Below are 230,686 nucleotides of genomic sequence, written 5' to 3' on the forward strand. Positions count from 1 at the left end.
CTTCTTTCCCAGCTTCCAAATCTATTGTCACCACACTGTGGCCCGCTTCTTTAAATGCTTCCGCCGGGCTTGTATATTCAATATCCTCAAATTGATCTGTCATCAGAACTGCGATTTTTTTGCTCATACATCATGCCTCCTGTGAATTTGTATATGACAAGAATATCAGGCAGATTCCCGCCTCACAACGTATTTGCTTATGAAAAAAGACTCCTCTGAAAAAGAGGAGCCAAAAGGTACGGAGGTCTGCTTAAACTTACGTGTTTAACCTGAGATAAGGCAAGAAATCGAACCAATTACTTTTTGCGTCTTTTTTTCTGCTTTTTACACCCGCATTTCCCCGGATCGCCCGGATCAATGACTTCGTGAATTGTTTCTTCCTTATAAACGTGGCGGGGAACATAACGGATATGCTCTCTGTTAATGTGTTTGATGGGATGGACGTAAACCACTTCTTTGTCAGTATACTTGTCAGTCACAATATACTTAGGGTCACAGTAATACACTTTCGATTTTTTACCCATTCATCTCACCTCCCGTACTTTATTAAATGCTGACAAGGAGGATTTTGCATCGGACAAGTACACCATGGCAAGTCCACAATTTTTCAGCTGCAATTTCGTTTTTCTGATTTTTCCTGAATCCGCCTCAAATTGGAACGGCTAACCCTTTTTGAGCGGGGAAATCTATAAAAAAGAATTCAAAAACGATTCTTTTCTCAGGTCAATCGAGATGCATACATCTTTAGGGGGATTTCAGAATGCTCGATGAAAAAACGATTGAAATCATTAAAAGCACAGTGCCGGTCTTAGAAGAGCATGGTGAAGAAATCACAGGCCGATTTTATGACCTGCTGTTTCAGCATCACCCTGAGCTGCTGAATATCTTTAATCAGACGAATCAAAAGAAAAAAACACAGCGTACGGCCTTGTCGAATGCTGTGATTGCAGCCGCAGCCAATATTGACCGGCTGGAAAACATCGTTCCCGTCGTCAAACAAATCAGCCATAAACACCGGAGTATCGGTGTTAAACCCGAGCATTACCCAATCGTTGGAAAGTACTTGTTAATCGCGATAAAGGATGTGCTAAAAGACGGGGCTGCTCCTGAGGTCATTCAGGCATGGGAAAAAGCATACGGCGTCATTGCAGACGCTTTTATCGGAATTGAGAAGGACATGTATGAACAAGCGGAAACGCAAAAAGGCGGCTGGAAAGACTATAAGGCGTTTAAAATTGATAAAAAGGTAAAAGAAAGCAAGGAGATAACGTCGTTTTATTTAAAACCGGAAGACGGACAAGTTCTCCCCGAGTTCAAAGCGGGACAGTATATCAGTGTAAAAGTATACATTCCGGACACGGGTTATACGCATATCCGCCAGTACAGTTTGTCGGATGTATCCGGTAAGGATTATTACAGGATTTCCGTGAAAAAAGACGGAATTGTTTCTTCATATCTGCATGACCAATTACACGAAAAGGATTCAATTGAGATCAGCGCTCCGGCCGGCGATTTCGTATTAGACCCTGATTCCAAAAAGAATCTGGTTCTCATCAGTGCCGGTGTCGGAATTACCCCGATGATCAGCATGTTAAAGACGGTTGCCGAAACCCAGCCGCAGCGAAACGTTCTCTTTATCCATGCGGCAAGGAGCGGAGAGTATCATGCGTTGCGGCATGAAGCTGAAGAAGCCGCGGAACACTCATCCGTTGACACCCTCTTTATTTACAGTGAGCCGTCCGAACAAGACCGTTCAGAAAACATTCGTTTTCGGGAAGGCCGGATTGACAAACAGCTGTTAGAAGAAGTGATGACAGATAAAGATGCTGATTTTTACCTGTGCGGGTCACCGTCGTTCATTAAAGAAATGAAAAAGCTGATTTCTGAATTCAATACACCGCCGGAATCCATTCACTATGAATTATTTGAACCGCAGCTGAGTATGGTGTGATTGAAGAAGGAAGGACGATGATTTTAATGTATGAAGCACCCGGATTGGGTGCTTTTTTTATTCTCTTGCAAGGAAGGGTTGCTGAGGAATCACTCTGTAGAGGAAAACCACTTTTTGTCTCAACTCGCTTAATTATCGAATGAAATAAGTGCCGCATGTTAAAAACACATGGCCCGCGAGTTTATTGCTCACTTATCCTGCTGCTCGGATTTTTGGTGTGTGAGAAAAAAACGGTACGGCTGCATAATCCGGAAGAGACGCCGACCTTTTACTTGTAAAAGAAGTTTAAAGACAGGATGAACGCTTATTTGCTAGTTTACGAGCGGCAAAAGCAAAAAGAGGAATCGGTATTTTAAAATTAAAAATAAGAACTGATAGAAATGAAAGTTTCAGGATACAATGGGATTTTTATATTCGGGTTTTGTGATAGCAGTATAGGGAGGGGAATAATAGAGTGAGTAACTTTTTTGAGGAATCGGTACAGGGAGGGGTTGTATCTATGCTTACTGATATTAAACAAAAGGTTTGGGGATGCTCTTTTATCTGAGAATCGATTTGAGATGAAGCGGGGATGCCGAGGGGATCAGAGGGCGAACGTCAGGCAGAATTACGCCAAGTGGACCGCCGAGAAAAATGGCTCTGGAAATGTGAATCTATTGTTGATTTTCTTGATTGAGCTACTGAAGAAATAGTTGACGAGAAACACAGGACTGTCTTTGTAGTAGACGGGGTGAAATATCGTGAAATCGCTCTGCATTCTGGCGTTTCCCGCGAAACGGTCAGACGCATCAAAGAGAAGATCTTTTGCCAAATATGTAATTTTTATTGTTGAAACAGATAAAATCCGCAGTGTAGACTGGAAGGCAAAATATTTCTGCTTCCCCATTGATTTCAAATAGGGATTACAATAATGTGAAGAGTTATTTATAAACAGAAATTGATAAATAATATAAGATCAGCTGACAAACTTAATGAGGATCAAACTAGTGCTCACTTATTTATAAATTAAACATATTATAATGATATATTAATCATTAAGGGAGATGAGCAGCTGATGGGTTATGATCAGCATAGAAGATGCCCTAAATGTAAACAAAAACTACCGAAACCAAACTGCTGTAACTGCTGTCCCATCTGTTATACAAAAGTTATTGTAGGACAACGAGGATTACGAGGGTTGCGAGGGATTCCAGGGGTTACAGGACCAGCCGGACCAGCCGGACCAGCCGGACCAGCCGGACCAGCCGGAGCGACCGGGGCCACAGGAGCTATCGGTCCAGCTGGAGCCACAGGAGCGACCGGGGTAACTGGAGCGGCGGGAGCCACCGGAGCGACCGGGGTAACTGGAGCGGCGGGAGTCACTGGAGTGACCGGGGCCACAGGAGCTATCGGTCCAACCGGACCAGCCGGAGCCACAGGAGTGACCGGGGCCACAGGAGATATCGGTCCAACCGGAGTCACAGGAGCGACCGGAGCCACCGGAGCTATCGGTCCAACCGGAGTCACAGGAGCGACCGGAGCTATCGGTCCAACCGGACCAGCCGGAGCCACGGGAGCAGCCGGAGCCACGGGAGCGACCGGGGTAACTGGAGCGGCGGGAGCCACAGGACCAGCCGGAGCCACGGGAGCGACCGGGGTAACTGGAGCGGCGGGAGCCACAGGAGTGACCGGAGCCACAGGAGATATCGGTCCAACCGGACCAGCCGGAGCCACCGGAGCCACTGGAGCGACCGGGGTAACTGGAGCGGCGGGAGCCACAGGAGTGACCGGAGATATCGGTCCAACCGGAGCCACCGGAGCCACGGGAGCAGCCGGAGCCACCGGAGCCACGGGAGCAGCCGGAGCCACTGGAGCGACCGGGGTAACTGGAGCGGCGGGAGTCACTGGAGTGACCGGAGCCACAGGAGATATCGGTCCAACCGGAGCCACCGGAGCCACAGGATCTGGGCTATCAGAATATGCTTATGTGTACAATCTAAGTGCAGAAACGGTAGCTATAGAGGCTCCGGTAATTTTTGACTCAACTGGAATCACTACTGCTGGCATTACACATGCCCCTGGAACAGCTCAAATTATAGTAACCACTCCAGGAGATTACGAGGTCACTTTTTCAGTCTCGGGTGTAGAGCCTAACCAATTCACTTTATTTGTAAATGGAGGGCCGGTGACGAACACAGTTTACGGTTCAGGAGCTGGTACTCAACAGAACAATGGTCAGGCCATAATTACTCTAGCAGCAGGTGACATTCTTACTCTTGTAAATCATACTTCTGCAGCAGCAGTTACTCTTCAAACTTTAGCAGGGGGAACGCAAACAAACGTAAACGCTTCTATTGTTCTCAAAAAATTAAATTAGATAAGTGGTTTAAATCTCCATATTAAACAAGAAATGCGAATGACTTAAAAAAGCTTATAGAGCTTAATATACAGCTTTAGAAGGATGAAGAAATTTAAAATATAAGCAAACTCATCTAATTTTTTTATATAAGGTATTATGGTAATAGGTAATAAACAGGCAGGCGCTTTCCCGCAGGGGAGGGTGCTTTAAATTTAAGGACAAAAGCCTCCAACTGTTAAGCGAGTCAACACAGTAGGAGGCTTTTCTCTTATGGGTGGTACAGCAGCAGTATTCTCTTACAAATCAAATATTCCCAGAAAGTTATGGCAGTATTCGTCTCTCGAGTAATGAAAAAAGTTTTATGTTCTCTGTAAACTGCGTCCGGTAAATCTCGGGATAAACGATTGGCGGTTAACGACTGAGTACGGGGGCAGTTTAGAAAGAATATGATTGGAGGGATTACATAAAATAATTAGTCAAGCCTTAGAGGAATTAGGAAAGAATGGGAGGTGTGCGGCTGAAAGGGTGCCAAATCTCAACCCTGTTATTATCCATAAAAAAGACATGGCAGCGCAACTACAGGAATTCAGTTCGGATTTAGGCTTGTCAGCAGATCTCCATCATTGCCTAGATAAAAAGGTAAAGAACTTATTAACGGCGTATATGGCTCACAAACGGCATATGCAATCCATGACTCCTGACGGCATTTAGGGTTAAAACAAAAGCAAAGCGCGAATCTCTACTAAACAGTTACTTTAGGACTTCTCAAAAAGGAACTCCTATTAAAGGGAGCAGGGTTAATTTTCAAATTGTTTAAATAAAAGTAAAAATATAGCATGATAGACCAGAAAACAAATGAAGGAGGATTTGTATGAGGTTGTTAAAAAACTCAATCTGTTTACTTGTCGCAACTCTATTGATTGCTATTGGATTTTCGCCGCAAACGAAAGCAACACAAGAGGACTCGTTTGGATTAGCAAAACCAGTAACCTTTGAAGAAAAAGAAACTTTAACAGTAGATAAGAATGGAGTGGCTAAGAGCAATAATGATGGCCAGGCTTCCATCATTAAGGAGGCACGACAACTTGCCAAACAGGATAGCCACAATGAAATAACCTATAAGAACCCCTTAGCCAAAGAAGAAAACAACATTGTTAATGTGCCAGACGTTGAGAAAAAAGAAGAAAAGCGCACACTAAAGCAGCTAGCTTAGTTACGATGTCCTACACAACAATATATGACCCCAACAAAAAATCCACACAACCACAATTAAAATAGCAAGCATAGTTGGCGAAAAGCCGATAGTTATCGAAGCAAGAAACGATTTATATGAAAGTAACACTTATAGCGGAAAATACGGAAGGGTTTTTCTCCATAACAGAGAATTTTTAGGAAAAGACATTAAAGTAGGTAAATCATATTCAAAGTCGTATTATCCTAAAAAGACAAAGTTGATCCAAAGTGGAATTGGAGTTGATTCGATATTCACCATGTGCTTCCGCTAAAGTATGGGGGAAAAAATAACTTTAATAATTTGTATCCTCTCCCTCGTGATATGCACCAAAATCTATTAAATCCTTGGTGGGATAAATATTAATAAGTAAGAGGTGGCTCAATGGCAGTTTTTGTTGAAAAAACGCTCCAAGGTCTAAAAGAATTAATTGATGAAAAAGGCCGCTTAAAAATTTTAGGGAATGAAGGAACTCTTTTAGAGACAGAATGTACTTTCTCTAAAGGTGCAACAGATCTGGAGATTGAGAGTTTTGAGAAGAAAATAAAAGTCTCACTTCCTGAAGATTATAAAACCTTTTTAAAATTGCATAACGGAGCCAGAATATTTGATTTGTTGATTTACGGTGAGAATGTGGGTGGGGGTTTGCATATTCTTAATTTAGAAGAGATTGAAAAGTATATGCAAAATGGTTTTTTAGAGCCTCAGTTTATTCCTGTCGCTCATCTGTTAGACGGATGTTATTTGTTAATTCACAAAACCAAAATGCCACAGATCCAAACTATTTATGGTTCCGCGGATTTATTGAATATGAACCCATGAAACTTAATTTTGAGATATTTTTAGATAGGTATATCATGTCTCAAGGAGCAGATTTTTGGGAGTGGAATATCTATACTGCTGAAAATTATTATAGGACTCACCAGGGTGATGAGGATTAACCTTTCCTACAGTTGGGTTGGTTCATTTTTACTATTAGACTTCGATTTGAACTTTTAAAAATAGGTTTAATTTAGGAGACGAACCGATTAATTGGTGTATAGAGGATTTATAAAAAGCGCAGATACTCTGCGCTTTTTTATTTAAGTATTTTCCGAATCATTCGCAGCCCGTTTTTGGAAGAAGGATAACGGAAAGCGAAGTCGAAGCGGTTCGTTTGTTTGACGACGCTTTTTTTGTGCGTAAACGTGTTAAAGCTGTCAAATCCGTGATAGCTCCCAATGCCGCTTTCCCCGACGCCGCCGAATGGCAAATACGGCGTCGCAACATGCATTAACGTATCATTGATACAGCCCCCGCCAAACGACAGATTCTCTAAAACAGCGCGCTCAGTTTCTTTGTTTGTGGTGAAGAGATACAGGGCGAGCGGCTTTGGGCGCGATTGGACTTTCTCGATGACTTCATCGATATCGCCGTATGTAAACAGCGGAAGAATCGGCCCGAAAATCTCCTCCTGCATCACTGGAGAGTCATCCTTCACTTGATCTAGAATCGTCGGCGCTATTTTGTGGTGATCAGGATTAAATTGTCCGCCTGTAAGCGGGACGCCATCATTCAGAAAGCTGAGCAGCCGCTGATAGTGGCGTTCACTGACGATTTTGCCGTACTGCGGATTTTGTTCAGGCTGAGGACCGTAAAATTCGCTGATCGCACGCTTCATTTCTTCTGTGAGCTTCATTTTGATATCTTGGTGGACAAATAAATAATCCGGTGCGATGCAGGTTTGCCCTGCATTTGTAAATTTCCCGAAGATAATGCGTTTGGCGGCAAGCTGTATATCAGCATCCTTATGGACAATGCAGGGACTTTTGCCGCCGAGCTCCAAGGTAACGGGAATTAATTGTTTGGCGGCGGCCTCCATGACGATTTTTCCCACGGCAACGCTTCCAGTGAAGAAAATATAGTCAAAGGGCTGCTGTAATAACTCAGTGCTGACGTCGGGCCCGCCTTCTGCCATAGCGACATAGTCACTCGGAAAAACGCTGCTGATGAGTTTGGAAAGAACAGCGGAAACCGCCGGCGTATATTCTGACGGTTTGAGAACGACCGTGTTTCCCGCTGCAATGGCTCCAATCAACGGAGAAAGCGCCAGCTGCAAGGGATAGTTCCAAGGCGCAATCACCAAAACGGTTCCATATGGCTCAGGGATAATGATGCTTTTCGAGCCTAGGTGAGTCAGAGGCGTTTTGACTCGTTTCGGTTTGATCCATTTTCCCAGCCGCTTCATCACAAAACTGATTTCCTCCAGTACAATTCCGATTTCTGTCGTGTACGACTCCTGTTCGGATTTGTGGAGATCCTGATAGAGAGCGGCTGTTATATCGGCTTCTTGTGTTTTGATGGCTTGTTTCAGCTTTTGCAGCATGTTCAGTCTCGATTCTAGCTGTCTCGTATGCCCCGCCGCAAAATAGGCTTTGTGCTTGCTGACGATAGAGGGAATGCTGTTCATTCAGTCGCTCCTTTTTTGTAAGGTATGATGATTCATTATGTAAAAAATCGCTTCTGCTTGTCAAATGGGTTTTTCTAATGTACATGTAGCTGAAAAGCCAGTTGGCACATAAAAAAGCCCCTGTCCGGGGCTTTTTTTAATAAAGAGAGGGAGCATCTGTCCATTATTCTGACAGCCCAAAAGAAAAACCCCGGAAACATTGTCATCACAACATGTCCGGGGTTTAATCCAATGCTCTTTAAAGAGCGTTTTACTTAACGGGAGTAGAACTCAACGATAAGCGCTTCGTTAATTTCCGGAGCAAGCTCAGAGCGCTCTGGAAGACGAGTGAATGTACCTTCAAGCTTTTCAGCGTCGAAAGTAAGGTACTCAGGAACGAAGTTGTTTACTTCTACAGATTCTTTGATGATAGAAAGGTTTCTTGATTTTTCGCGAACACCGATTGTTTGACCAGGTTTTACTTGGTAAGACGGAATGTCAACGCGGCTTCCGTCAACAAGGATGTGACCGTGGTTAACTAATTGGCGAGCTTGACGGCGAGTGCGTGCAAGACCGAGCTTGTACACAACGTTATCAAGACGTGCATCTAAAAGAATCATGAAGTTTTCGCCGTGTTTACCAGTCATTTTTGCAGCTTTGTCAAACAATGTGCGGAATTGACGTTCGTTTACACCGTACATGTGACGAAGTTTTTGCTTTTCTTGCAATTGCAAACCGTATTCTGATAGTTTTTTACGCTGTCCCGGACCGTGGGGGCCTGGTGCGTAAGGGCGTTTTTCTAATTCTTTACCTGTACCGCTAAGAGAGATTCCTAAACGGCGAGACAGTTTCCAAGATGGACCTGTATAGCGAGCCATAATGTGACTCCTCCTTTGGTTTTATTTTGTGGAAAATAAAAACCGTCTGTTCGATCCGACCGTGCACATTTTGTTTTCATGTATCCTCGCTCCAGCAGCAGAGAGTTACACGATACACCTTACAGCTAAGGAACAAAATGCAAACACAGAAGCTGAACAAAAAGGCTGCAATATTTCACACAAAGAACATTATATGATTTTTCTCCGCCGCCGTCAACCATTTCTCCATGAAGAGTGCCGGTTTATGATATAATGTACAAAAATGAGTAGTACATGTTTAGGTGATAAAAATGAAAAAACAAACAATTGATGAAGTGACGGCCTTTCATCAGAAAATGCTTTCTTTTTTCTTAACGAAATCTGAATCCGTCTCATTATCCGACTCGCTGTTATGGCTGGCCTCAGCTCTAGAATCCTGCTTTACATCTCTTTCATTGACCCTTTCACCGGCAGAATCAACACGTTTCACCATAAAAACAGAAGATGAACCGCATTATGCTCCGCTGAAAGAGAGTGACGGCCGTTTTATGATCAGGAATCAGACGTCCGGCAGATCCTTTTATCTGTGCTCGGAAGGCGGGCTGCCGATCCCGGAATCATTGCCTGAGCTCGTTACTCAGTTTATTAATCAATCTGTGAGACAAAGCGGGCTGTTTGACAAAACGAAGCATCAGCGGAAAATTCACAGAATGACAGAAATGTTCCATTCGCTTTTGGACCAAAATGAGGTTTTGGAAAAACTGCAGGCAAGTTTGAGTACGGCTTTCCGGTCTTTCCGTTTTTCACTGTTTATCACGCAGGATCAGGATACGGACAGACAGCTTCCCGCAAAAGAATTACATATGGACGGAAAAGATGCCGATCCGTCTGCCCTGAAGGTTTATTTATCGGGGAGACTGCTCAGAAAAGGCAGGTCATCTGCTTATCTGCCGATCAAAGGCCAGCAGGGGACTTACGGGGTTCTGAAGACGGAGGGGCTGCAGGATGCCGTTCTTTCGTGCAGTACTCTCAGTGAAATGCTGCTGCTTGCGGGCGCAGCGGGAAAAGCATTTGAAAATGCGCAGCTCTATGAGCAATCGAAAAAAAGCATTGCGAATCTGGAGCTCATTAATGAAACATCGCGCCAGCTGAATCAGCGCCTCAGACTCACTGATACGATGCGGGAGCTCGCCGCCATTATGACCCAATCGTTTCATGCGGAAGAAGTGGCTTTTTTTCATATTGATCATTTTGAGACGCAAAATCTGCTTCCGGGACATACCGCTTTTTTTAAGACAGAACGTGCGAACCCCTATATCAGCATTGTGAAAGAAAAGCTGTTCGAGGGAGAAAAGGGCGTGTTTATCGGCAGCGGAAAGACTGTATTCGGCGAAAACGGTTTCGGCTCGCTGATGGCGGTGCCGATGATCGAAAATGACACCGTCTTCGGGTTCGCGATTTTATTGAAAAAGGATTTGTATGCTTTTACGTTTGAAATGTATAAGCTTTTTCAAGCGCTCATTCACCATGCGACATTGGCGGTCACGAACTCCATGCTGCGCGACAGGCTTGAGCATCTTGTTCAGACAGACCAGCTGACGGAGCTGTATTCAAGAACCTATCTGGATGAGAAAATTCAATACAGCATGAAAATTCATAAACGAGGTGTATTCATCCTCGTTGATATCGATAATTTCAAAAATATTAATGATACATACGGTCATCAAACGGGAGATTCGATCCTGATTCAGGTGGCCACCGTTATGAAGAACCATATTCGTGAGCATGATGTCGCTGCGAGGTGGGGGGGCGAGGAGCTGGCTGTCTATCTGCCGAATATCAACGTGTCATCCGGAGAACGCATCGCTAAAAGGCTGGTTCGCGCCATCCGGGAAAATACCGAGCCGCGCGTGACGATTTCCTGCGGCGTTTCCTGCTGGTCAAAGACCGGCCCGATGCCGTTGAAATTGCTCGTTCAGCAAGCGGATGAGGCGCTTTATATCGCCAAACGGAACGGCAAAAACCGGCTGATCATCCATCAAAACAGCACGACGACATAAAAAAGGAGCCGGCCTGCCGGCCGGGCTCCTTTTTTTATCCTAATCGTTTTTCAAGCGTTTCAACAAACTTTGCTAAATAGGTTTCGTCCGTTTCATCAAAACGGTTTTTCACAGGGCTGTCAATGTCCAGCACACCGATCACTTCACCGTTTACGCGGATCGGGAGGACGATTTCTGACTGGGAAGCCGCGTCACAGGCGATATGTCCCGGGAACGCATTCACATCGGCAATCCGCTGCACGTCGCCATTAGAGTAGGCAGTGCCGCATACGCCTCTGCCGAACGGAATGCGCACACAGGCAGGAAGTCCTTGAAACGGTCCGAGCACGAGCTCGCCCTCTTTAGCGAAGTAAAACCCCGCCCAGTTGACTTCATGTAATGAATGGTATAAAAGCGCTGACGCATTCGCGTAATTTGCGATCGCATCCGTTTCATCTTCTGTCATGGCTTCGAGCTGTTTAAGCAGAAGCTGATAACTTTTTTCTTTATCTCCGGATTGTTTTTCGACATGAAACATGGAAAACCCTCACTTTTTCTATAATATCAAACAAAGTTCCGGCCGTTCTGCCGGCATTTGTCGAGAAGTTCTTACAGGAACGGCGCCTTTCTGCTTGAATTGTTACACATAAAGGGGTGAGCCGTATGAAAGTAAGCACCAAAGACAAAATTATTAACGCCGCTGTCCAGCTGTTTAACCAAAAAGGTTATTCCGGCACGTCCGTCCGTGAAATCGCAAAGTCAGCTGATGTAAATGTTGCGCACATCTCCTACTATTTTAAAGGGAAAGGCGGATTAATGGAACATTTAGTTTCCGAGTTTTACGAAGGCTATACTGAAGCGCTGGAAAAAGCCGCCGTCAGTATGAACGGTGAAGACGCGCAGGAACGCATCCTGCGGGTGATTTTCGATATTTTATCCTATCAGCACGATAACCGTCAATTAACGCGGTTTGTATACCGGGAAGTGACGATTGATTCCGTGCTGATCAGGGAAATTATGTCTACTTACTTAATGAAAGAAAAATATATTTTCCAGCTGGTGATTGAAGAAGGGCAGTCACGTCACAGACGGCTGACACTGCCCGTCCCGCATTTTATTCTGCAATTGAAATCCCTCTTGATGATGCCGTATCTTCAGCCTCAATATATTACAGAGGTGCTCTATATGCAGCCTCATGAACCGTACTTTTATAAAAGGTATTTTGAAGAGGTGAAGATCTGGATCGAAAGCGTGTTCCGACGGCCTGATGCGGCGCTTATGAAGTAATGATGTTTTTGTACGTTTCGTAGGAACTGCCGACATCTTCCGCTTGATGGGCGTCCGACCCGAATATGAGCGGGATTTTTTTTTGCTTCGCCGTCTTAGCCATCCAATCCTCCATGTATACTTCCCCGGCAAACTTCTTTCTGAGCCCGGATGTATTCACATCCAGCTCCATTCCGTGTTCTTTCACGGCGTCAAGACAGCGGGCCGCAAGCTCTCTTATTTGAGGTGACATGCTGTAAGGGAAAAGGCGCGCGAATTTTTTGACGAGCGTGATATGGCCGACCCGTTTTGGCTTAAAGGGGCCGAGCGGTGTTACAATGGAAGAATACACGGTTTCATAGTATTGTTCATATACGGCTTCAACGCTTCCGAAGCGGTCGGCAAGCTGCTGAAAGGCGTGCTCGTCAAAATCGAGGCATATATAAGACGGACCGGTTTTCAAAAAATGAACGGATAAAATGCCGTCATCCAGTGAGGGGCCGTACGTGTTCAGAAACGCCGCGGTTTCCTCTTCATACCCTGTGATAAAATCGGTTTCTAGCCCAGTCAGAATGCTGATTTGTCCATCGTATTCCTTTTTCAGCTGTGACAGCCGCTCCAAATAAACCTCCATCTGTCTGAGATCCATCGCGCTGTCCTGAAGCGGTACGGGATCTTGAAATGACGGAGGAAGGGGGGCGTGCTCTGTAAATGTGATCGAGTCAAAGCCTCTTTCCAGGGCCTTTTCGACATATTGTTTCAGCGCATCCTTCGAGCCGTGAGGGCAAAAAGGGGTGTGGATATGAGCGTCTCGTTTTTCCATTTGTGTCACTCCATTAAAAAATTGCAGAATCCTGCCGAAATTATGCAAAAAGTTTTTGATTTCTGGTCAAAAAATGTTGGTTACATGGTATCATAATAACAATGAAAACGACAGATTTTCTCAATACATATATTGAAATCTTTCTGAATACATAAAACACCCTGACAGATTAAGAGAACAACAAGGGGGCTCATTATGGAGTTAGTCATCGGATTATTGGTTATACTGCTCGCGCTCTTTGCGGCGGGCTACTTTTTCAGGAAAAAAATTTATACGGAAATTGACCGGCTGGAGTCATGGAAGATTGAAATTTTAAACCGTTCGATAGTGGAAGAAATGTCCAAGATCAAACATCTGAAAATGACCGGAGAGACGGAAGAGTTCTTTGAAAGATGGCGCGAGGAGTGGGATGAAATTGTCACAGCCCATCTGCCGAAAGTAGAAGAGCTCCTTTATGATGCCGAAGAGAACGCCGACAAATACCGGTTTAAAAAAGCGAATCAGGTGCTTGTCCACATCGACGACCTCCTCACTGCAGCCGAATCAAATATAGAAGGCATACTGCGTGAGATCAGCGACCTTGTGACGAGCGAGGAAAAAAGCCGCGGAGAGATTGAACAGGTGCGTGAGCGGTATTCAAAAGCGCGGAAAAACCTTCTGGCGTACAGCCATCTCTACGGAGAGCTTTATAACAGCCTGGAGACGGATCTCGACGAAATCTGGAGCGGCATAAAAGAGTTCGAAGAAGAGACGGAAAGCGGCAATTACATCAAAGCGAGAAAAGTGCTGCTTGAACAGGACCGCAGACTGGATCAGCTTCAGACATACATAGATGACGTTCCGAAACTGCTTGCGGACTGTAAACAGACCGTGCCGAACCAAATTGCCAAGCTGAAAGACGGCTACCGGGAAATGACGGAAAAAGGCTACAAATTGGAGCATATTCAAATCGAAAAAGAGCTGGAGACCCTCACAAATCAATTGAAACGGGCCGAAAACGCGCTTTTAGAAGAATTGGATGTCGACGAAGCGTCCGCCATCCTTCAGCTGATTGATGAAACCATTCAATCGATGTATGAACAGCTGGAAGGCGAAGTGGAAGCAGGACAGTCCGTATTAAGCAAAATGCCTGAGCTGATCATCGCGTATGAGAAGCTTGAGGAAGAAAAAGACCGCACAAAAACCGAAACGGAGCTCGTCAAGGAAAGCTATCAGCTGACGGCGGGAGAAATCGGCAGACAGCATGCCTTCGAAAAACAGCTGGAAACGATCGGCCGGCTCCTTGAGCAGGCGAGAGAAAAGCTTGACGGCGAGCATGTCGCTTACTCGCTGCTGATTGAAGAAGTCGAGGCCATCGAAAAGCAGATGGAAGAGGCTCAGAAAGAACATGCCGAATACCGTGAAAATCTGCAGGCGCTCAGAAAAGAAGAACTGCAGGCGCGGGAAACGCTGATGCATCTTCGGAAAACCATTTCTGACACGGCCCGAATGCTGCAAAAAAGCAACGTGCCGGGAATTCCTGAACAAGTCAAGGACAAGCTCGAGACGGCAAATCATCATATAGAAGAAACCGTCAGCCAATTGGAAGAGCTGCCGCTGAACATGGAGGAAGCCGCCAAACATCTGGCTGAAGCCGAAAAGGTGGTTGAGGAAGTCAGTGAAGAGGCGGAAGATCTTGTGATTCAGGTGAAGCTGATTGAGCGGATCATCCAGTACGGCAACCGCTTCCGAAGCCAGAATCATATTTTATCCGAACAGCTGAAAGAAGCGGAACGGCTGTTTTATGCTTACCGCTATAATGAAGCTTATGAGATGGCGGCAGATGCTGTTGAAAAAGCAGCTCCCGGCGCCGTGAAAAAAATTAAAGCTGATCAATCTGCTTCATAGACGCATAAGCAAAAACTGCACCCTGATGGAAATCAGAGGTGCAGTTTTTTAGTTTCTCACGGAATATAAAAAGCGCCTGCGGCTGATATACATCAAACCGCAGGCGCTGAATGTTACGATTTTGCTTTATTTAATTCGATGGGCGGGCTGGTAAAAAACGTAATAATGCAGCCGATGATCGCTCCGGCAATGCCCGGAAGCACCCAGCCGATTCCCATGCTGTAAAGCGGAAGATTTGCGTTTAAGAATGAATCTAATGATCCGAGCGGAATGCCGGCTGCCTTCAAACCGTCCAGGATACTGAACAGCCCCGTTCCGATCAGGCAGGCGATATAGACTTCGCGTCTTTCCTTAAAGATTTTATCAATAAAGGAAAGGACGATAATGACAATCGCCAGCGGGTAAATGGCTGATAAAATAGGAACTGAAAATGCAATAATCTCAGCAAGTCCGAAATTTGAAATCGCCAGACTGAACAGCGTGACAATCGTAACCACCATTTTGTATGATAAAGCTGGAATCAATTTTGAAAAATATTCGCCGCAAGATGTGACAAGCCCGATGCTTGTCGTTAAACACGCAACGGTGATGGCGGCGCCGAGAACGATGTTTCCCAGTGAACCGAACAGGTAATCAGATGAAGCTGATAAAATCTTTGCGCCTTCGCCGAGCGGCCCCACAGCGTCCGTGCTTGTCGCTCCCAAATAGGCCAAAGATAAATAAATGAATGTCAAACCTGCCGCTGCAATCAGACCCGCTTTAATACAAGCGGCGGCGAGCGCTTTACGCTGGGTGACGCCCCTGCTTTTAACAGCGTTGACGACAACGACGCCGAAGACGATTGAGGCGAGCGCATCCATTGTTTTATAGCCTTCCAAAAATCCTTTGAACACCGGCGTTCCGGAATATGCCTGATGTACAGCGCCCAGCCCGCCCATCGGAGTGACAATGGCTTTTACGACGATGATTAAAATAATACCGAATTTAATAGGAGTCAAAATCTTTCCGACTCTGTCCACGATTTTGGACGGGTTAAGAGCTAAATAATACGTAATAGAAAAAAAGATCAACGTGAAAACAAATAAAGATAATCTTTCCGGAATGCCGCTTAAAAACGGAACTGCACCGATTTCATATGAAACGGTTCCGGTTCTCGGAATCGCGAAAAGCGGCCCGATTGATAAATAAAGCACAACGGTGAAAATAGTCCCGAATACCGGATGAGCTTTATCGGCAAGCCCTTTCGCGTCTTTGCCCGTTAATGCGATGGCGATAATACCCAAAAGCGGCAGACCAACGCCGGTCAGTAAGAAACCGCCCATCGCTTTCCAGACATTATGCCCCGCCGCTTGCCCGAGCTCCGGCGGATATATCATATTTCCTGCCCCGAAAAAAAGTGCGAAAAGCATGAAACCGATAATAACGGTATCTTTGACAGGTAGTGAGTGTTTCATAAAAATCCTCCTAAATACTATGTTGAAATATTCTGTCAATTAATTGTCAGATAATATAACAAAACGAACATTACTTATTATATGGCAATGTACAGAGAAGTCAATACTCGATTTATTGCGAATTTATATTTACTTTTGTTATGGTAGCATAAATATCATACGATGTACCGTTTTCATTAAAGGAGTAAAAAAAATGATATATTTAGACAACAGCTCAACGACCGAGCCGTATGAAGAGGTATTGGATGTGTACAAACAGACGAGCAGCCGTTATTTCGGCAATCCTTCGTCTCTGCACCGGTTAGGAACTGAGACGGAACAGCTCCTTGAAGCGGCCGCTCAGCAAATAAAAAAAACCTTGCGTTTAAAAAATTATGATATTGTATTTACATCGGGCGCGACTGAAGCGAATAACGCTGCGTTAAAGGGAGCAGCCTGGGCAAACATGAGTAAAGGAAGACATATCATTGCTTCGGCGATTGAGCATCCTTCTGTGACGGAGACGCTTGATCAGCTGACAGAGCTGTTCGGCTTTGAAGTCACATATCTTCCGGCCGATCAAAACGGCTTCGTTTCTTTGAAAGACGTCAAATCGGCTATCAGGCCGGATACGATAATCGTCAGCGTCATGCATGTCAATAACGAAGTCGGCTCCATTCAGCCCGTAAAGGAAATCGGCGGGTTTTTAAAGCAGCACCGGAATATTCTGTTTCATGTTGATCATGTGCAGGGCATTCATAAAGTTCCCCTGTCTATAGAAGAAGCGGACATTGACCTTTGCACCGTTTCAGGGCATAAGTTTCACGGCTTAAAAGGGACCGGAGCGCTTATCGTCAAAAAAGGAACGCGGCTCATTCCGCTTATAACAGGCGGCTCGCAGCAAAAAGGCGTCCGCGCCGGAACGGAACACACGGCAGGCGCCGTTTCCCTTGCGAAAGCGATCAATCTTTCCGCGCGTGACATGAACGAGCGGCTTTCTTCCGTGGAGGCTGCCAAGAATGCGCTCATGGAAAGGCTGAGCGGGACGGACGGGGTCGTCATCAACACCCCCGCTGAAAGCAGCGCGCCGCATATCATTAATTTTTCCGTTCCGGGCGTGAAGGCGGAAGTGCTGCTGCACATGCTTGAGGAAAAAGGAATATATGTCTCCACAACCGCGGCATGTTCGGCAAGAGAGCACAAACCGAGCCGTGTTCTTCTGCAAATGAATAAAGGCGAACAGATTGCATCAAGCAGCATAAGAGTCAGCCTGAACTTCAGCCATACGGCTGACATCACGGAGCCGTTTATGGCCGCGCTGGTGCCGGCTGTTCAAAAACTAAAAAAAATGATGAGGTAGCATATGAATTACGATCATATTTTAATCCGTTTTGGTGAAATATCCACAAAAGGAAAAAACAGACGCAGTTTTATTGAAAGATTAAAACAGAATATCCGCCTGGTATTAAAGGATTATAAAAAAGTAAAATACTTTTCAAACCGGGACCGGATGTCGATTACTCTTAATGGAGAAAACCCGGAGGAAATTTGTTCCTTATTAAAGAATATATTCGGCATTCAAAGCTTTAGTCTCGCAATTAAATGCGAAAGCAAGCTGGAAGACATTAAAAAAACGGCTTTAGCCGCGATAGAAGGCGAATATAAACCGGGGAATACGTTTAAGGTCGAGACCAAACGGGCTTACAAACAGTTTGAATTAGATACGAATGCGATGAACGCTGAAATCGGCGGCCATATTTTGAAAAACACGGATGGATTAACCGTCGATGTGAAACATCCCGATATTCCGCTTCGGATTGAAATCAGGGAGGAAGCGACATTCCTGACGATTCGCAACGAAAAAGGCGCCGGAGGCCTTCCTGTCGGTTCCGCGGGTAAAGCGATGCTGATGCTTTCCGGCGGTTTTGACAGTCCGGTCGCCGGTTTTTACGCGATGAAACGGGGATTATCAGTTGAAGCCGTACATTTCTTCAGTCCGCCGTATACGAGTGAACGGGCAAAGCAGAAAGTCATGGATCTCGCGGGATGCCTCGCGAAGTTCGGCGGCAGTATGACACTTCATATCGTGCCGTTTACAAAGACGCAGGAACTCATCCAAAAACAAATCCCGGAGAACTATACGATGACGGCGACGCGGCGTCTTATGCTGCAAATCGCGGACAGAATCAGAGAAGAACGGAAAGCGCTCGCGATCATTACGGGAGAAAGCCTCGGGCAGGTAGCGAGCCAGACGCTTGAAAGCATGTATGCGATCAATGCGGTGACGGCAACGCCGATTTTGCGCCCTTTAATCGGAATGGACAAAACAGAAATCATCGAGAAATCAAAAGAAATCGGCACTTATGAAACAAGCATTCAGCCGTTTGAGGACTGCTGCACCATCTTTACGCCGCCAAGTCCGAAAACACGCCCGAAAAAAGAAAAAATCGAGCACTTCGAAAGCTTCGTTGATTTTGAACCGCTGATTGCAGAGGCCGCTGCCGGCATCGAAACCATCACTGTTTACTCGGAGCAGGAAGCTCACGATAAGTTTGCCGGCCTGTTTTAAAACTGTATACAATTACCAAAGTTTTTTTGAATGAAGACATGTGTTTTATCACATTCTATACTCACAAGGAGGTGATACACATGTCACAACAATCAAACAGCGGAAACAGCAACCAGCTTTTAGTGCCAGGCGCTGCTCAAGCTATCGACCAAATGAAGTATGAAATCGCTTCTGAATTCGGTGTAAACCTTGGACCGGAAACAACTTCTCGCGCCAACGGTTCTGTCGGTGGAGAAATCACAAAACGTCTTGTCTCTTTTGCTCAGCAAAGCATGGGCGGAAGCAGCCAGCAGCAGTTTTAATCACAACTTCACATAATGGCTAAGAGAGCGGGGAATTCCCCGCTCTTTTTTCATGAGTATAGATAGAAGGCGGGAAGCAATTTATGCATATTTTTATTGTAATGGCCTATGTTTATGTATAATGGGGAAAGAAAGTGAGGAGTTGTTCGTGTTAAAACGAGAAGATTTAATCGCCCCAAAGAACTATAACCTTGTAAATGAAATCGAAAAGTTCAGCCGTTCCAAAGAGAAGAACGCGCTTATTTGGGAAGATCAAACAGGCGGCAAGAAAGTCTGGACGTATGAAAAATTGATGGAAGAAACGAATAAAATCGGAGCCCGCCTGAAAGGTCTCGGATTTGAAAAAGGCGATAAGCTGATTGTCATGGTTCCGAGAGTGCTTGAAGCGTATGCCGTTTATTTAGCGATCTTAAAAGCGGGGATGGTCGTCATTCCTTGCTCGGAAATGCTGCGCGCCAAAGACCTTGAATACCGGATCAAACACGCCGAAGTGAAAGGCGCTATCGTTTATCCTTCATTTATAAACGCGTTTGACGAGGTGAATACCGAACAGCTGGTGACATTGTCAATCGGTGAAAATGATGCCGGCTGGAAAAACCTCCTAACGATTGAAGCGGACGGAGACAGTTTTCAAACAGCTGATACAACAAGAGAAGACATGGCGTTTTTGTCCTATACTTCAGGCACGACCGGCCAGCCTAAAGGCGTTGTACATACACACGGCTGGGCCTTTGCCCATTTAAAAACATCAGCCGGTGCATGGCTGGATATTTCTGAAGACGATACAGTGTGGGCCACCGCGGCGCCCGGCTGGCAGAAATGGGTGTGGAGCCCGCTGCTCGCAATTCTGGGAAGCGGCGCGACAGGAGTCATTTATCACGGCAGATTCAACGCCAAGACGTATTTAGAGCTGCTGGAGCGCCATCAAGTAAATGTCTTCTGCTGTACCCCGACGGAATACCGCCTGATGGCAAAAGTGGAGGAGTTGGACAAATATGATCTTTCTGCCCTTCACAGCGCAGTTTCTGCGGGTGAGCCATTAAACCGGGAAGTCATTGACGTATTCCGGAAGCATTTCGGCATTAAAGTGAGAGACGGATACGGCCAAACGGAGAGCACCCTGTTAGTCGGCGTCCTGAAGGATATGGATATTAAGCCGGGAAGCATGGGCAAACCGACCCCTGGAAATCAAGTGGAGATTATAAACGATAAAGGCGAAATATGCGAAACAGGCGAAACGGGCGATATCGCCGTGCATTTGAGCACACCGGCCTTATTCAAGGAATATTATAAAGATCCCGAAAGAACGAAAAAGCAGATTCGCGGAGATTACTTTCTTACAGGAGACCGCGCGAAAAAAGACGAGGACGGCTACTTTTGGTTTGAGAGCCGCAATGATGACATCATCGTCAGCTCCGGATATACAATCGGGCCTTTTGAAGTAGAGGACGCGCTCGTGAAGCATCCGGAAGTGAAAGAATGTGCCGTCGTGGCGAGCCCGGATGAAATCAGAGGTTCAATCGTAAAAGCCTATGTCGTTTTACAAGACGATGAAAAGCGCAGTGATGAACTTGTCAAAGAACTGCAAAACCACGTAAAAACGATTACGGCGCCTTACAAATATCCGAGAGAAATTGAGTTTGTCGAAAGCCTGCCGAAAACGGCGTCCGCAAAAATCAGACGTGTGGAGCTGAGACAGCGTGAAGAACGGCTGAAGGCTGATAAAAAAGCATAATACAGGATAAAGGGTGAGCGGGGATGAAAGCGATTTGGCACGGCGGCACCATCTATACAATGCTGGACAAGAATCATGTCACTGAAGCCATTTATACCGAAGAAGGCGTCGTCAGGCAGACGGGCAGCTTCCGGGAGCTCCAAGGAACATACGGTTCGCCTGATACGGAGGAAATCGATTTACATGGGGCTGTCATGTTCCCGGGGTTTACGGACAGTCATATGCATTTAATCGGACACGGGGAAAAACAGCTTCGCCTCGATTTGTCGCAGCTGACGTCAAAAGAAGCGATACTGCGGGCCGCAAAAGAAGCAGAGCGTGAATTGGAAGATGGCGAATGGCTGATCGGCGAAGGCTGGGATGAAAATCTGTTTGAACAGCCGGATTACGTCACGAAGCATGACCTTGACCCGCTCTTTCCCGACCGCCCCGTCCTGCTGAAGCGGGTATGCCGGCACGCCGCGGCGGTTAATTCGGCCGCATTGCGCGCGGCGGGAATTACAAACGAAACACCTGATCCAAACGGCGGGATTATCGTCCGGGACGGCACCGGTCCGACAGGCCTCCTGCTGGATAAAGCCCAAGAGCTTGTGACACAGGCCCTGCCGCCCGTCTCACTTCACTATGTCAAACGCGCGCTTCAAACGGCGATTACGGACTGCTGGTCAAAAGGCCTGACCGGCGGGCATTCAGAAGATCTGGCATACTACGGAGACGCGTCCGTTCCCGTTGCCGCGTACGAGTCATTAACCGGCAGCGGCCTTTATCCTTTTCGCGCCCATCTGCTCGTACATCACGAAGCCGTCGACAGCTGGAGCGCTCTGGATAAATCGACCGGACCTTATTTGGAATACGGAGCGATGAAAATTTTTGCTGACGGTGCGCTCGGAGGCAGAACCGCTCTATTGAAAAAGCCTTACCATGATGATCCGTCTGTTTCCGGCGTTCAGGTGCATGATGACGAAACCCTTGCCGCTCTTGTTTATAAAGCGAGAGAGAAAGGGATGGAGATCGCCGTGCACGCGATTGGCGACCTTGCATTTGAAAAGGTGCTGGATGTTATCGAAAGATACCCGGCAAAGCCCGGACAGCTAGACAGGCTCATTCATGCGCAAGTATTAGATGACGGATTGATTGAAAGAGCCGCCCGGCTGCCGATCGGACTTGATCTTCAGCCGCATTTTGTGGCCAGTGATTTTCCGTGGGTGATTGACAGGCTCGGAGAAGAGCGGATGAAAACGGCTTTCGCCTGGAAAACACTGCTGTCAAAAGGGCTGCTGTGCGCCGGAGGTTCAGATGCCCCGATTGAGCCGGCCGATCCGCTTCTGGGCATTCAATCGGCTGTGCTCCGTACGAGCAAGCAGCACCCGGAAGGTCCGGCCTATTATGAAAAAGAGTGTCTGACCGTGTACGAAGCCATTCAGCTTTACACGGAGGGAAGCGCGGCCATCATCCATAAAGAACATAGCCGCGGACGGATCGCCCCCGGCTATGATGCCGACTTTACCGTACTCAGCGGTGATCCGTTCAGGACGGACCCGAAAAAGCTTCATGAATTGGAAGCTGTCAAAACCGTCGTCGGCGGCCGTATCGTATATGAAAAAGAGGACAGGCAGTGATGCCCGTCCTCTTTTTTTATGATAAAAATGATCGTTTTACTTTTTCCCAGAAAGAGTTGTCTTTCAGTTTCACCGTTTTTATTTTTTTATCGGATAGTCTAATCTCAACCTTTTTGACATTCCGCGTGCTGAGCGCTTCATTATCAAGCCCGATAATCGGATGCTCATTGCCGTCTTGCACCACCTGCAGTGTCAGCTTCCGGTCTGAGCTTAAAATAAACGGAGATCCGAGTGTACGGTATGTGTTGTTGTTCAACGACGCCAGTTCGGATACCTGCATGCAGGAAATCAAAGGATCAACAACGGCGCCTGAAACAGATTTATTGTAGGCAGTGCTGCCCGTCGGGGTGGAAATGATCATCCCGTCTCCTCTGAACGTCTCAAAATGAAGATCATCAATTAACACATCCATCACAAACGTTTTAATAATGCTGGAACGGATGGAAACCTCGTTTAAACAGTGAAAATGATTGCTGCCGTCCACCGTTACGTGAATGAGCGGGTATTTTCTGACCTCAAGCTGTTCCGCGGTCATGCTGGCCGCCATTTTTTCAGGTTCATCGCTGTGAAAATCACAGTACAAATGGGCTTTCCCTTTTTTAGCGATGCCGACATACAGGCAGTCATCACGGAATCCGGTTTTTCTGACGGCTTGCAGAAATGAGCCGTCGCTGCCGATGCTGGCGATAATTCCGGCATCCTCCGGTTGAGCCGCAACTGTAAAACCGTGCGATTCAGCAAGCTGCTTCAAAGAGCTGACTTGTTCTTTTGTTTCGTTGTTTTGTTTGTGAAAAAAATAAACATTGCGGCGAAGATCGGTCATATCCCCATTCCCCTTTGCTGTCATATTTACGTTTTTCTCCCAGCAGGTATTGTGTTAAAATACCTGTGGCAATAGTGTAACATGTTTCCTGTTTATCCGTTAAGGGAAAGCGCTTCATGAAAAAAATGAATCTTTTTTTACGGGGGAACGTACGAATATTGACAGAAAAGGAGGAGAACAAATGAATGCAAAAAGATGGATTGCGCTCGTCATCGCGCTCGGCATTTTCGGCGTATCAGTCATTGCAAGTGTGACCGTCGGGGTGCTGAAGAATATCGGAGATACAGGGTCTGACTTTGCATCACTGACAGATGACACAGAGGAAGTGACGCTGGATAAGGGCAGCCCCGGCAGTAAAATCGCCGTGCTTGAAGTGGACGGCACGATTGAGGATAACGGCGGGTCCGCTGGCCTGCTCAGCTCAGGCGGGTATGATCACAGATCATTTTTAAAACAGGTTGAGCGTGCGAAAGAAGACAAAAGCGTCAAAGGAATTGTGCTGAAAATCAATTCCCCTGGCGGAGGCGTGTACGAAAGCGCGGAAATACATAAAAAACTGGAAGAACTAAAGAAAGAAACCAAGAAACCGATTTATGTATCCATGGGCTCCATGGCGGCATCGGGAGGCTACTATATTTCAACGGCCGCCGATAAAATCTATGCTTCACCGGAAACGCTCACGGGTTCACTGGGCGTCATCATGGAAAGCGTCAATTATTCCAAGCTCGCCGATGAACTCGGCATCAAGTTTGAAACCATTAAAAGCGGCGCGCATAAAGACATCATGTCCCCGACCCGCGACATGACGAAGGAAGAAAGAAAGATCATGCAGACAATGGTCAACGATTCTTATGAAGGATTTGTCAATGTCATTTCAAAAGGCCGGCACATGTCAAAAGCGGATGTGAAAAAAATTGCCGACGGCCGTGTTTACGACGGCAGACAAGCGAAAAAAATCGGCCTCGTTGATGAGCTCGGTTTTTACGATGATACGATCAGCGCGATGAAAAAGGACCATAAAAATATGAAAAACGCTTCAGTCATCACATACGAGGAAGGATTCGGATTAGGCTCGCTCTTTTCCATGAGCGCAGCGAAAATGTTTAAAAGCGAAATTGATTTTCTGAATATGAAAGAACTCATTTCGCAATCCGGTTCGCCGCGGATGATGTATCTCTATGCAAAGTAGGGGGGAAGAAAGAATGGACGCGACTTACGAAGGCTTTCACGGCAAAGAAGAGGAAGCCGAACAACAGAGGGCGCCCGAGCAGGCATATGCGGGCTTTTGGATCAGGTTTTGGGCGTTTCTTCTTGATTGGCTGGTGGTCTGGGGACTTAACCATCTCATCGTTTCACCGATTTTCACGCTGATGAAGCTCCCGGCAACAAGCGGAATGTTTACAATCTCAGCTTATTCCGTCACAACCCTGATCGTCTACCTCGCCTATTTTGTGTTCATGACGAAATGGTTTCATCAGACACTCGGCAAGATGGTCTTCGGGTTAAAGGTCACTTCTTTGACGCCCGGAAAGCCGCTGACTTGGAGCACCGTCATTTTCAGAGAAGCGGTGGGGCGTTATATCGATAAAATCTGGATTCTCTATATCGTCATTGCGTTTACGCCCAAAAAGCAGGGCATTCATGATCTGATCGCCGACACAACGGTGATTCACGAAGCGCTGTACCGCAAATAAAAGCAGTAAACCCGGAATAAACGTCCGGGTTTATTTTTTTTGGTTTTGGCGATAATGCTGCTAAGGAAGTGAAGCTTATGGGATATGCCGCAGCAGCTGTTATTCTCATTCTCATTTTAGCCTGGCTGCTCATGAGGATGAAAATCCACCTGACTTTCGAATATCTTCACGATAAAGATAACGACAAACTGACGTTTAAAATCTCGGCCTTATACGGGCTGATCCGTATTAAAAAAACGCTGCCCGTCATTAAAGTAAACAGCGAAGACGCGTCAATTGATGTCAAACAGGACACAAAATCAGAAATGAAAGGTCAGAAAAAAGAGAAGAAAAAAATCACATATGAAGATGTCAAACAGAGCATTCACAGAATAGAAATGATTCTGCACCAAGTCTTTCAGATGCGCCAAATCGCCGCTTCATTTCTTGCGGGAGTCCGTGTTACGAAGTTCGAATGGGTGACGGTTATCGGAATAAAGGACGCCGCCGTTACGGGAATCGCCGCCGGCGGATTGTGGGCCGTAAAGGGAGGCCTGACGGCGATGCTGTATGATCATCTGCGTTTCATACATAAACCGGTGTGCGAAGTCATTCCGTCTTTTCAAGTGCCTGCATCCAAAACGCATTTGCAGTGTATATTCTTTTTTCGTTTTGGACATCTTATAGGTGCAGCTTTCAAATTGCTCAAATACGGGCGGAACGGACTTTCTATCATACGAAAGAAACAGCCGGTTCCGGTTGCTTCAAAGAATGATTCATCAGTTTAAGGAGGAGCGCATATGGCAGACCATCCCATTCAAGGTTTAATGAAAACCGCTATGGAAAATTTAAAAGAAATGATTGACGTGAATACAATCATCGGCGATCCTGTTGAAACGCCTGACGGCAGCGTAATCTTAACGGTTTCAAAGGTCGGATTCGGATTTGCAGCGGGCGGAAGCGAGTTTGGAGGAAAGCCGGCTGAAAAAAGAACCGAGGACGATGAAAGAAAAGAGCAGAAGCTCCCGTTCGGCGGCGGAAGCGGCGGCGGAGTATCCATTACGCCGATTGCGTTTCTGATTGTCGGAACAAACGGCGTTCGCATGCTTCATTTAGACGAAAACACCCATCTGATTGATAAACTGTTAGACTCCGCGCCTCAAACGATTGAACGCATCCAGCATATGTTTAAAAAGAATGAAAAAGGCCGGAACCAAAAAAGAACGGATATCGATTTATAACAGAAAAGTTAACTGCCGCCCGCAGTTAGCTTTTTTTACGATGCGGCATAACCTTTGCAGTTTGCATAAAACTCGACTATGATAGAGCTATACATAGATAAAGGGAGGAATCAGAATGGCTGAAATTACATTTAAAGGCGGAGCTGTGACGCTGATCGGACAAGAAGTGAAACCGGGGGACCCAGCTCCTGACTTCACGGTTCTGACAAACGGATTAGAAGAGAAGACATTAGCAGATATGAAAGGGAAAGTAACGATCATATCCGTTATTCCTTCCATTGACACAGGCGTATGTGACGCGCAGACACGCCGCTTCAACGAAGAAGCCGCAAAACTCGGTGATGTGAACGTTTATACAATCAGCGCCGACCTTCCGTTTGCACAAGCGCGCTGGTGCGGAGCGAACGGAATTGATAAAGTTGAAACATTATCGGATCATAAAGAGATGTCATTTGGTGAAGCATTCGGTGTTTATATCAAAGAACTTCGTCTTTTGGCACGTTCCGTATTCGTCCTTGATCAGGACGGAAAAGTCGTTTACGCGGAATACGTAAGTGAAGCGACAAACCACCCGAATTATGAAAAGCCTATCGAAGCTGCAAAAGCGTTAATCAAGTAAAGAGAGAAAAAGAGCTCCGGGTGCTGCCGCGGAGCTCTTTTCATGGCAAGGAGGAAACAGCATGCAACACGACCATGTCGGTCAGATTTATGAACTTTTAGATGAAGCCGCCCAAGTGATAGCAGAAGGCCTTCAGATTTCTTATATTGAGGGGCTTGCGGAAGCGGGAGAAATGTATTTTCTTGAAAAGGCCGACCAGCTTCCGCTTCAGGAAAAGCAAACCGGCGAGCTTAACAGCCTGCTTGCGAAAGCAGACTTCAGAAAATGGGAGCATGAATGGATCCGCAAGGCGTTCCAGCTCGCCATTTTAAAAGGGCTGAAAGATAAGTCCCATCCGAACAGACAGATGACGCCTGATACGATCGGCATTTTCATCAGTTACCTCGTGAATAAATTTACGGGCGGCCGAAAAGGCCTGACATTGCTGGACCCCGCCTGCGGCACCGGAAATCTTCTGCTGACCGCGGCAAACCAGCTTTCGGACAAAGCGGCAAAAAGCTTCGGCATTGAAATCGACGATGTCCTTCTGAAGATCGCTTATGCTCAGGCGAATCTGCAGGAAAAAGAAATGGAGCTGTTCTGCCAGGACAGTCTTCAGCCGTTATTTATCGAACCGGCCGATGCGGTCATCTGCGATTTGCCGGTCGGCTACTATCCGAATGACGAAGGCGCTGAAGCGTTTGAGCTGAAAGCGGATGAAGGCCACTCTTTTGCTCACCACTTATTTATTGAGCAGAGCGTCAAACATACAAAACCGGGCGGATACTTATTTTTTATGATTCCGAACCATCTGTTTGACAGCGCGCAAAGCGATAAACTGAAGCGGTTTTTTGCGGAAAAAGTGTATATCAACGCCCTTCTTCAGCTGCCGGCTACTATGTTTAAAGACGAAGCGCAGGCAAAGAGCATTTTAATCTTGCAGAAAAAAGGCGAAGACGCAAAGCCGCCGAAACAAGCGCTTTTGGCGAATCTTCCTTCTTTTGCGAACCAGCAGGCGATGCGGGAGATGATGGCAAAATTGGATCAATGGATTCAAAAAGAAAAATAATGGCGAAAAAGCAGTGTGAGATGCAAAATCCCGCGCTGCTTTTTGCTTTTTAAAATGAATGGAAATCAGGACGATAACACAAATTAAGGAAAGAAAATAACATTCCGTAAGACCGTGCCGTCCATTTGGCACAAATGAAATTTATCAGAAAATATCGACTTCATATTGTAAGCGGTACCAATGTGGATGTTGACTTGAAATGCTGAGTTGACAATGTTTAAATGGAAAAGTCAGATATTTTTTGGACTGCAATTATGGTCTGGGAAAAAAGAACGAACAAACGAAGAAGAATTTTGATAGGAGCGTCATTTATGTCTAAAATTATTGCAATTAACGCAGGAAGCTCATCTTTAAAATTTCAGTTATTCGAAATGCCTTCAGAAAAGGTGCTAACAAAAGGTTTAGTAGAACGGATCGGTATCGCCGACAGCGTTTTCACAATCTCTGTTAACGGCGAAAAAAATACAGAAGTGACAGATATTCCGGATCATGCGGTTGCGGTGAAGATGCTGCTTCACAAGCTGACTGAATTCGGTATTATAAAGGATTTAAATGAAATTGACGGAATCGGCCACCGTGTGGTTCACGGCGGAGAAAAATTCAGCGATTCTGTTTTGCTTACGGATGAAACAATCCGTGAGATTGAAGAGATTTCAGAACTAGCGCCGCTTCACAACCCGGCTAACATCGTCGGCATTAAAGCCTTTAAAGAAGTGCTTCCGAATGTGCCTGCGGTTGCAGTGTTTGATACGGCGTTCCACCAAACGATGCCTGAACAATCTTACCTGTACAGCCTACCGTACGAATACTACGAGAAATACGGCATTCGCAAATACGGTTTCCACGGCACATCTCATAAATACGTGACACAGCGCGCAGCTGAGCTTCTCGGCCGCCCGCTTGAAGATTTGCGTCTGATTTCCTGCCACCTCGGTAACGGCGCAAGTATCGCGGCGGTAGAAGGCGGAAAATCCATTGATACGTCAATGGGCTTCACACCGCTTGCGGGTGTTGCGATGGGAACACGTTCAGGAAACATCGACCCTGCATTGATTCCGTACATTATGGAAAAAACGGATCAGACGGCAGATGAAGTATTAAATACGTTAAATAAAAAGAGCGGACTGCTTGGCGTATCCGGTTTCTCCAGCGACCTTCGCGATATCGTGGAAGCTTCAAAAGAAGGAAACGAAAGAGCGGAAACGGCTCTTGAAGTGTTTGCAAGCAGAATCCATAAATACATCGGTTCTTACGCTGCGAGAATGAGCGGCGTTGACGCGATTATTTTCACTGCGGGTATCGGTGAAAACAGCGTTGAAGTCAGAGAACGCGTGCTTCGCGGCTTAGAATTCATGGGTGTATATTGGGATCCTGCGCTGAACAACGTGCGCGGCGAGGAAGCGTTTATCAGCTACCCTCACTCTCCTGTCAAAGTCATGATCATTCCGACTGACGAAGAGGTCATGATCGCACGCGACGTTGTCCGCCTTGCACAGTAATGATCAAAAAAAGCACATCCTTTTAGGGTGTGCTTTTTTATTGAATGCCCCAGGATCAAACGTTACGATATGTTTAATACATAAACGATGAGGTGAAGCAATGAGTGTGCATGAACATAAACAAGAAGCCCCGTCAGCCGTGCGCTGCAAGGTGATTACAGTCAGCGACACGAGAACGAAAGAAACCGACAAAAGCGGGCGCGTCATGATGGACTTCCTCAGGGAAGCGGGATTTGAAACGGTCGCTTATGACATTGTTAAAGATGAAAAAGATGAATTGCAGAAAGCCGTTTTATCCGGCTGTATGGATGAATATACAGATGCGGTGCTGTTAAACGGAGGGACGGGCATTGCCGAAAGGGATGTCACAATTGAAGCGGTCACGCCGCTGTTTTCAAAAGAACTCCCGGGATTCGGCGAGCTGTTCCGCATGCTGAGTTATACGGAGGACATCGGTTCCGCCGCCATTTTGTCCAGAGCGGCAGCGGGTGTGATCCAAAATACCGCAGTCTTCTGCACGCCCGGCTCCTCAGGCGCCGTAAAGCTTGCAATGAGTAAACTGATTATTCCTGAACTGCCCCATGTGCTCCGGGAAATCCGAAAAGATTTATAAATGTATAAAAAGGCTCTGCTCCGCTCAAAAAATTGGGTGGGGTTTTTTTTATAAAAGGCTTGAAAAAACAGAATTTACTTGTTACAGTGTATACATACAAAATGCATTTTTATTAATTAAAACTAATTTTTATACAAAAGGGAGCTTTTAACATGGCAGAACAAAAAAAGGTTGTATTGGCATACTCAGGAGGTCTTGATACTTCTGTAGCGATAAAATGGCTGCAAGAACAGGGATACGATGTTGTTGCCTGCTGCTTAGACGTAGGGGAAGGAAAGGATTTGGCATTCGTTCAGCAAAAAGCGCTGGAAGTAGGCGCCGTAAATTCCTATGTGATTGATGCGAAAGAAGAATTCGCCCGGGAGTACGCGCTCATTTCTATGCAGGCCCATACAATGTATGAAGGCAAGTATCCGCTCGTATCTGCACTATCCCGTCCGTTAATCGCGAAAAAACTCGTTGAAGTCGCGGAAAAGGAAAACGCGGTGGCCGTAGCGCACGGCTGCACGGGAAAAGGCAACGATCAGGTGCGTTTCGAAGTATCCATTAAATCATTAAATCCTGATCTGGAGGTCATTGCTCCGGTCCGTGAGTGGCAATGGTCGCGTGAAGAAGAAATTGAATATGCTGCAAGCCGCGGCATACCGATTCCGATCAATCTTGACAGCCCGTATTCCATCGACCAGAACCTATGGGGACGCGCCAATGAATGCGGTATATTAGAAGATCCGTGGGCGGCGCCGCCTGAAGGGGCATATGACCTGACAGCATCTCTTGAAAACACGCCGGACGTTCCGGAAATCATCGAAATCGCATTTGAAGCCGGTGTTCCGGTTTCAATCGACGGCGTAACCTATCCGCTCGCTGATTTAATTCTCAAGCTGAACGAGACTGCCGGAAAACACGGCATCGGCCGGATTGACCATGTGGAAAACCGCCTGGTCGGCATTAAGTCCCGTGAAGTTTATGAGTGCCCGGGCGCCATGACTTTGATTACGGCTCACAAAGAGCTTGAGGATCTGACTTTAGTGAAAGAAGTGGCCCATTTCAAACCGGCAATTGAACAAAAACTGTCTGAAATCATCTATAACGGTTTATGGTTCTCGCCGTTAAAAGACGCGCTGCTTGCATTCCTGAAAGAAACTCAAAAACACGTCACCGGCGTCGTACGCGTCAAGCTGTTTAAAGGCCATGCCATTGTAGAAGGACGTAAGTCGGAATATTCACTCTATGATGAAAAACTTGCGACATATACAAAAGACGATGCTTTTGACCATCACGCGGCAATCGGTTTCATTGAGCTTTGGGGGCTGCCGACAAAAGTAAACAGCATTGTGAAAAAGAAGGAGCAGATTGAAGCATGAAGAAGCTTTGGGGAGGCCGTTTTCAAAAAACACCGGAAAAGTGGGTCGATGAGTTCGGCGCATCCATCACGTTCGACCAAAACTTAGTCAAAGAGGATATTACAGGGTCTCTCGCTCATGCGGCAATGCTGAAAAAATGCGGCATTCTGACGGAAGAAGAAGAAGGCGCCATCCGACAGGGGCTGCAGACCCTCCTGCAAAAAGCAGAGGAAGGAACGCTTGAATTCTCTGTTGATTATGAAGATATCCATTTGAATATTGAAAAAATGCTGATCGAAGAAATCGGACCGCTAGGCGGCAAGCTCCATACCGGCAGAAGCCGGAATGACCAGGTGGCGACCGACATGCATTTGTATTTGAAAGATCATGTCTCACATATCATCGTGCTGATTGAACAGTTCCAAAAAGCGCTGATCGAAAAAGCGGAGGCCAATGTCGAGACCATTCTGCCGGGGTACACCCATTTGCAGCGGGCTCAGCCGATTTCTTTCGCCCACCATCTGCTTGCTTATTTTTGGATGCTTGAACGGGATAAAGAGCGTTTTCGGGATGCTATGAAGCGGATTAACATATCGCCGCTCGGATGCGGGGCGCTTGCCGGAACTACGTTTCCGATAGACCGTAACTATTCGGCGGAGCTGCTCGGTTTTGACTCCATTTATGAGAACAGTCTTGACGGAGTCAGTGACAGAGATTTTATTCTCGAGTTTTTAAGCGGCAGCAGCATGCTGATGATGCACCTTTCGCGTTTATCAGAAGAAATCATTCTATGGTGCTCGCAGGAATTCAGATTCATTGAACTGGATGATACGTACGCGACGGGAAGCAGCATGATGCCGCAGAAGAAAAACCCCGACATGGCGGAGCTGATCCGCGGTAAAACCGGACGCGTATACGGTGATATGATGGGGCTTTTCACGATTATGAAAGGGCTCCCGCTCGCTTACAACAAAGACCTGCAGGAAGATAAAGAAGGCATGTTTGACACGGTGAAAACCGTTGAAGGAAGCCTTCAGATTTTCACGGGCATGATTGAAACGATGAAAGTAAACAAAGACATCATGAAACAAGCGACAAAACAAGATTTTTCAAACGCGACGGAACTTGCCGATTATTTAGCTAAAAAAGGCATGCCGTTCAGAGAAGCGCATGAAGTGGTCGGCAAGCTTGTGTACAGCTGCATTGAAAAAGGAATCTATTTAAGTGATATGGCATTTGAAGAATTCCTTCAAGCCAGCAGTCTCTTTGAAGAAGATATCTATACCATGCTCGATCCGCATCATGCGGTTGAAAAAAGAATGAGCGCCGGCGGAACGGGTTTTCAGCAGGTAGAACAGGCGCTCGTAAAAGCAAAAGCCTGCGCCGGCATTTAATTTGCTGAAATTTCCTTCATATTTTCCCGTCATATCAGACACCCTACATCTATAAAGATGGGAGGTAGAAGGAATGCGCAAAGAACAAGACCGTTACATCTATGATGAAAAAGAAAGTGAAGAAACGGCCAGGCTCATCTCAGAGGCATACGAAAGCGGTTATGTCGGCATGGAGGAAGCCTCTGCTCCTTCAGAAAATTAAGCTGTCTGTAAAGACGGCTTTTTTTTCGTGCGGACGAAGTGCAAAAAAGTGATATTGCCGTTTGTTTATAGTAAAGTAGAGGGAGAAACGTCTTGATTTTATTGAAGCGGCAACGTTGCCTGGGGAGGGTATTCAATGTGCGACATGCTCTAATCACTGCCGGTACAAAGGGATTGGGCCGAAAAGTGACTGAAATGCTTCTGGAAAAAGGCTTTTCTGTCACAGTGAATTACAGACAAGACGAAGAAGCGGTCGCCTGTCTGAAGGCGGATTATCCCGGGTGCCATGACAGATTGCAATTCGTTAAGGGCGATGTAACCCGGAAAGAAGATCTCATGCGGATCGCCGATGCAGCCCTTCAGCGGTTTGGAAGGATTGACATACTGATTAACAATGCCGGGCCGTACATATTTGAGCGCAAAAAGCTTGCCGATTACTCCGATGACGAATGGTATGACATGCTTGAAGGGAATTTAAGCGCCGTTTTCCATCTGTTTAAAGCGGTTATCCCGGTCATGAGACAGCAGCGGTTCGGCCGGATTATTACATACGGTTTTCAAGGAGCGGACCATGCCCCCGGCTGGCTTCACCGTTCCGCTTTCGGAGCGGCTAAAGTCGGATTGGCTTCGTTAACGAAAACCATTGCGATTGAAGAAGCTGAATCAGGCATTACGGCCAATATGGTCTGCCCGGGTGATATTGTAGGAGATATGAAAGAAGCGTCTATAGAGGAAGCAAGACGGAAAATCGGCAAAGAAAAGACGCCGATCGGCAGGTCCGGAACCGGAGAGGACATTGCGAGAATCATCGCCTTTTTATGTGAAGATGATTCCGATCTTGTAACCGGAACGGTCATTGAAGCAACAGGCGGGCTGAATGTGATTAACAGGCATCAATCCCTGTAAGTTTTTTCGTTTGTCAAAAAGGGAACTTGATAAATATTAATTTTTTATGAGGTGAAAACGATGAAAGTGACTTATCACGGACATTCTGTCATTCAAGTGGAAACGAAAACCCATAACATTATTTTTGATCCGTTTCTGACCGGAAACAGTCTGACAAATTTGAAACCGGAAGAAGTGAAAGCGGATGTCATCCTGCTTACTCACGGACACAATGACCATGTCGGAGATACAGAGCAGATCGCTAAACAAAACGATGCGCTCGTTATTGCGCCGAATGAGCTGGCCGTTTATCTCGGCTTTAAAGGTTTAAAGGTCCACCCGATGCATATCGGAGGGGCGCGCCAATTTGATTTCGGTAAAGTGAAACTGACACAGGCATTCCACGGATCGGCGGTCACTGATGAAGAAAACAAAACCATTACGTACACGGGGATGCCGGCCGGGATTTTATTGACGATTGACGGCAAAACGATTTTCCACGCCGGGGACACGGCGCTGTTCTCTGATATGAAACTGATCGGGGAACTGAATCATATTGACCTGGCGTTTCTGCCGATCGGTGATAACTTCACCATGGGCCCTGAAGATGCGAAACTCGCGGCTGAATGGCTGAGAGCGAAACAGGTCGTTCCCGTTCATTACAATACATTTCCTGTCATTGAACAGGACCCTGACGCTTTCGCCGAAAGTCTGCCCGGAGGCGTCGGCAAAGTCATGGCGGCCGGCGAGACCATTGAGCTTGCCTGACATATGTGTCAAAGACCTTCTGAATCAAGCATTCAGAAGGTCTTTTTGTGATGCCGCCTTTTTTCGGGCGTCTCATTGCGAATGAATCCCCCGTACCCTTATAATAAAAGCAGAAGACTGTCCTTAGAGGTGAAACGCTTGGCAACAAAGCATGAACAAATCCTATCATACATAGATTCGCTTCCTGTCGGTGAAAAAATTTCGGTCAGAAGAATTGCGAAAGAAATGAAAGTCAGTGAAGGAACGGCTTACAGAGCCATTAAGGAAGCCGAGAACAAAGGATTCGTTTCCACTATTGAACGTGTGGGGACCATCCGGATTGAACAGAAGAAAAAAGAAAATATTGAAAAGCTGACATACGCCGAGGTCGTCAATGTGATAGACGGCCAGGTGCTCGGCGGAAAAGCCGGTCTGCATAAAACGTTGAATAAGTTTGTGATCGGCGCGATGGAGCTTGACGCGATGATGCGTTATACGGCGGCGGGGAACCTGTTAATCGTCGGGAACCGAATCAACGCCCACCGCCAGGCGCTTGAAGCGGGCGCGGCTGTTTTGGTAACGGGAGGGTTTAATACCGACGACAGCATTATCGAGCTGGCCGATATGCTTGAGCTTCCGATTCTCTCCACGAGTTACGATACCTTTACGGTAGCCGCGATGATCAACCGGGCGATCTATGATCAGCTCATAAAAAAAGAGATTGTGCTCGTGGAAGACATTTTGACGCCCGCAGATCGGACAGTGACGCTGTCCCCTAAGGATAAGCTGGAGAAATGGTACGAAAAAAACTATGAAACCGGACACGGCCGCTTCCCGGTGATCGATCAGCAGATGAAAATCCACGGAATCCTCACATCGAAAGATATCGCGGGGCATGACCGGTCAGTTCCGATTGAAAAAGTAATGACCAAAAACCCTGTCACGGTGATCGGGAAAACATCTGTCGCCTCAGCGGCTCAAATGATGGTTTGGGAAGGAATTGAAGTGCTTCCGGTGACAGACGGGCATCACAAACTGATCGGAATGATCAGCCGCCAGGATGTCTTAAAAGCGCTTCAAATGGTTCAAAAGCAGCCTCAGGTCGGGGAAAAGCTGGATGATATTGTTTCAAGGGGATTTAAAGAAGACGAAGATGACAAAACGCCGGCCGTTTATCAATATGAAGTCACGCCGCAAATGACCAATCAGCTCGGCACGATTTCTTACGGGGTGTTTACGACGATTTTAACCCAGGCCGCCAGCCGATTTTTACGCTCCCGCAAACGCGGCGAGCTGGTCATTGAAAGCATTACGATTTTCTTCCTGAAGCCCGTACAGATGGAGTCGGTCATTGAAGTGAAACCGCGCATTTTAGAGGCGGGCCGGAAATTCGGGAAAATGGAAGTGGAAGTGTCAAGCCAAAGCGGCATCGTTTCAAAAGCGATGCTCATGGTGCAGCTGATGGAGAGAAGTTAAGGGACGCACCCGGGTCCCTTGGCATTCATTATGCGTGGTCCCTCTCCGCTTCCTTTGCATGGATGGGCTCATAATGCTTATAGGCTTTATACCCGGCCCATGCGCTGCCTGCTCCGATTAAAATGAAGACGCCGCCGATGACCAGGGTCAGGACGGAGTGAAACAGAATCATTTGGTTTACTCCGTACAAAAGCACCAGCGCGCCTAATGCCATACTTGATTTAGCCGAAAAACATTCCTTCTCCAGCGCCCGTTTCGTCTGGATTCCTTTTACTTTGTAATACACGTAAAAGCAGGCAGAAAGCCCGATGAGAAAAACAAAAACCAGCATAAATGAAATCCTCCATTATATGAGTTTGCAAAACCGTTTATACCGTTGCTGAAAGATTTTCCTTTTCCATGGATAAAGAGTATGATTAAATGAATAAAAACGAAAAGGAGAAAGCGATGAAATCCGAACTGATCAGAACCATATCATTATATGACACCATTATCTTACATAGACATGTGAGGCCTGACCCGGACGCCTACGGTTCACAGTGCGGCCTTACGGAAATCCTGCGGGAAACGTATCCCGAAAAAAATATTTTTGCCGTCGGACAGCCTGAGCCGTCCTTGTCTTTTTTATATTCCCTCGATGAGGTGGATGACGAAACCTATAAAGATGCTCTTGTCATCGTGTGCGACACCGCAAACCAAGGCAGGGTCGACGATCAGCGCTACCATTCCGGCGCAAAGCTCATGAAAATAGACCACCATCCAAATGAAGATCCGTATGGCGATCTGTTATGGGTCGATACGAATGCAAGCTCCGTAAGCGAAATGATCTATGAGCTGTACCTGGAAGGAAAGCAGCACGGCTGGAAACTGAATACGAAAGCAGCTGAGCTGATCTACGCGGGTATCGTCGGTGATACGGGGCGCTTCTTATTCCCGAACACCACAAAAAAGACATTAAAATACGCGGGAGAGCTCATTGAGTTCCCATTTTCATCGTCAGAGCTGTTCAATCAATTGTATGAAACAAAATTAAATGTGGTGAAGCTTAACGGCTTTATTTATCAAAATGTGTCACTGTCTGAAAACGGCGTCGCTTCCGTGTTCATTAAAAAAGACATTTTGGAGACATATGGAACCACCGCTTCTGAAGCGTCGCAGCTTGTCGGAACACTCGGAAATATTTCGGGTATCCGCGCTTGGGTGTTTTTCGTAGAAGAAGACGATCAAATCAGAGTCCGGTTCCGTTCAAAAGGTCCGGTCATCAACGGAATTGCCCGGAAATACAATGGCGGCGGACATCCGCTTGCGGCCGGCGCATCCATCTTCAGCTGGGATGAAACCGATCAGATTCTTGCTGATCTGGAAGAGGTATGTAACGAACACAAGTAGAGGGGAGACCCTCTTTCTTAGTGTTCATCTGTCACGGGGATGAACCAGCAGCCGAAATCAGTCAGGTCTTCGTAGACGCGGAGATTACAGATTTGGAGTTCTTTTTTTATGAGGGAAGCGAGTGTGTCTGTTTCTGCATATGCGGAATAGCCTTGTCTGATTCGGGCTGCATGATCTTTTGCCAAGCGTCGTTCACTAAAAACCTCCATTTTCCCTTCCTCCCTTCAGAATCATTGAAAATGTCTCATTTACAGTTTATAAAAAAGCGGAGAAAAAAGCGACAGATCTATGGAAAATTTTTAAAAATGACATAATTACGTCGCAAAAGAAATATGAATTTCGACAGACAATCTCGTATAAATCGTCAGTTCCTTTACTTCAGCTTTAAATTCCTTCTCATTTATGGTGTATATTTTGTTTTCGATCGTCCGTTTTAAAAGCTCCTTTGTTTTATACACGCTTTCAATATCTTTTGTGATGACTTCAGAAATATTATCTTTCACTTGTTCCTCAAATTTCATCTTGTCAGGCTGGGCGATTCTGTATTTTCCCCCATTGATCAGCTTCACATCAACACTTTGGATGAGAAGTCTTTGCTTATTATCCTCATTTAATTTATGAAGATCCTTCTGATAGATGGAGATTTGGTTTTTTAAATCCCGCGCGTGCTCACGCTGCTTTTCAATTAACGTCACTTGTTCTTCCTGAAACGTTCCGTATGTAAACAGAAAGAACAGCCAGCTGACGATGGCTCCGCACATCATTCCCGCGAAAAAACGCTGCCATCCCGGTTTTTTATAATACTCGGGAATTCTCATGATGACATATTCTCCTGGGTCAGCCATGAAATAATCAGCCAGCCGGTCTGCGCGCCGCCCATTGCTGAAATAATTAAAAGAAGCTGTTTGAAAATGTCGCGCGTGTTGCCTTCAAACAGCCCCCGCTCGAAACTGTATACCGCGTCAAATGTTCCCCCGATCGCCGCGACAAGTGCCCAGATCTTCAGCCTGTTCGCCAATTTTGTGATCGCCGTCAGCGGAGGCTCGCCTGATAAATAAGCTCCGAGGCCGCCGATCAGCGCGCCGCCGAGCAACACACCGAGGGCGATAAAATAACTGCTGATGAAATTCGCCATAAATCCGGCTTCCTGATCCATATATACACCACCTCACTTTTCTATCATATTGAGCGAAACGGACAAGTATGATGATGAGTCAAAAAAGAACATTTGTTTCTTAAGAAAACCCGTCTTATAATGTAGAAAGGCAAAATGAACGTATGGGAAAGGAGTGGCGGCATTGTCTTTTGTTCACCTGCAAGTACATAGCGGCTACAGTCTGTTAAACAGCGCCGCTTCTGTAAAAGAGCTTGTTACACAAGCGAAGGAACTCGGATATTCATCATTGGCGCTGACGGACGAAAATGTGATGTACGGCGCCATTGAGTTTTATAAAGCATGCAAATCAAACGGAATGAAGCCGATTATCGGTCTGACGGCTTCTATATACACGGACGATACGGAGCTTGAAGCACACCCGCTCATTCTTTTAGCAGAGACAAACACCGGATATCAGAACCTGGTGAAAATCTCAAGTGCGCTGCAATCCATGGCAAAGGGCGGCATGAAGCGAAAATGGATGAAGAGCTATCATGAGGGGCTGATCGCCATTACGCCCGGTGAAAACGGCTACATTGAAAGCCTGCTTCAAGCCGGGAAGTTTGAAGAAGCGGTCCGGGCTGCCGAAGGATTCCGGGAGCTGTTCGGAGACGGCCGTTTTTATTTAGGGTACCAGCCGTTTAAAGGACGTGAGACGTTATCAGAAGAGATTCTCCGCCTGTCAGCCGAGACGGAAATTGCTGTCTGCGCTGCGGGGGATGTCCGTTATATCAAGAAAGAAGATCAAGATGCGTACCGCTGTCTGTGCGCTATTAAAGCCGGAGAGAAGTGGGAGGATCAGAGCGGGAATCTGCCGGACTTATACTTGAGGGCGCCTGAAGAAATGGCAGAGCTTTACACGCGGCATCCGGAAGCGATTGAAGCAGCCGCGCGTATCGCCCGGCAATGCCGGGTCGATGTCAGCCTCGGACAGACACAGCTTCCGTCTTTTCCGGCGCCGGACGGCAAATCAGCCGATGACTATTTGGCGGAGATCTGTCATGAGGGGCTGCGCCTCCGTTTCGGCACTCCTGATGAGCGCGCTGTCCGCCGGCTTGAATATGAGCTGGACGTCATCAGGCGCATGAAATTCAGTGATTATTTTCTCATCGTATGGGACTTTATGAAGTACGCGCATGAAAAGGGCATTGTGACAGGTCCGGGAAGAGGGTCCGCGGCAGGCTCGCTTGTCGCTTACTCCCTTTTCATTACCGACGTGGATCCGCTTAAACATTCTCTGCTGTTTGAGAGATTTCTTAATCCCGAGCGGATCAGCATGCCGGATATTGATATCGATTTCCCTGACACGAGAAGGGATGAGGTCATTCAGTATGTACAAAATAAGTACGGGGCCATGCACGTCGCCCAGATTATCACCTTCGGGACATTGGCCGCAAAGGCGGCGTTAAGGGATACCGGGAGAGTGTTCGGAATCAGCCCGAAAGAAGCCGACCAGCTTGCCCGCCTGATTCCGTCAAAACCGGGAATGACGCTTGAGGAAGCGAGGCGGCAGTCCGCTCAGCTGAACAGGCGGCTGTCCGAATCCGCCGTTCTTCATAAAGTGTTTCAGATTGCAAGGAAAATTGAAGGTCTTCCGCGGCACACGTCAACACACGCGGCGGGGGTCGTTCTCAGTAAAGAGCCGCTTTCTGAAGTTGTCCCTCTTCAAGAAGGGCATGACGGCGTGTATTTAACGCAGTATGCGATGGATCACTTGGAAGATCTCGGTCTTTTAAAAATGGACTTTTTAGGTTTGCGCAACCTTACGCTTATTGAATCCATTAAAACGATGATTGAAAAAGAGACGAATACGAAAATTGATTTTTCCGAGATTTCTTATCAGGATGAAAAAACGTTCTCGCTATTGTCAAACGGTGATACGACGGGTATTTTCCAGCTGGAATCATCAGGAATGAGAAACGTGCTGAAGCGCCTGAAGCCGTCAAGACTGGAAGACATTGTCGCGGTTAACGCGCTTTACAGGCCGGGACCGATGGAAAATATTCCGTTATTTATCGACCGGAAGCACGGGCGGGCGCGTGTGGAAGTGCCGCACGAGGACGTACGAAATATTCTCAGTGACACTTACGGCGTCATCGTCTATCAAGAGCAGATAATGATGATCGCCTCGCGCATGGCAGGGTTTTCATTAGGTGAAGCGGATCTGCTCAGACGGGCTGTCAGCAAAAAGCAAAAGGACATTCTGGACAGAGAGCGAAGCCATTTTGTTGAAGGGTGCTTAAAAAAGGAGTATTCTGTAGTCACTGCAAACGAGGTCTACGATCTGATTGTAAAATTCGCTAACTACGGATTCAACAGAAGCCATGCTGTCGCATACAGCATGATCGGCTATCAGCTCGCCTATTTAAAAGCGCATTATCCGTTATATTTTATGTGCGGGCTGTTGACGAGCGTCATCGGCAATGAGGACAAAATATCGCAATATCTGCATGAAGCGAAGGGGAGCGGGATTCAAGTCCTTCCGCCGTCAATAAACAAAAGCGGTTTTCCGTTTGCGCCGGAAAACGGAGCCGTCAGATACAGTTTGCGGGCCGTTAAAAACGTAGGCGTCTCGGCAGTGAAAGATATTTATAAAGCAAGAACACATAAACCGTTCGAGGATCTTTTCGATTTCTGCTTTCGCGTACCCGCAAAAAGCGTGAATCGGAAAACCATCGAAGCCCTTATATTTTCTGGCGCCATGGACGAATTCAATCAAAATCGCGCCGCCTTGCTGGCCTCCGTTGATGTGGCTTTAGAGCACGCTGAACTTTTTCGTGCAGACGATGACCAAATGGGATTGTTTTTGGAAGAATCGTTCTCCATTAAGCCAAAATATGTAGAGGCTGAGGAATTTCCGCTCGTGGACAAGCTTCGGTTCGAAAAAGAAGCTCTCGGTGTTTATTTCTCGAGCCATCCTTTATCTGCTTTCAGGGATCTCCTGAAAAAACGGGGGGCGCAAGCGATCACAGCAGCGCGGCAGATGCCGAAGGGGCAGCTGTCAATCGGCGCTTTGCTCGCGGGCATCAAAACGATTCGGACAAAGACAGGTCAGCATATGGCGTTTCTCACATTAAGCGATGAAACAGGAGAAATGGAAGCCGTCGTGTTTCCTGACCAATATAGAAGGCTGTCTCCGCTGTTAGAAGAAGGCGCGCTTTTATTCGCCGCCGGAAAAATGGAAGAGCGTCAGGAGAAGACACAATTCATCATGTCATCCGCCTCTCTTCTTGAGCAGACGGAGGCAGACAGAGCGCCGTCTGTTTACATCAAAATCGAAGGCAGCCGGCACAATCAGGAGTTTTTGGAAAAGATGAAGCGTATTTTACTGGAGCATAAAGGGGAAACCGGCGTTTATCTTTATTATGAAAAAGACAAGCAGACGATCAGGCTGCCGGATACTTTTCATATTCAGGCGGACCATCAGGCGTTATACCGTTTAAAAGAGCTGCTGGGCCGCGAAAACGTCGTGTTAAAATAGTGGTAACAATAATCGTTTTGTTATACAATTGAAACAATTGTGCTATCTTATTTAAAGATTCTGAAATTTTTCACCTCCAGCGATTGTACCAGTCTATGCGGCAGAATATGTAACAAAGTACTTAAAAGGAGTGTTTAGAATGTCATTAAGAGAAGAAGCGTTACATTTACACAAAGTAAATCAAGGAAAGCTGGAATCAAAAGCAAAGGTAGAAGTCAGAAACGCGGACGACTTAAGCCTTGCCTACTCTCCCGGAGTAGCTGAGCCTTGTAAAGAGATTTATGACGATAAAAACAAAGTATATGATTATACAATGAAGGGGAACATGGTAGCAGTCGTAACAGACGGATCAGCCGTTCTCGGTCTCGGTAATATCGGGCCTGAAGCTTCACTTCCGGTCATGGAAGGGAAAGCGGTGCTGTTCAAAAGTTTCGCGGGCGTGGATGCATTCCCGATCGCGCTTGACACAAACGATGTGGACAAAATCGTTGACACTGTAAAGCTGCTTGCACCGACATTCGGCGGTGTCAACCTTGAAGATATTGCGGCGCCGAACTGCTTCATTATCGAAGAGCGCCTGAAAAAAGAAACAAACATTCCGGTTTTCCACGATGATCAGCACGGCACTGCCATCGTAACCGTTGCCGGACTTGTAAACGCGCTGAAATTATCAGGAAAATCCATGTCATCCATTAAAGTTGTGGCAAACGGAGCGGGAGCGGCAGGCATCGCGATCATCAAGCTTCTTTACCATTTCGGCGTACGCAACATCGTAATGTGCGACTCTAAAGGGGCGATTTACGAAGGGCGTCCGGCCGGCATGAACGCAGTGAAAAACGAAGTGGCGAAGTTTACAAACCAAGACCGCAACGACGGTTCGCTGCAGGATGTCATTAAAGATGCAGACGTCTTTATCGGCGTATCAGTCGAAGGCGCGCTGACGAAAGAAATGGTGGAAAGCATGGCGAAAGATCCGATTATCTTCGCAATGGCCAACCCGAATCCGGAAATCATGCCTGAAGACGCGCGCGCAGCCGGCGCAAGCGTAATCGGAACAGGCCGTTCTGATTTCCCGAACCAGGTCAACAATGTTCTGGCATTCCCTGGAATTTTCCGCGGGGCGCTTGACGTTCGCGCGACTCACATCAACGAAGAAATGAAAATTGCTGCGGTTGAAGCGATTGCTTCCCTTGTTTCAGAGGAAGAATTAAGCGCTGATTATGTCATCCCGGCTCCATTTGACAAACGTGTGGCTCCTGCCGTTGCGAAAGCTGTTGCGAAAGCAGCGATGGAAACGGGCGTCGCCAGAATTACGGTCGATCCTGAGGAAGTGGCTGAAAAAACAAGACAGCTCACGGTTATCGGCGAATAATAACACAAAAATGAAATGGCAGCGCGTTGGAAAAAAACAACGCGCTGCTGTTCAATATACGGACTGCTGGCATTTTTTTAAGGGCAGGTCTTAAAAAAATTTCAGCAGAATCCTTATTTCTTTTGAAAACGCTGACAGATAAGGCTGAACAACGCTTTTTACGGTATGAAATCCGTCCGTTTCCGTCTGTTTTGCAGCAAAAAATGTCGAATGGAGGATGACACCGTTTGACAAAAAAAGTACAATAGTTTCGGTAAAGTTATTATTAAGTCTATCTAATCGGAAGACATGCAGTGAAGAGAACCCTTCACAAAAGGGAGGTAATCATTTGTTAAAGGATATATTCACAAAAAAGAAAAAATATGCTTCCGTGCCGTCTGAGCAGGCAAAACATGATGTTCCGGAAGGCATTATGACAAAGTGCTCCAAATGTAAAAAAATCATGCTCACAAAAGAGTTAGATAAAAACCTGCGCGTCTGCATGAACTGCGGGCACCATTTCCCGATGAATGCAAAGCAGCGCATTGAAAGCCTCCTGGATGAAGATTCATTCGAAGAATTCAACCAGGGAATGATATCTGAAAACCCGCTCGGTTTCCCGGAATACTTAGAAAAAATCGAAAAAGACCGTGAGAAAACATCGCTGAATGAAGCGGTGATTACCGGAAAAGGAACCATCAGCGGATTCCCGGCCGTGATCGCGATCATGGATTCAACATTCCGAATGGGCAGCATGGGTTCGGTTGTCGGCGAAAAAATCACGCTTGCAATTGAAAAAGCAAAAGAGGAAAAAGTCCCGTTTATCATCTTTACCGCTTCAGGCGGCGCACGTATGCAGGAGGGGGTCTTAAGCCTTATGCAAATGGCCAAGACAAGCTCTGCATTAAAACTGTTCAGTGAGGAGCAGGGACTGATTATTTCTGTCATGACCCATCCGACGACAGGCGGCGTATCGGCCAGTTTCGCGTCTCTCGGTGATTATAATTTCGCTGAACCGGGCGCCTTGATCGGATTTGCCGGAAGACGTATTATTGAACAGACGATCGGGGAAAAACTGCCGGAAGATTTCCAGACGGCGGAATTTTTATTAAAGCACGGCCAGCTTGATGCGGTGATTCACCGAAACGACATGAAAGACAAACTCGCATTTCTGCTGGACATGCACCAAACAGGAGGTGAGCATGAGTGGCTGCAAGATTAGAATTTGAAAAACCAGTGATTGAACTGCAGACGAAAATCGCCGAACTGAAAAAATTCACCCAAGATTCGGAGATGGATTTAAGCGCTGAAATCGCAAGGCTTGAAGACCGGCTCAGCAAGCTTCAGGATGAGATTTATAAAAACCTGAAGCCGTGGGACAGAGTGCAGATCGCACGCCTTCCCGACCGGCCGACGACGCTTGATTACATTCAATACCTGTTTACCGACTTTTTTGAGTGCCACGGAGACAGAACATACGGAGATGATGCGGCGATTGTCGGCGGAGTCGCCAAATATCACGGCATGCCGGTCACCGTTATCGGACATCAGCGCGGAAAAGACACGAAAGAAAACCTTGTCCGCAATTTCGGGATGCCTCACCCTGAGGGCTACCGCAAAGCGCTTCGTCTCATGAAGCAGGCGGATAAGTTCAACCGCCCGATTATCTGCTTCATCGACACGAAGGGAGCGTACCCGGGTAAAGCGGCGGAGGAACGGGGACAAAGTGAAGCCATCGCCAAGAACCTGTTCGAGATGGCCGGCCTGAAAGTGCCTGTCGTTTGTATCGTCATCGGGGAAGGCGGCAGCGGAGGCGCGCTTGCGTTAGGTGTGGGCAACCGCATGCTGATGCTTGAGAACTCGACGTATTCCGTTATTTCTCCTGAAGGAGCCGCATCCATTTTGTGGAAAGACTCCAGCCTTGCGAAAAAAGCGGCCGAAACCATGAAGATTACTGCGCCCGATTTATTAGAATTAGGAATTATTGATGATATGATTAAAGAAGTGAAGGGCGGAGCTCACCATGATATCAAGCAGCAGGCGGGCTACATTGACGGTATACTTAAAGAAACGTTAAAATCTCTTCTTCAATTGAACGCCGAAGAATTGATCTCACAGCGATATGAAAAATATAAAGCAATCGGGAAAGTTTCGGTTGAGGATCAATATATCGGGGTAAACTGAATAGACGTGAAGCCTATGGCTCACGTTTATTTTTTGTGATTTTTGTGATATTCCTTAAATTTTATTTAAAAACAATTTATTTAATTGTATAATAGGTAAGGTTTCATGGGAGCTCAGGCGTCCCTTTTCATTGTTTTAGGGCAATGATCATGATATGTTTAACATATATATGTTGCTGAGGTGAATAGGAAATGAAGCGTATAGGAGTTTTAACGAGCGGCGGGGATTCCCCGGGTATGAACGCTGCGGTGCGCGCGGTTGTGCGGAAAGCTATCTACCACGACGTCGAAGTGTACGGAATTTATAACGGTTATTCAGGATTAATCAGCGGAAAAATAGAGAAACTGGAGCTTGGTTCGGTCGGTGACATCATCCACCGCGGCGGAACAAAGCTGTATACGGCCAGATGTCCTGAATTCAAAACAGTTGAAGGCCGTGAAAAAGGAATCGAAAATTTAAAGAAACTCGGCATTGAAGGTCTTGTCGTCATCGGCGGAGACGGTTCATACATGGGTGCGAAAAAATTAACGGAACACGGGTTTCCGTGTGTAGGTGTACCGGGTACGATAGATAATGACATCCCGGGAACTGATTTTACGATCGGATTTGATACGGCGTTAAACACCGTAATTGATGCGATTGATAAAATCCGTGACACCGCTACGTCTCATGAGCGTACATACGTTATTGAAGTGATGGGGCGCCATGCGGGCGACATTGCTTTATGGGCAGGTCTTGCAGGCGGAGCGGAATCAATTTTAATTCCTGAAGCGGACTACGATATGCAGGAAATTATCGGCCGTTTGAAGAGAGGGCACGACCGCGGCAAAAAACACAGTATCATCATCGTTGCAGAAGGGGTAGGCAGCGGGGTTGAATTCGGAAAACGCATCGAAGAAGAAACGAACCTTGAAACACGGGTATCCGTTTTAGGGCACATCCAGCGCGGCGGATCTCCAAGCGCTTCTGACCGGGTTCTTGCAAGCCGCCTCGGCGCTTACGCGGTTGAGCTTCTGCTTAAAGGAAAAGGCGGACGCTGCGTAGGTATACAAAACAACAAGCTTGTAGACCATGATATTATAGAAATTTTAGAATCAAAACATACTGTTGAACCAAACATGTATCAGCTTTCAAAAGAACTGTCTATTTAAGGCGGAAGAAGCTGAAGATTTCAGAAGGAAGTGAACGAGTTGAAAAAAACAAAAATCGTTTGTACAATCGGTCCGGCCAGTGAAAGTGTAGAAATGCTGACAAAATTGATGGAAGCGGGTATGAACGTTGCTCGTCTGAATTTTTCACACGGTGATTTCGAAGAGCACGGCGCAAGAATCAAAAACATCAGAGAAGCAAGCAAAAAGCTCGGCAAAAACGTGGGGATTCTCCTCGATACGAAAGGTCCGGAAATCCGCACGCACGATATGGAAAACGGCGCGCTTGAGCTTCAGGCGGGAAATGAAATTATCGTTTCTACGAAACAGGTGCTGGGAACGCTTGAAAAATTCTCAGTTTCTTATGAAGGCCTGGCAGACGACGTGTCAGCAGGGTCTATCATCCTGTTGGATGACGGTTTAATCGGATTGGAAGTGCTAGAATCAAATCCGGAAAAACACGAAATCAAAACAAAAATCTTAAACAGCGGCACGCTGAAAAATAAAAAAGGCGTAAACGTTCCCGGCGTCAGCGTCAACCTTCCCGGAATTACTGAAAAAGACGCCAAAGACATCGTATTCGGTATCGAGCAAGGCGTTGATTTCATCGCTGCGTCATTTGTACGCCGTTCTACGGATGTCCTTGAAATCCGCGAACTGCTTGAAGAGCATAACGCGTCTGACATTCAAATCATTCCTAAGATCGAGAACCAGGAAGGCGTGGACAACCTGGACGCGATCCTGGAAGTATCTGACGGCTTAATGGTAGCGCGCGGAGACCTCGGCGTAGAGATTCCGGCCGAAGAAGTGCCGCTCGTGCAAAAAGAAATGATCAAAAAATGCAACGCGCTCGGCAAACCGGTTATTACTGCGACACAAATGCTTGACAGCATGCAGCGCAACCCTCGTCCGACACGCGCTGAAGCAAGTGACGTTGCCAACGCCATTTTCGACGGCACAGACGCTATCATGCTTTCCGGTGAGACGGCTGCGGGACAATATCCTGTCGAGGCGGTTCAAACAATGTTTAACATCGCCACACGCACGGAAGAATCTCTGAACTACAAAGAAATTCTGTCTAAACGCAGAGATCAGGTCGGCATGACGATTACCGATGCGATCGGCCAATCAGTTGCGCACACGGCGATCAATCTGAGTGCGGCAGCTATCGTTACCCCTACAGAAAGCGGCCATACGGCGCGTATGATCGCGAAATACCGTCCGCAGGCTCCGATTGTAGCCGTTACGGTTAATGAGTCTGTATCACGCAAACTCGGTCTTGTATTCGGTGTATTCCCGGCAAGCGGCCAAAACGCGAATTCAACCGATGAAATGCTTGAAGACGCGGTTCAAAAATCACTTGACAGCGGCATCGTGAAACGCGGTGATCTGATTGTCATTACAGCAGGTTCTGTCGGTGAATCAGGCACGACGAATCTGATGAAAGTCCACACTGTCGGCAGCGTTATCGCGAAAGGGCAAGGCATCGGACGCAAATCTGCATTCGGTCCGGTCGTTGTTGCAAAAAATGCGAAAGAAGCTGAACAAAAAATGACAGACGGCGCAGTATTGGTTGCTTCAAGCACTGACCGCGACATGATCGCTTCACTTGAAAAAGCATCAGCGCTCATCACTGAAGAAGGCGGTCTGACAAGCCATGCAGCCGTTGTCGGTTTAAGCTTGGGCATTCCGGTTATCGTCGGTCTGGAGAACGCAACTTCAGTTTTAACAGAAGGACAGGTTATCACAGTTGACGCTGCCCGCGGCGCTGTGTATGAAGGCCGCGCAAGCGTTCTTTAAACAGCTTTAAAAAAGAGAGGGGGGTTCTCCCTTCTCTTTTGTCTTTAGGTTGATTTTCCTATTCCCATGCGGGCGGTGACGCGCTTTTAGAAGGGCAGGAGGGCAGAAAAATGAGAGTGTTATTCTTACTGTTTATCGTGTGTCCGGCAATTGAAATCGGTTTGTTTCTGCTGGCGGGAAAATGGCTCGGTATTTTTCCGACCTTCCTTCTCATCATTTTGACAGGCGTGTTAGGCGCCTTGGTGGCAAAAAGACAGGGAACCGATGTGTATCATCGGGTGATGCGCGACCTGCAGCACGGCAAAATGCCGGGGGAAGCGCTTCTTGACGGAATATGCGTCTTTTTCGGAGGCCTGCTTTTGATGCTTCCGGGTTTTCTGTCCGATATTGCAGGGGCCTGTCTTCTGATTCCGTTCACTCGGAACCGCATGAAGCCGCTTTTGTTCAAATGGCTGAGAGGAATGTCAAAAAACAAGCGGATCATTATCAAATAAAAACGGCAGCCTTCTTACAGGGCTGCTGTTTTTATTTGGACTGAACAGTAATATAGGCCCATATTTCTTTTAAAGCGCCCGTTGTGATAAAGGCCTGAATGAAAACGAGCAGCGCGGGCCCCGCAGCCAGTCCTAAAATTCCGAACAATTTAAAGCCGGCAAACAGAGCGATTAAGGTCGCAAGCGGATCAAGTCCGATTGACTTGCTTAAAATTTTCGGCTCCGTCAGCTGGCGCTGGATAAGAACCACAATATATAAAACACCGAGACCGATCGCTTGAGGAAGCTGACCGGCAATGGCCAAATACATAATCCAGGGAACAAAGACCGACCCGGCGCCGAGATACGGGAGAAGGTCCACCAGGCCGATAAAAAAGGCGATGGTTGCCGCATGCTCAATCCCTAAAAGAAAAAGTCCGATAAAGACAATGATCATCGTGAAAAGTATGAGCACGGCCTGCGCCTTAATGAAACCTGCCATCGCTTTTTTCAGCTCTCCCGATACGGCCTTGGCGTTTGCTGAAACCCGTTCCGGAAGAATGGAATAAAGCAGCGCCTTCAGCTTATGCCAGTCCTTTGTCATAAAAAAAGTCGCCAGCATTGCGAAAATGAAGACGGCAGCTGTATTGGGAAGGAAGGCAATCCATTTCGGCACCAGCTCCAAAAGATGTGAAAGCATCAGCCCCGCATTTTTAGCGGCTGTATCACCGAGGGTCTGAATATGCGTCACGATGGATGCTTGCTGGTTGGTTTCCAGCCCGTTAAATAGGACGGTCAGCTCGTGGTACAATGGCTGAATGCGGGAAGTGAACAGCTCTTCACAATACGTCATAAAGGCGCTGATATGAGGAGGGAGCGTTTTGGCCAGATAGGCGGTTCCCGAAATGATTTCCGCAACGAGAAATGTCGCCGCGCCAAGAAGAATAAGCAAAAAGAAGACCAGGACAATGACTGTATTGACTGACCGGGGCATCCCCGTCAGTTTGTCCAGCCAGTCAACAACGGGAATGATCGCTGATGACAGAATAAGGGCGATCAGAAACGGATAAGTTAACGGAAATGAGGCGTAACCGGCCGCTAAAGCGCCGCCGGCCGCAGCGAGTACAAACAGCGCGCGGAAAAAAACAGTTGCATAGTGCGGATTCACATCGATCCTCCTCTCGGTCGGCACGTCCTATTACATTAGTTTATTCGTCAAAAAAAAGGATATGAATACAGATATGATGAAAGAGGGTGCTTTCAGGATGTTTACACAGGCGAATTTATTTTTACTATTATTGCTGGCCATCGCATTGGTAGCCAAAAATCAGTCATTGCTTTTTGCCGTCGGCTTTCTCATTGTGATAAAAGCTGTCGGTCTTGATCAGAAACTATTTCCGGTTATTCAGTCAAAAGGCATCAACTGGGGAGTCACCGTCATTACAATCGCCGTTTTAGTGCCGATTGCCACAGGTGATATCGGTTTTAAACAGCTCGGAGAAGCGATGAAATCATATTATGCGTGGATCGCTCTCGGTGCCGGGATCGCGGTTGCCTTAATCGCCAAAAACGGTCTCACCTTATTGGAAAACGACCCTCATATTACAACGGCGCTGGTCATCGGCACGATACTTGCCGTCGCGCTTTTCGGAGGCGTCGCCGTCGGCCCGTTAATCGGCGCCGGAATCGCCTACTTGGCCATGCAAATCGTTAAAATATTCACTTCGTAAAGTAAAAAAGCGGCGTAAAGCTGCTTTTTTTTGTGGAGAAAATTAGAGTTTGCACCTTCGCATTTTGTAGTTCAGACAAATGCCATTTGCATTATTCCGATGAATGAAGCGGCTTACCATGTAACAAAGAACTTCGGGATTGACGGCGCACATGGAGTGAAAACAGCGATTGCAGTAGATTAAAAGCTGATGGGATTTATGGGCCTGATACCAAAGCAAAACTTGAAGTGTTGTTAAAATAAGCGGAGACCCTTTCCTTCAATTTGAAAGTTTGTTACATTTATAATGAGAATGAAAAAACACAATTCGGTTGGTAGTCCGGATGCATGATTTAAAATGTCAGTAACCTTCCCCTCCTCGGGATGTCCATCATTCTTCAGTAAATTTAGGAGGAGGGAATCGTTATGAAATTAACGGTTTACTACGATGGTCAGTTTTGGGTAGGAGTCATTGAAGTTGTGAATGATGGGAAATTAAGAGCAATTCGTCATTTGTTTGGACAAGAGCCAAAGGATTCAGAAATAATGCATTTTGTTAATAATCAACTTTTACAGACTCTCTCCCACACTGAACAAGAAGGGGTTTGTGTTAAAGCAAAATCTAAGAAATTAAACCCAAAAAGATTGCAACGACAAGCTTCTAAAGAGATGAAAAATATCGGGATATCAACTAAGGCACAAAAAGCGATAAAACAGGAGCTTGAAGCAAGAAAGGAAAAGAAAAAACAACTGAATAGAAAACAAAGAGAAAAAATAAAGGAACAAAAATATTTAATCAGAAAACAAAAAGCAAAAGAAAAGCATAGGGGAAAATAGTTGGAGAGCCCGATGAAGCCCTTCGATTGAAAAGTTGAGCGGCATCAGTTAGTTTCTTCGGACTGATTTAGAGAAAAAAAGTATAAGTCAGAGCCCTTCTCGAGATGAGGAGGGTTTTTCTGCCATTTATTTAAAATCACTTACATCAGTAAATGAGTCAGTTTCAATTGATGAACGGTTTGATGAGGATATTTACAGCCCGAAAACAGCGCAAATGCAGTCAAACGATTCCAGTCCATGTGCGGCATGACTGCTGACGGCATTTATTGGCCAAAGACAAAGATGAAAATCAGCGTTAAAGAAACAGGAAAAATTAGATAAAGAACGAAAAAATTTCTAAATATAGTTGGATTGGTATATTATTGAACAGCTTTAAATAGGTGTAACAGTAGGTAAATTACTAAAGAATCTAAGGTTAGTATTTGGATTCTAATATTTGGGTAGGGGGAAATAATGCTATCACTTAATAGAGCTTTAAAATTACGTGATTTAGAAGTTTTTCGTGTGCTGAAAGATGGTAACATTTTATCTTACGTAATAATTGAAGATACTCGAAAGCCATTTACAGAAGAAGACAAAAAATTAGAACCACTGTGTTATATGGACGAAAAAGATATTAATGCGATTTTAAACGTTTTTAAGATTTCAATTGTTAATGATGAAAAATTAAATGAAGATAATTCAATTTTTATAAGATCTTACTTTTCTGAATTTGTTAATCATACAAATTTAACGAATTTTATTATTAAAGAATATGTTCAAAAGAATTTATATGATTACGATGATGAAGATGACATCATTTTTTTTAATAGAATTTTACGTAGTATAGGATCAGATTATGTTATCAAAGAATTTGACGATATAAATTGGATTTATTTATCTCAAGATTGATTTCTTATTTAGATTTTGAAGGAGTACAGAAGATAATTTCTGTACTCCTTTTTAAGGCGAAAAATAGACTTCTAGTTTCTCTTATAGCATAAATACACTTGACGAAAATCGTAAGTTCAGCACGCGCAAGGGGTGTATATAAGTGCTTTATTGTCATGGATGTTCTATTTCCAAAATCGCTATCAATTTTTTGTTATTTTCGGTTAATTAGGAAAATTGCGGTATTTTTTCGTTTACAGAAAATAAGAAATTAGTGGAAAATAAATCAAAAGAGGAGGAGGGGAATGAATGCATGGACCAAGTATTACCGTCTTCACATGTAGGCGTTAAAATTAACGAGTGGTACAAGATGATTCGTCAATTTAGTGTGCCAGACGCGGAAATTTTAAAAGCCGAAGTGGAACACGAAATAAAAGAAATGGAAGAAGACGAATATTTACTTATTTATTACTCTCTCATGACTTTTCGTCATCAACTTATGCTAGATTATTTAAACCCAGAAATAAAGTATAGGACTGATAGGCCAACCACCACAGAACTACTTGAGAAGATTGAGAAACCACAAAAAACACTTACCGGCCTCTTAAAATATTACTCACATTTTTTTCGCGGAATGTACGAATTTGATCAGAAGCAGTATGTAGAAGCAATTAATTTTTATCGTAAAGCAGAGATGGAAATTCATCATGTCTCTGATGAAATAGAACAAGCTGAGTTTCATTTTAAGTTGGCAGAGGCTTATTATAATATGAAACAAACGCACGTATCTATGCATCATATTCTAAAAGCGTTAGAAATTTATGATCGAAACCCGCTTTATACCGTCCGAAAAATTCAAAGTTTATTTGTAATTGTGGGTAATTATCTTGATTTTAAACATTACGAAAAAGGATTACAGCATCTTGAAGAAGCCTTGAAGCTTTCGCAAGAATTTGGTCATAAAAGGTTGATTTCCTCTGCTCTTTATAATTTGGGTGAAAGTTATCACTACATGGGACAAGAAGAAAAGGCCGAAGCGTATTTGAGACAAGCAATTGTGATTGGTGAAGAAATGAAATTGAGAACTCTGCCCCATTCATATTATTCACTTTCCATAGTATTATTTAAGCAAAAGAAAACAGCCGCGGCAGGCCAAGCTTTAAAAGAAGGTTTAAAAACAGCAGTAAAATATGACGACAATTTGTTTTGCTTATTAACAGAGTTTTTATATGTTTTATTTGCTGAACCGATTAACAAAGACAGCCTTGTAGAAATTTTAAGTAAGCTTGAAAATATTCATATGTATTCGTATGTCGAAGAGTTGACACTTTTAACAGCAAACTTTTTCAAAGGAATGAAGGACTTTGAAATGGCTACAATTTTTTATGATAAGATGGTGGAGTCTCAACTTCAAATACAGCGGGGGGATTGTTTGTATGAATATTAAAAAAGCAATTTGTTTCTCTGTCTCTGCTTTCGCTATTACGTTCGGTGTAATTGCTTTTGTGGGAAACACGACTCATCTTCATCATAATGCAGCCAAAACTGATAACGAGGTAATACAACTAGCTGCGCGACTGCAAACATGATTTCGAAACAAAAAAAGATGTGGCCTTTTTAGGGCTGCATCTTTTTTTATCATGTATTTTCGTTTTTTCTCTTTTTAGGCGGGGCTGCGGCTGCTGCATTTATAAGCATGGTAACAGGTTATGTTGCTTCAAAGGGTGATATTCGTTTGAAGTTCGCAGAAAAATACAAATGGAACGTTATATACACAAAAGCGAAATACGAAGTAACAACAAAGATATATATAAGAAAATTTGAGCCAACTAAAACCAAGACATGGATTTCTGAAGCTGATCCGAACATTGATTCAGTCGAGTAAAAAATTAACCCCCTTCTCCGGTAAAGAAGGGGGGTTAAATTTGCGGTGAAGTTGTCGCGCTTGTCCTTTTAAAGTCTCCTCCAAAACTCCCCCAAATGAAAACATGAGAATACATGGTTTTACAAAGCGCCTGAAAGCAAGCGATTAAATTTATCAACGTAAAACCTTGATATATAGGGCTTTTAAAACATTTTTAGTTAAAAGTCTACAAATTAATCAGATTATTGTTTATAATAAGAATAGGCTTAAACTTAAATAAGCTTATAAGAATTTGTTATGTTCCTCTATAAGCATATCGGTTATGTAACCGCAATCAGTGAAATGTAAGCATTTTCTTAAAGGGGAAAGGGATTGTTTGCATGACTCATTTTAAGTAAGCCGTATGTTTTATATACTCTTTAAAGGGGAATTTTGATTGAAAAGGAGAGGTTGAATATGACAGCAACACGCGGTCTTGAAGGGGTTGTAGCAACAACATCATCTGTAAGCTCTATTATCGACGATACCCTTACATATGTAGGGTACGATATTGACGACTTGACAGAGAATGCAAGTTTTGAAGAAATCATTTATTTGCTGTGGCATCTGCGCCTGCCGAATAAAACGGAACTTGCTGAACTGAAAAAACAGCTTGCGAAAGAAGCTGCCGTTCCACAAGAAATCATTGAGCACTTCAAATCATATCCCCTCAATAACGTACATCCAATGGCTGCGCTCCGGACGGCGATTTCATTACTCGGTCTGACTGACAGTGAAGCCGATGTTATGAATCCGGAAGCGAACTACAGAAAAGCCATCCGTCTGCAGGCGAAAGTGCCGGGCATTGTCGCCGCTTTCTCAAGAATCCGCAAAGGACTTGATCCTGTTGAACCGAAGGAAGAGTACGGAATCGCGGAGAACTTCCTTTACACCTTAAACGGTGAAGAGCCTTCTCCGATCGAAGTGGAAGCGTTTAACAAAGCGCTCATTCTTCATGCGGATCATGAGCTGAACGCATCAACGTTTACGGCGAGAGTATGTGTCGCCACCTTATCTGATATTTACTCAGGCATCACTGCCGCCATCGGCGCTTTAAAAGGGCCGCTTCACGGCGGAGCCAATGAAGCCGTCATGAAAATGCTGACAGAAATCGGCGAAGTGGAAAACGCCGAGCCTTATATCCGCAGCAAAATGGAGAAAAAGGAAAAAGTAATGGGCTTCGGACACCGTGTGTATAAGCATGGAGACCCGCGCGCCAAACACTTAAAAGAAATGAGCAAACGCCTGACGAATCTGACGGGTGAAAGCAAATGGTATGAGATGTCAATCCGTGTCGAAGAAATCGTGACGTCGGAGAAAAAACTTCCGCCTAACGTTGATTTCTATTCCGCATCTGTATACCACAGTCTCGGCATTGATCACGATCTGTTCACGCCGATCTTTGCGGTCAGCAGAATGTCAGGATGGATCGCCCATATTCTTGAACAGTACGATAACAACCGCCTCATCCGCCCGCGCGCTGATTACACGGGTCCGGATAAGCAGACTTTTGTTCCGATTGATGAAAGAGCCTGATCAAACGGGAGGCTGGTGATTTTCATGTCGTTAGCCTCTTGTTAATCAAGCCCGGATTGGTTTACAATTTTGATAGAATCTTGAGAAAAGTCATTTTATTTTCTATACAAGAAAAATAAAATGTTTTCTAAATATGAATTACATACTGGGAGGTAATATTGTGTCACAAGGTGAAAAAATTACAGTCTCTAATGGAGTATTAAACGTACCAAATAATCCGATTATCCCGTTTATTGAAGGCGACGGCACAGGCCCTGATATTTGGAACGCCGCTTCTAAAGTATTGGAAGCCGCTGTTGAAAAAGCATATAAAGGCGAGAAAAAAATCACGTGGAAAGAAGTTTATGCCGGTGAAAAGGCTTATAATAAAACAGGTGAGTGGCTTCCTGCCGAAACGCTGGAAGACATCAGAGAGTACTTCATCGCCATCAAAGGTCCTCTGACGACACCGGTCGGCGGCGGTATCCGTTCTCTGAACGTGGCGCTGAGACAGGAGCTTGATTTGTTTACGTGCCTGCGCCCTGTCAGATATTTCACGGGAGTGCCTTCTCCGGTCAAACGACCTGAAGATACGGATATGGTCATTTTCCGCGAGAATACGGAAGATATTTATGCCGGAATTGAGTATGCGAAAGGTTCTGAAGAGGTTGAAAAGCTGATCAGCTTCCTGCAAAATGAAATGGGTGTTAACAAAATCCGTTTCCCTGAAACGTCAGGAATCGGCATCAAACCTGTTTCTGAAGAAGGCACAAGCCGCTTAGTCAGAGCTGCCATTGAGTATGCGATCGAAAACGGCCGTAAGTCTGTCACGCTTGTCCACAAAGGAAACATCATGAAGTTCACTGAAGGGGCATTTAAAAACTGGGGCTACGAGCTTGCCGAAAGAGAATACGGAGATAAAGTATTCACTTGGGCTGAATATGACCGCATTGTCGAAAAAGACGGAAAAGAAGCGGCTGATAAAGCGCAGAGCGACGCGGAAGCGGCAGGGAAAATCATCGTCAAAGACAGCATCGCTGATATTTTCCTTCAGCAGATCTTAACCCGTCCGAGCGAATTCGACGTCGTGGCGACAATGAACTTAAACGGAGACTATATCTCTGATGCGCTTGCCGCTCAGGTAGGCGGAATCGGGATCGCGCCGGGAGCGAACATCAACTATGAAACAGGGCATGCGATTTTCGAAGCGACTCACGGAACGGCTCCTAAATATGCCGGCCTTGACAAAGTCAACCCGTCATCCGTCATCCTTTCAGGAGTGCTTCTTCTTGAACACCTGAACTGGAATGAGGCTGCTGACTTGATCATTAAATCTATGGAAAAAACGATTGCTTCAAAAGTAGTAACGTACGATTTTGCTAGATTAATGGACGGTGCAACTGAAGTGAAATGTTCAGAGTTTGGTGAAGAGCTAATTAAAAACATGGACTGAACCTAAAGCAGACTTCTAATGAAGCCAAAAAAGGAGAAGAGAATCATGGGAAAAACACGCAGTAAAGTTTCTGTTATCGGAGCAGGATTTACGGGAGCGACAACAGCCTTTCTGACAGCTCAAAAAGAGCTTGCGGACGTTGTGCTCGTTGATATTCCGCAATTAGAAAACCCGACAAAAGGAAAAGCGCTAGACATGCTCGAAGCAAGTCCGGTTCAAGGATTTGACGCGAAAATCACAGGCACGTCCAACTACGAGGACACAGCCGGTTCTGATATCGTCGTCATCACAGCCGGAATTGCGAGAAAACCGGGCATGAGCCGTGATGATCTCGTATCTACAAACGAAAAAATCATGAGAAGCGTCACACGTGAGATCGTGAAATATTCTCCTGACTGCATTATCGTTGTATTGACAAACCCTGTTGATGCGATGACATATGCGGTGTACAAAGAATCAGGCTTCCCGAAAGAACGCGTCATCGGACAATCCGGAGTGCTTGACACTGCACGATTCAGAACATTCGTCGCTGAAGAATTAAACCTGTCTGTAAAAGATGTGACCGGTTTTGTTCTTGGCGGACACGGTGACGACATGGTTCCTCTCGTCCGTTATTCCTATGCGGGCGGCATTCCGCTTGAAACGCTTATCCCGAAAGACCGTCTTGATGCGATTGTAGAACGCACAAGAAAAGGCGGCGGGGAAATCGTCAACCTTCTCGGAAACGGAAGCGCCTACTACGCGCCTGCTGCATCACTGACTGAAATGGTAGAAGCCATTTTGAAAGATCAGCGCCGCGTGCTTCCGACCATCGCTTACTTAGAAGGCGAATACGGTCATGAAGGCATTTACTTAGGCGTACCGACGATTATCGGAGGAAACGGCCTAGAGCAAATCATCGAGCTTGAACTGACAGACTATGAAAAAGCGCAGCTGAGTAAATCAGTTGAATCTGTCAAAAACGTGATGAAAGTATTGTCATAAGAAAAAAGGGAAGGCTTCCGAATCAGAAGCCTTCCTCTTTTTACAATTAATGAAAGCGTTTTCTTTTTCCCTGAGCGATCCTTTCTCTGAAAATGATCAAAAAGGCGAATTGTCTGAACGGGCAGTATTGGATAAAATGAAATCATAAAGTGATATGCAGCACATAAAATAGAGAAAATTGGATGTCGGGGAAAATAGACAGCGGAGGGCGCAGCATGAACAAAAAAATTTTAGTTGTAGATGATGAACAATCTATCGTTACTCTTTTACAGTATAATCTGGAACGGTCCGGCTATGATGTCATTACCGCATCAGACGGTGAAGAGGCTCTGGAGCTGGCAGAGAATGAAAATCCGGATTTAATCGTACTGGATGTCATGCTGCCGAAAGTGGACGGAATCGACGTCTGTAAGCAGCTCAGACAGCAGAAAATGATGGTCCCGATCTTGATGCTGACAGCAAAAGATGAGGAGTTTGATAAAGTGCTGGGACTGGAGCTCGGAGCGGATGATTACATGACAAAGCCGTTCAGTCCGCGGGAAGTCACTGCGCGGGTGAAAGCCATTTTAAGAAGGGCTGACATTTCTTCGCTGTCACAAGGCAGAGAAGAGGAAAAGGACGGGCAGATCCTCATCGGCGAGCTGAAAATTCTTCCGGAGCATTACGAAGCGTACTTCAAGTCAGAACAGCTGGAATTGACGCCTAAAGAATTTGAACTGCTTCTGTATTTGGGAAAACATAAGGGAAGAGTGCTGACGAGAGATCTTCTGCTGAGCGCGGTCTGGAACTATGATTTTGCCGGGGACACCCGGATTGTTGACGTTCATATCAGCCATCTGCGCGACAAAATCGAATCAAACACCAAAAAACCCATCTATATTAAAACAATCAGAGGTTTGGGGTATAAACTGGAGGAGCCAAAAATGAATGAATAAAGTCCGTGTGCGTCTGTTCGCTTTACTCGTTGTATGTATCATATTGGTTTTCAGTGTTCTCGGCCTTTTTTTACAGCAGCTTATTTCTTCATCCGCTGAAGAAAGAACGGTGGATCAGCTGAAAAAGGAATCGGTATACATAGCGGGCCTTCTTGACGCCGGCAGAATCGGCAATAAAAGCAATGAAACGGTAATCCGTGACGCCGGCCGCACCCTCGGTATAAACGTCGCCGTGCTCAACGAGAAGGGTGACGCCGTATACCATTCCGGCAGTCGTGCTGATGATTCAGCCGTAAAGGAGTTCATTTCTCACAATAAAAGTGAGGAAGCCGTACAGTCGAAAAGCAAAGTCATCCGCGGCACTGCCGTAAAAAATGACGCCGGGAAAATTGCGGGGTATGTACTCGTTTCCTCTGAGATCAACGGCGGTTCAAGCGTTACCGGAGAAATGTGGGGCATGCTGGCAGCAAGTCTTTGTACCGCTTTTATCATTATCGTTTTCTTTTATACAAACATGACGTCCCGTTACAAAAAATCAATCGACGCCGCGACAAAAGTGGCGACGGAGCTGTCCAAGGGGAATTATGACGCCCGCTCCTACAGCGGTTACGCAAGGCGGTCGGACCGTCTCGGGCGTGCGATGAACAGCCTGGCGGTCGATTTAATGGAAATGACGAGAACGCAGGATATGCAGCGCGATCGTCTGTTAACCGTCATTGAAAATATCGGATCCGGTTTGATTTTAATAGACGGGAGAGGTTTTATCAATCTCGTGAACCGGTCATACACGAAGCAGTTTCATACAAAGCCTGAACGTCTGCTTCGGCGCCTTTACCATGATGCGTTTGAACATGAGGAGATCATTCGGCTTGTCGAAGACATTTTTATGACGGAGACGAAAAAATGCCAGCTGCTCAGACTTCCCATCAACATTGAGCGGCGCTACTTTGAAGTTGACGGCGTTCCGATCATGGGCCCTGACGATGAATGGAAGGGCATCGTCCTCGTCTTTCACGATATGACGGAAATTAAAAAATTGGAGCAGATGAGAAAGGACTTCGTCGCCAATGTCTCCCATGAACTGAAAACACCGATCACCTCGATTAAAGGCTTTACGGAAACACTGTTAGACGGAGCGATGAAAGACGAAAAGGCGCTTTCAGACTTTCTGTCTATCATTCTGAAAGAAAGTGAGCGGCTCCAATCTCTCGTGCAGGATTTACTGGATTTATCCAAGATGGAGCAGCAAAACTTTACGATGCGCGTAGAGTCCTTTGACGCCGCAAAAATCCTCCATGAAATCGAAGCCCTTTTACAGCATAAGGCTGAGGAAAAAGGCATCAGTTTTCAGCTCGATCTTCCGGAGGAGCCGATTTTTGTGATGGGTGATGTGCACAGGCTGAAGCAGGTATTCCTGAATCTGGCGAACAACGCTTTAACCTACACGCCTGAAAAAGGGACGGTGGCGATTTCGGTAAATGTGAAAGAAACCGCTGTCGATATCAAAGTGTCCGATACGGGAATCGGCATTCAGAAGGAAGAGATTCCGCGGATATTTGAGAGATTCTACCGCGTGGATAAAGACAGAAGCCGCAACTCGGGAGGAACCGGGCTCGGTCTTGCCATCGTAAAGCACTTAATAGAAGCCCATGAAGGTAAAATCGAGGTCACAAGCGAGCCGGGACAGGGGACTGTATTTACCGTGACGCTGAAGCGGCAGCCGGAAGCGTGATCAGCTTTACAAAGGATTAACAATTTCTTCATGACCTGTTAAACCTATCTTGTTAGGATGTAACAGAACCCCTTCATCCAAGGAGCCAATTTTGACGGCGGGAACGTGTTTTCTTGTTCCCGTCCTTTTTTGCGTTTTCACGGGGTTCGCTCATTTTCCTTTCAAATTGAACTTTGTTAAAATAAGAGAAGCTGTGAGATTAAAAAATAGAGGAATGACGAGCTTTTGCTCTTAGGAGGATATTGAATGACGGAACGAAAAAAATTAGTGCTTGTCGACGGAAACAGTCTGGCGTACCGAGCGTTTTTTGCATTGCCGCTTTTAAGCAATGAAAAAGGCATCCATACAAATGCCGTATACGGGTTTGCGATGATTTTAATGAAAATGCTGGAAGATGAAAAGCCGACCCACATGCTGGTGGCTTTTGATGCGGGGAAAACCACTTTCCGCCACAGCACGTTTAAAGAATATAAAGGCGGAAGACAAAAAACGCCGCCGGAGCTTTCAGAACAGATGCCGTTCATCCGCGAGCTCCTTGATGCCTATAACATCAGCCGCTACGAGCTTCCTGAATATGAAGCGGACGATATTATCGGCACCCTTGCTGTATCTGCTGAAAAAGAAGGCTTCGAAGTAAAGGTAGTTTCGGGGGACAAGGACTTAACCCAGCTTGCAACCGGGAAAACGACCGTTGCCATTACGAGAAAAGGCATTACTGACGTGGAAGATTACACGCCGGAGCACGTGCAAGAAAAGTACGGTCTGACCCCTTTGCAAATCATTGATATGAAGGGATTAATGGGGGATTCATCCGATAACATACCGGGCGTCCCCGGCGTCGGAGAAAAAACCGCGATTAAGCTTTTAAAGCAGTTCCATTCGGTTGAGAAACTGCTTGATTCCATTGATGAAGTCAGCGGAAAAAAATTAAAAGAAAAGCTTGAAGAATATAAGGAACAAGCCCTGATGAGCAAAGAGCTGGCGACGATTATGACAAATGCGCCGATTGAAGTCAAGCCCGAAGATTTAGATTACCAAGGGTTTGACCGTGAACAAGTTGTTGCCATTTTTAAAGACCTGGGTTTTAATACGCTTCTTGAGCGGCTCAGTGAAGAAAGCGGGGAAACGGCGGAAGAAAATTTTGAAGACATCAATGTCGAAACGGCAGAAGAAATCACCGAAGATATGCTCGTTTCACCGTCCGCTTTGGTGGTCGAACAAATCGGTGATAACTATCACGAAGAACCGATCCTCGGCTTTTCCATCGTGAATGAAACAGGTCTTTATTATATTCCGAAAGAAATCGCCATTCAGTCTGAAGCTTTTAAATCTTGGGCTGAAGATGAATCGATGAAAAAATGGGTGTTCGACAGCAAACGTTCCGTCGTCGCTTTGCGCTGGCAGGGAATTGAGCTGAAGGGAACGGAATTTGACGCACTTCTTGCTGCCTACATTATAAACCCGGGCAATTCGTACGACGATGTCGCGAGCGTAGCGAAAGAATACGGGCTGAATATCGTTTCAAAAGATGAAGCGGTATACGGAAAAGGCGCAAAGCGCGCCGTTCCGGCTGAAAAAGAGCTTGCCGATCATCTCGCGCGGAAAGCGTCTGCTGTTAACAGCCTCCGTGACAAACTGCTCGACGCTTTGGAAGAAAATAATCAGCTTGAATTATATGAAGATCTCGAACTCCCGCTTGCGCTTATTCTCGGAGAAATGGAATCAATGGGCGTCAAAGTGGATGTTGAAAGACTGAAGCGAATGGGCGAAGAGCTTAAGGCGAAGCTGAAAGAATATGAAGAAAAAATCCATGACATCGCCGGTGAGCCGTTTAACATCAATTCACCAAAACAGCTCGGCGTCATTCTGTTTGAAAAGCTCGGCCTGCCGCCAGTAAAGAAAACAAAAACAGGCTATTCCACTTCAGCTGATGTGCTTGAGAAGCTCGCAGACAAACATGATATCGTCGCGCACATTCTGCAATACAGACAAATCGGCAAGCTTCAATCGACTTATATAGAAGGGCTGCTGAAGGTCACGCGCAAGGATTCTCATAAGGTGCATACACGATTCAATCAGGCGTTGACTCAAACCGGACGCCTCAGCTCAACGGATCCGAACCTGCAAAATATTCCGATCCGGCTGGAGGAAGGGCGGAAAATCCGTCAGGCTTTCGTACCGTCCGAACCGGACTGGCTTATTTTCGCCGCCGATTATTCACAAATTGAATTAAGGGTGCTTGCGCATATTTCAAAAGATGAAAATCTGATCGAAGCGTTTACGAATGACATGGACATTCACACAAAAACCGCCATGGACGTATTTCATGTCAGTGAAGGTGAAGTGACACAAGCGATGCGCCGCCAGGCAAAGGCCGTCAATTTCGGCATTGTTTACGGCATCAGTGATTACGGGCTGTCACAAAACCTCGGCATCACCCGGAAAGAAGCGGGCGCTTTTATAGACCGCTATTTGGAGAGCTTCCCGGGCGTCAAGGCGTATATGGAAGAGTCGGTGCAGGAAGCGAAGCAAAAAGGATATGTTACGACACTTATGCAGCGCCGCCGCTACATTCCTGAGCTGACCAGCCGCAACTTCAACCTGCGGAGCTTTGCGGAACGGACGGCCATGAATACGCCGATTCAGGGAAGCGCCGCCGATATTATTAAAAAAGCCATGATTGACATGGCAGCTGAGCTGAAAGAAAAAAACCTGAAGGCGCGACTGCTGCTTCAGGTGCACGATGAATTGATTTTTGAAGCGCCTAAGGAAGAAATTGAAATATTAGAGAAGCTGGTTCCTGAAGTGATGGAGCATGCTTTGGCATTAGACGTGCCGCTGAAGGCGGATTATGCTTCAGGGCCGTCTTGGTACGATGCAAAATAAACAGAGAAAAAGGAAGTGATGATTGTGCCGGAATTACCAGAAGTTGAAACGGTCCGGCGCACTCTGACCGGTCTTGTGAAGGGGAAAACGATTGAATCGGCGGATATCAGATGGCCGAATATCATCAAAAAACCCGCCGAGCCGGAGGAATTCGCGCGGCAGATTGCAGGAGAAACGATCCGATCCATCGGAAGAAGGGGAAAGTTTTTGCTTTTCCATCTGGATCATTATGTCATGGTGTCCCACCTGCGGATGGAGGGGAAATACGGTCTTCATCAGGCCGATGAGCCTGACGATAAACATGTGCACGTCGTGTTTCACATGACGGACGGAACACAGCTCCGCTACCGGGATGTCCGGAAATTCGGCACGATGCATTTGTTTGCGCCGGGAGAGGAATTGAATGCATTACCGCTTTCACAGCTCGGGCCCGAACCCGATGATGAAGCATTTACCGCTGCTTATTTAAAAGAGCGGCTTGTAAAAACGAACCGCGCGGTGAAAACAGCCCTGCTCGACCAAAAAGCGGTCGTCGGCCTCGGCAATATTTATGTCGATGAAGCTTTATTCCGGGCGCGTATTCATCCTGAGACAAAAGCGAACAGTCTGTCAGACGGGCAGATAAAAACGCTTCATACAGAAATTAAAGACACCCTTCAGGAAGCGATTGACGCGGGCGGGAGCACCGTCCGGTCTTATATCAATTCTCAAGGGGAGATCGGAATGTTTCAGCTCAAACATTACGTATACGGCAAAAAGGATGAACCGTGCAAAACGTGCGGCACGATGATTTCTAAAATCGTGGTCGGCGGAAGGGGTACGCATTTTTGCGCCCGCTGCCAAAAAAAATCATAAACTGAAGCGGTTCAAGCAGGCGGCAGCAGAATGACTTTTTTCTAACACAGTTGATGACCTTTCTCCATATATATATTGTGATTCACCCAATAGGCATATGTCACAATTGCCGATCAAGAGAAAGGGAGAAACGGATATGGAGATTGTTTCTTTGCTGCTTTTGGCTTTTGCTGTCAGCTTGGACAGTTTTTCAGTCGGGTTTACGTATGGTTTGAGAAAAATGAAAATCCCGTTCAAAGCGATTGCCGTGATCGCTTGCTGTTCAGCCTCTGTGATGTTTATATCCATGCTGATCGGCCATTTTCTGACAAAGATTTTTCCCGTATCCGTCACGGAAAAACTGGGCGGACTGATCTTAATCGGAATCGGGGCATGGGTCGTCTGGCAATTTTTCAAACCGGCTAAAGAGCCGGATTACTTATTGCATGAAAAAACGTTACTTAATCTTGAAGTGAAATCGCTCGGCATCGTCATTCATATTTTGAAAAAACCGACCAGCGCCGATATTGATCAATCCGGAACCATTAACGGAGTCGAGGCGCTTCTGCTCGGTATCGCCTTATCCATTGACGCGTTTGGCGCCGGGCTGGGAGCGGCCATTCTCGGCTTTTCTCCGGTTATGATGAGCGTGACTGTCGGGCTGATGAGCTCGCTGTTTGTTTCACTCGGCATAAACTCGGGGCATTTGCTTTCAAGATGGAATTGGATAGATAAAATGACATTTTTGCCGGGAGTCCTGCTGATTATCATCGGGATTTGGAAAATGTAAGAAGGAGTGGGCTTTTTGAGCTTGGTCATCGGTTTAACGGGAGGCATCGCAAGCGGCAAAAGCACGGTAGCGCGTATGCTGATCGACAAAAAAATAACAGTCATTGATGCGGATGTCATCGCAAAACAGGCGGTGGAAAAAGGAATGCCGGCTTACGGACAAATTGTGGAAGCATTCGGAAAAGACATCCTGCTGGAAAATGGCGATATTGACAGAAAAAAACTCGGTTCTATCGTTTTCACTGACGAACAAAAACGTCTGAAGCTGAATCAGATCGTTCATCCGGCGGTGCGTGCGGAAATGCTGAAACAGCGGGATGAAGCCGTTGCGCGAAAAGAGCAGTTCGTCGTTTTGGATATACCGCTTTTGTATGAAAGCGGGCTTGATTATCTTGTCGGCAAGGTGCTCGTCGTCACCGTACCGGCAGACATTCAGCTTAAACGGCTGATAGAGCGGAATTCCCTTACAGAAGAAGAAGCGATGAGCCGGATAACGTCGCAAATGCCTTTAGCGGATAAAACAAAAAAAGCTGACGCCGTCATTGATAACAGCGGCAGTCTTGAATATACAAAGCACCAGCTTGAGGAAGTATTGAGCGGCTGGGCATAAACAAACACCGTTCGGAAAGCCGAACGGTGTTTGTCTGGTTAAAAATCAAAATTGTCAGGGTCCGGACCGACACGGAGGTTTTCGTTCAGATCATCAATCCGCTTCATATCGTCAGCTGACAGTTCGAAATCAAAGACATTTGCATTTTCTTCAATACGGTGTTTTTTCGTTGATTTCGGAATGGTGATGACACCGTTTTGCAAATCCCAGCGCAAAATCACTTGAGCGGCTGATTTGCCGTACTTCTCAGCGATTTCCTGTAAGACGGTGTGATCAAGCAGCTGACCTTGCATCAATGGCGACCACGCTTCAAGCTGAATGCCTTGTTCAGTGCAGAAAGCAAGCAGTTCTTTCTGTGTCAGATGAGGATGGTACTCCACCTGGTTGATCATCGGCTTGATTTCCGTCTCTTTCATGAGATGTTTCAGATGGTGAATTTGGAAATTGCTGACCCCGATCGCCTTAATGCGTCCATCCCGGTAGAGGGTTTCGAGCGCCCGCCACGCATCGATGTACTTTCCTTCGACAGGCCAATGGATCAAATATAAATCCAAATAATCTAAACCGAGTTTTTCTAAGCTTGTGTCAAACGCTTTTAACGTTTCTTCATATCCTAAATCGGCATTCCATACTTTTGACGTGACAAAAATGTCTTCACGTTTTAATCCCGCTTCTTGCAGCCCTTGGCGGATGCCTTCGCCGACACCTTCTTCATTTCCGTAAATCGCGGCGGTATCAACGCTGCGATAGCCGTGCACCAATGCCGTTTTTACCGCATTGACGAGTTCCGCGCCTTCCTCTACTTTGAAAACTCCAATGCCGAACCAAGGCATCTCTACTCCGTTATGCAATGTTGCTTTTGCTTGTAAATGTGTTGTCATGTATATATTCCTCCTATTAGTTGTCTGTTGAAACAATCAAAATGCGCTGAAGAAAAACTCACCTCCTTTCAAGGGCAGTGCGATCCCGCTTTTCAAGCTTCCTGCTCCATCCGGTTAATACGACCGCGCTGAGCACCATCAGCGCCCCGATCCAAGCGGTATGAATGATTCCGATTGAGTCTGTAATGATTCCGCCGGCAAACGAGCCGATCGCGATCCCGGCATTAAATGCCGCGATATTTAAGGCTGATGCTGTATCAACGGCGCTTGGCGCAAAACGTTCACTCAGCATCACGACATATACCTGAAGCCCCGGCACATTCATAAACGCCAACAGCCCCATGAAAATAATGGTGATCAGCCCGGCTGTTTTAAACGGCGCGGTAAAAGTCAGAACAAACAGCACAGCCGCCTGGACAATGAACATATAAAACAAGGCTTTCAGCGGATTTCGGTTTGATAAACGGCCGCCAATCATGTTTCCGATGGCAATCGCAATTCCGTAAACGAGCAGGATGGCCGCGACGGTTTCTTTCTGAAAACCGGTTACCTCCTGAAGAAGCGGGGATAAATACGTAAACACGACAAACGTTCCGCCGTAGCCTAACGCCGTAATCATAAATAAAAGCAATAACCGGCCGTTTGTGACGAGTTTGACCTGCTCGGCAAATGCGGTTTTCGTCCCTTTGCGCAAATGTGACGGAACGAGAAGCGCGTTTGTGAGGAATGCGATGATTCCTACCGCCACAATCACGGCAAATGCAATCCTCCATCCGAATTGCTGGCCGAGATAGGTGCCGAACGGAACGCCGGTCACCGTAGCCACCGTCAGCCCCGTAAACATAATGGAAATCGCGCTTGCTCTTTTATGCTCCGGCACGATATTGGCGGCGATTGTTGCCCCGATTGACATGAAAATGCCGTGGGAAAAAGCCGAAATAACCCGTGCCGCCAGTAAGACGCCGATTGAGGGCGCGCTCGCTGCGAGTGTATTTCCGGCGATAAAAATTAACATCACCCAGAGCAGCAGCGTTTTCCGCGACATGCCGGATGTGAGAGATGTTAAAACCGGCGCGCCGAATGTCACGCCCAGAGCATACATGGAAACGGTAAGTCCCGCCGTTGTCACAGGTATATGCAGATCTTGAGATATAAGCGGCAGCAGCCCGACGCTGATAAATTCGGTTGTGCCGATCGCAAAAGCGCTGACGGCTAATGCCAGCAGCGCTGGTAAATAGCTTTGGCGATGTGAAGACATCTGTTTTCCTCCTTGAACGATAATGTATGGTTGAAATGATGCCGGGTAAACGATATAAGTATAAGAGTACATTCCTTTTCAGCCGGCAAATGTCATTATGATCGATAGAAGTGTCATTGAAAAGAACGTACTTTTAAGTGCCATAGGCACTTTTTAGTTCCTATAGATGAGGAGGAATTACCGTTGCTGAAGAAAAAATACAATATATCCGTAGAAGCGGCGCTTGAAGTGATCGGCGGAAAATGGAAGTGTGTGATCCTCTGCCACCTCATGCGCGGGAAAAAACGGACAAGCGAATTGAAGCGGCTTATGCCGGACATCACCCAGAAGATGCTGACACAGCAATTGCGGGAGCTGGAAGCTGACGGCGTCATCAACCGGATCGTGTACAATCAGGTGCCGCCGAAAGTGGAATACGAGCTGAGTGAATACGGGCACAGTCTGGAAAGAATTTTAAACGCGCTGTGCGACTGGGGCGCGATGCATATTGCTAAACGGTACGGCGAGGTGTCTTCCGTTTTAGAGGACAGCATTTTAAATGACAAATTTAAAGAACCGGGACAAATATAAGAAAAAAGCAGGCAGCCTGAGACGCTGATCCTGCTTTTTTTATGGAAGAAAGATCATTTTATATGCAAAAAAACCGATTGAACAACATATTGATCGGTATAAGGGTGGATTTTTATCAAGTTGTACTGGCGGATTTCTTTTAATGTGTTATACTATATATAAATAAAGGTAAATTAGAGTGGCATATTAAAAAGGGGTGACCTGAGCATGAAGGTAAAAGTAGCAATCAACGGGTTTGGAAGAATCGGAAGAATGGTGTTCAGAAAAGCAATGGAAGATGATCAAATTCAAATAACAGCCATTAATGCAAGCTATCCCCCGGAAACGCTTGCTCATTTGATAAAGTATGACACAATTCACGGCAAATACGATCAAGAAGTTGAGACCTCCGACGACAGCCTGATCGTCAACGGAAAACATATTATGCTGTTCAATCGCCGGGACCCGAGAGAGCTTCCGTGGAAAGAATGCGGAATAGACATCGTCGTAGAGGCAACGGGGAAATTTAACTCAAAAGAAAAAGCGATGAGCCATATTGAAGCAGGGGCGAAAAAAGTCATTTTAACGGCTCCGGGCAAAAATGAAGACGTTACCATTGTCATGGGAGTAAATGAAGAGCAGTTCAATCCCGATGAACATGTCATTATTTCAAATGCATCCTGCACGACAAACTGTCTTGCGCCGGTCGTCAAAGTGCTTGATCAGGAATTCGGGATTGAAAGCGGCCTGATGACGACTGTTCACGCTTACACGAATGATCAAAAAAATATCGACAATCCGCATAAAGATCTGCGGAGGGCGAGAGCGTGCGGAGAATCCATCATTCCGACTTCTACTGGCGCCGCCAAAGCGCTGTCGCTCGTGCTGCCTCATTTGAAAGGAAAACTTCACGGTCTCGCTTTGCGTGTTCCCGTTCCGAATGTGTCATTAGTGGACCTTGTCTGCGATCTGAAAACAGATGTGTCGGCCGAGCAAGTGAACGCCGCTTTCCAAAGAGCCGCAAAAACGTCGATGTACGGAATTCTTGATTATTCGGATGAGCCGCTCGTTTCTTCGGATTATAATACGAATTCACACTCTGCGATCATCGACGGTCTGACAACGATGGTGATGGAAGACCGAAAAGTAAAGGTGCTCGCCTGGTATGACAATGAATGGGGATATTCCTGCCGGGTCGTTGATCTTATCCGTCACGTCGCCGCGCGAATGAAACACCCGTCAGCTGTGTAGACTAAAGATCATGGACATTTGTTAGAAAAAAACCCTTAACGGCATATTCGCAAAAAACACACCTTGCAAAATAAACTTAAACACAGTATACTATCTTTCGTGAACTTCTTGCTCGTGACTGCTTCGGAATTACTTAAAGGGTTAGGACCTCTCCGGACTAACTTTCCCCCGTGGTAAATGGCCGGGTCAGTTCTCGGAAATTCACTTTTTTAATTCTTGTTAAGGGGGGTCCATGATTATGGAAACAATGGGGCGTCACGTCATCTCCGAGCTGTGGGGATGCGATTTTGATAAGCTCAATGACATGGATTTTATTGAAAAAACGTTTGTAAATGCTGCTTTGAAATCAGGAGCTGAAGTGCGCGAGGTCGCATTTCACAAATTTGCACCGCAAGGCGTAAGCGGAGTCGTTATTATCTCTGAGTCACATTTAACGATTCACAGTTTTCCTGAACACGGATATGCAAGCATTGATGTTTATACTTGTGGAGACCTGGATCCTAATGTGGCTGCGGATTACATTGCGGACGCATTACATGCAGATACAAGAGAAAACATTGAAATACCGCGAGGAATGGGGCCTGTACAGATTAAACAGGCACAAGCGAAAGTACTGTAATTTTCAAAACGCAAACACAAGGGAGCTAAGCTGAAAAAGCCATTACGCGCTTTGAAGCTGATGCTCCTTTTCTAATGTAAAAAAACAGCATTGCTTTTTCTTTAAGCATTTTTTTTGTAAAATAGAAAAGATAAGGCCGGTCTATCGGCTCTCCCAACAAATAGGCTCATCCTAGAAACGTTGGCGGGCATTTACCGGAAGCTTGCGAACCGCATTACAGCAACGAAACAGATGGGAGCTGATCCAATTTGAAATGTCCTTCATGCCAGCACAACGGTTCCCGCGTACTTGATTCACGGCCTGCGGACGAAGGGAAATCAATCCGCAGAAGGCGGGAATGCGAAGCCTGCCATTACCGCTTCACTACATTTGAGAAGTTTGAAGAGATGCCTCTGATCGTCGTGAAAAAAGAAGGCGTCCGGGAAGAATTCAGCCGTGAAAAAATGCTGCGCGGGTTAATTAAAGCTTGTGAAAAAAGGCCCGTTCCTTTAAAAACATTGGAAGACATGTGCTTTGACATTGAAAAAGAGCTGAGAAACCAAGGTGTATCTGAAGTCAAAAGCGAACTTGTCGGAGAAATGGTAATGGACCGTCTGGCGAAAATCGATGAGGTGTCTTATGTCCGCTTTGCCTCCGTCTACCGGCAGTTTAAGGATATAAACGTGTTTATCGATGAATTGAAAGATTTAATAAAGAAAGAACGCTGAGAGAGCTAAGAGATTGTGTCTGGCTCTTTTCTCATGAGCAAAATTGGCATTTGATAGATCGCAGAAACGGTGTAAAATGAGAGTAGAAACATATCGGAAGGTTTGAGAATCATGGCTGACTATTGGAATGACGTATTGCCTGTAGATCCTTATACGGTCAAAAGCCGTTCGCTTCTTCAGGATGTCGACAGACAGGTTTTGACACATCTGTACCAGCCGCTGATCGGTTCTTTTGCATTCTCCCTTTATATGACCTTATGGGGGGAGCTTGAGCAGAACCGCTTGTGGGGAGCGGAATCCACGCACAGGCAGCTGATGGGCATGATGCAGTCAAATTTAAAAAAGATTCATCATGAACAGGGAAAGCTTGAAGGAATCGGGCTGCTGAAAGTGTATATCCGGGAGTCCGAGCAGAAAGAGCGGATGTTTATTTATGAGCTGCTGCCCCCGCTCAGACCGAATGATTTTTTTGAAGACGGCATGCTGAATGTCTTTCTTTATAACAGAGTCGGTAAAACGAAATACCAGCAGCTGAGACAATTTTACACGCACCCTTCCGTCGGCGCGGGCGCAAGGGAAATTACCCGTCCGTTTAATCACGCTTTTGCCTCTTTTCAGCCGAGTGAATGGAAAATGACGCCTGATATGGAAGAGGCGATGAAGCTCCCCGAGGACTATGAGACGGCGTCTGTCGGACAAGCGCCTTCCTATACGGTGACGGAGGAAGTATTTGATTTTGAGCTTTTCATGGCGGGACTGTCAGAAACGATGATACCGCGTAAATCAATCACGCAGGACGTGCGGGAGAGCATTAAAAAGCTTTCATATTTATACGGAATAGATCCTATCTCCATGCAGCACGTCGTCATGACCGCAATTAATGAACAGGATACGATAACGGCCGAAGCGCTGAGGAAAGCGGCCAGCGACTGGTACCAAATTGAAAGAAGCGGTAAGCTTCCGGAACTGATTGATAAAACACAGCCTGTCACCTTGAGAGAAAACCGGACGGAAAAGGACGATTCATTGAACGGCGAACTCATCGCACAGCTTGAGACCATATCACCGAGAAAGCTTCTTCAGGACATTGCGGACGGGACCGAGCCGTCAAAAGCCGACTTGCAGATTATCGCCGATATTATGTTCGAACAAAAGCTTGAGCCCGGCGTCACCAATGTGCTGATTTATTATGTCATGCTGAAAACAGATATGAAGCTGTCCAAAAACTATATCCAAAAAATCGCCGCCCACTGGGCCAGAAAGAAAGTCAAAACGGTACGGGAAGCAATGAAGCTCGCAATAGAAGAGCACAGGCAATATCTTGATTGGGCGGACGGCAAAACAAACGGCGCGGCGCGCGGCAAAAAAACCGTCCGGGAAGAAAAGCGCCCTGATTGGATGAAAGAAGAAGAAACCGGGAAGAAACAAGAACAGCCGGCTCTTTCCGCGCAGGATCTTGAAGAACAGAAGAAAAAAATGATGGAAGAAATGAAAAAACTGAAAAAATACTCTGCCTATTGAGACAGAGAAGCGGGGTGATATTGAATGGAACCGATCAGCCGATCCTTAGAAGGCGTGACGAAAAGACCTGACTTTCAAAAACGCCTGGAACGAATGCAGGAGCAAGTCATGGCCGACGAAGACGTCCAGGCTTTTTTGAAGGAACAGAAAGATGTAATCAATCAAAGCATGATTGACAGAGGGTTAAATAAACTGTACGAATTCGTTCAGCAAAGCAAACAGTGCGCCTTCTGCTCGAAAGACAGCCGGACGAACAGCCTGCTTGAAGGCTATCATCCGAAGCTTGTGATCAACGGGCGTTCCATCGATATTGAATATTACGAATGTCCGGAAAAGAGAAAGCTCGACCGCCAGAAAAGGCAAAAGTCCCTGATGAAGAGCATGTATATCCAGCAGGATCTTCTCGGCGCGACGTTTCAGCAGATCGACATTACCGATCCGAGCAGAGTCGGCATTTTCCAGCATGTGACGGATTTTCTGAAGAGCTATAATGAAACGGGAAAAGGCAAAGGGCTGTATCTGTACGGAAAATTCGGAATCGGAAAGACATTTATTTTAGCCGCCATTGCTAACGAACTGGCGGAAAAAGAGTATTCATCAATGATCGTATATGTTCCCGAATTTGTCAGAGAGCTGAAAAACTCGCTCCAGGATCAGTCGTTGGAGGCGAAACTGAATATGGTGAAAACGACGCCCGTACTGATGCTTGATGACATCGGAGCGGAGTCAATGACAAGCTGGGTCAGAGATGAGGTCATCGGCACCGTGCTTCAGCACAGAATGAGCCAGCAGCTTCCCACTTTCTTCTCGTCTAATTTCTCACCTGACGAGCTGAAGCATCATTTTACGTATTCACAGCGGGGAGAAAAGGAAGAAGTAAAAGCGGCAAGACTGATGGAGCGGATTTTATATTTGGCTTCGCCCGTCCGTCTTGACGGGGAAAACCGCCGCCGTTCATGATGCCGGCGTCCAATGGGAAGGATTTGAGGGAATGAGGAATAAGAAGGCTGTCACTTGGGCTGCGGCTGCGGCGGGAGCGGGCCTTTTGCTGTGGGCAAACCGCAAATATCTGAATCTGTCGCCTAAGGAGATACGGCTGTGGGTGTTATCGTTCGGTGTTTTTGCGCCGCTTGTGTTTATCGGAATTTCCATCGTCAGGCCTTTTGTGCTGTTTCCCGTATCAATCGTTTCCGTCGCCGGAGGATTGGCGTTCGGCCCGTTTTTCGGCACCGTGTATACGCTGGCGGGCTCAATGGGCGCTGCCGCCGCGTCTTTTTTTGCGGCGGGGCTGTTTGCCTTTAATGAGAAAAGCCGTCATGGAAAAATGGAAGCCATTCAAAAGCAGATGAAAACCAATGGCTTCTTTTATATTTTTATCCTGCGTATTCTGCCTGTTAACTTTGATGTGATCAGCTATGCCGCGGGCCTATCGAAAGTCAGGCCGATGACGTATTTTTTGGCGACCGCAGCGGGCATCATTCCGGGGACGATCGTCCTGAATGTGCTCGGCGCGAGCTTTATGTCCGGCAATGTGCTGACCGTACTCGGCGTGATCTGTCTTTACATCGTATTTTTATCGCTTCCCGTTATATTTAAAAAGAAGGTGCGTCATTTGTTCGGCGGTGAAAGCTAACCTTTACGTCTATTTTAAAAACATCCCCCATATACTTGTAACAGATGCCGTAAGGGGGGACAAATATGCTTGAAGTGATCTTTGAAGATGACCACGATACCGCCGCTTTTTTACATCTCATTCAGCAATCGGACGACCGGAGACATTTTATTGTCCGTGAAGGCATAAAAAAAGTCGGAATCGCAAGGTCTGAAACGGCTTTTTGCGTTCAGCGCTTTATTGAGCCGATACTTGTCAGGTTTTTTTTGGAATGCAAAGAAGACGAGCATATGCTTTCGCTTATTGAGGACGCATACTGCTTCACCGATCAGGATGAACAGCAGCAAATCCTTCAGCTTGCACACAGCATTATGGAAGGAGAGCTTGATGATCATCCGTTCGAGCCGAAGAAAGAGCCGCGCACACAGTTTATTTCAGATGCGCTCCGGACGATTTCACTTGATGCGGGTGTTTTTTCCGTGCGTTCGTTTCAGACGTTCCGGCTCGGCAGGTATTATGAGCGGCTCAGAGAATACGCGGAGGCTGCGATAGATGAATATCGGATGGAACAGGAATATCAAAACTTTATCCAGTCTCTGAGAGATTATGTGACATCCAATCCGCCGCGGATGAAGAAAGTCCGCATCGTACATGACCGGGCTTTTACGCTGTGGGAGCTGCGCTATTTGTCAGAACGGGAACAGAAAAAATACATAGACAGACGGTTTGTGCGGGAGCACCCGATGTATATAGATTCCCATCTCCTTGCGCCGCTGATCTCCATTGCGCCTGAGACGGTAGAACTGTATACGGACAAACCGGAGCATATGATGTCCAGAACGATTCAAAACGTGTTTCAGGAGAGGGTGCGCCTTTTTCCGCTGGGCGCGTTTGCAGCCGAGAAGACGGAAGGATAGCCGTACGGACGGCCTTGCGTAAGCGGCAGGGCTGTCTGTGCGAAATCAGACGGAAAACCGAGTTGCATTTTTCTCGCAGACATTTTATAATACATAAAAGATTAATGATTGCTACACGTATTGATAAGGACATGAAGCATTGATACCGGCTTTATAAGAGAGGAGAGCCCAGGCTGAAAGCTTTCCAGCTATGGATCATTGTCTTTACCGCCTTTGAACTTCAGCTGTGAACGCCGGAAGAAGCGCCAGTAATAGCTGACGGGAACTCCCGTTACAGAGTTTAGAGCCGCAGGTGCCGAAACAATCGGCCGCGCGGAAAAAAGGGTGGAACCACGATTCCGTTTATTTAACCTCGTCCCTTTCATAGGGGGCGGGGTTTTTGATTTGCATAAAAAAAGGAGTGACGAAGATGTCAGATATGATCAACATCACATTTCCGGACGGAGCGGTAAAGGAATTTCCGAAAGGAACAACAACAGAAGATATCGCGGCATCCATCAGTCCGGGATTAAAGAAAAAGTCTTTAGCCGGAAAACTGAACGGACAGGAAATTGATTTAAGAACGCCGATTCAAGAGGATGGTGCCGTAGAAATCATAACAGAAGGCACAGAAGAAGGTTTGAACATCATGCGGCACAGCACGGCGCATTTATTGGCCCAGGCGATTAAACGCATTTATAAAGATGTGAAATTCGGAGTCGGCCCCGTCATTGAAAACGGGTTCTATTATGACATTGAAATGGAGCAGGCGCTGACGCCGGATGACCTTCCGAAGATTGAAAAAGAAATGAAACGCATCGTCGGTGAAAATCTGCCGATTATCCGAAAAGAAGTGAGCCGTGATGAAGCAAAAGCCATGTTTGCGGAAATCGGCGATAATCTGAAGCTTGAACTGCTGGATGCCATCCCTGAAGACGAAACGGTCTCCATTTATGAGCAGGGCGAATTTTTTGACCTGTGCCGCGGCGTGCACGTGCCGTCTACAGGCAAAATTAAAGAATTTAAGCTGCTGAGCCTTGCGGGCGCATACTGGCGCGGCGACAGCAAAAACCAAATGCTTCAGCGCATTTACGGCACGGCCTTCTTTAAAAAGGATGACTTGAAAGAGCATTTGCGGATGCTTGAAGAAGCGAAAGAGCGTGACCACCGAAAACTGGGCAAAGAATTAAAATTGTTCGCCAACTCTCAAAAAGTCGGACAAGGCCTGCCGCTCTGGCTGCCGAAAGGCGCAACCATCCGCCGCGTGATCGAGCGCTACATTGTGGATAAAGAGCTGAGCCTCGGTTATGAGCACGTCTATACGCCTGTTCTCGGAAGCAAAGACCTGTACGAAACATCGGGCCACTGGGAACATTATCAGGAAGGCATGTTCCCGCCGATGGAAATGGACAATGAAACACTCGTGCTCCGTCCGATGAACTGTCCTCACCATATGATGATTTACAAACAGGACATTCACAGCTACCGAGAGCTTCCGATCCGCATCGCAGAGCTGGGAACGATGCATCGTTATGAAATGTCCGGGGCGCTTTCAGGTCTTCAGCGCGTACGCGGCATGACGTTAAATGACGCGCACATTTTCGTCCGCCCTGACCAGATTAAAGAAGAATTCATCCGCACGGTCCGTTTGATTCAAGACGTATACGAAGACTTCGGCCTGAGTGATTACACATTCCGCCTGTCTTACCGCGATCCTGAAGACACGGAAAAATATTTTGATGATGATGAGATGTGGAACAAAGCGCAATCCATGCTGAAGGCGGCAATGGACGAAATCGGCCATGACTACTATGAAGCGGAAGGCGAAGCGGCGTTTTACGGCCCTAAGCTTGACGTGCAGGTGAAAACGGCGATCGGCAAAGAAGAGACATTGTCAACTGTACAGCTTGACTTCCTTCTTCCGGAACGCTTTGATCTCACTTACGTCGGAGAAGACGGCAAACAGCACCGTCCTGTCGTTATTCACCGCGGCGTCGTGTCAACGATGGAGCGTTTCGTTGCTTTCTTAATCGAAGAGCACAAAGGCGCCCTTCCGACATGGCTTGCGCCGGTGCAATTCCAAGTCATTCCTGTATCACCGTCCGTGCATCTTGATTATGCGAAAAAAGTGCAGGAGCGCCTGCAGCGTGAAGGCCTGCGTGTCGAGCTTGACAGCCGGGATGAGAAAATCGGCTATAAAATCCGTGAAGCGCAAATGCAAAAAATCCCGTACATGCTTGTGGTCGGTGACCAAGAAGCGGAAAACGGCGCGGTAAACGTCCGGAAATACGGCGAGCAGAAATCAGAAACCGTCTCATTGGACGATTTTGTGAAAAAGGCTGTAGCCGAAGCGAAAAAATAACCGGAAATACAAAAACCCCGTTCATTCAGAATGGGGTTTTTTTGCGTATAAAATTATCTTTCTTTTTGTTTCTCTATAATCGCAAACAGCTCGTGAAGATCGCTGATCACGTAATCAGGCGCAATGTCCGTATCATTTTTCTTTTGCGTCCGGTTTACCCAGACTGTCGTAATGCCTGCCCGTTTCGCTCCCAATATATCAGTATTGAGGTTATCTCCGACCATAATGGCGTCTTCTTTTTTCAGGTTCAGGAGGCCGAGGCAATGTTCGAATATGGAGGCGTCGGGTTTCCCTTTTCCGAAAGCGCCTGAGATGACGATTTCATTAAAATAAGGCGCGAGCTCAGGAACGCCGGCGAGTTTTTCTTTCTGCAGGCTGGGATCGCCGTTTGTCAGCAGAAGCAATTCATAAACACCTTTCAGCTTATCAAGCACCGCAAACGTTTCATCATACACGTACGGACGCTGTCTGCGTTCCGCCGCGAAAAACTCCGCCAAATATTCGCCGTAAGCCGCATCTTCTATACCGACGCTTTTTAAGCCGTTCGTCCAGGCGTTTCGTCTGTATTCCGGCGCTATCCGATTCAGCTGTTTAAATCCTTCGCTGACCGGCTCGGAAAAATTCGCCCATAATCCTTCAAACGGATTAATGCCGATCATGACCGTATAAGGATAGGTTTCGTATGACATATACAATTCCCGTGCCGCTTTCCGAACCGCATCTTCAAATGTATGCGGGTCAAGGCCATATTTTTTTTCCGCTTGTAAACATGTTTCCCTGAATGTTGTTCTGACGCTTTTTTCATCCCATAACAGTGTATCGTCCAAATCAAAAAATACGGCTTTCATGATCTTCTCCTCTTTGTTATATTCTGAAACTCTCTGCCGCAAGGCTCCCGTTTATTCTACAATAGATATATAGACTGTGAAAGATTTGTTTTCAGATGATTTGAAAAAAACAGGCAGGTTTGTGTCAGATTCTGTCTCAGGCTCTAAAACGTGATAAAATAAAATTTGAAAGAACAGGTGAAAAGTATGCTGCATTTGATCATCATGATGCTGGAAAGAGTCGGAATTATCGTCATATTGGGATTTGTTCTGGCTCATACCAGATTGTTCAGACAGGCGCTCCAGCAGCCTGAGAGCTATAAAGGCAAAGCGGTGCTGATTTCAATTTTCTCGCTGTTCAGTATCATCAGCAACTATACGGGAATAGAAATTCAGCGGAATACAATCATGAATAATGACTGGGTGTTTCAAATTAATCCGTCCGGTTCAATTGCCAATACAAGAATTATGGGCGTTGAAATCGGCGGACTCTTAGGCGGCCCGTATGTGGGGATCGGCGTCGGCATACTGGCCGGCCTGCATCGTTTATCACTCGGCGGCGCGACCGCAGTCAGCTGTGCCGTCTCATCCGTTTTAGCGGGCATTTTGTCCGGCTGGATCGGACGGTATTTCAGAAAACGCTATGCGATGCCGACACCGCGGGTGGCCGCGCTTGTCGGACTCGGGATGGAATCGCTGCAAATGCTGCTCATCCTCTTGATGGCCAAGCCGTTTTCTGATGCTTGGACGCTTGTGAGCATCATCGGCATCCCGATGATATTGGTAAACGGGTCAGGGACTTTTATTTTTCTTTCGATCATTCAGTCGATTATCCGGAAGGAAGAACGGGCGAGAGCCCTTGAAACCCACAGGGTGCTGATGATTGCAGACCAGACGCTTCCGTTTTTCCGCCAGGGGCTGAATGAAAGCTCATGCAAAAGCGTCGCCGCCATCATTCACAGGCAAACAGGAACGGACGCGGTATCGCTTACGGATAACGAAAAGATTTTGGCGCACGTCGGCGCGGGTGCCGACCATCATATTCCGTCTGAAAGCCTGATCACCGGATTGTCAAAACGTGTCATTAAAACGGGTCATATTATGAAAGCGACATCGAAGGAAGAAATTGAATGCACGCACGATCCCTGTCCGCTGCATGCGGCGATCGTATTGCCGCTGACGTCAAACGGCAAAACGATCGGGACGTTGAAAATGTACTTTAAAAGCCCGTCAGGTTTAAGCCGGGTTGAAGAAGAGCTTGCAGAAGGACTCGCCATGCTGTTTTCCACCCAGCTTGAACTCGGCGAGGCGGAACTGCAGAGCAAATTGCTGAAAGACGCAGAAATAAAGGCGCTTCAGGCACAGGTCAATCCGCATTTTCTGTTTAATGCGATCAATACGATTTCTGCTCTTTGCCGTACGGATGTGGAAAAAACCCGAAAGCTTCTGCTGCAGCTGAGCGTCTATTTCCGTTCCAATCTGCAGGGGGCAAGGCAGCTGCTCATCCCGCTTTCTAAAGAACTGAACCATCTGCAGGCGTATTTATCATTGGAGCAGGCCCGTTTTCCCGGGAAATATAAAATCAGTCTTGAAATCGAACGCGGTTTGGAGGACATCGAAATTCCTCCTTTTGTGCTGCAGATTCTCGTCGAAAATGCGCTCCGCCATGCATTTTCAAGAAAGCAGGACAGCTGTGCCGTCAATGTCAGCGTGGTATCCGCCGGTCAGTCGGTTTTAATGCGGGTTGGAGATAACGGGCGGGGAATTGATCCGGAATTGCTGTCCGTGCTCGGAAACCGTCCGCTGCCGTCTAAAGAAGGGACGGGAACCGCGCTTTACAATTTAAATCAACGGCTGATCGGGCTGTTCGGCCCCAAAGCAGCCCTGCGATTGGAAAGTGAGGCCGGCAAAGGTACGGACGTATCATTTGAGCTGCCTTTGAAACTGATGACTAAAGGAGAAGAACATGCTGAAGGTGTTAATCGTTGATGATGAAATGCTGGCAAGAGATGAATTAGCTTATTTGCTGAAACGGACGAATGAAGTAAGTGACATAAACGAAGCTGAAAATATTGAATCCGCTTTTGACAGTATGATGGATCAAAAACCGGATCTGCTGTTTTTGGACGTTGATTTGTCAGGAGAAAACGGATTTGACATTGCCAAACGGCTGAAAAACATGAAAAATCCGCCGGCCGTCGTTTTTGCGACGGCGTATGACCAATTTGCTTTAAAAGCCTTTGAAGTCGACGCGCTCGATTATTTAACGAAGCCTTTTGATGAAGAAAGAGTGCGCCAGACGATCAGAAAGTTTAAAAGAGTGAAGCGGGACAGGGCAGGAGCCGTCTCAGAGCAGCCGTCCGCAGCCGGAGCGCATAAACTGGCTGTATCAGCCGGTGAATCTATTGTCATTTTAGATACGAAGGACATTATTTTCGCCGGCATGGAGGACGGACACGTTTCCGTTAAAACGTTTGCCGCGTCTTATTCCGTTCATGAAACTTTGGCGGTCATTGAGAAAAAACTGCCTGATACGGGTTTCTTGAGAGTGCACCGCGCGTTCATCGTGAATACGGAGCATATTACGGAAATTCATCCGTGGTTTAATTCGACGTACAATCTTATCTTAAAAGACGGCTCTAAAATTCCCGTCAGCCGTACATACGCCAAGGACTTAAAAAAGCTGCTTCATATTATATGAGGCGGCTTTTGCATTTCAGCAGCCGTTTTTTGCATTTCAGAATGAATATTCAGCCGTTTGTTATGAAAGCGCTTTAAAAGTCGATTTCTTTTTTATAATGGACCTAACAAAGAGAAAGAGGTGAAGAAAATGAGTGCGAAAAAAGTGTACGGATTTCTGACACAAGCATTTATTTTTGCCGTGATTATGCTCATATCTAATGGGATTGCAGCGATTGTCCCCATTCCTATACCCGCTTCCGTAGTAGGTTTGGTGTTATTATTTGTCCTCTTATGCCTGAAAGTGATTAAGCTTGAACAAGTAGAAACGCTGGGAACATCATTAACGTCACTGATCGGATTTTTATTTGTCCCGTCGGGCATCTCCGTGATGAATTCACTTGGCGTCATGCAGCAGTACGGCGTGCAGATCGCACTCGTCATCTTACTCGCTACCATCATTCTGTTAGGGGCGACGGGCCTTTTTTCTCAGCTGATCTTGTCTGTCAGCCAAAAACGTCAGAAGGCAGCTCCTGAAAAACAAACGGTGCGCCGTTCCAATCAGGAAAAAGAACTTGTGCAGCATTAGGAGGGAAATCGGATGAGTCCATATTTCGGTATTGTCGTTTCACTTGCGGCCTTTGGCATCGGCACGTATTTATTTAAAAAAACGAGAGGCTTTTTCCTCTTCACCCCGCTGTTTGTCGCGATGGTGCTTGGAATCCTTTTTCTGAAGCTCGGCGGTTTTTCATATGAAGATTATAAAAGCGGGGGAGACATTATTAAATTCTTCCTGGAGCCCGCGACGATCGCTTTTGCGATCCCTTTATACAAACAGCGTGACAAACTGAAAAAATACTGGTGGCAGATCATGTCTTCTATCATTGTCGGCTCTATCTGCTCAGTCACGATTGTCTATTTGATCGCAAAAGGCATTCATCTTGACGCGGCCGTTATGAAAAGCATGCTTCCGCAGGCGGCGACAACGGCAATTGCCCTTCCGCTGTCAAAAGGAATCGGAGGCATCACCGACATCACCGCTTTCGCCGTTATTTTCAACGCCGTTATCGTCTATGCTCTGGGCGCTCTATTCTTAAAATTGTTTAAAGTGAAACACCCAATCTCTAAGGGACTGGCTCTCGGCACATCCGGACACGCACTCGGTGTTGCGGTCGGTATTGAGATGGGGGAAGTAGAAGCGGCAATGGCAAGTATCGCGGTTGTCGTCGTAGGAGTGGTGACGGTGCTGGTCATTCCGGTATTCGTTCAGCTCATCGGAGGATAAACCCGGGTCATAGACCCGGGTCTTTTTATTGTGTTGGCACGTCCGCGGGCGGCAAAGAACGAAATTTCACATTTTTCCTTGCGCTCGCCCCGGCATCGTGTTAAAATGAAAAAGTTGATCCGGAGAAGTCATTCTTGACTAATGATCCGGTATTGTGTAGAATAGTTATTGAATTGAATATAAATCACAAGCAGAGGCACCCGCTTCTCACCTGATTGACACATTCATGTAGTTGGCAGGTTGACCGTACATTTTTATTTATGCAGATGTTCGTAGTGTGGGTGTGTTGTCATGCCCGCACTTTTTGTTTGCCTGCAGAATGCAGTCAACAAGCGTTGTGAATCAATTCGAAGAAACTATGGAGGTGGCTCATTATTAGCAAAGATCAATTGGTTAATGAGGGTATCCGTGCACGTGAAGTTCGTCTGATCGGACAAAATGGCGATCAGCTCGGCATCAAGTCCCGTCAGGAAGCACTTGAAATCGCCGGCCGCGCAAATCTTGACCTTGTGTTAGTTGCAGCAAATGCAAAACCGCCTGTCTGCCGCATCATGGACTACGGTAAGTTCAGATTCGAGCAGCAGAAAAAGGACAAAGAAGCACGCAAAAATCAAAAAATCATTAACTTAAAAGAAGTTAGATTAAGTCCGACGATCGATGAGCATGACTTTAACACGAAATTGCGCAATGCGATTAAATTCCTTGAAAAAGGCGATAAAGTGAAAGCTTCTATCCGCTTTAAAGGGCGCGCAATCACTCATAAAGAAATCGGCCAGCGCGTATTGGACCGTTTCTCTGAAGCATGTGCGGAAGTTGCGACAGTCGAAACAAAACCAAAAATGGACGGCCGCAGCATGTTCTTAATGCTCGCGCCGAAAAACGAAAAGCAATAAGGAGGAAATCCCATGCCAAAAATGAAAACTCACCGCGGATCTGCTAAACGTTTTAAAAAGACAGGTTCTGGGAAGTTAAAACGTTCTCATGCATACACAAGTCACTTATTCGCCAACAAATCCCAAAAGCAAAAGCGTAAGCTTCGCAAGGGTGCTATTGTGAGCGCAGGAGACTTCAAACGCATTAAACAACAGCTTGCCAACATCAAGTAATCGGACAAGGAACAATTAGGAGGGAAATCTAATGCCAAGAGTAAAAGGCGGAACTGTTACACGTAAGCGTCGTAAAAAGGTTCTTAAATTAGCAAAAGGTTATTTCGGTTCAAAACATACATTATACAAAGTAGCAAACCAGCAGGTCATGAAATCAGGAAACTATGCATTCCGTGACCGCCGTCAGAAAAAACGTGATTTCCGTAAGCTTTGGATCACTCGTATCAACGCTGCTGCACGTATGAACGGTCTTTCTTACAGCCGTTTAATGCACGGTCTTAAGCTTTCAGGCATCGAAGTAAACCGCAAAATGCTTGCTGATCTTGCTGTAAACGATCTTACTGCTTTCAATCAGCTTGCTGATGCTGCTAAAGCTCAGTTAGACAAGTAAGTTGAAAAAGCCGCTCTCTTTCCGGGAGCGGTTTTTTTACGTAAAGGGTGACAATCATGGCTCTCCTCATTTACGCCGTGTTGATAAACGGATACGGCTTTTGGATCATGGGCGCTGATAAAAGAAGAGCAAAGGCGCACAGGTGGAGAATATCAGAGAAACGAATATGGCTCACAGCCGCCATGTTCGGCTCACTCGGCGTATGGATCGGCATGCGCACCTTCAGGCATAAAACGAAACACAAATCCTTTTTATACGGGGTGCCGCTGCTTTTTCTCACTGAAGCCGCCCTTGTGCTGATGTATTTGGTGTATAAAGAATAAAAAGCAGGAGAGCTTATCGCTCGCCTGCTTTTTTCGCTTTTTTGATGGGCTGGTCCCAATCAATCTTGCAATTCGGGTACCGCTCCAATACCTTTTTTTCGACTTCTTCAAAATCACCTGCAGAAAAGCGGTTCAGCTTTTCCGGATTTTCGGTCCATACAAATATCGTATGAATAAACAGCGGATGATCTTTGGAAGGGATATGCTTTTCTCCTTCAAAGAGCACTCCTTTATAAGTAAGCTGGAGATTTTTTCGCGTGTTTTTCTGTTCGTCAATAAAATAAAAATTCTCTTTTGATTGCGCCAGTCTGAGCCTTCTTTTCGGGTTTGCGTAGAATTTGACGCCCATGTAAATAAAATAAATAAGAAGTGCAAGCAAGACAATCCTCAATACTGTAATGGCCATATGTGTGAAGGCACCTCCTCACCTTTGTCATGATCTGATGTAATACGAAAAACAAAACAAAAGGTTTCATTTTTTTAAAAGAAATAGATAAAAACATTTACCCGTTTTTCAGGCGAATTAATCGTATGCTTCAGCATTGGTTTTGTATAATAAGAAGGGTAGTGAAAAAAAGGAGGTTTATTGATGACAAAATTAGATGAAACGCTCACCATGCTGAAAGCGTTAACGGATGCAAAAGGGATACCGGGAAATGAGAGAGAAGTAAGACAAGTGATGAAATCATACATAGAACCATTTGCCGATGATGTCACAACAGACCGGCTGGGAAGCTTAATCGCCAAAAAAACCGGCAAAGAAAACGGTCCGAAAATCATGATCTCAGGGCATTTAGACGAAGTCGGTTTTATGGTGACGCAAATCACTGATAAAGGCTTTCTCCGCTTTCAAACCGTCGGCGGCTGGTGGTCTCAGGTCATGCTGGCCCAGCGCGTCACCGTCGTGACAAAAAAAGGGGACATCACGGGGATCATCGGTTCGAAACCGCCTCACATTCTGCCTCCTGACGCCAGAAAAAAAGCCGCCGATATTAAAGAGATGTTCATCGATATCGGGGCGTCCAGCCGTGAAGAAGCAATGGAATGGGGCGTTCTTCCGGGTGACCAGATTGTGCCGTATTTTGAATTTACAGTGATGAACAATGAAAAACATTTATTGGCGAAAGCATGGGACAACCGTATCGGCTGCGCCATTGCCATCGATGTATTAAAAAATCTGAAAAACAGTGATCACCCGAATGAAGTATACGGGGTCGGAACGGTTCAGGAAGAAGTCGGGCTTCGCGGGGCGAAAACAGCGGCACATACGATTCAGCCTGATATCGCGTTCGGTGTGGATGTCGGAATTGCCGGAGATACACCGGGAATTTCTGAAAAAGAGGCGCAAAGCAAAATCGGCGAAGGGCCGCAAATTATTCTGTATGACGCGTCAATGGTATCTCACAAAGGGCTGCGCGACCTTGTCGTGAACACGGCGGAAGAAGCGGGAATTCCGTATCAATTCGATTCCATTGCCGGAGGGGGCACGGATTCAGGTTCCATTCATTTAACCGCAAACGGAGTGCCGGCGCTGTCCATTACGATCGCGACGCGCTACATTCACACTCATGCCGCTATTTTGCATCGGGATGATTATGAGAATACGGTAAAATTGATCACAGAAGTGATTAAAAAATTAGACCGGGAAACGGTTGACCGTATTACTTATCAATAAAGATACGGAAGAATCTGCTTTTTTAAGCAGATTCTTTTTTTTGTCTGTACAAATATAAGCCATGCGTCTACAATAAGAGAAGACATAGAAAAATCTGACAACATGTTTTTGAAAGCGCTTTAAAAAAAGGGGGAGGGTTTACAAATGAAAAACAGATTCAGACGCATGATCCGCTTTTCATGCGCAGCCGTTACAGCCGGTCTGCTGCTGATGTCTTCATCTCCGGCATCTGCCGCGTTTTGGGGGGCATCAAATGAATTGCTGCACGATCCGACAATGGCGAAGGAAGGAAACACGTGGTACGCTTTCGGAACCGGTTTGGAAGGGGAGAGGGGGCTTCGCGTCTTAAAGGCGGGCAGCGGCGGCGTATGGACCGTTCAGAAATCAATCTTTACTTCCCCGCTGTCATGGTGGGGCAATTATGTGCCGAATTACGGGCTGAATCAATGGGCCCCCGATGTTCAATATTTTAACGGAAAGTATTGGCTGTATTATGCCGTTTCTTCATTCGGCAAAAATACCTCCGCGATCGGTCTTGCATCATCTGCAAGCCTCAGTTCGGGAAACTGGAAGGACGAAGGGCTCGTCATCCGTTCAACAAGCGCCGATAACTACAATGCAATTGATCCGGAGCTGACAATTGATAAAGACGGAAACCCTTGGCTTGCCTTCGGTTCTTTTTGGAGCGGCATTAAGCTGACAAAGCTTGATAAAAATACAATGAAACCGACGGGATCACTTTATTCCATCGCTGCCAGACCGAATAACGGCGGAGCTTTGGAAGCGCCGGCCATCACCTACCAGAACGGCTACTATTACTTAATGGTGTCGTTTGATAAATGCTGTTCAGGCGTGAATAGTACGTACAAAATCGCTTATGGAAGATCCAAAAGCATCACCGGCCCATATCTCGATAAAAGCGGGAAAAGCATGTCAGAAGGCGGAGGGACGATTCTTGACTCCGGCAATGACCGCTGGAAAGGCCCGGGCGGTCAAGACATTGTGAACGGGAATATTTTAGTGCGTCATGCGTATGATGCCGAAAACAGCGGAATTCCGAAGATGCTCATCAATGATATCGATTGGAGTTCAGGCTGGCCTTCCTATTAATTGATCAGCCGGGCATGTGTGTCCGGCTTTTTTACTTGCAATAAAAGATTGACAGTTTGATTCCTCCTTAACTATAATAAAATTGTTCGTACAAATAAAAGGATAGAAGTTTTGTTATTTATATTCGTACGTATATTTTTAAGAATGCAAGCGCTTTATTTTGATAGGAAGGGGAAATGAATGTGCTTCAGAACAAAGAATATGAATTTTGGTTTGTAACGGGAAGCCAGCACTTATACGGAGAGGAAACGCTGCAGCTTGTCGATAAACACGCAAAGGGAATATGTGACGGCCTCAGCGGGGTGTCATCAAGATACAAGATCAGGCATAAACCGGTTGTCACGTCATCTGAAACGATCAGAGAGGTTTTGCGGGAAGCGCAGTATCAAGAAAACTGTGCCGGGGTCGTGACATGGATGCATACATTTTCCCCTGCGAAAATGTGGATTGAAGGTCTTTCCGCTTTTCAAAAGCCGATGCTTCATCTGCATACCCAATATCACCGCGACATCCCGTGGGAAACGATTGATATGGACTTTATGAACAGCAACCAATCCGCTCACGGAGACCGGGAATACGGGTATATCCAGTCAAGAATGGGGCAGACGAGAAAAGTCATCGCAGGCTATTGGGATGATGAGGAAGTCAAACATGACATTTCGCAATGGATGAACACTGCTGCCGCCTGGAATGAAAGCAGGAATATTAAAGTAGCCCGGTTTGGCGACAATATGCGGAATGTGGCGGTTACTGACGGAGACAAAGTCGGCGCCCACATCCAATTCGGCTGGCAGGTTGACGGGTACGGAATCGGCGATCTTACCGAGGTGATGAACAACGTCACCGACGGAGAAATTGAGGCGCTTTATGAGGAATACGACAAATTGTATGTCATCAGCGACGAAACAAAACGGGATGAAGCAAAAGTTGCTTCCATTAAAGAACAGGCGAAAATTGAACTCGGATTAACGGCCTTTCTCGAACGGGGCGGATATACAGCGTTTTCGACCTCGTTTGAAGTTTTGCACGGAATGAAGCAGCTTCCGGGTCTTGCCGTTCAGCGTCTCATGGAAAAAGGGTACGGATTTGCCGGCGAAGGCGATTGGAAAACGGCTGCCCTTGTGCGAATGATGAAAATAATGGCGGACGGAGAACAAACCTCCTTCATGGAAGATTATACGTACCATTTTGAACCGGGGCGTGCGATGATTCTCGGATCACATATGCTTGAAGTATGTCCGACGATCGCCCTTGATCAGCCGAAAATCGAAGTCCATCCTCTCTCAATCGGAGGGAAGGAAGATCCGGCCCGGTTGGTCTTTAACGGAATCGGCGGTTCAGCCATCATCGCCAGCATCATTGATATCGGTGGGCGATTCCGTCTCATTCTGAATGAAGCGGAAGGCAGGGAAATTGATCATGATATGCCGAATCTCCCTGTGGCGCGGGTGCTGTGGAAGCCGGAGCCATCACTGAAAACAGCTGCGGAAGCATGGATTTTGGCGGGAGGCGCCCATCATACCTGTATGTCCTTCCGGCTTACGGCTGAACAGATGCTTGACTGGGCTGAGATGGCAGGCATTGAAAGCATCTTTATTTCCCGCAATACCGAAATTCATGAGCTGAAAAAAGAGCTGAAATGGAATGACGTATTATACCGGTTGGGAGGGAATTGATATGGCGTATACGATTGGTGTTGATTTCGGCACATTGTCCGGCCGGGCGGTGCTTGTCAATGTCCGCACGGGCGAAGAAATCGCGTCTGCGGTAAAAGAATATACTCATGCTGTCATTGACCGCACGCTGCCGAAGACGGGTGAAAAACTCCCTCGGGACTGGGCGCTTCAGCATCCTGCCGATTATATCGAAGTTCTGGAAACGGCGATTCCGAACCTGCTTCAAGAGGCGGGCGCTGATCCAAAAGACGTGATCGGCATAGGAATTGATTTTACCGCCTGCACGATTTTGCCGATAGACGGTGCGGGGCAGCCGCTTTGTATGCTGCCGGAATTTGAACGGGAGCCCCACAGTTATGTGAAGCTGTGGAAGCATCATGCGGCTCAAAAACATGCAGACCGTTTGAACACGATTGCCGAAGACACAAAAGAAACATTCCTTAAAAGATACGGCGGTAAAATTTCTTCTGAATGGATGATCCCGAAAATCATGCAAATCGCGGAAGAAGCGCCGCATATATACAAGGCGGCAGATCGGATTGTGGAAGCGGCAGACTGGATCGTCTATCAATTGTGCGGTTCATTGAAGCGAAGCAACTGCACGGCCGGCTACAAAGCAATCTGGAATGAGGAGACGGGGTATCCGCCGGATCATTTTTTTGAAAAGCTCAACCCGTTAATGAAAACGATTACAAAAGATAAATTAAGCGGAACCATTTATTCAGTCGGGGAAAAGGCAGGAGGTTTGACCGAAAAAATGGCGGAGCTGACCGGGCTTCTGCCGGGGACGGCCGTTGCCGTCGCCAATGTCGACGCTCACGTGTCAGTGCCCGCGGTCGGTATTACAGAGCCGGGGAAAATGCTGATGATCATGGGAACGTCCACCTGCCATGTACTGCTCGGCGAGGAAGAACATATCGTTCCCGGTATGTGCGGAGTCGTCAATAACGGCATCTTGCCCGGATATGCGGGATATGAAGCGGGACAGTCCTGTGTCGGCGACCACTTTGAATGGTTCGTCAAAACGTGTGTTCCGAGAGACTATGAGAAGGAAGCTGAGGATAAACAGATAGACATTCACGAGCTGCTCAGCAAAAAAGCAGCTGAACTTGTTCCGGGGGAAAGCGGCCTTCTCGCGCTTGACTGGTGGAACGGAAACCGGTCAACCTTGGTGGACGCCGATTTGACGGGCATGATGCTCGGCATGACGCTGCACACGAAGCCGGAAGAAATCTACAGGGCATTGATTGAAGCGACGGCGTTCGGAACGAGGATGATTATCGAAACGTTTCGGGAAAACGGCGTTCCGGTCGAGGAGCTTTACGCAGCCGGAGGAATCGCCGAAAAAAATCCGTTTGTCATGCAGATTTATGCAGACGTCACAAATATGGACATTCAATTATCCGGGTCTCCGCAGGCGCCGGCACTGGGCTCCGCGATTTTCGGAGCGCTCGCCGCGGGACGGGAAAACGGGGGATACTCCAATATTGCTGAAGCATGTGCGCATATGGGGAAATTAAAAGACGGCTCTTATGTCCCGGATCGAAAAAGAGCTGAGATTTATGACAGCTTATATGCGGAATATAAAGAGCTCGTTCACTACTTCGGCAAAGAAAACAATGTCATGAAACGCCTGAAAGCCATTAAAAACCGTGATTTTGCGAAAGGGGGGAGCCGCCATGCTTGAAGCGTTAAAAGAAGAAGTGCTCGCTGCCAATCTGAAGCTTGAGGAACATAACCTTGTCACGTTTACATGGGGGAATGTCAGCGGCATTGACAGAGAGAGCGGGAGAATCGTCATTAAACCGAGCGGTGTCGATTACAGTGAGCTGACCGCTGACAAACTGGTCGTCCTGAATGAGGACGGAGACATTCTCGAAGGCTCGCTGAAACCGTCTTCTGACACGCCGACCCATCTTTATCTGTATAAAGCGTTTCCGTCTATCGGCGGAATCGTTCATACGCACTCCCGCTGGGCGACGAGCTGGGCACAGTCCGGAAGAGACATACCCGCTCTCGGAACGACTCACGCGGATTACTTTGAAAGCGCTATACCCTGCACGAGGGAAATGTATGAAGAAGAAATTGTGAAAGATTACGAATATCATACAGGCAAAGTCATAGCCGAAACCTTTCAAAACGAACCGTATGAACAAAATCCGGGTGTCCTCGTCCACAGCCACGGCCCGTTCTGCTGGGGAACGGATGCGCTGAATGCCCTGCATAACGCCGTTGTGCTCGAAACGGTAGCGGAAATGGCCTACCATTCGCTTATGCTGAACAAACAGCTCAGTCCGATCGACAGAGTGCTGCATGATAAGCATTTTTACAGAAAACACGGGGCGAATGCTTATTATGGCCAAACTTGACGCAGCCGGGTTTCTGATTGATTTAGACGGAACCGTATTCAGGGGGCGGGAGCTGATTGACGGCGCAAAAGAAGCCGTTCATACCCTTCAGTCACTGGGCAAAGCCGTTGTCTTTTTAAGCAACCGCGGCAATCTATCAAGAGCAATGTGCCGAAAGAAACTGCTGGGTGCCGGTATCCGCACGGATGAACGGAGCATCGTGCTGTCCTCCAGTGTGACGGCATCATTTTTAAAGAAGCATTATCCTTTGTCAAAGGCGTGGGTGTTAGGAGAAAAAGGGCTGACTGATGAACTCGCTTTAGCGGGTGTCGCCCTGGCGCAAAACCCGCAGGCGGCAGACTGGCTTGTCATCTCCCTGCATGAAACCGTCACCTATGAGGATCTGAATCTCGCTTTTAAGGCGGCTTCCTCCGGCGCGCGCATCATCGCCACGAACCGGGACCGCTCCTTTCCGAATGAAGGCGGCCATGCCATGGATGTCGCGGGAATGATCGGGGCCATTGAAGCATCCGCCGGAGCAAAAACGGAGCTTGTCATCGGCAAACCGTCTTGGCTGATGGCTGAGGCGGCATGTGAAGCGCTCGGACTTCCCCCTGAGGAATGCGCCATTATCGGAGACAGCCTCGAATCAGATATCGCAATGGGCAGCCTGTACGGGATGAAAAGCGTATTGGTTCTGACGGGGTCGGCCAAACTTGGGGAGCCCCGTCTATATGAACCTGACATCGTCCTTGATTCTATTAAAGACCTGACAGAATTAGCGAAGGAGGGAATCCTTTCATGAAACGTTCTCCTGAGGACATTCAATCCGAGTTTGACAAGGAAGGGGCCAGCCGCTCACCGATTCAAATAGAAGATATCGTGATCGGGGCGAATGCAAAAGAAGAGCTTCTCAGATTTCTGCAAAAAAAATGCTGGAATCATCCGGTCATCGTCTGTGACCGGAACACGTACGAGGCGGCGGGGCGTCTGCTTGCGGACGAATTGAGAGCAGGCGGGATCAAAGCGTCAAAAGTCATCATTCCGGAGCATGAAGCCGGGGCCGCCGCGGCTGATGAGAGGACATTGGTCTATACGCTGATCAATCTCGCGGAAGAGACGGATGTCATCATTGCGGCCGGTTCAGGAACGATTCACGACATTACGCGGTTTGCCGCCTACCAGCGCGGATTGCCGTTTATCTCATTCCCCACCGCTCCGTCAGTCGACGGTTTTACGTCGGCGGGAGCGCCGCTCATATTAAACGGTATCAAAACGACGATTCAAACGAAAGCGCCGATCGCCTTATTTGCGGATACGAATGTATTAAAAGAAGCGCCCCGTTCAATGACAGCCGCGGGCTTCGGAGACATGCTCGGAAAAATAACATCGCTGGCAGATTGGGAGATTTCCCGCAGGCTTGCGGGTGAGCCGTACTCAGAAGCCGGGGCGAAGCTTGTGAAAGACGCGCTTTGGCAGTGCATTGATCACCGCGCTGCCATTGCCATGGGAACGGAGGCCGGCATTCAGATGCTGATGGAAGCGCTGATCGTTTCGGGTCTTGTCATGCTTGCGCTTGACCACTCCCGCCCCGCCTCAGGAGGAGAACATCACATCTCGCATTGGATTGAGATGGAAATGCTGAAGGCAAAACAGCCTCCGATTCTCCATGGTGCGAAGGTCGGCTGTGCGTGCGCGGTGCTGAGTGATATTTACAAAGAACTGGCTTGTCACGAAAAGCTTGCTGAACTGCCGCCGCACTTTCGCGAGGCGATTCAATCTGCATATGAAGGGCTTCCCGACGGCAAGACAATTGCCGGGTGGCTCGCATCTGCGGGAGGTCCCGCCTGTTTCGATGAGATCGGTGTAAAACAGGACCTTGTCAGCGATGCGCTTAAGCATGCGCACACACTGAGAGACCGTTATACCGGTTTAACCATCATAAATGAAAATGCAGCGCTCTTTGCACATCATTTGCATCAATAGCCGCACGGCCTAAAGTGGAAGGGGTAATGACATGAAAAAAACGACCGCTGTATGTTTGGTGCTGATGATGCTCTTCTTGTTTACCGCCGGCTGTTCACAAGAACGGACTGCCGGCCGGCCGGGAGAAACGGAGCTGACGTTTTGGACGTTTAACGGTCTGCACGAACAGTTTTATCAGGAGATGGTCAAAGAATGGAATCAGAAATATCCGGATCGCAAAATCAAGCTGAATACCGTTGTTTATCCTTATGGACAAATGCATGATAATTTATCGGTTTCACTGATCGCGGGTGAGGGGCTTCCCGATATAGCAGACGTGGAATTAAGCCGGTTCTCGAACTTTCTGAAGGGTAAGGATATCCCGCTTGCCGATCTGACGCCGCTGATTGAAAAAGACCGCGATAAGTTTGTGGAAGCGCGTCTGGCATTGTACAGCAAAAACGGAAAATTGTACGGCCTTGATACACATGTGGGGACGACCGTCATGTTTTACAACATGGATATCATGAAAAAAGCGGGCGTTGATCCCGCCTCCATTAAGACATGGGAAGATTACCGGCGGGCAGGGAAAAAAGTGCGTGAAGCCGCTGGAAAACCGATGGGAACGGTTGAAACAAACGACTCCGCCACATTCCTATCCATGATTTCGCAGCAAGGGTCAGGCTACTACAGCAAAAACAGAAAATTGATTCTGAACAGCAAGACGAATACAGACACACTGAATTATGTAAAGGACATGGTAAATGATAAAACCCTTCTGCCGGCTCCCGGCGGCGGCCATCACAGCGAAGAATACTACGGTTTTATGAATCAGGGCGGGGCAGCCTCAGTGCTGATGCCTATTTGGTACATGGGACGGTTTATCGATTATATGCCTGATTTAAAAGGAAAAATGGCGATTTACCCTATGCCGGCCTGGAAAGAAGGCGGTGACAGATCAGCGGGTTTAGGCGGAACAGCCACCGTCGTGCCGAAGCAGGCTGAACATCTGAAGCTCGCGAAAGAATTTCTCGGTTTTGCGAAAGGTTCGAAGGAAGGGAATATAAAGCTTTGGACGGTGCTCGGCTTTGACCCGCTCCGCTGGGACGTGTGGGATTCAAAAGAATTGAAGGAGAAAAACAAGTACACGGATTTCTTCCGGAACGGTACGTCAATTTTTTCCTCGCTCCTTGAAATAAAAGATGAGATCAATCCGATTTATCTGCATGAAGACTTCTCTAAAGCGGCTGATCTCGTTGTCAGACAAGTGCTGTTCGATGCGCTGAAGACGCAGGAAAAAACACCTAAGGAAGCCTTGGACGAGGCGGCAGAGCAATTAGAGAAATAGGAGAAGCCGCCCTATTTAACAGTGAAAGCGGGGGAGCTTTTATGAGACCTGTAAAGACAGAGACAGCGCAAACCGTTTCTGCAGTCCGGAAGAAGCCGCGCCGGCGCAATGTGCTGTATTCAAAAAAAGCGGCGCCTTATCTTTTTACGGCGCCATTTATCATTTCGTTTCTCGTTTTCTTTTTGTATCCGATTATCAGCGTGTTTATCATGAGCTTTCAGCGGATACTGCCGGGAGAAATTACATTTGTCGGGTTTTCCAATTATACCGCTCTTCTTAATCCAACCTTTTATACGGCATTATTTAACACATTGGAATATACCTTCTGGACGCTGATCGTGCTGATTCCGGTGCCGCTTCTTTTGGCGGTGATTCTGAATTCGAAGCTCGTCAGGTTCAGAAATGTGTTTAAATCGGCTCTGTTTGTACCGGCTTTAACATCGACGATCGTAGCGGGGATTATTTTCCGTCTGATGTTCGGAGAAATGAATACGTCGCTTGCAAACGAGCTGATGATGAAGCTTGGCGCATCACCCCAAAACTGGCTCAACAACAAAGGTACCGGCATGTTTTTAATGGTGCTGCTTGCGTCATGGAGGTGGATGGGGATTAACATTCTTTACTTTCTGGCGGGATTGCAAAACGTGCCGAAAGAATTGTATGAAGCGGCTGAAATTGACGGGGCGAGCACGTGGAAAAAGTTCCGGCATATTACCCTTCCATTTTTAAAGCCGGTGTCCGTTTATGTGTTAACGATCAGTATTATCGGCGGTTTCAGAATGTTTGAGGAAAGCTATGTGCTTTGGCAGAATAATTCCCCGGGCAATATCGGCCTCACGCTTGTCGGTTATTTATATCAGCAGGGGCTTGCATACAACGAAATGGGGTACGGGGCCGCAATCGGAATTGTCCTTTTGCTTGTCATCTTACTAGTCAGTCTTGTTTCACTGAAACTGTCCGGTTCGTTTAAAGGGGAGGGATAAGCGGTGCGTAACAATCACATGTTTTCCGTGTACAGAGTCGCGTTTACCTTGTTTTTTATCATGCTGAGCCTGTTGTATATCTTTCCGATGATCTGTCTATTGCTCGGTTCTTTAAAGCCGTCATCTGAGCTGATGCGTATCGGGCTGAATCTGCGCCTTGATCCGGATGTGATGAGCCTTGATAACTACACCTATTTGTTCAACGGGGGGAGCATTTATTTCAAATGGTTTTTTAACAGCCTGCTGCTCGGCGTTCTCACCACGGTTCTCACGCTGTTTTTTTCCTCTTTGATCGGCTACGGACTCGGTGTCTACGAATTTAAAGGCAGAAATATTATTTTCGTTCTTGTGCTGATCATTATGATGGTGCCTCTTGAAGTGATGATGCTCCCGTTGTTCAAATTGACGGTGGGTCTTCATTTGATCGATTCTTATACGGGAGTGATTCTGCCGTTTATTGTGTCACCTGTCGCCGTGTTCTTTTTCCGGCAATATGCGCTCGGACTTCCGAAGGATCTGCTTGATTCAGCGAGAATGGACGGCTGCACCGAATTCGGCATTTTTTTCAGAATTATGGCGCCGCTCATGAAACCGGCATTCGGGGCAATGATCATTCTTCAATCTTTAAACAGCTGGAATAACTTTTTATGGCCGCTGATCGTGCTTCGGTCGAAAGAAATGTTTACGCTTCCAATCGGACTTTCAGGGCTGCTGAGTCCGTACGGCAACAACTATGACATGCTGATTTCCGGGTCCGTTTTTGCGATACTGCCGGTGATCATCATATTCTTGTTTTTCCAAAAATACTTCATTTCCGGCCTCACAGTAGGCGGAGTGAAGGGATAGAGAGAGGGAGGAAATATAATGAAAAAAGCGGGGATTACAGCAGATAAAGAATATATCATCGGTGAAGTGGACAAACGGATGTACGGATCATTTATAGAACATATGGGCCGGGCGGTGTATGAAGGCATTTATGAGCCCGGACACCCGAAAGCCGACAAGGACGGCTTCAGAACAGACGTGCAGGAGTTAATCAAGGAATTGCAAGTGCCGTTCATCCGCTATCCGGGAGGGAATTTTCTCTCGGGCTACAATTGGGAAGACGGCGTCGGGCCGGTGAAGGACCGCCCGCGGAGGCTAGATTTGGCATGGCAGACGACAGAAACGAACGAAGTAGGGACGAATGAATTTTTAACGTGGGCGAAAAAAGTGAACGCCGAAGTGAATATGGCGGTCAATCTCGGGACGAGAGGGATCGATGCCGCCCGGAACCTCGTCGAATACTGCAACCATCCTGAAGGGTCATACTGGAGCGACTTACGAAAATCGCACGGATATGAAAAACCTTACAGCATCAAAACATGGTGCTTAGGAAATGAGATGGACGGTCCTTGGCAGATCGGTCATAAAACGGCGCATGAATACGGACGGCTCGCCGCTGAAACGGCAAAGGTGATGAAATGGACGGACCCGACGATCGAATTGGTGGCTTGCGGAAGCTCAAACAGCGGCATGCCGTCCTTCATTGAGTGGGAGGCCGAGGTGCTTGAGCATACGTACGAGCATGTGGATTACATCTCACTGCATACGTATTACGGCAACCATGAAAATGATCTTGAGAACTATTTGGCGAAGTCGATGGATTTAGACCATTTTATTAAATCCGTCACAGCCGTATGTGATTATATGAAAGCGAAAAAACGCAGCAAAAAAACGATTCACCTTTCTTTAGATGAATGGAATGTGTGGTATCACTCAAATGAAGCGGATAAAAAAGTGGAGCCATGGATTACGGCCCGGCCGATTCTCGAAGACATCTACAATTTTGAAGATGCGCTGTTGATCGGTTCACTGCTGATTACGATGCTGCAGCATGCGGACAGACTAAAGATCGCCTGTCTCGCCCAGCTTGTCAACGTAATTGCGCCTATTATGACTGAAAAGGGCGGAGAAGCATGGAGACAGCCGATCTTTTACCCTTACATGCACGCCTCTGTCTACGGGAGAGGGACTTCGATGAAGCTGCTGATTACCTCCCCGAAATACGACTCGGCGGACTTTACGGATGTGCCGTATGTTGATGCCGCGGCCGTTTACCGCGAAGAGGATGAAGCCCTGACCATTTTTGCCGTCAACAAAAGCAAGGAACTGATGGAAACGGAGATCAAGCTGAGAGGGTTTGAAGATTACCGCATCATTGAGCATATCGTGCTGGAGCATCAGGATATGAAAGCGACCAATCAAAAAAACAGAAAAGAAGTCACGCCTCACTCAAACGGAACGTCTTCGGCAAATGCTGAAGGGATAACGGCTCATTTTACTCCGCTGTCCTGGAATGTCATCCGTTTATCAGGCAAATAATGTTCCGAAAAGCCGGGCTGCGCCGCCGGCTTTTTTTTACGCAAAAATCATCTCCCGTTATCTGATAATTGTGATAATATTTAGAAAAAGAGAAAAGGGGCTGGGATTAAATGAATGCGATTACAATCGTCATAGCGTCTATATGTATTTTGGCGATCGCCTATCGGCTTTACGGTACCTTTATGATGGTCAAAGTATTAAAAATCAATGATCAGACACCGACTCCGGCCCATGTGCTTGAGGATGGGAAAGATTATGTGCCGACGAATAAGTGGGTGTCATTCGGCCACCACTTCGCGGCAATCGCCGCTGCCGGCCCGCTTGTCGGACCAATTCTGGCAGCTCAGTTCGGCTATCTGCCCGGGCTTTTATGGCTGTTAATCGGGGCGGTGATCGGAGGAGCCGTGCACGATATTGTCGTATTGTTTGCATCAATGCGGAAAAACGGGAAAACGCTTTCTGAAGTCGCCAAAGAAGAGCTTGGCCCGGTGGCGGGCTTTTGCACGGGTCTTTCCATGCTGTTTATCATTACGATCACGATGGCGGGGCTGTCCATGGTTGTGCTGCACGCGCTTGAGAAAAACCCGTGGGGAACGTTTGCGGTGGGGATTACGATTCCGATCGCGATGGGGGTCGGCGTCTACTATAAAAAAACGGGCAATCTCAAACTCGCATCAACTGTCGGGTTTCTTTTGTTAATGGCCGGTGTTGTCATCGGGCCGCGGCTGCAGACAACGGCTCTCGGGGACATGCTGACACTGGATGCGAAAACGCTTGCAGTGGCGCTTCCTGTTTATGCGTTTTTCGCCGCGGCGCTTCCGGTTTGGCTTTTGCTGGCTCCGCGTGACTATTTAAGCAGTTTTATGAAAATCGGGGTTTTTGCCGCTTTGATCGCAGGCGTCTTTTTCGTCAATCCCGCCATTAAATTTCCGGCCGTAACGGAGTTTATTCACGGCGGAGGGCCGGTGATCGCGGGTCCTGTCTGGCCGTTTATTTCAATAACGATTGCCTGCGGCGCCATTTCGGGCTTTCATGCATTTGTCGGTTCCGGCACAACGCCGAAAATGCTGGATAAATGGAGTGATATAAAGCCGGTTGCTTTCGGAGCAATGCTTGTGGAATGTCTCGTTGGAATTATGGCGCTCATTGCAGCTGCCGCTCTTGAGCCCGCCGACTATTTTGCTATAAACAGCACGCCTGAAATATTCCGCACCCTCGGGATGAATGTCGTCCATCTGCCTGAATTGAGTAAAGAAATCGGGCTCAGTCTGGAAGGAAGAACGGGCGGCGCTGTTACGCTTGCCGTCGGAATGACGTATATCTTTACGGAGATTCCGTTTTTCAGTCATTTGGCTTCATACTTTTTTCAATTCGTCATTATGTTTGAAGCGGTGTTTATTTTAACGGCGATTGATGCGGGAACCCGTGTCGCCCGGTACTTGATTCAAGAGTTTTTCGGAGAGGTCTATAAGCCGCTGAAAAAAACAGACTGGCTGCCGGGCTCGATTTTCTCAAGCGCGCTCGCCTGCCTGCTGTGGGGCTATCTTCTGTATTCGGGCGACATCAGCTCCATTTGGGCGCTGTTCGGCGTATCCAATCAGCTTATGGCGTCTGTCGGCTTAATTATCGGTGCGACCGTCGTATTAAAAATAGCGGATAAGCGGCGCTATATGCTGACATGCCTGATTCCTCTCGCTTATTTGTACGTGACCGTCAACTATGCGGGTTATTGGATAGTGCGGTATGTGTATTTGAACCCCGAAGCGGCGGGATACAACGTGCTGAATGGCGTTTTATCCATTATCATGCTCATTCTCGGGCTTGTGATTATCATTGCGGCTGTGAAAAAATGGGCGAATGTATGGCGTGATCCGAGTGCCAGACTGGAAGCTTCAATACCCGGATAAATCCGCGGCCGTCCGAATATTGCAGCATCATAAAAAAAGCAGAGAGCCGATCGGTCTCTCTGCTTTCATCTTATGACAAATCCGCCGCTTCCAAAAGGTAATCCGCCAAATGAACCGCGCGGACACGGCCTGTTAATCCTTCGCGTAAAATGCCGAGCTGCATTTGCAGAAGGCATCCGGGATTGGCTGTCACGATGACGGCCGCCTCCGTTTTTCCGGCGGCTTTCATCTTACTGTCTAATATTTTCATAGACATCTCCGACTCTGTTATATTATAAATTCCCGCCGACCCGCAGCAGCTGTCGGCCTTTTCCATTTCTCTGTACTCAGCCCCTTTAATGCTTTTCAAAAGCGTGCGCGGTTCCTCTGACGTATGCATCACATTGCGGAGATGGCAGGAGTCCTGATATGTGACGATATGAGGAGACTGCGCCCGCAGGTTTTTTTGATGGAACTTCAGATCAACCAGTACGGATGAAAAGTCTTTGAGCTTCCGGACGAATTGTCCGGCACGTTCCGCCCATCCAGGTTCATCTTTCAGTAAATGCGGATATTCCTGAAGAAAGGCGCCGCATCCGCCGGCGTTTGTAATGATATAATCAGCGTCAAGCGCCTCAAAAGCCGCGATATTCCGCTTGGCCAGTTCTTTTCCCATCTCTTTTTCTCCGCTGTGCCCGTGAAGCGCGCCGCAGCACGCCTGGCCGTCCGGAACCGCGATTTCACACCCGGCCGCCTGTAAAAGCGCCGTTGTCGCATGATTTGTCGCTAAAAACATCGTATCCATTAAGCAGCCCGAGAAAAAAGCGGCCCGTTTTTGGACGGGACCCGCGGCAGGAAGAAAACGCGGCCTTTCCTTCATGTCTTTCCGTTTCGGGGCGGGCGGGAGCACTTGTTCCATTGTGCGCAGATGTTCAGGCAAAACGCGCAGCATACCGGTTTTTCTGACGGCGGTCTGCAGTCCCGATCTTTGGTATATTCCGAGAAGATTCACGGCTGTCTGCATGCGGTTTTGATGAGGGAAAAGCCCGGTGAAGGCGGCTTTCCGCAAGAGGCGCACGCCCGGCTTATGTTTTTTATTTTGATGAATGATATCCCTCGCTTCTTCAAGCAGCTGTCCGTAATTGACCCCTGCCGGACAAATGGGCTCGCATGCCCGGCATCCGAGACACAGCGAAAGTGAGCGCTCGACATCTTCATCCGGCTCGATCAGTCCGTCAGTGACGGCTTTCATCAGGGCGATCCGGCCGCGCGGCGAATGGGATTCTTGAAATCCCGATTCGATATAGGTCGGACAGGAAGGAAGGCAGAAGCCGCAGCGCATACAGTTCAGCAATTCACCTTCATCCATGCGGTTTTTGAATTCTGTTTGAATTTGTTGCTGCTCTTTAGCCGTTGTCATTTCATCACCACCACGCGTTTCCTTGATGAATTGGCGAATATTTTTCCCGGATTCAGCAGATTTTGGGGATCAAGCGCTTGTTTGATCGCTTTCATGGCGGTGATGCCTTCTGTTTTCAGCTTCATTTCTAAATACGGCGCTTTTACGATGCCGACCCCGTGTTCACCCGTTATCGTCCCGCCCAGCTCAATCGCTCTTTCAAAAATGGCGGCAAAAGCTTTTTCGACACGTTCCATCTCCTCTGTATTTCGGATATCGGTGGTGCATGTCGGATGGAGGTTGCCGTCTCCGGCATGGCCGAATGTGCAGATGGACAGGCCGTATGTTTCTGCAATCTCGTTAATGGCTTTGACCATGCTGGCAATTTGTGATCTCGGCACGGTCGCATCTTCCAGAATCGTTGTCGGTTTCAGCCGGGCAAGGGCTGATAATGCGGACCGTCTGGCCTCTGTAAGCGCGAATGCCTCTTCCTCGGTTTCAGCCGTTTGGACGGATACGGCGGCTCCGTTTTTACAAATCGCTTCGATTTTTTCCATATCTCGTCTGACCGTTTCGGTGTCACCGTCCTGTTCGATCAGCAGCACCGCTTTTGCGTCGGTCGGAAGCCCGATCTTGGCGTAATCTTCAATGACCTGCAGTGTCGGCTGATCCAGAAATTCGAGTGTCGCCGGAATGATTTTTTCAGCGATGATGGCAGAAACCGATTCCGCAGCCGCTTCAATATGTTCATAGAGTGCAAGCAGCGTTTTTTTCGTTTCCGGCTTCGGAACCAGCTTTAAAGTCGCTTCCGTCACAACGCCGAGCGTCCCTTCTGATCCGACGAAAAGCCGGGTCAGATCATAACCGGCGACATCCTTTGTCAGCTTTCCTCCTGTGCGGATGATATCGCCTGAAGCCAATACGGCTTCAAGGCCGAGGACATAATCCCGGGTGACGCCGTACTTCAAACCGCGCAGCCCGCCGGAATTTTCATTAATATTCCCGCCGATTGTCGATATTTTCATGCTGCTCGGATCAGGCGGATAAAATAAACCTTTTTGTTCAACCGCACGGATCATATCTTGCGTAATCACGCCCGGCTGGACGGTTGCCGTCAAATTTTCTTCATCGATTTCAAGAATGCGGTTCATATGTTTGAATAAAAGCACAAGCCCGCCTTCAGACGGACATGTGCCGCCGCACAAGTTTGTGCCTGAACCCCTCGGCACGATCGGAATGTCATGCCTGCTGCAAATCGTTAATATACGGGACACGTCATCCGCGCTGCGGGGGGCGATTACCGCATCCGGCATGGCTTGCAGCTGAGGAGCCGCATCATAAGAATACACAAGACGGCCCGCCGCCGAATCATCATAATTCTCCTTCCCGACCGTCCGGATGAACGCTTCTTTTGCCTCTCGTGAAATCATGTTCTCCCAACCTCCCTGATAAGAAAAGCGTTTTCATTTAATTGTAAAGAAAAACGATTCCGCACACTATGGAGAAACATATGAAAAATGTTGATATGATTACGTGCTTTTTGTATGTTGATCTAAAAAGCGCAGCGCCAAATAAAAAGCCGCTATGTCTTCAGGGCGGTCCAGCTTCATATTTGTCAGTGATTCCAGTTTGGAAAGACGGTAGCGCAATGTGTTGATATGAATATGCATGTCGTCGGCGGTGCGCTTTAACGATAATTGCCGGTCGAAAAAGGCGCGCAGCGTATCCAGAAGTTCTTCCCGGCCGAGTACATGCTCGAGAACCCGCCGTGAAAATTCCGACCTCGTGCGGGGTGTGATATCGGCAAGACACATATCCAGTTTTAAATCTTCTTCAAAGACGGCCTGCTTGTCACCGATTCCGGCTGAAAGTGCTTTATCTGCCTGTTCGTATGATTCCGTGAGGCGCTCTCCCGGAACGATCCGTCCGATGCCGGCGGTGACAGGCAGCCCAAAAACGGCGCCGATCTTTTTAATGAGCTGTGTTTTGGAAGCCGAATTTGCTTCATGATTAATGAGAATGCGTTCATTTCCCCAGCGGACAAACAGGTCTTCAGGGCATTCGTACTGCCAGAGCCGCCCGAGCTCCTCCGCTTTATATTGCTCATAACGGCCTTGAATGAGTATGATCCGGCGGTATGCGTGAAGGTCTGCGCCGATGAGCTTTGCTTTTTCTAAAAAGCCCGGAGACCATTCTTTCAGCTGCAGCCAATCAACCATAAAGGATTCAAGCATTCTCGCACGCCACTGCGCTTCTTCCATATGGCGCGTTTCTTTAATAAACAGCTCCGTCATTTTTCTGAGCAATTCTCCGAAAGGCAGGATATCGTCAGGGTCTCCTGTCAGGCCGAATACTCCGATCACTTCATGGCCTGAAAAAACGGGGAGATTCAGTCCTGCTTTTACGCCCTCGAGCCGTTTTTCATCTTCTTTCGTAATGATGACATTCCGTTTTTCGCGCGCGCAGATCAGTGCGCCTTCATGAAACCATCCGGCGCGCGCCTCGTTGGTGCCCGCGATGATCATCCCTTTTGTATCGGCAATAATCACTTCGCGGCTGTACATATGTTTGACTTCGGCAATCAATTTCTTTGCCAGTTCCGGCTGTAACTGCATGGCGATCCCCCTCGCCATTATTATACAAAAAAAACCGGGTGTCCCATCACCCGGTTCATGCTTATTGCGCAGGTTTTAATCCGCCTTCAAGTGTTTTGAGCATTTCATTTTTTTCTGAGTCCGACGCATGCTGCCAAAGAACTTCGAATAAGACGCCGAGGCCCGGAAGCATTTTTTCTTCACCGCTTTGGATGGCGTCAACGATCGTATGCTCCAGCTGATCCTGGTTATTGCCGGTTACATTGGCAATAACGGCGTTGCGTAAATTAAGATCCATTACAACCGCTCCTTTTTCTGAATGTGATACGCATATTCTTACCGCGCACGCGGTTTATTATGTGCTGTTCTTAAGATATAATAACAACATGCATGAAAAAAGGAGAGCACAGACATAAAGTGAAACGAATCGACTCTGCAAAAAACCAAAAAGTGAAGGACTGGAAAAAACTTCACACAAAAAAAGAGAGACTTAAAACGAATACATTTCTGATAGAAGGAGAGCATCTGGCAGAAGAAGCGCTCAAATCAAAGGGAACGGTAAAAGAAATTCTCGTAAACGATGAGAGCGCCATCCCGGCCGATCTGGACATGAGCATTCCGTGCTACGTGCTGAGCGAAGACGCGTTTTCAGCCGTGACGGAAACAGAAACGCCGCAGCGGATCGCCGCGGTCTGCCATATGCCGGATAGGCAGCCTGATCAGCTGAAGCGGCTGCTTCTGATTGATGCCGTGCAGGACCCGGGGAATTTAGGAACAATGATCAGAACGGCAGATGCGGCGGGAATCGACGCCGTTGTCCTTGGTGAGGGAACAGCAGACCCGTACAATGGAAAAACGCTGCGTTCAGCACAAGGATCTCATTTTCATATTCCCATTTTGAAACGTCCGCTTGATGAGTTCACCGCTGAGCTGAAATCACAAGGCGTCACGATCTACGGCACGGCGCTTGAAAACGGTGCGGCTTATCAAAGCGTGAAGCCTGAAGAATCGTTCGCGTTAATCGTCGGGAACGAGGGGGCGGGAGTGGACGCCGGCCTTCTGCAAAAAACCGATCTCAACCTGTACGTTCCGCTGTACGGACAGGCGGAATCGCTGAATGTGGCGGTAGCGGCCGCCATCCTCATTTATCATCTCAGAGGATAGGTTGCGAAAAGCCTTGGATTTCACTATAATAGATAGCAATAATGTAAAAACCGTGACAGAGGACGTCAATTTTTGCACACACTGCCTTCCAGGGAGAAAATGCCGCTGACTGAGAGCATTTTTATCGCAGCACAAAAATTGATTTTCACCTCTCGAGTTGTCACCGGGACCGCGCCAAACGCGCGTAAAGGTGAACCGGAACGATCGTTTCCGTTATGTCAATGAAGCTGTCGGCAGATGAAGTCTGCCTTAAAAAGGGTGGTACCGCGGCCACAACTCGTCCCTTCTCTCAAGGGGCGGGTTTTTTTGTTTTCTGAAAAAGGCATAGAACGGTTTGGTTTACATAAAAGGAGGATGCATGATGGAAGAGAAGCTTAAACAGCTCGAACTGGAAGCTGCAGAAAAAGTAGAAGCGGCGGGTTCATTAAAAGAAGTTAACGACATTCGGGTGCAATATCTCGGAAAAAAAGGGCCGATTACAGAAGTTCTCCGCGGCATGGGCAAACTGTCCGCCGAAGAGCGCCCGAAAATGGGAGCGCTCGCCAATGAAGTGAGAGAGCGCATTGCAGCAGCCATTACGGCGAAAAATGAACAGCTTGAACAAGAAGAGATGAATAAAAAACTCAGCAGCCAGACGATTGACGTCACATTGCCGGGCAGTCAGGTAAACATCGGCGGACGCCATCCGCTGACGGTCGTTATTGAAGAAATTGAAGATTTATTTATCGGCATGGGATATACCGTCGAAGAAGGCCCTGAAGTGGAAACGGATTATTACAACTTTGAGGCGCTGAACCTGCCGAAGGAACATCCGGCCCGCGACATGCAGGACAGCTTTTACATTACAGAAGAAATGCTGATGAGAACGCAGACGTCACCGGTGCAGACGCGCACGATGGAAAAGCATAAAGGAAAAGGCCCCGTCAAAATCATTTGTCCCGGTAAAGTGTATCGCCGCGACAACGATGACGCGACACATTCCCATCAATTCATGCAGATCGAGGGTCTCGTCGTCGACCGCAAAATCAGCATGAGCGACCTGAAAGGCACGCTTGAATTGGTCGCCAAAAAAATGTTCGGCCAAGATCGTGAAATCAGGCTCCGTCCGAGCTTTTTCCCATTCACAGAGCCTTCTGTCGAGGTGGATGTGACCTGCTTTAAGTGCGGCGGACAAGGCTGCTCCGTCTGCAAAAAAACAGGCTGGATCGAAATTCTCGGCGCCGGCATGGTTCACCCGAACGTGCTGAAGATGGCTGGATTCAATCCTGAGGAATACCAGGGTTTCGCTTTCGGAATGGGTGTGGAACGTATCGCGATGCTGAAATACGGCATTGAAGATATCCGCCATTTCTATACCAATGATGTCAGATTCATTTCGCAGTTTAAACAGGCGTAAGAGGAGGATACACATGTTTGTTTCTTATAAATGGTTAGAAGATTACGTTGACTTGCAGGGAATCGACCCGGCCGTGCTTGCAGAAAAAATTACGAGAGCCGGTATTGAAGTTGAGGGTATCGAGTATAAAGGGGAGGGCGTAAAAGGCGTTGTCATCGGACACGTGCTTGAGCGCGAACAGCACCCGAATGCCGACAAACTCAACAAATGCCTTGTTGATATCGGTGCGGAGGAACCCGTGCAGATTATCTGCGGCGCCCCGAATGTTGATAAAGGACAGAAGGTTGCCGTTGCAACGGTCGGAGCCGTGCTTCCCGGCAATTTCAAAATTAAAAAAGCCAAGCTGCGCGGCGAAGCGTCTCACGGCATGATCTGTTCCCTTCAGGAGCTCGGCATTGAAAGCAAGCTCGTGGCGAAAGAATATGCGGAAGGCATTTTCGTTTTTCCGAATGATGCTGAAACGGGAGCTGACGCAATGGCGGCCCTTCAGCTTGATGATGCGATTTTAGAATTGGGCTTAACGCCGAACCGCGCCGACGCGATGAACATGCTTGGCGTGGCTTATGAAGTTGCGGCTATCCTCGGCGCAGAGGTAAAGCTTCCGGAGGCTTCATATGAAAAAGCGGCAGAAAAAGCGGCGGATGCTGTTTCCGTTAAGGTTGAAGATACGCAGGCCAATCCGCATTATGCCGCAAAAATCATTAAAAACGTCAAAATCGGCCCGTCACCGCTATGGATGCAGACGAAGCTGATGAATGCAGGCATCCGCCCGCATAATAACGTCGTGGACATTACAAACTTCGTCCTCCTTGAGTACGGACAGCCGCTTCACGCTTTCGATTACGACCGGTTCGGTTCAAAAGAGGTCGTCGTCAGAAAAGCGGCGGAAAACGAAACCATCGTAACGCTGGATGAACAAGAGCGCAAGCTGTCAAGCAGCCATTTGGTCATCACAAACGGAAAAAAAGCGCAAGCCGTTGCGGGAGTCATGGGCGGAGCTGAGTCTGAAGTCCGTGAAGACACCACTGCGATTTTACTGGAGGCCGCTTATTTCGACGGACAGACCGTCCGCAAAGCGTCGAGAGACCTCGGATTGAGAAGCGAAGCGAGCGCCAGATATGAAAAAGGCATTGATCCGGCACGCGTTTTGCTGGCGGCTGAACGGGCCTGCAGTCTCATTCAGGCATATGCCGGCGGAGAAGTGCTCTCAGGCACGGTTGAAGAAAACCATCTGAAAATCGAAGCAAACAATATTCACGTGTCTGTTGAAAAAGTGAACGCCGTGCTCGGCATGACAATCGCTAAAGAAGAAATCATCAGCATTTACAAGCGCCTCGGGTTTGCAGTCGGTGAAGCTGAAGACGTTCTCGTCGTAACGGTGCCGTCGCGCCGGGGAGATATTAGAATAGAAGAAGACCTGATTGAAGAAGCGGCGAGATTGTACGGGTATGACAATATTCCATCCACGCTTCCGGAAACGGCCGGCACGACAGGCGGCTTGACACCGTATCAGGCAAAACGCCGGAAAGTGAGACGTTTCCTTGAAGGAGCGGGTCTTTCACAAGCGACCACTTATTCATTAACGAATGATAAAAAAGCGGCCGCTTTTGCGATCGAAAAATCATTCAACACGATGCTTGCTCTGCCGATGAGCGAAGAAAGAAGCATTCTCAGACACAGCCTCGTGCCGAATCTTCTTGAAGCCGTTTCATACAATCTGGCCAGACAGACTGATTCCGTTGCTTTATATGAAACGGGTTCTGTATTTCTGACGAAAGAAGAAAACACAAAACCGGTTGAAAAAGAACGGGTTGCCGGTGCTGTAACCGGATTGTGGCGCAAAAATTTATGGCAGGGTGAGAAAAAGCCGGTTGATTTCTTCGTCGCCAAAGGAATCGTTGAAGGCCTGCTGCATCAATTGAATGTGTCAGACCGTGTTGAATTTGTCCAGTCAGAACGCAAAAACATGCATCCCGGCCGGACGGCAAACATTCTGTTGAACGGTTCGCTTGCCGGATTTATCGGCCAGGTGCATCCGGCAATGGAAAAAGAGCTGGATATCAAAGAAACGTATGTGTTCGAGCTTGATCTGCACGCGCTTCTGACCGAGGAAACAGAACCTGTCGTGTATACGCCGATTCCGAAGTACCCGTCCGTCACGCGCGACATTGCGCTTGTGGCAGATAAAACCGTTACAAGCGGACAGCTTGAAGCCGTGATCAAAGAAGCCGGCGGCGCGCTGCTGAAAGAAGTCACCGTGTTTGATGTGTACGAAGGTGAGCATATGGAAGAAGGCAAAAAATCCGTCGCCTTCTCGCTCCAATATGTTAACCCTGAACAAACATTGACAGAAGAAGAAGTGACAAAAGTTCATGAAAACGTGCTGAAAGCGCTGGAAGAAACGTATCAGGCCGTATTAAGAGGATAAAGAAAAAGCTTGCAGATCACTCTGCAAGCTTTTTTATTATGACCGCTTCCGTTCAACAAGGCGTTTCGCTTTTTGCGTATTGGCAAAATGAAGTTTGGTGAACGTTCTGAGCGCACCTTCTCCCTTATTGATGATCAGCTTGGCGGCAGCTTCATCGACATGCGGCCCCGCGCCTTTCGGAATCGTCATCCCAGCCTCACGGGAAAGCTTATCCATTTCAATTAAGAAAGAATATCGCGCAATGATAGAGGCTGCGGCGACGGAAAGATGTATGCTTTCCGCTTTCGTGCTGAAAAACGTTTTTTCTTTTACGATATCCCGTCCGGAAAGATGCTTAAAATAAATGCCGGGCTCTGCGAATTGGTCAATCAGAATCGCTTCCGGTTTAACGCCGTTCATTTTTCTCAGCAGATTGGAAATCGCCTGATTATGAAGGAGCGCCTTCATTTTTCCTTGGCTCATGCCTTTTTCCTGCATCTGATTGTATTTTTCGTTTTTTAACACAAGCAGGCTGTAAGGAATGGTTCTAATTAACAGTTTGGCGATTTCAATAATCTGCGGATCTTTTAAATCCTTCGAATCCTTCACACCGAGTTCTTTCATTAAAGAAAGCTTTGATTTGTCGGCGTAAGCGCAGGCAACCGTTATCGGCCCGAAGTAATCGCCTGTTCCGACTTCATCAGAGCCGATCACTGACATGGAGGCAATGCCCGCCGGGGGAGCGTAGAGCGGGTCGGCCGCTTTTTTGACGGTTTTCTTTGCTTTCGGCGCCTCAGCCGTTCCCCAGCGGGCCGCTTCTGTGCCGGCGTTTTTTCCTTGAAAGAGAACCTTGCCCGAGCGGTAGGCTGTAATGGTACAGCCCGGAGGCTTAGCCTGGAAGACGGCGCCCTTCGGAACGGCGGGAGTAAGGGAGCCGGCATAGGATTGTTTCATTTGTTCCATAGCGGAAGCGGATACTTTTATAACAGAATGGGACACGATATAATCTCCTTTTTTGGCACTTTTCACTGTATATACCAGTGTATCATAACAGCCCGAGGCTCGTCTTTCCATTCAAACGATAATCGTGGTATGATAGGAACTAGGATTCTCGCGGAATGGAGGAGAAACGTTGTCTGACGGCAAAAAAACCAAAACGACAGTAAACATTTACGGCCAGCACTTCACCATTATCGGGGAAGAAAGCAAAGCGCATATGCGCCATGTGGCCGGAGTGGTTGATGATAAAATGAGAGAAATCAACGAGAAAAATCCATATCTTGATATAAATAAGCTCGCTGTATTGACTGCGGTCAATGTCGTGCATGATTATATGAAACTGCAAGAAAAATATGAAATACTGGAGCGGCAGCTTAAAGAAAAGGAATGAACACCATATGATAGATATCATCATCTTAGTTCTGCTCTTAATGGGCACATTGCTTGGATTAAAAAGAGGATTTATCCTCCAATTTATATATTTAACGAGTTTCATCCTCTCGATTGCGTTTGCGGCGCTTTTTTACAAAAACCTGGCCCCGCATCTGAGCTTTATACCCGCGCCTGATTTTTCCGGCGGGCAGGCGGCTCTGTCTTTTATTAAAGGAAACGTAGAGACGGCTTATTACAACGCGATCGCGTTTGTCATTTTGTTTATCATCGCAAAGATTCTGCTTCGGATTATCGGAGCGGCGCTTAATATTATCGCCGGCATTCCGGTCATTAAACAGATCAACAAACTGCTGGGCGGGGTGCTCGGATTTCTGGAAGTCTATTTATTTGCGTTTATCCTGTTATACGTCGCATCCGTACTGCCGGTAAGCGCGCTTCAGGATATGCTCGCACAATCGACGCTTGCAAATATCATCACACATCATACGCCGTATCTGTCAGGGCTCCTGCAAGAACTGTGGGCCCAGTACGGGGCATAAAAAACTTCTCTTGACCGGAGAAGTTTTTTTCAAGCTCTGCGTCAGTTGTGCCGGAGGAGAAAAATTTGTATGATGAGAAGCAGGAAACGACTGGGGGTTAACAGTATGCATAAAAAAGATATCATCAGGCTGCTTGAAACGATTGCGGTCTATATGGAACTGAAAGGGGACAACCCGTTTAAAATATCAGCCTTCCGAAAAGCGGCAGCGGCGCTTGAGCAGGATGACCGCAGCCTGTCGGAAATCGACGACATGATGTCTTTATCCGGAATCGGAAAAGGCACCTACGGCGTCATTCGTGAATATATGCAGGAAGGTGTGTCCGGCACGCTTCTCCAATTGCAGAAAGAAGTTCCGGAAGGCTTGGTTCCTCTTTTGAAGCTTCCGGGCCTCGGCGGCAAAAAAATCGCCAAGCTGTATCAGGAACTGGGCGTTCATGACGCGGAATCGCTGAAAGAAGCATGCGAGCAGCAAAAAGTACAGGGGCTCGCCGGTTTCGGCAAAAAAACGGAGGAGAAAATCCTCCAGGCTCTCGGAGAAGCCGGAAAACAGCCGGAACGGTTTCCGATCGGCTATGCGCTCAGCATTGCTTCAGTAATTGAAGAACATTTGGCCCGGCTGACGGATATTCAGAAATATTCCCGGGCCGGCAGTCTCAGAAGAGCGCGGGAAACCGTAAAAGATCTCGATTACATTATCGCTACAGATCATCCGGAGGCTGTCAGAGAACAGCTTCTTTCCCTCCCAAACGTAAAAGACGTGATAGCGAGCGGGGATACAAAAGTATCAGTCATCCTGACCTTTGAATATGAGACGAGTGTGGATTTCCGGCTTGTGACAGAGGAACAGTTTGCCACCACACTGCATCATTTTACCGGTTCTAAAGATCACAACATTAAAATGCGCCAGCTGGCGAAAGAGCGCGGTGAACGGATCAGTGAATACGGAGTAGAAACCATAGAAACGGGAGACGTCAAAACATTCCCGAGCGAAGAAGCGTTTTACGCCCACTTCGGTCTGCCGTTTATTCCTCCTGAGCTCAGAGAAAGCGGGCAGGAGGTCGACACGTACCGGGAAGAAACGGATCTTGTGGAGCATAAAGCGATAAAAGGCGATCTCCACATGCACTCAGCCTGGAGTGACGGCGCTTTTTCCATCAGAGAAATGGCAGAAGCGTGTATGGCAAAAGGCTATCAGTACATGGCGATCACCGACCATTCCCAATATTTAAAGGTAGCCAACGGGTTAACGGCCGAACGGCTCAAAAAACAGGCGGAAGAAATTGACGCGTTAAATGCTGAATTTGAAAATTTTCATATTTTTAAAGGCGTAGAAATGGACATTCTCCCCGACGGTTCGCTTGATTATGATGACAGTGTTCTGTCTGAAATGGATCTTGTCATCGCATCTATTCATTCAAGCTTCAGCCAGCCGGAGCATGTCATTATGAAACGGCTTGAACAGGCGCTGACGAATAAGCACGTGGACATTATCGCCCACCCGACGGGACGCCTGATCGGCAGACGGGCCGGCTATGAAGTCGACATCGACATGCTGATTGAACTCGCCGCCAAAACAAATACAGCGCTTGAACTGAATGCAAACCCCGCGCGCCTTGATTTACGGACTGAGCATCTGATCAAAGCAAATGAAAAAGGTGTGACTTTGGTCATTAATACCGATGCCCATAATATCGAGATGCTCGATGATATGAAAACGGGCGTGACCGCTGCGCGCAAAGGGTGGACGGAGACAAAACATGTGTTAAACGCCCGGCCGCTACACGAGGTCAAAGCATTTCTGACGCGCAATGATTAAGTAAGGAGGATCACAAAACCGTGCAGCAAAAAGTGTTATCATCACTTGAATTTCATAAAGTAAAAGAACAGATTACCGCACATGCCGCCTCATCGCTCGGCCGGGAGAAGCTTCTGCAGCTGAAACCTTTGACGGATCTCTCAGACATCCAAAAACAGCTGGATGAAGTCGAAGAAGCATCCGCGGTCATGCGCTTGAGAGGCCATGCTCCGTTCGGCGGCCTGACCGACATAAGATCCGCTTTACGGCGGGCGGAAATCGGCAGTGTGCTGACGCCGGCGGAATTTACCGAATTGTCCGGGCTGCTGTATGCCGTTAAACAAATGAAGCACTTTATCAGCCAAATGACAGAAGACGGCGTCAGCATTCCGCTGATACAGGCCCATGCAGAAGAACTGATTACATTAGGCGATTTGGAAAGGGAGATTAACTCCTGCATTGATGATCACGGCGAAGTGCTTGATCATGCATCCCCCGCTTTAAGGGGAATCCGCACGCAGCTCAGGACGCTTGAATCAAGAGTCAGAGACCGGCTTGAATCGATGCTGCGTTCATCTTCCGCTTCTAAAATGCTGTCTGACACCATCGTTACGATTCGGAATGACCGCTTTGTCATCCCGGTCAAACAGGAATACAGATCAAGCTACGGCGGAATTGTCCACGATACATCTTCATCCGGTGCGACACTGTTTATTGAACCGCAGGCGATCGTAGATATGAACAACTCGCTTCAGCAGGCGAAAGTAAAAGAAAAACAGGAAATCGAACGGATTCTCCGGATGCTGACGGAGCATACGGCTGAACACACACAAGAAATCGCTCAAAATGTGGAAGTGCTGCAGACACTGGATTTCATTTTCGCTAAAGCGAGATACGCAAAAGCGATGAAGGCGACAAAACCACTCATGAACGGAGACGGTTTTATCCGTCTTAAAAAAGCACGCCATCCGCTGCTGCCCCAAGATCAAGTCGTGGCCAACGATATTGAACTGGGCGGAGATTATTCAACGATCGTCATCACGGGACCGAATACGGGCGGTAAAACCGTTACGTTAAAAACACTCGGGCTGCTGACGATAATGGCGCAGGCAGGATTGCACATACCGGCTGATGAGGGATCGGAAGCAGCAGTATTTGACAATGTGTTTGCCGATATCGGCGATGAACAGTCGATCGAACAAAGTCTGAGTACGTTCTCATCCCACATGGTCAATATCGTCAATATTTTAAAAGACGTGTCTGAAAACAGTCTTGTGCTGTTTGATGAACTCGGTGCCGGAACAGATCCGCAGGAAGGAGCGGCGCTTGCCATGAGCATCCTTGACGAAGTTCACCGGACAAACGCCAGAGTGCTTGCGACAACCCATTATCCGGAACTGAAAGCATACGGATATAACAGACAAGGCGTCATGAATGCCAGCGTTGAATTTGACATTGAAACGCTTTCGCCTACCTATAAGCTTCTGATCGGAGTGCCGGGCCGAAGCAACGCATTTGAAATCTCAAGACGCCTTGGGCTTCCGGAGCATATCATCGGCCAGGCGAAGTCAGAAATGACCGCCGAACATAACGAAGTCGATCTGATGATCGCATCGCTTGAAAAAAGCAAAAAAAGAGCGGATGAAGAGCTTTCTGAAACCGAATCAATCAGAAAAGAAGCAGAAAAACTGCACAAAGAACTTCAGCAGCAAATCATTGAGCTGAACGCCCAAAAAGATAAAATGATGGAAGAAGCCGAGCAGAAAGCTGCGGAAAAACTGGAAGCCGCCGCAAATGAAGCCGAACAGATCATCCGCGAGCTCAGGTCTATCAAGCAAGAACACAGATCCTTTAAGGAACACGAGCTGATTGACGCCAAAAAACGTCTCGGAGACGCGATGCCGGCTTTTGAAAAATCAAAGCAGCCGGAAAGAAAGACAGAGAAAAAACGCGAGCTGAAGCCGGGCGACGAAGTAAAGGTGCTCACATTCGGACAAAAAGGGGCGCTGCTTGAGAAAACCGGCGAGAAAGAATGGAACGTCCAAATCGGCATCCTCAAAATGAAGGTGAAGGAAAAAGATCTTGAGTTTCTCAAATCGGCTCCTGAACCGAAAAAAGAAAAAGCAATCACCGCCGTAAAAGGGAAGGATTATCACGTATCCCTTGAACTTGACCTCAGGGGAGAGCGTTACGAAAACGCCCTCAGCCGCGTCGAAAAATATTTAGATGACGCGGTGCTTGCCGGCCATCCGAGAGTGTCCATCATTCACGGAAAAGGCACGGGCGCCCTCCGAAAAGGGGTGCAGGATCTTCTGAAAAACCACCGCAGCGTGAAAAGCTCGCGGTTCGGGGAAGCGGGAGAAGGAGGATCAGGCGTAACGATTGTCGAACTAAAATAAAAAGGGAGTAAACGTCATGAATGCTTTTTGGGAAAATGAGCTTGTTGAAATCGCGGCTTATTACAGTGTAGCCGTCTTGTGTCTCGTCATTTTTCTGACCGTGTTTGAATTGGTGACATCCTATAAAAACTGGGTGGAAATCCAAAAAGGCAATCTTGCGGTGGCAATGGCGACCGGAGGGAAAATTCTCGGTATCGCGAATGTCTTTCAGCACAGCATCGCCCAGCATAATTCGCTTTTGCAAATGATCGGCTGGGGCGTATACGGATTTATTATGCTTTTAATCAGCTATTTTATCTTTGAATTTCTGACGCCCCGGTTTAAAATTGATAAAGAAATTGAAAAAGATAACAGAGCTGTCGGCTTTATTTCATTTGTCATCTCAGTCGGCCTGTCATTCGTGGTGGCCGCCGGGATTTAAGGGGACGGGGAAAAATGGAGAAGCTTGCGAAAGTGCTGCTGTCGGCAGCGGGAATTTTTCTGTTCATCGGACTTATTTATCTGGTCATGACATCTTAATACTGAAAAAAGGCTGCCGAACTAGAATCGGCGGCCTTTTTTATTGAGAATACCAGTTTATGCAGGCCGTATCAGAGCAAATGACGGCTTCCCAACTCATGGCGCGGATGACAGACGGCATGTCTTGATCTTCCATGAGAAAGAGTGTCGTAAAAGAATCATATATGCTCATAAAAGCGGCGCGCCGTTTTTCGTCGGCAATGATCATGTCAGCCCGCAGCAATCCGCATACATCCGAAGCCGCCGTTTGATTGAGTGAAAATATGCCTTTCTCTTCGACAGGCTCATAATAAGTGCAGCGCTTTATGCCTTTTGAACGGAACACATCCAAAAGTCCCGGTATCAAAAATGGCGAAGTGACATCATCGCTCGGCAAGTACAGATCGGGATGATGAAGCCGATTTAACAGCTCGGCGGATTCAGGATGTGCATATTCATCCCGAAGTGCCGTGACAGCAGTCATAAGCGCAAGCGCTGTCTCTTTTTCAGAGCGCAATCCGCAAACGGTCATGACGGATTTCCAGGAAACGGGTCTGCCCATCGCGATGATCTCCTCATCACTCGGATATATATGTTCATAAGGCCGTTTGCGCTTTTGCTCTTCCCACCCATCAGGCATCCGGACAAAGGGATGAAGCAAAAAGGCGGCCGACGTAAACGGCTTCGGCAGCTGGCGCAGGATAGGAACTCCTTCTTCAAAATGCAGCGTTTCCAGCAAGCTCAACACCTCCTGAAACTCGAAATTTCACATGAAACGCTTTCCCATTCCAATCACCCTTCTGCTATAATAATAGCGTATAGGAAAACAGAAGGGAGAGGTATTATGCAGTCTGAAAAGCCATGGCTTTCTCAATATCCCGAAGAGATTCCGCATGAGCTTGAATTTACCGATCAAACCCTGCCATCCAATCTGACAAACTCCGCAGCTCAATTCCCGAACCATACCGCCATTTATTTTCTCGGAAAAAAACTCACATTTCAAGACGTTCTCACAGATTCATTAAAGCTAGCCGCTTTTTTACGCAAAACAGGCCTGAAAAAAGGTGACAGAGCCGCCATTATGCTGCCCAATTGTCCGCAGTCGGTCATCGCTTTTTACGGCGTATTGTTTGCCGGGGGCATTGTCGTTCAGACCAATCCTCTCTACACGGAACACGAGCTTGAGTATCAGCTGAAAGACAGTGCGCCGCGCGTGATCATCACCCTTGATATGCTGTTTCCGAAGGTGATAAAAATGAAAACGTTATCAATCGTCGAACGCATTATTACAACAAGTATAAAAGACTTTTTGCCGTTTCCGAAAAATATGCTGTATACGCTCACGCAAAAACAACAGGTGCATATTGATTATGACGGCTGCGAACAAATTCACAAATTAGCGGATATTTTAAAAAACGAAAGCGCGGAGGAGGCAGAGCCATTTGATATTGACCCTGCGCATGACATCGCCGTGCTTCAATACACGGGCGGAACAACCGGCTATCCGAAAGGTGTCATGCTCACACACCGGAACATTCAGGCCAATACAGAAATGTGCGCCGCCTGGATGTACAAAATGAAAAAGGGAGCCGAAAAGGTGCTCGGCATCGTGCCTTTTTTTCATGTGTACGGATTGACCGCCGTGCTCAATTTTTCCATTATGCAGGGATGTGAAATGATCCTTCTTCCTAAATTTAATCCTTTGGATACCCTGAAAACAATCGACAGGCTGAAGCCGACGGTTTTTCCCGGGGCACCGACGATTTACATCGGGCTGTTGCATCACCCGGAGCTGAATAAGTATGATTTGTCCTCCATTGAAAGCTGTCCGAGCGGTTCAGCGGCGCTGCCGGTTGAGGTCAAACAGAAATTTGAAAAAGTGACCGGAGGAAAGCTTGTGGAAGGCTACGGATTATCCGAAGCATCACCGGTTACCCATTCAAACTTCATTTGGGGAAAAAATAAACCAGGCAGCATCGGCTGTCCCTGGCCCAATACCGACGCCGGAATCTATTCAGAAGAAAAAGGCGGGCTTGCGAAGCCGTATGAACACGGCGAGCTGATCGTAAAAGGCCCTCAAGTCATGAAAGGATACTGGAATAAGCAGGAGGAGACGGCGCGTGTCATCAGAGACGGCTGGCTGTTTACCGGAGATATGGGATATATGGATGAGGAAGGATTTTTCTACATCGCCGACAGGAAAAAAGACATCATCATTGCCGGCGGATACAACATTTACCCCCGGGAGGTGGAGGAGGCGCTTTATGAGCATGAAGCCGTTCAGGAAATCGTCGTAGCGGGCGTCCCTGATTCCTACAGAGGGGAAACGGTGAAAGCATTTATCGTTTTGAAAAAAGGCGCCGAGGCAGATGCCGATGAGCTTGATGCGTTTGCAAGAGAGCGGCTTGCGCCGTACAAAGTCCCGAAGCTTTACGAATTCAGAAAAGAGCTTCCGAAAACGGCCGTCGGAAAAATATTAAGAAGGCGTTTAGTCGAAGAAGAAGATGCTTCCCGTGAAAACAAGGTGCCTTAAAAGAAAAACTTGACAAAATCCGGATTCCTTTTTATCATGAAGTTATGAATGAATAGTCATTCATTTATCGAAGGAAGGAACGATGACATTGAACCAAAAACGGCCAAAGTATATGCAGATTATTGATGCAGCAGTAGAAGTCATAGCGGAAAACGGCTATCACCAATCACAGGTGTCCAAAATCGCCAAGCAGGCCGGCGTTGCGGACGGCACCATCTATTTATATTTCAAAAACAAAGAGGATATACTCATTTCTCTTTTTAAAGAAAAGATGGGCCAGTTCATTGAACGCATGGAAGAAGAAGTGAAAGAAAAAACGACGGCAAAAGAAAAACTCGCCCTCGTTATTAAGCAGCATTTCACACTGCTCGGCAATGACCGCCACCTCGCGATTGTGACCCAGCTTGAGCTCAGACAGTCAAATATCAAGCTGCGCCTGAAAATCAATGATATTTTAAAAGGTTATTTAAACATGCTGGACACCATTTTGACCGAAGGAATCAAGTCGGGGGAATGGAAAGACAATCTCGACGTCCGCCTCGCCCGGCAGATGATATTCGGGACGATAGATGAAACAGTGACAACATGGGTGATGAACGATCAGAAATATGATCTTCCGGATTTGTCAGACAAGGTATTGGAGCTGTTGGTGTCAGGGATTCATCAAAACTAAAGGGGGTTGACGGATGAACAGCCTTTCGATGGCGGTAGAACAATCTGTTGCGGTGATTACCATTAATCATCAGCCGGCCAACGCGCTATCCGGTGCGGTTTTAGATGAGTTGTCCGGTCTGTTCGACCGATGTGAAACAGATGACAGCGTCAGAAGCATCATCATTCGCGGTGAGGGGAAATTTTTCTCGGCGGGCGCCGATATAAAGGAATTTACGTCGCTTGAAAATCTTGAGCAATCTTCTGCCATGGCGGATAAAGGCCAGCAGCTGATGGAAAGAATTGAAGGGTTTCCGAAGCCCGTGATCGCAGCGATTCACGGCGCTGCGCTCGGAGGCGGCCTTGAGCTAGCCATGGCCTGCCATATCAGAATCGCTACATTGGATGCAAAGCTAGGCCTGCCCGAGCTGAATCTCGGCATTATTCCGGGCTTTGCCGGGACGCAGCGGCTTCCCCGGTACGTCGGTACGGCGAAAGCGCTTGAAATGATCGGCACTTCAGAACCTGTGTCCGGAGAAGAAGCGCTCAGCCTCGGCCTTGTCACGATAGGCGCCGAACATGAGGAAGAGCTGCTGAAAAAGGCGAAAACGCTCGCGGGCAAGTTTGCGGAAAAAAGCCCGCAGTCGATGGCTTATCTGCTTGAGCTCCTTTATTCAAATAAGATCTATTCTTATGACGGCGGCTTAAAGCTTGAAGCAAAGCGCTTTGGGGAAGCATTTGCATCAGATGACGCAAAAGAAGGCATTCAGGCATTTCTCGAAAAAAGAAAGCCTCAATTCGGTGGGCGAAGATAAAGGGGATAAGATTATGAATCTATTTGTACTGATGAAACGGACGTTTGACACAGAAGAGAAAATCGTCATTGAAGCAGGAAAGATTCAGGAGGACGGGGCCGAATTTATCATTAATCCATATGATGAATACGCCATTGAAGAAGCCATTCAGCTGAAGGAAGAGCACGGCGGAACCGTTACCGCCGTAACCGTCGGCGGAGAAGATGCGGAGAAAGAACTGAGAACCGCCCTTGCGATGGGCTGTGACCAGGCGGTGTTAATCAATATTGAAGATGATCTGAGCGATCCTGACCAATACTCCATTTCAACTATCTTATATCATTATTTCAAGGACCGGGAATATGATCTGATTCTCGGCGGAAATGTCGCGATTGACGGCGGTTCAGGCCAAGTGGCTCCAAGGCTTGCCGAACTGCTGAACATTCCTTGCGTCACAACGATCACAAAACTGACAATCAGCGGCGATGAAGCTGTGGCAGAGAAAGACAATGAAGGGGATACCGAAATCATTAAAACCTCACTTCCTTTAGTCATCACGGCACAGCAAGGCTTAAACGAGCCGCGCTATCCGTCGCTTCCGGGCATTATGAAGGCGAAGAAAAAACCGCTGGAAGAACTTGAGCTCGATGATCTCGACATTGATGAAGATGATGCCGCACCGAAGCTCAAAACGATCGAACGTTTTCTGCCGCCGCAAAAAGAAGCGGGCAGACTGATCGAAGGAGAAGCCGCTGAGCAGGCGAAAGAGCTTGTGTCACTGCTGAGAAAAGAAGCCAAAGTCGTATAAACCGATATTAAAGAAACTGGGGGATGTCAGAATGGGAAAAAAAGTGATCGTACTCGGAGAAATTCGTGACGGCGCCTTACGGAACGTCACCTTTGAAGCCATAGCCGCAGGCAAAACCATTTCCGGCGGAGGAGATGTCATCGGCGTGCTGATGGGAAAAGGCGCAGCTGATGCAGCACCAGAACTCATTCAGTACGGCGCCGACAAAGTATTTACGGCCGATTCGCCGGGGCTTTCTCAGTATACGGCGGACGGATATGCCGCGGTTCTCGGGGATTTGATCGAAAATGAAAAGCCTGATGCGGTCATTTTCGGCCACACTTCTATGGGAAAAGATTTGTCACCTAAGCTTGCGGCCCGGTTTGAAACGGGGCTGATTTCAGACAGCACGGATGTAAGCGTTACCGGAGACAACATCGTTTTTACAAGACCGATCTATTCCGGCAAAGCCTTTGAACAGGTGATTTCAACTGATCCGTTCATTTTGGCGACGATTCGTCCGAATAATATTCAGGCATTAGAAAAAGACGCGAGCCGGACGGGTGATATCGAAGAGCTTGCGGCGCCTCCGGCAGATTTGCGGACGGTCATTGAAGAAGTAGTCAAAAAAACGGCGGACGGCGTGGATTTATCAGAAGCGAAAATTATCGTAGCAGGAGGCCGCGGTGTAAAAAGCAAAGATGGATTTGAACCGTTAAAAGAACTTGCCGAGGTGCTCGGAGCAGCGGTGGGCGCTTCACGCGGCGCGTGTGACGCGGACTATTGCGATTATTCCCTTCAAATCGGCCAGACGGGAAAAGTCGTCACGCCGGATTTGTATATCGCCTGCGGCATTTCCGGAGCGATTCAGCACTTGGCGGGCATGTCAAACAGTAAGGTCATTGTTGCCATTAACAAAGACCCGGAAGCGGAAATATTTAAAATAGCGGACTACGGAATTGTCGGCGATTTGTTCGAAGTGGTTCCGCTTCTGACCCAAGAATTTAAAAATGCCAATATTCATTCATAATCATAAACCCTCTGGCTTATTTGTCAGAGGGTTTTAATTTGTGTTAATTGGTTCGTACAAATTAAAGGTTGATAAAATAAGAGATTGACATGTACGAACCAATATAATAAGCTTTTGTAAAGCGCTTACAAACTTATCCATTCAGCATACATCCCAGATACATAGATCGGCTTTAGTGCTTTCATTCTTATTAAGGGAAAGGAATGATCAAGTTTGTCTCACAATACGGCAGTTATTCAAACTGATATCACACGGGGAACCATTAATAAAAACATATACGGACATTTCGCGGAACACCTGGGAAGAGGCATATATGAGGGCATCTGGGTCGGAAAAGATTCCGATATTCCGAATACCGGCGGGGTCAGGACGGATGTCGCCGCCGCCCTCAAACAGCTTCAGATTCCCGTCCTCAGATGGCCGGGCGGCTGTTTTGCAGATGAATACCATTGGGCAAACGGCGTAGGGAAACGCAAAACCATGCTGAATACCCATTGGGGCGGGACGATTGATTCCAATGAATTCGGCACGCACGAGTTTATGATGCTTTGTGAACTGCTCGGCTGCGAACCGTACATCGCCGGAAACGTCGGCAGCGGAACGATTAAAGAAATGGCTGATTGGATTGAATACATGACGTTTGAAGCGGGCACGCCGATGTCCGACTGGAGAAAAGAAAACGGGCGGGAAAAACCGTGGAAGCTGACATATTTCGGAATAGGGAATGAGAACTGGGGCTGCGGCGGAAACATGCATCCTGAGTATTATGCCGACCTTTACAGAAACTTTCAAACCTATGTCCGCAATTACAGCGGTAATGAAATCTATAAAATTGCCGGCGGCGCGAATGTCGACGATTACCGCTGGACTGAAACTTTAATGAAAAAAGCCGCTGATCTCATGGACGGGCTGAGCCTGCATTATTACACAATACCGGGCGACTTCTGGAAGGGGAAAGGATCAGCGACGGAGTTTACGGAAGATGAATGGTTCATCACGATGAAAAAAGCGGCGCATATGGATGAATTGATCACAAGGCACAGCGCCATCATGGATCAGTACGATCCCGAAAAAAGAGTCGGGCTGATCATTGATGAATGGGGCACGTGGCTTGATCCTGAGCCAGGCACGAATCCGGGCTTTCTGTATCAGCAGAATACGATCCGCGACGCCATTGTGGCCGCGACGCATTTTCACATTTTTCATCAGCATGCAGACCGCGTACAGATGGCCAATATCGCGCAAACTGTCAACGTGCTTCAGGCAATGATCCTGACAGAAGGGAAAGACATGCTGCTGACGCCGACGTATCATGTGTTTGATATGTTTAAGGTGCATCAGGACGCTTCTTTTTTGGCGACAGAAACAAAAGCAGCCGGGTACGAATGGAATGACGGCCGGCTCCCGCAAGTCAGCATTTCAGCGTCCAAACAGCAAAACGGAGACATACATATCAGCCTTTGCAATATCGATCATCTGCAAAAAGCTGATGTGAAGATTGAACTGCGGGGCATGAAAAAGACAGGGAAGCCTTCGGGAACGATTCTTCACGCGGAAAAAATGAATGCCCACAATACATTCAGCAGTCCGGAAAACGTCAAACCGAAGCCGTTTTCCGGGTTTGCTCAAAAGGGCGGAAAACTTGAGGCGGAGCTTCCTCCGATGGCGGTTGTACTAATCACGCTGCCTGCGAATCCATCTTAAGTTTTGAACGCCTGCCGCCCGGTTATAATACACTGTATAAATAAGATTATTTCCGGCGGGATCGGGAGAAAATAATATAAGCATTAAATTAGCATGAACGAATGGGAGATGCTATACTAAAAATCATCATTTGACAATTGGAGGAATAACAAAATGGCTATCGTAAAAGCAACTGATCAATCGTTCTCAGCTGAAACAAGTGAAGGTGTCGTATTGGCTGATTTCTGGGCTCCTTGGTGCGGACCTTGTAAAATGATCGCGCCCGTTCTTGAAGAGATTGATCAAGAAATGGGAGACAAACTGAAAATCGTCAAAATCGACGTGGATGAAAACCAAGAAACTGCCGGTAAATACGGCGTCATGAGCATCCCGACACTTCTCGTATTGAAAGACGGAGAAGTCGTTGAAACATCTGTCGGTTTCAAACCGAAAGAAGCTCTTGAAGAGCTTGTAAACAAACATCTGTAAGCCGAAAGCTTCCGTTACGGCAGGGCGATTCCTTTGAAAGGGAATCGCCTTTTTTGATCTTCCAAAAGCTGAGAATGGAGAAAAACAAGTGTTCGTGATACACTGAATGGACACGAGAAATGAATGTAAGGAAGGGTAACGTATGAATAAACAACTGAAAGAAAAGCTGGCCCTCCTTCCCGATCAGCCGGGCTGTTATTTAATGAAAGACCGTCAAAAAACAGTCATCTACGTGGGGAAAGCGAAAGTCTTGAAAAACAGGGTGCGATCTTATTTCACCGGTTCTCACGACGCAAAAACCCAACGGCTTGTGTCGGAGATTGAGGACTTTGAATATATCGTGACTTCCTCCAATCTTGAAGCGCTTATTTTGGAAATGAATCTGATTAAAAAATACGATCCGAAATACAATGTCATGCTGAAAGATGATAAAACCTATCCCTTTATTAAAATCACCCATGAACGCCATCCGCGGCTGATTGTCACCCGGAATGTCAAAAAAGACAAAGGACGCTATTTCGGCCCGTATCCGAATGTGCAGGCGGCGCGGGAAACGAAAAAACTGCTGGACCGCCTTTACCCGCTCAGGAAATGCTCAAAGCTTCCGGACCGCGTCTGTCTCTATTATCATCTCGGACAATGCCTCGCCCCATGTGTAAAGGATATATCTGAGGAGACAAACCGCGAGATTGTTGAAGACATCACCCGTTTTTTAAAGGGAGGGCATAACGAAATCAAAAAAGAGCTCGAAGCGAAAATGGCAGAAGCGGCGGAAAAGCTTGAATTTGAACGGGCTAAAGAATTCCGCGACCAGCTTGCTCACATCGAATCGACGATGGAGAAGCAAAAAATGACCATGAATGACCTTCTGGACCGCGATGTGTTTGCATATGCCTACGATAAAGGCTGGATGTGCGTCCAAGTCTTTTTCATTCGCCAAGGAAAACTGATCGAACGCGACGTCAGCATGTTTCCGATGTATCAGGAAGCGGATGAAGAATTTCTGACCTTCATCGGCCAGTTCTACTCTAAAAACAATCACTTTCTGCCTAAGGAAATTCTGGTGCCTGACAGCGTTGACAGGGACATGATCACCGAGCTGTTGGAAACCGCCGTGCATCAGCCGAAAAAAGGCCCGAAAAAAGAGCTGCTTTTGCTTGCGCACAAAAATGCGAAAATCGCTCTGCGGGAAAAATTCTCGTTAATCGAGCGGGATGAGGAACGGTCAATCGGTGCAGCCGAACGGCTTGGCGAAGCGCTGAATATTTACACGCCGCATCGGATTGAAGCGTTTGACAACTCCAATATTCAAGGCACAAACCCCGTATCGGCCATGATTGTCTTTATTGACGGAAAACCGAATAAAAAGGAATACCGCAAATATAAAATTAAAACCGTAACAGGGCCTGATGATTACGGCTCAATGAGGGAAGTCGTCAGAAGAAGATACACGAGGGTGCTTCGCGAAAATCTTCCGCTGCCGGATTTAATCATCATTGACGGCGGAAAAGGGCAGATTAACGCGGCGCGCGACGTGCTTGAGAATGAGCTCGGCCTTGATGTCCCGGTAGCGGGATTGGCGAAAGATGATAAACACCGAACATCCAACCTTTTGATCGGCGACCCGCTTGAACCGGTGTTTCTGGAGCGGAACAGCCAAGAGTTTTACCTGCTTCAGCGCATTCAGGACGAAGTTCACCGTTTTGCGATCAGCTTTCACAGACAGATTCGGGGAAAAAGCGCCTTTCAATCCGTTCTGGATGATATCCCCGGAATCGGCGAAAAACGCAAAAAAATGCTCTTAAAACATTTCGGATCTGTCAAAAAGATGAAGGAAGCAAGCCTTGACGATATCAAAAAAGCGGGTGTGCCGGCCGCGGCGGCCCAGCTGCTGTTTGAAAAATTAAAAAAATAGTATTGTGCTTTTCTGAAAAATCTGCTAGAATGTGAACTAATTTCATAAGATCGTGTTATATGGTGAAGATAGAGGTGCGAACTTCAATAGTAAGCCTTTGGAGAATGATGGATTCTGCGAAAAAGGCTGAAAGGGGAGCGTCGCCGAAGTGTATCACATCCCATCGGTGTGATTTGCTGGCCTTGCATTAAATAAATGTAAGGCTGTCAAGAATTTATTTTCTTGGAGGGCTATCTCGTTGTTCATAATCAATCGTAATGATATGAAAAAGCAATGAGAGCTATTCCTCTCATTGCTTTTTTTATTGTGGACAAAACGCTCTTTTCTCCTCACCCGCACGAACCAAAATGTAAAGGGTGGTCTAGTATGGGTCTTATCGTACAAAAATTCGGAGGCACTTCCGTCGGTTCTGCCGAAAAAATTCAAAATGCCGCAAATCGCGCCATTGCTGAAAAGCAAAAAGGCCATGACGTCGTAGTCGTCGTTTCGGCAATGGGAAAATCAACCGACGCGCTCGTTAACCTCGCGGCTGAAATCACATCTGAACCAAGCAGACGCGAGATGGATATGCTTTTGTCTACGGGAGAGCAGGTCACGATTTCGCTTTTGGCCATGGCGCTTCAGGAAAAAGGATATGACGCCGTCTCTTATACGGGCTGGCAGGCGGGTGTCCGCACGGAAGCCGTTCACGGCAATGCGAGAATTACGGATATTGATATCACGGCGATTCGTTCGCAGCTTGCAGAAGGCAGGATTACAGTCGTTGCCGGTTTTCAGGGCGTAACGGAAGACGGCGGCATCACGACGCTCGGACGGGGCGGTTCCGATACGACGGCGGTCGCTCTTGCCGCAGCGCTGGAAGCGGATAAATGCGACATTTATACAGATGTTCCGGGCGTATTTACGACAGATCCGCGGTATGTCCGGTCAGCGAGAAAACTGGCGGGAATTTCTTATGATGAAATGCTGGAGCTTGCAAATCTGGGAGCGGGTGTTCTTCACCCGCGGGCGGTTGAGTTCGCGAAAAACTACCAAGTGCCTTTAGAAGTGCGGTCAAGTACGGAACATGAAGCGGGAACATTAATTGAGGAGGAATCATCAATGGAGCAGAATTTAATCGTCAGAGGAATTGCATTTGAAGACCAGATCACGAGGGTGTCCGTTACGGGCCTGACAAGCGGACTGACTACTCTTTCAACAATCTTCACCGCGCTGGCAAAACGAAACATCAACGTTGACATTATTATTCAGACACAGTCGGACGATGGGGAAGCGGATATTTCTTTCTCAGTGAAAACGGAAGATGCCGCGCAAACGGTCGCCGTGCTTGAAGAATATAAAAACGCGCTTGACTATGAAAAAATTGAAACCGAAAGAAAACTGGCGAAAGTCTCCATTGTCGGGTCGGGCATGGTTTCAAATCCCGGCGTCGCCGCGGACATGTTTGCCGTACTGGCGGAAAAAAATGTACAAGTCAAAATGGTGAGCACATCTGAAATAAAAGTATCAGCGGTTGTCAGCGAAAATGATATGGTGAAAGCGGTCGAAGCGCTTCATGATGCGTTTGAGCTTTCTAAACAGCCGTCTGCCGTGTAAACGGGCAGGCAAAAAGGCGGGACTTGGAGTCACCGCCTTTTTTCAATTATACAGGGTCCTTCATATCCCATTTTACAGTCAGGACGACTTTATCCGCTCTCTTTTTTACCTGTTCATAAGATTCTGCGATCTGATCGTTCATCAATTGAATCTGTTCGGCTATAAAACCGGCTTCAAGCTGAAAACAAGGCTCTTTCTGATGTTTGAGTCTGCTGGATACGAGCGGTCCTTCCAGTTCAAATTCCAGTTCTTGTTTTTTTGATCCTGCGTTTGTCAAAGTTCCCCAGCCGGCTTTTTCAAAAAAGGCGGGGATTTCTTCCCACGATTGAAGAGGAAATTTGCGGGCGAGGCGTTTTCCCGCCCAATACATCATCGATGAATGCTCCGGGCCGAGGATATCCGGAAGCACGATTTCCCGGATTAATTCGTAGCCGTATGCGCTGACGTCGAGTTCAGTTAAAGGTTCTAAAGCTGCTTCATAATTATTCTTCATATTATGTATTCCCCTCTCTCCTTCGTTTATTATAGCTTAAACAGGGGGGAGGATTACAGGATGATCCTATAAAACACGCGAAAAAATGTGAGAAAGATATCGCAGGAAAATAAAATTTTCCCTCCAGATAATCAATTCCGAAAATTATAATTTATGTACACGTTTTCTTGACGCCCTTTTGAGGGAGGAGTAAAATGAAATTGTCAATAAATTTTAATAAAGTGCTTACAATTGAAACGAAGTGGGGGCAGAGATTTTAGTACATTTCGCACTTAAATCAAACAGGGGGTAAAGTAATGTCTGGGAACAGAGAGTTTTATTTTCGAAGATTGCATTCCTTGCTCGGTGTTATTCCGGTCGGCATCTTTTTGATCCAGCATTTAGTCGTCAACCAATTTGCCGCAAGGGGAGCGGATGCGTTTAACAAGGCGGCCGGCTTTATGGACAGTCTGCCGTTCAGGTATGCGTTAGAAATTTTTATTATTTTCTTACCTTTAATTTATCATGCGGTTTACGGTGTGTACATAGCATTTACTGCGAAAAACAACGCTGGCCACTACAGTTATTTCAGAAACTGGATGTTTGTGCTTCAGCGTGTCACTGGTATTCTCACCCTTATTTTCGTCAGCTGGCATGTATGGCAGACGCGGATTGCCGCGCAGATGGGCGCTGAAGTCAACTTCGATATGATGGCGAATATTTTGAGCTCGCCGTTTATGCTCGGTTTTTACATTGTAGGCGTTTTATCGGTCATTTTTCACTTTTCAAACGGCTTATGGTCTTTTGCGGTCACATGGGGGATCACGGTCACGCCGCGTTCTCAAAGAATTTCGACTTACGTGACGCTGATTATATTTTTAGCGCTTTCATACGTAGGTTTAAAAGCGATTTTTGCGTTTGTGTAAGAGAACTAGATTACTAGAGGGAGAGGGGCTATCATGAGTCAATCAAGCATTATCGTAGTCGGCGGGGGTCTTGCCGGCCTCATGGCGACAATTAAAGCAGCGGAATCAGGCACGGCCGTTAAATTGTTTTCCATCGTTCCGGTCAAACGCTCTCACTCGGTCTGCGCGCAGGGCGGGATAAACGGAGCTGTCAACACAAAAGGGGAAGGAGACTCTCCGTTTGAGCATTTTGATGACACGGTATACGGAGGCGACTTTTTGGCAAACCAGCCTCCTGTAAAAGCGATGTGTGAAGCGGCGCCGTCCATTATCCACTTATTGGACCGCATGGGGGTTATGTTTAACAGAACGCCGGAAGGGCTCTTGGACTTCCGCCGTTTCGGGGGTACACAGCATCACAGAACCGCATACGCGGGAGCGACGACGGGTCAGCAGCTTCTTTACGCACTGGACGAGCAGGTGCGCAGATATGAAGTGGCGGGTCTCGTTACAAAATACGAAGGCTGGGAATTCCTCGGCGCCGTGCTTGACGATGAGCGCACGTGCCGCGGTATCGTAGCCCAAAATCTGACCAATATGCAAATCGAGTCATTTCGTTCTGACGCCGTTATTATGGCGACAGGAGGTCCTGGAATCGTATTCGGCAAATCAACAAACAGCATGATCAACACGGGATCTGCCGCATCAATCGTTTATCAGCAGGGCGCTTATTATGCAAACGGCGAATTTATCCAAATTCACCCGACAGCAATCCCGGGGGACGATAAACTGCGTCTGATGAGTGAATCGGCGCGCGGCGAGGGCGGAAGAGTCTGGACGTATAAAGACGGAAAACCTTGGTACTTCCTTGAGGAAAAATATCCGGCTTACGGAAACCTCGTGCCGCGGGATATTGCGACACGTGAAATCTTTGACGTGTGCGTGAATCAGAAACTCGGCATCAACGGTGAAAACATGGTGTATCTCGATCTGTCGCACAAAGATCCGAAAGAGCTCGACGTTAAGCTTGGCGGCATTATCGAAATCTATGAAAAATTCATGGGCGATGACCCGCGCAAGCTTCCGATGAAAATTTTCCCTGCCGTTCACTATTCAATGGGCGGACTGTGGGTTGATTATGATCAGATGACAAGCATCCGCGGACTGTTCGCAGCGGGAGAATGTGATTATTCAATGCACGGAGGAAACCGTTTAGGGGCGAACTCTCTGCTTTCCGCCATCTACGGAGGAATGGTGGCCGGACCGAATGCGGTGAAATATGTTTCCGGACTTGAAACATCAGCGGAAGACCTGCCTTCTTCATTATTTGATTCCTATGTGAAAAAAGAAGAAGAAAAATGGGCCGATATTATGAAGATGGACGGCGACGAAAATGCCTACGTGCTTCACCGTGAGCTCGGAGAATGGATGACGGCCAACGTCACGGTGGTCCGCCACAACGACAAGCTTTTGAAAACGGATGACAAAATCCAAGAGCTGATGGAACGCTTTAAGAAAATCAATATCAACGATACGACAAAATGGAGCAACCAAGGGGCGATGTTCACCCGCCAGTTCTCCAATATGCTTCAGCTTGCCAGAGTCATCACGCTCGGCGCATATAACCGAAATGAAAGCCGGGGAGCGCACTATAAACCGGATTTCCCTGAAAGAAATGACGATGAGTGGCTCAAAACGACGATGGCTAAACATGCCGGTCCGTTTGAAGCTCCGGAATTTGAATATCAGGATGTCGATGTATCACTGATTGCGCCCCGTAAACGCGACTACTCGAAGAAGAAGGTGGCGAAATAATCATGAGTGAGAAAAAGATACGGTTTATCATTACACGTCAGGATACGCCCGAAAGCGCGCCATACGATGAAGAATTCGAAATCAATTACCGCCCGAACCTGAACGTGATTTCCGCCCTGATGGAAATCCGCAGAAATCCCGTGAATGCAAAAGGAGAGAAAACCACTCCGGTCGCATGGGACATGAACTGTCTTGAAGAAGTATGCGGCGCCTGCTCCATGGTCATCAACGGGAGACCGCGCCAGTCATGTACGGCGCTGATTGATAAGCTGGAACAGCCGATCCGTCTGAAACCGATGAAAACATTCCCGGTTGTCCGTGACCTTCAGGTTGATCGCAGCAGAATGTTTGATTCACTGAAAAAAGTGAAGGCATGGGTGCCGATTGACGGAACTTATGATTTGGGGCCGGGGCCGAGAATGCCGGAAAAACGCCGCCAGTGGGCATATGAATTGTCTAAATGCATGACATGCGGCGTCTGCCTCGAAGCCTGCCCGAACGTCAACAGCAAGTCGAAATTCATGGGGCCTGCCCCGATGTCGCAAGTGCGTCTGTTTAACGCCCATCCGACGGGCGCGATGAACAAAGCAGAACGTTTAGAAGCGTTAATGACAGACGGCGGCCTCGGAGATTGCGGGAATTCACAAAACTGTGTTCAATCCTGCCCGAAAGGCATTCCGCTTACGACTTCAATCGCCGCTTTGAACAGAGATACCAATTTACAAGCATTCCGTAATTTCTTCGGAAGCGACAGAGTATAAGAAAGAGAAAAAGAGCCTCTTCCGCGCACGGGAGAGGTTTTTTTATAAGGAGCTGAAGGTGATGAAACAACCGCAATATATTGATATCCCGTTTGAAGAATGGAGACAGTCGTTTTCTTTCTTTACTGAAGTATCGGTTCGTTTTTCAGAAACGGATATGTTCGGCCATATGAATAATGTAACCCCTTTCATCTATTTTGAAGAAGCACGGATCGCTTATTTCAAACAGCGAGGCATAACGGCGCAAAACTCGGAAACGATGACGGTCGTCGCAAGCCAGCAGTGCGACTATATGCGTCAGGTGATGCCGTATGAAAATCTGCGGATTTATGTGAAAGCAAGCGCTGCCGGAAATGCGTCCGTCACCCTTCATTACCTTGGAGAAAATGAGTCGGGCCTGCCGTGCTTTACGGGTTCCGTCGTTATGGTTCAAGTGTCGAAGAAAAGCGGCAAAGCGGTCAGCTGGACGGAGCGGGAGAAAGGCATTCTGCTCGCCTGAACGGATAACTATTTCTCTAAGAGACGTCACCTCCGAAGCGCCCTTTACATATGATATCTTGACTATATAAACCCATTCGTTTCAGATTCGCTCTCACCTTAGCAAGGAGGGTTACAATACTTGAAGGAGAAAGATTTTCAATCAAAGCCGCTGCTGACCAAAAGAGAAAGAGAAGTATTCGAATTGCTCGTTCAAGACAAGACAACAAAGGAAATTGCAAGCGAGCTATTTATCAGTGAAAAAACTGTACGGAATCACATTTCAAATGCCATGCAGAAGTTAGGTGTGAAAGGGCGTTCGCAAGCTGTTGTCGAGCTTCTTAGAATGGGTGAGCTAGAGCTCTGATTCTTGCCGGTTTTCCTTCTTTTCGAGAAGGAGCCGGTTATTTGCGTTGGCGCCCGGGCTGATGGGCATGCGGTGAAAATCCCGGTTTTTCCTTTTTCTCCGTCAGTCTTGCATTTTCTTAAAAAAAGAAGGAAAATAGACACGGAGCGCATAGCCCAGAAAGATCCTTGAGTGAGGGATGGACAAATGACATCAAAATCTGTAGAGCATGTTGCGGATATCGAAAAATCACTCCGCCATATCGCTGCGATCATTAAACAAAAAGGAAGAGAAATCCTTAACCAATATGCAATTACACCGCCGCAATTCGTGGGGCTTCAATGGCTTTATGAATTGGGGGATATGACAATAGGCGAATTATCAGGCAAAATGTATTTGGCTTGCAGCACGACGACGGATCTGATAGACCGCATGGAAAAAAATAAGCTTGTCGAGCGGGTGAAAGACCCGGCCGACAGACGGGTCGTCAGAATTCATCTTCTCGCTGAAGGAGAGCGCATTATCCAAGAAGTGATTTTGAAAAGACAGGCTTATTTGCGGGATATGTTTGCGACATTTTCCGAAGAAGAAACAGCCGCTTTCGAAAAATCATTATTGAAACTGCAGCATGAAATGAAAAGAAAATGAGGCGATTTTGTTGGAACAGCCGATAGGAGTCATTGATTCCGGGGTTGGCGGGTTAACCGTTGCTAAGGAAATCATGAGACAGCTACCGAAGGAAAATATCATCTATGTGGGAGATACAAAACGCTGCCCGTACGGCCCGCGTCCTGAAGAAGAAGTTCTTCAATACACGTGGGAAATGACCGATTACCTGCTGGAAAACCACCATATCAAAATGCTCGTGATCGCCTGCAATACGGCCACGGCCATTGCCTTGGAGGATATTCAGCGCAAAACGGATATTCCGGTTGTCGGCGTCATTCAGCCGGGTGCGAGAACGGCGATAAAGGTCACGAAAAATCAGCATATCGGCGTCATCGGCACGGTCAATACCATTAAAAGCAGAGCGTATGAGCAGGCGCTGCTCGGGTTAAACGCAGAACTTCAAGTTGAGAACACGGCTTGTCCGCTGCTCGTGCCGTTTGTGGAAAGCGGACGGTTTCTTCAGGAATCAGCGGAGGAAGCGGTTGAAGCATCGCTTGAGCCTTTAAAAGGTACATCAATTGACACCTTGATTTTAGGATGTACGCATTATCCGATTTTAAAAGATCCGATTCAGAACTATATGGGAGAGCATGTGAAAATCATTTCCTCCGGAGACGAGACGGCGAGAGAAGTGAGCACCATCTTGTCTTATAAAGGTTTGTTAAACCAATCGAAACATGCACCGGAGCATCAATTTCTTACAACGGGAGAGCGGAACGGCTTCGCAAAAATTGCCGAAGACTGGTTCGGCCACGAAATCGGCCATGTCGAGTGCATCTCCCTTCAAGAGCCGGTCAGAAAATAAATCAAAAAAACCCGCTGTTTACGGCGGGTTTTTTTGCGCTTCCCGGTCTATTTCCCGGACAGGGCTCGTATACATCATAGTACAAACAGCCTTAGGAGGGAAAAGTATGCTGAAAAAAGGACCTGCAGTCATTGCTGCAACATGTCTTACTTCGGCTTTTGTGTTATCTGGATGCGGTTTGTTTCAATCCGATAAAACAGCCGGGGAAATTGACCCGCCTCAAGACATTTCATATGTAAAGGATGAAGCGGGAATTCAGGCAAAACCAAAGCAGTCAGAGAAAAACGGCACTTCTAAAGCCGACCAGCCGGCCAATACAGTCATGCGAGAGCTGTATCTGATTGATAAAAACGGCTATGTCGCAGCACAGACACTGCCTCTTCCGAACAGTGAGGGAACCGCAAAGCAGGCCCTTGAGTATTTGGTTCAGGGAGGGCCTGTGTCAGAAATCCTGCCGAACGGCTTCAGAGCTGTGCTCCCTGCGGATACGACGGTAAATGTCGATATTAAAAAAGACGGCACTGCCGTCGCTGATTTTTCGAAGGAATTTAAAAACTATAAAAAAGAAGACGAACAAAAAATCCTGCAATCGATTACATGGACGCTTACCCAATTCAGCTCAATAGATAAAGTCAAAATCAGAATCAACGGGCACGAGCTGAAAGAAATGCCTGTGGGCGGCACGCCGATTACGGGCGACTTAAGCAGAAAAGACGGGATTAATATTGAAACGGCCGGAGTGAATGATCTGACAGACACCCATCCGCTGACTGTCTATTATCTGGCGGAAACAGAGACGAGCGAATACTACGTGCCTGTCACAAAGCGGATTGACAATTCGGAAACAAATGACATCACCGCTGCCGTTGAACAGCTCGCCGACGGACCGGGCAAAGCAAGCGGGCTTTTGACGGACTTTAATAACGATGTTAAGCTTCTCGGCAAGCCGAAAGTAAAAGACGGCCAGGTTACACTGGACTTTAACAGCTCCATTTACGGAAGCGCCGACGAAAAAACAAAAATGGTATCATCGGGCGTACTGGACAGCATCGTTCTCACATTAACCGAACAGCCGTCAATTAAAAGTGTTTCTATAAAAGTAAACGGAAAATCAGAACTGGTGAATGAAAAAGGAGAATCCCTTTCAAAACCTGTTTCGAGGCCGTCACAAGTGAATACGGGTAGTTTTTAATTTGCGATTTTTGATATACTAGTAAAAAAGAGGTTAGCGTTCCGGCTGCCTCTTTCTTTATTCACAATCCGGAACAAAAGGTTTATGTACATATAATCGGAGGTAAAATATGAGACACGACGGAAGACAGCACGATGAGCTGCGCCCTATCACATTTGATTTGGATTTTATCACTCACCCTGAAGGCTCTGTTTTAATTACAGCGGGAAATACGAAGGTCATCTGTAATGCATCTGTGGAAGACCGGGTGCCGCCATTTTTACGCGGCGGAGGAAAAGGCTGGATCACAGCGGAATACAGCATGCTTCCCCGCGCGACGAATCAAAGAACGATAAGAGAATCTTCAAAAGGAAAGGTCTCCGGCAGAACGATGGAGATTCAGCGGCTGATCGGGCGCGCGCTCCGGGCCGTCGTTGATTTGGAGAAGCTCGGCGAACGGACGATCTGGATCGACTGTGACGTCATTCAAGCTGACGGCGGAACAAGAACGGCTTCCATTACCGGCGCCTTCTTGGCAATGGCCATTGCGATCGGCAAACTCGTAAAAAGCGGCGTTATCAAAACCTCTCCTGTGACAGATTATCTCGCGGCCATTTCTGTCGGGATGGATAAAGAAGAAGGCCTTCTTTTGGATCTGAATTATGAAGAGGATTCGGCGGCTGAAGTCGACATGAATATCATCATGACGGGAAGCGGACGTTTTGTAGAGCTTCAAGGGACGGGCGAAGAAGCCACATTCTCCCGTGAAGATTTAAACGGACTGTTAAGTCTTGCCGAAAAAGGAATCCAGACGCTTATTCAAAAGCAAAAAGAAGTGCTGGCAGAAACATTGCCTGAACTGAAATAAGAAAGAGAGGCCTGATCAGCGTGAAAGAAGCCATTATTGCGACACACAATCAGGGAAAAGTGAAAGAATTCAAGGAAATACTCGAACCGAAAGGCTACAGCGTCTCTTCTTTGGCGGAAATCGGATTTACGGAAGAAATTGAAGAAACCGGACATACCTTTGAAGAAAACGCCATCTTAAAAGCGGAAGCCGTGGCAAAAGCCGTCAACAAAATGGTCATTGCAGACGACTCCGGTTTATCGGTGGACAACCTTGGAGGCAGACCGGGCGTTTATTCAGCCCGTTATGCCGGAGAAGCAAAAGATGATAAAGCGAATATGGACAAGGTGCTGTCAGAATTAAAAGGCATCGAAAAAGAGCAGCGCACGGCCCGTTTCCGCTGCGCCCTTGCCGTCAGCATGCCGGGGCAGGAAACAAAAACGGTCGAAGGTCATGTTGAAGGGTATATTGCGGAAGGACCCGAGGGGGATAACGGGTTCGGCTATGATCCCATTTTTATTGTAAAAGATAAAGATAAAACCATGGCCCAGCTGACAAGCGCTGAGAAAAACAAAATCAGCCACAGGGCTGAGGCGCTCAAGAAACTGTCAAAGCTGCTTGATTCATAAGGGGGAGCGTATGCAATGAAAGTGCTGATAATAAGTGACAGTCACGGCCTTGAAGACGAGCTGGAGACGATTGCAAAGCGGCACGAAGACGAAGCGGATCTGATGATTCATTGCGGTGATTCAGAGCTTGACGCCGCACATCCGGCGCTTACGCCGTTTCACACGGTAAAAGGCAATTGCGACTTTGGCGGCGGGTTTCAGGATGAACTTCTTCTGGACGCAGGTTCAAAGAAAATTCTGGCCGTTCACGGGCATCTTCACGGCATTAAACAGTCACTTTTAACTGTTTTTTACCGGGCGGAAGAGCTTGGGGCGGATATCGTCTGCTTCGGCCATTCACATATTGCCGGGAGTGAAGAGCTTCGGGGCAAGCTTTTGATTAATCCGGGCAGCATCCGTCTTCCGAGAGTCCGCAATGTGAAAAGCTATGCCATTCTTACTCTTACAGAAAGAGAAGGCGCCGTGACATTTTACGACGAAACGGGTCGGGAATTGAAGGACTTTGGGAATACAATCAGTTTTTAACAAGTGATGGGGGAGATTTCGTTCTTCCCCATCAAAAGTTTTAAAAAAATATTGACTTATGATTTGAACCTGTATATAATAAATCTTGTCGCTGATACATAAAGCAAAAGCTGTCCCAGTAGCTCAGCTGGATAGAGCAACGGCCTTCTAAGCCGTCGGTCGGGAGTTCGAATCTCTCCTGGGACGTACAAAAAAAGAGCTGGTGACATCAGAGTGAAAACTGATGCCGCTGGCCTTTTTTATCGGATGACTATATTGTCAATTCGCTGATATCATGGTAAAATGATCAGCAGAACAATTTGTTTTTCATGTCCCAGTAGCTCAGCCGGATAGAGCAACGGCCTTCTAAGCCGTCGGTCGGGAGTTCGAATCTCTCCTGGGACGTATAAAAAACCTCAAGCCCTGACAATGGGTTTGAGGTTTTTTTGTATTTTATTTTTTTGTTTTACGAAACAAAAGTTCCGTATTTGATGAAAATTGTAAAGTAATTTTAATATAAATGAAACTTAATGTAATATTTATCGTAATAAATATATGTATAAAGATACTTAAGGCGCCCTTGAGTGATAAATTATCTAATTTCTATCATACATTTTGTCAATGAATGATAGAAAGACAGCAGGAGGAATTAGCTTTTGAAGTACGCATTTGCATATAAAAATCACAATATAGAAACGATCTTTTGCGGAAAAGACGAGCTGTTTGAGGAACTGAAGCAATTTTTAATCACTCAATGCGGTTTAATCATTGTTGAGGTTTCAAGGGCTGATTACTATACGGAGCAGGAAATGAATCAATGGAATGACCGTTATACTCTGTGAATAAGAAAAGAAACCGGCCGTGGGAGGCCGGTTTTTGTATCATCTGAATCCGCTCGGAGCGCTGAAGCCCCCGGCATGGCCGCTGAAACCGCCCCCGAGCGCGCCGGGATGCGCCCCGGCGCCGAGGCTTCCGCCGACGTCACTGAAGGATTGGCCGTAGTACCCGGTTGTATAAGGGTACGGAACGAATTGCTGCCCGGCGAATGACAGCGTGCTTTGCGGGGTCTGCTGTCCGTATCCGGATGACGGGAATCCCTGCTGAAAAGAAGGGCCGCCTTGATATGGTGCTGTATGCATCGGGACCGGAGGATAGTAAGACTGCGGCGGTAAGACCGGTAAAGGCGGAAATCCAGGAGGCAGGCCCTGCATGCCTGATAACATCTTATTCATGACATCACTCATTTCTTACGAGATAAGAACAGTGTATGCGTATGTCTGTATAAAGAGCCTGTTCAATCGAACGGAATATCTGACAAGCATGCCGGAAGGACAGAGAAAAATTGTGTAATAAAATGTGACATATTCGTATATGAACGGAAAAATTTCATGTAATCTTGAGAGATTAATAAAAAAATGATAAAAACTTTTAACATTTACAGATCCCTTTGTACCAGTAATGAAAGCGTATACAAAATAGATTGATTAATCTAAATTGTCTAATAATTATAAAAATGCTGTTGACACTGTCTGCAAACGGGCGTAATATGAGTTCAAACAAAAATAAATAAATGATTCACGCTAAAAAGAAAAATCATAAAACACTGAAAAAACAAACAAGTGAAGGTTCTTTTTTAATAAAAGAGCTGCCATAATAAAAAAGCGCAGAAGAGGATAAGTAGCTTTGCTGAAGTTTTTCACAGAGAGCCGGTAACGCTGAGAGCCGGTAAAACAAATCAAAGTGAACTCCCCTCAGAGTGCCGGTCTGAAATGTAAAGAGTAGGACTCGGCCGAGTGAACGCAATGTTTACTCGTTATCAAAACGGATAATCATTATCCATGAGACGGTCTGCATATGACCGTAAACAAGGGTGGTACCGCGGAAAGCAAAGCCTTTTCGCCCCTTTTGGCTATCGCATGAAATGCTTGGCTGAATGTGGGTGGGAAGGCTTTTTTATTTGCGTCAGCCGGCGCTGCGTTTTATGAATTGGATTTTAGAAGGGAACATTGAAAAGGAGGAACTGAAAATGGGCACAAATGTACAGGCGGATTCTTTGTCTGCCGAATGTACAAAAACAATGAACGGGGCTCTGATGCTGATTGAATCATTAAAGAAAGAAAATGTCGAGATGATCTTCGGCTATCCGGGGGGAGCTGTCCTTCCGATTTACGATAAGCTGTATCAGTCGGGATTGGTTCACATCCTGCCCCGCCATGAGCAAGGCGCGATTCATGCGGCTGAAGGGTATGCGAGAGTCTCCGGAAAGCCGGGGGTTGTGATTGCTACATCCGGACCCGGAGCGACAAATTTAGTTACCGGTCTTGCGGATGCGATGATTGATTCATTGCCGCTCGTAGTGTTTACCGGTCAGGTGGCCACTTCGGTCATCGGCAGCGACGCTTTCCAGGAAGCCGACATTTTAGGAATTACGATGCCGATTACGAAACACAGCTACCAAGTCCGCCGTCCGGAAGATCTCCCCCGTGTGATTAAAGAGGCGTTCCATATCGCCACGACGGGAAGACCGGGCCCGGTATTAATTGATATACCGAAGGATGTCGCAGCATTTGAAGGAGAGTTCAGATATGATCACGAGATCAGCCTTCCGGGTTATCAGCCTGTAAAAGAGCCTAACTATCTGCAGATCCGAAAGCTCGTGGAAGCTGTCAGCAGTGCGAAAAAGCCGGTTATTTTAGCCGGAGCGGGTGTTTTGCACGGTAAAGCTTCAGAAGATTTAAAAAATTATGCCGAGCAGCAGCAAATACCGGTAGCGCACACGCTCCTCGGTCTGGGCGGTTTCCCGGCAGACCATCCTCTTTTTCTGGGAATGGCGGGGATGCACGGCACATACACAGCGAATATGGCGCTTTACCACTGTGACTTGTTGATCAGCATCGGAGCGCGGTTCGATGATCGTGTGACCGGAAATCTGAAGCATTTTGCAAAATCGGCCAAAGTGGCGCATATCGATATTGATCCTGCTGAAATCGGAAAAATTATCGAAACGCAGATTCCGGTGGTCGGCGACAGTAAAATCGTCCTTCAGGAATTATTGAAGCAAAACGGAAAACAGGGACAGACAGAGGAGTGGAAACAGCAGCTTTCAGAATGGAAAGAAGAATATCCGCTTTGGTATACAGACAACAGAGAAGAGGGCTTGAAACCCCAAAAGCTGATTGAGTATATTCACCAATTCACAAACGGTGAGGCGATTGTGGCGACGGATGTCGGCCAGCACCAGATGTGGGCGGCTCAGTTTTATCCTTTCCGAAAGGCTGATAAGTGGGTGACCTCGGGGGGACTCGGCACAATGGGCTTCGGCCTTCCGGCGGCTATCGGAGCGCAGCTGGCCGATCGTAACGCCACGGTCGTTGCCATCCTCGGAGACGGCGGTTTTCAGATGACCCTTCAGGAATTAGATGTCATCCGGCAGCTGAATCTTCCTGTCAAAGTGGTTATCTTGAACAACGAATGTCTGGGCATGGTCAGACAGTGGCAGGAAATCTTCTATGAAGAGCGCTATTCTGAATCCAAATTCTCGGCGCAGCCTGACTTTGTCAAATTGTCAGAAGCCTACGGCATTAAAGGCGTCCGGATTTCATCGGAGGAAGAGGCGGAAGAAGAGCTTAAAAAGGTGCTTTCATCAAAAGAACCGGCCGTTATTGACGTCCGGGTCGCCAAAAGCGAGAAAGTATTCCCGATGATTGCGCCGGGTAAAGGACTTCATGAAATGGTGGGGGTGAAACCTTGAAACGCATTATCACATTAACGGTGGTCAACCGCTCGGGAGTATTAAACCGGATCACCGGCCTGTTTACAAAAAGACACTATAATATCGAAAGCATCACTGTAGGCCACACGGAAACAAGCGGTGTTTCAAGGATTACATTTGTCGTCCATGTGGAAGGCGAAAATGACGTAGAGCAGCTGACAAAGCAGCTTAACAAACAAATTGACGTCCTGAAAGTGACGGATATTACAAACCAATCGATTGTACAGCGTGAGCTGGCATTAATCAAAGTTGTTTCCGCACCGTCGGCCAGAACGGAAATCAATGGAATCATTGAGCCGTTCAGAGCTTCCGTCGTTGATGTCTCAAGAGACAGCATCGTCGTTCAGGTTACCGGCGAATCTAATAAAATCGAAGCGCTCATAGAGCTTCTCAAACCTTACGGCATTAAAGAAATCGCGAGAACGGGCACAACGGCTTTTGCGAGGGGAACCCAGCAGAAGGCGTCATCCAATAAAACAATTTCAATTGTATAACACAAAAAAGGGAGAGATTAAAATGGTAAAAGTATATTATAACGGTGATATCAAAGAGAACGTATTGGCAGGTAAAAAAGTAGCGATTATCGGTTACGGTTCACAAGGTCACGCACATGCGCTGAACTTAAAAGAAAGCGGAATTGATGTCATTGTCGGCGTCAGACAAGGAAAATCATTTACACAGGCCCAAGAAGACGGTCATAAAGTCTTTTCGGTAAGAGAAGCGGCTGCCCAGGCTGATATCATTATGGTTCTTCTTCCGGATGAACAGCAGCAAAAAGTATATGAAGCTGAAATCAAAGATGAATTGACGGCGGGCAAGTCATTGGTATTCGCACACGGATTTAACGTCCATTTCCATCAGATCGTGCCTCCTGCTGATGTGGATGTATTCCTTGTCGCCCCTAAAGGACCGGGACACCTTGTCAGAAGAACATATGAACAAGGCGCGGGCGTACCGGCATTGTTTGCCATCTACCAGGATGTATCAGGCGAAGCGAAAGATACGGCTCTTGCTTATGCAAAAGGAATCGGCGGAGCGCGTGCGGGCGTTCTTGAAACAACATTTAAGGAAGAAACGGAAACGGATTTGTTCGGTGAGCAGGCTGTTCTGTGCGGAGGTTTAACGGCGCTTGTCAAAGCGGGTTTTGAAACGCTGACAGAAGCCGGCTACCAGCCTGAACTCGCATACTTCGAGTGTCTGCACGAACTGAAGTTGATCGTAGACTTGATGTATGAAGAAGGATTGGCGGGCATGAGATACTCTATCTCCGATACGGCTCAATGGGGAGATTTTGTCTCAGGGCCGCGCGTAGTCGATGCAAAGGTAAAAGAATCGATGAAACAAGTATTAACAGATATTCAAAACGGTACATTCGCGAAAGAATGGATCGTGGAAAACCAAGTGAACCGTCCTCGCTTCAATGCGATCAATGCAAGTGAAAACGAGCATCAGATTGAAAAGGTCGGCAGACAGCTTCGCGAAATGATGCCGTTTGTCAAACAAGGCAAAAAGAAGGAAGCGGTGGTCTCCGTTGCGCAAAATTAATGTTTTCGACACGACCCTTCGTGACGGTGAACAATCCCCCGGGGTCAACCTCAATTCCCGGGAGAAACTGGCGATAGCCAAGCAGCTTGAAAGACTCGGGGTGGATATTATTGAAGCGGGATTTCCCGCTTCATCCCGAGGTGATTTTTTAGCCGTGCAGGAAATCGCAAGAACGATTAAAAATTGTTCGGTAACAGGGCTTGCCCGATCTGTCAAAGGTGACATCGACGCAGCCTGGGAAGCGCTGAAAGACGGGGCCAGCCCGCGGATTCACATCTTTATCGCCACCTCTGACATTCATCTGAAGCATAAGCTGAAAATGACGCGGGAAGAGGTTAAGGAAAAAGCGGTTGAAATGGTGAAGTATGCAAAAGAACGCTTTCCGATCGTTCAATGGTCAGCAGAAGACGCATGCCGCACCGAACTTCCGTTTCTGGCTGAAATCGTTGAAGAAGTGATTGATGCCGGCGCGAGCGTCATCAACCTGCCGGACACTGTAGGTTACCTGACGCCGGCTGAATACGGAAACATCTTTAAATATATGAAGGAACACGTTCCGAATATCAGCCGGGTAAAGCTATCAGCCCATTGCCACGATGATCTCGGAATGGCGGTTGCCAACTCACTTTCGGCAATTGAGAACGGCGCTGATCAAATTGAATGCGCCATTAACGGCATAGGAGAAAGAGCCGGGAACGCCGCGCTAGAGGAAATCGCCGTTGCGCTTCATGTCAGAAATGACGCGCATCAAGCCGATTCATCTCTCAATCTTCATGAATTGAAGCGGACGAGTGATCTTGTCAGCAAACTGACGGGTATGGCAGTTCCCCGCAACAAAGCAATCGTCGGAGATAACGCTTTCGCACATGAGTCCGGCATTCACCAAGACGGTTTCCTGAAAGAAAAATCAACATATGAAATCATTTCACCGGAACTTGTCGGCGTGACTGCTGATGCACTTGTACTCGGAAAGCATTCCGGGCGCCACGCGTTCAAAGACCGCCTGAATACGCTTGGATTCCAGTTTGATAGTGATGAAATCAATAAATATTTTACGATGTTTAAAGAACTGACCGCAAAGAAAAAAGAAATCACTGATGATGACTTGATTTCTCTTATTTTAGAAGAAAAAGTGACAGACAAAAAAATCGGCTATGAATTTTTGTCTCTGCAAGTGCATTACGGGACGTCTCAGGTGCCGACTGCAACAGTCTCTTTAAAAAATCAGGAAAACGAACAGCTGATGCAAGAGGCGGCAACGGGGGCGGGCAGCGTAGAAGCCGTTTATAATACGCTCGGGCGCTGCATCGATAAAAATATTGAACTGACAGACTACCGCATCCAATCCAACCGGAAAGGCGAAGACGCGCTGGCTCAAGTTTTTGTCAGAGTGACCGTGAACGGAAAAGAAACATCAGGGCGGGGAATCGCGCAGGATGTTCTGGAAGCTTCTGCTAAAGCTTATCTGAACGCCGTGAACCGGCAGCTGGTGCTGGATTGCAATTTAGACGGATTAAAGAGACAGACTGCGGTCGGCTCGTAATAGAAAGGAGAACGTTTGATTTGAAAAAACGTATTGCTTTGCTGCCCGGTGACGGAATCGGACCGGAAGTGGCGGAATCAGCGGCAGATGTATTGAAAAGCGTTGCCGAACAATTCGGACATGAATTTGAATTTGAAAACGGGCTGATCGGGGGAGCGGCTATTGACGCCCATCAAAACCCCCTTCCTGAGGAGACGGTGGCTCTTTGTGAAAGATCCGACGCCATCCTGCTCGGGGCAGTCGGCGGGCCGAAATGGGACCAAAATCCTCCGGAGCTCAGACCGGAAAAAGGCCTGCTCGGCATCAGAAAAAAACTCGGCCTGTTTGCCAATCTGCGTCCCGTGACCGTATTTGAAAGCTTGTCTGAGGCGTCTCCGCTGAAAAAAGAATATATCAGAGGCGTCGACTTTGTAATCGTCAGGGAACTGACGGGCGGCCTCTACTTTGGAGAACCGAGCAGACAGTATGTCAATGAAGCGGGAGAAAAGGAAGCGGTCGATACCCTTTTTTATAAGAAAGAAGAAATCGCACGCGTTGTCAGAGAAGCCTTTAAGATGGCTGCCGGCAGAAAAGGAAAAGTGACGTCCGTTGATAAGGCGAATGTGCTTTCTTCAAGCAGGCTGTGGCGGGAAACCGCAAATGAAATCGCAAAAGAATTTCCTGATGTGACGCTTGAACATATGCTTGTCGATAATGCCGCGATGCAGCTCATCTACGCCCCGAGCCAGTTTGACGTCATCGTAACTGAGAATATGTTCGGCGATATTTTAAGCGATGAAGCCTCCATGCTGACAGGCTCGCTCGGCATGCTGCCGTCAGCCAGTTTATCAAGTTCAGGTCTTCACTTGTTTGAACCCGTGCATGGATCTGCGCCTGACATCGCCGGTAAAGGGATGGCCAATCCGTTTGCGGCGATTTTATCAGCGGCGATGCTTTTGAGAACATCTTTCGGGCTTGAAAACGAAGCGCAGGCGGTGGAAAAAGCGGTCGCAAAGGTGCTTGCAGACGGCAGCCGTACACGTGATATCGCCCGGGACGGCCAATATGCCGGAACGCATGACATTACTGAAAAAGTAAAAGCCGCATTAGCCGGCTCGAATACAAAATCTATAGTGTGACGCTTTAAAGAAAGCGGTCTTAGTTCATAGGTAGAGGGAGGAAACAAAGATGATGCCTCGAACAATCATCGAAAAGATTTGGGATCGGCATGTTGTAAAAAGCGGTGAAGGAAAACCCGACCTTCTCTATATTGATCTGCACTTAATTCATGAGGTGACGTCTCCTCAGGCGTTTGAAGGGTTAAGACAGAAGGGGAGAAAGGTCAGACGGCCGCAGAATACATTCGCGACGATGGACCACAATATTCCGACCGTCAACCGTTTTGACATTAAAGATGAAGTTGCAAAGCGCCAAGTAACCGCGCTTGAACGGAATTGTGAGGAGTTCGGCGTCCGTCTTGCGGATCTTCACAGCGCAGACCAGGGAATCGTTCACGTAGTCGGACCTGAGCTTGGTCTGACACTACCGGGGAAAACGATCGTTTGCGGAGACAGCCATACATCGACTCACGGTGCGTTCGGAGCGCTTGCCTTCGGTATCGGCACAAGTGAGGTGGAACATGTTCTTTCCACACAGACACTATGGCAGCAGCGGCCGAAAACGCTTGAAATCCGCGTTGACGGAACGCTCCAAAAAGGAGTGACCGCGAAGGATGTCATCTTGTCGGTCATCGGAAAATACGGGGTGAAATTCGGTACCGGATATGTCATTGAATACACCGGGGAAGTATTCAGAAACATGTCTATGGACGAACGCATGACCGTCTGCAATATGTCAATAGAAGCGGGAGCACGGGCGGGACTGATCGCTCCGGATGACACGACGATTGAATATTGTAAAAACCGTAAATACGCGCCAAAAGGCGAGGAATTTGAAAAAGCCGCCGCAGAATGGAAAGCATTAAAAACCGATCCGGGCGCCGTATACGATCATTCCATCGTGCTAGACGGCAGCGAGATTTCTCCAATGGTAACATGGGGCGTCAATCCCGGCATGGTTCTTCCGGTCGATGCCCAAATACCGGCGCCGGAAACGATTGATTCTGAAGACGGTAAAAAAGAAGCCATCCGCGCGTACGAATACATGGGAATCTCACCGAATCAAAAAATTGAAGATATTAAAGTCGAGCATGTGTTTATTGGCTCCTGTACAAATTCGCGGATGACCGATCTTCGCCAGGCTGCGGATATAATCAAAGGCCGAAAAGTCGCCGGCAGCGTCAGAGCCATTGTGGTGCCGGGGTCTCAAAGCGTGAAACAGCAGGCCGAGGAAGAAGGGCTGCACCGCGTGTTTCTCGAGGCCGGATTTGAATGGAGAGAATCAGGCTGCAGCATGTGCCTCAGTATGAACAATGATGTCGTGCCTGAAGGGGAACGATGCGCTTCCACTTCCAACCGCAACTTCGAAGGCAGACAGGGAAAAGGCGCGAGAACACACCTTGTCAGTCCGGCGATGGCGGCAATGGCGGCCATTCACGGGCATTTCGTCGATGTAAGAAAGTTTTATCAAGAAAAAACAGTTGTGTAAGGAGTGCGCGAAAAGATGGAACCTTTAAAAACGCATAGGGGAAAAGCGGCCGTCTTAAACCGGATCAACGTCGATACGGACCAGATTATTCCGAAACAGTTTTTGAAAAGAATTGAAAGAACCGGATACGGCAGATTCGCGTTTTTTGATTGGAGATACCTTGAGAACGGTGAGCCTGATCCTGAATTTGAATTAAACCGCAAAGTCTATGAAGGCGCGTCCATATTAATTGCCGGAGAGAATTTCGGCTGCGGATCATCCCGTGAGCACGCTCCTTGGGCGCTGGATGATTACGGCTTCAAAATCATCATTGCTCCGTCATTTGCCGATATTTTTCATCAAAACTGTTTTAAAAACGGTATGCTTCCCATCCGTATGCCGTATGATCAGTGGAAAAAACTCGCCGGTCAATATGAAAATCAGTCTCTTAACATGACGGTTGATTTGGAAAACCAGCTCATTCACGACAGTGAAGGCAAAGAGATTTCATTTGAAGTCGATCCTCACTGGAAGGAAATGCTGATAAACGGCTATGATGAAATTTCATTAACGCTTCTGCTGGAGGACGACATTCAGCAGTTTGAATCGAAAAGAAGTTCATGGCTTCAAGCCTGAAAAAAGCCGCCCGGCATCTGTCCGGCGGCTTTTTTTACCGTGCGCACCATCCTTTCTTGTGTTTCCTGACGCGTGTTGATACACTTGAACAAAATAGCGCCTGAAAGGAAATAAAGTATGACGCATGACAAGAAAAAAGCTGATATCATTCCTTTCCCCCGTCTGAAAGAACGCTTGGTTGATAAAGGGATGGCCGCCATGAAGGATAAACAGTATCAGGAGGCCCTCGAACTGTTTTCAGAGGCGGTAAGCCACGGCGATACCGAGTCCGACGTACATTTAGGCATGGCGATTTGTTTTCTGGAACTCGGGGAATTGGAAGAAGCAAAACAAGTTTGCGAGAAAATGCTGAATGAAGGGTACGGCCATTATTTCACCGTGCTGCAGGTGTACATGACCATTTTAATTCAGCTGAAACAATATGAAGAAGTCAAAAGCACAATTGAAGCTGTGCTGGAAGAAAACCAGCTGCCCGCAGAAAGTGCGGAGCAATTCTACCGGCTGCTCGAATTCAGCCGCAAAATGACCGATCCCGACCAGCAGGATGAAGCGTGGGAGGAGGAATACGAGGACATTCTTGATGCGGAAAAAGTGCTGAACAGCCCCGCTGAACAAATGAATCTGATTCATTCTCTCAAAGACCGCAATATTGCAAAATACACGGGTCTCTTAAAAACGATTCTTCAAGATCCGGGCGCTCATCCTCTTATCAAGACGATGATTTTGACGCTGATGGCGGACCATGACTACAGCAAGCCGGTCCATATTACAAAATTCGGCGATTCAATGACCGCGGTTCCGAGTGAAACGGTTCAGCCTGATGCGGCTCCGGTTTTGCATCGCGTTCTCCGGGTGCTTGATGAAACGCTCGGCAATGAAAACCCTACATTATACGCTGCCGTCGAGGAGCTGTGGAGAAGGCATCTGTACGTCCTGCACCCTTTTATGCCGAAGTTTTTGAACGCAGATTTATGGGCGGCGGCGCTTCATAAGGTCGGTTACGAGATGCACGGCATTGACATTGAGCCGGAGGAACTTCACATGATGTACGAGTTTGACAGCCGCGAACTCGAAGAAGCCTGCACGATGATTAAGGATATTGAAGAAATTTCTTATTTGTAAATCACACCATATAGTTGAAAGCGGTAGGCGTTATGTTATAATATAGTGGTTGTATTTATGTATAGCGGTTTAACTGAAATGAGAATTACGGTTGGACAGGCTGCCAGTTCATTACATAATGATTCTGATTCAAGCGGTTTTTTCTTTGACAAAGCCGCGGATTGCTTTAGAATGGAAGACCGACACAACCTGAATAGATTTTTGGAGGGAAACACATGTCTGTAAAATGGGAAAAACAAGAAGGCAACGAAGGCGTATTAACGGTTGAAGTTGACGCGGATACGTTCAAAACAGCTCTTGATGATGCATTTAAAAAAGTAGTAAAACAGGTTTCTATTCCTGGATTCCGCAAAGGGAAAGTTCCCCGCGGTTTATTCGAACAGCGTTTCGGCGTTGAAGCTCTTTACCAGGATGCTTTAGATATTTTACTTCCTGTAGAATACCCTAAAGCGGTTGAAGAAGCCGGCATCGAACCTGTAGACCGCCCTGAAATCGATGTTGAAAAAATCGAAAAAGGCGAAAGCTTGATTTTCACTGCAAAAGTGACTGTAAAACCGGAAGTGAAACTTGGCGACTACAAAGGCTTAGGAATCGAAAAAGATGACACTGCCGTTACTGACGAAGATGTACAAAACGAACTTAAAGCTCTTCAAGAGCGTCAGGCTGAGCTTGTCGTGAAAGAAGAAGGCGCTGTTGAAAACGGCGATACAGTCGTTCTTGACTTCGAAGGTTTCGTTGACGGCGAAGCGTTTGAAGGCGGAAAAGCTGAGAACTACTCACTTGAAGTAGGATCAGGTTCATTCATCCCGGGCTTCGAAGAGCAGTTAACAGGCCTTGAAGCAGGCGCTGAAAAGGATGTTGAAGTAACATTCCCTGAAGAGTACCACGCTGAAGAGCTTGCCGGAAAACCAGCTGTTTTCAAAGTGAAAATTCATGAAATCAAAGCGAAAGAGCTTCCTGAGCTTGACGACGAATTCGCAAAAGACATTGACGAAGAAGTTGAAACGCTTGCTGAATTAACTGAGAAAACAAAAAAACGCCTTGAAGAAGCAAAAGAAAACGAAGCTGACGCTAAATTGCGTGAAGAGCTTGTTCTGAAAGCATCTGAAAACGCTGAAGCTGATGTTCCTCAAGCGATGATCGACACTGAGCTTGACCGCATGCTGAAAGAATTCGAACAGCGTCTGCAAATGCAAGGCATGAACCTTGAGCTTTACACTCAATTCTCAGGCCAAGATGAAAACGCGTTAAAAGAGCAAATGAAAGAAGATGCCGCAAAACGCGTAAAATCAAACCTGACTCTTGAAGCGATCGCTCAAGCTGAAAACCTTGAAGTAACGGACGAAGAAGTTGAAGCTGAGCTGACTAAAATGGCTGAAGCTTACAACATGCCGGTTGAAAACATTAAGCAGGCAATCGGTTCAACTGACGCGATGAAAGAAGATTTAAAAGTTCGAAAAGCAATTGATTTTCTTGTAGAAAACCGTTAATATGGTTCATAATAATAGACATAATAAAACAGGGCGCGATTAATTCGTGCCTTGTTTTGTACAATTATGATATAACTCTTTTTCTTGGGGCAAGATAGTCATTGCCGGGCTGTTTTTCGTCATACATATAGAATGTGCAAGTGCGAAACACATTGTTACCGTCTTACTGGAAAGTATGGTAAAATGCAATACATACTCGATCGTAGCAAGAACCGTTTTCTTTTGCCCTTCAGGTAAAAGAAAAAGTGAGACAAGATTAAGGGGTGAAAGAATGTTTAAATTCAACGAGGAAAAAGGACAATTGAAATGCTCGTTCTGCGGAAAAACGCAAGATCAGGTTCGTAAGCTGGTTGCAGGACCGGGTGTATATATATGCGACGAATGTATTGAGCTCTGTACAGAAATCGTAGAGGAAGAGCTTGGTACAGAAGAAGAAGTCGAATTTAAAGACGTTCCGAAGCCGCAGGAAATCCGTGAGATTCTGAATGAATATGTCATCGGACAGGATCAGGCGAAGAAATCACTTGCGGTTGCGGTATACAACCATTACAAACGCATCAACTCCAACAGTAAAGTGGATGATGTCGAGCTTTCTAAAAGTAATATTTCTTTAATCGGACCGACTGGAAGCGGGAAAACACTTCTTGCCCAGACGCTTGCGCGTATTCTGAACGTGCCGTTTGCGATCGCGGACGCTACATCTCTGACTGAAGCCGGATATGTCGGTGAGGACGTAGAAAACATCCTCCTCAAGCTGATTCAGGCAGCAGACTATGATGTGGAAAAAGCAGAAAAAGGCATTATTTATATCGATGAAATCGATAAAGTAGCGCGAAAATCTGAAAACCCGTCCATTACACGCGACGTATCAGGCGAAGGCGTTCAGCAGGCGCTGCTGAAAATTCTTGAAGGAACGGTTGCAAGCGTGCCGCCTCAAGGAGGACGCAAACATCCTCATCAGGAATTCATCCAGATCGATACGACGAACATCCTGTTCATTTGCGGCGGTGCATTTGACGGCATCGAACAAATCATCAAACGCCGTCTCGGACAAAAAGTCATCGGCTTCGGCTCAGATAATAAAGCGGCAGACCTTGAAAAAGAAGAACTGCTTTCTAAAGTTCTTCCGGAAGACTTGCTCCGTTTCGGTCTGATTCCTGAATTCATCGGCCGTCTTCCTGTCATTGCAAGCCTTGAGCAGCTTGACGAAACGGCACTGGTTGAAATTCTGACTAAACCGAAAAACGCACTCGTCAAACAATACAAGAAAATGTTAGAACTTGATGATGTCGAGCTTGAATTTGAAGACGAGGCATTATCTGAAATTGCGAAAAAAGCGATCGAGCGTAAAACAGGCGCACGCGGCCTGCGTTCTATCATTGAAGGCATCATGCTTGACGTCATGTTTGATCTGCCGTCCCGCGATGATATTGAAAAATGTGTCATTACCGGAGCGACAGTCGCAGACGGTGAAGCACCGCGTCTTGTATTAAAAGACGGCACAGTTGTCGGCCAAGATAAAACATCAGCATAACATGACAAAACCTCCTGACTCGAATTGATCAGGAGGTTTTTTTTCTTGTCCTGACCCTTCTGAAAATGTTTATTCCGGGCTTTGCTGGGAGATACTAGCGGACAGAGGAATGAATTGGATACATAAATCGTTTTTTCAGGAGGGACCAGCATGAGTTGGACAGGGATCGCATTATTTGTACAGCTGTTTTTCGGGATAGTCATCGGATTATATTTTTGGAATCTGCTCAAAAACCAGCGTACACAAAAAGTGACGATAGATAAAGAATCAAAAAAAGAAATGGAACAGCTGCGCAAAATGCGCGCCATCAGTTTATCAGAACCTTTATCAGAAAAGGTGCGGCCGAAAAGCTTTCAGGACATTGTCGGCCAGGAAGACGGAATTAAAGCGTTAAAAGCAGCGCTTTGCGGACCGAACCCGCAGCACGTCATTATTTACGGTCCTCCAGGAGTCGGTAAAACGGCTGCGGCGCGGCTGGTATTGGAAGAAGCGAAAAAACATAAACAGTCACCGTTTCAAAAGCAGGCTGTTTTTGTTGAACTTGATGCGACGACCGCGCGGTTTGATGAACGGGGGATTGCCGATCCGCTTATCGGTTCAGTGCATGATCCGATTTATCAGGGAGCGGGAGCGATGGGCCAGGCAGGCATTCCGCAGCCGAAACAGGGGGCTGTGACCCATGCTCACGGCGGGGTATTGTTTATTGATGAAATCGGCGAGCTTCATCCGATTCAGATGAATAAAATGCTGAAGGTGCTTGAAGATCGAAAAGTATTTTTAGACAGTGCGTATTACAGTGAAGAAAATACGCAAATACCGAATCACATTCATGATATTTTTCAAAATGGGCTTCCGGCAGATTTCCGTTTGATCGGAGCGACAACGAGAATGCCGAATGAAATTCCGCCGGCCATCCGTTCGCGCTGTCTTGAAGTATTTTTCCGCGAGCTGGAAAAGGATGAACTTAAAATCGTTGCGAAAAAAGCAGCCGACAAAATTCAGAAAGAGATTTCTGACGAAGCTCTCAGTGTGCTGACCACATATACGAGAAACGGACGTGAAGCCGTCAATATGATCCAGATCGCCGCCGGCATGGCGGTGACTGAGGACAGAAAAGAAATTACGACAGAAGATATAGAATGGGTTGTTCATTCCAGTCAGCTTACACCTAAAAATGAGCAGAAAATCGCCGATGAACCGCAAGTCGGCATCGTGAACGGACTTGCCGTCTACGGGCCGAACAGCGGCGCATTGCTGGAAATCGAAGTGAATGTCACACCTGCGCAGGACAAAGGAAGCCTGAATATCACGGGAATTGCAGAGGAAGAAAGTATCGGCAGCCAATCGAAGTCGATCCGCCGCAAAAGCATGGCGAAGGGATCTGTGGAAAATGTTCTGACGGTTCTGCGCACAATGGGCATCAAACCTTCAGACTATGACATTCACGTGAATTTTCCGGGCGGAGGCCCGATTGACGGACCTTCAGCAGGTATCGCGATGGCCGCGGGGATTTTTTCCGCGATTCACCGCATCCCGATCGACCATACGGTGGCGATGACGGGAGAAATCAGCCTGACGGGGCTTGTCAAACCGATCGGCGGCGTCATTCCGAAAATTAAAGCCGCAAAACAGGCCGGAGCAAAAACGGTCATTATCCCATATGAAAATCAGCAGTCCATTCTGAAACGAATAGACGGAATCACCATTAAAGCGGTAAAAACGTTCCAGGAAGTGCTGGACGTCATATTGGTTGACCCTCCTTCAGAACAAAAACCGTTTGATATCCAAATGAATAAAGAATCCGTATAAACCCCATTTTTATAATGGGGTTTTTTTATGGAGGACATCTTTTCCTTTTTCAGAACAGAAAGAAAGGGTATACTACGAAGAGACTGTTTTATATACAGGGCAGGCGGATAAGCCGATTAAAGCCCGATCCCGGAATTGTACAACGATGAAAAAGTTGTATTATAATGGTTCATACTAAAGTCACGGAGGTGTCAGTCACATGGCAGAAGATACAAAACGCAGCATCCCGCTCCTCCCTTTAAGAGGCTTATTGGTATACCCGACAATGGTTTTACATTTAGATGTAGGCCGTGACAAGTCGGTTCAGGCTCTTGAACAGGCAATGATGCATGATCATATGATTTTTTTAGCCACTCAGCAGGATATTTCGATAGACGAACCGGGTGAAGAGGATATTTTCGCCGTCGGCACTTATACAAAAATTAAACAGATGCTGAAGCTGCCCAACGGTACGATCAGAGTGCTTGTAGAAGGAATTCAGCGGGCGCAGATCCTTGAATACACCGAACTCGAAGATTATACTTCGGTCGATATACAGCTGATGCATGAGGATGATTCAAAAGACGTGGAAGACGAAGCGCTTATGCGGACGCTGCTGGACCATTTTGACCAGTACATAAAAATTTCTAAAAAAATCTCCGCAGAAACGTATGCGGCTGTGACTGATATTGAAGAGCCCGGCAGAATGGCGGATATCGTCGCTTCTCATCTCCCGCTGAAATTAAAGGACAAGCAGGACATTTTAGAAACGGCGGATATTAAAGAACGTCTGAATAAGGTCATCCGTTCCATTCATAATGAAAAAGAAGTGCTGGAGATTGAGAAAAAAATCGGTCAGCGCGTCAAACGTTCGATGGAACGCACTCAAAAGGAATACTACTTGCGTGAACAGATGAAAGCCATTCAGAAGGAGCTTGGCGACAAAGAAGGAAAAACCGGCGAAGTTCAGTCGCTCACGGAAAAGATAGAAGAAGCAGGCATGCCTGAGCGTGTCAAAGAAACGGCGCTTAAGGAATTAAGCCGTTACGAAAAAGTGCCGTCAAGCTCAGCGGAAAGCTCTGTTATCCGCAACTATATTGACTGGCTCATCGCCCTTCCGTGGTCGGATGAAACAGAAGATAAACTTGATATTAAAAAAGCCGGGGAAATCTTAGATAAAGAGCACCACGGCTTAGAGAAAGTGAAAGAGCGGATTTTGGAGTATTTGGCCGTGAAACAGCTGACGAAAACGCTGAAAGGGCCGATTCTTTGTCTGGCCGGACCTCCGGGAGTCGGTAAAACATCTCTTGCAAAATCAATCAGTACGAGCATGGGGCGCCGTTTTGTGAGAATTTCACTGGGCGGAGTGCGCGATGAGTCTGAAATCCGCGGGCACCGGCGTACATACGTCGGAGCGATGCCGGGCCGTATTATACAGGGGATGAAAAAAGCCGGTAAACAAAATCCGGTCTTTCTCCTGGATGAGATCGACAAAATGTCGTCTGATTTCAGAGGCGATCCGTCTTCGGCGATGCTTGAGGTGCTGGATCCGGAACAAAACAGCACATTCAGCGACCACTATATTGAAGAGACGTTCGATTTATCGAAAGTGCTGTTTATCGCGACTGCGAATAACCTTGCTTCCATACCGGGACCTCTCAGAGACAGAATGGAGATTATCAGCCTGTCAGGCTACACTGAAAACGAAAAGCTGGAGATCGTGAAGGACCACCTGCTTCCGAAACAAATCAAAGAGCACGGGCTCACAAAGAGCAACCTGCAGATTCGGGACCAGGCGATTACGGACATCATCCGCTACTACACGAGGGAAGCCGGCGTGAGAACGCTTGAACGCCAGATTGCCGCCATTTGCCGAAAGGCTGCAAAAGCCATTGTGTCTGAGGAGAGAAAACGCATTACCGTTACAGAGAAAAATCTGGCCGACTATCTCGGAAAACGGATATTCAGATACGGACAGGCGGAAACCGAAGATCAAATCGGGGTTGTCACGGGGCTTGCGTATACGACGGTCGGCGGAGATACGCTGTCAATCGAAGTGTCATTGTCACCGGGAAAAGGAAAGCTGATTCTGACCGGGAAGCTTGGAGATGTCATGCGGGAATCAGCGCAGGCCGCTTTCAGTTATGTCCGCTCGAAAGCGGAACAGTTCGGAATCGATCCGAAATTCCATGAGAAGTATGACATTCATATCCATGTCCCTGAAGGAGCGGTGCCGAAAGACGGCCCTTCTGCCGGTATTACGATGGCCACGGCGCTCGTTTCAGCATTAACGGACCGTGCGGTAAAACGCGAAGTCGGTATGACGGGAGAAATCACGCTGCGGGGCCGCGTGCTTCCGATCGGCGGACTGAAAGAAAAGGCGCTCGGCGCGCACAGAGCGGGCCTGACCACTATTATTGCGCCTAAAGATAACGAAAAAGATATAGAGGATATTCCAGAAAGCGTCAGAGAAGGACTGAAGTTTATATTCGTTTCTCACCTGGATGACGTTTTGGAACATGCCTTAGTAGGAGAGAAGAAATGAAAGTCACAAAGTCAGAAATCGTGATCAGCGCGGTCAAACCCGAACAGTACCCTGATGGGGGGCTTCCGGAAATCGCGCTGGCGGGAAGATCAAATGTAGGAAAGTCATCTTTTATCAATTCATTAATCAATCGGAAAAACTTGGCCAGAACGTCATCAAAACCGGGGAAAACACAGACCTTAAACTTTTACATCATCAATGATGAATTGCATTTTGTCGACGTTCCCGGGTACGGATTTGCGAAAGTTTCCAAAAGCGAGCGGGAAGCATGGGGGAGAATGATTGAAACCTATATGACGACCCGCGAAGAGCTGAAAGCCTGCGTGCAGATTGTCGACCTCAGGCACGCGCCGTCTGCTGAAGACGTGAACATGTATGAATTCCTGAAGTATTACGGCATTCCCGTCATCGTTATCGCGACAAAAGCGGATAAGATTCCAAAAGGAAAATGGGACAAGCACTTAAAGGTTGTCAAACAGACGCTTGATATGGATCCTGAAGACGAGCTGATTTTATTTTCCTCTGAAACGAAAAAAGGCAAAGATGAAGCATGGGGAGCCATTAAAAAAATGATCAGCCGGTAATGAAAAACCCAAAACGCAGTGCGTTTTGGGTTTTATCGTATAGTTTTGTTCCGCTTGATAAACAATAATAAAAGGCTGATTCCGATGAAAACATACGGCCAGTATGTTTTGAAGTGTTCCGTCGGAATATGGACGGACTCCAGCCACGCCGTAATTTGTTTAAAGAAGTATAAAAAGAGGGAAAAACCAATCATGGCAACCGCTTCGTATACATATTCTTTTCTGGCTGCCGCAAATAAGGAGAATCCGAAGACGAAGAGAATCATTTCAAAATCTCCCGGCCACCATGAGAGCTCAGGTTTGGCGAAAAAGTGTAAACCTATACCGAAAAGAAGCATGCCGATCAGGACGTGAGGCCCGGCCGCTTCCTTTTTGCCCTGATACAAGAGCACGGCACCCAAAAGCATAAGGAGCACCGGCCATTCCCCCTGATTCGCAAACAGGTGAACCTGTCCGCTCTGAAGCCATGCGAATAATGAAGCGGCAAGCAGAAGTCCCGGTAATAAAATTGATGTTTTTTTCATCCTGTCACCTACCCGCAGTAAAGGATTTTTAGTATGATGATTACAGTGGAAACGAGCTTTTTATACTATAGCATAACATTTTTGAAATCTGTTCACATTTTCCCGAAGAAACTATGTTATAATTATTATAAATAATAAATTCTATGTTAGAATGATTATAAATAAATTGCGATGTACGGGGGTGCATGAAAGCGATGCATATTCTTGTTGTGGGAGTAGATTATAAATCCGCCCCTATTGAAATACGCGAAAAAATAAGTTTTCAGCCGGATGAGCTTGCAGAAGCGATGCTCCGTTTACAAGGAGAAAAAAGCGTTCTTGAAAACATTATCGTGTCAACCTGCAACCGCACCGAAATATATGCGGTGGTCGACCAGCTTCATACCGGCCGTTATTATATAAAGACATTTTTATCCGAATGGTTCTCGCTGCCGAAAGAAGAGCTGTCTCCGTTTCTGAAATTTTATGAGAGCGACGCGGCGATCGAGCATTTATTCCGTGTGGCGTGCGGTTTGGATTCCATGGTCATCGGAGAAACGCAAATACTCGGCCAGGTCCGCTCAAGCTTTAAAACGGCGCAGGCAGAAAAGACGATCGGCACCATTTTCAATGAGCTGTTTAAACAGGCGGTGACCGTCGGCAAACGCACGCATGCTGAAACCGATATCGGCGCCAATGCCGTTTCCGTCAGTTACGCCGCCGTTGAACTCGCGAAAAAAATCTTCGGCTCATTGTCAAATAAGCACATTTTGATTCTCGGTGCGGGAAAAATGGGCGAGCTTGCCGCAGAAAACCTGCACGGTCAGGGCATCGGCAAAGTAACGGTCATCAACAGAACGTTTTTGAAGGCAAAAGCGCTTGCTGACCGTTTCTCCGGAGAAGCGCGCAGCTTAAACCAGCTTGAACATGCACTTGCTGAAGCTGATATTTTAATCAGTTCGACAGGCGCAAGTGATTTCGTCGTGTCTAAAGAAATGATGGAGAGAGCGGGCAGACAGCGGAAAGGCCGTCCGTTATTTATGGTGGATATCGCTGTGCCGCGAGACCTCGATCCGGCGCTGAACGATCTTGAAGGTGTTTTTCTGTACGATATTGATGACCTTGAAGGAATCGTTGAAGCCAACTTACAAGAACGCCGTGAAACCGCTGAAAAAGTCGAGCTGTTTATTGAAGCGGCAATTGTTGAGTTTAAGCAGTGGCTTAATACGCTCGGCGTTGTGCCGGTCATTTCGGCGTTGCGTGAAAAGGCGCTGTCCATCCAGTCCGATACGATGCAGAGCATTGAGCGCAAGCTGCCTCATCTGACGGTAAGAGAGAAAAAACTTCTCAGCAAACATACGAAAAGCATCATTAACCAAATGCTGCGCGACCCGATTCTGAAAGCGAAAGAGCTTGCGGCTGAAGCGGATTCAGATGAAAAGCTGAAGCTGTTTATGCAGATATTCGATATTGAGGAAGAGGCCGGCCGCCAGCTGGACAAAAGCCTGGGTAACCGCCAGACGGTTCATTCGTTTCAAAAGGCAGAAGCAAAAACGGGCTTACGTCCGCTTGTAAGTGAGTGAGGGCTGTATGATTGATACAGCAATGGCAAGACTTAATGAAGCGACAATTGTTATTTATGCAGTAAGCGTCCTTTTTTACTTTATAGATTTTCTTCAACACAACCGGAAGGCTGGGAAAATGGCCTTCTGGTTGCTTTCTATTGTCTGGACTCTGCAAACCGTCTATCTTTCTTATTTCATGTGGCAGACGGGCAGATTTCCGGTCTTGAATATTACAGAGGCCCTTTACTTTTATGCGTGGGTGCTTGTCACGCTCTCACTTGTGGTCACGCAGATTCTGCGCGTTGATTTTATCGTGTTTTTCACGAATGTCATCGGTTTCTCGATGATTGCGATCCATACGTTTTCACCGACGGATCAGCATTCGGCCGCTTTTTCCGGCCAGCTGGTCTCAGAGCTTTTGGTCATTCATATTACAATGGCGATTCTGTCTTACGGCGCTTTTTCCCTTTCTTTTGTCTTTTCGCTTCTTTATCAGTTTCAATATTCTTTATTAAAGAAGAAAAAGTGGGGAAAATGGCTTTTGAGAATTGAAGATTTGTCAAAACTTGATTATATGGCTTACGTTTTAAATGTCATCGGGGTTCCGATGCTGCTGTTGAGCCTGATATTAGGCGTGATCTGGGCGTATGTGTCGCTGGAAACGCTGTACTGGTTTGATTCAAAAGTGCTCGGTTCGTTTATTGTGCTGCTTTTATACAGCTACTATTTATATATCAGAATGATTAAGGAACTGCAGGGAAAAGTGGCGGCGTTATGGAATTCAGCATGTTTTCTCGTGCTGATGATTAATTACTTCCTGCTCGGAAGCCTGTCGCAATTCCATTGGTTCAGTTAACGCACGCGCCCAAACAGATTCGGGAGGAAAGAAAATGAGAACGATTAAGGTAGGTTCCAGACGGAGCAAACTGGCTATGACCCAGACAAAATGGGTGATTAACAAACTGAAGGAATTGAACCCTTCCTATAACTTTGAAATCCGGGAGATTGTCACAAAAGGCGACCGCATCCTTGATGTTACACTGTCAAAAGTGGGCGGCAAAGGTTTGTTTGTCAAAGAGATTGAACAGGCGCTGCTGCATCAGGAGATTGATATGGCGGTTCACAGCATGAAAGACATGCCCGCCGTTTTGCCTGAGGGTCTTGTCATAGGCTGCATACCGAAACGTGAGGATCCGCGTGATGCGCTGATTTCAAAGGGGCATCAAAAGCTGGACGACATAAAAGAAGGAGGCATCATCGGCACCAGCAGTTTAAGAAGAAGCGCCCAGATTCTTGCTGAACGCCCAGATCTTACAATTAAGTGGATCAGAGGCAATATTGATACGAGACTTCAAAAGCTTGAAACGGAAGATTACGATGCTATTATTTTAGCGGCTGCGGGACTTTCGAGAATGGGCTGGAAAGATGATGTCGTATCTGAATTTCTCGAACCGGACCGCTGTCTGCCTGCGGTCGGCCAAGGCGCTCTTGCCATTGAATGCAGAGAGTCGGATGAGGAGCTTTTGAAGCTGTTTGCGCAATTTACCGATGAGTATACGCAGCGCACGGTGGCAGCCGAACGGGCTTTCTTACACGCGATGGAAGGCGGCTGCCAAGTGCCGATAGCCGGGTATGCGTCCGTCAATGACCGGGATGAGGTTGAATTGGTCGGTCTTGTCGCGTCTCCGGACGGAAAGACGATTTATAAAGAAACAGCGGCGGGACATGATCCGGAAGAAATCGGAAAACGCTGTGCGGCGATGATGTCTGAAAAAGGAGCCAAAGCACTAATCGACAGCGTGAAACAGGAGCTCGATCAGGATGGCAAATGACCTTCCTTTACAAGGAAAGACCGTGCTTGTCACTCGGAACAAAAGACAGGCCGCTCCGTTCCGAAAAAAAGTAGAGGCGCTCGGCGGAACGGCTGTTTCCGCTTCGCTGATCGCTTTTCAGGAAGCGCTCCCGGATGAATGTGCGGACAGTCTGCGGGAAGACCTTTCTGAGCCGGGATGGCTTGTGTTTACAAGCGTAAACGGTGTCCGGTTCTTTTTTTCCTATCTTGATCGTCACGGTCTTGCGCTTTCGGGACGGAAAAAAATCGCAGCCGTCGGTGAAAAGACTGCGCGCGCCCTGAAAGAGCGGGGAGCCCGGACGGATGCGATGCCTGACGAGTATGTGGCGGAATGTCTGGCTGATACTTTAAAACGGCACGCATCAGCTGCCGAACCCATTTCAGTGATAAAGGGCAATTTATCACGCGATGTCATAAAAGCGGAGCTTGAGCCGCATGGCTATCAAATAAGGGAATGGGTGTTATACAATACCATTCAGGATGAAAAAGGCATGGACGAGCTGAGACGGGCTGCATCCCGCTCTCATTTTGATTTTATTACGTTTACCAGCTCATCGGCGGTGCATACGTTTATGCACGCGGTCGGAGACGGAGAAAAAGCGTGGGAAAACAGCGGTGCGAGCTATATCAGCATCGGCCCTTTGACAGAGAAAGCGCTCTTGGAATACGGGATCTCATCCCATGTGCCTGACACTTATACGATTGAAGGCATGCTGGACGTCATGTGCAGCATGTCGGGAAAGGATTGATAATGATGAATCAAACATTTAACAGACACCGCCGTTTGCGCGCGAACGCTGCGATGAGAGATTTAGTAAAAGAAACACGTCTTCACCCCTCAGATTTTATTTACCCGTTATTTGTCGTTGAAGGACTCGAAGGAAAAAAAGAAGTTCCTTCCATGCCGGGGGTTTATCATGTATCACTCGATTTGTTAAAGGATGAAATGGCTGAGCTGATATCGCTCGGCATTAAGTCGGTCATCGTTTTCGGCGTGCCGGAAGAAAAAGACGCCTGCGGAACCCAGGCTTTTCATGATCACGGCATTGTGCAGAAAGGGATTGCTGAAATTAAAAAGCATTATCCTGAAATGATCGTAATCGCTGATACGTGTCTCTGTGAATACACGGATCACGGCCATTGCGGCGTCGTGAAAGACGGAGAAATCCTCAATGACGAGTCGCTTGAACTGCTGGCTCAGACAGCCGTCAGCCAGGCCAAAGCCGGCGCTGACATCATCGCTCCTTCAAATATGATGGACGGTTTTGTCACAGTGATCAGGGAAGCGCTCGACAAAGAAGGATTCACGAATATTCCGATCATGTCTTATGCCGTGAAATATTCAAGTGAATTTTACGGTCCGTTCCGCGACGCGGCTGACAGCACGCCGCAGTTCGGAGACCGAAAAACATATCAGATGGATCCGGCCAACCGCTTGGAAGCGCTCCGTGAGGCTGAATCAGACGCGGCAGAAGGCGCTGACTTTTTAATCGTCAAACCGTCTATGTCATACTTAGATATTATGCGTGATGTGAAAAACCGCCATCACCTGCCGCTGGTCGCATATAATGTGAGCGGGGAGTATTCCATGGTGAAAGCGGCAGCCCAAAACGGCTGGATTAAAGAAAAAGAAATGGTGCTGGAAATTTTAACGGGCATGAAACGTGCAGGAGCCGATCTGATTATGACGTATCATGCAAAAGACGCAGCAAAATGGCTTGCTGAGTAACGATTTCATTTGACGGGAGCTGAGGCAGATGAGAAGCTATGAAAAATCAAAAGCCGCTTTTAAAGAAGCGCAGAAACTGATGCCGGGCGGAGTGAACAGCCCGGTGCGCGCGTTTAAATCAGTCGATATGGATCCGATTTTTATGCAGCGCGGAAAAGGATCGAAAATATTTGATATTGACGGCAATGAATATATCGACTACGTCCTGAGCTGGGGGCCGCTCATTTTGGGCCACACGAACGACCGGGTCGTTGAAAGCCTGAAAAAAGTAGCCGAGAACGGGACAAGTTTCGGAGCATCTACTGAAGTGGAAAACGAACTGGCCAAATTGGTCATTGACCGTGTGCCGTCTGTTGAAATCGTGCGGATGGTCAGCTCCGGCACAGAGGCGACAATGAGCGCCCTGCGTCTGGCAAGAGGATATACCGGCCGCAACAAAATTTTGAAATTCGAAGGCTGTTACCACGGCCATGGTGATTCACTGCTGATCAAAGCGGGATCCGGAGTGGCGACACTCGGCCTTCCGGACAGCCCGGGCGTGCCGGAAGGAATAGCAATGAATACGATCACCGTTCCATACAACGATTTGGAAAGCGTTGCACTCGCATTCCGGGAATACGGTGAAGATATTGCCGGGGTCATTGTTGAACCGGTAGCAGGCAATATGGGCGTTGTTCCGCCGCAGGAAGGCTTTTTACAAGGGCTGCGCGACATGACGGAACAGTATGGCGCGCTGCTCATTTTTGATGAGGTCATGACCGGTTTTCGCGTGGATTATAACTGTGCGCAAGGGTATTTCGGCGTGACGCCTGACTTAACGTGTCTCGGCAAAGTCATAGGCGGCGGTCTTCCTGTCGGTGCGTATGGCGGAAAAGCTGACATTATGGAACGAATCGCGCCGAGCGGTCCGATCTATCAGGCTGGAACATTGTCAGGAAATCCGCTTGCCATGACAGCGGGACTTGAGACGTTACAGCAGCTCACACCTGAATCTTACCAAGAATTTGTGAAAAAAGGCGATATGCTTGAAGAAGGCATTTCAAAAGCAGCTGAAGCACATGGCATTCCGCACACGTTTAACCGGGCGGGTTCAATGATCGGCTTCTTTTTCACAAATGAGCCTGTCATTAACTATGAAGCAGCCAAATCTTCTGATTTAAAGCTGTTCGCCAAATATTATAAAGGGATGGCCGACGCAGGCGTATTTCTGCCTCCGTCTCAATTTGAAGGATTGTTTCTCTCCACTGCGCATACAATGGAGGATATTGAAAATACCATTCAAGCCGCTGAGAAAGTGTTCCAGGCGATCAGCCGCTGATACAGAAAAGCCGATGCAAGCAAGACTTGTATCGGCTTTTTTCAATGCCTCCATTATCATATTTTCCCGGATTGCGGCATACACCTTTAGTGACATCTAATTGTATGGATTAGATGAAAGGAGGATATGAACTTGCCGCATAATCACCGATTGCAATTTTCTGTTGAAGAATCAATCTGTTTCCAAAAAGGACAGGAAGTTTCTGAATTACTTTCGATTTCGTTAGACCCTGACATCAGGGTGCAGGAAGTAAATGATTATGTCTCAATTAAAGGATCATTAGAACTTACTGGCGAGTACAACATAGATCACAGCAGTCATTTTGAAGAGCTTGATAGGGAGCTGAGGCATGTAGAGGAAGTGAGGGCGAGGGAGGATGGCACGGCCGAGCTCATTCATTGTTTCCCGGTGGACATTACGATTCCGAAAAATAAAGTGAGCCACCTCAATGATGTTTTCGTATTTATCGATGCCTTTGATTATCAGCTGACGGATTCAAGGATCTTAACCATTCAGGCTGATTTGGCAATTGAAGGGCTGCTTGAGGAATCCGAGCCAAAAGAGCCGGAGATCCCTCTGTACGTGGCGCCTGAATTTGCCAGAGAAGAAATGATCAATCTTGCCGGACATCATTCGGAGGACGAAAACGAACCAGAATTAATGATACGCCATGAGCCTGAAATACCTTTGACTGTATCAAAAGAAGCAGCACAAGAAACCGAGAAGAACGAGGAAGAAACCCAGCCTTTACTCAGGCAGGAGGAAGAAGAGCAGGAAGCAGCCCCGATTCTGAGAGAGCAGGAAGAAGAAGAGCAGGAAGCAGCCCCGATTCTGAGGGAACGGGAAGAAGAAGAGCAGGAAGCAGCCCCGATTTTGAGGGAGCACAAAGAAGAAGAGGAAGAAACTGCCCCGATTCTGAGGGAGCAGGAAGAAGAAGAGAAAGAAACTGCCCCGATTTTGAGGGAGCAGGAAGAAGAAGAGCAGGAGACTGCCCTGATTCTGAGGGAGCAGGAAGAAGAAGAGCAGGAAGCAGCCCCGATTTTGAGGGAGCGGGAAGAAGAAGAGCAGGAAGCAGCCCCGATTTTGAGGGAGCGGGAAGAAGAAGAGCGGGAGACTGCCCCGATTCTGAGGGAGCAGGAAGAGGTGCCGAAACCTGTTTCCTTTACTGAGCCTCCTCCTCCCGTTTCTTTCCAACACGAAGAAGAGCCGGAAGAAGCTGAGGAGCCTGCAATCATGTCGGCTGTGAGGAATGAACCTGTATTTGAGGATGATTCAGCAGAAGTCCAGGAAGAGCCAAAAGATGATATCGAAAAGGTTTTCCCTGCGTTCACTCTGACTCCGCATGCAGAAAAACCAAAAATTGCGGAACAGCCCTTCCTTCAAAAAGAAGAGCAGCCAGAGGCCGAGCCGCTTCTCCGTCAGAGCGATCATGAGGCGGCAGAAGACGAAGATGAGCCTGCGGTTTTTCAAGAAGAGCAGGCGCCCGTTTATCGCGAGTTCGTTCCGGAACGGCAGGAAGAGGAGTTTTACAGCGCTCCTAAGCTGCTTGAAGAAGAGGCTCATGATGAAGAAGGGTTTGAAATTGAGGTAAGGAAGATGGCGCCGCCGGAGGAGGAAACCGGGAAGCCTCTCGATTTGTCTTTTCAGTTTTCCAAACTGCCGCCTGAGGAGCCGGCGCAAGCTGAACCGCCTGAGCCGCTTAAGTCTGAAAGAAAGAATGAAGAAGCTGCACCGGGAACCGAGCAGAAGGAAAATGACAACTCACATTACTTGACAAAATTATTTACAAGGGAAGAAGAAAAGTTTTCAAGAATGAAAATTTGTATCGTACAGCAGCAAGATACTATCGACCGGGTGTGTGAACGATATGACATAACATCCCAGCAGCTCATCAGAACGAATGCTTTATCGTTTGATGACGAGCTTGAAGAAGGTCAGCTTCTGTATATACCTGAATATAATAACAGCCATGCGTAAGCACAAAGAGGCCGTAAAAATGTGGTGAATGGAATGGAAGCAGTCCAATCAGTGCTTCAGGAATACGGGCTGTCGGCTGAGTATATTGAGCCTGTCAGCCCGCATGTTTGGAAGGTCTACTCAAACTACGGCATTTTTGCTTTGAAACAGCTCAAGCCGGCCCGCAGCAGTGAATTTACGGATCTTATGATTGAGATTGAGGAGAAAGGCTACCGATCATTTGTGCCGATCTGCCGCACGTATGCCGGCGATTTTTTTGCGGGAAGACAGACGGAGAATTCTTATTATTTAATGCCTTGGCTTCAGTACGATCAGGAAGAGGAATGGGATCAAAAACATGTTTACCTTTTTAAAGAGGTCGCGAAGCTCCACTCCGCGACTGTGCGGGACATCCAAATCCGGACTGAAGATATCAGCGGCTTTTATGAAGCAACGAAAAGAGATTGGGAAAATGATAAGCTTGTCTATGAACAATTCGCCGACCGGGCGGAAAAAGAGTGGTATCTTTCACCTTTTGAACTGCAGGCTGTTACGTATCTTACAGAAACGGTTTCTGCCGTCAATTTTGCTCTCGAACGTCTGGAAGAATGGTTTGACGCGGCAAAGGATCATGACAAGACGAGAGCGGTGATCAACCACGGCAGCTTATCGAGCCGCCACTTTCTGTATAATGATGCGGGATCGGGCTTTTTCACGAATTTCGAGAAAGCTGCGCTGGGCCCTCCGCAAAACGACCTGCTCGGCTTTTACTCCAGAATGTTCAGAAGCTATCCGAAAGCATGCCCGGAATGTCTGGACTGGTTTTATACGTATCACAAATCATTCCCGCTCCGTGAAGCGGAAATCAGTCTGTTTCTCAGCTATATGGCTTATCCGTCCGCCATGTACAAAGTGCTGAAACGGTATCAGACCGGCCAAAGGGGCTCTGAAAAAGAAGAGTGCACGCAATTATTAAGAGCGTTTTGGCAGATGAAAAATGTTGAGCCTTTTCTCATGAAGGTTCATCAGATTGAGCGGGAGAAAAAAATAAAAGCGGAAAACGAGTCCTCTTCATAACGGGACTCGTTTTTTTATATCCATTCCAAATGCAGGGCGCACGCTAAAAACAGCAGGATGGCAAGCAGCAGGACATCAAAAGTCGTCGGAAAGAAAATCGTCCTGATCCCCTGAAAGATCGTAATCGGGATAATGACTTGCACGGATACAAGGCGGACCTGTCTGGCCCACTGGGGGAGCGAATAAGAATTGAATTTTTTTCTCACGGGCAATTCCTCCTCACATTCGCCTTTCTATGTATCGTATGTAAGGGAAAGGGCGGGGTGCATGCCCATTTATGTATGACGGCAGCGGTTTTTGGAAAAGATGATTGACGAATCAAAAACACTTTTACTATAATAAAGAACATAATAAATAAGATCATGAGCTGATATAAATACACCTGCTTTGAACGGGAAGAGTACAAGAAAGACGCATGAAGAGAGAGAAGCTACTGTGCTGAAAGGCTTCTTATGCCGTCTCATTGGAAGGTCGCCCGGGAGCATAATTTCTTGAACATACAGTAGAGAAATTCGGGCCGCACCCGTTATCCGTTTAAGTGCATGAACAAATCTGTTCATGAAAAAAGGTGGTACCGCGAAAGAGCTTTTCGTCCTTTATCAGGATGAAGGCTCTTTTTTAGTTGCTCAGCCATTTCTAAACATGCTGGAGGGTTATCATGGATACAAACGAACAAACAATGCCGACAAAATATGATCCGTCTGCGATTGAAAAAGGCCGCTATGATTTTTGGCTGAAAGGAAAATATTTTGAAGCGGGCGGCGATCAAACGAAACAGCCGTATTCTGTCGTCATTCCGCCGCCGAACGTGACGGGCAGGCTGCACCTCGGACATGCGTGGGATACGACGCTGCAAGATATCGTTACGCGTATGAAACGCATGCAGGGCTATGACGTGCTCTGGCTTCCGGGCATGGACCACGCCGGCATCGCCACTCAGGCAAAAGTCGAAGCGAAACTCCGCGAACAGGGCACAAGCCGTTATGATCTCGGCCGTGAAAAGTTTTTAGAAGAAACGTGGAAGTGGAAGGAAGAGTATGCTGATTTCATCCGCAGCCAATGGGCCAAGATGGGACTCGGACTCGATTATTCACGTGAACGTTTCACTCTTGATGAAGGGCTGAACAAAGCCGTGCGGGAAGTATTCGTCAAGTTGTACGAGAAAGGCTTGATTTACAGAGGCGAATATATCATCAACTGGGACCCTGCCACAAAAACGGCTTTATCCGATATTGAAGTGATTTACAAAGACGTACAGGGCGCGTTTTATCATTTGCGCTACCCGTTAGCAGACGGTTCAGGCTCAATTGAAATCGCGACCACCCGTCCGGAAACGATGCTTGGCGACACGGCTGTCGCGGTTCATCCTGAAGATGAGCGCTACAAGCACTTAATCGGCAAAACGGTGATTCTGCCGATTACAAACCGCGAAATTCCGATCGTCGGCGATGATTATGTTGATATGGAATTCGGATCAGGCGCCGTTAAAATCACGCCTGCCCATGACCCGAATGACTTTGAACTCGGAAACCGCCACAATTTAGAGCGGATTCTCGTCATGAATGAAGACGGAACAATGAATGAAAAAGCGCTGCAATATAACGGCATGGACCGGTTTGAATGCCGCAAAAAACTCGTCAAAGATCTTCAGGAATCCGGTGTTCTCTTTAAAATCGAAGACCATATGCATTCTGTCGGACATAGTGAGAGAAGCGGCGCCGTTGTTGAGCCGTACCTGTCCACACAATGGTTTGTCAAAATGCAGCCGCTGGCCGATGCTGCGGTTGACCTTCAGTCAAAAGAAGAGAAAGTTCACTTCGTTCCAGACCGTTTCGAGAAAACGTACCTGCATTGGATGGAAAATATCCGTGATTGGTGTATTTCCCGTCAGCTGTGGTGGGGCCACCGCATCCCGGCTTGGTATCATAAAGAAACAAAAGAAGTGTACGTCGGCCTTGAGGCGCCTGAGGACAGTGAAAATTGGGAACAGGATTCAGACGTGCTTGATACATGGTTCAGCTCCGCGCTTTGGCCGTTTTCTACAATGGGCTGGCCTGATGAAAACGCTGAAGACTTTAAGCGGTATTACTCAACCGATGTTCTTGTAACGGGATATGACATCATTTTCTTCTGGGTATCCCGGATGATTTTCCAAGGTCTTGAGTTTACCGGCGAGCGTCCGTTCAAAGACGTGCTGATTCACGGCTTAATCCGTGACGAGCAGGGCAGAAAAATGAGTAAATCCCTTGGGAACGGCGTGGACCCGATGGATGTCATCGACAAGTACGGAGCGGATTCCCTGCGCTATTTCCTGGCAACCGGAAGTTCACCGGGACAGGATCTCCGTTTCAGCTATGAAAAAGTGGAATCCACATGGAATTTCGCAAATAAAATTTGGAACGCCTCCCGTTTTGCATTAATGAACATGGACGGCATGACGTATGACGAGCTTGATCTGTCCGGTGAAAAATCAGTTGCTGATAAGTGGATCCTCACAAGACTGAATGAAACGATAGAAGACGTAACACAGCTTGCGGATCGTTATGAATTCGGCGAAGTCGGACGCCACCTGTACAACTTTATCTGGGACGATGTGTGCGACTGGTATATCGAAATGGCGAAGCTTCCGCTGTACGGGGAAGATGAAGCGGCGAAGAAAACAACCCGTTCTGTTCTGGCATACGTGCTTGACCAGACGATGCGTCTTCTTCACCCGTTTATGCCATTCTTAACGGAAGAAATCTGGCAGCACCTTCCTCATGAAGGCGAGTCAATCACGATCAGCTCTTGGCCGGTTCCGGTGCCGGAACATACGGATAAAGAGGCAGCGGCGGATATGAAACTGCTCGTTGAATTAATCCGTTCTGTCCGCAATATCCGGAGCGAAGTCAACACGCCGATGAGCAAGCAGGTTGAGCTTTACATTAAAACAGCTACCGAAGACATTGCCGGCCGCCTTGAGAAGAACCGTTCTTACGTTGAGCGCTTTACGAATCCGAGCACGCTGAAAATCGGGACGGATATCACTGCGGCAGACAAAGCGATGACAGCGGTCGTCACCGGAGCGGAAGTCATTCTGCCGCTTGAAGGGCTGATTAACATTGATGAGGAGATCGCCCGTCTGCAAAAAGAATTCGACAAGCTGACAAAAGAGGTCGAACGCGTTCAGAAAAAACTCGGCAACGAAGGATTCATTAAAAAAGCTCCTGAGCATGTCATTGAAGAAGAACGCGGAAAAGAGAAAGACTACACTGCAAAACGCGAAGCTGTCCGGCAGCGGATTGCAGAGCTGAAAGGCTGATAAAACAGCGGGGCGGTTTCCTAAGAAACCGCCTTGTCGTATAAAAGAGGGGATTTCATTGTTTAATACGTACAAAGAAGCGATCAGCTGGATTCACGGCAGACTCAAGTTCGGCGTTAAGCCGGGCCTTCTCCGTATGGAAAAGCTGATGGAAAAACTGGAACACCCGGAAAAGAACATTCGCGCCATTCATGTGGCGGGCACAAACGGCAAAGGATCGACCGTCGCTTTTATCCGTTCCGTGCTTCAAGAAGCCGGTTATAAAGTCGGCACGTTCACATCGCCTTACATCATTACGTTTAATGAGCGTATCAGCGTCAACGGCACGCCGATTTCTGATGAGGAATGGAGAACGCTCGTTAATGACATAAAACCGATAGTCGATGAGCTTGATAAGACCGATGCCGGAACGGTGACAGAATTTGAAATCATTACAGCGTGTGCATTTTTATATTTTGCGAAGCGGGCTGATATCGATTTTGTCATTTTTGAAGCGGGGCTCGGCGGCACATTTGATTCAACCAATATTGTGAATCCGCTCCTGTCGGTCATTACAAGTATCGGACATGACCATATGGCGATTTTAGGCAATACCATCGAGGAGATCGCCGGGCAGAAAGCCGGTATCATTAAAAATTCCATTCCGGTCATTACGGGCGTCAATCAGCCGGAAGCACTCGGCGTTATTGAAGCGGAAGCCGAAAAAAAGCAGGCTCCGTATCAGTCACTATATAAAACGTGCAGACTGTTTAATGAAGCGGCGCTTCCGTCCGGTGAAAGCTTTTCGCTGGAAACGGAAACGAAATGCTATGAAAACATTCAAACGTCGCTGATCGGCATTCACCAAAGACAGAATGCGGCATTGGCGATATTGGCCGCTGAATGGCTGAATCGCCTGGAAGCCGCAGCCATTTCTGAAGAAGCGATGCGAAACGGCCTGAAAAAAGCATCGTGGCCGGGCCGGTTTGAACGTCTTCAAAGCCGCCCTTTAGTGTTTGCGGACGGCGCGCATAACGAAGAGGGCGTTGAAACGCTGACAGAAACGATCCGGCAGCGCTTTGCCGGTAAAAACGTCCATGTCGTATTCAGCGCATTAAAAGACAAACCGTATCAGGAAATGATTAAAAAGCTTGAAACCGAAGCGGATTCCATTCACTTTGTATCATTTGACTTTCCGCGTGCTTCAAGCGCCGAAGCCCTTTATAACGCAAGCAGTCTAGCGGATAAGAGCTTCGATGAGAACCCGGACAGTGTGAAAGAATGGATAGAACAAAAAGACGGGGCGGATGATGTCATCATCATTACCGGCTCCTTATATTTTATTTCAGAAATGAGAAAGCGGCTTATCTGACAGCCCCTCGGATGCCCGGCGGACCATTTTACGGTTTTGCCGGGTGTTTTTATGCTGAAAATATATTTTCAGCCATTTCAGTCATGGTGTTTTTCTTTGCTATAATCTGAGCCAGATTGATAGTAAAGGTGTGGTCTGAGTGCTTTTAATTCTGTTTTTTCTCGGCTTGATTTTCGGTTCTTTTTTTTATACAGCAGCGTGCCGTATCCCGCTTCGAATTTCGGTTATTTCGCCGCGTTCAGCCTGTTCGTTTTGCCGCTTGCCGCTCTCTTGGGGGGAGCTTGTGCCCGTCGTTTCCTATATTCTGCAAAGAGGCAGATGCAGAAACTGCCGTGCAAAGCTATCGGTTATGTATCCGGCGGCGGAATGCTGGACGGCGTGTTTATTCACGGCTGCAGGCATTCATTTCGGTTTCTCAAAAGAACTGTTAGTCGCGCTGTTATTTCTGTCTCTGCTCATGATTGTTACCGTGACGGATCTGCAATATATGCTGATTCCTGACAAGGTTCTGCTGTTTTTTCTTCCGCTTTTCATCGCCGGCCGTATGTTTTCTCCGTTGGGTTCATGGTATGCAGGGTTTGCCGGAGCCGTTTGCGGATTTTTTCTGCTTGTTTTTATCATGTTTGTCAGTAAAGGAGGCATCGGCGCAGGTGATGTGAAACTGTTTGGGGTGATCGGCCTGACGCTCGGCGTGAAGCTCGTGCTCATTGCATTCTTTCTTTCCGTTATGATCGGAGCCGTATACGGTATGTGTGCCGCAGCCCGGGGCAGGCTTGGTAAAAAGCAGCCATTTCCGTTTGCGCCGGCCATCTCAGCCGGGAGCGCTTTGAGTTATTTATACGGTGAAGAGCTGTTTTCGTTTTACATCAAGCTCGCTTCAGGCGGGGCTTGAAAAATTTGGCGAACGTTTTTTGGACAAGACGACAAAAGTCTTGTTCTTTTTTTTTTCGCCTATGCTAAAGTGTGAACCATGATCAGTTCAAGGTACGGCCAAGACGAATGCAAGGGGGAAGAGACGTTGAAAAAAAGGAAGAGCAAAAAGCATAGCAAAGCCAAAAACAATGCCCTTAAAGTAACCATTAACGGACAAGAAGAAACGATGTATGGACAAGAAGATGTGAAAGAAGGCGGGGAGAAAACCGTCACATTTTTAAATTGGGAAGAAACAAAAAAGGCGGAGCAGGAGACCGCCGCATCCCATGAAGATCCGAAAGAAGAAGATTTCAATTGGGATCATGAGAAGAATTCTGAGGTATTTGAAGATGACCCGAAAGTCGTTCCGCCATACCAGAAGAAAAAAAACGGCCCTCATTTTCCGAAAAAAAAGCAGCCGTCTTCTCCAGTTAAAAAAGCGGTCACGACAATTGCCGTTGCGGCTGTTTTAGGCACCGGGCTCGGCCTTGTCGCCTTAAATATGTCGGGAAGTAAAGAAGCCTCCGCTCCCGCATCAGCTGACAAAGGTTTACAAGGGCAGACGGCGAAAGCGGGAGATGTTTCTAAAGACAAATCTGAAACAGCCGGCACAGGAGATGCGGAATCTTCAGAGGGAAACTATAAAACATATGCGGTGCAGGCCGGAAAATTTTCATCAGAAAAAGGAGCGCAAACGCTTGTTGACCAGCTGACTGAAAAAGGATACTCGGCCGTCTCTCTGGCTAAAGAAGACGGATACACATACGTGATCGCCGGGCTTGCAGCGGAAAAAAGCCTATCACAGCAATTGGGTCAGACACTGATAGACCATGATTTTGAGGCTTGGGGCGGAAAAGAGCTCAGCTTTGCGGTCGATTCAGGACTGGAAGACTCTTTTAAACAAGCATCTGAGCTCTCCGCCAAAGCGATTACCGGCAAAGATCTTTCAAAAACGGAAGTGGCTGAAGCGGCAAAAGCGGCAGACGGTGCAGACGCCGCTGACAAAAAGCAGAAAGAGGCCGTGCTTCAAGCGCTGAAAGAACTGGAAACGCCGGGTTCGGAATCCGGCTGGAAAGCCCAAAAAGAGCTTTTAAGTGTTGTAAAATAGTATCTCATTTCCCGTCATCCGGCGGGATTTTTTATTTTGTCATCAAAAAGTTATTTTTCTGAAATTGTGGTTGCCCGTTTGATTTGGTAGGATAGACAAGTATCTTTTTTTCTTAAGCAAACCCTGAAAGGATGACAATCATGACAAAACGCTTAATACTCGCATCACAATCTCCGCGAAGAAAAGAACTCCTTACTCTTCTTCAGATTCCTTACAGCATTATTGCAAGCCGCACAGAAGAAAAATTAAATCGAAACCTTTCGCCGGAAGAAAACGTCCAATGTTTGGCCGAGCAAAAAGCCGGAGCTGTATTGGCCGAAAATCCCGATGCAGTCGTTATCGGGGCTGACACGATGGTGTGCATAGACGGCGAATGCCTCGGCAAACCGCATGACAGAGAAGAAGCGGCACACATGCTGCGGAGGCTTTCCGGCCGAAGCCATCAAGTTATTACGGCGGTCAGCATTCAGACGCATGACCGGAAAGAAACGTTCTGTGACACGACGGAAGTGACGTTTTGGCCGCTCAGTGAAGACGACATACAGCTCTACATTGAAACAAAAGAACCGATGGATAAAGCAGGTGCATACGGCATCCAAGGAAAAGGCGCGCTTTTAGTGAAAAAAATAGACGGTGATTTTTATTCTGTCGTCGGGCTTCCTGTCGCTAAAACAATGAGAGCCTTGAAAGAATTTAATATAAAAGCTTGATGTTCAAACCGGGAAGGGGAACAAGGAGGGGTTGATCATCCGTGATCTGCCGTTAAAATTAAGAGATTTCCCCGAAAAAGAAAAACCGAGAGAGCGGCTTCTGCACTTCGGAGCCGAACATCTCTCTAACAATGAATTGCTCGCCATCCTGCTGCGGACGGGAACGAAACATGAGTCCGTCATGAACCTCGCTCACCGGCTGCTGCGGACGTTTGACGGGCTGCGACTGTTAAAAGGCGCCTCTGCCCAGGAGCTTTCCAGCATTCCGGGAATCGGCACGGTGAAAGCCGTTCAGATTCTTGCCGCAATTGAGCTGGGGAGCCGCATTCATAAGACATCCGCCGGGGAGCATTGCGTCATCCGCTCTCCGGAAGACGGGGCGAAGTATGTGATGGAGGATATGCGCTTTTTATCCCAGGAGCATTTTGTCTGTTTATATTTAAATACCAAAAATCAAGTCATTCATAAACGCACCGTTTTTATCGGAAGTCTGAATTCATCTATTGTCCACCCGCGGGAGGTGTTTAAAGAAGCTTTCAAACGATCCGCCGCGTCCTTCATTTGTGTTCACAATCATCCTTCAGGAGATCCTACACCGAGCAGGGAAGATATAGAGGTAACCAGGCGGCTTTTTGAGTGCGGAAATTTAATCGGCATCGAGCTGCTGGATCATTTGGTCATTGGTGACAAAAAATTTGTGAGTTTAAAGGAAAAAGGATATTTGTAACACTTTTTTTTTCGTTGATTTAAGATATAATAGATTTTATGAGTTTTTCCCTTTAGGGTATTTTTGCTTTAAGAAAGGAAGATACATACATATGTTCGGAATTGGTACAAGAGACCTTGGTATAGATTTGGGAACCGCGAATACGCTTGTGTTTGTTAAAGGAAAAGGAATCGTAGTGAGAGAGCCGTCTGTCGTTGCTCTGCAAACGGATACGAAGTCCATCGTTGCGGTCGGTAACGATGCGAAAAACATGATCGGAAGAACTCCGGGCAACGTGGTCGCGCTCCGTCCGATGAAAGACGGCGTTATCGCTGACTATGAAACAACTGCGACAATGATGAAATACTACATTAATCAGGCTGTGAAAAATAAAGGATTGTTTGCGAGAAAGCCTTACGTTATGGTGTGTGTGCCGTCAGGTATTACGGCCGTTGAAGAACGGGCGGTCATCGACGCGACAAGACAAGCGGGCGCACGTGACGCTTATCCGATTGAAGAACCGTTTGCAGCAGCAATCGGCGCGAATCTTCCGGTATGGGAGCCGACGGGCAGCATGGTCGTTGATATCGGCGGCGGAACAACTGAAGTGGCGATCATTTCTTTAGGCGGCATTGTCACGTCTCAGTCAATCCGCGTAGCCGGTGACGAAATGGACGACTCAATCATCAGCTATATCAGAAAAACATATAATCTGATGATCGGTGACCGTACGGCGGAAGCTATTAAAATGGAAATCGGTTCAGCAGAAACCGGTGAAGAAAATGCGTCAATGGAAATCCGCGGCCGCGATCTTCTGACAGGTCTGCCGAAAACGATCGAAATCACGGGAACGGAAATTGCAAATGCACTGCGTGATACAGTTCTCTCAATCGTTGACGCGGTGAAGAGCACGCTTGAAAAAACACCGCCTGAGCTGGCCGCTGATATTATGGACAGAGGTATTGTATTAACAGGGGGAGGCGCCCTGCTCCGCAATCTCGACAAAGTCATCAGCGACGAAACGAAAATGCCTGTTCTTATCGCTGAAGATCCGCTGGATTGTGTTGCGATCGGCACTGGAAAAGCACTGGAGCACATCCATCTTTTCAAAGGGAAAACAAGATAATCAGGAGTTAAATAGAAGAGGTGTATCACGATGCCGAACAAACGGTTAATGCTATTACTTCTGTGTATTATCATATTGGTGGCTATGATTGGATTCTCGCTGAAGAACGGCCGTAATACCACCTGGCCTGAAAAGCTGATCGGTGATACGACGGGAGTATTTCAAAACATTTTTCACACGCCTGCCGAATATTTTGCAGGGTTCTTCGGGGACATAAAAGACCTGAAAAACACGTACAAGGAAAACGAACGCTTAAGACAAAAGCTGGACGGACAGACACAATATGAAGCGAAGCTCCAAGAACTCAAAGATGAAAACAAGAAGCTGCGTGATGAACTCGGGCATGTCAAATCAATTTCCGACTATGATCCGATTTTAGCGACCGTTATCGCCAGAAACCCTGATCAATGGTACAAGCAGATCATGATCAATAAGGGAACGAAGCAGAAAGTGGCCAAAGACATGGCTGTCACGAACGAAAAGGGTGCGCTGGTCGGAAAGATCAAAAGCAGCGGACTCAACAGTTTCACATCCGCCGTTCAACTGCTGAGCGATGTTGACCGCAATAACAGAGTGGCCACCAAAATCTCCGGCAAAAAGGGCAGCAAAGGCTACGGTTTAATTGAAGGGTATGATAAAAAGAAACAGACTCTGAAAATGACCATCCTTGAGCCGGATGAAAAACGTGAAGTGAAAAAAGGCGACCTCGTGGAGACATCCGGAACGGGCGGCGTATTTCCTCAAGGGCTGACGGTCGGGGAAGTGACCGATGTAGAATCAGATGCTTACGGCCTGACGAAAATCGCTTACGTGAAACCGGCTGCCGACTTGTACGATCTTGACCATGTCATCGTCGTGAACCGAAGCGTAGCAACAGGGGAGGAAGGATCGTGAAACGTTTCCTTCTCCCTTTGATTATGATTTTGGTCTTTTGTGCGGAAAGCATCTATACGGATCTGGTGCGTTTTCCTTTCGTTTCCGTCGAGCAGCAGGTCGTTCCGCATTTTCTTTTGCTTGCGCTGATTTTTATGTCCGCTTATATCAACCAAAAGCATGCGGTGATCTACGGTTTGATTTTCGGATTTCTTTATGACATCAATTATACGGGTGTTTTAGGCGTTTATATGTTTGGTTTTGCCGGTTTATGCTATCTGGCGGCCAAAGCGTTTAAAGTGCTGCAGACAAACGCCCTGATGGTCATTCTGGTCGCGGTGCTGAGCGTATGTGTGCTTGAATTTTACGTCTACGGCATTCAGACGTTAATCCGCAGCGGCACAATGACATTTAACGATTTTGTCATTCAGAGGTTCTTGCCGACCGCTTTGCTGAATATTGCGGGAGCCGTTATATTAGTCCTGCCCTTCAGGCTGTTTTATATAAGTCTGAAGAAAGAATTAAGAGATGAGTAAAAAGGATTTTATCTTTTTTTGACGAAAAGAGTATGTTGTTGAGGTGAACATTGATGAAGACCAAAAAGCAGCAATATGTAACAATAAAAGGAACAAAAAACGGCTTAACATTGCATCTGGATGATGCGTGTTCTTTTGATGAGCTTCTCGATGGTCTTCAAAACATGCTGTCGATTGAACAATATACTGATGGCAAAGGCCAAAAAATCAGTGTTCATATTAAACTCGGGCATCGGTATCTGTATCAGGAACAGGCAGAGCAGCTGACTGATCTGATCGCGTCAAAGAAAGATTTAGTCGTGCATTCAATTGACAGTGAAGTCATCGCCAAAGAAGAAGCGCAGCGGATGAAAGAGGAGCAGGAAATTGTTTCTGTTTCCAAAATCGTCCGTTCGGGCCAGGTGCTTCACGTGACGGGAGATTTGCTTTTAATCGGAGATGTGAATCCCGGCGGTACGATCAGAGCCGGAGGAAATATATTTGTTCTCGGTTCATTAAAAGGGATTGCCCACGCGGGTTATAACGGAAATAACCGGGCTGTGATCGCCGCATCAGAAATGATGCCGACACAATTGAGGATCAATCACGTGTTAAATCGCTCCCCAGACCACATTCAAAAAGGGAACGACATGGAATGTGCTTATTTAGATACTGACGGAAATATGGTCATTGAACGCCTTCAGCAATTGGCTCATTTAAGACCTGATCTAACAAGGCTTGAGGGAGGAATGTGAAATTGGGTGAGGCTATCGTAATAACTTCGGGAAAAGGCGGAGTAGGTAAAACAACAACATCTGCAAACCTCGGTACCGCCTTAGCCATTTTAGGGAAGCGCGTCTGTTTGGTAGACACAGATATCGGACTGCGCAACCTTGATGTCGTAATGGGTCTTGAAAACAGAATTATTTACGACTTAGTAGATGTAATTGAAGGCAGATGCAAGACGCATCAGGCGCTTGTCAAAGACAAACGTTTTGATGATCTGCTGCATTTAATGCCGGCTGCCCAGACAAGCGACAAGACGGCTGTTGTCCCTGAGCAGATCAAATCGCTTGTGCAGGAGCTTAAGCAGGAATTTGATTATGTCATTATTGATTGTCCGGCCGGAATTGAACAAGGCTATAAAAATGCCGTCTCCGGAGCTGATAAGGCGATTGTTGTGACGACGCCGGAAATATCAGCGGTGCGGGACGCTGACCGCATTATCGGACTTTTGGAGCAGGAAGATATCGAACCGCCGCGCCTTATCGTGAACCGCATCAGAAATCATCTGGTGAAAAACGGTGACACGATGGATGTGGATGAAGTTGTTCATCATCTGTCTATTGATCTCCTCGGAATCGTTGCTGACGATGATGAAGTGATCAGGGCTTCAAATATCGGCGAACCGATTGCCATGAATTCCAAAAACCGCGCCAGCATTGCGTACCGCAATATCGCCCGGCGCATTTTAGGAGAATCCGTTCCTTTGCAGGTGCTTGAAGAGCAGCAAAAAGGGATGATGGCGAAAATCAAGTCATTTTTCGGCGTGCGTTCATAATATATACCAGAATACAAAGATCTGATGAAGCCCAGCTTATCAGGTCTTTTTTGTTTTTCAAGAGCGCATATTTGCAATGGACAAGACATAGGATGTACAAACCCAACGATTGCAAAGGATGATGGCGATGAGTCACAGAGCTGATGAAATTAGAAAAAGACTGGCCAAAAGAAGAAAACAGCGGCCTGAATCAAAACGGACTTTCGTTCAAAACGCCCAAACGCAGAATTTTCCCGCGTGGCAGACGGTCAAGGAGCAGGAAAAGCACAAGCTTCTACCGGACTACGAATATCAAACGGAACACCCGCCCGAATTTAACGGACGGCATCCATTGATCAGTGCTCATTCTATTATTTTAAAATGCCTGCTGGCCGCCTGTCTCGTACTGATCTCCGCTATTGCCTATAAAACTGACAAACAGCCGCTGAGTCAGATCAAACCGGCGATCGCACAAACCTTTCAAAAAGAATTTCAGTTTGCTGCCGTAAGCAATTGGTTCGTATCTTCCTTCGGAAACCCGCTCGCTTTTCTTACGCCGGGAACGAAAAAGAAGGACGGTCAGGTGGCGGTCAGTCAGGATATGGCCGTTCCTGCCGCGGGGAAAATCCAGCAGGACTTTCAAAATAACGGAGAAGGCGTCGTCGTCGAAACCGCCAGCGAAGCCATTGACAGCGTAAAAGAAGGCTACATTATGGAAGTGAGCAAAGATAAAAAAACAGGACTGACGGTGAAGGTGCAGCACGCCGACAATACCAGCAGCATTTACGGCCGGCTAAAAGATGTTAATGTTTCATTGTACGACTTTGTCGATAAAGGGAAAAAGATCGGTTCGATCAAGCTCAACGATAAAAGTAAAGGCCAGTACTATTTCGCGATCCAGGATGGCGATAAATTCATAGATCCGATCCAGGTGATCACATTTGATGAATAAATGGCTCATCCTCCTTTTTAAAATTCATGTCCATCCTTTTCTTTGGATTATCATGGGGCTTGGTCTTATGACGGGGCACATCAAAGCGCTGCTGTGTCTTTTGCTGGTCGTATCCGTTCATGAGCTGGGGCATGCTGCTCTGGCTGTGTTTTTTTCGTGGCGCATTAAACGCATCTTTCTGCTCCCTTTCGGCGGGACGGTTGAGGTGGAGGAGCACGGAAACCGGCCGCTTAAAGAGGAATTCGCGGTCATTCTGGCGGGCCCGCTTCAGCATGTGTGGCTTCAGGCGGCAGCCTGGCTCTTTTTCATGTCAGGCTTTGCAAGTGAGCAGACATTTGAGATGTTTACCTTTTATAATCTCTCCATTCTTTTCATCAATCTTTTGCCGATCTGGCCGCTTGACGGCGGAAAGTTCGTGTTTTTATACTTCTCTAAACAAATGGCTTTTCAAAAAGCGCATCTCCTCAGCCTGCAGACATCGGCTGTTTCCGCGCTTTTGCTCTGCTGCTGGATTGTGCTGGCCGTCCCCCTTCAGGTCAGCGCATGGGTGCTGTTCGTCTTTCTCGCCGCTTCTTTATGGGATGAATACCGGAAGCGGCATTATATTCAGCTGAGGTTTCTTTTGGAGAGATACTACGGCAAAAACCGCGATGTCGCCATGCTGCATCCTTTGACGGTCGCGGCCGATGCCAAAGTAAAGCATGTCATGGCCGAATTCAAACGGGGATGCAAGCACCCCATTATCGTTGAAAAAGCCGGCGAAAAGCTCAGCCAGCTCGATGAAAATGAAGTGCTTCATGCGTATTTTGCCGATAAACGGACAGATTCCTCTATGGAAGACCTGCTGCTGCCTTACTAGAAATAGATTGACATATCCTTTTGGTTCTGATATATTTTTTAATGTTATGGATGTAGCACCAATGCTACAACCGCTCGGGACAGGTGATAAGAGCTTTAAAGCCCCCTGTTGCTGGCGAGTCTTAGTCTAATAGGAGGTGCAGAGAATGTACGCAATCATTAAAACAGGCGGAAAACAAATCAAAGTTGAAGAAGGTCAAACTGTTTACATCGAAAAACTTGCTGCTGAAGCAGGTGAAACAGTGACGTTTGAAGACGTATTGTTTGTTGGCGGAGACAGCGTGAAAGTCGGCAACCCAACAGTTGCAGGCGCGACAGTTACAGCTAAAGTTGAAAAACAAGGCCGTGCGAAAAAAATCACTGTTTTCCGTTACAAGCCAAAGAAAAATGTTCATAAAAAACAAGGTCATCGTCAGCCTTATACTAAATTGACAATCGAAAAAATCAACGCGTAAGCATGATTGAGGCAACAATTCGAAGATCCCGGAATGACGGGGGCATATTGTCCTTTGAAATGACGGGACATGCCGATTTTGCTGAACATGGACGAGATCTCGTATGCGCCGGGGTCACGGCTGTCGTTTTCGGAGCGGTCAATGCGGTTATCGCGCTGGCTCCTCTCGAACCGATTCTTGATATAGGCGAGGACGGGGGTTATTTCTACTTTGAATTCCCTGAAGCCGCTGATCAGGAAGCTTTGCAAAAAGCGCAGCTGCTGATTGAAGGCATGATTGTTTCTCTTGAAACGATCGAGCGGGATTACAGTGAACACTTACGGTTGACTGCAAACCAAATATAGGAGGTGAGTTACATGCTTAGATTAGATCTTCAGTTTTTCGCTTCTAAAAAAGGTGTAGGTTCTACAAAGAACGGACGTGACTCTGAATCTAAACGTTTAGGCGCTAAACGTGCAGACGGTCAATTCGTAACAGGCGGATCTATCCTTTACCGTCAACGCGGAACGAAAATCTACCCAGGTGAAAACGTGGGCCGCGGAGGAGATGACACTCTTTTTGCTAAAATCGACGGAACTGTTAAATTCGAACGTTTCGGCCGTGACCGCAAAAAAGTGAGCGTATATCCTGTAGCTCAATAATGACACAAAAAACTCCGGTCGTTGACTGGAGTTTTTTTTGCAGTAAGCGGAGTAACATCAAGAATGAAAAGCAGAGGATGCGTGAGTGAACCCCGCCTTGAATGAGGACATCAGCTTCCCATACCCACTGGATATGTTCCCCAAGCAGTGATACCAAAAATGTTTCTGCCTGGCATCCGCATTGTATGCGATCCGAAAAAGGAACATGATGAACCAGGAAAAACAAGTGTTTTTTTAACAAAGCCTTCTCTGTTATAATTCATAGTACACACTTATCAAGACTCCTAAAAAGAAATTAAACGATTGGGAGTGCGAAAATGAAGGATGTATCGAAGAAACAAGAAGAACCTGTAAGCGATGCGGCTCTGATCAATGAGCTGATCCAATTAATGGGCCATTTCCGTCATGATTGGATGAATAAGCTGCAGCTGATAAAAGGAAACTTAAGTTTGCAGAAGTATGACAGGGTCGTTGAAATTATTGACGAAATGGTCATAGATGCAAAGCACGAATCAAAGCTCTCAAACCTGAAAACCCCGCACTTGGCGTTTGACTTTCTGACATTTAATTGGAAGTCCCGTTATATGAGGCTCGAATACGAAGTGCTCGGAGAAATTAAAGATTTATCGGCATATGATCAAAAGCTGTCGAACCTGATGAGAAAACTGTTTCATCTGTTCGGTCTGGCGGTAAACAATGAAAGTGAAAATCATCTGACCGTATCGCTGCAGACGGATCACCCTGACAGACAGCTTATTGTATATCTCGATTTTCATGGAACGATTGCAAATGCAGATGTGTTTGATGAATTTCGCAAATCCCGGCATGAGGACTTTGATGTCATGCAATTTGAGCTGACCGGCCATGAATGTGTGGCCGAAATTGGAATGAACTAGCGGTTTTTTACGGTTTAGAACGGAGGATATTATGTTTGTAGATCAGGTGAAAGTATATGTAAAAGGCGGCGACGGCGGTAACGGAATGGTTGCGTTCCGCCGTGAAAAATATGTGCCGAAAGGCGGGCCTGCCGGCGGTGACGGAGGTAATGGAGGCGACGTCGTTTTTGAGGTTGATGAAGGACTGCGCACGCTCATGGACTTCCGGTACCAGCGGCATTTCAAAGCGATACGCGGCGAGCACGGCATGTCTAAAAACCAGCACGGCAGAAATGCGGACGATATGGTTGTTAAAGTTCCGCCCGGCACAGTCGTAACGGATGACGATACAAAACAGGTCATTGCCGATCTGACTGAGCACGGGCAGCGTGCCGTCATCGCAAAAGGCGGACGCGGCGGACGCGGAAATACCCGCTTTGCGACACCGGCCAACCCGGCACCGCAGCTGTCAGAGCACGGAGAGCCCGGAAAAGAGCGCTATATCGTGCTTGAACTGAAAGTGCTTGCAGACGTAGGTCTCGTCGGCTTCCCGAGCGTCGGAAAATCTACGCTTCTGTCTGTCGTTTCATCGGCAAAGCCGAAAATCGCCGATTATCATTTTACAACGCTTGTTCCGAATCTGGGCATGGTGGAAACGGATGACGGAAGAAGCTTCGTCATGGCGGATCTGCCCGGCCTGATTGAAGGAGCGCACGAAGGAGTCGGCTTAGGCCACCAATTTCTCCGCCATATCGAACGGACGCGCGTCATCGTTCACGTCATTGACATGTCAGCGATGGAAGGCCGTGATCCGTATGAGGATTATGTCACCATTAATCAGGAGCTCAGTGAATATAATCTGCGGCTGACGGAGCGTCCGCAAATTATCGTTGCGAATAAAATGGACATGCCCGAAGCGGCTGAAAATCTTAAAGCGTTTAAAGAAAAGCTTCAGGATGATCACCCTGTCTTTCCGATCAGCGCTGTGACGAGAGAAGGGCTCCGCGATCTTCTGTTTGAAGTCGCCAACCAGCTGGAAACAACGCCTGAATTCCCGCTGTATGATGAAGAAGAACTGGCGGAAAACCGCGTAATGTACACGATGGAAGATGAAGAAATTCCATTTAACATTACCCGTGATCCGGACGGCGCGTTTGTGCTTTCAGGTGACAGTCTGGAACGCCTCTTTAAAATGACTGACTTCTCCCGTGACGAATCCGTCAAGCGTTTTGCAAGACAGATGCGCGGTATGGGCGTTGATGAAGCGCTCAGAGAACGCGGTGCTAAAGACGGCGATATCATCCGGCTTCTGGAATTTGAATTTGAATTTATTGATTAAAAAAACGGAGAGCTTGCGTTGCAGGCTCTCTGATGTAAAAGGGAGGGGTGCAGGTGAAAGAAGAGACATTTTATTTAGTGCGTGAAGACGTTCTGCCTGATGCGATGCGGAAAACCCTTGAAGTCAAAAAGCTGCTCGACAGAAAAAAGGCTGAATCGGTTGCAGATGCCGTGCAGAAAGTTGATTTAAGCAGAAGCGCTTTTTACAAATACCGAGATGCGGTTTTTCCTTTTTACACGATGGTTAAAGAACAAATAATCACACTTTTCTTTCATTTGGAGGATCGGTCAGGCGCGTTATCCCAGCTTTTGCAGGCGGTGGCTGACTCAGGAAGCAACGTGCTTTCCATTCACCAGACGATTCCGCTTCAGGGCAGGGCGAATGTCACGCTCTCAATCAGTACGTCCGCAATGGAAGAAAACATTCATACGTTAATGAATAAACTGAGAAAATTTGATTTTATAGAAAAAGTTGAGATCTTAGGGTCAGGCGCGTAAGGAGAGAAGAGACATGAAAGTCGGTTATTTAGGGCCAGAAGCCACATTTACACATCTAGCAGTCAGTTCCTGCTTTCAAAACAGCGTGACACAAGCACCTTATCAAACAATACCGGCATGCATGGATGCGGCGGTTGCGGGAGAAGTTGATCTTGCATTTGTTCCTTTGGAAAACGCGCTGGAAGGCTCGGTTAACTTAACGATTGACTATTTGATTCATGAGCAGCCTCTTGCGATCGTGGGGGAAATGACGCTGCCGATTCACCAGCATCTGCTCGTTCACCCTTCGAGAGAAAATGAGTGGAAAAAACTTGAGAAAATTTATTCTCATTCCCATGCGATTGCGCAATGCCACAAATTTCTTCACCGGCATTTTTCGTCCGTTCCTTATGAGTATGCGAAGTCAACAGGTGCGGCTGCCAAGTATGTCAGTGAGCATTCGGACCTTCCGATCGGCGTGATTGCAAATGAAATGGCCGCCGCTACATACGGATTGAGCATCGTGAAGCGGGATATTCAGGATTATCAGGACAACCACACGAGATTTGTCATTCTTTCGCCTGAAAAAGACGTCTCATTCGAAGTGAATGCGAAACTGTCTTCACGGCCGAAAACGACGATGATGGTAACGCTTCCCCAAGATGACCAATCAGGTGCGCTGCACAGGGTGCTGTCCGCTTTTTCATGGAGAAACCTGAATTTATCAAAGATCGAATCGCGGCCGACAAAAACGGGTCTCGGCAACTATTTCTTTATTATTGATATTGAACAGGCGATGGATCAGGTTCTCATTCCCGGTGCCGTTCAAGAGATGGAAGCCCTCGGCTGCCGGGTCAAGCTTCTGGGAACATATCAATCCTATTCGATATAAAAAAAGCCCTTCAGGGGGCTTTTTTTTAATCTTTTATTAAAATACCCGCGTCGTCCAGCGCTTGGCAGGCTTGGTCAATCCGCTCTTTTGTCGGGGCGCTTAACGTATGGAGGTGCACGCCTCCGGTCAGCTGTGAAAGGTAAGCGGCATTTGTCGAGTTAATGTGATCCATGAATTGTTTGACTTCTTTCCGTGTACTGACTCTTATGGCGGCGGTTAAATCGCCGTATACGGGGTGTTCAATTATGACGTCCTTTATGGTGACGCCTTCATCGACAATAAGTGCAAGCTCTTCTTCCGTCCGCTCCGGGCCGTGCAGACAGGCGACAATCCGTTCGGCATTTTTTTCGCCGCCGGCATTCATGCTGATGTATAAGTAGCCTTGGCTCGTCGCGATAATCGGCTCGTTTTTTGCTTTCAAAAGCGATATGTCCTGCACGATCACCTGTCTTGAGACATTTGCTTTTTTGGCCAATTCGCCTCCTGTTAATGGCGAGCCGGCTTCTTTCAGCCAATGAAGCAGCATGTCGCGTCTTTTCTCCCCAGTAAGCTTCGTTCCTTCTGTCAAATTGCTGATTCTCCTTTCTTTTGCTCCCATAGCGCCGTAAATGTATGTATCAGCATATCGAGCTGTTCACATGTTGTTTCGTTTCCGAATGAGATCCGGAAAAACTGCCGCGCTTCCCGTTCGGTTTTTCTCAGCGCCTTCATAGCTGAAGAAGGGCCGTGGCTGCCGGCGGAACATGCGCTCCCGGTTGAGATGCAAATATCGTTACGATTACATTCTAACATAATATATTGTCCTTCAAAGGAGTGAAAAAAACACCCGACAATGTGGGGCAGGCATTCACCGCCGGTTTCTTCCTCTGAAAATGAAATGGGGAGGCCTTGACGCCGAATTTGGTCATACAAATAATTCCTCAGCCTGTCAGCATGCTCACGGTGTTCCTCCATATGTTTCACTGCATACTCCGCAGCAGCGGTAAAAGCGCCGATGGCCGGCACATTCACCGTACCGGGCCTGAACCCGTTTTCATGCACGGTATGCGGATAAACCGGGTTCCAGCTGACACCGGGCCGAATGTAAACAGCCCCGGTGCCTTTCGGGCCGTATACTTTATGACCGGAGATGGAAAGGGCGTCGATTCCCGCCTGATCCGCATCAATCGGCAGTTTGCCGAAACTTTGAACACAATCGCAATGCAGCAAAATGTTTCTCTGGTGAAGAAAAGCGGCCAGACGATTCACAGGCTGGATGAGGCCGGTTTCTGAATTGGCGTGCTGTATGGAAACGAGCCCCGTGTCAGGACGGACATGAGCCGCCAGTATGTCCTCGGTTATAAGGCCGTTTTCGTCGGGATATATGATGGTGACATCAATTCCACGGTCAGCTAAAAACGCCGCGGCATTATGGATCGAATGGTGTTCCATTGCGGTCGTAATAAAATGTTTTTTGTGATCGGGCAGGCCGTGCAGCAATGATTGGACGGCCAGGATGTTCGCTTCCGTTCCGCCGCTTGTAAAGTAAATGCCGTCTGCCGCTCCGCCGATCAATTTGCCTGCAGAATGTCTGCAATATTCCAGCACGTCCGCCGCTCTTCCTCCGGCGTCATGAAGGCTGCTTGCATTGCCGTATACCTCTGTGCTGAGATGCTGAAAGACTTTCGCGGCTTCTTTGCTTAAAGGCGCTCCCGCCGCGTAATCAAGATAAATCATACAGCCCGTCTCCTATCCGTTTATGTTAAAAAAAGCTTGAGTTTATTTTATCGTTGTGTAAATATAGGTGTCAAGACAGGTGTAAACATAACAGGAGGGTGATGTATGTCTGAAAAAACAATTATCGTCATTGGTTCGGGGACGGCGGCCCTTGCCTGTGCTTCCTCATTTCCTCCGTCATACCAAGTGACCGTCATCACAAAGAGAAACGTAACGAACAGCAATTCGCATTATGCTCAAGGCGGGATTGCTGTTTCATATGCAAAAGATGACTCTATAGAATCCCATGTGAACGATACACTGTATGCGGGATGCGGACACAATGACGTGACAGCCGTGCGGCATTTGCTGAAAAGCGGACAAAGCATGATAAACAGGCTGATAGAAGGCCATTTCCCTTTTGATACGAAGTCGGACGGAACGTTTTGTCTCGGCAGGGAAGGCGCTCATTCCAAAAGGAGAATTCTGCACGCCGGGGGAGATGCGACCGGACGGATGTTGGTTGAGTTTCTGGTTCAGCAGCTGAGGGACGGCATACGGATCATTGAACACGAGACGGTTGTTGATCTGCTGATTGAACACGGACGATGCGCAGGCGTTGCCGCAAAGGATGCTTCAGGCGCTGTTTCTTACAGAAGAGCGGATTGTGTAGTGCTTGCATCAGGCGGCTGCGGCAGTCTGTACCAATATCACACAAATGATTCCGCCATAACGGGAGACGGCATCACTCTTGCCTTCCGCGCGGGAGCTGAGATCACGGATATGGAGTTCACCCAGTTCCACCCGACCCTCCTTGTGAAAAACGAGACTGTGTACGGCCTGATTTCTGAAGCAGTGAGGGGAGAAGGCGGATATTTAGCGGATCGCTTCGGGCGCAGGATCATGGCTGGCAGACACGCGCTTGAAGATTTGGCGCCCCGGGATGTGGTTTCACGGGCGATTTATGAAGAAATGATGAAAGAAAATCCTGTTTTTATAAATTGCAGCCGAATAGCCGATTTTAAGAAACGTTTTCCGACCATAACAGAAATTTGTCAAACAGCCGGTGTTGATCTTGAAAGCGGGATTCCCGTAGCACCCGGAATGCATTTTTTAATGGGCGGAGTAAAAGCCGATACATGGGGGAAAACGTCCGTGCCTGATTTGTACGCCATAGGCGAGACCGCCTGCACAGGATTGCACGGGGCGAACCGCCTTGCGAGCAACTCACTGCTGGAAGCGCTGGCAAGCGGGAAACGATGTGCTGAACATATCACTCAAACACCGTTAAACGGAAGATATAAAAAAACCCCGAAGAAATCTGACGTCATCTTAGAAGTGCCGGACACAACGCTTCATGTGCTCCAAGCCAAAATGACAACCGGAGCGGGCATTGTCAGGGAAAAAGAAAACCTGCAGGCGCTGGCATCCTGGCTTAACAACGTATCTGTGCGTCATATAAATGTGAAGGATATCACAATGGAACAAGCCGAGCTATCCTGCTTATGGAAGACTGCGCAACTTGTTGTGACCTCAGCCCTTATTCGGGAAGAAAGCAGGGGCGCTCATTTTCGCGCTGATTTTCCCGGGACGGAGAAAGAGTGGCACGGAAAACAAATCATTCATTCAACATCTGGAACAGCTATCAGAAAAAACGAAAGGATTGGGGAACTATGGACATTCTGCAGCTAAAACAAATGCTGACTCATTTTTTTCAGGAAGATATCGGAACGGGTGATGCGACGTCACAAGCGATTTTTTCTGATCAGCAATGTAAAGCGCGAATCATCGCAAAAACAGACGGCGTGTTTGCCGGAGAAGCCGTTATCCGTGAAGGATGGAAGCTTTTACACGATGATATCCGCATCCGCTCCCTGAAAAAAGACGGAGAACGGATGAAAAAAGGAGACGTGCTCGCTGAAATAGAAGGCCAGGCGGCGGCTCTTCTTACGGGGGAGCGGGTCATTCTGAATCTCATACAAAGAATGTCAGGCATTGCGACAATGACGGATGAGGCCAAAAGGCGTCTTGATGATCCGTCCATTAAGCTTTGTGATACGAGAAAAACAACACCCGGGCTCAGAATGCTGGAAAAATACGCCGTTCGGGTCGGAGGCGGCTTTAATCATCGCTTCGGCTTATATGACGGCATCATGATAAAAGATAATCATATTGCCGCCTGCGGATCGATAAGGGCGGCAATGGAGCGGGCAAGAAAAACGGCGGGGCAGATGCTTGCGGTGGAAGTCGAAATCGAATCCGAACAGCAGCTGCTCGAGGCAATAGAAGCGGGTGCAGACGTTATTATGTTTGACAACTGTCCGCCTGAGTCCGTCCGGCGTTTTGCAGGTATGACACCGGGCCATATCAAAACGGAAGCATCCGGAGGCATAACGCTCGACACGTTGCCCGCTTATAAAGGAACGGGGGTCCAATATATTTCACTCGGATTTCTGACTCATTCAGTAAAAAGCGCCGACATCAGCATGGATGTTGAGGCTGCGGAACAGGGGGATTTTTAAGATGTCTATTTTTGACGTGCTAACTGCATCAGCCGAAATGATGCCGAGCCATTATAAAGACATGAGCACAGGAGAAATGGAAAAGCGGGTCGCCGCCATTAAACGGGCTTTCGGAAAGCGCCTGTTCATTCCGGGGCATCACTATCAAAAAGACGAAGTAATACAATTCGCCGATACGGCAGGTGACTCTCTGCAGCTTGCTCAAGTGGCAGAAAAAAATAAAGAGGCGGAATATATTGTGTTTTGCGGCGTGCATTTTATGGCGGAAACCGCTGATATGCTGACTGATGATAACCAAACCGTCATTTTGCCCGACATGCGCGCCGGATGCTCGATGGCTGATATGGCAGATATTCAGCAGACGGACAAAGCATGGCAAGAGCTTCAAGAACTGTACGGTAACACCATCATTCCGTTAACATATGTTAACTCGACGGCGGAAATTAAAGCATTCGTCGGACGGCACGGAGGAGCGACCGTCACCTCTTCGAATGCCCGGAGTGTGCTGAAATGGGCTTTTAAACAAAAAGAGAGAATTTTATTTTTGCCGGATCAGCATTTAGGCAGAAATACGGCCTATGACCTTGGCATTCCGCTGACAGAAATGGCTGTATGGGACCCGGTGCAGAACCGATTGCTTACTGACCATCCGGAAAACATTAAGGTTATCCTTTGGAAAGGGCATTGCTCCGTACACGAAAAGTTTACAGAGGAAAATATTTCTCAGCTGCGGCAGCGGGATTCCGGCATCCGCATTATCGTTCATCCGGAATGTTCGCGGGAAGTGGTCTCGCTCAGTGACGACAGCGGGTCTACCAAATACATTATTGATACGATCGAACAGGCTGAACCGGGAAGCAAATGGGCGATCGGCACGGAAATGAATCTTGTTCAGCGCCTCATTCACTCGCATCCGGATAAACAGATTGAATCATTGAATCCCGATATGTGTCCGTGTCTGACTATGAACAGAATCGACCTGCCGCATTTATTGTGGTCGCTTGAGCAGCTTGAAAAAGGCGAGCCGAAGGGTGTCATTAAAGTTCCGGAAGCGGTTCGGACAGAAGCGCTTCGTGCTTTGAACAGAATGCTGAGTCATACGTAATCATAAAAATTTCCCCTCCTTCCCAAATTTTTTATCATCATGCCCAGTCCATCGGCATATAGTGTGAAGAAACGTATTGTAATGACAAATGTACCGTTCACGTTTTGTGCATAGGAGGGGAAAACGTTGAAAATTCATATCGTTCAAAAAGGCGATTCGCTCTGGAAAATAGCTGAAAAATACGGAGTTGATCTTGAAGAGTTAAAAAAACTGAATCATCAGCTTAGCAATCCAGACTTAATTATGCCTGGAATGAAGATAAAGGTGCCTTCAGAAGCCGTTCCGGTCAGAAAAGAACCTAAGGCCGGCTTCGGAACGTCTGCGCATAAGCATGAGCATCCATATGCCAAAGAAAAACCGAAAGCAGTTGTGGACATTGAAGACACCATACCGGAAGAACCAAAGCCGTCAATTCCGTATGTGCCGCCAATCCCTGAAAAGCATGAAAATGTGCTGCCGGAAGCTGATATGAACCAATATTACCCGTCCAATCAGCTGTTTCAGCCGTGGTCGCCTCCTAAGCCGGAGGAACCGGTGACACATTTTGTCGAGCCGAAAGAAAAAGAGCATGACAATAACATTCCACAACAGGAGGAAATGATCAACATGGAAAACGCGAATTACCCGAATATGCCAAAGGCGCCTGAAGCCGGAAAGATGGAAGAAGAAAACGCCGCTTATCATCTGCCGAACATGCCAAACATTCCGAATGTCCCGTATCCGAATATGCCGGCCGTTGAACCGTCTTTTATGCATTACCCGATGCCGTGCATGCCTTGTCCTTGTCCGGTTCCGGTGACACCGATGCTGCCGGGTTCGGGACTATGCCATCCGTGCTTCCCGGTAGGCGGAGGTTTCGGCGGTTTTGGAGGAGGTTTTGGAGGCTTTCCGGTAATGCCGATGCCGTTACCGTACGGATTCCATCATCCGGGATTTGGGCCGCAAGCGGGTTACGGTGAATATGAAAACCAGGCCCATGAAAATGCAGAGCATTATGATGGTTCTGCATCTGGTTTCGGCGGTGCTCCGTACGGTCAAATGCCGTATTACGGCGGATATTCGTCACATTACGCAAACGCGCCTCATCATGATGGAAAATATAAGGATGATGATTGCGGCTGCCATGATTCACATCATCACCACCACCATCACCACGGTTCACATCACCATCACGCAAATATGCCTGTGCAGCCGTATCCGAATATGGGTGCAAACGCCGGATATTTTATGCCTTACGGCGGAGCAAATCCCAATACCGCGCCGAATCAGCCGAGTCCAAATCAAGTATTCGGACGGCCGGAGGAAGAAGAAGATTAATGTTTCGGGACGATGTATGTCGTTCCTTTTTTTATGTCCAACTGAGGAATGGACATAACTGACAAGCTTAAACCCGCCGCCCGCCGCACATCCTAAACATGAGCGGAAAACGCTCAAACAGCGATGAATCCACGGGGGGGTTTTCCATTGGGTAAAAAACTGATGACGATCGCGGGCGTTTTAGCCGTGACGGCAAGCTTAACGGCATGCGGAGCAAATAATGCCATGAATGACGGACGCTACAATCAGTCAACACGTCCGGTCGGATATTATTCGAATGATAATGGTAACGGCAGAGGCCAGTACGGAATGGATCATCAAGGACCCGTTTCTGAAATGATGGAAAACCGAAACGGCCGTCATAATACGACAAACGTGTCCGACCAGTACGCGCCTAATGACGGGGTTCCGTTAACGACGGACGGCACATATAACGGCCGAAATGTCAATACGCCGCCGGCAGCAATGTCTTATAATGGGTATGACAACGCCGAAAACATCAGGTTGGCGGCAAAAGTTGCAAACCGCGTGAAAAAAGTAAACGGCGTACAGGATAGTCAGGTCATCGTGACTGACACGAGAGTCGTCATTGCCGTCAGAACAAATCATCCTTTTACGAAAAATGATGATAAACATGTCAAACATGCGGCCAAAAAATTCGCGGACGGCCGTACAATTCAAGTGTTTACCGACAACGCTACTTTTACAAAGCTGCAAGACATGAACAGAAACAGCCGTTAAACGGGACTGCCGGATGATTTCATCCGGCAGTATTTTTATGGATAAAGCTTCATCATTCCTTTACATATTCTTAAAACGCTCTTTATATTGCGGTGTTAACATAAAAGTAATAAAACGTAACGGAGGGGCCGGGATGAAAAAAACGGAGCATGACAAAAGCCGCGGAGCAAAAACTGTGTATCTGACCGTAAGGGGATACCGGCTCAAACTGACGCCCGGACAAATGAAACTGATTTCAGCCGGCCGGGCATAATCATCGCAGCAGCCCTCATTTAGAGAGCTGCTTTTTTCGGCTGAAACAGACAAATGAAAGAAAACGGTTAAGCACCGGCATCTTTGGTCAAACTAGCATCAAGAGTTTGATTGAATAAAGAGGTGTTATTGGTGAAACGAATTTGCGGTGCTCGTCTATTGTTTATGCTTGTCTTATCGGCTGCAGTCCTGATTTGCGGAGGAAAAGGCGCATACGGGGCTGAGGTTGAGCATTACGGGCCGCTTCGGGTGCACGTCCAGCTGGAAAAGGTCTATCTGGACGGTGATGTCGGCATTGAACATACGGATGAAACCGTTTTGGCGATGGAGGATTTTTGGGCCGCATATGCCGGCTGGACGCTCGTCGAGCAGAAAAAAGGCTTCGTCCTTTTCCGTAAGCATGTTGATGACATTTCTCCGCTCAGTAAGGTTAACGGTTATATCGGCGTCACGGACGGAGGCGTCATCTCCACTTTTCACGGCCGTCCCGGATCGCTGGCCGAGCCGATTCAGTCTTTCTTCCAGATTGATATAGAACGGCTGGAAAGCCGATTGCAAAAGCACTTGGAACACGGCATACCGTACAGGACAAAAGCGGAGTTTGAGAGCGTGATCGATCATATTAAGACTTACAGCGGCTGACTTTGACGCAAGACATGTGACACATGTCTTTTTTTTCTGAATGGAAGGTGTCAGAGCGAACATACGTTAACTTTTCTATAAGACTTTGGCTGTTTTTGTGTTACAATGATAAGCAGTCAAAGAGGTGAATAGGTGTGATTGAATTCGTGAAGGGGACGATTGATTATGTATCTCCCCAATACATCGTGATTGAAAACGGCGGAATCGGCTATCAGGTCTTCACTCCGAATCCGTTTATTTATAAGGTAAGCAATCAAGAGACCATTTTTACGTATCATCATATAAAAGAAGATGCCTTTTCTTTGTACGGTTTTTCAACCCGGGAAGAAAAAGCGCTTTTTACAAAACTGCTGAACGTCACCGGCATCGGGCCGAAAGGGGCGCTCGCCATCCTCGGTTCCGGTGATCCCGGAGCCGTCATCGAAGCGATCGAACAGGAAGATGAAGCCTTTTTGGTGAAATTCCCGGGTGTGGGCAAAAAAACGGCGCGGCAGATTATTCTTGATTTGAAAGGCAAACTGGCCGACGTCGTGCCTGAAATGATTGACAACCTGTTCAATCATGAAGCGCGCATTGAAAAACAAGAGGCTGAAACGGCGCTTGACGAGGCGCTTGAAGCGCTCCGGGTTCTCGGCTACGCCGAAAAAGAAATTAAAAAAGTGCTTCCTCACTTAAAAGAGGAAACGGCGCTTTCAACAGATCAATATGTGAAAAAAGCATTGCAAAAATTATTAAAGTAAGGTGATGTTCATGGATGAACGGCTCGTTTCAAGTGAAGCAGACAGCCATGAATCAATAATCGAGCAAAGCCTCAGGCCGCAGAATCTCGCCCAGTATATCGGCCAAAAGAAGGTGAAAGAAAATCTGCGCGTGTTTATCGATGCGGCGAAAATGAGGCAGGAAACGCTGGACCACGTTCTTTTATACGGGCCTCCGGGTCTCGGGAAAACAACGCTTGCGTCTATCGTGGCCAATGAGATGGGTGTGGAGATGCGGACGACGTCAGGTCCCGCCATCGAAAGACCGGGGGATTTGGCAGCCATTTTGACGGCGCTCGAACCAGGGGATGTGCTGTTTATAGACGAAATTCACAGGCTGAACCGCTCAATTGAGGAAGTGCTGTACCCGGCGATGGAGGATTTCTGCCTTGATATTGTCATTGGAAAAGGCCCGTCCGCCCGCTCCGTCCGTCTCGACCTTCCCCCTTTTACGCTTGTAGGAGCGACGACAAGGGTCGGATTATTGACCGCACCGCTCAGAGACCGGTTCGGGGTGCTGTCGCGCCTTGAATACTATACGCAGGAAGAGCTGACAGATATCGTGTCAAGAACGGCTGACGTTTTTGAAGTGGATATCGAAAAAGCCCCGGCTCTGGAAATCGCCAGACGGTCAAGGGGAACGCCGCGGGTTGCAAACCGTCTGCTCAGAAGGGTGAGAGATTTTGCCCAGGTGCTCGGCGACAGCCGCATCACGGAAGAAATCGCTCACGACGCGCTCGAACGTCTTCAAGTCGATGCGCTCGGCCTTGACCATATCGACCATAAGCTGCTGATGGGCATGATCGAAAAATTCAGCGGCGGTCCCGTCGGTCTTGATACGATTTCCGCGACAATCGGCGAAGAACCGCATACAATAGAGGATGTGTACGAACCGTATCTGCTGCAGATCGGATTTCTTCAGAGGACGCCGAGGGGACGGGTCGTGACGCCGGCTGTGTATGAACATTTTCGATTGGAGGCGCCCGCCCGTGACTGACTTTCCGAAGGTTCTCATGGTTCTCGGTGCCGTTTTGCTTATTGCCGGCGCAGTCTGGCACTTTGTCGGAAGGCTGCCCGGAGATATTTTCGTTAAGAAGGGGAATGTTACATTTTTCTTTCCCGTTGTCACTTGTATTGTGATCAGTGTGATACTATCCATTCTGCTTAATTTTTTCGGCAGAATGAAATAACAATAGACAGAATAAAGGTGAAATGATGAAAGTCGATTTATTTGATTTTGAACTGCCTGAACGCCTCATTGCCCAAGTGCCGCTGAAAGAGCGTGACGCATCGCGGCTGATGGTGCTCGACAAACAGACGGGCGGGCTGACGGACAGTTCATTTAAAGAGATTGTAAGCTTTTTTAATGAAGGGGATTGTCTCGTCTTGAACAATACCCGTGTGCTGCCTGCAAGATTATTCGGCACAAAAGAAGATACGGGAGCGAAAGTGGAGCTTCTGTTATTAAAACAGGAAGAAAATGATACATGGGAAACGCTCGTAAAGCCGGCGAAACGCGTAAAAAAAGGAACGGTCCTGACATTTGGCGACGGCCGGCTGACAGCGGTCTGCACGGAGGAGCTTGATCACGGAGGCAGAAAAATAGAATTCCGGTATGACGGGATTTTTTACGAAGTGCTTGAATCACTCGGTGAAATGCCGCTGCCTCCTTATATTAAAGAGCAGCTTGATGATAAAGAACGGTATCAGACCGTCTTTTCAAAAGAAATCGGATCTGCCGCAGCTCCGACGGCCGGACTTCATTTTACGGAAGAGATTCTGGACGAGCTGAAGCAAAAAGGTGTGCGGATTGAATTTATCACACTTCATGTGGGACTCGGCACATTCCGCCCGGTCAGTGCGGATGATGTGGAAGAGCATAACATGCACGCGGAATTTTATGAAATGACGGAAGAAACCGCCGCCTCTTTAAACGAGGTCAGAAAGGCGGGAGGGCGCATTGTGTCGGTCGGGACGACATCAACGCGCACCCTGGAAACCATTGCCGGCGAGCATGACGGCGTATTTACAGCTTCAAGCGGCTGGACGTCCATCTTCATTTATCCGGGATATGAATTTAAGGCGATTGACGGGATGATCACCAATTTTCATCTGCCGAAATCTTCCCTTATCATGCTCGTTTCTGCGCTTGCCGGCAGAGAGCATGTTCTTTCCGCCTACCGTCATGCGGTAGAAGAGGAATATCGTTTCTTCAGCTTTGGCGACGCCATGCTGATTATCTAATTTGAATGACAGGAGGCCTCATACAAAGTGGCTGAACAACCGATACGTTATGAATTTATAAAGGAATGCAAACAAACGGGAGCGCGCCTGGGCAGAGTCCATACGCCCCACGGCTCCTTTGAGACGCCTGTATTTATGCCGGTCGGCACGCTTGCTACGGTAAAGACGATGTCTCCGGACGAGCTGAAATCTATGGATGCGGGCATTATTTTAAGCAATACGTACCATTTATGGCTCCGCCCGGGACACGACATTGTAAAAGAAGCGGGCGGGCTTCATAAGTTTATGAACTGGGACCGCGCGATTTTAACGGATTCCGGCGGTTTTCAGGTCTTTTCATTGAGCAAGTTTCGTAATATAGAAGAAGAAGGCGTTCATTTCCGCAATCACTTAAACGGAGACAAGCTGTTTTTATCTCCGGAAAAAGCGATGGAAATTCAAAACGCCCTCGGCTCTGATATCATGATGGCGTTTGATGAGTGTCCGCCGTATCCGGCAGAGTATGATTACATGAAACGCTCTGTGGAACGGACCAGCCGCTGGGCGGAACGCTGCCTGGAGGCGCACGGGCGCTCAGATGAGCAGGGGCTGTTCGGAATCGTACAGGGCGGAGAATACGAAGATCTGCGGACACAAAGTGCAAAAGACTTGGTTTCGCTTGATTTTCCGGGTTATGCCATAGGCGGATTATCTGTCGGCGAGCCGAAGCACGTCATGAACCGAGTGCTTGAGTTTACAACTCCGCTTTTACCGAAGGACAAGCCGAGATATTTAATGGGTGTGGGTTCACCGGATGCCTTAATTGACGGCGCCATCCGCGGCGTGGATATGTTTGACTGCGTACTGCCGACCCGGATTGCCCGAAACGGCACGGTGTTTACGAATGAAGGGCGTCTGAATATGAAAAACGCCAAATATGAGCGTGATTTCCGTCCGATTGATGAAGAGTGCAGCTGCCATACATGCAAAAATTACTCCCGCGCTTACATCAGACATTTGATCCGCTGTAATGAAACGTTTGGAATTCGATTAACAACTTACCATAACCTTCATTTTCTGTTACACTTAATGGAGCAGGTCAGACAAGCCATCCGGGAGGATCGTCTTGGTGATTTCCGAGAAGAGTTCTTTGAGCGTTACGGCTATAATAAGCCAAATGCGAAAAGCTTCTAAATAAAACCATTCTTGAAGGGAGGGAAACAGATGGGTACTTTAGGTACAATCGTTCCTATTATTTTAATGTTTGCAGTGCTTTATTTCCTGCTCATCCGTCCGCAGCAAAAGCAGCAGAAGGCCGTACGCCAGATGCAGGAAGAGCTGAAAAAAGGGGATTCAGTGGTGACAATCGGAGGATTGCACGGCACTGTTGATTCAATTGATGAAAGCAAGGTCGTCATTAAAACAGGTGATAACACCCGTTTAACATTTGACCGCCGCGCAATCAGAGAAGCTTCCGCTGAATAACAGCGAAGCTCATACATACAAAAAAAGAGCGGAGAATCCGCTCTTTTTTTATTACGCTGATCTGCTTCCTTTCAAATTCACTCCGAAAATGCCGCCCAGCATACTGACTCCCAAAAAGCCGAGATGAAACAAAAGCTGACCGGATGTAAACGTTTTTCCGAACCCTAAATATTGAAACAGCAAGATGATTAATGAAAAACAGATGGCGGTTAACGCTCCGATCATCCAGCCTTTTTCCTTCGCTTTGCCGCCCGATATAAAACCTCCTGCAAATAAAGAAAGAAAAGAAAGCGCGGTGATCATCCAGCTGAAAGATGATTCTTCCATTGAGGTAACTGTCAGTAAAAGCGAAATCGCCAAACTCGTAAGAAGCATCACCGCAAAGATAGCCACTAAGCCGTACAAGACGCCTCTTCCCACTTGTTTCGTTTCTTCCATTTTTATCTCCTCTCCGCCCTGCGGCCTGATATATGACAAGCCGGAGCCCGTCTTTTTCTAAATGTATTCTCTGAATGTTCGAATTAGACGTAAATGCATGATGTTCAGCCCGTTTCTTACATAATTCAGAGCCGATGGCAAATGCTATGACCGTTGGAGGTGCGATATGGAAGATATTTTCATTATTACGTTTCGTACGATTGTGCTTTATTTTATCATTCTTGTGATTTTCAGACTGATGGGAAAACGGGAAATCGGAGAACTGAGCATTTTAGACCTTGTCGTCTCCATTATGATTGCCGAGATTGCCGTATTGGCAATTGAAAATGTAAAAGATAAGCTTTTGCATACGATTGTGCCGATTGTCGTTTTAATGATTATTCAAGTAAGCCTTGCTTTTATTTCGCTCAAAAGCCAAAAAATACGGCAGCTGCTTGACGGAAAACCCACCATTATTATAAAACAGGGAAAAATTGATGAACGGGCGATGAGATCGCAGCGCTACAATTTTGACGATCTTCTTATGCAGCTGAGGGAGAATAACATCGATAGAATCTCTGACGTGTCATATGCCATTTTGGAGTCTTCAGGCAAACTGTCGATCGTCAAAAAGAAAGACAATAAGGATAAGCAGATGGAAACATCGCTTATCGTTGACGGGGTCATTCAGAACGAGCATCTGGACAGAATCGGGAAAGATAAACACTGGCTCGAAAAAAATTTAGCAAAAAGAGGATATCGCGATCTTTCGGTTATATCATTCTGCACGTTTACGGACGGCGCTTTTTTTATTGATCTTAAAGATGAAAAAGGGGAGCCATGAATCGGTTTCACCGCGTCACGAACTTGCCGATGACCGGAATCCGGATCAGCTCTTCCCTTTTAATCAGCCTGAATAACAGAAGAAGCGCAATGTACAAAATCGCGGTCATTGCAATCCAGCCTGTGAGATTAACAGCCTCTGACCCTGAAAAATGAACGGCGTGTTTGATGATGCGGCTGACATAGCCGCAAATGAATATGACGGCAAAACAGAGCGCGTATTCTTTTATTTTAATGCTGATCGGAAGCACCTTGCTTACGGTGGCCGCATGCAGCAGGGTGACAAGAACCATCCCCGTTACAATCGCAAGTGCGGCGCCCATGATGCCCAAGGAAGGCCTGGTCGCCAAAACAAAAATTAGGCCAGTTTTGACAGCGGCGCCGATAAAACTGTTCATCATGGCGGCCCCGGCTAAATTGAGAGCCTGCAGCACCGCCTGAAGGGGCCCCTGAAAATAATAAAGCAGAAAAAACGGCGCCATCACTTTAACAAATACCGCCGCATTAGTTGATCCGTACATGACGGACATCAGTTCATCAGCGAAAGAGAATAAAATAACCACCGAAATGCCTCCGCTTAAAAGACACAGCCGCATCGCCTGTTCCAGACGGTATTCGACAACTTGCAGCTTTTTTTGCTCCATTCCTTCACTGATCGCAGGAACAAGCGCCGTTGACAGAGAATAGGTTATAAAGCTGGGCAGCGTCAAAACCGTCATGGCAAATCCGGTCAGCTCCCCGTACTGGCTGGTGGCGGCAGCGGTGGCCACTCCTGCAATCGCAAGGCTTTGCGCGACGACAATAGGTTCAAAAAACCAAGATAAATTTCCGATGAAGCGGCTTCCGGTTGTCGGGAGCGACACGCTCATCAGCTGGCGGAAGGTTTCTTTTCCATTTGCGATCGACTTGAAAAATTGTTTTCTGATTCTGATTGTTTTATTTGCTTTAAAACAAATGAATAAATAAATAAGAGAGGCAAGCTCCCCGATGACAGACGAAATCATGGCTCCTGCTGCAGCATATTCAATCCCGTACGGCAGAAACACCGTCGTGCAGACCGCGACAAGTGAAATCCGCACGATCTGCTCAAGTACTTGGGAAAACGCCAGCGGGTTCATATTCTGCCTGCCCTGAAAGTAACCGCGCAGCACGCTGGAGATCGCGATAATCGGCACGACGGGCGTAATCGCCAGAAGCGGGTAAACCGTGCGCTGATCCGTCAGCATCGTTTCGGACATAATCGGCGCAAAGCATAAAAACAGCGGCGTGAAGATGAGACTTAATATCCCGGTGACGGTAAGCGACATCACTAAAATATGTTTCATTTTCTGCCGGTCCCCCCGCGCGCTTGCTTCAGCGACAAGTTTGCTGATGGCAACGGGGAGGCCGAATTGAGTCAAAGTGGTGGCCAAGAAAAATGTCGGGGCAGCCATCATGTATAAACCGACCCCTTCTTCACCGATAAACCGGGCGATAACCACCCGGTTGACAAAGCCGAGCATTCTCGTAATCATCCCGGCTGCGATGAGAATAAGAGTGCCCCTTAAAAAAGTCTGTTTTGCCATTTTATAAACCCCTGCCTTCTCAAACTACCTGGAATCATATACAATAAAGATATGCGCCGATGTCGTCCGAGCATGACAAGTCTTCGAGAAAAATGGAAAAAGGAGCGAGCGCCCAGTGGAGAAACATCCCGCCGAAATGTACAAAGATCATTTGCGGCCTTTCTTGTACAGTAAACTTGAAGAGTTCAAAATCCTCGGATACGATGATGTTGAGCACGAGAGTTTATGGTCATACTTAATACATAAAAAGTGGAAACAGAAAAAGGAACTGCCGCTGCATGAATTGGCCGGTCATATTTTATCAGTTAAAATTGGCGATTTTATGAACTATGCAACCGTTGAAGCTTTTAAGTCGTCTAATTGGCTGGAAAGCGATGAGGGTCAGGAAGCTTTAGATGAACTGCTGAGATAATGATTTGACGGCATAGGTTTAAGGAGGAAATACATAATGAAAAAAGGACGCTTGATTGCGTTTTTCCTGATCGTATTATTGATCGGCACAGGGCTGGGGTATTTTACAAAACCGGCTGCCAATAATATTACGTTAGGATTGGATTTACGCGGCGGGTTTGAAGTTCTGTACGATGTGCAGCCCGTCAAAAAAGGCGATAAAATCACAAAAGACGTGCTCGTCAGCACGGTGCAGGCGCTGAACCGCCGGGCTAACGTTCTCGGCGTAAGCGAGCCGAATATTCAGATTGAAGGAAATAACCGCATCCGCGTACAGCTGGCGGGCGTCACGAATCAGAACAGGGCGCGCGAAATTCTGTCAACGGAAGCGCAGCTCTCGTTCAGGGATACGAATGATAAAGAGTTGTTAAACGGCTCTGATCTCGTGGAAAACGGCGCGAAGCAAACCTTTGATCCGACGACGAACGAACCGATTGTCAGCGTTAAGCTGAAGGATGCGGATAAGTTCGGCGAAGTGACGAAAAAAGTCAAGAAAATGGCGCCTAATAATCAGCTTGTGATCTGGCTTGATTACCAAAAAGGCGATTCTTTTAAAAAAGAAGTCGGCAAAAAACATCCGAAATATGTATCCGCTCCGAATGTGAGCCAGGAATTAAACACGAAGGATGTCACAATTGAAGGCCAGTTTACCGTTCAAAAAGCGAAGGACTTGGCCAATATTTTAAACGCGGGCGCGCTGCCTGTGAAACTGACCGAAAAATACTCTACTTCAGTAGGGGCGCAATTCGGACAGCAGGCTTTGCATGATACGGTAGAGGCCGGCATCATCGGTATTGCAATTGTTTTCTTATTTATGCTGCTTTATTACAGACTGCCTGGACTCATAGCGGTAATTACGCTTTCTGTATACGTGTATATTACGCTTCAAGTGTTTGACTGGATGCAGGCGGTGCTGACGCTTCCGGGTATTGCGGCGCTCATTTTGGGTGTCGGGATGGCGGTTGACGCCAACATCATCACCTATGAACGGATAAAAGAAGAATTGAAACTCGGCAAATCCGTCCGCTCAGCTTTCCGTTCAGGGAACAGACGTTCATTCGCGACGATTTTCGATGCGAACATTACAACGATCATCGCAGCGGTCGTGCTCTTTATTTTCGGGACAAGCTCTGTAAAAGGGTTTGCGACGATGCTGATTTTGTCAATTCTGACAAGCTTTATTACAGCTGTCTTCCTTTCAAGATTCCTGCTCTCCCTTCTCGTGGAAAGCAGATGGCTTGACCGGAAAAAAGGCTGGTTCGGCGTCAAGAAAAAACACATTATGGATATTCAGAAGACCGACGAAAATACTGAACCGCATACGGCATTCCAAAAATGGGATTTCACGAGCAAGCGAAAATATTTCTTTATTTTCTCAAGCGCTGTAACCGTTGCGGGAATTATCATCTTACTGGTCTTTAAACTCAACCTGGGAATCGATTTTGCAAGCGGCGCGCGGATTGACGTGCAGAGCAATCATGCATTGACGGCGCATCAGGTTGAAAAAGATTTTGACTCTCTCGGCATGGAACCGGAAAACATCGTGCTTTCTGGTAAAGAGAACCATGTTGCCGCGGCCCGGTTTGTCGGAGAGCCATCTAAAGAAAAAATCGCTGAAATCAAAACGTACTTTAAGGACAAATACGGATCTGAACCGAACGTCAGCACGGTATCGCCGACAGTCGGAAAAGAACTGGCCCGTAATGCTTTATATGCTGTCGCCATTGCATCAATCGGCATCATTATTTACGTGTCAATCCGTTTCGAGTACAGAATGGCTATCGCCGCAATTGTATCCCTGCTGTATGACGCTTTCTTTATCGTCGCGTTTTTCAGCATTACAAGGCTGGAGGTCGATGTCACCTTTATCGCCGCTATTCTCACCATAATCGGTTACTCGATAAATGATACGATCGTTACATTTGACCGGATACGTGAGCAGATGAAAAAACGCAAGCCGAAGTCATTTGCCGATCTGGAACATATCGTGAATCTGAGCTTGCAGCAAACCTTTACACGTTCGATCAATACGGTCTTGACCGTTGTGATTGTTGTCGTCGTGCTGCTCATTTTGGGCTCATCGTCAATTACAAACTTCTCCGTCGCCTTATTGGTCGGTTTATTGACGGGCGTTTATTCCTCTCTTTACATCGCCGCGCAGCTGTGGCTTGTATGGAAAGGTAAAGAATTTAAAGGGAAAAAATCAATCGAAGAGTAAAATGGGAACAGGCTGTCTTCCGGAAGGCAGCCTGTTTTTTTAGGCCGCATTGAACTTAAAACCTGCATTTGCTATAATGACATACGCTTACATAATCAATCATCATTGTAAAAACATGTAGGAGGGTTCTTATGAACGTTCGTGAGTCGGAGCTTCCGGGCATCGGCCAGAAAGTAGAAGTCATTACGAAAAATCACGATAAAATCAGTATTATTCTTCATGATGACGGCAGAAAAGAGCTCTATTACTTCGATGAGAATGATCATGACGAATGCTTGGCATCCGTTGAATTTAACGACGAAGAGGCGAGGCAGATTTCCGCTATTTTAGGCGGGATGACGTATAAGCCGAAAGCGCTGGAATCTGTGGAAGTTGCGCTTGATGACCTCGTCATTGAGTGGTTTAAAGCCGAATCTCATGCACCGGCTGTCAGCCGTACAATCGGAGATTTGGAGATCAAGAAACATTACAACGTCCAGATTATTGCGATCGTAAAGAAAAACCGGCAAAAACAGCTGAGCCCCGGCATTGATACCGTAATTGAAGAAGGGGACACCCTCGTCATATCGGGAGAAAGAAGCGGACTGAAAAAGCTGGTCCGCGAGCAATTAACGGCTCGGATTTCCTGAGACCGGGGTTTACTCCCGGGGAAATGGGGGAAAAGATAAGAATGAACAATTGGGGGCAGACGCATGAATAAACAATGGACTATTATATTCGCTTTACTATTTACTTTGATTGTCGCCATCTTTGCTGTCATTAACGTGCGGGCGGTTGAGGTTGATTATCTGTTCGGAACCGCTGAATGGCCGCTGATTTTAGTCATTTTAGGCTCTGTGTTAATGGGAGCGCTGATCGTGTTTTCAGCCGGTATCTTTCAAGTGATGAAGCTGAAGCGCGAAATTAAAATGCTGCGGAAAGAAAACAGATCCGCAGGTGAATTGACGGCTGATTCGGACGGCCAAAAAACAGCCGCGCCGCCGGAAGAAATGCTTGAAGAGAAAAAAGGATCAGAATAACATTTGAAACCCCTCAGTCCGCTCTAGTATAATAGGGTGGTTGAGGGGTGAATTTATGTTAGCGTCAAAAATGCGCTGGGAAATCCAGCAGCCGGATCAGGAAAAAGTCAAATCACTCACAGAACAATTGGACATAACACCTCTTGTGGCATCACTGCTTGTAAAAAGAGGTTTTGATACTGCCGAAAGCGCAAGGCTGTTTTTACATACAAAGGATGCAGACTTTTATGACCCGTATGAATTAAAGGGAATGCGGGAAGCAGTTGATCGGATAAAACTGGCGGTTTCTCAAGGGGAACCGATTATGATTTACGGAGATTACGATGCAGACGGCGTTACAAGCACGTCAGTGATGCTGACGGCACTCAGACAGCTGTCGGCGGACGTTGACTTTTATATTCCCGACCGTTTCACAGAAGGCTACGGCCCGAATGAACAAGCTTTCCGCTCCATAAAAGAGCGGGGATTTTCGCTGATCATTACAGTGGATACGGGAATCGCCGCCGTCCATGAAGCTGAAGTCGCAAAAGAGCTGGGCTTAGACGTCATTATTACCGACCACCATGAGCCGGGACCCGAGCTTCCTGACGTATTTGCGATCATCCACCCGAAGCAGCCGGGATGCGGCTATCCGTTTAAAGAATTGGCCGGCGTCGGTGTGGCGTTTAAGCTTGCCCACGCGCTTACGGGTTCTTTGCCGGAAGCTATGCTGGACTTGGCGGCAATCGGTACGGTTGCAGATCTGGTGCCTCTTCATGATGAAAACAGATTAATTGCGTCACTCGGAATCGAAAGGCTTCGGACGACAAATCGGCCGGGCCTCAAAGCCCTGATTAAGCTTTCCGGCGGAGATATCGGACAAGCTGATGAGGAAACGATCGGATTTCAGGTCGCGCCGAGGCTCAATGCCGTCGGAAGAATAGAACAGGCCGATCCCGCCGTCCATCTGCTGATGACCGAAGATCAGTTTGAAGCGGAGGAACTGGCTTCGGATATTGACCGGCTGAATAAAGAGCGGCAGAAAATGGTGAAAACCATGACCGAAGAGGCTGTTGAAATGGTTCAGCAGCAAGGCGGAAACCCGTCTGCCATTGTAGTGGCAAAAGCCGGCTGGAACCCGGGAGTCGTCGGTATTGTCGCATCGAAGCTGGCTGAACGTTTTTACCGGCCCGCTGTTGTGCTTGGGATAGATGAGGAGCAGGGAATCGCTAAAGGGTCGGCGCGAAGCATCAGAGGCTTCAACCTGTTTACGAGCCTTTCACAGTGCAGAGACATTCTTCCTCATTTCGGCGGGCATCCGATGGCGGCAGGAATGACGTTGAAGGCTGAAGATGTGGCGGAATTAAGGGACAGGCTGAATCAAATGGCTAAAGAAACCCTTACGGAAGAGGATTTTATTCCCGTTCAGGAGGTTGATCTTGTCTGCGGCGTAGAAGACATAACCGTTGAAAGCATTACAGAATTGAATATGCTGTCGCCGTTCGGCATGCTTAACCCTAAACCGCATGTGATGGTGAAAAATGCTGTGCTTGATGATGTGCGCCTGATCGGAGCGAATAAAAACCACGTGAAAATGACGGTGAAAAGTGATTCCGCCGTCCTTGACTGCGTCGGCTTTAACAAAGGAGAGCTTGAAGCCGGAATTGTCCCCGGATCAACGATTTCCATTGTCGGCGAGATGTCCATTAATGAATGGAACAACAGAAAGAAGCCCCAGCTGATGATTAAAGACGCTGCGGTGCCGGAATGGCAGCTTTTTGATATCAGGGGCAAGCGGACGTGGGAAGACACGGTCACCGCGCTGCCGAAGGAAAAACGGGTGCTCATCAGCTTTAACGGAAAAACCGCTCAGAAGCTCCGTGCAAAAGAGCTGTCGGGCGAGCTGGCCGGGATCACATCGGAATCCGAGGCGGAAGCTCTCCAGCTTGACGGAAAATATGCCGTTTTTCTGGATGTGCCGCCGTCAGCGGATCGCCTGCAGCATTTGCTTGACGGAAAGAAGCCGGAACGGATTTATTTTGTTTTTATCAATCATGAAGAACATTTCCTGTCCTCATTTCCATCGCGGAATGATTTCAAGTGGTTTTACGCATTTCTCTTGAAAAGGGGCGCTTTTGACTTCGGCAAGCATGGTTCAGAGCTTGCGAGACACAGAGGATGGTCAATTGACACAATCAATTTCATGACAAAGGTGTTTTTTGATCTCGGTTTTGTTAAAATAGAAGATGGTGTGCTGTCTGTCGTGAGCGGCGCGAAAAAACGCGACCTGGCAGATTCGCAAACCTATCAGGTAAAACAGCAGCTGATGGAATTAGACCAGAAGCTCAATTATTCCGCAGCCCATGAGCTGAAGGAATGGCTGAATAAGCTGATGAACCAAGGTTCAGAAGCTTATGAAAGTACGAGGAGGACATAGAACAGATGGATCTTAAAAAATACGTAACAATTGTGCCCGATTACCCGAAAGAAGGCGTACAATTTAAAGATATTACGACATTGATGGACAAAGGCGACGTATACCGTTACGCCACTGACCAAATTGTTGAATATGCAAAGGAAAAAGAAATTGATTTAGTTGTCGGGCCTGAAGCGCGCGGCTTTATTATCGGCTGTCCGGTTGCATACGCTCTCGGAGTGGGCTTTGCGCCGGTTCGGAAAGAAGGAAAACTTCCGCGTGAGGTCATTAAAGTCGATTACGGTTTGGAGTACGGAAAAGACGTACTGACGATTCATAAAGATGCGATTCTGCCGGGACAGCGCGTGCTGATTACTGATGACTTGCTTGCAACAGGCGGCACGATCGAAGCAACGATTAAGCTGGTCGAAGAACTGGGCGGCGTCGTAGCCGGTATTGCGTTCTTAATCGAGCTTTCTTACCTTGACGGCAGAGACAAGCTTGACGATTACGATATTTTAACATTAATGAAATATTAACCGCATATGGAAAAAAGCACTCGTGTCAGGGTGCTTTTTTCCTATTATTTCATCATCCTGACAGATTCTTTAGGTGTTTTGAACTTCTGCCCTTTACATCTCTCGTTTTTTTCTTGATAATAAACTAATACAGTTTACATTTAAAAAAGGTGATTCCATGGCGAACGAACAAGTATTGACTGCCGAGCAAGTAATAGATAAAGCGCGCACTTATCTGCCGGAGGAGCAGATTGCGTTTGTTGAGAAAGCTTACCTGTATGCGCAAAACGCGCATCGCGAACAGTACCGCAAATCAGGTGAGCCGTACATCATTCATCCGATTCAGGTGGCGGGCATTCTCGTCGATCTGGAAATGGACCCTTCCACAATTGCGGGCGGATTTCTGCATGACGTGGTAGAGGACACGGATGTCACCCTCGACGACCTGAAGGAAGCATTTTCTGAAGAAGTGGCGATGCTTGTCGACGGCGTGACGAAGCTCGGTAAAATTAAGTATAAATCTCAAGAGGAGCAGCAGGCGGAAAACCATCGAAAAATGTTTGTCGCTATGGCTCAGGATATCAGAGTCATATTGATCAAGCTGGCGGATCGCCTTCACAATATGCGGACGTTAAAGCATCTTCCGCAGGAAAAGCAGCGGAGAATTTCAAATGAGACGCTGGAAATTTTCGCTCCGCTGGCCCATCGGCTCGGGATTTCTAAAATCAAATGGGAGCTGGAAGACACCGCTCTCCGTTATTTGAATCCTCAGCAATATTACAGAATCGTCAACCTCATGAAGAAAAAGCGCGCGGAACGCGAACTTTATGTCGAAGAGGTTGTCAATGAAGTGAAAAAACGCGTCGAAGAAGTGAATATTAAAGCGGACTTTTCAGGACGTCCGAAGCACATCTACAGCATTTACCGCAAGATGGCGCTGCAAAATAAACAGTTCAATGAAATATATGATCTGCTCGCCGTCCGTATTCTTGTCGGAAGCATTAAAGACTGCTACGCCGTCCTCGGCATTATTCATACGTGCTGGAAGCCGATGCCGGGCAGATTCAAAGATTATATTGCGATGCCTAAGCCGAATATGTATCAGTCCCTGCATACGACCGTAATCGGGCCTAAAGGCGATCCGCTGGAAGTGCAGATCAGAACATTTGAGATGCATGAGATCGCTGAATACGGGGTGGCCGCACACTGGGCATATAAAGAAGGCAAGGCTGCAAACGAAGAAGCGACATTTGAGAAAAAACTGTCCTGGTTCCGTGAAATTCTGGAATTCCAAAACGAGTCTACCGATGCGGAAGAATTTATGGAATCGCTGAAAATCGATCTGTTTTCTGACATGGTATACGTATTTACGCCAAAAGGCGATGTCATTGAACTGCCGTCAGGCTCTGTGCCGATTGATTTTTCCTACAGGATCCACTCGGAGATCGGCAACAAAACAATCGGGGCGAAAGTGAACGGAAAAATGGTGACGCTTGACCATAAGCTCCGGACGGGCGACATCGTCGAGATTCTGACGTCCAAGCATTCATACGGTCCGAGTCAAGACTGGGTCAAACTGGCGCAGACGTCCCAGGCGAAACACAAAATCCGCCAATTCTTTAAGAAACAGCGCCGTGAAGAAAACGTCGAAAAAGGCCGTGAGCTTGTCGAGAAAGAAATTAAAAATCTTGATTTTGAAGTGAAAGATGTTTTAACACTCGAAAATCTTCAAAAAGTTGCCGACAAGTTCAATTTCTCAAATGAAGAGGATATGTACGCGGCGGTCGGGTATAACGGCATTACCGCTCTTCAGGTGGCCAACAGGCTCACCGAAAAAGAACGGAAGCTGCGTGACCAGGAAGAGCAGGAAAAAATCGTTCAGGAAGTCACTTCCGAGCCGAAACATTATCCGCAAGGGAGAAAACGGGAAGCGGGTGTGCGCGTAAAAGGCATTGACAACCTTCTCGTCCGCTTGTCGAAATGCTGCAACCCGGTGCCTGGCGACCATATTGTCGGTTTTATTACAAAAGGGCGCGGTGTATCCGTTCACCGGGATGACTGTCCGAACGTCAAAACGAATGAAGCGCAGGAACGTCTGATCCCCGTTGAATGGGAGCATGAATCACAGGTTCAAAGACGCAAAGAATATAACGTTGAGATTGAGATTTTGGGGTATGACCGTCTCGGGCTTTTAAATGAGGTGCTCCAAGCCGTAAATGAAACGAAAACCAACATCTCCTCTGTCTCCGGCAAATCCGACCGCAATAAAGTCGCTACGATTCATATGGCGATTTTTATTCAAAACATCAATCATCTGCATAAAGTGGTCGAGCGGATTAAGCAGATCAGAGACATCTATTCAGTCCGCCGGGTAATGAACTAAAAGGAGCTTGCTATGAAATTAGTTGTTCAGCGTGTAACAGAAGCGAGTGTGACGGTTGACGGCGCTGTTGCCGGCCGGATCGGACCCGGCATTATGGCGCTTGTCGGCATCACTCATGAAGATACAGAAGAAGATGCCGCTTACTTGGCGGATAAAATCGTGAATCTCCGGATTTTTGATGATGAAAGCGGCAAGATGAATTTATCGCTTTTGGATACGGGCGGGGAGATCTTATCCGTTTCCCAGTTTACGCTTTACGGCGAAACGAAGAAAGGGAGACGCCCGAATTTTATGAATGCGGCTAAACCGGATCAGGCTGTGCTCCTTTATGAAAAGTGGAACGAACTCCTCCGGGAAAAAGGAGTCAAAGTGGAAACCGGAATATTCGGAGCAATGATGGATGTTCAGCTGACGAATTCCGGGCCGATTACATTGATTATGGATTCTAAACAATAAAAAAGCTGCCGTTCGGCAGCTTTTTTTATGATTGAAAATAATGTTCCAATCCGCTTTCAATTCCGTCTGTCACTTTTTCCTGATAAGAGCCGCTATGTATGATTGTTTCTTCTTGCGGTTGACTGAGATAGCCGAGCTCATACAGCATGGCAGGCTGTTTATTTTCCCTCAGGACATAATAATCGCCAAACAGAACGCCGCGATCCGGGATAGGGGAACGCTTCACTACTTCAGAATGGACGTCTGAGGCAAGCTGGCGATCCTTAGACGGACTGTAATAATAAGCCGTGCTTCCCCGTGTTGACGTATCGGCATAGCTGTCATAGTGAATGCTGATAAAGGCATCCGCATTCCGGTAATGAGAGGTTGAAACCCTAGCCTGCAGGCTGATAAAAGTATCATCCTGTCTGGTGATATACACGTTTGCACCGGCCGCCCGCAATTTTTGGGCCAGAAGCTTAGCGGTTTTAATGGTTACGTTTTTCTCAAACTTTCCGGAGTAGCCGATCGTTCCGCTGTCTTTTCCTCCGTGTCCGGGATCAACGACGATCGTTTTGTTTTTAAGTGAGCCGCTGCCGCCTGACGTGTCGGGAGAAGGTGCTTCACCTGTTTCCTCACCGCTTTTTGACGTTTGTACGACCCAGTTTGCCACATATGCGGTTTGTCCGTTTTCAAGCCGGACTTCATACCATTTGCCGCTTGAGCCGACAATCGGGTAGGCTGCGCCTTTATCTGCTCTTTTTACGATAGAAGCAGAAGTTGAGGCCGAGCTCCTTAAGTTGGTGCCGCCGTAAACAATATACGCTTTTTTCGAGGAGCCTGAGCCCGCAGAACCGTCTCCCGAGCCGGATGCGCTGTCCGATGAGTCAGAATCCTTTATGATGTAGTGGCTTGCTGCCCAGCCTTTTTGCCCGTTTGCTTCAATTTTCAGCCAGCCGTGGTCTTCACTTAAGATGGAAACCTTTGTTCCGCGTGATAATTTAGTCATAATCGCTGAATCATGTGATGCTGCACTTCTGACATTCAATGAAGAAACGCCGACCGTCCCGTTTTTTGACCCGCTTCGGGCCGAAGTGGCTTTCGTATCCGATCCGCCGCTGTCCGCGGTGACGTATTCGGAAGAAACCCATCCGGTTGTGCCTTGATAAGAAATGTTCACCCATCCGCTGTTCTTGTCCAGCACGGATGCATGTGCGCCTTGCGGAAGTTTGCCGATGACTTCATATGATGTCCCCGGGCCTTTTCTGATGCGGAGGTCAGGATCGGTGGAAGTGACCGTTCCGCTTGTTGCGGATGAATGGTCTGCTCCCCCGGCTGTTTTTGATATCAGCCAGGAAACGACCCATCCGGTTTTACCGGGGCTCAGCTGAAGCTGTACCCAGTCTCCCTCTTCTTTAGCGATCGGGTATCTTTCCCCTTTTTTTACTTCAGCCTTAATTCCGTAGCTCAGGCCGGGACCGCCTCTGACATTGATCTTGTCTGTCGCGATGACCGCTTCTCCCTCTGCGGCGATTGCGGTGTGAAATGACGGAAGAAGCGCTGTGATGATGACGCCGCATAAAATAAGAGCAAGAGTTCTCTTCTTCATGGCTGTCCTCCTTTCTGAACTAACTAAAATACATTCTTGTATAATATCGTATTTTCCTTGCTGAATGTTAAATAAAAATAAAATGGTTTGTTTATACTAGTCATAAATACAGCGAAAAGGTGTGCAAATCATGAAATATCAACCAAAAATGGGACGCGCGCTGCACGATGCGGAAGGAAATCTGCACTTCAGTGATCAGAGCGATAGAGAAAAGGCGGGTTTTCTTGAAGAGACGGCGACGGAGTTCGGTCTCTTATCGAAAGAAGCGGTCGCAAGGAAAAACAGACGGAATAAAACTTGACAGGGGAGTGCAATCCCATTATTATAATAGAAATTGATGTACATAAGTCATGATAACGATTTTGAACCGATAATGGAGAAGAGTAGGTCAGAATGCATGGAGAAGAGAGGAACCGTCCCGGGCTGAAAGCGGATCCGCACTGCATCTTTCTCGAAACAACACTCCGGAGGTTCCCTGCTGAACGCTTTTGCAAGTCAAGTCATTAGGCAGCGGACGTGAACCTGCGTTAAAGGTCAGAGCGGGGATGCTTCGGCATTCCAACTAGGGTGGCACCACGGGTATAACTCTCGTCCCTACTATACATGTATAGTAGGAGCGGGAGTTTTTTTATTTGAAGAAAGACATTAAGGAGGCCTGTAACATGGCATATCACATTCCAAGAGGCACACAGGACATACTGCCGGGTGAATCAGACAGATGGCAGTTCGTCGAACAAATTATGAGGGAGACGTGCCGCACTTATCAATATAAAGAAATCCGCACGCCGATTTTCGAGCATACGGAATTGTTCGCAAGAGGCGTCGGTGAGTCTACAGATATCGTGCAGAAAGAAATGTACACGTTTGAAGACCGTAAAGGGAGAAGCCTGACGCTTCGGCCGGAAGGAACAGCCGCCGCAGTCCGCGCGTTCAATGAAAATAAATTATTTGCGAACCCGGTGCAGCCGACGAAGCTTTATTATGTCGGACCGATGTTCCGTTACGAACGTCCGCAGACAGGGCGTTTCCGCCAATTCTATCAATTCGGAATTGAAGCGATCGGCTCCAAAGATCCGGCCGTGGATGCAGAAGTCATTGCGCTTGCGATGAGTATTTACCGTAAAGCCGGTTTGAAACATGTCAAGCTTGTGCTGAACAGCCTTGGTGACCAGGACAGCCGCAAATCCTACCGGGAAGCGCTCGTCAAACATTTTGAACCGCGCATCGGAGAGTTTTGCTCAGACTGCCAGTCGCGTCTGCACACAAACCCGCTCAGAATTCTTGACTGCAAGAAAGACAGAGAGCATGAACTGATGAAAACGGCTCCGTCCATTCTTGATTACTTAAATGAAGAATCAGCCGCCTATTTTGAGAAAGTAAAACAATACTTAAACGATCTCGGCATCCCGTTCGAAATAGATCCGAACCTTGTCAGAGGGCTTGATTATTATAACCATACCGCTTTTGAAATTATGAGCAATGCCGAAGGATTCGGAGCGATTACAACCCTTGCCGGCGGGGGCCGCTATGACGGGCTTGTTGAACAGATCGGCGGACCTGAAGCGCCGGGTATCGGATTTGCGATGAGCATCGAACGTCTGCTGGCAGCCATTGACGCTGAGAAAACAGAGCTTCCCGTCAATCAGGGGATTGACTGCTACATCGTGACGCTCGGAGAAAAAGCGAAGGATTATTCCGTTTCCCTCGTGTACAAACTGAGAGAAGCGGGCATCTCAAGTGAAATCGATTATGAAAATAAAAAGATGAAGGGCCAATTTAAAACAGCTGACCGTCTCGGCGCACGTTTTATTGCGATTTTAGGGGAAGATGAGCTTGCCCAAAATAAAATCAATGTAAAAGATGCGGAAACAGGAGAGCAGCGTGAAGTGGTGTTAGACGAGCTGATACAAGTGTTAAAGGCAGATCAAAAGCAGTGAAGGAGAGGAACGCTATGTTTGGAAGAACATATTATTGTGGCGAGATAACTGAAAAAGCGATTGGCGAAACCGTCAAACTGAAAGGGTGGGTGCAGAAGCGGCGCGATCTCGGCGGCTTGATTTTCATTGATTTGCGCGACCGCTCGGGTATTGTGCAAGTCGTGTTCAACCCTGACGTATCAAAGGAAGCCCTTGCCGCAGCGGAAGCAATCAGAAACGAATATGTGCTTGATATCGAAGGCACGGTTTCTGCCCGTGAAGAAGGCACGGTGAATCCCAACCTGAAAACCGGTAAAATTGAAATCAAAGCTGAAGCGGTGACGGTGCTCAGTACGGCGAAAACGCCTCCGTTTCCGATCAGTGACCAGGCGGCTGAGGTTTCTGAAGACGTCCGGTTAAAACACCGCTATTTGGATTTGCGCCGCCCGGCGATGTTTCAAACATTGCAAATGCGTCACCAAGTCACAAAATCCATCCGCCATTTCTTGGATGAAAACGGATTTCTTGATATTGAAACACCGATTTTAACAAAAAGCTCTCCCGAAGGCGCCCGTGATTACTTAGTGCCGAGCCGGGTGCATGAAGGAGAATTTTACGCCCTTCCGCAATCGCCGCAGATTTTTAAACAGCTTCTGATGGTGTCGGGCTTTGAACGGTATTATCAAGTGGCCCGCTGCTTCCGCGATGAAGACTTGCGTGCCGACCGCCAGCCGGAATTTACGCAGATTGATATCGAAATGTCCTTTATGAGTCAAGAGGACATCATGGCTCTGGCGGAAGAGATGATGGCGAAAGTCATGCTTGAAACAAAAGGTGTTGAAGTACCGCTTCCGCTTCCGCGAATGACATATGAAGAAGCGATGAACAGCTACGGTTCCGACAAGCCTGACACCCGCTTCGGCATGCTGCTGACGGACGTGTCAGACATAGTGAAAGATACTGAATTTAAGGTGTTCTCATCAGCCGTGGCAAACGGCGGCGTTGTAAAAGCGATCAATGTCAAAGGCGCTGCCGGCGACTATTCCAGAAAAGATATCGATGCGCTCGGCGTTTTTGCCGGAAATTACGGCGCGAAAGGTCTCGCCTGGGTGAAAGTTGAAGCCGACGGCGTAAAAGGCCCGATTGCGAAATTCTTTGATGAAGAGAAGCAGGCAAAACTGGCTGAAGCGCTTGATGCTTCTGAAGGCGATCTGCTCCTGTTCGGCGCTGATAAGTTTGAGGTTGTGGCCCAATCCCTCGGCGCGCTTCGCTTAAAGCTCGGCAAAGAACGCGGCCTGATTGACGAAAGCCTCTTCAACTTCCTGTGGGTTGTGGACTGGCCGTTACTGGAGCATGACGAGGAGGAAGGCCGTTTCTATGCGGCTCACCATCCGTTTACAATGCCTGTCCGTGAAGATCTTGACCTGATTGAAACGGCGCCTGAAGATATGAAAGCGCAGGCTTACGACCTTGTCTTAAACGGCTATGAACTCGGCGGAGGCTCAATCCGTATTTTTGAAAAAGACGTTCAGGAAAAAATGTTCGGGCTTCTCGGCTTTACAAAAGAAGAAGCGGAGGAGGAGTTCGGATACCTTCTTGAAGCCTTTGAATACGGCGCCCCTCCGCACGGCGGAATCGCGCTCGGCTTAGACCGGTTGGTTATGCTTCTTGCAGGCCGCACAAACTTAAGAGATACGATCGCTTTCCCGAAAACGGCAAGCGCAAGCTGCCTTCTTACGGAAGCGCCCGGCGAAGTGAGCGACGCCCAGCTTGAAGAACTTCACCTTTCTGTCAAAAGAAAAGTGAAACAGTAAAGATCAGCAGTTTGTTTCTTGAAAATCAAAATCTGCTGTGATATGATTTTGACAAGTTAAATAAAGTCCTGATGTGTTAGTTGTACACCTAGTTTTGACCGAACATTTTTTTGATTTGGGAGCCCGTATTTTTAAATGGCGTACATGCCTCTTTTCATTCGTTAAGAGGACTTACAAGATTTAAAAAAGGGCACCCACCTGCTGAGAGCGGGTTCAAAACGAAGGAAAGCTGCAACGGCACAATTGGGACTTTATTTTTTGTGCGCTAAAACCAGCGGCTTTTTGACAAGCCGAGTTTATAAAACCAGAATGTGGAGTGAGGTTCTTGTTACATCAGTTTTCCAGAAATGAGCTAGCGATTGGAAAAGAAGGGCTGGACACGTTAAAAAACAGCACGGTGGCCGTTCTCGGCGTCGGCGGAGTCGGTTCATTCGCAGCCGAAGCATTGGCGAGGTCCGGAGTGGGGCGGATCGTGCTTGTCGATAAAGATGATGTTGACATTACAAACGTAAACCGCCAGCTGCATGCGCTCTTGTCGACGGTGGGACAGCCGAAAACAGACTTGATGAAAGCGCGGATCGCGGATATTAATCCGGATTGCGATGTCGTCGCCTTAAAAATGTTTTATACGGAAGAGACGTATGAGCAGTTCTTTGAGCATCCGCTCGATTACGTCATTGACGCGTCGGATACGATTCATTATAAAATTCATCTGATGAAAGAATGTCTGAAACGGAATGTTCCGCTGATTTCAAGCATGGGAGCGGCGAATAAAACAGACCCGACACGCTTTCAGATTGCTGATATTTCAAAAACCCATACCGATCCGATTGCCAAAGTCGTCCGCACAAGGCTTCGCAAAGAGGGCATTAAAAAAGGCGTACAGGTCATTTTTTCTGATGAAAGCCCGATCGTCATCCGTGAAGACGTCAGAAAAGAAGTCGGGAATGATGAAGCGAAAATCCGCAAAGCGCAAATGCCGCCGTCTTCCAACGCCTGGGTTCCGTCAGTGGCCGGTCTGATTATGGGCGGACATGTTGTTATGGAGCTCTTAAAGGACATCGACATTAAACGGGTTAAAGATAAATAAAAAGAAAAACAGCCTTCTTCAGGAAAGGCTGTTTTTTTATTTGAATCCGCCGTTTACACGAAAGATTTTGGCCGGTATCAAAAAAGACAAGAACACATAGGGTGTCCTTGTCCGGTTATTTTTTCTGCTTCATCAGTTTTTCATACACTTGCTTTATGGCGGCTTCAAATTTCCCCGTTTGTTTCGGTTTATAGTATTGCTTGTTTTTTAACGGATCAGGTAAATATTGCTGTTCGACCCATCCGTTCTCGAAATCATGAGGATATTGATATCCGATCCCGCGTCCGAGCTCTTGGGCCCCTTTATAGTGGGCGTCTTTTAAATGTTTCGGCACATCGCCGATTTTACCCGTCCTGATGTCTTTGAGCGCCTCATCAACGGCTGAGATGGCGGAGTTTGATTTTGGCGAGAGGCATAATTCGATTACCGCATTGGCCAGCGGAATTCTCGCTTCCGGAAAGCCGATCCGTTCTGCGGTCTGAATCGCGCTCAGCACCCGGGGGCCTGCCTGCGGGCTTGCGAGGCCGATATCTTCATAGGCGATCACGAGAAGCCTTCTTGATATGCTTTCAAGGTCGCCGGCTTCGATCAGACGGGCCAGATAATGAAGGGCGGCGTTTGCGTCCGAGCCTCGGATCGATTTTTGGAAGGCAGATAAGACGTCATAATGCGCATCGCCGTTTTTATCATGAGTATAGCTTTTTTTCTGCAGACATTCTTCCGCCGTCTCCCGTGTAATCCGGATCGTGCCGTCGCTTGATTCCTTTGTGGAGAGTACGGCAAGCTCAAGTGCGTTCAAAGCGGAGCGGACGTCTCCTCCGCACCCTTGCGCGAAATGATCCATCGCGTCGTCGTCCACCGAAACGCTGTAGGAACCGAGCCCCCGGTGTTCATCTGTGAGCGCTCTTTCCAATGCCTGCTTGATCAGATCGGGTGTTAACGGTTCAAGCTCAAATATCTGGGTCCGGCTTCTGATGGCCGGGTTAATGGCATGATAAGGGTTGGCGGTCGTCGCGCCGATTAAAATAATCATGCCGTTTTCTAAATAGGGCAGCAGAAAATCCTGCTTTCCCTTATCAAGCCTGTGCACTTCGTCAAGGATTAAAATGACCTGGCCTGACATTTTCGCTTCCTGTACGACAATCTCCATGTCTTTTTTATTATGAATGACGGCATTCAATTTCCTGAATGCGATGCTTGTCGATCCTGCGATCGCTGTGGCGATGGACGTTTTTCCGATGCCCGGCGGTCCGTACAGGATCATGGATGATAAGTGCTTTGCACGCACCATTCTGCCGATGATTTTATCTTCTTTGACCAAATGTTCCTGGCCGATAATGTCTTCGATATTGGCAGGCCGCATCCGATACGCCAATGGTTTCATGAACATCTCTCCTTACATATACAGGGTAACGGAAAACGGACGATTAGAAAAGCGAATTGCGGCGGGCCCCGTGTTTCAATGAAAATTAGGATAAGTTATGTTATAATAACAGTTGGTCTATAAGATACTAAACAGATTATTCATATCCATTTACTTGTATAAATTAACAATTAGAATTGACTGGGGTGTTCATATTGAAAATATCGACAAAGGGAAGATACGGGCTCACCATTATGATTGAATTGGCGAAAAAGCACGGAGACGGTCCGACGTCGCTCAAAAGCATCGCCCAAACAAACAGCCTTTCTGAGCATTACTTGGAACAGCTTGTATCACCGCTGAGAAACGCCGGACTCGTAAAAAGCATCAGAGGCGCTTACGGGGGTTACGTGCTCGGGGGCCAGCCTGAAGAGATAACGGCCGGAGATATTATCAGAGTGCTGGAAGGGCCGATCAGCCCGGTAGAAGTGCTTGAGGATGAAGAGCCTGCCAAGCGGGAGTTATGGATCCGCATCCGCGACGCTGTAAAAGACGTGCTGGACAGCACGACGTTAGAAGACCTTGCGAGCTACACGGACGGCGAGCAGGAAGCTTATATGTTCTATATTTAAACCAGAGGTGTACAGACAATGGAACGGATTTATTTAGATCACGCCGCGACTTCCCCGATGGATGAGCGTGTGCTCGAAGAGATGAAGCCCCATTTCTTCGGCAGTTTCGGCAACCCGTCAAGCATTCATTCATTCGGGAGAGAATCCCGGAAATGGGTCGATGAAGCGAGAGCGGACATCGCGCGCGAAATCAGTGCGAAAGAACAGGAAATTATTTTCACAAGCGGCGGCACGGAGGCTGATAATTTAGCGATTTTCGGAACGGCTGCCGCCCGGAAGAATGAAGGAAAGCATATCATTACGACCGCTATTGAGCATCATGCTGTATTGCACGCCTGCGAAAAGCTGGAAGAAGACGGCTTTGAGGTGACATACCTCATCCCCGGCCCTTCAGGACGGATCAGTGCAAATCAGGTGAAAGAAGCGCTCCGTGATGATACAATCCTTGTTACCGTCATGTATGGCAATAACGAAGTCGGTACCATTCAGCCGATTGACGAAATCGGAGAGCTGTTAAGCGGGCATCAGGCCTATTTTCACACAGATGCCGTCCAGGCATTCGGTTATATGCCGATTGACGTGAAAAAAAGCAGAATTGACATGCTGTCTGTTTCCGGTCACAAGCTTAACGGGCCTAAAGGGACAGGCTTTTTATATGTAAATCAAGAGGTGAAGCTGTCACCGATTCTTCTCGGGGGAGAGCAGGAACGAAAGCGCCGCGCGGGGACGGAAAATGTACCGGGCATCGCCGGCTTAAAAGAAGCGGTCGTCCTTTCAAACCGTGAGAGGGAAGAGAAAACAGCGAAGTATAAGGAGTTTAAGAACATTATCATGAGCACGCTGGAAAAATCCGGCGTCACAGCGGAGGTGAACGGAGATGCCGAGAAATGCCTGCCTCATATTTTAAACCTTTACTTTCCCGGTGTGCCGGTGGAAGCGCTGCTGGTCAATCTTGACATGGAAGGCGTTGCCGTCTCCAGCGGATCTGCTTGTACGGCAGGATCCGTTCTTCCGTCCCATGTGCTTACGGCCATGTTCGGAAGTGAGAGCGGCAGGCTGACTTCGTCAATCCGCCTCAGCTTCGGCCTCGGCAATACGGCGGAACAAATCGAAACAGCCGCCGAAAAGCTTGCCGCCGTCGTTAAACGGCTTGCTTAAAACGGCGGACTTACGTTTTTAATGGAGTGAATGCAAATGGAAAAACGGCCGGAGGATACAAGAGTCGTAGTCGGCATGTCCGGCGGCGTGGACTCTTCCGTGGCGGCCCTTCTGCTGAAGGAGCAGGGCTACGATGTAATCGGAATCTTTATGAAAAACTGGGATGATACGGACGAAAATGGTTTTTGCACGGCGACGGAAGATTATGAAGACGTCATCCGGGTCTGCAACCAAATCGGAATTCCGTATTATGCCGTCAATTTTGAGAAGCAATATTGGGAAAAGGTATTTCAATATTTCCTTGATGAATATAAAGCCGGAAGAACCCCCAATCCGGATGTCATGTGCAATAAAGAAATTAAGTTTAAGGCTTTCTTGGATCATGCTCTGTCACTCGGCGCGGATTATCTTGCGACGGGCCATTACGCCCGCGTGGACAGAAGCGCAGGTACAGTGCGCATGCTCCGCGGTCTGGATGAAAACAAGGACCAGACTTATTTTCTGAATCAGCTCAATCAGGAACAGCTCAGCAAAGTCATGTTCCCGATCGGTGATCTGCAAAAAAGCCGCGTGCGGGAAATCGCCAAAGAAGCGGAACTTGCGACAGCTGCGAAAAAAGACAGCACGGGAATCTGCTTTATCGGCGAACGCAACTTCAAAACGTTTCTCAGCCAATATCTCCCCGCTCAGCCGGGCGATATGATGACAATGGACGGAGAAGTAAAAGGGCGTCATGACGGTCTGATGTATTATACAATCGGACAGCGCCACGGTCTTGGAATCGGCGGAAGCGGCGAGCCGTGGTTCGCCGTCGGTAAAGATCTTGAAAAAAACATTCTGTATGTTGATCAAGGATTCCATAATCCGCTTCTGTATTCTGATAAGATCACGGCGACAAATGTCAGCTGGACGCGTCCCGGTCTGATGGACGGCGGCGAAATGACATGCACGGCGAAATTCCGCTACCGTCAGGAAGATCACAAAGTAACGGTGAAAATGACGGGTGATGATGAAGCGGAAGTCATTTTTGACGGGCAGGTACGCGCCGTTACGCCGGGACAAGCCGTCGTTTTTTATGACGGAGAAGAGTGCCTCGGCGGCGGAACGATAGATGACGTTTATAAAGACGGAACAAAACTGTGGTACGTATAACACATGTAAAAAACCTCAACTCGCATGTTGGGGTTTTTTAGCGAAAGGAAGTTAAAAATGGATTATAATAAAATCGGGATTGACGCCATGCAGGAGGGCGATTTTGAAAAAGCGGCAGAGGCTTTTACGAAAGCGATTGAGGAAAACGGGCAAGATCCGGTGCCGTATATCAACTTCGCAAATCTGCTTTCTTCTGTGAACGAACTCGAACGGGCGCTTGCATTCTATAACAGAGCGCTCGAATTGGACAATTCGGCGGCAGCCGCTTATTACGGTGCGGGAAACGTATATGTGATGAAAGAATCGTTTTCCGAAGCGAAGGATATGTTTGAAAAAGCGCTTCGCTCCGGAATGGAAAACGGAGATTTGTTTTATATGCTGGGGACCGTTCTCGTTAAATTAGAGCGGCCGAAGCTTGCACTGCCATATTTGCAGCGTGCCGTTGAATTAAATGAAAATGACACGGAAGCACGCTTCCAGTTCGGAATGTGCCTCGCAAACGAAGAAATGCTGGATGAAGCTCTGGCGCAGTTTGAGACGGTGATCGAGCAGGACCCAAGCCACGCGGACGCATTTTATAATGCCGGGGTCGCTTACGCGTACAAAGAAAATCGTGAAAAGGCGCTTGAGATGCTGGAAGGCGCAATCGGCATACAGCCTGATCATATGCTTGCGCTTCATGCGAAACAGCTTATCACCCAGTCATAACAAAAGGAGGGAAGGCTCGTGGATCAGCTGAACATCGAAGAACAGCCGTATGTAAAAGGCGTCATTCATACGGTCATTTATCACAATGACACCAACCTGTATACAGTGCTGAAAGTCAAGGTTGCAGAAACGTCTGAGGCGATCGAAGACAAGGTCGTATCCGTAACGGGCTACTTCCCTCTGCTGCAAGAAGATGAGACCTACACATTTTACGGAAAAACCGCCACGCATCCTAAGTTCGGCCTGCAATTTCAGGCTGAGCACTTTAAAAAAGAAATTCCGACCACAAAAGAAGGGATCATTCACTATTTATCAAGTGATCTGTTTGAAGGAATCGGAAAAAAAACGGCGGAAGAAATCGTCAAAAAGCTCGGAGACGGCGCGCTCAATAAAATTCTGACGGATGCGTCGGTGCTTTACGATGTGCCGAAAATGTCGAAAAAGAAAGCGGATAAGCTTGCCGGAGAGCTGCAGCGGCATCAGGGGCTTGAGCAGATTATGATCTCTCTGAACCAATACGGTTTCGGGCCCCAGCTATCCATGAAAATATATCAGGCCTACGAAACGGAAACACTGGAGAAAATTCAGGAAAATCCTTATCAGCTTGTAAAAGACGTTGAAGGCATCGGCTTTGTGAAAGCTGACGAGCTGGGCGGAAAAATGGGTCTGTCAGGAAACCACCCGGAGCGGATCAAAGCGGCTATCTTATATACAATTGAATCGACCTGTCTTTCAGAGGGCCATACGTACATAGAAACAAAGCAGCTGATAATCAATACGCAAACGCTCCTGAATCAGTCAGCTGAAGGCGGCCGCGTCACGGAAATGGATGCGGCTGACGGCATCATCGCCCTCGGGGAGAGTAAGGATATCGTCATAGAAGGAGAACGCTGCTATTTTCCGTCCTTGTTTTACGCCGAACAAAATGTCGCAAAACGCGTGCTCGACATTGCGGCTCAGACGGAGTATGCCGATCAATTTCCTGAATCGGAATTTCTGCTTGCACTCGGTGAACTGGAAGAACGGATGAATGTTCAATACGCACCAAGCCAAAAGGATGCCATTCAAAAAGCGCTGTCTTCACCGATGCTTTTACTGACCGGAGGACCTGGGACGGGGAAAACGACCGTTATTAAAGGAATCGTGGAATTATACAGTGAACTGCACGGAGTATCGCTTGACCCCGGTGATTATAAAAAAGACGAGGCGTTCCCGGTGCTGCTTGCCGCGCCGACCGGAAGAGCCGCAAAACGGATGAGCGAATCTACGGGTCTGCCGGCTGTTACGATACACAGGCTGCTCGGCTGGAATGGCGCTGAAGGCTTTACCTACAATGAAGATCAGCCGATAGAAGGGAAACTGATCATTATAGACGAAGCGAGTATGCTCGATATCTGGCTCGCCAGCCATTTGTTTAAGGCGCTTCCTAAGCATATTCAGCTCATTGTCGTCGGTGATGAAGACCAGCTTCCTTCAGTAGGACCGGGGCAGGTGCTCAGAGACCTTTTGGCTTCTGAGGTGCTGCCGACCGTGCGCCTGACAGATATTTACCGTCAGGCTGAAGGATCATCCATTGTGGAACTTGCGCATGATATGAAAAAAGGACTGCTTCCAAAGGGGCTGACCGCGCCGACAAAGGACCGCTCATTTATCCGCTGTAATTCTTCACAGATTAAAGAAGTCGTGGATCAGGTCGTCTCGAACGCGTTAAAAAAGGGGTATACCTCCAGGGATATTCAAGTGCTTGCCCCGATGTACAGGGGAAAAGCGGGAATTAACGAGCTGAATATGCTTCTTCAAGACATCATGAATCCGCCGAAAGAAAAAAGGCGGGAGCTGAAATTCGGAGATGTCGTCTACAGGACGGGCGATAAAATATTGCAGCTTGTCAACCAGCCGGAAAACAATGTGTTTAACGGCGATATCGGCGAAATCGTATCCATTTTTTATGCCAAAGAAAATACGGAAAAAGAAGACATGGTCGTCGTCTCATTTGACGGCAACGAAATCACCTTTACGAAAAAGGATTTCAGCCAGTTTACCCACGCGTACTGCTGTTCGATTCATAAGTCGCAGGGAAGCGAATTCCCGATTGTCGTCCTGCCTGTCGTCAAAGGCTACTATCGAATGCTCAGGAGAAATCTGCTTTATACCGCCATTACAAGGGCGAAAAAATTTCTGATTCTTTGCGGAGAAGAAGAAGCGCTTGAATGGGGCGTCAAAAACAATGATGCCACCGTCAGACAGACATCGCTTAAAAACAGGCTCACAGAGCAGACTGAAGAGATGGATGCAGAACTGGCCGCCCTGCAAAAAGAGCTGCCGTTCAGTGTATATGATGCGAACATCGGAATGGAAGGCATCACGCCGTTTGACTTTATGGAAGAAAAAGCGTAAATAAAACCCGGAGCATAAACAAGCGCCGGGTTTTCGCCTGTGGAAGTCATTTCAAAGTATGCTGCCCGGCTTCTTGGCAAAACCTATACTTGTTCAACAAAAGGTGGTTGATCACACTTTGAGAACATGCCATGCAGCTGAAGGACGAACAGTATATGACGAAAACACCGGGCGCAGTCTCGGGATGATATCGGATGTATGTTTCTCTCTGGACGGCCGGTTTCTCGGTTTCGTGCTGGAGCAGAAACGCCTGTTTCATAACCGCCATCTTTTTTTAGAGGCAAGTGATATAAAAGAGATGGATCAAGAAGCCGTAGCTGCCGGTCATGCTCATTTGCAGCCTTTGCCGAAGAGCTGTTTCACCTTTGAACAGATTAAGATGCAGCCGGTGAAATCGCCTGATGGTGAAATGTTCGGTTTGCTGGAAGATGTATACTTTTGTTTGGACAGGGGCATAATCGTAGCATATGAACTCTCGGACGGCTTCTTTTCAGATCTGGCTGGCAGACGCCAAGTGCGCCGCGCCGCCGATACGCTTATTGAAGCGGGGAAAGAAGGCATCGTCCTGAACGGATAAGAGGTGTAGTCTGTGCTTGTATGTCCGAACTGCAAAAGTAAAGATATCGGCAAAATCGGCGTAAACCAATACTATTGCTGGGGCTGCTTCATTGAGCTGACGGTAGCCAAAGGCAAAATTGCGACACATCAAGTAGAGGAAGACGGCACGTTAAGCAGTCTTGATGATTTGTTTTCTGAAGACGAACGCAGTATCAATTTTTAAAGTTGAAAGGAGATACGCGCGATGGGCAGAACAATGACCTCTCTGTTGGCTTTAGGAGCTGGAGCCGTTATGTATCGTATGGCTTCTCAGTCCGATATGCTGAATAAAAAAGGTATGAAACGGATGAGAAGACGAGTCATGAAAATGTTTTAAGCAGAAAAAAGGATACTTCTCCGGAAGTATCCTTTTTACGTTTGTCTCGCTTCCAGCCGTCTGGCTGCGAGAGACAGGCTGTAATTGACCGCGAAATACATCAGGGCCGCCAGCAGAAAGATCGGGAAAAAGTACCCTCCGTCAGCGCTTTGTCCGTTTAAAATCTGCGCGTTATGAATCAGTTCGGGCAGAGCGATGACGACCGCAAGTGACGTATCCTTTAATAAAGAAATAAACTGGCTCACAATCGGAGGAACCATACGCCTGAGCGCCTGCGGCATGACGACGAGAAAAAGAGTCTGCGTGTACGTCAGTCCTGAAGAACGCGCCGCTTCAATCTGTCCTTTGTCAACGGATTGCAAACCGCTTCTGATGATTTCTGACAGCATGGCCGATTCAAAAATCGTAAGCGCCGTGATGGCAGCCGCGGTAATTTCCAGTTTGATCCCGATTTCCGGAAGGGCAAAAAACGTAAAGAAAATGATTAATAACAGCGGCAGGTTGCGGATGGTTTCCACAATGGCCGCTATAATGCCCGAGACGATAGGAATTTTCGCATAGCGCAAAGTGCCGGCGGCAAGCCCGAAAATAAAACTCAGGACAATGGAGATCAGCGCAACATAAAGTGTGACCAAAAAGCCGTCCCATAAAAACAGCAGATGGTCAGGTGTATAGGCGCCGCTAAAATCCATGTTTTTCACTCTCCTTCTCTAATAACTCTTTCCGAGACGTCTTTCCAAATAGTGAACCCCGATGCTGAGCGGGATCGTTACTATCAAATAAAAAAGCGCGACGAAAATATAGACATCAAACACGACAAGAGTGCTTGAGGAAACGAGATCCGCCTGATACATCAAATCGAGTCCCGCCACCACTCCGAGTATTGATGAGTTTTTGACAAGGTTGAGAAATTGGTTTCCGAGCGGGGGAATCACGATTTTTACGGCCTGAGGAAGAATGACGTATCTCATCGCCTGACTGTAGGTGAAGCCTGACGATCTGGCCGCTTCCATCTGCCCTTTGGAGACAGTCTGAATTCCGGCTCTGATGGCTTCTGCGATAAAGGCCGACGTGTATATCGTCAGCGCAATCGTTCCCGCCTGAAAGCCGTCCAATCTCAGCCCGGCGTTCGGAAGTCCGAAATAAAAAACAAATGTGATGAGGAGAAGCGGGATGTTGCGGATAAATTCCACATACGCAGTGCCGATCCATTGAAGGGGTTTGAAAGCCGTGATTCTCATGACTGCGATCAGAACGCCCAGCGCAAAGCTGCCTGCCAGCGCGATGAAGCTCGCAAGCAATGTGTGCAGGAAACCGTCCATATACATATCGAAGTTTTCCGTTAAAATTGAAAAGTTCATCTATGTCACTCCTTATAAAACGGGGATGAGCATGCCTGCTCATCCCGCGGTCCTTTCTATTTTGCCGGTTCTTCTTTAATCCATTTTTTATAGATTTTTTCGTACCTGCCGTCGGCTTTCATTTTTTTCAAAGAGGCGTTGATTTCCTTGATGAGTCCGGATTGGCCTTTTTTGACGGCGATTCCGTAAGGTTCATCGGTGAAGGTTTCGCCTGTCAGCTGATATTGTTTATTTTCATCTGCCATGCCGTATAAAATCGCATTATCGGTTGTGAGCGCATCTCCCTGTCCCGCTTTAAGCGCAGTGAACGCTTCGGCGTAATTTTCAAATTCCAGCACTGAGGCGTCAGGCGCTTTTTCTCTGATGTTTTGTGAGGAAGTAGAGCCTTTTACCGCCAATACTTTTGAGCCTTTTCCCAGGTCTTCGGTGCTTTTGATGCTGCTTCCTTTTTTGACGAGCAGGGATTGCCCGGCTTCAAAATAAACATCTGAGAAATCAACTTCTTTTTTCCGCTCATCCGTTATCGTCATCGTGGCGGTGATGGCATCGATATCGCCGTTTTGCAGCATCGGAATTCTCGTTTTTGATGTCACTTCTTTAAATTCCGCTTTCTTCTCATCCCCCAGAATATCTTTTGCGAGCTGTTTTGAGATATCAATATCGAAGCCTTCAATATCACCGGAGCTTGGGTTTTTCAGCCCGAATAACCTCGTGTCGGTTTTGACGCCGAAGATGATTTTGTCTCTGTCTTTAATAGAGGCTAACGTGTCTTTTCCCGTTCCTTTTGAATCTCCGGACGTTTCTTTCCCTCCGCAGGCGGCCAGCATAAAGACGGCCAGCAGTGATATCAATCCGAATGACAGCCATTTTGTTACACGTGACATAAGCACTCCTCCGTTTCTTTTCAGTGATTTAAAATACGGCTTAAGAATAAACGCGCCCTCTCTTCACGGGGGCTTTCGTAAAATTCAGCCGGTGCAGCTTCTTCTAAGATGGCTCCGCCGTCGATAAACACGATGCGGTCCGCCACTTCTTTTGCGAATCCCATTTCATGTGTGACGACTGCCATGGTCATGCCTTCCTTTGCGAGTGTTTTCATGACATCCAGCACTTCCCCGATCATTTCCGGGTCAAGCGCGGATGTGGGTTCATCAAACAGCATAATTTCGGGCTTCATCGCAAGCCCCCTGGCGATGGCGACACGCTGCTGCTGGCCGCCCGAAAGCTGTGAAGGATAAGCGTCCGCTTTTTCCGGTATACCGACTTTTTTCAAATAGTATAAGGCCGTTTCTTTTGCTTCTTCTTTTGATTGCTTAAGCACTTTGATCGGTGCGAGCATGATGTTTTGCAGAACGGTTTTGTGCGGGTACAGATGAAAATGCTGGAACACCATGCCGATATTGCGGCGGACCTTATTTATATCCGTTTTCTTGTCATGGATGGAGACGCCGTTTACCGTTAAGGCGCCTCCATCAACTGTTTCCAGCTGATTAATGCAGCGGAGAAGCGTGCTTTTTCCCGATCCTGAAGGTCCGATGATAACGACGACTTCCCCTTTTTTAATGTGCAGATTAATGTTTTTCAGCACGTGGAAATGTCCGTAGTGCTTATTTACATCCTGAAATGAAATCATGGCCATCCTCCTTAAAAAACATGAGTCATATTGACTGGACAGTTTTTGAAATCCTTTAACACATTACGATGGTTATACAGATTTTTATGAATATTATTTAGATTATTTCGTAATTTCTGATAATTATTTCCGTCAAGAGGTCTGTCATAAGGCGGAGTTTACGAAACGGGAATAATTCCGGCTTTCTGTCAAAAGATAAAGCAAGAGGTGAAACGTCATGCTTCAAAAACCGCTGCAGCTCTTAATGTGGACGGCTGTATGTCTGCTCGTTTTGTTAACAGTGTATGTCTTTTGCATGCTCGATATGTTATGGTCTCCCATTTGGCTTGTTATAAAATCTCTCTTTATTCCTATATTCATCGCAGTATTTATTGCTTATCTTTTACTTCCGATTACTGAATGGCTTCATAGAAAAGGGATGCCTAGAACTTTAAGCCTGCTTCTGATTTATTGCCTGTTTTTCGGCGGAATCGGCTGGGGGGTTTATAAAGGGGTTCCTGTTTTAATTGAACAGCTGCAGGATCTGTCTGAGAGCATTCCCGGTCTTGCCAAAAACTACAACAGCATGCTGAAGCATCTGCATAATCACACGGATCATTGGCCTGACGGCATGCACCATCGAATGGACAAAATGATTCAGCAGACAGAAACGTTTCTTGCCGGCACGATTGAAAGCACGATCAGAAGCATCCGTTTCGTGCTTGATTATATCCTGATCGCGGCGACGATTCCTTTTCTCGTGTTCTATATGGTGAAGGATATAGACGTCATGAAAAAGACAGTCTGGTATTTGACGCCGAAGTCCTGGAGAAAAAGGGGGAGTGAATTTCTGCGGGATGTGGACGACTCTCTCGGTGATTACATCCGCGGTCAGCTTCTCGTTTGTTTTTTGCTCGGGTTAATAGCCGGCGTTTCATTTTGGCTGTTCGGGCTTCCTTACCCGCTGATTTTGGGCCTTGCCATCGGGATTACGAATGTCATCCCGTATTTCGGTCCGTTTATCGGCGCTGTACCGGCGCTGCTCCTTTCGCTGGCGATTTCTGCTAAAGCTGTGATCATCGTAATCGTCACGATTTTTATTCTGCAATTTATAGAAGGAAACATTTTGAGCCCGCTTATTGTCGGGCGCAGTCTCAGAATGCACCCCGTCGTGATCATGCTGGCGCTCCTTGCCGGAGGAGAGCTCGCGGGCATTCCCGGCATGATTCTCGCTGTTCCGGCGGCAGCCGTTTTAAAAGTGACGGCCATACACTTTTTGCGGATCAGGACGGAACATTGACATTCGGGTTCTGCTTGTCTATAATTTCGAGTAGAATACATACGAATCTCGAGTGACGGATATGAGTACGCCGAAGCCCTGTTTAAGAGAGAAGCTCCGATACGCTGAAAGGAGCTTCAGCAGAAGATCGGCCGAAGCTAATCCTGAGTGCAGTTAAAGGCTGCCGCAGTCCTGCGTTACGGGATGAAAGGTGACAGGCCTTTTTCGGCCTGTAATCAGGGTGGTACCGCGAGACAGCTCTCGTCCCTGTGTGAACGCATGGTTTGCATAGGGAGAGAGCTTTTTTGCTGTCGCAAAAGAGAATTTCGGGTAGTGATAAGGAGGAATATAGATGAAACACTTAACTTCTGCTGAAGTGCGTCAAATGTTTTTAGATTTCTTTAAAGAAAAAGGCCATGCCGTTGAACCGAGCGCCTCATTGGTTCCGCATGAAGATCCGTCTTTATTATGGATCAACAGCGGCGTTGCGACGCTGAAAAAATATTTTGACGGCCGCGTTGTGCCGGAGAATCCGAGAATTGTAAACGCGCAAAAATCAATCCGAACAAATGATATTGAAAATGTGGGGAAAACGGCGCGCCACCACACGTTCTTTGAGATGCTCGGAAACTTTTCCATCGGTGATTATTTTAAAGAAGAAGCGATCACGTGGGCATGGGAGTTTTTAACGAGCGAAAAGTGGATCGGCTTTGATCCGGAGCTGCTGTCTGTAACGGTTCACCCTGAGGATGAAGAAGCTTATACGCTATGGGCGGAAAAAATCGGCGTTCCGGAAGAAAGAATCATCCGTCTGGAAGGGAACTTCTGGGATATCGGCGAAGGCCCGAGCGGACCGAATACGGAAATTTTCTATGACCGCGGCGAGAAATACGGCAATGACCCGTCAGATTCTGAATTGTATCCGGGCGGCGAAAATGATCGCTATCTTGAAGTATGGAACCTGGTATTCTCAGAGTTCAACCACAACCCGGACGGCACGTACACACCGCTTCCGAAGAAAAACATTGATACGGGCATGGGGCTTGAACGGATGGTCTCCGTGATTCAGGATGTCCCGACAAACTTTGACACTGATTTGTTTATGCCGATTATTGAAGCAACAGAGCGCATTTCCGGAGATGCTTACGGAAAGGATGCAGTGAAGGATACGGCCTTTAAAGTGATCGCCGATCATATCAGAACGGTCGCATTTGCGGTAAGCGACGGAGCTCTGCCGTCAAATGAAGGGCGCGGGTATGTACTGAGACGCCTCTTGCGCCGGGCAGTGCGATACGCGAAAACCATCGGTATCAGCCGTCCGTTTATGTACGAACTAGTACCGACTGTTGCAGGAATTATGGACGCTTTCTATCCGGAGGTGAAAGAAAAGCAAGAGTTTATCGCCAAAGTCATCAAAACGGAGGAAGAGCGCTTCCACGAAACATTAAACGAAGGTCTGGCCATTTTATCCGACGTGATAAAGAAAGAGAAGGAAAAAGGCAGCGGCATCATCTCCGGAAAAGACGTATTCAAACTGTACGATACGTACGGATTCCCGGTTGAATTGACGGAGGAATACGCGGAAGATGAGCAAATGACGGTTGACCATAAAGGCTTTGAAGCCGAAATGGAAAAACAGCGTGAACGGGCGAGAAATGCGCGCCAAGATGTAGGAAGCATGCAGGTTCAGGGCGGCGCATTGCGCGACATTACCGCAGAAAGCACATTTGTCGGCTACAGTGCCGTAAAAGCTGAAGCGAAGGTGATCGAGCTTCTTCATGACGGGCAATTAATCAGCGAGGCGCATGAAGGGGATACCGTCCAAATCCTTCTTGACAAAACGCCTTTCTATGCTGAAAGCGGCGGACAGATCGGTGACAGAGGAGTGCTGAGAAGCGAGCAGGCTGTCGTAACCATTAAAGACGTGAAAAAAGCTCCGAACGGTCAGCATGTACACGAAGGCACGGTGGCTAGCGGCACGATTCAAAAAGGCGCAAGCGTGACGGCTGAAGTTGAAGATCAAATGAGAAGCGGCGTGGTGAAAAACCATACGGCAACCCACCTCCTGCACCAGGCGCTGAAAGACGTTCTCGGCACACATGTCAACCAAGCGGGTTCACTCGTTACCGAAAACCGTCTACGTTTTGACTTCTCTCATTTCGGTCAAGTGACGAAAGAAGAACTTGAACGCATTGAAGGAATCGTCAACGAAAAAATCTGGGAGAGCATTCCGGTAGCGATTGATTTGAAACCGATCAATGAAGCAAAAGAAATGGGGGCGATGGCCCTGTTCGGCGAGAAATACGGCGATATCGTCCGCGTCGTACAAGTCGGAGATTACAGCCTTGAGCTTTGCGGCGGATGCCATGTCACGAATACGGCTGAAATCGGCCTGTTTAAAATCGTATCCGAATCAGGGATCGGCGCAGGTACGCGAAGAATTGAAGCCGTAACAGGAAAAGGCGCTTATCAGGAAATGAACAGCCAGCTCAGCCTTCTGCAGCACGCTGCGGACGAGCTGAAATCAAACGTAAAAGACGTACCGAAGCGAATTCAGTCTCTTCAAGCGGAGCTGAAGGAAGCGCAAAGAGAAAATGAATCATTGCTCAGCAAACTCGGCAATGTGGAAGCCGGAGCCATTCTGTCTAAAGTAAAAGACATCGGCGGCGTAAAAGTGCTGGCTGAAAAAGTAAATGCGAAAGACATGAACCACCTTCGCACTATGGTGGATGATCTGAAAGCGAAGCTCGGTTCTGCGGT

219 protein-coding genes, 2 tRNA genes, 1 other RNA gene, 3 pseudogenes, 1 riboswitch and 6 other annotated features (2 of these 232 only partly in view) are annotated in these 230,686 nt (G+C 47.3%); of the genes and pseudogenes, 187 read left to right on the forward strand and 38 right to left on the reverse strand.

All coding sequences use genetic code 11. From position 1 onward, the window contains the following. From yraA to AC3WTF_RS04300, 3 genes are all read right to left on the reverse strand, one after another. A protein-coding gene (gene yraA, locus AC3WTF_RS04290) for a cysteine protease YraA (protein ID WP_007408760.1) crosses the window boundary here: on the reverse strand, nt 1-127 show its start. It extends 383 nt beyond the left edge of the window; 127 of the gene's 510 nt are visible here — the first part of the coding sequence; it begins with the start codon at nt 125-127; its stop codon lies off the left edge, out of view. 169 nt (nt 128-296) lie between these two features. After that, a complete protein-coding gene (locus AC3WTF_RS04295) occupies nt 297-524 on the reverse strand; it encodes a hypothetical protein (RefSeq protein ID WP_007408759.1) in 228 nt (75 codons plus the stop codon). A gap of 5 nt (nt 525-529) precedes the next feature. After that, on the reverse strand, nt 530-601 hold the full coding sequence (locus AC3WTF_RS04300; RefSeq protein ID WP_141137932.1) for an SWIM zinc finger family protein: 72 nt from the start codon (nt 599-601) through the stop codon (nt 530-532). A gap of 159 nt (nt 602-760) precedes the next feature. On the opposite strand from AC3WTF_RS04300, the gene hmpA reads away from it, so the two are divergent. From hmpA to AC3WTF_RS04320, 4 genes and pseudogenes are all read left to right on the forward strand, one after another. After that, a complete protein-coding gene (gene hmpA, locus AC3WTF_RS04305; RefSeq protein WP_032871684.1) occupies nt 761-1,951 on the forward strand; it encodes an NO-inducible flavohemoprotein in 1,191 nt (396 codons plus the stop codon). Nucleotides 1,952-3,128: 1,177 nt separating this feature from the next. Beyond that, nucleotides 3,129-4,307 (forward strand): collagen-like protein, encoded by a 1,179-nt coding sequence (locus AC3WTF_RS04310; protein WP_492314200.1) that lies wholly within the window; start codon nt 3,129-3,131, stop codon nt 4,305-4,307. Between the two features lie 853 nt (nt 4,308-5,160). Next, complete coding sequence (locus tag AC3WTF_RS04315; RefSeq protein WP_232424275.1) at nt 5,161-5,502, forward strand: hypothetical protein; 342 nt, start codon at nt 5,161-5,163, stop codon at nt 5,500-5,502. A 402-nt stretch (nt 5,503-5,904) separates the two neighbouring features. Continuing rightward, a pseudogene (locus tag AC3WTF_RS04320) lies at nt 5,905-6,461 on the forward strand (SMI1/KNR4 family protein). Nucleotides 6,462-6,598: 137 nt separating this feature from the next. Here the strand turns inward: AC3WTF_RS04320 and AC3WTF_RS04325 are convergent. Both AC3WTF_RS04325 and rpsD read right to left on the reverse strand, forming a co-directional pair. After that, entirely contained in the window at nt 6,599-7,969 is a 1,371-nt protein-coding gene (locus AC3WTF_RS04325; RefSeq protein WP_047936032.1) for an aldehyde dehydrogenase, read from the reverse strand. A gap of 254 nt (nt 7,970-8,223) precedes the next feature. After that, nucleotides 8,224-8,826, reverse strand: a complete 603-nt coding sequence (rpsD, locus tag AC3WTF_RS04330) for a 30S ribosomal protein S4 (protein WP_003152406.1) — start codon at nt 8,824-8,826, stop codon at nt 8,224-8,226. Nucleotides 8,827-9,116: 290 nt separating this feature from the next. On the opposite strand from rpsD, the gene AC3WTF_RS04335 reads away from it, so the two are divergent. Further along, the gene (locus AC3WTF_RS04335) at nt 9,117-10,865 is read left to right on the forward strand and encodes a sensor domain-containing diguanylate cyclase (protein WP_047936031.1); all 1,749 of its coding nucleotides are present in this window, start codon (nt 9,117-9,119) and stop codon (nt 10,863-10,865) included. Nucleotides 10,866-10,899: 34 nt separating this feature from the next. On the opposite strand, the gene AC3WTF_RS04340 is transcribed toward AC3WTF_RS04335, so the two are convergent. Then, nucleotides 10,900-11,382 carry a GAF domain-containing protein gene (locus AC3WTF_RS04340; protein WP_007408037.1) on the reverse strand — a complete coding sequence of 161 codons (483 nt, stop codon included), beginning with the start codon at nt 11,380-11,382 and terminating at the stop codon, nt 10,900-10,902. Nucleotides 11,383-11,507: 125 nt separating this feature from the next. Between AC3WTF_RS04340 and refZ the strand changes: the two genes are divergently transcribed. Further along, nucleotides 11,508-12,131: a forespore capture DNA-binding protein RefZ gene (refZ, locus tag AC3WTF_RS04345; RefSeq protein WP_007408038.1), complete on the forward strand. Its 624-nt coding sequence runs from the start codon at nt 11,508-11,510 to the stop codon at nt 12,129-12,131. Here refZ and hisJ read toward each other — a convergent pair. After that, entirely contained in the window at nt 12,121-12,933 is an 813-nt protein-coding gene (gene hisJ / locus AC3WTF_RS04350; protein WP_047936030.1) for a histidinol-phosphatase HisJ, read from the reverse strand. The genes refZ and hisJ overlap by 11 nt on opposite strands. A 195-nt stretch (nt 12,934-13,128) precedes the next feature. Between hisJ and ezrA the strand changes: the two genes are divergently transcribed. Next, on the forward strand, nt 13,129-14,820 hold the full coding sequence (ezrA, locus tag AC3WTF_RS04355) for a septation ring formation regulator EzrA (RefSeq protein WP_007408039.1): 1,692 nt from the start codon (nt 13,129-13,131) through the stop codon (nt 14,818-14,820). Nucleotides 14,821-14,933: 113 nt separating this feature from the next. Here the strand turns inward: ezrA and brnQ are convergent, their stop codons facing one another. Further along, nucleotides 14,934-16,274, reverse strand: a complete 1,341-nt coding sequence (gene brnQ / locus AC3WTF_RS04360; protein ID WP_015240382.1) for a branched-chain amino acid transport system II carrier protein — start codon at nt 16,272-16,274, stop codon at nt 14,934-14,936. Nucleotides 16,275-16,467: 193 nt separating this feature from the next. Here brnQ and AC3WTF_RS04365 point away from each other — a divergent pair, with 193 nt between their 5' ends. The 5 genes from AC3WTF_RS04365 to AC3WTF_RS04385 all read left to right on the forward strand — a co-directional run bounded on the left by AC3WTF_RS04365 (nt 16,468) and on the right by AC3WTF_RS04385 (nt 22,478). Then, the gene (locus AC3WTF_RS04365; protein WP_032866513.1) at nt 16,468-17,613 is read left to right on the forward strand and encodes a cysteine desulfurase family protein; all 1,146 of its coding nucleotides are present in this window, start codon (nt 16,468-16,470) and stop codon (nt 17,611-17,613) included. A 3-nt stretch (nt 17,614-17,616) separates the two neighbouring features. Continuing rightward, the gene (gene thiI, locus AC3WTF_RS04370; RefSeq protein ID WP_007408042.1) at nt 17,617-18,822 is read left to right on the forward strand and encodes a tRNA uracil 4-sulfurtransferase ThiI; all 1,206 of its coding nucleotides are present in this window, start codon (nt 17,617-17,619) and stop codon (nt 18,820-18,822) included. An 80-nt stretch (nt 18,823-18,902) separates the two neighbouring features. Then, nucleotides 18,903-19,124, forward strand: coding sequence for an alpha/beta-type small acid-soluble spore protein (locus AC3WTF_RS04375; protein ID WP_007408043.1), 222 nt, complete (start codon nt 18,903-18,905; stop codon nt 19,122-19,124). A gap of 148 nt (nt 19,125-19,272) precedes the next feature. Continuing rightward, a complete protein-coding gene (gene mbcS, locus AC3WTF_RS04380) occupies nt 19,273-20,859 on the forward strand; it encodes an acyl-CoA synthetase MbcS (RefSeq protein WP_032866515.1) in 1,587 nt (528 codons plus the stop codon). Between the two features lie 23 nt (nt 20,860-20,882). Further along, a complete protein-coding gene (locus AC3WTF_RS04385; RefSeq protein ID WP_012118181.1) occupies nt 20,883-22,478 on the forward strand; it encodes an amidohydrolase in 1,596 nt (531 codons plus the stop codon). Between the two features lie 16 nt (nt 22,479-22,494). Here the strand turns inward: AC3WTF_RS04385 and AC3WTF_RS04390 are convergent, their stop codons facing one another. Continuing rightward, a complete protein-coding gene (locus AC3WTF_RS04390) occupies nt 22,495-23,301 on the reverse strand; it encodes an NAD kinase (protein ID WP_017418362.1) in 807 nt (268 codons plus the stop codon). 181 nt (nt 23,302-23,482) lie between these two features. Here AC3WTF_RS04390 and sppA point away from each other — a divergent pair, with 181 nt between their 5' ends. The 14 genes from sppA (at nt 23,483) to AC3WTF_RS04460 (ending at nt 36,040) form a co-directional block, all read left to right on the forward strand. Continuing rightward, complete coding sequence (gene sppA / locus AC3WTF_RS04395; RefSeq protein ID WP_003152419.1) at nt 23,483-24,490, forward strand: signal peptide peptidase SppA; 1,008 nt, start codon at nt 23,483-23,485, stop codon at nt 24,488-24,490. Nucleotides 24,491-24,503: 13 nt separating this feature from the next. Continuing rightward, on the forward strand, nt 24,504-24,995 hold the full coding sequence (locus tag AC3WTF_RS04400; RefSeq protein WP_007408048.1) for an RDD family protein: 492 nt from the start codon (nt 24,504-24,506) through the stop codon (nt 24,993-24,995). 77 nt (nt 24,996-25,072) lie between these two features. Further along, the gene (locus AC3WTF_RS04405) at nt 25,073-25,762 is read left to right on the forward strand and encodes a DUF2953 domain-containing protein (RefSeq protein WP_007408049.1); all 690 of its coding nucleotides are present in this window, start codon (nt 25,073-25,075) and stop codon (nt 25,760-25,762) included. A gap of 12 nt (nt 25,763-25,774) precedes the next feature. Next, entirely contained in the window at nt 25,775-26,215 is a 441-nt protein-coding gene (gene ytfJ / locus AC3WTF_RS04410) for a GerW family sporulation protein (protein WP_013353179.1), read from the forward strand. 115 nt (nt 26,216-26,330) lie between these two features. Continuing rightward, nucleotides 26,331-26,834, forward strand: a complete 504-nt coding sequence (gene tpx / locus AC3WTF_RS04415) for a thiol peroxidase (RefSeq protein ID WP_047936024.1) — start codon at nt 26,331-26,333, stop codon at nt 26,832-26,834. Between the two features lie 61 nt (nt 26,835-26,895). Then, the gene (locus AC3WTF_RS04420) at nt 26,896-27,882 is read left to right on the forward strand and encodes a class I SAM-dependent methyltransferase (protein WP_015240376.1); all 987 of its coding nucleotides are present in this window, start codon (nt 26,896-26,898) and stop codon (nt 27,880-27,882) included. Between the two features lie 311 nt (nt 27,883-28,193). Next, on the forward strand, nt 28,194-29,381 hold the full coding sequence (locus AC3WTF_RS04425) for an acetate kinase (protein WP_007408053.1): 1,188 nt from the start codon (nt 28,194-28,196) through the stop codon (nt 29,379-29,381). A gap of 100 nt (nt 29,382-29,481) precedes the next feature. Next, nucleotides 29,482-29,994, forward strand: a complete 513-nt coding sequence (locus AC3WTF_RS04430; RefSeq protein WP_007408054.1) for a MogA/MoaB family molybdenum cofactor biosynthesis protein — start codon at nt 29,482-29,484, stop codon at nt 29,992-29,994. 152 nt (nt 29,995-30,146) lie between these two features. Next, nucleotides 30,147-31,358, forward strand: a complete 1,212-nt coding sequence (locus AC3WTF_RS04435; protein ID WP_003152428.1) for an argininosuccinate synthase — start codon at nt 30,147-30,149, stop codon at nt 31,356-31,358. After that, complete coding sequence (argH, locus tag AC3WTF_RS04440) at nt 31,355-32,731, forward strand: argininosuccinate lyase (RefSeq protein WP_020956195.1); 1,377 nt, start codon at nt 31,355-31,357, stop codon at nt 32,729-32,731. The genes AC3WTF_RS04435 and argH overlap by 4 nt, the downstream gene beginning before the upstream one ends. Before the next feature lie 73 nt (nt 32,732-32,804). After that, nucleotides 32,805-32,933, forward strand: coding sequence for a hypothetical protein (locus AC3WTF_RS04445; RefSeq protein ID WP_007408056.1), 129 nt, complete (start codon nt 32,805-32,807; stop codon nt 32,931-32,933). Between the two features lie 137 nt (nt 32,934-33,070). Next, nucleotides 33,071-33,838, forward strand: a complete 768-nt coding sequence (locus AC3WTF_RS04450) for an SDR family oxidoreductase (protein WP_012118176.1) — start codon at nt 33,071-33,073, stop codon at nt 33,836-33,838. Between the two features lie 60 nt (nt 33,839-33,898). Next, nucleotides 33,899-34,585, forward strand: coding sequence for a metal-dependent hydrolase (locus AC3WTF_RS04455; protein WP_007613083.1), 687 nt, complete (start codon nt 33,899-33,901; stop codon nt 34,583-34,585). 138 nt (nt 34,586-34,723) lie between these two features. Next, nucleotides 34,724-36,040: a CBS domain-containing protein gene (locus AC3WTF_RS04460; RefSeq protein WP_012118175.1), complete on the forward strand. Its 1,317-nt coding sequence runs from the start codon at nt 34,724-34,726 to the stop codon at nt 36,038-36,040. Nucleotides 36,041-36,068: 28 nt separating this feature from the next. On the opposite strand, the gene AC3WTF_RS04465 is transcribed toward AC3WTF_RS04460, so the two are convergent. Then, a complete protein-coding gene (locus AC3WTF_RS04465; RefSeq protein ID WP_003152434.1) occupies nt 36,069-36,371 on the reverse strand; it encodes a YtpI family protein in 303 nt (100 codons plus the stop codon). A 116-nt stretch (nt 36,372-36,487) separates the two neighbouring features. On the opposite strand from AC3WTF_RS04465, the gene AC3WTF_RS04470 reads away from it, so the two are divergent. Continuing rightward, on the forward strand, nt 36,488-37,429 hold the full coding sequence (locus AC3WTF_RS04470) for a DHH family phosphoesterase (RefSeq protein ID WP_003152435.1): 942 nt from the start codon (nt 36,488-36,490) through the stop codon (nt 37,427-37,429). A gap of 17 nt (nt 37,430-37,446) precedes the next feature. On the opposite strand, the gene AC3WTF_RS04475 is transcribed toward AC3WTF_RS04470, so the two are convergent. The 3 genes from AC3WTF_RS04475 to ytrH form a co-directional block, all read right to left on the reverse strand. Continuing rightward, nucleotides 37,447-37,638 (reverse strand): YtzJ family protein, encoded by a 192-nt coding sequence (locus tag AC3WTF_RS04475; protein WP_007408061.1) that lies wholly within the window; start codon nt 37,636-37,638, stop codon nt 37,447-37,449. 105 nt (nt 37,639-37,743) lie between these two features. Then, nucleotides 37,744-38,247: a sporulation membrane protein YtrI gene (gene ytrI / locus AC3WTF_RS04480; protein ID WP_047936022.1), complete on the reverse strand. Its 504-nt coding sequence runs from the start codon at nt 38,245-38,247 to the stop codon at nt 37,744-37,746. After that, entirely contained in the window at nt 38,244-38,585 is a 342-nt protein-coding gene (ytrH, locus tag AC3WTF_RS04485) for a sporulation membrane protein YtrH (protein ID WP_003152438.1), read from the reverse strand. The genes ytrI and ytrH overlap by 4 nt, the downstream gene beginning before the upstream one ends. Nucleotides 38,586-38,727: 142 nt before the next feature. Here ytrH and dnaE point away from each other — a divergent pair, with 142 nt between their 5' ends. From dnaE to AC3WTF_RS04520, 7 genes are all read left to right on the forward strand, one after another. Beyond that, nucleotides 38,728-42,066, forward strand: coding sequence for a DNA polymerase III subunit alpha (gene dnaE / locus AC3WTF_RS04490; protein WP_047936021.1), 3,339 nt, complete (start codon nt 38,728-38,730; stop codon nt 42,064-42,066). 139 nt (nt 42,067-42,205) lie between these two features. Continuing rightward, entirely contained in the window at nt 42,206-43,438 is a 1,233-nt protein-coding gene (gene ystJ / locus AC3WTF_RS04495) for an NADP-dependent malic enzyme (protein ID WP_047936020.1), read from the forward strand. Nucleotides 43,439-43,766: 328 nt separating this feature from the next. After that, on the forward strand, nt 43,767-44,639 hold the full coding sequence (accD, locus tag AC3WTF_RS04500) for an acetyl-CoA carboxylase, carboxyltransferase subunit beta (RefSeq protein WP_492314201.1): 873 nt from the start codon (nt 43,767-43,769) through the stop codon (nt 44,637-44,639). Then, nucleotides 44,624-45,601 (forward strand): acetyl-CoA carboxylase carboxyl transferase subunit alpha, encoded by a 978-nt coding sequence (gene accA, locus AC3WTF_RS04505; RefSeq protein WP_020956193.1) that lies wholly within the window; start codon nt 44,624-44,626, stop codon nt 45,599-45,601. The genes accD and accA overlap by 16 nt, the downstream gene beginning before the upstream one ends. Before the next feature lie 191 nt (nt 45,602-45,792). Continuing rightward, complete coding sequence (pfkA, locus tag AC3WTF_RS04510; protein WP_007408068.1) at nt 45,793-46,752, forward strand: 6-phosphofructokinase; 960 nt, start codon at nt 45,793-45,795, stop codon at nt 46,750-46,752. A 39-nt stretch (nt 46,753-46,791) separates the two neighbouring features. Further along, nucleotides 46,792-48,549, forward strand: a complete 1,758-nt coding sequence (gene pyk / locus AC3WTF_RS04515; RefSeq protein WP_007408069.1) for a pyruvate kinase — start codon at nt 46,792-46,794, stop codon at nt 48,547-48,549. A gap of 110 nt (nt 48,550-48,659) precedes the next feature. Continuing rightward, nucleotides 48,660-49,043, forward strand: coding sequence for an FxsA family protein (locus AC3WTF_RS04520; protein ID WP_012118168.1), 384 nt, complete (start codon nt 48,660-48,662; stop codon nt 49,041-49,043). A gap of 31 nt (nt 49,044-49,074) precedes the next feature. Here the strand turns inward: AC3WTF_RS04520 and ytvI are convergent, their stop codons facing one another. After that, nucleotides 49,075-50,190, reverse strand: a complete 1,116-nt coding sequence (gene ytvI, locus AC3WTF_RS04525; RefSeq protein WP_012118167.1) for a sporulation integral membrane protein YtvI — start codon at nt 50,188-50,190, stop codon at nt 49,075-49,077. Nucleotides 50,191-50,287: 97 nt separating this feature from the next. Here ytvI and AC3WTF_RS04530 point away from each other — a divergent pair, with 97 nt between their 5' ends. The 15 genes and pseudogenes from AC3WTF_RS04530 to coaE all read left to right on the forward strand — a co-directional run bounded on the left by AC3WTF_RS04530 (nt 50,288) and on the right by coaE (nt 66,078). Further along, a complete protein-coding gene (locus AC3WTF_RS04530; RefSeq protein ID WP_003152447.1) occupies nt 50,288-50,752 on the forward strand; it encodes a DUF441 domain-containing protein in 465 nt (154 codons plus the stop codon). Between the two features lie 126 nt (nt 50,753-50,878). Continuing rightward, nucleotides 50,879-50,994, forward strand: a pseudogene (locus tag AC3WTF_RS04535) (N-acetylmuramoyl-L-alanine amidase); the annotation flags it as partial. Nucleotides 50,995-51,156: 162 nt separating this feature from the next. After that, nucleotides 51,157-51,567 (forward strand): YjdF family protein, encoded by a 411-nt coding sequence (locus AC3WTF_RS04540; protein ID WP_015240369.1) that lies wholly within the window; start codon nt 51,157-51,159, stop codon nt 51,565-51,567. Nucleotides 51,568-51,751: 184 nt separating this feature from the next. Further along, nucleotides 51,752-51,888: pseudogene (locus AC3WTF_RS04545) on the forward strand (peptidoglycan-binding domain-containing protein); the annotation flags it as partial. Nucleotides 51,889-52,020: 132 nt separating this feature from the next. Next, on the forward strand, nt 52,021-52,458 hold the full coding sequence (locus AC3WTF_RS04550) for a terpene synthase (RefSeq protein ID WP_129003190.1): 438 nt from the start codon (nt 52,021-52,023) through the stop codon (nt 52,456-52,458). 292 nt (nt 52,459-52,750) lie between these two features. Next, nucleotides 52,751-53,884, forward strand: a complete 1,134-nt coding sequence (locus AC3WTF_RS04555) for a Rap family tetratricopeptide repeat protein (protein WP_014418617.1) — start codon at nt 52,751-52,753, stop codon at nt 53,882-53,884. An 873-nt stretch (nt 53,885-54,757) separates the two neighbouring features. Continuing rightward, nucleotides 54,758-55,876 carry a citrate synthase gene (gene citZ, locus AC3WTF_RS04560; RefSeq protein WP_003152453.1) on the forward strand — a complete coding sequence of 373 codons (1,119 nt, stop codon included), beginning with the start codon at nt 54,758-54,760 and terminating at the stop codon, nt 55,874-55,876. Between the two features lie 160 nt (nt 55,877-56,036). Next, nucleotides 56,037-57,308, forward strand: coding sequence for an NADP-dependent isocitrate dehydrogenase (gene icd / locus AC3WTF_RS04565; protein ID WP_007408075.1), 1,272 nt, complete (start codon nt 56,037-56,039; stop codon nt 57,306-57,308). Between the two features lie 45 nt (nt 57,309-57,353). Beyond that, nucleotides 57,354-58,292: a malate dehydrogenase gene (gene mdh, locus AC3WTF_RS04570; protein ID WP_003152455.1), complete on the forward strand. Its 939-nt coding sequence runs from the start codon at nt 57,354-57,356 to the stop codon at nt 58,290-58,292. Nucleotides 58,293-58,507: 215 nt separating this feature from the next. Further along, nucleotides 58,508-59,227 carry a response regulator transcription factor gene (locus tag AC3WTF_RS04575; protein WP_003152457.1) on the forward strand — a complete coding sequence of 240 codons (720 nt, stop codon included), beginning with the start codon at nt 58,508-58,510 and terminating at the stop codon, nt 59,225-59,227. Beyond that, nucleotides 59,220-60,959, forward strand: a complete 1,740-nt coding sequence (gene pnpS, locus AC3WTF_RS04580) for a two-component system histidine kinase PnpS (RefSeq protein WP_047936017.1) — start codon at nt 59,220-59,222, stop codon at nt 60,957-60,959. The genes AC3WTF_RS04575 and pnpS overlap by 8 nt, the downstream gene beginning before the upstream one ends. A gap of 246 nt (nt 60,960-61,205) precedes the next feature. Further along, complete coding sequence (polA, locus tag AC3WTF_RS04585) at nt 61,206-63,845, forward strand: DNA polymerase I (RefSeq protein WP_129003185.1); 2,640 nt, start codon at nt 61,206-61,208, stop codon at nt 63,843-63,845. Nucleotides 63,846-63,869: 24 nt separating this feature from the next. Continuing rightward, entirely contained in the window at nt 63,870-64,700 is an 831-nt protein-coding gene (mutM, locus tag AC3WTF_RS04590; protein WP_007408078.1) for a DNA-formamidopyrimidine glycosylase, read from the forward strand. Nucleotides 64,701-64,836: 136 nt separating this feature from the next. Then, complete coding sequence (ytaF, locus tag AC3WTF_RS04595) at nt 64,837-65,469, forward strand: sporulation membrane protein YtaF (RefSeq protein ID WP_129003182.1); 633 nt, start codon at nt 64,837-64,839, stop codon at nt 65,467-65,469. 15 nt (nt 65,470-65,484) lie between these two features. Next, on the forward strand, nt 65,485-66,078 hold the full coding sequence (coaE, locus tag AC3WTF_RS04600) for a dephospho-CoA kinase (RefSeq protein ID WP_032866545.1): 594 nt from the start codon (nt 65,485-65,487) through the stop codon (nt 66,076-66,078). A gap of 38 nt (nt 66,079-66,116) precedes the next feature. On the opposite strand, the gene AC3WTF_RS04605 is transcribed toward coaE, so the two are convergent. After that, nucleotides 66,117-66,959 carry an aldo/keto reductase gene (locus AC3WTF_RS04605; protein ID WP_020956186.1) on the reverse strand — a complete coding sequence of 281 codons (843 nt, stop codon included), beginning with the start codon at nt 66,957-66,959 and terminating at the stop codon, nt 66,117-66,119. Nucleotides 66,960-67,017: 58 nt separating this feature from the next. Continuing rightward, on the reverse strand, nt 67,018-68,217 hold the full coding sequence (locus tag AC3WTF_RS04610) for an MFS transporter (RefSeq protein ID WP_129003180.1): 1,200 nt from the start codon (nt 68,215-68,217) through the stop codon (nt 67,018-67,020). A 183-nt stretch (nt 68,218-68,400) separates the two neighbouring features. Between AC3WTF_RS04610 and AC3WTF_RS04615 the strand changes: the two genes are divergently transcribed. The 9 genes from AC3WTF_RS04615 (at nt 68,401) to thrS (ending at nt 77,734) form a co-directional block, all read left to right on the forward strand. Beyond that, the gene (locus tag AC3WTF_RS04615; protein ID WP_003152469.1) at nt 68,401-68,787 is read left to right on the forward strand and encodes a winged helix-turn-helix transcriptional regulator; all 387 of its coding nucleotides are present in this window, start codon (nt 68,401-68,403) and stop codon (nt 68,785-68,787) included. Nucleotides 68,788-68,994: 207 nt separating this feature from the next. Beyond that, nucleotides 68,995-70,017 carry a glyceraldehyde-3-phosphate dehydrogenase gene (locus tag AC3WTF_RS04620; protein WP_007408083.1) on the forward strand — a complete coding sequence of 341 codons (1,023 nt, stop codon included), beginning with the start codon at nt 68,995-68,997 and terminating at the stop codon, nt 70,015-70,017. Between the two features lie 238 nt (nt 70,018-70,255). Beyond that, a complete protein-coding gene (gene speD / locus AC3WTF_RS04625; RefSeq protein WP_003152471.1) occupies nt 70,256-70,636 on the forward strand; it encodes an adenosylmethionine decarboxylase in 381 nt (126 codons plus the stop codon). 248 nt (nt 70,637-70,884) lie between these two features. Further along, nucleotides 70,885-71,343, forward strand: a complete 459-nt coding sequence (gene nrdR / locus AC3WTF_RS04630) for a transcriptional regulator NrdR (RefSeq protein ID WP_003152473.1) — start codon at nt 70,885-70,887, stop codon at nt 71,341-71,343. A 111-nt stretch (nt 71,344-71,454) separates the two neighbouring features. Continuing rightward, nucleotides 71,455-72,864, forward strand: coding sequence for a replicative helicase loading/DNA remodeling protein DnaB (gene dnaB / locus AC3WTF_RS04635; protein ID WP_012118158.1), 1,410 nt, complete (start codon nt 71,455-71,457; stop codon nt 72,862-72,864). A 24-nt stretch (nt 72,865-72,888) separates the two neighbouring features. After that, nucleotides 72,889-73,824 (forward strand): primosomal protein DnaI, encoded by a 936-nt coding sequence (gene dnaI / locus AC3WTF_RS04640; protein WP_020956184.1) that lies wholly within the window; start codon nt 72,889-72,891, stop codon nt 73,822-73,824. A 31-nt stretch (nt 73,825-73,855) separates the two neighbouring features. After that, nucleotides 73,856-74,497, forward strand: a complete 642-nt coding sequence (locus tag AC3WTF_RS04645; protein WP_007408086.1) for a TVP38/TMEM64 family protein — start codon at nt 73,856-73,858, stop codon at nt 74,495-74,497. Nucleotides 74,498-74,562: 65 nt separating this feature from the next. Further along, nucleotides 74,563-75,393: a putative sporulation protein YtxC gene (ytxC, locus tag AC3WTF_RS04650; RefSeq protein WP_015240356.1), complete on the forward strand. Its 831-nt coding sequence runs from the start codon at nt 74,563-74,565 to the stop codon at nt 75,391-75,393. Between the two features lie 409 nt (nt 75,394-75,802). After that, a complete protein-coding gene (gene thrS, locus AC3WTF_RS04655) occupies nt 75,803-77,734 on the forward strand; it encodes a threonine--tRNA ligase (protein ID WP_007408088.1) in 1,932 nt (643 codons plus the stop codon). Between the two features lie 53 nt (nt 77,735-77,787). Here thrS and AC3WTF_RS04660 read toward each other — a convergent pair whose 3' ends face one another. Further along, nucleotides 77,788-78,582: an HAD family hydrolase gene (locus AC3WTF_RS04660; protein WP_007408089.1), complete on the reverse strand. Its 795-nt coding sequence runs from the start codon at nt 78,580-78,582 to the stop codon at nt 77,788-77,790. Nucleotides 78,583-78,768: 186 nt separating this feature from the next. Between AC3WTF_RS04660 and AC3WTF_RS04665 the strand changes: the two genes are divergently transcribed. From AC3WTF_RS04665 to AC3WTF_RS04700, 8 genes are all read left to right on the forward strand, one after another. Beyond that, a complete protein-coding gene (locus AC3WTF_RS04665; RefSeq protein ID WP_007408090.1) occupies nt 78,769-80,550 on the forward strand; it encodes a sensor histidine kinase in 1,782 nt (593 codons plus the stop codon). Then, the gene (locus AC3WTF_RS04670; protein ID WP_007408091.1) at nt 80,528-81,262 is read left to right on the forward strand and encodes a LytR/AlgR family response regulator transcription factor; all 735 of its coding nucleotides are present in this window, start codon (nt 80,528-80,530) and stop codon (nt 81,260-81,262) included. The genes AC3WTF_RS04665 and AC3WTF_RS04670 overlap by 23 nt, the downstream gene beginning before the upstream one ends. A gap of 129 nt (nt 81,263-81,391) precedes the next feature. Next, nucleotides 81,392-81,829 (forward strand): antiholin-like murein hydrolase modulator LrgA, encoded by a 438-nt coding sequence (gene lrgA, locus AC3WTF_RS04675; RefSeq protein ID WP_007408092.1) that lies wholly within the window; start codon nt 81,392-81,394, stop codon nt 81,827-81,829. Nucleotides 81,830-81,841: 12 nt separating this feature from the next. Beyond that, nucleotides 81,842-82,525, forward strand: a complete 684-nt coding sequence (gene lrgB, locus AC3WTF_RS04680; RefSeq protein WP_007408093.1) for an antiholin-like protein LrgB — start codon at nt 81,842-81,844, stop codon at nt 82,523-82,525. Nucleotides 82,526-82,707: 182 nt separating this feature from the next. Next, nucleotides 82,708-82,838 (forward strand) — a sequence feature (ribosomal protein L20 leader region). A 58-nt stretch (nt 82,839-82,896) separates the two neighbouring features. After that, nucleotides 82,897-83,418: a translation initiation factor IF-3 gene (gene infC, locus AC3WTF_RS04685; RefSeq protein ID WP_071543361.1), complete on the forward strand. Its 522-nt coding sequence runs from the start codon at nt 82,897-82,899 to the stop codon at nt 83,416-83,418. 12 nt (nt 83,419-83,430) lie between these two features. Then, a complete protein-coding gene (gene rpmI / locus AC3WTF_RS04690; protein ID WP_003152493.1) occupies nt 83,431-83,631 on the forward strand; it encodes a 50S ribosomal protein L35 in 201 nt (66 codons plus the stop codon). A 31-nt stretch (nt 83,632-83,662) separates the two neighbouring features. Beyond that, a complete protein-coding gene (gene rplT / locus AC3WTF_RS04695; RefSeq protein WP_003152495.1) occupies nt 83,663-84,022 on the forward strand; it encodes a 50S ribosomal protein L20 in 360 nt (119 codons plus the stop codon). Nucleotides 84,023-84,078: 56 nt separating this feature from the next. Next, a complete protein-coding gene (locus tag AC3WTF_RS04700) occupies nt 84,079-84,345 on the forward strand; it encodes a DUF1294 domain-containing protein (protein WP_032866549.1) in 267 nt (88 codons plus the stop codon). A 13-nt stretch (nt 84,346-84,358) separates the two neighbouring features. Here AC3WTF_RS04700 and AC3WTF_RS04705 read toward each other — a convergent pair whose 3' ends face one another. Further along, nucleotides 84,359-84,751 (reverse strand): hypothetical protein, encoded by a 393-nt coding sequence (locus tag AC3WTF_RS04705; RefSeq protein ID WP_007408095.1) that lies wholly within the window; start codon nt 84,749-84,751, stop codon nt 84,359-84,361. 183 nt (nt 84,752-84,934) lie between these two features. Between AC3WTF_RS04705 and AC3WTF_RS04710 the strand changes: the two genes are divergently transcribed. From AC3WTF_RS04710 to cstA, 12 genes are all read left to right on the forward strand, one after another. Beyond that, a complete protein-coding gene (locus AC3WTF_RS04710) occupies nt 84,935-86,020 on the forward strand; it encodes a M42 family metallopeptidase (RefSeq protein WP_007408096.1) in 1,086 nt (361 codons plus the stop codon). 144 nt (nt 86,021-86,164) lie between these two features. Continuing rightward, a complete protein-coding gene (gene abnA / locus AC3WTF_RS04715; protein ID WP_032866550.1) occupies nt 86,165-87,130 on the forward strand; it encodes an arabinan endo-1,5-alpha-L-arabinosidase AbnA in 966 nt (321 codons plus the stop codon). 182 nt (nt 87,131-87,312) lie between these two features. Continuing rightward, nucleotides 87,313-88,806, forward strand: a complete 1,494-nt coding sequence (gene araA / locus AC3WTF_RS04720; protein WP_032866712.1) for an L-arabinose isomerase — start codon at nt 87,313-87,315, stop codon at nt 88,804-88,806. A gap of 1 nt (nt 88,807) precedes the next feature. Beyond that, nucleotides 88,808-90,493, forward strand: coding sequence for a ribulokinase (gene araB / locus AC3WTF_RS04725; protein WP_129003179.1), 1,686 nt, complete (start codon nt 88,808-88,810; stop codon nt 90,491-90,493). Then, complete coding sequence (gene araD, locus AC3WTF_RS04730) at nt 90,486-91,175, forward strand: L-ribulose-5-phosphate 4-epimerase (RefSeq protein WP_020956179.1); 690 nt, start codon at nt 90,486-90,488, stop codon at nt 91,173-91,175. Before araB ends, araD begins: the two co-directional genes overlap by 8 nt. After that, nucleotides 91,153-91,959, forward strand: coding sequence for a sugar-phosphatase AraL (gene araL, locus AC3WTF_RS04735; protein WP_372385790.1), 807 nt, complete (start codon nt 91,153-91,155; stop codon nt 91,957-91,959). Before araD ends, araL begins: the two co-directional genes overlap by 23 nt. Next, a complete protein-coding gene (locus AC3WTF_RS04740) occupies nt 91,956-93,140 on the forward strand; it encodes a sn-glycerol-1-phosphate dehydrogenase (RefSeq protein WP_047936010.1) in 1,185 nt (394 codons plus the stop codon). Before araL ends, AC3WTF_RS04740 begins: the two co-directional genes overlap by 4 nt. Nucleotides 93,141-93,171: 31 nt before the next feature. Then, the gene (gene araN, locus AC3WTF_RS04745) at nt 93,172-94,467 is read left to right on the forward strand and encodes an arabinooligosaccharides ABC transporter substrate-binding protein AraN (RefSeq protein WP_047936009.1); all 1,296 of its coding nucleotides are present in this window, start codon (nt 93,172-93,174) and stop codon (nt 94,465-94,467) included. Nucleotides 94,468-94,508: 41 nt separating this feature from the next. Then, a complete protein-coding gene (araP, locus tag AC3WTF_RS04750; protein ID WP_007408105.1) occupies nt 94,509-95,450 on the forward strand; it encodes an arabinooligosaccharides ABC transporter permease AraP in 942 nt (313 codons plus the stop codon). A gap of 18 nt (nt 95,451-95,468) precedes the next feature. Further along, a complete protein-coding gene (gene araQ, locus AC3WTF_RS04755; protein ID WP_007612991.1) occupies nt 95,469-96,296 on the forward strand; it encodes an arabinooligosaccharides ABC transporter permease AraQ in 828 nt (275 codons plus the stop codon). A gap of 18 nt (nt 96,297-96,314) precedes the next feature. Continuing rightward, nucleotides 96,315-97,814, forward strand: a complete 1,500-nt coding sequence (gene arfA, locus AC3WTF_RS04760) for an arabinosylfuranosidase ArfA (RefSeq protein WP_047936007.1) — start codon at nt 96,315-96,317, stop codon at nt 97,812-97,814. Between the two features lie 110 nt (nt 97,815-97,924). Then, nucleotides 97,925-99,721: a carbon starvation protein CstA gene (cstA, locus tag AC3WTF_RS04765; protein ID WP_047936005.1), complete on the forward strand. Its 1,797-nt coding sequence runs from the start codon at nt 97,925-97,927 to the stop codon at nt 99,719-99,721. A 70-nt stretch (nt 99,722-99,791) separates the two neighbouring features. Here cstA and AC3WTF_RS04770 read toward each other — a convergent pair whose 3' ends face one another. The 4 genes from AC3WTF_RS04770 to sspI form a co-directional block, all read right to left on the reverse strand. After that, nucleotides 99,792-101,120, reverse strand: coding sequence for a (Fe-S)-binding protein (locus AC3WTF_RS04770; RefSeq protein ID WP_492314202.1), 1,329 nt, complete (start codon nt 101,118-101,120; stop codon nt 99,792-99,794). Continuing rightward, nucleotides 101,117-102,529, reverse strand: coding sequence for a glycolate oxidase subunit GlcD (gene glcD, locus AC3WTF_RS04775; protein WP_492314203.1), 1,413 nt, complete (start codon nt 102,527-102,529; stop codon nt 101,117-101,119). Before glcD ends, AC3WTF_RS04770 begins: the two co-directional genes overlap by 4 nt. Before the next feature lie 99 nt (nt 102,530-102,628). After that, nucleotides 102,629-103,714, reverse strand: coding sequence for a CdaR family transcriptional regulator (locus tag AC3WTF_RS04780; protein WP_020956173.1), 1,086 nt, complete (start codon nt 103,712-103,714; stop codon nt 102,629-102,631). Nucleotides 103,715-103,775: 61 nt separating this feature from the next. Then, the gene (gene sspI, locus AC3WTF_RS04785; protein ID WP_003152527.1) at nt 103,776-103,991 is read right to left on the reverse strand and encodes a small acid-soluble spore protein SspI; all 216 of its coding nucleotides are present in this window, start codon (nt 103,989-103,991) and stop codon (nt 103,776-103,778) included. 119 nt (nt 103,992-104,110) lie between these two features. On the opposite strand from sspI, the gene AC3WTF_RS04790 reads away from it, so the two are divergent. From AC3WTF_RS04790 to pheT, 3 genes are all read left to right on the forward strand, one after another. Next, nucleotides 104,111-104,857, forward strand: a complete 747-nt coding sequence (locus AC3WTF_RS04790) for a TrmH family RNA methyltransferase (protein WP_020956172.1) — start codon at nt 104,111-104,113, stop codon at nt 104,855-104,857. 361 nt (nt 104,858-105,218) lie between these two features. Continuing rightward, nucleotides 105,219-106,253, forward strand: coding sequence for a phenylalanine--tRNA ligase subunit alpha (pheS, locus tag AC3WTF_RS04795; RefSeq protein WP_003152530.1), 1,035 nt, complete (start codon nt 105,219-105,221; stop codon nt 106,251-106,253). A 13-nt stretch (nt 106,254-106,266) separates the two neighbouring features. Continuing rightward, the gene (gene pheT, locus AC3WTF_RS04800; RefSeq protein ID WP_012118137.1) at nt 106,267-108,681 is read left to right on the forward strand and encodes a phenylalanine--tRNA ligase subunit beta; all 2,415 of its coding nucleotides are present in this window, start codon (nt 106,267-106,269) and stop codon (nt 108,679-108,681) included. A 36-nt stretch (nt 108,682-108,717) separates the two neighbouring features. On the opposite strand, the gene rnhC is transcribed toward pheT, so the two are convergent. Then, on the reverse strand, nt 108,718-109,659 hold the full coding sequence (gene rnhC / locus AC3WTF_RS04805) for a ribonuclease HIII (protein ID WP_492314204.1): 942 nt from the start codon (nt 109,657-109,659) through the stop codon (nt 108,718-108,720). 133 nt (nt 109,660-109,792) lie between these two features. Between rnhC and zapA the strand changes: the two genes are divergently transcribed. The 5 genes from zapA (at nt 109,793) to AC3WTF_RS04830 (ending at nt 115,208) form a co-directional block, all read left to right on the forward strand. Beyond that, nucleotides 109,793-110,050: a cell division protein ZapA gene (gene zapA / locus AC3WTF_RS04810; RefSeq protein ID WP_007408114.1), complete on the forward strand. Its 258-nt coding sequence runs from the start codon at nt 109,793-109,795 to the stop codon at nt 110,048-110,050. A 7-nt stretch (nt 110,051-110,057) separates the two neighbouring features. Continuing rightward, nucleotides 110,058-110,591: a CvpA family protein gene (locus tag AC3WTF_RS04815; protein ID WP_003152534.1), complete on the forward strand. Its 534-nt coding sequence runs from the start codon at nt 110,058-110,060 to the stop codon at nt 110,589-110,591. 105 nt (nt 110,592-110,696) lie between these two features. Then, nucleotides 110,697-112,409: a DNA polymerase/3'-5' exonuclease PolX gene (polX, locus tag AC3WTF_RS04820; protein WP_007408115.1), complete on the forward strand. Its 1,713-nt coding sequence runs from the start codon at nt 110,697-110,699 to the stop codon at nt 112,407-112,409. Between the two features lie 20 nt (nt 112,410-112,429). Beyond that, nucleotides 112,430-114,787 carry an endonuclease MutS2 gene (locus AC3WTF_RS04825; protein WP_032870776.1) on the forward strand — a complete coding sequence of 786 codons (2,358 nt, stop codon included), beginning with the start codon at nt 112,430-112,432 and terminating at the stop codon, nt 114,785-114,787. A 16-nt stretch (nt 114,788-114,803) separates the two neighbouring features. Beyond that, a complete protein-coding gene (locus tag AC3WTF_RS04830; RefSeq protein WP_003152541.1) occupies nt 114,804-115,208 on the forward strand; it encodes a DUF350 domain-containing protein in 405 nt (134 codons plus the stop codon). 138 nt (nt 115,209-115,346) lie between these two features. On the opposite strand, the gene AC3WTF_RS04835 is transcribed toward AC3WTF_RS04830, so the two are convergent. Further along, nucleotides 115,347-116,024, reverse strand: coding sequence for a DUF2711 family protein (locus tag AC3WTF_RS04835; RefSeq protein ID WP_492314205.1), 678 nt, complete (start codon nt 116,022-116,024; stop codon nt 115,347-115,349). A 105-nt stretch (nt 116,025-116,129) separates the two neighbouring features. On the opposite strand from AC3WTF_RS04835, the gene AC3WTF_RS04840 reads away from it, so the two are divergent. From AC3WTF_RS04840 to AC3WTF_RS04880, 9 genes are all read left to right on the forward strand, one after another. Then, entirely contained in the window at nt 116,130-117,818 is a 1,689-nt protein-coding gene (locus AC3WTF_RS04840; RefSeq protein ID WP_492314206.1) for an AMP-binding protein, read from the forward strand. 88 nt (nt 117,819-117,906) lie between these two features. Then, the gene (gene fadR / locus AC3WTF_RS04845) at nt 117,907-118,491 is read left to right on the forward strand and encodes a fatty acid metabolism transcriptional regulator FadR (RefSeq protein WP_007408119.1); all 585 of its coding nucleotides are present in this window, start codon (nt 117,907-117,909) and stop codon (nt 118,489-118,491) included. A gap of 13 nt (nt 118,492-118,504) precedes the next feature. Next, a complete protein-coding gene (locus AC3WTF_RS04850; protein ID WP_032866568.1) occupies nt 118,505-119,284 on the forward strand; it encodes an enoyl-CoA hydratase in 780 nt (259 codons plus the stop codon). A 13-nt stretch (nt 119,285-119,297) separates the two neighbouring features. Continuing rightward, nucleotides 119,298-120,071, forward strand: coding sequence for an electron transfer flavoprotein subunit beta/FixA family protein (locus tag AC3WTF_RS04855; protein WP_007408121.1), 774 nt, complete (start codon nt 119,298-119,300; stop codon nt 120,069-120,071). 31 nt (nt 120,072-120,102) lie between these two features. Then, a complete protein-coding gene (locus AC3WTF_RS04860; protein ID WP_020954260.1) occupies nt 120,103-121,080 on the forward strand; it encodes an electron transfer flavoprotein subunit alpha/FixB family protein in 978 nt (325 codons plus the stop codon). 213 nt (nt 121,081-121,293) lie between these two features. Further along, nucleotides 121,294-122,784, forward strand: a complete 1,491-nt coding sequence (locus AC3WTF_RS04865; protein ID WP_020956165.1) for an alpha-N-arabinofuranosidase — start codon at nt 121,294-121,296, stop codon at nt 122,782-122,784. A gap of 153 nt (nt 122,785-122,937) precedes the next feature. Next, the gene (trxA, locus tag AC3WTF_RS04870; protein WP_020956164.1) at nt 122,938-123,252 is read left to right on the forward strand and encodes a thioredoxin; all 315 of its coding nucleotides are present in this window, start codon (nt 122,938-122,940) and stop codon (nt 123,250-123,252) included. Between the two features lie 142 nt (nt 123,253-123,394). After that, nucleotides 123,395-125,167, forward strand: a complete 1,773-nt coding sequence (gene uvrC, locus AC3WTF_RS04875; protein WP_020956163.1) for an excinuclease ABC subunit UvrC — start codon at nt 123,395-123,397, stop codon at nt 125,165-125,167. Between the two features lie 61 nt (nt 125,168-125,228). After that, nucleotides 125,229-125,408: riboswitch (Lysine riboswitch) on the forward strand. 125 nt (nt 125,409-125,533) lie between these two features. Beyond that, the gene (locus AC3WTF_RS04880; protein ID WP_007408127.1) at nt 125,534-126,763 is read left to right on the forward strand and encodes an aspartate kinase; all 1,230 of its coding nucleotides are present in this window, start codon (nt 125,534-125,536) and stop codon (nt 126,761-126,763) included. 46 nt (nt 126,764-126,809) lie between these two features. Here the strand turns inward: AC3WTF_RS04880 and AC3WTF_RS04885 are convergent, their stop codons facing one another. Further along, nucleotides 126,810-127,256, reverse strand: coding sequence for a YslB family protein (locus AC3WTF_RS04885; RefSeq protein ID WP_007612940.1), 447 nt, complete (start codon nt 127,254-127,256; stop codon nt 126,810-126,812). Nucleotides 127,257-127,552: 296 nt separating this feature from the next. Between AC3WTF_RS04885 and sdhC the strand changes: the two genes are divergently transcribed. From sdhC to AC3WTF_RS04955, 14 genes are all read left to right on the forward strand, one after another. Next, the gene (sdhC, locus tag AC3WTF_RS04890) at nt 127,553-128,161 is read left to right on the forward strand and encodes a succinate dehydrogenase cytochrome B558 (RefSeq protein ID WP_003152571.1); all 609 of its coding nucleotides are present in this window, start codon (nt 127,553-127,555) and stop codon (nt 128,159-128,161) included. 33 nt (nt 128,162-128,194) lie between these two features. Beyond that, complete coding sequence (gene sdhA, locus AC3WTF_RS04895) at nt 128,195-129,955, forward strand: succinate dehydrogenase flavoprotein subunit (RefSeq protein WP_007408129.1); 1,761 nt, start codon at nt 128,195-128,197, stop codon at nt 129,953-129,955. Between the two features lie 2 nt (nt 129,956-129,957). After that, nucleotides 129,958-130,716, forward strand: coding sequence for a succinate dehydrogenase iron-sulfur subunit (gene sdhB / locus AC3WTF_RS04900; protein WP_003152575.1), 759 nt, complete (start codon nt 129,958-129,960; stop codon nt 130,714-130,716). Nucleotides 130,717-130,777: 61 nt separating this feature from the next. Next, on the forward strand, nt 130,778-131,215 hold the full coding sequence (locus tag AC3WTF_RS04905; RefSeq protein WP_012118126.1) for an acyl-CoA thioesterase: 438 nt from the start codon (nt 130,778-130,780) through the stop codon (nt 131,213-131,215). 120 nt (nt 131,216-131,335) lie between these two features. Continuing rightward, nucleotides 131,336-131,560 carry a spore germination transcription factor GerE gene (gene gerE / locus AC3WTF_RS04910; protein ID WP_003152579.1) on the forward strand — a complete coding sequence of 75 codons (225 nt, stop codon included), beginning with the start codon at nt 131,336-131,338 and terminating at the stop codon, nt 131,558-131,560. Between the two features lie 186 nt (nt 131,561-131,746). Continuing rightward, a complete protein-coding gene (locus AC3WTF_RS04915; protein ID WP_003152580.1) occupies nt 131,747-132,187 on the forward strand; it encodes a MarR family winged helix-turn-helix transcriptional regulator in 441 nt (146 codons plus the stop codon). A 7-nt stretch (nt 132,188-132,194) separates the two neighbouring features. Further along, entirely contained in the window at nt 132,195-133,013 is an 819-nt protein-coding gene (racE, locus tag AC3WTF_RS04920) for a glutamate racemase (RefSeq protein ID WP_012118125.1), read from the forward strand. A gap of 106 nt (nt 133,014-133,119) precedes the next feature. After that, nucleotides 133,120-134,205 carry a GerMN domain-containing protein gene (locus AC3WTF_RS04925; protein WP_007408133.1) on the forward strand — a complete coding sequence of 362 codons (1,086 nt, stop codon included), beginning with the start codon at nt 133,120-133,122 and terminating at the stop codon, nt 134,203-134,205. Nucleotides 134,206-134,314: 109 nt separating this feature from the next. Then, entirely contained in the window at nt 134,315-135,052 is a 738-nt protein-coding gene (rph, locus tag AC3WTF_RS04930) for a ribonuclease PH (RefSeq protein ID WP_007408134.1), read from the forward strand. Nucleotides 135,053-135,063: 11 nt separating this feature from the next. Further along, entirely contained in the window at nt 135,064-135,660 is a 597-nt protein-coding gene (locus AC3WTF_RS04935) for an XTP/dITP diphosphatase (protein WP_088005422.1), read from the forward strand. A 15-nt stretch (nt 135,661-135,675) separates the two neighbouring features. Beyond that, entirely contained in the window at nt 135,676-136,185 is a 510-nt protein-coding gene (locus AC3WTF_RS04940; protein ID WP_007408135.1) for a YfcE family phosphodiesterase, read from the forward strand. Between the two features lie 112 nt (nt 136,186-136,297). Beyond that, nucleotides 136,298-136,371, forward strand: a tRNA-Arg gene (locus AC3WTF_RS04945). Nucleotides 136,372-136,495: 124 nt separating this feature from the next. Then, nucleotides 136,496-136,569: transfer RNA gene (locus AC3WTF_RS04950), tRNA-Arg, on the forward strand. A 251-nt stretch (nt 136,570-136,820) separates the two neighbouring features. Next, a complete protein-coding gene (locus tag AC3WTF_RS04955; RefSeq protein WP_007408136.1) occupies nt 136,821-137,006 on the forward strand; it encodes a hypothetical protein in 186 nt (61 codons plus the stop codon). 39 nt (nt 137,007-137,045) lie between these two features. Here AC3WTF_RS04955 and AC3WTF_RS04960 read toward each other — a convergent pair whose 3' ends face one another. Beyond that, a complete protein-coding gene (locus tag AC3WTF_RS04960) occupies nt 137,046-137,396 on the reverse strand; it encodes a DNA helicase (RefSeq protein ID WP_492314207.1) in 351 nt (116 codons plus the stop codon). 423 nt (nt 137,397-137,819) lie between these two features. Next, nucleotides 137,820-138,071, forward strand: a binding site (T-box leader). A 119-nt stretch (nt 138,072-138,190) separates the two neighbouring features. Between AC3WTF_RS04960 and ilvB the strand changes: the two genes are divergently transcribed. From ilvB to yihA, 13 genes are all read left to right on the forward strand, one after another. Further along, nucleotides 138,191-139,915, forward strand: a complete 1,725-nt coding sequence (gene ilvB / locus AC3WTF_RS04965; protein WP_025285068.1) for an acetolactate synthase large subunit — start codon at nt 138,191-138,193, stop codon at nt 139,913-139,915. Beyond that, nucleotides 139,912-140,430: an acetolactate synthase small subunit gene (gene ilvN, locus AC3WTF_RS04970; protein ID WP_003152598.1), complete on the forward strand. Its 519-nt coding sequence runs from the start codon at nt 139,912-139,914 to the stop codon at nt 140,428-140,430. The genes ilvB and ilvN overlap by 4 nt, the downstream gene beginning before the upstream one ends. A 22-nt stretch (nt 140,431-140,452) precedes the next feature. Continuing rightward, nucleotides 140,453-141,481, forward strand: coding sequence for a ketol-acid reductoisomerase (ilvC, locus tag AC3WTF_RS04975; RefSeq protein WP_003152600.1), 1,029 nt, complete (start codon nt 140,453-140,455; stop codon nt 141,479-141,481). Next, nucleotides 141,468-143,024 carry a 2-isopropylmalate synthase gene (locus tag AC3WTF_RS04980; RefSeq protein ID WP_108724800.1) on the forward strand — a complete coding sequence of 519 codons (1,557 nt, stop codon included), beginning with the start codon at nt 141,468-141,470 and terminating at the stop codon, nt 143,022-143,024. The genes ilvC and AC3WTF_RS04980 overlap by 14 nt, the downstream gene beginning before the upstream one ends. 20 nt (nt 143,025-143,044) lie before the next feature. Next, on the forward strand, nt 143,045-144,142 hold the full coding sequence (leuB, locus tag AC3WTF_RS04985; protein WP_032870760.1) for a 3-isopropylmalate dehydrogenase: 1,098 nt from the start codon (nt 143,045-143,047) through the stop codon (nt 144,140-144,142). Nucleotides 144,143-144,191: 49 nt separating this feature from the next. Then, nucleotides 144,192-145,610, forward strand: coding sequence for a 3-isopropylmalate dehydratase large subunit (gene leuC / locus AC3WTF_RS04990; protein WP_338816426.1), 1,419 nt, complete (start codon nt 144,192-144,194; stop codon nt 145,608-145,610). Nucleotides 145,611-145,625: 15 nt separating this feature from the next. Beyond that, nucleotides 145,626-146,225 carry a 3-isopropylmalate dehydratase small subunit gene (leuD, locus tag AC3WTF_RS04995; protein ID WP_327965751.1) on the forward strand — a complete coding sequence of 200 codons (600 nt, stop codon included), beginning with the start codon at nt 145,626-145,628 and terminating at the stop codon, nt 146,223-146,225. Nucleotides 146,226-146,342: 117 nt separating this feature from the next. Next, the gene (ddcA, locus tag AC3WTF_RS05000; RefSeq protein ID WP_007408147.1) at nt 146,343-147,347 is read left to right on the forward strand and encodes a DNA damage checkpoint antagonist DdcA; all 1,005 of its coding nucleotides are present in this window, start codon (nt 146,343-146,345) and stop codon (nt 147,345-147,347) included. A 215-nt stretch (nt 147,348-147,562) separates the two neighbouring features. Continuing rightward, nucleotides 147,563-148,837 carry a trigger factor gene (tig, locus tag AC3WTF_RS05005; protein WP_007408148.1) on the forward strand — a complete coding sequence of 425 codons (1,275 nt, stop codon included), beginning with the start codon at nt 147,563-147,565 and terminating at the stop codon, nt 148,835-148,837. A gap of 271 nt (nt 148,838-149,108) precedes the next feature. Continuing rightward, entirely contained in the window at nt 149,109-150,371 is a 1,263-nt protein-coding gene (clpX, locus tag AC3WTF_RS05010) for an ATP-dependent protease ATP-binding subunit ClpX (protein ID WP_007408149.1), read from the forward strand. A 150-nt stretch (nt 150,372-150,521) separates the two neighbouring features. Continuing rightward, nucleotides 150,522-152,180 carry an ATP-dependent protease LonB gene (gene lonB / locus AC3WTF_RS05015; protein ID WP_012118116.1) on the forward strand — a complete coding sequence of 553 codons (1,659 nt, stop codon included), beginning with the start codon at nt 150,522-150,524 and terminating at the stop codon, nt 152,178-152,180. A gap of 199 nt (nt 152,181-152,379) precedes the next feature. Next, nucleotides 152,380-154,704 carry an endopeptidase La gene (lon, locus tag AC3WTF_RS05020; protein ID WP_007612896.1) on the forward strand — a complete coding sequence of 775 codons (2,325 nt, stop codon included), beginning with the start codon at nt 152,380-152,382 and terminating at the stop codon, nt 154,702-154,704. Beyond that, nucleotides 154,701-155,288, forward strand: a complete 588-nt coding sequence (yihA, locus tag AC3WTF_RS05025) for a ribosome biogenesis GTP-binding protein YihA/YsxC (RefSeq protein WP_003152626.1) — start codon at nt 154,701-154,703, stop codon at nt 155,286-155,288. Before lon ends, yihA begins: the two co-directional genes overlap by 4 nt. Before the next feature lie 32 nt (nt 155,289-155,320). Here yihA and AC3WTF_RS05030 read toward each other — a convergent pair whose 3' ends face one another. Then, nucleotides 155,321-155,812 (reverse strand): hypothetical protein, encoded by a 492-nt coding sequence (locus AC3WTF_RS05030; protein WP_015240316.1) that lies wholly within the window; start codon nt 155,810-155,812, stop codon nt 155,321-155,323. Nucleotides 155,813-156,006: 194 nt separating this feature from the next. On the opposite strand from AC3WTF_RS05030, the gene hemA reads away from it, so the two are divergent. The 8 genes from hemA to ysxE all read left to right on the forward strand — a co-directional run bounded on the left by hemA (nt 156,007) and on the right by ysxE (nt 165,288). Beyond that, nucleotides 156,007-157,374 carry a glutamyl-tRNA reductase gene (gene hemA / locus AC3WTF_RS05035; protein ID WP_129003683.1) on the forward strand — a complete coding sequence of 456 codons (1,368 nt, stop codon included), beginning with the start codon at nt 156,007-156,009 and terminating at the stop codon, nt 157,372-157,374. Between the two features lie 7 nt (nt 157,375-157,381). Beyond that, on the forward strand, nt 157,382-158,212 hold the full coding sequence (locus AC3WTF_RS05040; protein ID WP_007408154.1) for a cytochrome c biogenesis protein: 831 nt from the start codon (nt 157,382-157,384) through the stop codon (nt 158,210-158,212). A gap of 34 nt (nt 158,213-158,246) precedes the next feature. Next, nucleotides 158,247-159,188, forward strand: a complete 942-nt coding sequence (gene hemC, locus AC3WTF_RS05045; RefSeq protein WP_007408155.1) for a hydroxymethylbilane synthase — start codon at nt 158,247-158,249, stop codon at nt 159,186-159,188. Beyond that, nucleotides 159,178-159,957, forward strand: coding sequence for a uroporphyrinogen-III synthase (locus tag AC3WTF_RS05050; RefSeq protein ID WP_032866584.1), 780 nt, complete (start codon nt 159,178-159,180; stop codon nt 159,955-159,957). Before hemC ends, AC3WTF_RS05050 begins: the two co-directional genes overlap by 11 nt. A gap of 5 nt (nt 159,958-159,962) precedes the next feature. Further along, nucleotides 159,963-160,937 (forward strand): porphobilinogen synthase, encoded by a 975-nt coding sequence (hemB, locus tag AC3WTF_RS05055; RefSeq protein WP_150941338.1) that lies wholly within the window; start codon nt 159,963-159,965, stop codon nt 160,935-160,937. Nucleotides 160,938-160,965: 28 nt separating this feature from the next. After that, nucleotides 160,966-162,255 (forward strand): glutamate-1-semialdehyde 2,1-aminomutase, encoded by a 1,290-nt coding sequence (gene hemL / locus AC3WTF_RS05060; RefSeq protein ID WP_053103945.1) that lies wholly within the window; start codon nt 160,966-160,968, stop codon nt 162,253-162,255. Between the two features lie 132 nt (nt 162,256-162,387). After that, a complete protein-coding gene (locus tag AC3WTF_RS05065) occupies nt 162,388-164,232 on the forward strand; it encodes a LysM peptidoglycan-binding domain-containing protein (RefSeq protein ID WP_326244747.1) in 1,845 nt (614 codons plus the stop codon). Nucleotides 164,233-164,265: 33 nt separating this feature from the next. Continuing rightward, nucleotides 164,266-165,288 carry a spore coat protein YsxE gene (ysxE, locus tag AC3WTF_RS05070; RefSeq protein ID WP_053104031.1) on the forward strand — a complete coding sequence of 341 codons (1,023 nt, stop codon included), beginning with the start codon at nt 164,266-164,268 and terminating at the stop codon, nt 165,286-165,288. 14 nt (nt 165,289-165,302) lie between these two features. On the opposite strand, the gene AC3WTF_RS05075 is transcribed toward ysxE, so the two are convergent. Further along, the gene (locus AC3WTF_RS05075; protein ID WP_003152639.1) at nt 165,303-165,494 is read right to left on the reverse strand and encodes a YszA family small membrane protein; all 192 of its coding nucleotides are present in this window, start codon (nt 165,492-165,494) and stop codon (nt 165,303-165,305) included. Nucleotides 165,495-165,666: 172 nt separating this feature from the next. Continuing rightward, nucleotides 165,667-165,888: a binding site (T-box leader), on the forward strand. A gap of 58 nt (nt 165,889-165,946) precedes the next feature. Between AC3WTF_RS05075 and AC3WTF_RS05080 the strand changes: the two genes are divergently transcribed. The 20 genes from AC3WTF_RS05080 to pheA all read left to right on the forward strand — a co-directional run bounded on the left by AC3WTF_RS05080 (nt 165,947) and on the right by pheA (nt 183,918). Next, nucleotides 165,947-168,589: a valine--tRNA ligase gene (locus tag AC3WTF_RS05080; RefSeq protein WP_044801613.1), complete on the forward strand. Its 2,643-nt coding sequence runs from the start codon at nt 165,947-165,949 to the stop codon at nt 168,587-168,589. 58 nt (nt 168,590-168,647) lie between these two features. Then, nucleotides 168,648-169,940, forward strand: coding sequence for a bifunctional folylpolyglutamate synthase/dihydrofolate synthase (locus AC3WTF_RS05085; protein WP_046702259.1), 1,293 nt, complete (start codon nt 168,648-168,650; stop codon nt 169,938-169,940). Between the two features lie 139 nt (nt 169,941-170,079). Continuing rightward, a complete protein-coding gene (locus AC3WTF_RS05090) occupies nt 170,080-170,832 on the forward strand; it encodes a prepilin peptidase (protein WP_020956151.1) in 753 nt (250 codons plus the stop codon). A gap of 126 nt (nt 170,833-170,958) precedes the next feature. Further along, nucleotides 170,959-171,960: an SPOR domain-containing protein gene (locus AC3WTF_RS05095; RefSeq protein WP_129003631.1), complete on the forward strand. Its 1,002-nt coding sequence runs from the start codon at nt 170,959-170,961 to the stop codon at nt 171,958-171,960. Nucleotides 171,961-172,100: 140 nt separating this feature from the next. Continuing rightward, nucleotides 172,101-172,670 (forward strand): Maf family protein, encoded by a 570-nt coding sequence (locus AC3WTF_RS05100; RefSeq protein ID WP_007408164.1) that lies wholly within the window; start codon nt 172,101-172,103, stop codon nt 172,668-172,670. Between the two features lie 31 nt (nt 172,671-172,701). Continuing rightward, entirely contained in the window at nt 172,702-173,397 is a 696-nt protein-coding gene (gene radC, locus AC3WTF_RS05105) for a RadC family protein (RefSeq protein WP_007408165.1), read from the forward strand. Nucleotides 173,398-173,488: 91 nt separating this feature from the next. Then, on the forward strand, nt 173,489-174,502 hold the full coding sequence (mreB, locus tag AC3WTF_RS05110; RefSeq protein WP_003152647.1) for a cell shape-determining protein MreB: 1,014 nt from the start codon (nt 173,489-173,491) through the stop codon (nt 174,500-174,502). A 30-nt stretch (nt 174,503-174,532) separates the two neighbouring features. Further along, on the forward strand, nt 174,533-175,396 hold the full coding sequence (mreC, locus tag AC3WTF_RS05115) for a rod shape-determining protein MreC (protein WP_007408166.1): 864 nt from the start codon (nt 174,533-174,535) through the stop codon (nt 175,394-175,396). After that, on the forward strand, nt 175,393-175,911 hold the full coding sequence (mreD, locus tag AC3WTF_RS05120; RefSeq protein ID WP_007408167.1) for a rod shape-determining protein MreD: 519 nt from the start codon (nt 175,393-175,395) through the stop codon (nt 175,909-175,911). The genes mreC and mreD overlap by 4 nt, the downstream gene beginning before the upstream one ends. Before the next feature lie 53 nt (nt 175,912-175,964). Next, complete coding sequence (minC, locus tag AC3WTF_RS05125; protein WP_003152653.1) at nt 175,965-176,645, forward strand: septum site-determining protein MinC; 681 nt, start codon at nt 175,965-175,967, stop codon at nt 176,643-176,645. Nucleotides 176,646-176,647: 2 nt separating this feature from the next. Beyond that, on the forward strand, nt 176,648-177,451 hold the full coding sequence (gene minD, locus AC3WTF_RS05130; protein ID WP_003152655.1) for a septum site-determining protein MinD: 804 nt from the start codon (nt 176,648-176,650) through the stop codon (nt 177,449-177,451). Nucleotides 177,452-177,578: 127 nt separating this feature from the next. After that, nucleotides 177,579-178,382 (forward strand): M23 family metallopeptidase, encoded by an 804-nt coding sequence (locus AC3WTF_RS05135; RefSeq protein ID WP_007408168.1) that lies wholly within the window; start codon nt 177,579-177,581, stop codon nt 178,380-178,382. Next, nucleotides 178,375-179,241: a M50 family metallopeptidase gene (locus tag AC3WTF_RS05140; RefSeq protein WP_007408169.1), complete on the forward strand. Its 867-nt coding sequence runs from the start codon at nt 178,375-178,377 to the stop codon at nt 179,239-179,241. The genes AC3WTF_RS05135 and AC3WTF_RS05140 overlap by 8 nt, the downstream gene beginning before the upstream one ends. A 58-nt stretch (nt 179,242-179,299) precedes the next feature. Beyond that, nucleotides 179,300-179,373, forward strand: a sequence feature (ribosomal protein L21 leader region). Between the two features lie 13 nt (nt 179,374-179,386). Beyond that, nucleotides 179,387-179,695, forward strand: a complete 309-nt coding sequence (gene rplU, locus AC3WTF_RS05145) for a 50S ribosomal protein L21 (protein ID WP_003152660.1) — start codon at nt 179,387-179,389, stop codon at nt 179,693-179,695. Between the two features lie 2 nt (nt 179,696-179,697). Further along, nucleotides 179,698-180,039 (forward strand): ribosomal-processing cysteine protease Prp, encoded by a 342-nt coding sequence (locus tag AC3WTF_RS05150; protein WP_012118103.1) that lies wholly within the window; start codon nt 179,698-179,700, stop codon nt 180,037-180,039. A 12-nt stretch (nt 180,040-180,051) separates the two neighbouring features. After that, nucleotides 180,052-180,336, forward strand: coding sequence for a 50S ribosomal protein L27 (gene rpmA, locus AC3WTF_RS05155; protein ID WP_003152662.1), 285 nt, complete (start codon nt 180,052-180,054; stop codon nt 180,334-180,336). 317 nt (nt 180,337-180,653) lie between these two features. Beyond that, the gene (gene spo0B, locus AC3WTF_RS05160) at nt 180,654-181,232 is read left to right on the forward strand and encodes a sporulation initiation phosphotransferase Sop0B (RefSeq protein WP_007408171.1); all 579 of its coding nucleotides are present in this window, start codon (nt 180,654-180,656) and stop codon (nt 181,230-181,232) included. Nucleotides 181,233-181,263: 31 nt separating this feature from the next. Beyond that, nucleotides 181,264-182,550 carry a GTPase ObgE gene (gene obgE, locus AC3WTF_RS05165; RefSeq protein WP_007408172.1) on the forward strand — a complete coding sequence of 429 codons (1,287 nt, stop codon included), beginning with the start codon at nt 181,264-181,266 and terminating at the stop codon, nt 182,548-182,550. Nucleotides 182,551-182,603: 53 nt separating this feature from the next. After that, the gene (thrR, locus tag AC3WTF_RS05170; RefSeq protein WP_007408173.1) at nt 182,604-183,047 is read left to right on the forward strand and encodes a transcriptional regulator ThrR; all 444 of its coding nucleotides are present in this window, start codon (nt 182,604-182,606) and stop codon (nt 183,045-183,047) included. A gap of 13 nt (nt 183,048-183,060) precedes the next feature. Next, nucleotides 183,061-183,918, forward strand: a complete 858-nt coding sequence (gene pheA / locus AC3WTF_RS05175) for a prephenate dehydratase (RefSeq protein WP_003152668.1) — start codon at nt 183,061-183,063, stop codon at nt 183,916-183,918. A gap of 25 nt (nt 183,919-183,943) precedes the next feature. Here pheA and AC3WTF_RS05180 read toward each other — a convergent pair whose 3' ends face one another. Both AC3WTF_RS05180 and AC3WTF_RS05185 read right to left on the reverse strand, forming a co-directional pair. After that, nucleotides 183,944-184,486, reverse strand: coding sequence for a transcription repressor NadR (locus AC3WTF_RS05180; RefSeq protein ID WP_012118101.1), 543 nt, complete (start codon nt 184,484-184,486; stop codon nt 183,944-183,946). Continuing rightward, on the reverse strand, nt 184,483-185,634 hold the full coding sequence (locus AC3WTF_RS05185) for an IscS subfamily cysteine desulfurase (RefSeq protein WP_047935991.1): 1,152 nt from the start codon (nt 185,632-185,634) through the stop codon (nt 184,483-184,485). Before AC3WTF_RS05185 ends, AC3WTF_RS05180 begins: the two co-directional genes overlap by 4 nt. 105 nt (nt 185,635-185,739) lie before the next feature. Between AC3WTF_RS05185 and nadB the strand changes: the two genes are divergently transcribed. The 13 genes from nadB (at nt 185,740) to yajC (ending at nt 196,658) form a co-directional block, all read left to right on the forward strand. Next, the gene (gene nadB, locus AC3WTF_RS05190; protein WP_047935990.1) at nt 185,740-187,305 is read left to right on the forward strand and encodes an L-aspartate oxidase; all 1,566 of its coding nucleotides are present in this window, start codon (nt 185,740-185,742) and stop codon (nt 187,303-187,305) included. Beyond that, nucleotides 187,287-188,135: a carboxylating nicotinate-nucleotide diphosphorylase gene (gene nadC / locus AC3WTF_RS05195; protein WP_020956145.1), complete on the forward strand. Its 849-nt coding sequence runs from the start codon at nt 187,287-187,289 to the stop codon at nt 188,133-188,135. The genes nadB and nadC overlap by 19 nt, the downstream gene beginning before the upstream one ends. 1 nt (nt 188,136) lies before the next feature. Beyond that, on the forward strand, nt 188,137-189,240 hold the full coding sequence (nadA, locus tag AC3WTF_RS05200) for a quinolinate synthase NadA (RefSeq protein ID WP_129003639.1): 1,104 nt from the start codon (nt 188,137-188,139) through the stop codon (nt 189,238-189,240). 126 nt (nt 189,241-189,366) lie between these two features. Further along, entirely contained in the window at nt 189,367-190,557 is a 1,191-nt protein-coding gene (gene safA / locus AC3WTF_RS05205) for a spore coat assembly protein SafA (protein WP_129003641.1), read from the forward strand. A gap of 147 nt (nt 190,558-190,704) precedes the next feature. After that, entirely contained in the window at nt 190,705-191,298 is a 594-nt protein-coding gene (locus AC3WTF_RS05210; RefSeq protein ID WP_020954253.1) for a YhcN/YlaJ family sporulation lipoprotein, read from the forward strand. A 133-nt stretch (nt 191,299-191,431) separates the two neighbouring features. After that, complete coding sequence (locus AC3WTF_RS05215) at nt 191,432-191,551, forward strand: hypothetical protein (RefSeq protein ID WP_007612850.1); 120 nt, start codon at nt 191,432-191,434, stop codon at nt 191,549-191,551. A gap of 131 nt (nt 191,552-191,682) precedes the next feature. Continuing rightward, nucleotides 191,683-192,192 (forward strand): sporulation cell-cell signaling protein BofC, encoded by a 510-nt coding sequence (bofC, locus tag AC3WTF_RS05220; RefSeq protein WP_025285052.1) that lies wholly within the window; start codon nt 191,683-191,685, stop codon nt 192,190-192,192. A 134-nt stretch (nt 192,193-192,326) separates the two neighbouring features. Continuing rightward, nucleotides 192,327-192,932, forward strand: a complete 606-nt coding sequence (gene ruvA / locus AC3WTF_RS05225) for a Holliday junction branch migration protein RuvA (RefSeq protein ID WP_003152683.1) — start codon at nt 192,327-192,329, stop codon at nt 192,930-192,932. 10 nt (nt 192,933-192,942) lie between these two features. After that, a complete protein-coding gene (gene ruvB / locus AC3WTF_RS05230; RefSeq protein ID WP_007408185.1) occupies nt 192,943-193,947 on the forward strand; it encodes a Holliday junction branch migration DNA helicase RuvB in 1,005 nt (334 codons plus the stop codon). Beyond that, nucleotides 193,940-194,140: a DUF2905 domain-containing protein gene (locus AC3WTF_RS05235; protein WP_003152687.1), complete on the forward strand. Its 201-nt coding sequence runs from the start codon at nt 193,940-193,942 to the stop codon at nt 194,138-194,140. The genes ruvB and AC3WTF_RS05235 overlap by 8 nt, the downstream gene beginning before the upstream one ends. A gap of 25 nt (nt 194,141-194,165) precedes the next feature. Next, the gene (gene queA / locus AC3WTF_RS05240) at nt 194,166-195,194 is read left to right on the forward strand and encodes a tRNA preQ1(34) S-adenosylmethionine ribosyltransferase-isomerase QueA (protein WP_003152692.1); all 1,029 of its coding nucleotides are present in this window, start codon (nt 194,166-194,168) and stop codon (nt 195,192-195,194) included. Between the two features lie 27 nt (nt 195,195-195,221). Then, entirely contained in the window at nt 195,222-196,367 is a 1,146-nt protein-coding gene (gene tgt, locus AC3WTF_RS05245; RefSeq protein ID WP_007408186.1) for a tRNA guanosine(34) transglycosylase Tgt, read from the forward strand. Between the two features lie 30 nt (nt 196,368-196,397). Beyond that, nucleotides 196,398-196,658 (forward strand): preprotein translocase subunit YajC, encoded by a 261-nt coding sequence (yajC, locus tag AC3WTF_RS05250; protein ID WP_003152695.1) that lies wholly within the window; start codon nt 196,398-196,400, stop codon nt 196,656-196,658. A 51-nt stretch (nt 196,659-196,709) separates the two neighbouring features. On the opposite strand, the gene AC3WTF_RS05255 is transcribed toward yajC, so the two are convergent. After that, the gene (locus AC3WTF_RS05255) at nt 196,710-197,096 is read right to left on the reverse strand and encodes a TIGR04086 family membrane protein (protein WP_015240296.1); all 387 of its coding nucleotides are present in this window, start codon (nt 197,094-197,096) and stop codon (nt 196,710-196,712) included. 166 nt (nt 197,097-197,262) lie between these two features. On the opposite strand from AC3WTF_RS05255, the gene AC3WTF_RS05260 reads away from it, so the two are divergent. Then, nucleotides 197,263-197,919, forward strand: coding sequence for a DUF421 domain-containing protein (locus tag AC3WTF_RS05260; protein ID WP_061046587.1), 657 nt, complete (start codon nt 197,263-197,265; stop codon nt 197,917-197,919). A 7-nt stretch (nt 197,920-197,926) separates the two neighbouring features. On the opposite strand, the gene spoVB is transcribed toward AC3WTF_RS05260, so the two are convergent. After that, the gene (gene spoVB / locus AC3WTF_RS05265) at nt 197,927-199,483 is read right to left on the reverse strand and encodes a stage V sporulation protein B (RefSeq protein ID WP_007408188.1); all 1,557 of its coding nucleotides are present in this window, start codon (nt 199,481-199,483) and stop codon (nt 197,927-197,929) included. 115 nt (nt 199,484-199,598) lie between these two features. Here spoVB and comN point away from each other — a divergent pair, with 115 nt between their 5' ends. From comN to dtd, 8 genes are all read left to right on the forward strand, one after another. Beyond that, complete coding sequence (gene comN / locus AC3WTF_RS05270) at nt 199,599-199,895, forward strand: post-transcriptional regulator ComN (protein WP_007408189.1); 297 nt, start codon at nt 199,599-199,601, stop codon at nt 199,893-199,895. Nucleotides 199,896-199,931: 36 nt separating this feature from the next. Continuing rightward, on the forward strand, nt 199,932-202,151 hold the full coding sequence (gene secDF, locus AC3WTF_RS05275; protein WP_129003647.1) for a protein translocase subunit SecDF: 2,220 nt from the start codon (nt 199,932-199,934) through the stop codon (nt 202,149-202,151). Between the two features lie 131 nt (nt 202,152-202,282). After that, entirely contained in the window at nt 202,283-202,780 is a 498-nt protein-coding gene (locus AC3WTF_RS05280; RefSeq protein WP_012118088.1) for a cation:proton antiporter regulatory subunit, read from the forward strand. Between the two features lie 63 nt (nt 202,781-202,843). After that, entirely contained in the window at nt 202,844-203,170 is a 327-nt protein-coding gene (locus AC3WTF_RS05285; RefSeq protein WP_014418528.1) for a LapA family protein, read from the forward strand. Nucleotides 203,171-203,225: 55 nt separating this feature from the next. Continuing rightward, entirely contained in the window at nt 203,226-205,586 is a 2,361-nt protein-coding gene (gene recJ, locus AC3WTF_RS05290; RefSeq protein WP_129003649.1) for a single-stranded-DNA-specific exonuclease RecJ, read from the forward strand. 5 nt (nt 205,587-205,591) lie between these two features. After that, complete coding sequence (locus AC3WTF_RS05295; RefSeq protein ID WP_003152714.1) at nt 205,592-206,104, forward strand: adenine phosphoribosyltransferase; 513 nt, start codon at nt 205,592-205,594, stop codon at nt 206,102-206,104. Nucleotides 206,105-206,261: 157 nt separating this feature from the next. Continuing rightward, nucleotides 206,262-208,466 carry a GTP diphosphokinase gene (relA, locus tag AC3WTF_RS05300; protein WP_003152716.1) on the forward strand — a complete coding sequence of 735 codons (2,205 nt, stop codon included), beginning with the start codon at nt 206,262-206,264 and terminating at the stop codon, nt 208,464-208,466. A gap of 12 nt (nt 208,467-208,478) precedes the next feature. Further along, nucleotides 208,479-208,922: a D-aminoacyl-tRNA deacylase gene (dtd, locus tag AC3WTF_RS05305; RefSeq protein WP_007408194.1), complete on the forward strand. Its 444-nt coding sequence runs from the start codon at nt 208,479-208,481 to the stop codon at nt 208,920-208,922. A 25-nt stretch (nt 208,923-208,947) separates the two neighbouring features. Here dtd and AC3WTF_RS05310 read toward each other — a convergent pair whose 3' ends face one another. Then, a complete protein-coding gene (locus AC3WTF_RS05310; RefSeq protein WP_129003651.1) occupies nt 208,948-210,510 on the reverse strand; it encodes an N-acetylmuramoyl-L-alanine amidase family protein in 1,563 nt (520 codons plus the stop codon). 130 nt (nt 210,511-210,640) lie between these two features. Between AC3WTF_RS05310 and AC3WTF_RS05315 the strand changes: the two genes are divergently transcribed. The 5 genes from AC3WTF_RS05315 to AC3WTF_RS05335 all read left to right on the forward strand — a co-directional run bounded on the left by AC3WTF_RS05315 (nt 210,641) and on the right by AC3WTF_RS05335 (nt 215,330). Continuing rightward, on the forward strand, nt 210,641-210,811 hold the full coding sequence (locus AC3WTF_RS05315; RefSeq protein WP_003152722.1) for a YrzK family protein: 171 nt from the start codon (nt 210,641-210,643) through the stop codon (nt 210,809-210,811). A gap of 60 nt (nt 210,812-210,871) precedes the next feature. After that, nucleotides 210,872-211,109, forward strand: a binding site (T-box leader). Nucleotides 211,110-211,172: 63 nt separating this feature from the next. Further along, nucleotides 211,173-212,447: a histidine--tRNA ligase gene (gene hisS, locus AC3WTF_RS05320; protein ID WP_012118082.1), complete on the forward strand. Its 1,275-nt coding sequence runs from the start codon at nt 211,173-211,175 to the stop codon at nt 212,445-212,447. A gap of 14 nt (nt 212,448-212,461) precedes the next feature. Then, complete coding sequence (gene aspS, locus AC3WTF_RS05325) at nt 212,462-214,240, forward strand: aspartate--tRNA ligase (RefSeq protein ID WP_020956140.1); 1,779 nt, start codon at nt 212,462-212,464, stop codon at nt 214,238-214,240. A gap of 62 nt (nt 214,241-214,302) precedes the next feature. Beyond that, nucleotides 214,303-214,494: non-coding RNA, 6S RNA (ssrS, locus tag AC3WTF_RS05330), on the forward strand. Nucleotides 214,495-214,565: 71 nt separating this feature from the next. Beyond that, complete coding sequence (locus AC3WTF_RS05335; protein WP_015240289.1) at nt 214,566-215,330, forward strand: tRNA threonylcarbamoyladenosine dehydratase; 765 nt, start codon at nt 214,566-214,568, stop codon at nt 215,328-215,330. 115 nt (nt 215,331-215,445) lie between these two features. On the opposite strand, the gene AC3WTF_RS05340 is transcribed toward AC3WTF_RS05335, so the two are convergent. After that, the gene (locus AC3WTF_RS05340) at nt 215,446-216,714 is read right to left on the reverse strand and encodes a replication-associated recombination protein A (protein ID WP_015240288.1); all 1,269 of its coding nucleotides are present in this window, start codon (nt 216,712-216,714) and stop codon (nt 215,446-215,448) included. Nucleotides 216,715-216,908: 194 nt separating this feature from the next. On the opposite strand from AC3WTF_RS05340, the gene cymR reads away from it, so the two are divergent. The 8 genes from cymR (at nt 216,909) to AC3WTF_RS05380 (ending at nt 223,674) form a co-directional block, all read left to right on the forward strand. Then, nucleotides 216,909-217,325: a cysteine metabolism transcriptional regulator CymR gene (cymR, locus tag AC3WTF_RS05345; RefSeq protein WP_003152730.1), complete on the forward strand. Its 417-nt coding sequence runs from the start codon at nt 216,909-216,911 to the stop codon at nt 217,323-217,325. An 18-nt stretch (nt 217,326-217,343) separates the two neighbouring features. After that, nucleotides 217,344-218,483: a cysteine desulfurase family protein gene (locus AC3WTF_RS05350; protein WP_012118078.1), complete on the forward strand. Its 1,140-nt coding sequence runs from the start codon at nt 217,344-217,346 to the stop codon at nt 218,481-218,483. 36 nt (nt 218,484-218,519) lie between these two features. Next, nucleotides 218,520-219,635, forward strand: coding sequence for a tRNA 2-thiouridine(34) synthase MnmA (mnmA, locus tag AC3WTF_RS05355; RefSeq protein WP_012118077.1), 1,116 nt, complete (start codon nt 218,520-218,522; stop codon nt 219,633-219,635). A gap of 87 nt (nt 219,636-219,722) precedes the next feature. Further along, nucleotides 219,723-220,343: a tetratricopeptide repeat protein gene (locus AC3WTF_RS05360; RefSeq protein ID WP_088461189.1), complete on the forward strand. Its 621-nt coding sequence runs from the start codon at nt 219,723-219,725 to the stop codon at nt 220,341-220,343. 18 nt (nt 220,344-220,361) lie between these two features. Beyond that, the gene (gene recD2, locus AC3WTF_RS05365) at nt 220,362-222,740 is read left to right on the forward strand and encodes an SF1B family DNA helicase RecD2 (protein WP_007408204.1); all 2,379 of its coding nucleotides are present in this window, start codon (nt 220,362-220,364) and stop codon (nt 222,738-222,740) included. A 118-nt stretch (nt 222,741-222,858) separates the two neighbouring features. Beyond that, nucleotides 222,859-223,317 (forward strand): PRC-barrel domain-containing protein, encoded by a 459-nt coding sequence (locus tag AC3WTF_RS05370; protein ID WP_007408205.1) that lies wholly within the window; start codon nt 222,859-222,861, stop codon nt 223,315-223,317. Nucleotides 223,318-223,329: 12 nt separating this feature from the next. After that, nucleotides 223,330-223,521 (forward strand): YrzR-like zinc ribbon domain, encoded by a 192-nt coding sequence (locus AC3WTF_RS05375; RefSeq protein ID WP_003152738.1) that lies wholly within the window; start codon nt 223,330-223,332, stop codon nt 223,519-223,521. A 21-nt stretch (nt 223,522-223,542) separates the two neighbouring features. Continuing rightward, nucleotides 223,543-223,674, forward strand: a complete 132-nt coding sequence (locus tag AC3WTF_RS05380) for a YrzQ family protein (protein WP_003152741.1) — start codon at nt 223,543-223,545, stop codon at nt 223,672-223,674. 35 nt (nt 223,675-223,709) lie between these two features. Here the strand turns inward: AC3WTF_RS05380 and AC3WTF_RS05385 are convergent, their stop codons facing one another. Genes AC3WTF_RS05385 through AC3WTF_RS05400 form a run of 4 tightly spaced genes read right to left on the reverse strand, consistent with a single transcriptional unit; the run spans nt 223,710 to nt 226,668 of the window. Further along, nucleotides 223,710-224,366, reverse strand: a complete 657-nt coding sequence (locus AC3WTF_RS05385; RefSeq protein ID WP_015417903.1) for an amino acid ABC transporter permease — start codon at nt 224,364-224,366, stop codon at nt 223,710-223,712. An 18-nt stretch (nt 224,367-224,384) separates the two neighbouring features. Next, nucleotides 224,385-225,035, reverse strand: coding sequence for an amino acid ABC transporter permease (locus AC3WTF_RS05390; RefSeq protein WP_007408207.1), 651 nt, complete (start codon nt 225,033-225,035; stop codon nt 224,385-224,387). A gap of 56 nt (nt 225,036-225,091) precedes the next feature. Next, a complete protein-coding gene (locus AC3WTF_RS05395) occupies nt 225,092-225,919 on the reverse strand; it encodes a transporter substrate-binding domain-containing protein (protein ID WP_007408208.1) in 828 nt (275 codons plus the stop codon). 20 nt (nt 225,920-225,939) lie between these two features. Beyond that, nucleotides 225,940-226,668, reverse strand: a complete 729-nt coding sequence (locus AC3WTF_RS05400) for an amino acid ABC transporter ATP-binding protein (RefSeq protein WP_007408209.1) — start codon at nt 226,666-226,668, stop codon at nt 225,940-225,942. Between the two features lie 217 nt (nt 226,669-226,885). Here AC3WTF_RS05400 and AC3WTF_RS05405 point away from each other — a divergent pair, with 217 nt between their 5' ends. Together AC3WTF_RS05405 and alaS are read left to right on the forward strand one after the other, a co-directional pair. Then, entirely contained in the window at nt 226,886-227,947 is a 1,062-nt protein-coding gene (locus tag AC3WTF_RS05405) for an AI-2E family transporter (protein ID WP_007612803.1), read from the forward strand. A gap of 43 nt (nt 227,948-227,990) precedes the next feature. After that, nucleotides 227,991-228,198 (forward strand) — a binding site (T-box leader). A gap of 80 nt (nt 228,199-228,278) precedes the next feature. Then, nucleotides 228,279-230,686, forward strand: the 5' portion of a protein-coding gene (gene alaS, locus AC3WTF_RS05410) for an alanine--tRNA ligase (RefSeq protein ID WP_007408211.1). The gene runs 229 nt beyond the window's last position; the window shows 2,408 of its 2,637 coding nt (coding positions 1-2,408); it begins with the start codon at nt 228,279-228,281; the stop codon falls past the right edge of the window.

The organism is Bacillus sp. EB106-06-01-XG163, from assembly GCF_058791615.1.

What these genes read in the sequence shown, in the direction of transcription:
- AC3WTF_RS05405 (WP_007612803.1), top strand. Translation starts at nt 226,886, where the DNA reads ATGCTTCAAAAACCGCTGCAGCTCTTAATGTGGACGGCTGTATGTCTG.
- mdh (WP_003152455.1), top strand. Translation starts at nt 57,354, where the DNA reads ATGGGAAAAACACGCAGTAAAGTTTCTGTTATCGGAGCAGGATTTACG.
- lon (WP_007612896.1), top strand. Translation starts at nt 152,380, where the DNA reads ATGGCAGAAGATACAAAACGCAGCATCCCGCTCCTCCCTTTAAGAGGC.
- AC3WTF_RS04430 (WP_007408054.1), top strand. Translation starts at nt 29,482, where the DNA reads ATGAGTGTGCATGAACATAAACAAGAAGCCCCGTCAGCCGTGCGCTGC.
- polX (WP_007408115.1), top strand. Translation starts at nt 110,697, where the DNA reads ATGCATAAAAAAGATATCATCAGGCTGCTTGAAACGATTGCGGTCTAT.
- AC3WTF_RS04960 (WP_492314207.1), bottom strand. Translation starts at nt 137,396, where the DNA reads ATGAATAAGATGTTATCAGGCATGCAGGGCCTGCCTCCTGGATTTCCG.
- AC3WTF_RS05080 (WP_044801613.1), top strand. Translation starts at nt 165,947, where the DNA reads ATGGATACAAACGAACAAACAATGCCGACAAAATATGATCCGTCTGCG.
- AC3WTF_RS04550 (WP_129003190.1), top strand. Translation starts at nt 52,021, where the DNA reads ATGCTATCACTTAATAGAGCTTTAAAATTACGTGATTTAGAAGTTTTT.
- spoVB (WP_007408188.1), bottom strand. Translation starts at nt 199,483, where the DNA reads ATGGCAAAACAGACTTTTTTAAGGGGCACTCTTATTCTCATCGCAGCC.
- rpmA (WP_003152662.1), top strand. Translation starts at nt 180,052, where the DNA reads ATGCTTAGATTAGATCTTCAGTTTTTCGCTTCTAAAAAAGGTGTAGGT.
- arfA (WP_047936007.1), top strand. Translation starts at nt 96,315, where the DNA reads ATGAAAAAAGCGGGGATTACAGCAGATAAAGAATATATCATCGGTGAA.
- AC3WTF_RS04555 (WP_014418617.1), top strand. Translation starts at nt 52,751, where the DNA reads ATGGACCAAGTATTACCGTCTTCACATGTAGGCGTTAAAATTAACGAG.
- rplU (WP_003152660.1), top strand. Translation starts at nt 179,387, where the DNA reads ATGTACGCAATCATTAAAACAGGCGGAAAACAAATCAAAGTTGAAGAA.
- hisS (WP_012118082.1), top strand. Translation starts at nt 211,173, where the DNA reads ATGGCATATCACATTCCAAGAGGCACACAGGACATACTGCCGGGTGAA.
- AC3WTF_RS04770 (WP_492314202.1), bottom strand. Translation starts at nt 101,120, where the DNA reads ATGACAACGGCTAAAGAGCAGCAACAAATTCAAACAGAATTCAAAAAC.
- AC3WTF_RS04325 (WP_047936032.1), bottom strand. Translation starts at nt 7,969, where the DNA reads ATGAACAGCATTCCCTCTATCGTCAGCAAGCACAAAGCCTATTTTGCG.
- AC3WTF_RS04405 (WP_007408049.1), top strand. Translation starts at nt 25,073, where the DNA reads ATGGGATATGCCGCAGCAGCTGTTATTCTCATTCTCATTTTAGCCTGG.
- leuC (WP_338816426.1), top strand. Translation starts at nt 144,192, where the DNA reads ATGATGCCTCGAACAATCATCGAAAAGATTTGGGATCGGCATGTTGTA.
- sdhA (WP_007408129.1), top strand. Translation starts at nt 128,195, where the DNA reads ATGAGTCAATCAAGCATTATCGTAGTCGGCGGGGGTCTTGCCGGCCTC.
- hemL (WP_053103945.1), top strand. Translation starts at nt 160,966, where the DNA reads ATGAGAAGCTATGAAAAATCAAAAGCCGCTTTTAAAGAAGCGCAGAAA.
- refZ (WP_007408038.1), top strand. Translation starts at nt 11,508, where the DNA reads ATGAAAGTAAGCACCAAAGACAAAATTATTAACGCCGCTGTCCAGCTG.
- thrS (WP_007408088.1), top strand. Translation starts at nt 75,803, where the DNA reads ATGTCAGATATGATCAACATCACATTTCCGGACGGAGCGGTAAAGGAA.
- minC (WP_003152653.1), top strand. Translation starts at nt 175,965, where the DNA reads ATGAAGACCAAAAAGCAGCAATATGTAACAATAAAAGGAACAAAAAAC.
- dnaB (WP_012118158.1), top strand. Translation starts at nt 71,455, where the DNA reads ATGGCTGACTATTGGAATGACGTATTGCCTGTAGATCCTTATACGGTC.
- AC3WTF_RS04400 (WP_007408048.1), top strand. Translation starts at nt 24,504, where the DNA reads ATGGACGCGACTTACGAAGGCTTTCACGGCAAAGAAGAGGAAGCCGAA.
- thiI (WP_007408042.1), top strand. Translation starts at nt 17,617, where the DNA reads ATGAATTACGATCATATTTTAATCCGTTTTGGTGAAATATCCACAAAA.
- AC3WTF_RS05400 (WP_007408209.1), bottom strand. Translation starts at nt 226,668, where the DNA reads ATGATTTCATTTCAGGATGTAAATAAGCACTACGGACATTTCCACGTG.
- AC3WTF_RS04575 (WP_003152457.1), top strand. Translation starts at nt 58,508, where the DNA reads ATGAACAAAAAAATTTTAGTTGTAGATGATGAACAATCTATCGTTACT.
- ysxE (WP_053104031.1), top strand. Translation starts at nt 164,266, where the DNA reads ATGGAAGCAGTCCAATCAGTGCTTCAGGAATACGGGCTGTCGGCTGAG.
- relA (WP_003152716.1), top strand. Translation starts at nt 206,262, where the DNA reads ATGGCGAACGAACAAGTATTGACTGCCGAGCAAGTAATAGATAAAGCG.
- hemC (WP_007408155.1), top strand. Translation starts at nt 158,247, where the DNA reads ATGAGAACGATTAAGGTAGGTTCCAGACGGAGCAAACTGGCTATGACC.
- araP (WP_007408105.1), top strand. Translation starts at nt 94,509, where the DNA reads ATGAGACCTGTAAAGACAGAGACAGCGCAAACCGTTTCTGCAGTCCGG.
- araL (WP_372385790.1), top strand. Translation starts at nt 91,153, where the DNA reads ATGCTTATTATGGCCAAACTTGACGCAGCCGGGTTTCTGATTGATTTA.
- AC3WTF_RS04855 (WP_007408121.1), top strand. Translation starts at nt 119,298, where the DNA reads ATGAATCTATTTGTACTGATGAAACGGACGTTTGACACAGAAGAGAAA.
- clpX (WP_007408149.1), top strand. Translation starts at nt 149,109, where the DNA reads ATGTTTAAATTCAACGAGGAAAAAGGACAATTGAAATGCTCGTTCTGC.
- AC3WTF_RS04645 (WP_007408086.1), top strand. Translation starts at nt 73,856, where the DNA reads ATGAGGAATAAGAAGGCTGTCACTTGGGCTGCGGCTGCGGCGGGAGCG.
- ytrH (WP_003152438.1), bottom strand. Translation starts at nt 38,585, where the DNA reads ATGGATCAGGAAGCCGGATTTATGGCGAATTTCATCAGCAGTTATTTT.
- AC3WTF_RS04925 (WP_007408133.1), top strand. Translation starts at nt 133,120, where the DNA reads ATGCTGAAAAAAGGACCTGCAGTCATTGCTGCAACATGTCTTACTTCG.
- AC3WTF_RS04840 (WP_492314206.1), top strand. Translation starts at nt 116,130, where the DNA reads ATGCAGTCTGAAAAGCCATGGCTTTCTCAATATCCCGAAGAGATTCCG.
- speD (WP_003152471.1), top strand. Translation starts at nt 70,256, where the DNA reads ATGGAAACAATGGGGCGTCACGTCATCTCCGAGCTGTGGGGATGCGAT.
- rplT (WP_003152495.1), top strand. Translation starts at nt 83,663, where the DNA reads ATGCCAAGAGTAAAAGGCGGAACTGTTACACGTAAGCGTCGTAAAAAG.
- AC3WTF_RS05185 (WP_047935991.1), bottom strand. Translation starts at nt 185,634, where the DNA reads ATGATTTATCTTGATTACGCGGCGGGAGCGCCTTTAAGCAAAGAAGCC.
- AC3WTF_RS05255 (WP_015240296.1), bottom strand. Translation starts at nt 197,096, where the DNA reads ATGGAAGAAACGAAACAAGTGGGAAGAGGCGTCTTGTACGGCTTAGTG.
- abnA (WP_032866550.1), top strand. Translation starts at nt 86,165, where the DNA reads ATGAAAAACAGATTCAGACGCATGATCCGCTTTTCATGCGCAGCCGTT.
- dtd (WP_007408194.1), top strand. Translation starts at nt 208,479, where the DNA reads ATGAAATTAGTTGTTCAGCGTGTAACAGAAGCGAGTGTGACGGTTGAC.
- pheA (WP_003152668.1), top strand. Translation starts at nt 183,061, where the DNA reads ATGAAAGTCGGTTATTTAGGGCCAGAAGCCACATTTACACATCTAGCA.
- yajC (WP_003152695.1), top strand. Translation starts at nt 196,398, where the DNA reads ATGGGTACTTTAGGTACAATCGTTCCTATTATTTTAATGTTTGCAGTG.
- AC3WTF_RS05260 (WP_061046587.1), top strand. Translation starts at nt 197,263, where the DNA reads ATGGAAGATATTTTCATTATTACGTTTCGTACGATTGTGCTTTATTTT.
- hisJ (WP_047936030.1), bottom strand. Translation starts at nt 12,933, where the DNA reads ATGGAAAAACGAGACGCTCATATCCACACCCCTTTTTGCCCTCACGGC.
- AC3WTF_RS05350 (WP_012118078.1), top strand. Translation starts at nt 217,344, where the DNA reads ATGGAACGGATTTATTTAGATCACGCCGCGACTTCCCCGATGGATGAG.
- rpmI (WP_003152493.1), top strand. Translation starts at nt 83,431, where the DNA reads ATGCCAAAAATGAAAACTCACCGCGGATCTGCTAAACGTTTTAAAAAG.
- AC3WTF_RS05295 (WP_003152714.1), top strand. Translation starts at nt 205,592, where the DNA reads ATGGATCTTAAAAAATACGTAACAATTGTGCCCGATTACCCGAAAGAA.
- AC3WTF_RS05380 (WP_003152741.1), top strand. Translation starts at nt 223,543, where the DNA reads ATGGGCAGAACAATGACCTCTCTGTTGGCTTTAGGAGCTGGAGCCGTT.
- AC3WTF_RS05215 (WP_007612850.1), top strand. Translation starts at nt 191,432, where the DNA reads ATGAAAAAAACGGAGCATGACAAAAGCCGCGGAGCAAAAACTGTGTAT.
- cstA (WP_047936005.1), top strand. Translation starts at nt 97,925, where the DNA reads ATGAATGCGATTACAATCGTCATAGCGTCTATATGTATTTTGGCGATC.
- AC3WTF_RS04445 (WP_007408056.1), top strand. Translation starts at nt 32,805, where the DNA reads ATGCGCAAAGAACAAGACCGTTACATCTATGATGAAAAAGAAAGTGAA.
- tig (WP_007408148.1), top strand. Translation starts at nt 147,563, where the DNA reads ATGTCTGTAAAATGGGAAAAACAAGAAGGCAACGAAGGCGTATTAACG.
- AC3WTF_RS04390 (WP_017418362.1), bottom strand. Translation starts at nt 23,301, where the DNA reads ATGACCGATCTTCGCCGCAATGTTTATTTTTTTCACAAACAAAACAAC.
- brnQ (WP_015240382.1), bottom strand. Translation starts at nt 16,274, where the DNA reads ATGAAACACTCACTACCTGTCAAAGATACCGTTATTATCGGTTTCATG.
- AC3WTF_RS05040 (WP_007408154.1), top strand. Translation starts at nt 157,382, where the DNA reads ATGATTGATACAGCAATGGCAAGACTTAATGAAGCGACAATTGTTATT.
- aspS (WP_020956140.1), top strand. Translation starts at nt 212,462, where the DNA reads ATGTTTGGAAGAACATATTATTGTGGCGAGATAACTGAAAAAGCGATT.
- recJ (WP_129003649.1), top strand. Translation starts at nt 203,226, where the DNA reads ATGTTAGCGTCAAAAATGCGCTGGGAAATCCAGCAGCCGGATCAGGAA.
- polA (WP_129003185.1), top strand. Translation starts at nt 61,206, where the DNA reads ATGACGGAACGAAAAAAATTAGTGCTTGTCGACGGAAACAGTCTGGCG.
- AC3WTF_RS04425 (WP_007408053.1), top strand. Translation starts at nt 28,194, where the DNA reads ATGTCTAAAATTATTGCAATTAACGCAGGAAGCTCATCTTTAAAATTT.
- glcD (WP_492314203.1), bottom strand. Translation starts at nt 102,529, where the DNA reads ATGATTTCACGAGAGGCAAAAGAAGCGTTCATCCGGACGGTCGGGAAG.
- AC3WTF_RS05360 (WP_088461189.1), top strand. Translation starts at nt 219,723, where the DNA reads ATGCAGGAGGGCGATTTTGAAAAAGCGGCAGAGGCTTTTACGAAAGCG.
- AC3WTF_RS04470 (WP_003152435.1), top strand. Translation starts at nt 36,488, where the DNA reads ATGAAATCCGAACTGATCAGAACCATATCATTATATGACACCATTATC.
- lrgA (WP_007408092.1), top strand. Translation starts at nt 81,392, where the DNA reads ATGAGTGCGAAAAAAGTGTACGGATTTCTGACACAAGCATTTATTTTT.
- AC3WTF_RS04700 (WP_032866549.1), top strand. Translation starts at nt 84,079, where the DNA reads ATGGCTCTCCTCATTTACGCCGTGTTGATAAACGGATACGGCTTTTGG.
- mnmA (WP_012118077.1), top strand. Translation starts at nt 218,520, where the DNA reads ATGGAAAAACGGCCGGAGGATACAAGAGTCGTAGTCGGCATGTCCGGC.
- AC3WTF_RS05315 (WP_003152722.1), top strand. Translation starts at nt 210,641, where the DNA reads ATGAAATATCAACCAAAAATGGGACGCGCGCTGCACGATGCGGAAGGA.
- hmpA (WP_032871684.1), top strand. Translation starts at nt 761, where the DNA reads ATGCTCGATGAAAAAACGATTGAAATCATTAAAAGCACAGTGCCGGTC.
- nadB (WP_047935990.1), top strand. Translation starts at nt 185,740, where the DNA reads ATGTCTGAAAAAACAATTATCGTCATTGGTTCGGGGACGGCGGCCCTT.
- AC3WTF_RS04335 (WP_047936031.1), top strand. Translation starts at nt 9,117, where the DNA reads ATGAAAAAACAAACAATTGATGAAGTGACGGCCTTTCATCAGAAAATG.
- AC3WTF_RS04885 (WP_007612940.1), bottom strand. Translation starts at nt 127,256, where the DNA reads ATGAAGAATAATTATGAAGCAGCTTTAGAACCTTTAACTGAACTCGAC.
- AC3WTF_RS05285 (WP_014418528.1), top strand. Translation starts at nt 202,844, where the DNA reads ATGAATAAACAATGGACTATTATATTCGCTTTACTATTTACTTTGATT.
- ilvB (WP_025285068.1), top strand. Translation starts at nt 138,191, where the DNA reads ATGGGCACAAATGTACAGGCGGATTCTTTGTCTGCCGAATGTACAAAA.
- AC3WTF_RS05390 (WP_007408207.1), bottom strand. Translation starts at nt 225,035, where the DNA reads ATGAACTTTTCAATTTTAACGGAAAACTTCGATATGTATATGGACGGT.
- pheS (WP_003152530.1), top strand. Translation starts at nt 105,219, where the DNA reads ATGGAAGAGAAGCTTAAACAGCTCGAACTGGAAGCTGCAGAAAAAGTA.
- AC3WTF_RS05310 (WP_129003651.1), bottom strand. Translation starts at nt 210,510, where the DNA reads ATGAAGAAGAGAACTCTTGCTCTTATTTTATGCGGCGTCATCATCACA.
- rph (WP_007408134.1), top strand. Translation starts at nt 134,315, where the DNA reads ATGAGACACGACGGAAGACAGCACGATGAGCTGCGCCCTATCACATTT.
- AC3WTF_RS04740 (WP_047936010.1), top strand. Translation starts at nt 91,956, where the DNA reads ATGAAACGTTCTCCTGAGGACATTCAATCCGAGTTTGACAAGGAAGGG.
- sdhB (WP_003152575.1), top strand. Translation starts at nt 129,958, where the DNA reads ATGAGTGAGAAAAAGATACGGTTTATCATTACACGTCAGGATACGCCC.
- pheT (WP_012118137.1), top strand. Translation starts at nt 106,267, where the DNA reads ATGTTTGTTTCTTATAAATGGTTAGAAGATTACGTTGACTTGCAGGGA.
- AC3WTF_RS05340 (WP_015240288.1), bottom strand. Translation starts at nt 216,714, where the DNA reads ATGAAACCATTGGCGTATCGGATGCGGCCTGCCAATATCGAAGACATT.
- nadC (WP_020956145.1), top strand. Translation starts at nt 187,287, where the DNA reads ATGGACATTCTGCAGCTAAAACAAATGCTGACTCATTTTTTTCAGGAA.
- ilvC (WP_003152600.1), top strand. Translation starts at nt 140,453, where the DNA reads ATGGTAAAAGTATATTATAACGGTGATATCAAAGAGAACGTATTGGCA.
- queA (WP_003152692.1), top strand. Translation starts at nt 194,166, where the DNA reads ATGAAAGTCGATTTATTTGATTTTGAACTGCCTGAACGCCTCATTGCC.
- pfkA (WP_007408068.1), top strand. Translation starts at nt 45,793, where the DNA reads ATGAAGCGTATAGGAGTTTTAACGAGCGGCGGGGATTCCCCGGGTATG.
- ytfJ (WP_013353179.1), top strand. Translation starts at nt 25,775, where the DNA reads ATGGCAGACCATCCCATTCAAGGTTTAATGAAAACCGCTATGGAAAAT.
- AC3WTF_RS04295 (WP_007408759.1), bottom strand. Translation starts at nt 524, where the DNA reads ATGGGTAAAAAATCGAAAGTGTATTACTGTGACCCTAAGTATATTGTG.
- AC3WTF_RS04860 (WP_020954260.1), top strand. Translation starts at nt 120,103, where the DNA reads ATGGGAAAAAAAGTGATCGTACTCGGAGAAATTCGTGACGGCGCCTTA.
- sdhC (WP_003152571.1), top strand. Translation starts at nt 127,553, where the DNA reads ATGTCTGGGAACAGAGAGTTTTATTTTCGAAGATTGCATTCCTTGCTC.
- mreC (WP_007408166.1), top strand. Translation starts at nt 174,533, where the DNA reads ATGCCGAACAAACGGTTAATGCTATTACTTCTGTGTATTATCATATTG.
- araN (WP_047936009.1), top strand. Translation starts at nt 93,172, where the DNA reads ATGAAAAAAACGACCGCTGTATGTTTGGTGCTGATGATGCTCTTCTTG.
- tpx (WP_047936024.1), top strand. Translation starts at nt 26,331, where the DNA reads ATGGCTGAAATTACATTTAAAGGCGGAGCTGTGACGCTGATCGGACAA.
- rpsD (WP_003152406.1), bottom strand. Translation starts at nt 8,826, where the DNA reads ATGGCTCGCTATACAGGTCCATCTTGGAAACTGTCTCGCCGTTTAGGA.
- AC3WTF_RS04660 (WP_007408089.1), bottom strand. Translation starts at nt 78,582, where the DNA reads ATGAAAGCCGTATTTTTTGATTTGGACGATACACTGTTATGGGATGAA.
- AC3WTF_RS05385 (WP_015417903.1), bottom strand. Translation starts at nt 224,366, where the DNA reads ATGGATTTTAGCGGCGCCTATACACCTGACCATCTGCTGTTTTTATGG.
- AC3WTF_RS05030 (WP_015240316.1), bottom strand. Translation starts at nt 155,812, where the DNA reads ATGAAAAAAACATCAATTTTATTACCGGGACTTCTGCTTGCCGCTTCA.
- AC3WTF_RS04705 (WP_007408095.1), bottom strand. Translation starts at nt 84,751, where the DNA reads ATGGCCATTACAGTATTGAGGATTGTCTTGCTTGCACTTCTTATTTAT.
- spo0B (WP_007408171.1), top strand. Translation starts at nt 180,654, where the DNA reads ATGAAGGATGTATCGAAGAAACAAGAAGAACCTGTAAGCGATGCGGCT.
- AC3WTF_RS04710 (WP_007408096.1), top strand. Translation starts at nt 84,935, where the DNA reads ATGACAAAATTAGATGAAACGCTCACCATGCTGAAAGCGTTAACGGAT.
- AC3WTF_RS05135 (WP_007408168.1), top strand. Translation starts at nt 177,579, where the DNA reads ATGAGTCACAGAGCTGATGAAATTAGAAAAAGACTGGCCAAAAGAAGA.
- AC3WTF_RS04465 (WP_003152434.1), bottom strand. Translation starts at nt 36,371, where the DNA reads ATGCTGGTTTTTGTTTTTCTCATCGGGCTTTCTGCCTGCTTTTACGTG.
- AC3WTF_RS04530 (WP_003152447.1), top strand. Translation starts at nt 50,288, where the DNA reads ATGTTTACACAGGCGAATTTATTTTTACTATTATTGCTGGCCATCGCA.
- araD (WP_020956179.1), top strand. Translation starts at nt 90,486, where the DNA reads ATGCTTGAAGCGTTAAAAGAAGAAGTGCTCGCTGCCAATCTGAAGCTT.
- AC3WTF_RS04610 (WP_129003180.1), bottom strand. Translation starts at nt 68,217, where the DNA reads ATGTCTTCACATCGCCAAAGCTATTTACCAGCGCTGCTGGCATTAGCC.
- uvrC (WP_020956163.1), top strand. Translation starts at nt 123,395, where the DNA reads ATGAATAAACAACTGAAAGAAAAGCTGGCCCTCCTTCCCGATCAGCCG.
- AC3WTF_RS04365 (WP_032866513.1), top strand. Translation starts at nt 16,468, where the DNA reads ATGATATATTTAGACAACAGCTCAACGACCGAGCCGTATGAAGAGGTA.
- AC3WTF_RS04455 (WP_007613083.1), top strand. Translation starts at nt 33,899, where the DNA reads ATGAAAGTGACTTATCACGGACATTCTGTCATTCAAGTGGAAACGAAA.
- AC3WTF_RS05100 (WP_007408164.1), top strand. Translation starts at nt 172,101, where the DNA reads ATGACAAAACGCTTAATACTCGCATCACAATCTCCGCGAAGAAAAGAA.
- AC3WTF_RS04540 (WP_015240369.1), top strand. Translation starts at nt 51,157, where the DNA reads ATGAAATTAACGGTTTACTACGATGGTCAGTTTTGGGTAGGAGTCATT.
- AC3WTF_RS04420 (WP_015240376.1), top strand. Translation starts at nt 26,896, where the DNA reads ATGCAACACGACCATGTCGGTCAGATTTATGAACTTTTAGATGAAGCC.
- mreB (WP_003152647.1), top strand. Translation starts at nt 173,489, where the DNA reads ATGTTCGGAATTGGTACAAGAGACCTTGGTATAGATTTGGGAACCGCG.
- sspI (WP_003152527.1), bottom strand. Translation starts at nt 103,991, where the DNA reads ATGGATCTTAATTTACGCAACGCCGTTATTGCCAATGTAACCGGCAAT.
- lrgB (WP_007408093.1), top strand. Translation starts at nt 81,842, where the DNA reads ATGAGTCCATATTTCGGTATTGTCGTTTCACTTGCGGCCTTTGGCATC.
- ytxC (WP_015240356.1), top strand. Translation starts at nt 74,563, where the DNA reads ATGCTTGAAGTGATCTTTGAAGATGACCACGATACCGCCGCTTTTTTA.
- AC3WTF_RS04315 (WP_232424275.1), top strand. Translation starts at nt 5,161, where the DNA reads ATGAGGTTGTTAAAAAACTCAATCTGTTTACTTGTCGCAACTCTATTG.
- nadA (WP_129003639.1), top strand. Translation starts at nt 188,137, where the DNA reads ATGTCTATTTTTGACGTGCTAACTGCATCAGCCGAAATGATGCCGAGC.
- AC3WTF_RS04605 (WP_020956186.1), bottom strand. Translation starts at nt 66,959, where the DNA reads ATGACAACACATTTACAAGCAAAAGCAACATTGCATAACGGAGTAGAG.
- ruvB (WP_007408185.1), top strand. Translation starts at nt 192,943, where the DNA reads ATGGATGAACGGCTCGTTTCAAGTGAAGCAGACAGCCATGAATCAATA.
- ezrA (WP_007408039.1), top strand. Translation starts at nt 13,129, where the DNA reads ATGGAGTTAGTCATCGGATTATTGGTTATACTGCTCGCGCTCTTTGCG.
- AC3WTF_RS04435 (WP_003152428.1), top strand. Translation starts at nt 30,147, where the DNA reads ATGGCAGAACAAAAAAAGGTTGTATTGGCATACTCAGGAGGTCTTGAT.
- AC3WTF_RS05050 (WP_032866584.1), top strand. Translation starts at nt 159,178, where the DNA reads ATGGCAAATGACCTTCCTTTACAAGGAAAGACCGTGCTTGTCACTCGG.
- AC3WTF_RS04665 (WP_007408090.1), top strand. Translation starts at nt 78,769, where the DNA reads ATGCTGCATTTGATCATCATGATGCTGGAAAGAGTCGGAATTATCGTC.
- AC3WTF_RS04670 (WP_007408091.1), top strand. Translation starts at nt 80,528, where the DNA reads ATGCTGAAGGTGTTAATCGTTGATGATGAAATGCTGGCAAGAGATGAA.
- AC3WTF_RS04815 (WP_003152534.1), top strand. Translation starts at nt 110,058, where the DNA reads ATGATAGATATCATCATCTTAGTTCTGCTCTTAATGGGCACATTGCTT.
- ytrI (WP_047936022.1), bottom strand. Translation starts at nt 38,247, where the DNA reads ATGAGAATTCCCGAGTATTATAAAAAACCGGGATGGCAGCGTTTTTTC.
- hemB (WP_150941338.1), top strand. Translation starts at nt 159,963, where the DNA reads ATGAATCAAACATTTAACAGACACCGCCGTTTGCGCGCGAACGCTGCG.
- leuD (WP_327965751.1), top strand. Translation starts at nt 145,626, where the DNA reads ATGGAACCTTTAAAAACGCATAGGGGAAAAGCGGCCGTCTTAAACCGG.
- sppA (WP_003152419.1), top strand. Translation starts at nt 23,483, where the DNA reads ATGAATGCAAAAAGATGGATTGCGCTCGTCATCGCGCTCGGCATTTTC.
- AC3WTF_RS04905 (WP_012118126.1), top strand. Translation starts at nt 130,778, where the DNA reads ATGAAACAACCGCAATATATTGATATCCCGTTTGAAGAATGGAGACAG.
- AC3WTF_RS05140 (WP_007408169.1), top strand. Translation starts at nt 178,375, where the DNA reads ATGAATAAATGGCTCATCCTCCTTTTTAAAATTCATGTCCATCCTTTT.
- citZ (WP_003152453.1), top strand. Translation starts at nt 54,758, where the DNA reads ATGACAGCAACACGCGGTCTTGAAGGGGTTGTAGCAACAACATCATCT.
- hemA (WP_129003683.1), top strand. Translation starts at nt 156,007, where the DNA reads ATGCATATTCTTGTTGTGGGAGTAGATTATAAATCCGCCCCTATTGAA.
- AC3WTF_RS05280 (WP_012118088.1), top strand. Translation starts at nt 202,283, where the DNA reads ATGAACGTTCGTGAGTCGGAGCTTCCGGGCATCGGCCAGAAAGTAGAA.
- obgE (WP_007408172.1), top strand. Translation starts at nt 181,264, where the DNA reads ATGTTTGTAGATCAGGTGAAAGTATATGTAAAAGGCGGCGACGGCGGT.
- AC3WTF_RS04850 (WP_032866568.1), top strand. Translation starts at nt 118,505, where the DNA reads ATGAACAGCCTTTCGATGGCGGTAGAACAATCTGTTGCGGTGATTACC.
- AC3WTF_RS04340 (WP_007408037.1), bottom strand. Translation starts at nt 11,382, where the DNA reads ATGTTTCATGTCGAAAAACAATCCGGAGATAAAGAAAAAAGTTATCAG.
- AC3WTF_RS04520 (WP_012118168.1), top strand. Translation starts at nt 48,660, where the DNA reads ATGAGAGTGTTATTCTTACTGTTTATCGTGTGTCCGGCAATTGAAATC.
- AC3WTF_RS04780 (WP_020956173.1), bottom strand. Translation starts at nt 103,714, where the DNA reads ATGCAGTTACAGCCGGAACTGGCAAAGAAATTGATTGCCGAAGTCAAA.
- trxA (WP_020956164.1), top strand. Translation starts at nt 122,938, where the DNA reads ATGGCTATCGTAAAAGCAACTGATCAATCGTTCTCAGCTGAAACAAGT.
- ystJ (WP_047936020.1), top strand. Translation starts at nt 42,206, where the DNA reads ATGTCATTAAGAGAAGAAGCGTTACATTTACACAAAGTAAATCAAGGA.
- AC3WTF_RS04375 (WP_007408043.1), top strand. Translation starts at nt 18,903, where the DNA reads ATGTCACAACAATCAAACAGCGGAAACAGCAACCAGCTTTTAGTGCCA.
- AC3WTF_RS04475 (WP_007408061.1), bottom strand. Translation starts at nt 37,638, where the DNA reads ATGGAGGTTTTTAGTGAACGACGCTTGGCAAAAGATCATGCAGCCCGA.
- dnaI (WP_020956184.1), top strand. Translation starts at nt 72,889, where the DNA reads ATGGAACCGATCAGCCGATCCTTAGAAGGCGTGACGAAAAGACCTGAC.
- AC3WTF_RS04385 (WP_012118181.1), top strand. Translation starts at nt 20,883, where the DNA reads ATGAAAGCGATTTGGCACGGCGGCACCATCTATACAATGCTGGACAAG.
- AC3WTF_RS04915 (WP_003152580.1), top strand. Translation starts at nt 131,747, where the DNA reads ATGACATCAAAATCTGTAGAGCATGTTGCGGATATCGAAAAATCACTC.
- ytaF (WP_129003182.1), top strand. Translation starts at nt 64,837, where the DNA reads ATGGAGATTGTTTCTTTGCTGCTTTTGGCTTTTGCTGTCAGCTTGGAC.
- secDF (WP_129003647.1), top strand. Translation starts at nt 199,932, where the DNA reads ATGAAAAAAGGACGCTTGATTGCGTTTTTCCTGATCGTATTATTGATC.
- lonB (WP_012118116.1), top strand. Translation starts at nt 150,522, where the DNA reads ATGAGTTGGACAGGGATCGCATTATTTGTACAGCTGTTTTTCGGGATA.
- AC3WTF_RS04830 (WP_003152541.1), top strand. Translation starts at nt 114,804, where the DNA reads ATGAATGCTTTTTGGGAAAATGAGCTTGTTGAAATCGCGGCTTATTAC.
- araQ (WP_007612991.1), top strand. Translation starts at nt 95,469, where the DNA reads ATGTTTTCCGTGTACAGAGTCGCGTTTACCTTGTTTTTTATCATGCTG.
- argH (WP_020956195.1), top strand. Translation starts at nt 31,355, where the DNA reads ATGAAGAAGCTTTGGGGAGGCCGTTTTCAAAAAACACCGGAAAAGTGG.
- AC3WTF_RS04880 (WP_007408127.1), top strand. Translation starts at nt 125,534, where the DNA reads ATGGGTCTTATCGTACAAAAATTCGGAGGCACTTCCGTCGGTTCTGCC.
- pnpS (WP_047936017.1), top strand. Translation starts at nt 59,220, where the DNA reads ATGAATAAAGTCCGTGTGCGTCTGTTCGCTTTACTCGTTGTATGTATC.
- AC3WTF_RS04620 (WP_007408083.1), top strand. Translation starts at nt 68,995, where the DNA reads ATGAAGGTAAAAGTAGCAATCAACGGGTTTGGAAGAATCGGAAGAATG.
- AC3WTF_RS04940 (WP_007408135.1), top strand. Translation starts at nt 135,676, where the DNA reads ATGAAAGTGCTGATAATAAGTGACAGTCACGGCCTTGAAGACGAGCTG.
- AC3WTF_RS05150 (WP_012118103.1), top strand. Translation starts at nt 179,698, where the DNA reads ATGATTGAGGCAACAATTCGAAGATCCCGGAATGACGGGGGCATATTG.
- yihA (WP_003152626.1), top strand. Translation starts at nt 154,701, where the DNA reads ATGAAAGTCACAAAGTCAGAAATCGTGATCAGCGCGGTCAAACCCGAA.
- ddcA (WP_007408147.1), top strand. Translation starts at nt 146,343, where the DNA reads ATGACGCATGACAAGAAAAAAGCTGATATCATTCCTTTCCCCCGTCTG.
- AC3WTF_RS05395 (WP_007408208.1), bottom strand. Translation starts at nt 225,919, where the DNA reads ATGTCACGTGTAACAAAATGGCTGTCATTCGGATTGATATCACTGCTG.
- araB (WP_129003179.1), top strand. Translation starts at nt 88,808, where the DNA reads ATGGCGTATACGATTGGTGTTGATTTCGGCACATTGTCCGGCCGGGCG.